The sequence below is a fragment of the Desulfovibrio sp. 7SRBS1 genome, from assembly GCF_049723905.1.
Lineage (GTDB): Bacteria > Desulfobacterota > Desulfovibrionia > Desulfovibrionales > Desulfovibrionaceae.
Window position 1 is genome coordinate 4,082,699 of the sequence record NZ_JBJKFD010000001.1, and the last position, 230,686, is coordinate 4,313,384.

General features: G+C 55.2%; 201 protein-coding genes, 3 tRNA genes, 4 pseudogenes and 1 riboswitch (2 of these 209 cut by a window edge). Of the genes and pseudogenes, 121 read left to right on the forward strand and 87 right to left on the reverse strand.

The genetic code is table 11. The features are described 5' to 3' along the window. Both ACI0FJ_RS17990 and cutA read right to left on the reverse strand, forming a co-directional pair. Positions 1-724, reverse strand: the 5' portion of a protein-coding gene (locus ACI0FJ_RS17990; protein WP_424305692.1) for a carbohydrate kinase family protein. The gene continues 206 nt to the left of window position 1, outside the view; 724 of the gene's 930 nt are visible here — the first part of the coding sequence; the start codon lies at positions 722-724; the stop codon falls past the left edge of the window. Beyond that, positions 725-1,051, reverse strand: coding sequence for a divalent-cation tolerance protein CutA (cutA, locus tag ACI0FJ_RS17995; protein WP_424305694.1), 327 nt, complete (start codon positions 1,049-1,051; stop codon positions 725-727). Between the two features lie 327 nt (positions 1,052-1,378). Between cutA and nth the strand changes: the two genes are divergently transcribed. Beyond that, a complete protein-coding gene (gene nth / locus ACI0FJ_RS18000) occupies positions 1,379-2,023 on the forward strand; it encodes an endonuclease III (RefSeq protein WP_424305696.1) in 645 nt (214 codons plus the stop codon). Between the two features lie 274 nt (positions 2,024-2,297). Continuing rightward, on the forward strand, positions 2,298-3,548 hold the full coding sequence (gene murA / locus ACI0FJ_RS18005; protein WP_424305698.1) for a UDP-N-acetylglucosamine 1-carboxyvinyltransferase: 1,251 nt from the start codon (positions 2,298-2,300) through the stop codon (positions 3,546-3,548). A gap of 103 nt (positions 3,549-3,651) precedes the next feature. On the opposite strand, the gene ACI0FJ_RS18010 is transcribed toward murA, so the two are convergent. Both ACI0FJ_RS18010 and ACI0FJ_RS18015 read right to left on the reverse strand, forming a co-directional pair. Next, positions 3,652-4,314, reverse strand: a complete 663-nt coding sequence (locus tag ACI0FJ_RS18010) for a metallophosphoesterase family protein (RefSeq protein ID WP_424305700.1) — start codon at positions 4,312-4,314, stop codon at positions 3,652-3,654. 36 nt (positions 4,315-4,350) lie between these two features. Further along, a complete protein-coding gene (locus tag ACI0FJ_RS18015; RefSeq protein WP_424305701.1) occupies positions 4,351-4,476 on the reverse strand; it encodes a hypothetical protein in 126 nt (41 codons plus the stop codon). Positions 4,477-4,495: 19 nt separating this feature from the next. On the opposite strand from ACI0FJ_RS18015, the gene ACI0FJ_RS18020 reads away from it, so the two are divergent. Together ACI0FJ_RS18020 and ACI0FJ_RS18025 are read left to right on the forward strand one after the other, a co-directional pair. Beyond that, positions 4,496-5,083, forward strand: a complete 588-nt coding sequence (locus ACI0FJ_RS18020; protein ID WP_424305703.1) for a 5-formyltetrahydrofolate cyclo-ligase — start codon at positions 4,496-4,498, stop codon at positions 5,081-5,083. Continuing rightward, complete coding sequence (locus tag ACI0FJ_RS18025; protein ID WP_424305705.1) at positions 5,077-5,841, forward strand: polyphenol oxidase family protein; 765 nt, start codon at positions 5,077-5,079, stop codon at positions 5,839-5,841. The genes ACI0FJ_RS18020 and ACI0FJ_RS18025 overlap by 7 nt, the downstream gene beginning before the upstream one ends. 188 nt (positions 5,842-6,029) lie before the next feature. On the opposite strand, the gene ACI0FJ_RS18030 is transcribed toward ACI0FJ_RS18025, so the two are convergent. The 4 genes from ACI0FJ_RS18030 to ACI0FJ_RS18045 form a co-directional block, all read right to left on the reverse strand. Beyond that, entirely contained in the window at positions 6,030-7,421 is a 1,392-nt protein-coding gene (locus tag ACI0FJ_RS18030; protein WP_424305707.1) for a hypothetical protein, read from the reverse strand. A gap of 411 nt (positions 7,422-7,832) precedes the next feature. Continuing rightward, positions 7,833-8,453, reverse strand: a complete 621-nt coding sequence (locus ACI0FJ_RS18035) for a LysE family translocator (RefSeq protein ID WP_424305709.1) — start codon at positions 8,451-8,453, stop codon at positions 7,833-7,835. Positions 8,454-8,566: 113 nt separating this feature from the next. Then, positions 8,567-9,301, reverse strand: coding sequence for a helix-turn-helix domain-containing protein (locus tag ACI0FJ_RS18040; RefSeq protein WP_424305711.1), 735 nt, complete (start codon positions 9,299-9,301; stop codon positions 8,567-8,569). A gap of 322 nt (positions 9,302-9,623) precedes the next feature. Beyond that, on the reverse strand, positions 9,624-9,845 hold the full coding sequence (locus tag ACI0FJ_RS18045; RefSeq protein ID WP_424305713.1) for a Nif11-like leader peptide family natural product precursor: 222 nt from the start codon (positions 9,843-9,845) through the stop codon (positions 9,624-9,626). A 416-nt stretch (positions 9,846-10,261) separates the two neighbouring features. Here ACI0FJ_RS18045 and catA point away from each other — a divergent pair, with 416 nt between their 5' ends. From catA to ACI0FJ_RS18065, 4 genes are all read left to right on the forward strand, one after another. Next, positions 10,262-10,915, forward strand: coding sequence for a type A chloramphenicol O-acetyltransferase (gene catA, locus ACI0FJ_RS18050; RefSeq protein WP_424305715.1), 654 nt, complete (start codon positions 10,262-10,264; stop codon positions 10,913-10,915). Between the two features lie 502 nt (positions 10,916-11,417). Beyond that, positions 11,418-12,047, forward strand: coding sequence for a TetR/AcrR family transcriptional regulator (locus ACI0FJ_RS18055; protein ID WP_424305717.1), 630 nt, complete (start codon positions 11,418-11,420; stop codon positions 12,045-12,047). 2 nt (positions 12,048-12,049) lie between these two features. After that, on the forward strand, positions 12,050-12,421 hold the full coding sequence (locus ACI0FJ_RS18060; RefSeq protein ID WP_424305719.1) for a hypothetical protein: 372 nt from the start codon (positions 12,050-12,052) through the stop codon (positions 12,419-12,421). 112 nt (positions 12,422-12,533) lie between these two features. Then, entirely contained in the window at positions 12,534-13,217 is a 684-nt protein-coding gene (locus ACI0FJ_RS18065) for a helix-turn-helix domain-containing protein (RefSeq protein WP_424305721.1), read from the forward strand. On the opposite strand, the gene ACI0FJ_RS18070 is transcribed toward ACI0FJ_RS18065, so the two are convergent. Then, positions 13,175-13,564 (reverse strand): VOC family protein, encoded by a 390-nt coding sequence (locus tag ACI0FJ_RS18070; protein WP_424305723.1) that lies wholly within the window; start codon positions 13,562-13,564, stop codon positions 13,175-13,177. The two genes, ACI0FJ_RS18065 and ACI0FJ_RS18070, sit on opposite strands and share 43 nt — an antisense overlap. Before the next feature lie 192 nt (positions 13,565-13,756). Continuing rightward, entirely contained in the window at positions 13,757-14,299 is a 543-nt protein-coding gene (locus ACI0FJ_RS18075) for a cysteine hydrolase family protein (protein ID WP_424305725.1), read from the reverse strand. Positions 14,300-14,515: 216 nt separating this feature from the next. On the opposite strand from ACI0FJ_RS18075, the gene ACI0FJ_RS18080 reads away from it, so the two are divergent. Continuing rightward, the gene (locus tag ACI0FJ_RS18080) at positions 14,516-15,118 is read left to right on the forward strand and encodes a DJ-1/PfpI family protein (RefSeq protein WP_424305727.1); all 603 of its coding nucleotides are present in this window, start codon (positions 14,516-14,518) and stop codon (positions 15,116-15,118) included. A gap of 391 nt (positions 15,119-15,509) precedes the next feature. Here the strand turns inward: ACI0FJ_RS18080 and ACI0FJ_RS18085 are convergent. Next, a pseudogene (locus tag ACI0FJ_RS18085) lies at positions 15,510-16,724 on the reverse strand (IS5 family transposase); the annotation flags it as partial. A 331-nt stretch (positions 16,725-17,055) separates the two neighbouring features. Between ACI0FJ_RS18085 and ACI0FJ_RS18090 the strand changes: the two are divergent. Both ACI0FJ_RS18090 and ACI0FJ_RS18095 read left to right on the forward strand, forming a co-directional pair. Beyond that, the gene (locus ACI0FJ_RS18090) at positions 17,056-18,393 is read left to right on the forward strand and encodes a M48 family metalloprotease (protein WP_424306598.1); all 1,338 of its coding nucleotides are present in this window, start codon (positions 17,056-17,058) and stop codon (positions 18,391-18,393) included. A 21-nt stretch (positions 18,394-18,414) separates the two neighbouring features. Next, the gene (locus ACI0FJ_RS18095) at positions 18,415-18,996 is read left to right on the forward strand and encodes a hypothetical protein (RefSeq protein WP_424305729.1); all 582 of its coding nucleotides are present in this window, start codon (positions 18,415-18,417) and stop codon (positions 18,994-18,996) included. A gap of 518 nt (positions 18,997-19,514) precedes the next feature. Here ACI0FJ_RS18095 and ACI0FJ_RS18100 read toward each other — a convergent pair. The 5 genes from ACI0FJ_RS18100 to ACI0FJ_RS18120 all read right to left on the reverse strand — a co-directional run bounded on the left by ACI0FJ_RS18100 (position 19,515) and on the right by ACI0FJ_RS18120 (position 23,470). After that, the gene (locus tag ACI0FJ_RS18100) at positions 19,515-20,144 is read right to left on the reverse strand and encodes a tetratricopeptide repeat protein (RefSeq protein ID WP_424305731.1); all 630 of its coding nucleotides are present in this window, start codon (positions 20,142-20,144) and stop codon (positions 19,515-19,517) included. 108 nt (positions 20,145-20,252) lie between these two features. Beyond that, the gene (locus ACI0FJ_RS18105) at positions 20,253-20,621 is read right to left on the reverse strand and encodes a hypothetical protein (protein WP_424305733.1); all 369 of its coding nucleotides are present in this window, start codon (positions 20,619-20,621) and stop codon (positions 20,253-20,255) included. A 3-nt stretch (positions 20,622-20,624) separates the two neighbouring features. Beyond that, entirely contained in the window at positions 20,625-21,305 is a 681-nt protein-coding gene (locus tag ACI0FJ_RS18110) for a YkgJ family cysteine cluster protein (RefSeq protein ID WP_424305735.1), read from the reverse strand. Positions 21,306-21,622: 317 nt separating this feature from the next. Next, positions 21,623-21,811: a ferredoxin gene (locus tag ACI0FJ_RS18115; RefSeq protein WP_424305737.1), complete on the reverse strand. Its 189-nt coding sequence runs from the start codon at positions 21,809-21,811 to the stop codon at positions 21,623-21,625. 225 nt (positions 21,812-22,036) lie between these two features. Beyond that, on the reverse strand, positions 22,037-23,470 hold the full coding sequence (locus ACI0FJ_RS18120) for a sensor histidine kinase (RefSeq protein WP_424305739.1): 1,434 nt from the start codon (positions 23,468-23,470) through the stop codon (positions 22,037-22,039). Positions 23,471-23,806: 336 nt separating this feature from the next. Here ACI0FJ_RS18120 and ACI0FJ_RS18125 point away from each other — a divergent pair, with 336 nt between their 5' ends. Next, positions 23,807-24,337, forward strand: coding sequence for a Crp/Fnr family transcriptional regulator (locus tag ACI0FJ_RS18125; RefSeq protein WP_424305741.1), 531 nt, complete (start codon positions 23,807-23,809; stop codon positions 24,335-24,337). Positions 24,338-24,623: 286 nt separating this feature from the next. Here the strand turns inward: ACI0FJ_RS18125 and ACI0FJ_RS18130 are convergent, their stop codons facing one another. The 3 genes from ACI0FJ_RS18130 to ACI0FJ_RS18140 all read right to left on the reverse strand — a co-directional run bounded on the left by ACI0FJ_RS18130 (position 24,624) and on the right by ACI0FJ_RS18140 (position 30,511). Next, the gene (locus ACI0FJ_RS18130) at positions 24,624-25,004 is read right to left on the reverse strand and encodes a chemotaxis response regulator CheY (RefSeq protein WP_424305743.1); all 381 of its coding nucleotides are present in this window, start codon (positions 25,002-25,004) and stop codon (positions 24,624-24,626) included. Between the two features lie 213 nt (positions 25,005-25,217). After that, positions 25,218-26,912 (reverse strand): YcaO-like family protein, encoded by a 1,695-nt coding sequence (locus tag ACI0FJ_RS18135; RefSeq protein ID WP_424305745.1) that lies wholly within the window; start codon positions 26,910-26,912, stop codon positions 25,218-25,220. A gap of 383 nt (positions 26,913-27,295) precedes the next feature. Beyond that, positions 27,296-30,511 (reverse strand): ATP-binding protein, encoded by a 3,216-nt coding sequence (locus tag ACI0FJ_RS18140; RefSeq protein ID WP_424305747.1) that lies wholly within the window; start codon positions 30,509-30,511, stop codon positions 27,296-27,298. A 300-nt stretch (positions 30,512-30,811) separates the two neighbouring features. On the opposite strand from ACI0FJ_RS18140, the gene ACI0FJ_RS18145 reads away from it, so the two are divergent. Continuing rightward, positions 30,812-32,380: an ATP-binding protein gene (locus ACI0FJ_RS18145; RefSeq protein ID WP_424305749.1), complete on the forward strand. Its 1,569-nt coding sequence runs from the start codon at positions 30,812-30,814 to the stop codon at positions 32,378-32,380. Continuing rightward, a complete protein-coding gene (locus tag ACI0FJ_RS18150; protein WP_424305751.1) occupies positions 32,371-33,804 on the forward strand; it encodes a sigma-54-dependent transcriptional regulator in 1,434 nt (477 codons plus the stop codon). Before ACI0FJ_RS18145 ends, ACI0FJ_RS18150 begins: the two co-directional genes overlap by 10 nt. 364 nt (positions 33,805-34,168) lie before the next feature. Here the strand turns inward: ACI0FJ_RS18150 and ACI0FJ_RS18155 are convergent, their stop codons facing one another. Continuing rightward, positions 34,169-37,000, reverse strand: a complete 2,832-nt coding sequence (locus tag ACI0FJ_RS18155; RefSeq protein WP_424305753.1) for a M16 family metallopeptidase — start codon at positions 36,998-37,000, stop codon at positions 34,169-34,171. A 533-nt stretch (positions 37,001-37,533) separates the two neighbouring features. On the opposite strand from ACI0FJ_RS18155, the gene ACI0FJ_RS18160 reads away from it, so the two are divergent. Together ACI0FJ_RS18160 and ACI0FJ_RS18165 are read left to right on the forward strand one after the other, a co-directional pair. Then, positions 37,534-40,368 carry a hypothetical protein gene (locus ACI0FJ_RS18160; RefSeq protein WP_424305755.1) on the forward strand — a complete coding sequence of 945 codons (2,835 nt, stop codon included), beginning with the start codon at positions 37,534-37,536 and terminating at the stop codon, positions 40,366-40,368. A gap of 574 nt (positions 40,369-40,942) precedes the next feature. After that, entirely contained in the window at positions 40,943-42,607 is a 1,665-nt protein-coding gene (locus ACI0FJ_RS18165) for an FAD-dependent oxidoreductase (protein ID WP_424305757.1), read from the forward strand. A 250-nt stretch (positions 42,608-42,857) separates the two neighbouring features. On the opposite strand, the gene aldA is transcribed toward ACI0FJ_RS18165, so the two are convergent. From aldA to ACI0FJ_RS18210, 9 genes are all read right to left on the reverse strand, one after another. Continuing rightward, positions 42,858-44,294: an aldehyde dehydrogenase gene (aldA, locus tag ACI0FJ_RS18170; protein ID WP_424305759.1), complete on the reverse strand. Its 1,437-nt coding sequence runs from the start codon at positions 44,292-44,294 to the stop codon at positions 42,858-42,860. A 320-nt stretch (positions 44,295-44,614) separates the two neighbouring features. Further along, the gene (locus ACI0FJ_RS18175; RefSeq protein ID WP_424305761.1) at positions 44,615-45,595 is read right to left on the reverse strand and encodes an FAD:protein FMN transferase; all 981 of its coding nucleotides are present in this window, start codon (positions 45,593-45,595) and stop codon (positions 44,615-44,617) included. Continuing rightward, positions 45,592-47,703: an FAD-dependent oxidoreductase gene (locus ACI0FJ_RS18180; protein WP_424305763.1), complete on the reverse strand. Its 2,112-nt coding sequence runs from the start codon at positions 47,701-47,703 to the stop codon at positions 45,592-45,594. The genes ACI0FJ_RS18175 and ACI0FJ_RS18180 overlap by 4 nt, the downstream gene beginning before the upstream one ends. 471 nt (positions 47,704-48,174) lie before the next feature. After that, positions 48,175-48,753 (reverse strand): electron transport complex protein RnfA, encoded by a 579-nt coding sequence (locus ACI0FJ_RS18185; protein ID WP_424305765.1) that lies wholly within the window; start codon positions 48,751-48,753, stop codon positions 48,175-48,177. Between the two features lie 3 nt (positions 48,754-48,756). Next, entirely contained in the window at positions 48,757-49,437 is a 681-nt protein-coding gene (gene rsxE / locus ACI0FJ_RS18190; protein WP_424305767.1) for an electron transport complex subunit RsxE, read from the reverse strand. Further along, on the reverse strand, positions 49,434-50,033 hold the full coding sequence (rnfG, locus tag ACI0FJ_RS18195) for an RnfABCDGE type electron transport complex subunit G (protein ID WP_424305769.1): 600 nt from the start codon (positions 50,031-50,033) through the stop codon (positions 49,434-49,436). The genes rsxE and rnfG overlap by 4 nt, the downstream gene beginning before the upstream one ends. Next, a complete protein-coding gene (locus ACI0FJ_RS18200; protein WP_424305771.1) occupies positions 50,026-51,006 on the reverse strand; it encodes an RnfABCDGE type electron transport complex subunit D in 981 nt (326 codons plus the stop codon). Before ACI0FJ_RS18200 ends, rnfG begins: the two co-directional genes overlap by 8 nt. Before the next feature lie 14 nt (positions 51,007-51,020). Continuing rightward, positions 51,021-52,175, reverse strand: coding sequence for a hypothetical protein (locus ACI0FJ_RS18205; protein WP_424305772.1), 1,155 nt, complete (start codon positions 52,173-52,175; stop codon positions 51,021-51,023). A 196-nt stretch (positions 52,176-52,371) separates the two neighbouring features. Then, complete coding sequence (locus ACI0FJ_RS18210; protein WP_424305774.1) at positions 52,372-53,130, reverse strand: cytochrome c3 family protein; 759 nt, start codon at positions 53,128-53,130, stop codon at positions 52,372-52,374. 330 nt (positions 53,131-53,460) lie between these two features. Between ACI0FJ_RS18210 and gpmA the strand changes: the two genes are divergently transcribed. Continuing rightward, the gene (gene gpmA, locus ACI0FJ_RS18215) at positions 53,461-54,213 is read left to right on the forward strand and encodes a 2,3-diphosphoglycerate-dependent phosphoglycerate mutase (protein WP_424305776.1); all 753 of its coding nucleotides are present in this window, start codon (positions 53,461-53,463) and stop codon (positions 54,211-54,213) included. A 671-nt stretch (positions 54,214-54,884) separates the two neighbouring features. Beyond that, positions 54,885-55,358, forward strand: coding sequence for a methylglyoxal synthase (locus ACI0FJ_RS18220; RefSeq protein WP_424305778.1), 474 nt, complete (start codon positions 54,885-54,887; stop codon positions 55,356-55,358). A gap of 419 nt (positions 55,359-55,777) precedes the next feature. Here the strand turns inward: ACI0FJ_RS18220 and ACI0FJ_RS18225 are convergent, their stop codons facing one another. Together ACI0FJ_RS18225 and ACI0FJ_RS18230 are read right to left on the reverse strand one after the other, a co-directional pair. Further along, on the reverse strand, positions 55,778-57,847 hold the full coding sequence (locus tag ACI0FJ_RS18225; RefSeq protein ID WP_424305780.1) for a ribonucleoside triphosphate reductase: 2,070 nt from the start codon (positions 57,845-57,847) through the stop codon (positions 55,778-55,780). 397 nt (positions 57,848-58,244) lie between these two features. Then, positions 58,245-59,024, reverse strand: coding sequence for a DeoR/GlpR family DNA-binding transcription regulator (locus ACI0FJ_RS18230; RefSeq protein WP_424306600.1), 780 nt, complete (start codon positions 59,022-59,024; stop codon positions 58,245-58,247). 515 nt (positions 59,025-59,539) lie between these two features. Between ACI0FJ_RS18230 and ACI0FJ_RS18235 the strand changes: the two genes are divergently transcribed. From ACI0FJ_RS18235 to glpK, 3 genes are all read left to right on the forward strand, one after another. After that, on the forward strand, positions 59,540-61,102 hold the full coding sequence (locus ACI0FJ_RS18235) for an FAD-dependent oxidoreductase (RefSeq protein ID WP_424305782.1): 1,563 nt from the start codon (positions 59,540-59,542) through the stop codon (positions 61,100-61,102). Positions 61,103-61,237: 135 nt separating this feature from the next. Beyond that, entirely contained in the window at positions 61,238-61,945 is a 708-nt protein-coding gene (locus ACI0FJ_RS18240) for an MIP/aquaporin family protein (RefSeq protein ID WP_424305784.1), read from the forward strand. Positions 61,946-62,022: 77 nt separating this feature from the next. After that, a complete protein-coding gene (gene glpK, locus ACI0FJ_RS18245) occupies positions 62,023-63,516 on the forward strand; it encodes a glycerol kinase GlpK (protein ID WP_424305786.1) in 1,494 nt (497 codons plus the stop codon). A gap of 461 nt (positions 63,517-63,977) precedes the next feature. Here the strand turns inward: glpK and ACI0FJ_RS18250 are convergent, their stop codons facing one another. The 5 genes from ACI0FJ_RS18250 to ACI0FJ_RS18270 all read right to left on the reverse strand — a co-directional run bounded on the left by ACI0FJ_RS18250 (position 63,978) and on the right by ACI0FJ_RS18270 (position 69,061). Then, positions 63,978-64,238, reverse strand: coding sequence for a hypothetical protein (locus tag ACI0FJ_RS18250; RefSeq protein ID WP_424305788.1), 261 nt, complete (start codon positions 64,236-64,238; stop codon positions 63,978-63,980). A 50-nt stretch (positions 64,239-64,288) separates the two neighbouring features. Then, the gene (locus tag ACI0FJ_RS18255) at positions 64,289-66,721 is read right to left on the reverse strand and encodes a diguanylate cyclase domain-containing protein (RefSeq protein WP_424305790.1); all 2,433 of its coding nucleotides are present in this window, start codon (positions 66,719-66,721) and stop codon (positions 64,289-64,291) included. 13 nt (positions 66,722-66,734) lie between these two features. Continuing rightward, on the reverse strand, positions 66,735-67,454 hold the full coding sequence (locus tag ACI0FJ_RS18260; protein WP_424305792.1) for a molybdopterin-dependent oxidoreductase: 720 nt from the start codon (positions 67,452-67,454) through the stop codon (positions 66,735-66,737). A 51-nt stretch (positions 67,455-67,505) separates the two neighbouring features. Next, positions 67,506-67,820 carry a hypothetical protein gene (locus tag ACI0FJ_RS18265; RefSeq protein WP_424305794.1) on the reverse strand — a complete coding sequence of 105 codons (315 nt, stop codon included), beginning with the start codon at positions 67,818-67,820 and terminating at the stop codon, positions 67,506-67,508. Between the two features lie 110 nt (positions 67,821-67,930). Continuing rightward, positions 67,931-69,061 (reverse strand): hypothetical protein, encoded by a 1,131-nt coding sequence (locus tag ACI0FJ_RS18270; RefSeq protein ID WP_424305796.1) that lies wholly within the window; start codon positions 69,059-69,061, stop codon positions 67,931-67,933. A 147-nt stretch (positions 69,062-69,208) separates the two neighbouring features. On the opposite strand from ACI0FJ_RS18270, the gene ACI0FJ_RS18275 reads away from it, so the two are divergent. Continuing rightward, complete coding sequence (locus ACI0FJ_RS18275; protein ID WP_424305798.1) at positions 69,209-70,546, forward strand: cyclic 2,3-diphosphoglycerate synthase; 1,338 nt, start codon at positions 69,209-69,211, stop codon at positions 70,544-70,546. Here the strand turns inward: ACI0FJ_RS18275 and ACI0FJ_RS18280 are convergent. Further along, positions 70,539-71,591, reverse strand: a complete 1,053-nt coding sequence (locus ACI0FJ_RS18280; protein ID WP_424305800.1) for a hypothetical protein — start codon at positions 71,589-71,591, stop codon at positions 70,539-70,541. The genes ACI0FJ_RS18275 and ACI0FJ_RS18280 overlap by 8 nt on opposite strands. 68 nt (positions 71,592-71,659) lie before the next feature. Continuing rightward, on the reverse strand, positions 71,660-72,787 hold the full coding sequence (hemW, locus tag ACI0FJ_RS18285) for a radical SAM family heme chaperone HemW (protein WP_424305802.1): 1,128 nt from the start codon (positions 72,785-72,787) through the stop codon (positions 71,660-71,662). A 97-nt stretch (positions 72,788-72,884) separates the two neighbouring features. Here hemW and ACI0FJ_RS18290 point away from each other — a divergent pair, with 97 nt between their 5' ends. From ACI0FJ_RS18290 to ACI0FJ_RS18300, 3 genes are all read left to right on the forward strand, one after another. Next, complete coding sequence (locus ACI0FJ_RS18290; RefSeq protein WP_424305804.1) at positions 72,885-73,541, forward strand: ABC transporter ATP-binding protein; 657 nt, start codon at positions 72,885-72,887, stop codon at positions 73,539-73,541. Beyond that, positions 73,538-74,347 (forward strand): ABC transporter permease, encoded by an 810-nt coding sequence (locus tag ACI0FJ_RS18295; RefSeq protein ID WP_424305806.1) that lies wholly within the window; start codon positions 73,538-73,540, stop codon positions 74,345-74,347. Before ACI0FJ_RS18290 ends, ACI0FJ_RS18295 begins: the two co-directional genes overlap by 4 nt. A gap of 102 nt (positions 74,348-74,449) precedes the next feature. Continuing rightward, entirely contained in the window at positions 74,450-74,695 is a 246-nt protein-coding gene (locus ACI0FJ_RS18300) for a hypothetical protein (RefSeq protein ID WP_424305808.1), read from the forward strand. A gap of 185 nt (positions 74,696-74,880) precedes the next feature. Here the strand turns inward: ACI0FJ_RS18300 and ACI0FJ_RS18305 are convergent, their stop codons facing one another. Further along, entirely contained in the window at positions 74,881-76,371 is a 1,491-nt protein-coding gene (locus ACI0FJ_RS18305) for a leucyl aminopeptidase family protein (RefSeq protein ID WP_424305810.1), read from the reverse strand. A gap of 383 nt (positions 76,372-76,754) precedes the next feature. Here ACI0FJ_RS18305 and ACI0FJ_RS18310 point away from each other — a divergent pair, with 383 nt between their 5' ends. The 10 genes from ACI0FJ_RS18310 to ACI0FJ_RS18355 all read left to right on the forward strand — a co-directional run bounded on the left by ACI0FJ_RS18310 (position 76,755) and on the right by ACI0FJ_RS18355 (position 86,890). Continuing rightward, positions 76,755-78,347 (forward strand): flagellar hook protein FlgE, encoded by a 1,593-nt coding sequence (locus ACI0FJ_RS18310; protein WP_424305812.1) that lies wholly within the window; start codon positions 76,755-76,757, stop codon positions 78,345-78,347. Between the two features lie 574 nt (positions 78,348-78,921). Then, complete coding sequence (locus tag ACI0FJ_RS18315; protein WP_424305814.1) at positions 78,922-79,671, forward strand: ParA family protein; 750 nt, start codon at positions 78,922-78,924, stop codon at positions 79,669-79,671. A gap of 2 nt (positions 79,672-79,673) precedes the next feature. Then, complete coding sequence (locus ACI0FJ_RS18320; RefSeq protein WP_424305816.1) at positions 79,674-80,876, forward strand: PAS domain-containing protein; 1,203 nt, start codon at positions 79,674-79,676, stop codon at positions 80,874-80,876. Then, complete coding sequence (locus ACI0FJ_RS18325; RefSeq protein ID WP_424305818.1) at positions 80,851-81,132, forward strand: amphi-Trp domain-containing protein; 282 nt, start codon at positions 80,851-80,853, stop codon at positions 81,130-81,132. The genes ACI0FJ_RS18320 and ACI0FJ_RS18325 overlap by 26 nt, the downstream gene beginning before the upstream one ends. 263 nt (positions 81,133-81,395) lie before the next feature. Next, entirely contained in the window at positions 81,396-82,040 is a 645-nt protein-coding gene (locus tag ACI0FJ_RS18330; protein WP_424305820.1) for a response regulator, read from the forward strand. Positions 82,041-82,628: 588 nt separating this feature from the next. Next, entirely contained in the window at positions 82,629-83,378 is a 750-nt protein-coding gene (surE, locus tag ACI0FJ_RS18335) for a 5'/3'-nucleotidase SurE (protein ID WP_424305822.1), read from the forward strand. Between the two features lie 168 nt (positions 83,379-83,546). After that, positions 83,547-84,902 carry a Na+/H+ antiporter NhaC family protein gene (locus ACI0FJ_RS18340; RefSeq protein ID WP_424305824.1) on the forward strand — a complete coding sequence of 452 codons (1,356 nt, stop codon included), beginning with the start codon at positions 83,547-83,549 and terminating at the stop codon, positions 84,900-84,902. A 368-nt stretch (positions 84,903-85,270) separates the two neighbouring features. Beyond that, entirely contained in the window at positions 85,271-85,471 is a 201-nt protein-coding gene (locus tag ACI0FJ_RS18345) for a hypothetical protein (protein ID WP_424305826.1), read from the forward strand. A 261-nt stretch (positions 85,472-85,732) separates the two neighbouring features. Next, a complete protein-coding gene (locus ACI0FJ_RS18350) occupies positions 85,733-86,362 on the forward strand; it encodes an NUDIX hydrolase (RefSeq protein WP_424305827.1) in 630 nt (209 codons plus the stop codon). A 276-nt stretch (positions 86,363-86,638) separates the two neighbouring features. Beyond that, positions 86,639-86,890 (forward strand): hypothetical protein, encoded by a 252-nt coding sequence (locus ACI0FJ_RS18355; RefSeq protein ID WP_424305829.1) that lies wholly within the window; start codon positions 86,639-86,641, stop codon positions 86,888-86,890. A 279-nt stretch (positions 86,891-87,169) separates the two neighbouring features. Here the strand turns inward: ACI0FJ_RS18355 and ACI0FJ_RS18360 are convergent, their stop codons facing one another. From ACI0FJ_RS18360 to ACI0FJ_RS18375, 4 genes are all read right to left on the reverse strand, one after another. Continuing rightward, positions 87,170-88,993, reverse strand: a complete 1,824-nt coding sequence (locus tag ACI0FJ_RS18360; protein ID WP_424305831.1) for a methyl-accepting chemotaxis protein — start codon at positions 88,991-88,993, stop codon at positions 87,170-87,172. Between the two features lie 592 nt (positions 88,994-89,585). Further along, complete coding sequence (locus ACI0FJ_RS18365) at positions 89,586-91,394, reverse strand: methyl-accepting chemotaxis protein (RefSeq protein WP_424305833.1); 1,809 nt, start codon at positions 91,392-91,394, stop codon at positions 89,586-89,588. Between the two features lie 486 nt (positions 91,395-91,880). Further along, positions 91,881-93,695, reverse strand: a complete 1,815-nt coding sequence (locus tag ACI0FJ_RS18370; protein ID WP_424305835.1) for a methyl-accepting chemotaxis protein — start codon at positions 93,693-93,695, stop codon at positions 91,881-91,883. A 203-nt stretch (positions 93,696-93,898) separates the two neighbouring features. After that, the gene (locus tag ACI0FJ_RS18375) at positions 93,899-95,272 is read right to left on the reverse strand and encodes an MATE family efflux transporter (RefSeq protein ID WP_424305837.1); all 1,374 of its coding nucleotides are present in this window, start codon (positions 95,270-95,272) and stop codon (positions 93,899-93,901) included. Between the two features lie 94 nt (positions 95,273-95,366). On the opposite strand from ACI0FJ_RS18375, the gene ACI0FJ_RS18380 reads away from it, so the two are divergent. Further along, positions 95,367-95,516 carry a hypothetical protein gene (locus tag ACI0FJ_RS18380; protein WP_424305839.1) on the forward strand — a complete coding sequence of 50 codons (150 nt, stop codon included), beginning with the start codon at positions 95,367-95,369 and terminating at the stop codon, positions 95,514-95,516. A gap of 308 nt (positions 95,517-95,824) precedes the next feature. Here the strand turns inward: ACI0FJ_RS18380 and hisG are convergent, their stop codons facing one another. The 6 genes from hisG to ACI0FJ_RS18410 form a co-directional block, all read right to left on the reverse strand. Next, positions 95,825-96,709 carry an ATP phosphoribosyltransferase gene (hisG, locus tag ACI0FJ_RS18385; protein WP_424305841.1) on the reverse strand — a complete coding sequence of 295 codons (885 nt, stop codon included), beginning with the start codon at positions 96,707-96,709 and terminating at the stop codon, positions 95,825-95,827. Further along, positions 96,709-97,086, reverse strand: a complete 378-nt coding sequence (gene hisI / locus ACI0FJ_RS18390; RefSeq protein WP_424305843.1) for a phosphoribosyl-AMP cyclohydrolase — start codon at positions 97,084-97,086, stop codon at positions 96,709-96,711. Before hisI ends, hisG begins: the two co-directional genes overlap by 1 nt. Positions 97,087-97,396: 310 nt before the next feature. Beyond that, positions 97,397-98,563, reverse strand: coding sequence for a DegT/DnrJ/EryC1/StrS family aminotransferase (locus tag ACI0FJ_RS18395; RefSeq protein ID WP_424305845.1), 1,167 nt, complete (start codon positions 98,561-98,563; stop codon positions 97,397-97,399). A gap of 266 nt (positions 98,564-98,829) precedes the next feature. Beyond that, positions 98,830-99,060: a YgdI/YgdR family lipoprotein gene (locus tag ACI0FJ_RS18400; RefSeq protein ID WP_424305847.1), complete on the reverse strand. Its 231-nt coding sequence runs from the start codon at positions 99,058-99,060 to the stop codon at positions 98,830-98,832. A gap of 162 nt (positions 99,061-99,222) precedes the next feature. Then, positions 99,223-99,528, reverse strand: a complete 306-nt coding sequence (locus ACI0FJ_RS18405) for an AzlD family protein (RefSeq protein WP_424305849.1) — start codon at positions 99,526-99,528, stop codon at positions 99,223-99,225. Continuing rightward, positions 99,515-100,285 (reverse strand): AzlC family ABC transporter permease, encoded by a 771-nt coding sequence (locus ACI0FJ_RS18410; RefSeq protein ID WP_424305850.1) that lies wholly within the window; start codon positions 100,283-100,285, stop codon positions 99,515-99,517. The genes ACI0FJ_RS18405 and ACI0FJ_RS18410 overlap by 14 nt, the downstream gene beginning before the upstream one ends. Positions 100,286-100,429: 144 nt before the next feature. On the opposite strand from ACI0FJ_RS18410, the gene ACI0FJ_RS18415 reads away from it, so the two are divergent. Further along, positions 100,430-101,851, forward strand: coding sequence for a PLP-dependent aminotransferase family protein (locus tag ACI0FJ_RS18415; protein WP_424305852.1), 1,422 nt, complete (start codon positions 100,430-100,432; stop codon positions 101,849-101,851). Between the two features lie 590 nt (positions 101,852-102,441). Here the strand turns inward: ACI0FJ_RS18415 and ACI0FJ_RS18420 are convergent. Both ACI0FJ_RS18420 and ACI0FJ_RS18425 read right to left on the reverse strand, forming a co-directional pair. Then, positions 102,442-104,856 (reverse strand): methyl-accepting chemotaxis protein, encoded by a 2,415-nt coding sequence (locus ACI0FJ_RS18420; RefSeq protein WP_424305854.1) that lies wholly within the window; start codon positions 104,854-104,856, stop codon positions 102,442-102,444. A gap of 339 nt (positions 104,857-105,195) precedes the next feature. Then, on the reverse strand, positions 105,196-105,831 hold the full coding sequence (locus tag ACI0FJ_RS18425; protein ID WP_424305856.1) for a hypothetical protein: 636 nt from the start codon (positions 105,829-105,831) through the stop codon (positions 105,196-105,198). Between the two features lie 300 nt (positions 105,832-106,131). On the opposite strand from ACI0FJ_RS18425, the gene ACI0FJ_RS18430 reads away from it, so the two are divergent. After that, on the forward strand, positions 106,132-106,686 hold the full coding sequence (locus tag ACI0FJ_RS18430; protein ID WP_424305858.1) for a hypothetical protein: 555 nt from the start codon (positions 106,132-106,134) through the stop codon (positions 106,684-106,686). A 36-nt stretch (positions 106,687-106,722) separates the two neighbouring features. Further along, positions 106,723-106,971, forward strand: a pseudogene (locus ACI0FJ_RS18435) (protein NO VEIN domain-containing protein); the annotation flags it as partial. A gap of 151 nt (positions 106,972-107,122) precedes the next feature. On the opposite strand, the gene acs reads toward ACI0FJ_RS18435, so the two are convergent. From acs to ACI0FJ_RS18455, 4 genes are all read right to left on the reverse strand, one after another. Further along, positions 107,123-109,084 (reverse strand): acetate--CoA ligase, encoded by a 1,962-nt coding sequence (gene acs, locus ACI0FJ_RS18440; RefSeq protein WP_424305860.1) that lies wholly within the window; start codon positions 109,082-109,084, stop codon positions 107,123-107,125. Between the two features lie 151 nt (positions 109,085-109,235). After that, entirely contained in the window at positions 109,236-110,096 is an 861-nt protein-coding gene (locus tag ACI0FJ_RS18445) for a LytR/AlgR family response regulator transcription factor (RefSeq protein ID WP_424305862.1), read from the reverse strand. A gap of 171 nt (positions 110,097-110,267) precedes the next feature. Then, positions 110,268-112,082, reverse strand: a complete 1,815-nt coding sequence (locus tag ACI0FJ_RS18450; protein WP_424305864.1) for an ATP-binding protein — start codon at positions 112,080-112,082, stop codon at positions 110,268-110,270. 143 nt (positions 112,083-112,225) lie between these two features. Next, positions 112,226-112,603, reverse strand: coding sequence for a response regulator (locus ACI0FJ_RS18455; RefSeq protein ID WP_424305866.1), 378 nt, complete (start codon positions 112,601-112,603; stop codon positions 112,226-112,228). 197 nt (positions 112,604-112,800) lie between these two features. Between ACI0FJ_RS18455 and ACI0FJ_RS18460 the strand changes: the two genes are divergently transcribed. Next, on the forward strand, positions 112,801-113,283 hold the full coding sequence (locus ACI0FJ_RS18460) for a hypothetical protein (protein WP_424305868.1): 483 nt from the start codon (positions 112,801-112,803) through the stop codon (positions 113,281-113,283). After that, complete coding sequence (locus ACI0FJ_RS18465) at positions 113,277-113,666, forward strand: hypothetical protein (protein ID WP_424305870.1); 390 nt, start codon at positions 113,277-113,279, stop codon at positions 113,664-113,666. The genes ACI0FJ_RS18460 and ACI0FJ_RS18465 overlap by 7 nt, the downstream gene beginning before the upstream one ends. A gap of 83 nt (positions 113,667-113,749) precedes the next feature. On the opposite strand, the gene ACI0FJ_RS18470 is transcribed toward ACI0FJ_RS18465, so the two are convergent. The 3 genes from ACI0FJ_RS18470 to ACI0FJ_RS18480 form a co-directional block, all read right to left on the reverse strand. After that, positions 113,750-115,591 (reverse strand): UbiD family decarboxylase, encoded by a 1,842-nt coding sequence (locus ACI0FJ_RS18470; RefSeq protein ID WP_424305872.1) that lies wholly within the window; start codon positions 115,589-115,591, stop codon positions 113,750-113,752. Between the two features lie 74 nt (positions 115,592-115,665). Then, complete coding sequence (locus tag ACI0FJ_RS18475; protein WP_424305874.1) at positions 115,666-116,202, reverse strand: hypothetical protein; 537 nt, start codon at positions 116,200-116,202, stop codon at positions 115,666-115,668. A gap of 160 nt (positions 116,203-116,362) precedes the next feature. Beyond that, positions 116,363-117,424 (reverse strand): tetratricopeptide repeat protein, encoded by a 1,062-nt coding sequence (locus ACI0FJ_RS18480; protein ID WP_424305876.1) that lies wholly within the window; start codon positions 117,422-117,424, stop codon positions 116,363-116,365. Between the two features lie 192 nt (positions 117,425-117,616). On the opposite strand from ACI0FJ_RS18480, the gene ACI0FJ_RS18485 reads away from it, so the two are divergent. After that, positions 117,617-118,885 (forward strand): radical SAM protein, encoded by a 1,269-nt coding sequence (locus tag ACI0FJ_RS18485; RefSeq protein ID WP_424305878.1) that lies wholly within the window; start codon positions 117,617-117,619, stop codon positions 118,883-118,885. 184 nt (positions 118,886-119,069) lie between these two features. On the opposite strand, the gene purM is transcribed toward ACI0FJ_RS18485, so the two are convergent. Beyond that, a complete protein-coding gene (purM, locus tag ACI0FJ_RS18490; protein WP_424305880.1) occupies positions 119,070-120,128 on the reverse strand; it encodes a phosphoribosylformylglycinamidine cyclo-ligase in 1,059 nt (352 codons plus the stop codon). A 239-nt stretch (positions 120,129-120,367) separates the two neighbouring features. Between purM and ACI0FJ_RS18495 the strand changes: the two genes are divergently transcribed. The 4 genes from ACI0FJ_RS18495 to ACI0FJ_RS18510 all read left to right on the forward strand — a co-directional run bounded on the left by ACI0FJ_RS18495 (position 120,368) and on the right by ACI0FJ_RS18510 (position 123,255). Beyond that, the gene (locus tag ACI0FJ_RS18495) at positions 120,368-120,724 is read left to right on the forward strand and encodes a hypothetical protein (protein ID WP_424305882.1); all 357 of its coding nucleotides are present in this window, start codon (positions 120,368-120,370) and stop codon (positions 120,722-120,724) included. 13 nt (positions 120,725-120,737) lie between these two features. Further along, entirely contained in the window at positions 120,738-121,748 is a 1,011-nt protein-coding gene (gene amrS / locus ACI0FJ_RS18500) for an AmmeMemoRadiSam system radical SAM enzyme (RefSeq protein WP_424305883.1), read from the forward strand. Positions 121,749-121,813: 65 nt separating this feature from the next. Continuing rightward, the gene (locus ACI0FJ_RS18505) at positions 121,814-122,377 is read left to right on the forward strand and encodes a transposase (protein ID WP_424305885.1); all 564 of its coding nucleotides are present in this window, start codon (positions 121,814-121,816) and stop codon (positions 122,375-122,377) included. 11 nt (positions 122,378-122,388) lie between these two features. Continuing rightward, the gene (locus ACI0FJ_RS18510) at positions 122,389-123,255 is read left to right on the forward strand and encodes an IS3 family transposase (RefSeq protein WP_424306474.1); all 867 of its coding nucleotides are present in this window, start codon (positions 122,389-122,391) and stop codon (positions 123,253-123,255) included. A 200-nt stretch (positions 123,256-123,455) separates the two neighbouring features. Here ACI0FJ_RS18510 and ACI0FJ_RS18515 read toward each other — a convergent pair whose 3' ends face one another. Further along, positions 123,456-124,865, reverse strand: a complete 1,410-nt coding sequence (locus ACI0FJ_RS18515; protein WP_424305887.1) for a glutamate decarboxylase — start codon at positions 124,863-124,865, stop codon at positions 123,456-123,458. 378 nt (positions 124,866-125,243) lie between these two features. Here ACI0FJ_RS18515 and ACI0FJ_RS18520 point away from each other — a divergent pair, with 378 nt between their 5' ends. From ACI0FJ_RS18520 to ACI0FJ_RS18530, 3 genes are all read left to right on the forward strand, one after another. Beyond that, positions 125,244-125,714 carry a hypothetical protein gene (locus tag ACI0FJ_RS18520; RefSeq protein ID WP_424305889.1) on the forward strand — a complete coding sequence of 157 codons (471 nt, stop codon included), beginning with the start codon at positions 125,244-125,246 and terminating at the stop codon, positions 125,712-125,714. 259 nt (positions 125,715-125,973) lie between these two features. Further along, on the forward strand, positions 125,974-128,145 hold the full coding sequence (locus ACI0FJ_RS18525; protein WP_424305891.1) for a SpoIIE family protein phosphatase: 2,172 nt from the start codon (positions 125,974-125,976) through the stop codon (positions 128,143-128,145). A gap of 60 nt (positions 128,146-128,205) precedes the next feature. After that, complete coding sequence (locus ACI0FJ_RS18530; RefSeq protein WP_424305893.1) at positions 128,206-128,514, forward strand: zinc-ribbon domain-containing protein; 309 nt, start codon at positions 128,206-128,208, stop codon at positions 128,512-128,514. 404 nt (positions 128,515-128,918) lie between these two features. Here ACI0FJ_RS18530 and ACI0FJ_RS18535 read toward each other — a convergent pair whose 3' ends face one another. Both ACI0FJ_RS18535 and ACI0FJ_RS18540 read right to left on the reverse strand, forming a co-directional pair. Continuing rightward, positions 128,919-129,479, reverse strand: a complete 561-nt coding sequence (locus ACI0FJ_RS18535) for a YqiA/YcfP family alpha/beta fold hydrolase (RefSeq protein ID WP_424305895.1) — start codon at positions 129,477-129,479, stop codon at positions 128,919-128,921. Positions 129,480-129,667: 188 nt separating this feature from the next. Next, positions 129,668-132,868 carry an SNF2-related protein gene (locus ACI0FJ_RS18540; protein WP_424305897.1) on the reverse strand — a complete coding sequence of 1,067 codons (3,201 nt, stop codon included), beginning with the start codon at positions 132,866-132,868 and terminating at the stop codon, positions 129,668-129,670. Between the two features lie 216 nt (positions 132,869-133,084). On the opposite strand from ACI0FJ_RS18540, the gene ACI0FJ_RS18545 reads away from it, so the two are divergent. The 5 genes from ACI0FJ_RS18545 to ACI0FJ_RS18565 all read left to right on the forward strand — a co-directional run bounded on the left by ACI0FJ_RS18545 (position 133,085) and on the right by ACI0FJ_RS18565 (position 138,404). Beyond that, the gene (locus tag ACI0FJ_RS18545; RefSeq protein WP_424305899.1) at positions 133,085-134,770 is read left to right on the forward strand and encodes a peptide-binding protein; all 1,686 of its coding nucleotides are present in this window, start codon (positions 133,085-133,087) and stop codon (positions 134,768-134,770) included. 215 nt (positions 134,771-134,985) lie between these two features. Then, the gene (locus tag ACI0FJ_RS18550; protein ID WP_424305900.1) at positions 134,986-137,142 is read left to right on the forward strand and encodes a RelA/SpoT family protein; all 2,157 of its coding nucleotides are present in this window, start codon (positions 134,986-134,988) and stop codon (positions 137,140-137,142) included. A 227-nt stretch (positions 137,143-137,369) separates the two neighbouring features. Then, on the forward strand, positions 137,370-137,960 hold the full coding sequence (locus ACI0FJ_RS18555; protein WP_424305902.1) for a hypothetical protein: 591 nt from the start codon (positions 137,370-137,372) through the stop codon (positions 137,958-137,960). 285 nt (positions 137,961-138,245) lie between these two features. After that, positions 138,246-138,321: transfer RNA gene (locus ACI0FJ_RS18560), tRNA-Val, on the forward strand. Between the two features lie 6 nt (positions 138,322-138,327). Continuing rightward, positions 138,328-138,404 (forward strand) — tRNA-Asp (locus ACI0FJ_RS18565). A 406-nt stretch (positions 138,405-138,810) separates the two neighbouring features. Here ACI0FJ_RS18565 and ACI0FJ_RS18570 read toward each other — a convergent pair. After that, positions 138,811-140,757: a methyl-accepting chemotaxis protein gene (locus tag ACI0FJ_RS18570; RefSeq protein WP_424305904.1), complete on the reverse strand. Its 1,947-nt coding sequence runs from the start codon at positions 140,755-140,757 to the stop codon at positions 138,811-138,813. A 1,087-nt stretch (positions 140,758-141,844) separates the two neighbouring features. Between ACI0FJ_RS18570 and ACI0FJ_RS18575 the strand changes: the two genes are divergently transcribed. Then, positions 141,845-141,921, forward strand: a tRNA-Asp gene (locus ACI0FJ_RS18575). A gap of 1,377 nt (positions 141,922-143,298) precedes the next feature. Here the strand turns inward: ACI0FJ_RS18575 and ACI0FJ_RS18580 are convergent. Then, positions 143,299-143,832 (reverse strand): helix-turn-helix domain-containing protein, encoded by a 534-nt coding sequence (locus tag ACI0FJ_RS18580; protein WP_424305906.1) that lies wholly within the window; start codon positions 143,830-143,832, stop codon positions 143,299-143,301. A gap of 220 nt (positions 143,833-144,052) precedes the next feature. Here ACI0FJ_RS18580 and ACI0FJ_RS18585 point away from each other — a divergent pair, with 220 nt between their 5' ends. The 38 genes from ACI0FJ_RS18585 (at position 144,053) to ACI0FJ_RS18770 (ending at position 175,323) form a co-directional block, all read left to right on the forward strand. Continuing rightward, complete coding sequence (locus ACI0FJ_RS18585; RefSeq protein WP_424305908.1) at positions 144,053-144,493, forward strand: hypothetical protein; 441 nt, start codon at positions 144,053-144,055, stop codon at positions 144,491-144,493. After that, positions 144,490-144,744, forward strand: coding sequence for a hypothetical protein (locus tag ACI0FJ_RS18590; RefSeq protein WP_424305909.1), 255 nt, complete (start codon positions 144,490-144,492; stop codon positions 144,742-144,744). Before ACI0FJ_RS18585 ends, ACI0FJ_RS18590 begins: the two co-directional genes overlap by 4 nt. Continuing rightward, positions 144,744-145,031, forward strand: coding sequence for a hypothetical protein (locus tag ACI0FJ_RS18595; RefSeq protein ID WP_424305911.1), 288 nt, complete (start codon positions 144,744-144,746; stop codon positions 145,029-145,031). The genes ACI0FJ_RS18590 and ACI0FJ_RS18595 overlap by 1 nt, the downstream gene beginning before the upstream one ends. Positions 145,032-145,053: 22 nt before the next feature. Further along, positions 145,054-147,213, forward strand: coding sequence for a transposase (locus ACI0FJ_RS18600; RefSeq protein ID WP_424305913.1), 2,160 nt, complete (start codon positions 145,054-145,056; stop codon positions 147,211-147,213). Between the two features lie 2 nt (positions 147,214-147,215). After that, positions 147,216-147,899, forward strand: a complete 684-nt coding sequence (locus tag ACI0FJ_RS18605; protein WP_424305915.1) for an AAA family ATPase — start codon at positions 147,216-147,218, stop codon at positions 147,897-147,899. Then, a complete protein-coding gene (locus tag ACI0FJ_RS18610) occupies positions 147,899-148,702 on the forward strand; it encodes a hypothetical protein (RefSeq protein ID WP_424305916.1) in 804 nt (267 codons plus the stop codon). The genes ACI0FJ_RS18605 and ACI0FJ_RS18610 overlap by 1 nt, the downstream gene beginning before the upstream one ends. Further along, entirely contained in the window at positions 148,703-148,948 is a 246-nt protein-coding gene (locus tag ACI0FJ_RS18615) for a hypothetical protein (protein WP_424305918.1), read from the forward strand. A 138-nt stretch (positions 148,949-149,086) separates the two neighbouring features. Continuing rightward, positions 149,087-149,314, forward strand: coding sequence for a hypothetical protein (locus ACI0FJ_RS18620; RefSeq protein ID WP_424305920.1), 228 nt, complete (start codon positions 149,087-149,089; stop codon positions 149,312-149,314). Between the two features lie 252 nt (positions 149,315-149,566). After that, on the forward strand, positions 149,567-149,812 hold the full coding sequence (locus tag ACI0FJ_RS18625; RefSeq protein ID WP_424305921.1) for a hypothetical protein: 246 nt from the start codon (positions 149,567-149,569) through the stop codon (positions 149,810-149,812). 11 nt (positions 149,813-149,823) lie between these two features. Next, positions 149,824-150,432 (forward strand): DUF3164 family protein, encoded by a 609-nt coding sequence (locus tag ACI0FJ_RS18630; protein ID WP_424305923.1) that lies wholly within the window; start codon positions 149,824-149,826, stop codon positions 150,430-150,432. Between the two features lie 56 nt (positions 150,433-150,488). Next, a complete protein-coding gene (gene dnaB / locus ACI0FJ_RS18635) occupies positions 150,489-151,835 on the forward strand; it encodes a replicative DNA helicase (RefSeq protein ID WP_424305925.1) in 1,347 nt (448 codons plus the stop codon). Further along, positions 151,832-152,608, forward strand: a complete 777-nt coding sequence (locus tag ACI0FJ_RS18640; RefSeq protein ID WP_424305927.1) for a phosphoadenosine phosphosulfate reductase family protein — start codon at positions 151,832-151,834, stop codon at positions 152,606-152,608. Before dnaB ends, ACI0FJ_RS18640 begins: the two co-directional genes overlap by 4 nt. Beyond that, positions 152,605-153,039, forward strand: coding sequence for a regulatory protein GemA (locus ACI0FJ_RS18645; protein WP_424305928.1), 435 nt, complete (start codon positions 152,605-152,607; stop codon positions 153,037-153,039). Before ACI0FJ_RS18640 ends, ACI0FJ_RS18645 begins: the two co-directional genes overlap by 4 nt. Positions 153,040-153,362: 323 nt before the next feature. Continuing rightward, positions 153,363-153,821, forward strand: coding sequence for a hypothetical protein (locus ACI0FJ_RS18650; RefSeq protein WP_424305930.1), 459 nt, complete (start codon positions 153,363-153,365; stop codon positions 153,819-153,821). A gap of 295 nt (positions 153,822-154,116) precedes the next feature. Further along, the gene (locus tag ACI0FJ_RS18655) at positions 154,117-154,548 is read left to right on the forward strand and encodes a DUF5675 family protein (protein WP_424305932.1); all 432 of its coding nucleotides are present in this window, start codon (positions 154,117-154,119) and stop codon (positions 154,546-154,548) included. Between the two features lie 169 nt (positions 154,549-154,717). Further along, entirely contained in the window at positions 154,718-155,350 is a 633-nt protein-coding gene (locus ACI0FJ_RS18660) for a hypothetical protein (protein WP_424305934.1), read from the forward strand. Next, positions 155,340-155,534, forward strand: coding sequence for a hypothetical protein (locus ACI0FJ_RS18665; RefSeq protein WP_424305936.1), 195 nt, complete (start codon positions 155,340-155,342; stop codon positions 155,532-155,534). The genes ACI0FJ_RS18660 and ACI0FJ_RS18665 overlap by 11 nt, the downstream gene beginning before the upstream one ends. Positions 155,535-155,536: 2 nt before the next feature. Further along, entirely contained in the window at positions 155,537-155,977 is a 441-nt protein-coding gene (locus tag ACI0FJ_RS18670; RefSeq protein WP_424305937.1) for a hypothetical protein, read from the forward strand. Beyond that, complete coding sequence (locus tag ACI0FJ_RS18675; protein ID WP_424305939.1) at positions 155,974-156,216, forward strand: hypothetical protein; 243 nt, start codon at positions 155,974-155,976, stop codon at positions 156,214-156,216. Before ACI0FJ_RS18670 ends, ACI0FJ_RS18675 begins: the two co-directional genes overlap by 4 nt. Position 156,217: 1 nt before the next feature. Further along, entirely contained in the window at positions 156,218-156,796 is a 579-nt protein-coding gene (locus ACI0FJ_RS18680) for a hypothetical protein (protein WP_424305941.1), read from the forward strand. After that, positions 156,793-158,259, forward strand: a complete 1,467-nt coding sequence (locus tag ACI0FJ_RS18685; RefSeq protein ID WP_424305943.1) for a terminase large subunit domain-containing protein — start codon at positions 156,793-156,795, stop codon at positions 158,257-158,259. The genes ACI0FJ_RS18680 and ACI0FJ_RS18685 overlap by 4 nt, the downstream gene beginning before the upstream one ends. Further along, the gene (locus tag ACI0FJ_RS18690) at positions 158,259-159,788 is read left to right on the forward strand and encodes a DUF935 domain-containing protein (RefSeq protein ID WP_424305945.1); all 1,530 of its coding nucleotides are present in this window, start codon (positions 158,259-158,261) and stop codon (positions 159,786-159,788) included. The genes ACI0FJ_RS18685 and ACI0FJ_RS18690 overlap by 1 nt, the downstream gene beginning before the upstream one ends. Further along, complete coding sequence (locus ACI0FJ_RS18695; protein WP_424305947.1) at positions 159,772-161,022, forward strand: PBECR2 nuclease fold domain-containing protein; 1,251 nt, start codon at positions 159,772-159,774, stop codon at positions 161,020-161,022. The genes ACI0FJ_RS18690 and ACI0FJ_RS18695 overlap by 17 nt, the downstream gene beginning before the upstream one ends. Positions 161,023-161,131: 109 nt before the next feature. Beyond that, positions 161,132-161,653, forward strand: coding sequence for a phage virion morphogenesis protein (locus ACI0FJ_RS18700; protein ID WP_424305949.1), 522 nt, complete (start codon positions 161,132-161,134; stop codon positions 161,651-161,653). Positions 161,654-161,780: 127 nt separating this feature from the next. Beyond that, entirely contained in the window at positions 161,781-162,833 is a 1,053-nt protein-coding gene (locus ACI0FJ_RS18705) for a phage protease (RefSeq protein ID WP_424305951.1), read from the forward strand. Positions 162,834-162,835: 2 nt separating this feature from the next. Next, positions 162,836-163,234, forward strand: a complete 399-nt coding sequence (locus ACI0FJ_RS18710; RefSeq protein ID WP_424305953.1) for a hypothetical protein — start codon at positions 162,836-162,838, stop codon at positions 163,232-163,234. A 19-nt stretch (positions 163,235-163,253) separates the two neighbouring features. Then, on the forward strand, positions 163,254-164,132 hold the full coding sequence (locus ACI0FJ_RS18715; protein WP_424305954.1) for a Mu-like prophage major head subunit gpT family protein: 879 nt from the start codon (positions 163,254-163,256) through the stop codon (positions 164,130-164,132). 37 nt (positions 164,133-164,169) lie between these two features. Then, positions 164,170-164,367 (forward strand): HI1506-related protein, encoded by a 198-nt coding sequence (locus tag ACI0FJ_RS18720; RefSeq protein ID WP_424305956.1) that lies wholly within the window; start codon positions 164,170-164,172, stop codon positions 164,365-164,367. A 2-nt stretch (positions 164,368-164,369) separates the two neighbouring features. Beyond that, on the forward strand, positions 164,370-164,792 hold the full coding sequence (locus ACI0FJ_RS18725) for a gp436 family protein (protein WP_424305958.1): 423 nt from the start codon (positions 164,370-164,372) through the stop codon (positions 164,790-164,792). A gap of 89 nt (positions 164,793-164,881) precedes the next feature. Beyond that, positions 164,882-165,331, forward strand: a complete 450-nt coding sequence (locus tag ACI0FJ_RS18730; RefSeq protein ID WP_424305960.1) for a hypothetical protein — start codon at positions 164,882-164,884, stop codon at positions 165,329-165,331. After that, on the forward strand, positions 165,328-165,543 hold the full coding sequence (locus ACI0FJ_RS18735) for a hypothetical protein (RefSeq protein ID WP_424305962.1): 216 nt from the start codon (positions 165,328-165,330) through the stop codon (positions 165,541-165,543). Before ACI0FJ_RS18730 ends, ACI0FJ_RS18735 begins: the two co-directional genes overlap by 4 nt. Further along, a complete protein-coding gene (locus ACI0FJ_RS18740) occupies positions 165,540-166,817 on the forward strand; it encodes a hypothetical protein (RefSeq protein WP_424305964.1) in 1,278 nt (425 codons plus the stop codon). The genes ACI0FJ_RS18735 and ACI0FJ_RS18740 overlap by 4 nt, the downstream gene beginning before the upstream one ends. Positions 166,818-166,841: 24 nt before the next feature. Continuing rightward, positions 166,842-167,297 carry a hypothetical protein gene (locus ACI0FJ_RS18745; RefSeq protein ID WP_424305965.1) on the forward strand — a complete coding sequence of 152 codons (456 nt, stop codon included), beginning with the start codon at positions 166,842-166,844 and terminating at the stop codon, positions 167,295-167,297. 11 nt (positions 167,298-167,308) lie between these two features. Continuing rightward, on the forward strand, positions 167,309-167,602 hold the full coding sequence (locus ACI0FJ_RS18750; RefSeq protein ID WP_424305967.1) for a hypothetical protein: 294 nt from the start codon (positions 167,309-167,311) through the stop codon (positions 167,600-167,602). Next, entirely contained in the window at positions 167,578-172,005 is a 4,428-nt protein-coding gene (locus ACI0FJ_RS18755) for a hypothetical protein (protein ID WP_424305969.1), read from the forward strand. Before ACI0FJ_RS18750 ends, ACI0FJ_RS18755 begins: the two co-directional genes overlap by 25 nt. Then, positions 172,002-172,886: a hypothetical protein gene (locus ACI0FJ_RS18760; protein WP_424305971.1), complete on the forward strand. Its 885-nt coding sequence runs from the start codon at positions 172,002-172,004 to the stop codon at positions 172,884-172,886. The genes ACI0FJ_RS18755 and ACI0FJ_RS18760 overlap by 4 nt, the downstream gene beginning before the upstream one ends. Position 172,887: 1 nt before the next feature. Further along, positions 172,888-174,837 carry a hypothetical protein gene (locus ACI0FJ_RS18765; protein ID WP_424305973.1) on the forward strand — a complete coding sequence of 650 codons (1,950 nt, stop codon included), beginning with the start codon at positions 172,888-172,890 and terminating at the stop codon, positions 174,835-174,837. Between the two features lie 3 nt (positions 174,838-174,840). Next, the gene (locus tag ACI0FJ_RS18770) at positions 174,841-175,323 is read left to right on the forward strand and encodes a hypothetical protein (protein ID WP_424305975.1); all 483 of its coding nucleotides are present in this window, start codon (positions 174,841-174,843) and stop codon (positions 175,321-175,323) included. Positions 175,324-175,449: 126 nt separating this feature from the next. On the opposite strand, the gene ACI0FJ_RS18775 is transcribed toward ACI0FJ_RS18770, so the two are convergent. Further along, positions 175,450-175,740 carry a hypothetical protein gene (locus tag ACI0FJ_RS18775; RefSeq protein WP_424305977.1) on the reverse strand — a complete coding sequence of 97 codons (291 nt, stop codon included), beginning with the start codon at positions 175,738-175,740 and terminating at the stop codon, positions 175,450-175,452. A 28-nt stretch (positions 175,741-175,768) separates the two neighbouring features. Continuing rightward, on the reverse strand, positions 175,769-176,794 hold the full coding sequence (locus ACI0FJ_RS18780) for a response regulator (protein WP_424305979.1): 1,026 nt from the start codon (positions 176,792-176,794) through the stop codon (positions 175,769-175,771). A gap of 177 nt (positions 176,795-176,971) precedes the next feature. On the opposite strand from ACI0FJ_RS18780, the gene ACI0FJ_RS18785 reads away from it, so the two are divergent. Further along, positions 176,972-180,292, forward strand: a complete 3,321-nt coding sequence (locus ACI0FJ_RS18785) for a response regulator (protein ID WP_424305981.1) — start codon at positions 176,972-176,974, stop codon at positions 180,290-180,292. Here the strand turns inward: ACI0FJ_RS18785 and ACI0FJ_RS18790 are convergent. The 3 genes from ACI0FJ_RS18790 to ACI0FJ_RS18800 all read right to left on the reverse strand — a co-directional run bounded on the left by ACI0FJ_RS18790 (position 180,243) and on the right by ACI0FJ_RS18800 (position 184,464). Then, on the reverse strand, positions 180,243-181,661 hold the full coding sequence (locus tag ACI0FJ_RS18790; RefSeq protein WP_424305983.1) for an ABC transporter substrate-binding protein: 1,419 nt from the start codon (positions 181,659-181,661) through the stop codon (positions 180,243-180,245). The genes ACI0FJ_RS18785 and ACI0FJ_RS18790 overlap by 50 nt on opposite strands. A 23-nt stretch (positions 181,662-181,684) precedes the next feature. Then, a complete protein-coding gene (locus ACI0FJ_RS18795; RefSeq protein ID WP_424305985.1) occupies positions 181,685-183,811 on the reverse strand; it encodes an adenylate/guanylate cyclase domain-containing protein in 2,127 nt (708 codons plus the stop codon). 116 nt (positions 183,812-183,927) lie between these two features. After that, a complete protein-coding gene (locus tag ACI0FJ_RS18800) occupies positions 183,928-184,464 on the reverse strand; it encodes a helix-turn-helix domain-containing protein (protein WP_424305987.1) in 537 nt (178 codons plus the stop codon). A 282-nt stretch (positions 184,465-184,746) separates the two neighbouring features. On the opposite strand from ACI0FJ_RS18800, the gene ACI0FJ_RS18805 reads away from it, so the two are divergent. Together ACI0FJ_RS18805 and ACI0FJ_RS18810 are read left to right on the forward strand one after the other, a co-directional pair. Continuing rightward, entirely contained in the window at positions 184,747-185,235 is a 489-nt protein-coding gene (locus ACI0FJ_RS18805; RefSeq protein ID WP_424305989.1) for a YbaK/EbsC family protein, read from the forward strand. A gap of 135 nt (positions 185,236-185,370) precedes the next feature. Next, a complete protein-coding gene (locus ACI0FJ_RS18810) occupies positions 185,371-185,811 on the forward strand; it encodes a GNAT family N-acetyltransferase (protein ID WP_424305990.1) in 441 nt (146 codons plus the stop codon). A gap of 100 nt (positions 185,812-185,911) precedes the next feature. On the opposite strand, the gene ACI0FJ_RS18815 is transcribed toward ACI0FJ_RS18810, so the two are convergent. Then, positions 185,912-186,280: a cupin domain-containing protein gene (locus tag ACI0FJ_RS18815; RefSeq protein ID WP_424305992.1), complete on the reverse strand. Its 369-nt coding sequence runs from the start codon at positions 186,278-186,280 to the stop codon at positions 185,912-185,914. 312 nt (positions 186,281-186,592) lie between these two features. Then, positions 186,593-187,084 (reverse strand): Lrp/AsnC family transcriptional regulator, encoded by a 492-nt coding sequence (locus ACI0FJ_RS18820; RefSeq protein ID WP_424305994.1) that lies wholly within the window; start codon positions 187,082-187,084, stop codon positions 186,593-186,595. A gap of 241 nt (positions 187,085-187,325) precedes the next feature. Between ACI0FJ_RS18820 and ACI0FJ_RS18825 the strand changes: the two genes are divergently transcribed. From ACI0FJ_RS18825 to ACI0FJ_RS18915, 19 genes and pseudogenes are all read left to right on the forward strand, one after another. Continuing rightward, complete coding sequence (locus tag ACI0FJ_RS18825) at positions 187,326-188,417, forward strand: amidohydrolase family protein (protein ID WP_424305996.1); 1,092 nt, start codon at positions 187,326-187,328, stop codon at positions 188,415-188,417. Then, on the forward strand, positions 188,414-188,914 hold the full coding sequence (locus ACI0FJ_RS18830) for a GNAT family N-acetyltransferase (RefSeq protein WP_424305998.1): 501 nt from the start codon (positions 188,414-188,416) through the stop codon (positions 188,912-188,914). The genes ACI0FJ_RS18825 and ACI0FJ_RS18830 overlap by 4 nt, the downstream gene beginning before the upstream one ends. A 244-nt stretch (positions 188,915-189,158) precedes the next feature. After that, positions 189,159-189,803 carry a phosphatidylserine decarboxylase family protein gene (locus ACI0FJ_RS18835; protein WP_424306000.1) on the forward strand — a complete coding sequence of 215 codons (645 nt, stop codon included), beginning with the start codon at positions 189,159-189,161 and terminating at the stop codon, positions 189,801-189,803. An 87-nt stretch (positions 189,804-189,890) separates the two neighbouring features. After that, positions 189,891-190,670, forward strand: coding sequence for a CDP-diacylglycerol--serine O-phosphatidyltransferase (pssA, locus tag ACI0FJ_RS18840; protein ID WP_424306002.1), 780 nt, complete (start codon positions 189,891-189,893; stop codon positions 190,668-190,670). Between the two features lie 295 nt (positions 190,671-190,965). Further along, positions 190,966-192,525, forward strand: a complete 1,560-nt coding sequence (locus ACI0FJ_RS18845) for a 2-isopropylmalate synthase (protein WP_424306004.1) — start codon at positions 190,966-190,968, stop codon at positions 192,523-192,525. Next, positions 192,506-193,762, forward strand: a complete 1,257-nt coding sequence (gene leuC, locus ACI0FJ_RS18850; protein WP_424306006.1) for a 3-isopropylmalate dehydratase large subunit — start codon at positions 192,506-192,508, stop codon at positions 193,760-193,762. Before ACI0FJ_RS18845 ends, leuC begins: the two co-directional genes overlap by 20 nt. A 12-nt stretch (positions 193,763-193,774) precedes the next feature. Next, complete coding sequence (locus tag ACI0FJ_RS18855; RefSeq protein WP_424306008.1) at positions 193,775-194,275, forward strand: 3-isopropylmalate dehydratase small subunit; 501 nt, start codon at positions 193,775-193,777, stop codon at positions 194,273-194,275. Between the two features lie 4 nt (positions 194,276-194,279). Continuing rightward, entirely contained in the window at positions 194,280-195,365 is a 1,086-nt protein-coding gene (leuB, locus tag ACI0FJ_RS18860; RefSeq protein ID WP_424306010.1) for a 3-isopropylmalate dehydrogenase, read from the forward strand. A gap of 628 nt (positions 195,366-195,993) precedes the next feature. Beyond that, entirely contained in the window at positions 195,994-197,952 is a 1,959-nt protein-coding gene (locus tag ACI0FJ_RS18865; protein WP_424306012.1) for an ATP-binding cassette domain-containing protein, read from the forward strand. Further along, the gene (locus ACI0FJ_RS18870) at positions 197,949-198,266 is read left to right on the forward strand and encodes a hypothetical protein (protein WP_424306014.1); all 318 of its coding nucleotides are present in this window, start codon (positions 197,949-197,951) and stop codon (positions 198,264-198,266) included. Before ACI0FJ_RS18865 ends, ACI0FJ_RS18870 begins: the two co-directional genes overlap by 4 nt. Further along, on the forward strand, positions 198,263-198,571 hold the full coding sequence (locus ACI0FJ_RS18875; protein ID WP_424306015.1) for a hypothetical protein: 309 nt from the start codon (positions 198,263-198,265) through the stop codon (positions 198,569-198,571). The genes ACI0FJ_RS18870 and ACI0FJ_RS18875 overlap by 4 nt, the downstream gene beginning before the upstream one ends. 279 nt (positions 198,572-198,850) lie before the next feature. Next, a complete protein-coding gene (locus ACI0FJ_RS18880) occupies positions 198,851-199,246 on the forward strand; it encodes a (deoxy)nucleoside triphosphate pyrophosphohydrolase (RefSeq protein ID WP_424306017.1) in 396 nt (131 codons plus the stop codon). Then, complete coding sequence (metF, locus tag ACI0FJ_RS18885; RefSeq protein WP_424306018.1) at positions 199,243-200,112, forward strand: methylenetetrahydrofolate reductase [NAD(P)H]; 870 nt, start codon at positions 199,243-199,245, stop codon at positions 200,110-200,112. The genes ACI0FJ_RS18880 and metF overlap by 4 nt, the downstream gene beginning before the upstream one ends. Positions 200,113-200,148: 36 nt before the next feature. After that, entirely contained in the window at positions 200,149-201,177 is a 1,029-nt protein-coding gene (locus ACI0FJ_RS18890) for an aspartate-semialdehyde dehydrogenase (RefSeq protein ID WP_424306020.1), read from the forward strand. 253 nt (positions 201,178-201,430) lie between these two features. Continuing rightward, positions 201,431-202,372, forward strand: a complete 942-nt coding sequence (locus ACI0FJ_RS18895; RefSeq protein ID WP_424306022.1) for an aminotransferase class IV — start codon at positions 201,431-201,433, stop codon at positions 202,370-202,372. 475 nt (positions 202,373-202,847) lie between these two features. Further along, positions 202,848-203,891, forward strand: a complete 1,044-nt coding sequence (locus ACI0FJ_RS18900; RefSeq protein ID WP_424306024.1) for a glycosyltransferase family 4 protein — start codon at positions 202,848-202,850, stop codon at positions 203,889-203,891. Between the two features lie 4 nt (positions 203,892-203,895). Beyond that, positions 203,896-204,411 (forward strand): hypothetical protein, encoded by a 516-nt coding sequence (locus ACI0FJ_RS18905; protein ID WP_424306026.1) that lies wholly within the window; start codon positions 203,896-203,898, stop codon positions 204,409-204,411. A gap of 123 nt (positions 204,412-204,534) precedes the next feature. After that, positions 204,535-205,749, forward strand: a pseudogene (locus ACI0FJ_RS18910) (IS5 family transposase); the annotation flags it as partial. 120 nt (positions 205,750-205,869) lie between these two features. After that, positions 205,870-206,064: pseudogene (locus ACI0FJ_RS18915) on the forward strand (hypothetical protein); the annotation flags it as partial. 220 nt (positions 206,065-206,284) lie between these two features. On the opposite strand, the gene ACI0FJ_RS18920 reads toward ACI0FJ_RS18915, so the two are convergent. The 6 genes from ACI0FJ_RS18920 to alr all read right to left on the reverse strand — a co-directional run bounded on the left by ACI0FJ_RS18920 (position 206,285) and on the right by alr (position 213,283). Next, positions 206,285-207,418 (reverse strand): 5-methyltetrahydropteroyltriglutamate--homocysteine S-methyltransferase, encoded by a 1,134-nt coding sequence (locus ACI0FJ_RS18920; RefSeq protein ID WP_424306028.1) that lies wholly within the window; start codon positions 207,416-207,418, stop codon positions 206,285-206,287. A gap of 227 nt (positions 207,419-207,645) precedes the next feature. Next, positions 207,646-207,846: riboswitch (cobalamin riboswitch) on the reverse strand. A 425-nt stretch (positions 207,847-208,271) separates the two neighbouring features. Then, positions 208,272-209,072 carry a M15 family metallopeptidase gene (locus ACI0FJ_RS18925; RefSeq protein WP_424306030.1) on the reverse strand — a complete coding sequence of 267 codons (801 nt, stop codon included), beginning with the start codon at positions 209,070-209,072 and terminating at the stop codon, positions 208,272-208,274. A gap of 70 nt (positions 209,073-209,142) precedes the next feature. Beyond that, positions 209,143-210,426, reverse strand: a complete 1,284-nt coding sequence (locus ACI0FJ_RS18930) for a TRAP transporter large permease (RefSeq protein ID WP_424306032.1) — start codon at positions 210,424-210,426, stop codon at positions 209,143-209,145. After that, complete coding sequence (locus tag ACI0FJ_RS18935; protein ID WP_424306034.1) at positions 210,423-210,932, reverse strand: TRAP transporter small permease; 510 nt, start codon at positions 210,930-210,932, stop codon at positions 210,423-210,425. The genes ACI0FJ_RS18930 and ACI0FJ_RS18935 overlap by 4 nt, the downstream gene beginning before the upstream one ends. After that, a complete protein-coding gene (dctP, locus tag ACI0FJ_RS18940; protein ID WP_424306035.1) occupies positions 210,933-211,949 on the reverse strand; it encodes a TRAP transporter substrate-binding protein DctP in 1,017 nt (338 codons plus the stop codon). It abuts the gene before it with no gap. A gap of 170 nt (positions 211,950-212,119) precedes the next feature. Then, complete coding sequence (gene alr, locus ACI0FJ_RS18945; RefSeq protein ID WP_424306037.1) at positions 212,120-213,283, reverse strand: alanine racemase; 1,164 nt, start codon at positions 213,281-213,283, stop codon at positions 212,120-212,122. 290 nt (positions 213,284-213,573) lie between these two features. Between alr and ACI0FJ_RS18950 the strand changes: the two genes are divergently transcribed. Next, positions 213,574-214,350 (forward strand): IclR family transcriptional regulator, encoded by a 777-nt coding sequence (locus ACI0FJ_RS18950; RefSeq protein WP_424306039.1) that lies wholly within the window; start codon positions 213,574-213,576, stop codon positions 214,348-214,350. An 89-nt stretch (positions 214,351-214,439) separates the two neighbouring features. On the opposite strand, the gene mnmA is transcribed toward ACI0FJ_RS18950, so the two are convergent. The 7 genes from mnmA to hrcA form a co-directional block, all read right to left on the reverse strand. Next, positions 214,440-215,501: a tRNA 2-thiouridine(34) synthase MnmA gene (gene mnmA / locus ACI0FJ_RS18955; RefSeq protein ID WP_424306041.1), complete on the reverse strand. Its 1,062-nt coding sequence runs from the start codon at positions 215,499-215,501 to the stop codon at positions 214,440-214,442. Positions 215,502-215,923: 422 nt separating this feature from the next. Beyond that, a complete protein-coding gene (gatA, locus tag ACI0FJ_RS18960) occupies positions 215,924-217,408 on the reverse strand; it encodes an Asp-tRNA(Asn)/Glu-tRNA(Gln) amidotransferase subunit GatA (RefSeq protein WP_424306043.1) in 1,485 nt (494 codons plus the stop codon). Positions 217,409-217,417: 9 nt separating this feature from the next. Then, a complete protein-coding gene (gatC, locus tag ACI0FJ_RS18965) occupies positions 217,418-217,702 on the reverse strand; it encodes an Asp-tRNA(Asn)/Glu-tRNA(Gln) amidotransferase subunit GatC (protein ID WP_424306045.1) in 285 nt (94 codons plus the stop codon). Then, entirely contained in the window at positions 217,699-219,894 is a 2,196-nt protein-coding gene (locus tag ACI0FJ_RS18970; RefSeq protein WP_424306047.1) for a penicillin-binding protein activator, read from the reverse strand. The genes gatC and ACI0FJ_RS18970 overlap by 4 nt, the downstream gene beginning before the upstream one ends. A 118-nt stretch (positions 219,895-220,012) precedes the next feature. Then, the gene (gene dnaK / locus ACI0FJ_RS18975) at positions 220,013-221,932 is read right to left on the reverse strand and encodes a molecular chaperone DnaK (protein WP_424306049.1); all 1,920 of its coding nucleotides are present in this window, start codon (positions 221,930-221,932) and stop codon (positions 220,013-220,015) included. Positions 221,933-222,025: 93 nt separating this feature from the next. Beyond that, positions 222,026-222,643, reverse strand: coding sequence for a nucleotide exchange factor GrpE (locus ACI0FJ_RS18980; RefSeq protein WP_424306051.1), 618 nt, complete (start codon positions 222,641-222,643; stop codon positions 222,026-222,028). Positions 222,644-222,734: 91 nt separating this feature from the next. After that, positions 222,735-223,760: a heat-inducible transcriptional repressor HrcA gene (gene hrcA / locus ACI0FJ_RS18985; RefSeq protein ID WP_424306053.1), complete on the reverse strand. Its 1,026-nt coding sequence runs from the start codon at positions 223,758-223,760 to the stop codon at positions 222,735-222,737. A 547-nt stretch (positions 223,761-224,307) separates the two neighbouring features. Between hrcA and ACI0FJ_RS18990 the strand changes: the two genes are divergently transcribed. Further along, positions 224,308-225,477, forward strand: coding sequence for a nucleoside hydrolase (locus ACI0FJ_RS18990; protein WP_424306055.1), 1,170 nt, complete (start codon positions 224,308-224,310; stop codon positions 225,475-225,477). A 405-nt stretch (positions 225,478-225,882) separates the two neighbouring features. Then, complete coding sequence (locus ACI0FJ_RS18995) at positions 225,883-226,266, forward strand: response regulator transcription factor (protein ID WP_424306057.1); 384 nt, start codon at positions 225,883-225,885, stop codon at positions 226,264-226,266. A 65-nt stretch (positions 226,267-226,331) separates the two neighbouring features. Here the strand turns inward: ACI0FJ_RS18995 and ACI0FJ_RS19000 are convergent, their stop codons facing one another. Continuing rightward, entirely contained in the window at positions 226,332-226,571 is a 240-nt protein-coding gene (locus ACI0FJ_RS19000; protein WP_424306059.1) for a Nif11-like leader peptide family natural product precursor, read from the reverse strand. Beyond that, entirely contained in the window at positions 226,571-226,741 is a 171-nt protein-coding gene (locus ACI0FJ_RS19005) for a hypothetical protein (protein ID WP_424306061.1), read from the reverse strand. Before ACI0FJ_RS19005 ends, ACI0FJ_RS19000 begins: the two co-directional genes overlap by 1 nt. A 122-nt stretch (positions 226,742-226,863) precedes the next feature. Between ACI0FJ_RS19005 and ACI0FJ_RS19010 the strand changes: the two genes are divergently transcribed. The 3 genes from ACI0FJ_RS19010 (at position 226,864) to ACI0FJ_RS19020 (ending at position 228,524) form a co-directional block, all read left to right on the forward strand. After that, on the forward strand, positions 226,864-227,331 hold the full coding sequence (locus ACI0FJ_RS19010; RefSeq protein WP_424306062.1) for a Fur family transcriptional regulator: 468 nt from the start codon (positions 226,864-226,866) through the stop codon (positions 227,329-227,331). Positions 227,332-227,601: 270 nt separating this feature from the next. Next, positions 227,602-228,096: a rubrerythrin family protein gene (locus tag ACI0FJ_RS19015; RefSeq protein ID WP_424306064.1), complete on the forward strand. Its 495-nt coding sequence runs from the start codon at positions 227,602-227,604 to the stop codon at positions 228,094-228,096. Between the two features lie 269 nt (positions 228,097-228,365). Beyond that, positions 228,366-228,524: a rubredoxin gene (locus ACI0FJ_RS19020; protein WP_424306066.1), complete on the forward strand. Its 159-nt coding sequence runs from the start codon at positions 228,366-228,368 to the stop codon at positions 228,522-228,524. A gap of 73 nt (positions 228,525-228,597) precedes the next feature. Here ACI0FJ_RS19020 and ACI0FJ_RS19025 read toward each other — a convergent pair whose 3' ends face one another. After that, positions 228,598-230,686, reverse strand: partial view of a methyl-accepting chemotaxis protein gene (locus ACI0FJ_RS19025; RefSeq protein ID WP_424306068.1) — the 3' portion only. Its footprint extends 77 nt past the window's final position; only the last 2,089 of its 2,166 coding nucleotides appear in the window; the start codon falls outside the window, past its right edge — the gene reads right to left on this strand; it ends in the stop codon at positions 228,598-228,600.

Consider the following 230,686-nt stretch of genomic DNA (forward strand, 5'->3'; position numbering starts at 1 on the left):
TGACCGCGCCGACTTCGGTCTGTCCGTCCCTGGTTATGATGCGGGAACCGTGTTCGCCCACCGTGACGATGAGGTGGTCGGTGAGCTGCAACAGTTCGTCCATGGTCTTGCCCGTGGCCTTCATAACCATTTCCAGCTCGTAGTCGTTGGAAACCATGGCGTAGGCTCCGTCGATGGCAGAGAGCATCTGCTCCGGGCTGAGGACGGGGATCTGCTGGCCCGGATCATAAAAATAGGGAATGCCGAGTTTTTTGTAGCGTTCCGGGTACTCGGTCATGTCGTCCACGTTGCCAGGGGAAACGCAGGCAAAGCTTTTGGCCGCGTCCACGCCGGAAAAGTCGTAGGACGAGGCGTACTTGAGCGCACCGGGGTTGAATCCGGTAATCTGGTTGTTGGTCATATCCGTAAAGATGTAGCAGCCGCCCGTAAATTCGTCATCAATGCGGCAGATGCCGTCCAGGGGCAGGCCCAGTCCGTCGAAGCACTCGGCATACGGGTCGAAGTCCTTGCCGCCTGCCGTGGCAACCACGGTGGGGGCTTCGCCCAGCAGCGCCAAGTTGTAGGCGATGTTTCCGGCTGTGCCGCCGCGCATTTCCTGCAGGCCGTTGACCATGAAGGAAACGTTCAGCGTGTGGATCTTGTCCGGCAGAATGTGGTCCTGAAATTTGCCGGGAAAAGACATGATCCGGTCGTAGCAAAGGGAACCGGTGAGAAAAATGCCCATCTAAAAATTGCCTCCATCAATCACTTCCTCGACCCACGCGGCGTATTCCGGGTTGACCTTCAAAATAGGCTCGGCCGTGACAGCGGGCAGGTCGTAGGGGTGTATTTCTTTGATATCATTGATGATATGACGGACAGCACGCATAAGGGTCTTGCAGATCAGCAGAACTTCGGTCTCTTCTTTTATTTCGCCTTCCCAGTGGTACAGGGAGGTTGCGTTTTCCACGATATTGACGCAGGCCACGTAACGTTTTTCCAGCAGAAAACGGGCGATGCGTTTTCCTTCTTCAATGTTCGGGGCGGGAATGTAGATGGATGCCAGAGCCATGGTGTACCTCCGCGCAGTGTTAGAAGTCCGTCGAAAGCTGTCTCCGCGGACCGTGTCGTCCGCCAGGGGATTGTCCAACGCAAGCTTGAACGCCGCAAATACACGGATAGCGGCGTGGTTGTCGAAAGAATGTTCTGTATCGCATGGGCGCGCCATACACAAGGTGCCAAAGACAAGGCGCAAAACACAAGGGCAAGGCACAAAGGCATGGCACAAAGGCAAGGCACGGAAGCATCGGAACAAGTGGGGATATTTCCCTGCGGTTGACGGGCGGCCGCATCTGGGGAAAAACTGTTGCCGCAACATCAACTCTTGCCGGAGAAATCCATGAACATACGGGATCATGCCAGGACAATACACCAGGCCCTGCACGCGGCGTACGAAGTGGGCCCGGCTTTCTTGAATTTCCGCACCCCGTGGGAGCTGCTGCTTGCCACGGTGCTTTCGGCCCAGTGTACGGACGAACGGGTCAACAAGGTTACCCCGAACGTGTTCGAGCGGTGGCCCGGACCGGGCGAACTGATGCATGCCTCCCAGGAAGATCTGGAAGCGGTTATTCGTTCCACGGGATTTTTTCGGAACAAGGCTAAAAATTTGCGCAACGCCGCGCGCATGGTGATGGAAGAATACGGCGGTGAAGTGCCGCGCACCATGGAGGATCTGCTCCGGCTGCCCGGCGTGGCCCGCAAAACCGCAAACATCGTGCTTTCCCAGGCCTACGGCATTGTGGACGGCATTGCCGTGGACACGCACGTCAAACGGCTGTCCATGCGTCTGGGGCTGACCGAATCCGACAAGCCCGAGCGCATCGAAAAAGACCTGTGCGAAGCCTTTGACAAAAGCGTCTGGGGCGATATGAACCACCTGCTCATAAAGCACGGACGCACCGTGTGTATAGCCCGCAAGCCCCATTGTTCGCAGTGCATGCTGGCTGCGGAGTGCCCGAAAAAAGGGGTGAAAAGCGCGGCGTAGAAAGGTATGTTGCCGGACTGTTTCGACCTGTCCCAAACGCTATGAAACGCGAGAGTTGAGGCAGGAGGGGAAAACAACCAGCCAGATTGATTACAACATTCAATCTGACAGGCTGCCCAAAAAGGTGCGAGAGCCAAAAATTCACCGTTGTGAAAAAGACTCAAGGCTGACGGGTATTTTCCGATACGCGCGGGATCGAGTCTTTTGAAGCAACAAAGCTATCGTGCCTTTGTCGGCAGCCTGAGCGGGCACTGCCCGCCGGAGATACTATTATATGGACAAACTCGTTATCCGGGGCAACGGCCCGCTGCATGGTAAAATCTGCATCAGCGGTGCCAAGAACGCGGCTCTGCCCATTCTCATGGCCTGCATCATGCCCAATGGCCCCATTGAACTGACAAACGTGCCCAAACTGGCGGACATCAATACTTCCTGCAAGCTGCTCAATATTCTGGGCTGCGAAACAACGTTTGAAAACGGTACGGTGCGCATAGAATGCGGCCAGCGCAACCACGAGGCCCCCTACGATCTGGTGCGTACCATGCGCGCCTCGGTCCTGTGCCTTGGTCCGCTGCTGGCGACTCTGGGCGAGGCCAAGGTTGCCCTGCCCGGCGGCTGCGCCATTGGCGCGCGCCCGGTGGACCTGCACCTGAAGGGGCTGGAAGCCCTGGGCGCAACCTTCGAGCTGACCGAAGGCTACATAGAAGGCCGCTGCGACGGACTCAAAGGCGCGCACATCACCTTCGACTTCCCCTCGGTGGGGGCCACAGAGCATATCCTCATGGCCGCAAGTCTGGCCGAAGGGGAGAGCATTCTGGAAAACTGCGCGCGCGAACCGGAAGTGACCGACCTTGCCAACTTCCTCAATGCCTGCGGAGCAAAGATTTCCGGCATGGGCACCAGCATTCTGACGGTTCAGGGCGTGCCCGAGCTGAAGGGCTGCAAATACAAGGTGATGGCCGACCGCATCGAGGCCGGAACCTACATGGTGGCCGCCGCCATTACGGATGGCGAATTGTTTCTGGAAGACTGCCCTTTCCACGAGATGGACGCCGTGGCCTACAAGCTGCGGGAAATGGGCGTGTGGATTCACGAAAAGCCCACGGGTGTATTGGTGCGGCGCGGCACCGAGCTGGTGGGCGTGGATGTGAACACCCGGCCCCATCCGGGCTATCCCACGGACATGCAGGCCCAGATTACGGCCCTGATGTGTCTGGCAAAGGGCGCCAGCACCGTGGAGGAAAATATTTTCGAAAACCGTTTCATGCACGTCATGGAGATGGTGCGCATGGGCGCGGATATCCGCATCAAGGGCCGCACGGCCATGATTCGCGGGGTGGATCGGCTCATGGGCGCGCCGGTCATGGCTTCGGACCTGCGGGCCAGCGCCTCCCTGGTGCTGGCGGGACTGGCTGCCAAGGGCACCACAGAGGTCCGGCGCATCTACCACCTGGACCGGGGCTACGAAAACATCGAGCAAAAACTCAATGGCGCGGGAGCCGACATCCGGCGCGAGAAGCAATAGCCTCTCGGCTGAGAGGAGCACGGTGGGCGTAACGCCCGAAGCATTTGAAAAGCCCCGCTTTCTTTTGGGAAGCGGGGCTTTTTCTGTCTGCCACCCGGTGTGGCTAAATTTTTTTCAGCTCAATACGCACGTCGCTGCCGTCGATTGTCAACACGGCATAGCCGCCCGAGGCCAGCATGCCCGGATTGACCGTGGGCGTCTGCCCTATGGTTTCAAAGGCGCGGGCTTCGTGGATATGGCCGGTAAGGCAGGCGGCAGGGTGGTGCGACTCGATGAACGTCCGTACGCCGGGGCTGCCCACGTGCACGCCTTCCTTGATGCGGTCCAGCTTGGAGTTGGCAGGCGGCGTGTGCACCACAAGCACAAAGGCCTTGTAGTCCTGCACCAGCTTGTAGGTGTCTTCCAGCCAGCCGAAGATCTTTTCTTCCGGGGCTTCGCTGGGCGTGTTGAACGGGGTGGGGGTGGAATAGCCCACGCCCATGACCGCCACTTCCGGGGTCAGCTCATGCACCCGGCGGTGCAGGTTTATGCCGGCTTCTTCCAGCCATTGTGTACAATTTTCATGGTCCATGTTGCCTATCTGGGCCAGCACATTGGGATTGATGGCGCGTATGGAATCGATGATTTTGCCCACTTTGGCCGGATTGCCGCAGTTGGTCATGTCGCCGCTGACGAGAATACCGTCCGCCTCGCGTACGCCGGGGATGGAAGCAAGATTGGCCGTGTTCTCGTGAATGTCGCCGATGCCGATATATGTCGTCGTCATTGGATACCTTCCTTGTCTGCATAACCCTACATGTCCCTACGTGTTCGGCCGCAGTATCAGGACCGAGCGTGTCCGTTTGACCGTAGCAGGGGGGCGGAAGCGCCGCAACCATATGGTGGCTTCGGTTTTCTTGGCAACGATGATGGTAATTGCCCGAAACATGAGATAAGATGCGTCCTTGATGGAAAAAGACAAAAAAACAATACGATCATGGCTTATGGCAGTACGCCAGGGGCAGGCCGGAATAGATGCGGATGAGCGCAACGAGCGCCTTGCCGCCCGGCTCTTGAGTCTGGAATGCCTGCAAAGGGCAGCCCAGGTGGTCGCCTACATGCCCATTCGGGGCGAGGCCGACCCCAGGCCCGCCATCCAGGCCCTATGGGCAAACGGTGCCGAGGTGCTGTTGCCCCGTTGCCGTCCGGGTGAAGCGGGGCGGATGGATCTTGGTGCCTGCACCTGCTACGATGAATTGGTCAAAGGCAGCTACGGGATTCTGGAACCCCGGGCCGACGTTTGCCGCCCTCTGAGCAGCCTGCAACCGGATGTGGTGCTTGTGCCCGGCGTGGGCTTCACACCCAAAGGAAAACGGCTTGGCTTTGGGGGCGGATACTACGACCGTCTGTTGGAAAACCCGGTCTTCAGCAACAGCCTGTTTGTCGGGCTAGCCTACGATTTTCAGGTTGTTGAAGATGTTCCAAGCGAATCCTGGGATATTGTCATGCATATGATTGTTACGGATGAACGAACTATTGAGGTGCACCCATGTTGAATATTTCCTCTCCCATGATGCTTCCCTTCGCTTTTCCCAACCTGCCCTGCATAGGTTGCCTGTTCGGAACCCGTGTGGGCGGTGTAAGCTACGGCGCATACCAGAAGGCGAACATGTCCTTTGATGTGGGGGATGATCCGCACCGCGTGTGTTCCAACCGCCGTTCGGTATTGCGCGGCATGGGCATTCACGACTGGGTAGAGCTGGAACAGGTGCATGGGACGGATATGGTTTTCGACCCGGAACCGCCTGCGGACCCTACAAAGCCCGTGGGAAAGGGCGACGGACTGACCACGACCAAACCCGAGACGGCACTGGTCATCAAAACCGCGGACTGCCAGCCCATTATGCTGGCACACAAGGACGGCAACCACATCGCCGCCTTGCACGCGGGTTGGCGCGGCAATGTGCTGGACTTTCCGGGCAAGGGGGTGGCCGCCTTTTGTGAGCGCTACGACCTGAACCCGGCGGACGTCTTTGCCGTGCGCGGCCCAAGCCTTGGGCCCGGAAAAAGCGAGTTCACGAACTTCAAGAAAGAGTTCGGCGACAGCTTTGAGCCCTATTATGACGCAGCCAGCAAAACCGTGAACCTGTGGCAAATAACCCGCGACCAGCTCCAGGCGGCGGGCATTTTACCTGCGAATATTTTCGGGCTGGATATGTGCACCCGTTCGCTGGCCGACATGTTTTTCTCGTACCGCAGGTCCCGTGTTACGGGGCGGCAGGCTTCCTTGATTTGGATAAAAGGCTGCGTATAAATGGCGGGCCGACGATTTTTGCCCCCGGCTTCGTTGCAAAGGTGTTTTCGTTCGCGGGCCGTAGGCTCACTACTGTCCCGGCTCACGAAAACACCATGCGCCTTGCCGGGAACAAAACTTGTGCGGCCCGTGGAAGTGGGCAGGTAGGAAACACATTACGGGCAAATTGTGGCCGAAGTAAAAATTGATCAGGGATTTTCCCAATCTTTTTGTATGATTATTAATTTTATATCGTACCCATTTGGACGGATTTCAGAGACAACTATTCCTAGAGAATTGCCTCTTTGCACTTTTGTTGATGAGTGGTTTGAAATTGCATAATTAATTTGGGAAGGAATTGCTTCATTAAAGGCGTTGCTCCATAATTTTTGGAAAATTGGTAAAAAATTATATTCCTGCTTTTGGGGAGTTGTTAAATTATTAGTTGGGATTATCCTTATAGAAGAAAAATCTAGTGATATTTTTTTTACACATTCTTTCAATCCGTCAATAGAATAACATAATGTGCATAATTCTTCTTGTGTGTATAGTTCTTTCGAAAAAGAACCATATAGCTTATCTTTATGAGTATAATTGTAATCCTTAACTATGATAGCAAATTCTTGAAGGAATGATTTAGCTTTTTTTGGTGCCCAACCATCGCTAATGGAAACATGTTTATTTCTTTTTTCTGATGCCCAAAGTTTATATATTTTTATTATGCTCGCATTGACGTCTTTAAGATGTAAGTCTTCTTGTTGTAATAGTAGAACCCATCTCTGTGCTAGTTTCATATTGAAGTTGAAAACAAATGGAGCTAAAATTTTCGCATATTTTGCTAATCGTTTGTTTTTTACTATAAAGTTTATTCTTATAAATAGAATTTCATAGGAGAAAAATAGTGTTAAGATGGTTAATAAAGGGATGTATAGAATAGTTAAAATTGTTGGGAGAATAAAATCTAATGCCATAGATTGAAGTGAATAACTTTCATTATCCTGATGTATGTAGACTAATGTTCTAATTAGGATAAATATTACTAAAAATGAAAAAATAATGTTTAATAATTTTAGTGGAATTTTATTATTTGTGCTTTCATTTACAGCTAAAAAAAGTCCTAAAAATATAATAAATGGAACTCCCAAAATAAATTCAAAGTAAAAGTTAAATGGGATTCGATTAATAAAGAAAGAAATAATTGAAATATACGTTATTGAAGTTTTTAGCAATGTAAGTATTTCTTTTAGTAGGTCTTCTTGAAATTTCTTTTGTCTAACTATTTGGCGAAGAGCAACTGTGAATATCCATATGATGACTGATTTAGTTTGGTTTGCAGTAAAGAGATCTACCGTACTAAGAAGATATGTACATGATAGCGTATAGCTTGTTATTAGTAAATATACAATAACTGATTTTTTGTTTAATGCTGCTTTGAAAATATTTAATATAGGAGTTCTTAACTTTTCTGATGCTAGTGCTCCTACTAGGAATATCCCCATCCAAGAGATAATTGCTAGTTCTCTTGGATTTACAGTTGTAATAATTTCTATAAACGAGGATGAACTCGTAGCAAGCAAATGGTGTGGTGTGAGAGCGGGCATCTGGGTTTGTTTTACTGAATTCTTATGTTGTGACTTTGATATGTATAAATAAAATTACTTGATATTTTTTTTGAATATAGAGCATGGTTGTGTATACGCATGTGTGAAAGTTTTGGGAAGGGGGAAGCAGAGTTAGAAGTTTCCTTTATACAACTTTCTGGAAGCTAAAAAGCATGATTACTATGGTTGTTAGTTAGTTTCGCTTTGGGGGCTGTTTGTTTCTGCGCGGCTCACGAAAACACCATGCGCCTTGCCGGGAACAAAACTTGTGCGGCCCGTGGGGGTGGGCAGGTAACGAAACGCAGTAGGAAACTGGACCAACATCGTTGGCTTACCTTTGGTTATGGTGCTGGAAGTCTTCGTATCTTGGGGCGTTAGCGCTCCAAGCACAATGAAAATTTGAAACGGTGATCAATTGCTGCGGCGAACCAGCACCATGCCCAGCCCGGCGAGTATCATCAATCCCCCAGCGCTCCGCATCAACGGTGTGAACAATCCGCTTTTTCTAAAGGCAGTTCGAGCGCTTCCTGCTGCAATAGCCCAAATGGACGTCACGCCGAACGTTATCATCAAAAACGTTGGGACTATGATTGCGAGCTGTCCTCCCAATGGTCTTGTCATATCTATAAACTGCGGCAAAAAAGCAGCAATAAAGATCAGGCTTTTCGGATTGGGGACTGTTACTATCACCCCCTGGGCAAACAGGTTCATTTTCGAAACCGACATCTCGTCGAATTCAAAGGCGTTTTTGGAGTTCATCCATTGCCTCACCCCTAGGTACACCAGATACGCCGCTCCAGCCCAACGAACCCAAGTGAAGACTTCCGCCGCCATATGAAGAATGGATGCCAGGCCGATGATCGCTATCAGCAACTGGATAGCAATCCCTACAGTCGCGCCCAATACTGTAAGCAAGGCGTTTTTCCAGCCAAAGGAGATGCTGTGAGCGACAGTCAGAATGACACTTGGTCCTGGCAAAGCGATCATGATGGAGGTCGCAATAAAGAAAGCAAAGAAAACGTCTAAATCCATGGTTTATCCTCCCAGGTCATCCGGATAGATATCTCGGGCTTTGTTATTGCCCGTTTCTCATAGAAGACTGAAAAGGATACCATTTTCCCCAGAGCGGGGAATGGCTCAGTGGCCTATTTTAATGTTTTAAAGGCTTTTGGTTGTTTGCGGGAATTACGAGGTGCGTGGCCATAATACAATGAAAATCGTCTGCTGAAGGAGGATGTATCGGCATATCCTACCATTTCCGCAATCATCGCAAGGGAGTAATCCGTGTAAGCGAGCAGAGCCTGGGATTTTGTCATCCTCAGCATTTGAAGATACTGACCGGGTGTCTTCCCCGTCTCTTCTTTAAATTTTTTTTTGAACTGGCTTACACTCAGTGTGGATATCGATGCCAGTTCCGGCAAAGAGGTATTTGCAGACAGATCATCCTCAAAGTGCTCAATGACTCTGGCAATTCTTGGGTCTACCCTTGGAGGGAACTCCGAGGCGTGCAACAAGTGCAAAAACAACTCTCCAATCCCCTGTTCCAGAGCGTCATTGAGTCGGTGCGCGAATTGTTTTTCAACGAAATGGCAATATGCCTGCAAAGGCTCGGGCATTGAAACTATGGGGTGCGGAAGGGCCTGAAGGGATGGGGGCAATTCATCAAGATCTACCACAAGGAAGCATGAGTTGGCATCGGGGACGCAACGATGCATACAACCCGCGGGAAACACAATGCACTGGCCCGGGCCGATTCTCCCATCACCTTCATCCGTATAATTTTCTGCAGCACCCCGCAGGGCTATCACCAGCTGAGGAAAGTCATGATTATGATTGAAACCGGCGCAGGTGAAACAACGGATTGCTAGATTGACCGCCATTCTCGTTCCCCGGTTACAGTGGAAAAAAATGAATAAACTCAGGTTGAGCATTTCGATGTGTCATTACACCTTGAGCGTAACGACACGGACATGCTGCATAATGCTATTTGATAATCATGTCCCAGACAACTGCCCATTCGATTCCCATGCGGATGGGAGCACAGTGGGAAGTCCTATAAAATGTTTTTAGGTATGGACGTGAGACGAGAATATGGCGGATAGAAAATAAATTATTTCAGACTGATATCGTTCTAGGAAAATCTGGCGTTGCAGGCTCCCACTCTTTACATGAGAGCCTGCAAAGCCAGTAGTCAATTCAATGTTATGCCCACCAAATAGAACGGGCGGGCGGGTTGCCGTAGGTGGTGAAGTCGTCTCCGGACTCTTTGAGTACTTCGTCCAGTTCTCCGGCAGTAAAATCGTAGCCTTCCTCGTTGGCGGTGGCCACAAAGGCGTCTTTGGACGGGATGGCGTTGTATTTGGCCTTAATTTTTTTGTCCTCTCCGCCTGCAATCAGCAGACGCTCCACTTCTTTTTTGGACATAGCTGTATCCTCCTTGTAATCGACAAAATAAGAGTATGGTGGGGTAAAAAGACCGGCCTTCATAGGAATTTGGCACATTGGCCGGACTCTATCGATGGTTTATCTTTAGCTTGGTGTATTTCTCATCGTCAAGAGTTAGCTCTCTGGGGTGCTGAAAAATACGATAGCGGTGTTGCTTCAAAAAATCCAAACCCTCGCGTATAGAAGAATATGCATCGAGCTTGATTTTTTTCTCGTCTTGCTCTCGCACCTTTCTTGGCAGCCTGCGAGGTGCGGTAGGAGTGATGGGACGCCTATTTTTGCTGCACTACTGTCCCGGCTCACGAAAACACCATGCGCCTCGCCGGGAACAAAACTTGTGCGGCCGTGGAAGTTTTATTTGTAGACACTGTAATTCGTAAAATAAATCAATATATATGAAATTTAACCTGCTAGATAAGGCAACATGGAACAGAAAAGAACATTACGAGCACTATATGAATCGTGTCCGGTGTTCCTACAGTGTTGTTGTCAATCTCGATATTACAGAGCTTCGTCACGAACTCAAGAAGCTTGGGCTGAAGGATTACATTGCGCAAATCTACATCATGACACGTTCTGTAAACAGCTTCCACGAATTCAGAATGAGCCTCGATGAAAATGGGCACCTTGGATACTGGGATATGGTCAACCCTCTTTATACCGCATTAAACAAAGAAAAAGAGACTTTTTCCTCCATATGGACCCCGTATGATCATTCCTTTGCAACGTTTTATGATGCTTGTTCCGATGATATAGAAAGGTTTTGTACTGGAGAGTTTTCTCCAAAACCCAACTGTCCTGAAAATATTTTTACTATATCGAGCGTTCCGTGGATAGATTTCACAGCGTTCAATATCAATGTCTTTTCAGATGCAGCGTACCTGCTCCCCATTTTTACAATAGGAAAATATACTGAACAAGATGGGAAAATATTGATGCCACTTGCCATCCAGGTTCACCATGCAGTGTGTGACGGATTGCATGTTGGGAGATTTGTAGAGAAAGTGAAATCCTTGGTAGCTGATTGTAAACAGTGGTTGCCACAATAGGACGAAAAAAGCGTTGGCGGAAAACACCATGTGCCTTGCCGGGAACAAAACTTGTGCGGCCCGTGGGATTGGGCAGGTCGGCAAGAAGAGGCCAAACACGCTATATGGAAGGTTTAGAAGAATCCAATGAGCAGGGTAGGTGTCGCGTTGCTCCCACACAAATCCCTTCTTTGCTGTGCCAGATGGTGTTGTTTGTAAGTGACTGCAACTGATTGCCATTTTACTGTTATGATCAACATCGTCGGACTGCCCATGGAAAGAAAGCTCTAATTCTCAGTATATTATGAAGTTGTTGTCTCAGCCTGAGGCGCAACTCGCATCGTCAAATTTTTCCCCTTCCCAGCGGGGAGTGCCCTCCCTTCGAGTATATCCAGCACCAATCACCGGTAGAGATTTTCAGCGCTGTTTCGATTCGCTGCCCGATCGCCTCTGGGCAAATCATGTTGACAATTTTAAAAATGAACGACATATTCACTTTTGAAATTGAAGGAGGCTCGTGCCCATGGTGCAGGTATTGAAGGACAGTATCCGAAACAGAATTGCGGACGCCGCCAAAGCGCAGTTTGCCAAGGTGGGGTTCAAGAATGCGACCATTGGGGCAATCGCCCAGGATGCGGGAGTCGCGACCGGGACGGTATACAAATACTACCCGAGCAAAACCGCCTTGTACCAAGCCATTCTCACTGAAGATTTTGTCCAGGAGTTTTCCAGATTGACGCAAAAAAGGATCGCTTCCTTTGCCAATCCCGACGGCTTGGACGTAGATCAGAATATTATGGAAGGATATTCTGGAGAATTGCTCCGCTTCTATACCAGGAACCGACGAAAGATCATCATTCTTTTGGCTTGGGGAGAGGACACGCTGTATGGAAATTTCGCGCAAAAATACATTGATGAGATGAAACTACAGACCATGCAGCAAGTTCAAAAACAATTTCCACAGCTTATTATTACAGAAACATTTCTCTTTATGGTCGATAAAATTCTCAATGAGTCTGTAAGAGGGATTGTTTCCATATTGAATGCTTTTGATAATGAGCTGTCTATCCAGAAAGCATTTACTGTGGCAACAAAATGCCAGCTTGCCACCATCAACACGCTTATACAATTTGCGTTACAAGGAGAGGAATAACCATGGATGCATTTGGCCTCCTTGCCGAGGCAAAAATTCGCCAGTGGGAACAGGACGTAAAGGATGGAAAGACAAAAAAAACAAGCAACAGTGAAGAGTTGTCTTTTAGTTCCAATGGATCATTAGAGAGAATTCTGTATACGAAAATACGCCGCACCATAATCCTGGCATACAAGGAAACGGGAGAAGCCAGAAAAAAAATGCTGAAAGAGGCTGCCGAAATGGAAATGCAACTTTCCGCACGGCTGGAGAGGTCTGGGTATAATCTCATGTCGACCATGTTTGCCCAAGGGATTCAGGAGGCCAAATCAAGGGCAAGTACCGCCAGCCAGGACCCCGAATTGCTTTCATTGATGCTGGTGGAACTTGATTGACGAAGCCATGCAGCCGGTAGATATTGGGTGGAAGAATTTTGAATCGCTTCTTCAGCATTTTCCTGCTTAATATTTTGTACGGCTTTTCCTGGTTATATTCGATGGACGTGACATGATACAAGATGACCCCATCCTGGCAATATGGTCGAACACCATCAACCGTGCGCACGTCTTTTCCGTTATGCCCGACGGTTGCCGCGACTTCATCATCAATGGGGAGCGGGGGAAGCCGAAGCGTTTTCTTCTTTCGCCCATCATGTCCACGCCCGAGAGGGTCTTTGCCAAGAAAGGTGAGATGTTCATTGGGATACGACTCAAACCCGGCGCGGAAATTTCGGCTGACATTCTAGGAAAATTCCCCCAGCCTGATTCCTTGGAAAGCCTGACCGAGTTGGCATACGCTGCCGCATCCATTTCCAGGGATGCCTCGGATATGATGCAGTGTTTAGCCATGGCGGCATCACCCGCCACGGCTGCCAGTGACTTGGGGGTTAGCCTGAGGACATTGCAGCGACACACCATGCAGAAGACAGGCCGCTCTCCGGATTTTTGGCGCAGATTGGTTCGTGCCCGAAAGGCTGTGCGCTGCATCCTGTCCGGAGTTGATTTGCAGGAAGCTGCCCTTGCGTGTCATTTTTCAGATCAGGCGCATATGACACGGGAATTGAAAAGCTGGTTTTCCCTGACTCCCGGTGCGGTTGCGGCCAGCCAGGGTGACAAGCAGCACCCGGCCTGGAGCATCTGCCATTGCGGCTACGATACCCCACTGACTGGCGAGCAGATTTCGACCAGGTAGCCACTGTCGTCCACAACATATGCCGTGGTCTGGCCCCATGCTTCCTCACGGACTTCCTGCACTATGGTGGCTCCGGCAGACTGGGCCTTTTTGACGGCAGCAGCTACATCGGGCGTTTCAAAAGCGATTTCGAAAACAGGAGACGAAGGGACGGGGATACCGGGCGACTTGCCAAGCTCCGTCATAAAGCGGCGCGAGGAAAAGGACAGTGTCGTGGTCCCTGTATCCAGCTCGCCATAGTCTCCGGACTCATGAATCATTTTGCGTTGGAGCCCGAAAGCCTGCTCATAAAACTCAATGCTTCGGGTCACATTTTCGACGTAGAGAATGGCATATTTCAGACGCATAGCACACTCCTTGATATGTTTTTCAAGCTGACTACTCCTTCCACTCGGCCGTGTCTTGAATAATCGCGACAGATAGTGAAAGCGGCAGTTTTTTTGGACTGCGGCTTCCACAACGTCCACAGAATGCAATTGGATGTGCGTCTGATACGTTGTCAGTTCTGGTTCTGTTTTTCGTTCGCACCGTGAATCGTGTTACGCGGAACGAATCAGATCTGCGGTTGCCACGGCAGATATTTTCACGCCAAAGCTTTTGATGTTTGGCAGCGTACAGTTGTGATGAAGGCGTATCTGTTCGGCAGTTGAGTGTGGTTTGTCATGCGTGGTGTGAGCGTCGGACACCAAATCGACCGAATAGCCCAGGCCGGCAGCCCGGCGCACTGTTGTATCCACGCAAAATTCGGATGCATAGCCGCAGACGATCAGATGTTCGACATGACGTTCTTTCAGTACAGCTTCAAGATCCGTCTTCAGGAATGAATCAGGCGTTGTCTTTCGTACGATAATGTTCTCTCTGCTTGTCTCCAATTCATCTTGCAGCTGCCAACCTTGCGTATCGTACGCAAGGATAGATCCTGGCGACTCATGCTGTATGAATATTACAGGGATGGAGTTCTCCAGCGCCCACATTGTAATTTCGTTGATGCGTTCAATCACAGCATCCGCCTCAAAGGGACGGGGGGCAGGATCAAAGAGCCCTTGTTGAACGTCTATTACCAATACAGCTGCCTGTTTCATTTTGTGTATTTCCCATGTAGTAGAGAAAAAAATATATTGCACAATAATATATTGCAATCGTCACTATTTCATGCCCCAGGCAAAGTCAATTGAGATCAGGCTGTCGTCTGGCAGCTCCGTGTTCGTGTGCTGGAAGCCGTGGCTTCTTCAGGTGCCATTACATCAAGGCAAGGCGGAATAATTGTACATTCGCGATATTTTTCAGGAGAATTCGAGATGAGCAAGAAACGGACAATTGGCGTGGTACTTTTTCCTGAGTTTGAACTGCTTGATGTGTTCGGACCTCTTGAAATGTTCGGCATTGCAAGCGACAGCTTCCACATCAATATGGTGGCGCAGAGCAAAGAGGCTGTGGCAAGCCGCCAAGGGCCAAAATCCGTTGTGGAACATACATTCGATGAGCCAATTTTTTATGACATTCTTCTTGTTCCGGGTGGACAGGGAACGCGGCGGGAAGTGGACAACAAGGCAATCCTGGATTGGTTGAGGCTGCAAGCCCATCGGGCGGAGTATGTTTCTTCCGTGTGCACGGGAAGTGCACTTTTAGCCAAAGCCGGTCTGCTGGACGGTGTGCGGGCGACCACAAATAAGAGGTCGCTGGACTGGGGGGTGTCCATGGGCCCTAAAACGCTATGGCAACGACGGGCCCGCTGGGTTGAAGATGGGAAAATCTTTACATCTTCAGGGATTTCCGCAGGCATAGATATGTCGCTCGCACTTATTCAAAAGATTTTGGGCCCTGAAAAAGCACAGGAGATTGCAAAGCGGGCGGAATATAGTTGGAACCAGGACGCCAACCACGATCCCTTTGCAAAGTAGCGGTACAGGGGGGCAGGGGGCTGAAAAAAACGCGATAGCTGCGTTGCTTCGGCAAACTCAAACCCTCGCGTATATAAGAATACGCGTCGGGCTTGAGTTACCTTGCCCATATGGAGCTACATATATCATCATGTTTCCACGCGGGAAGACATGTGAATGAGAAAATAAGGCGCAGACGAGATACCGTTTCTGCCTTGAATGAAGGGACACAGATTTCTAATCTTGGCACCGGGAGTTCGACTACTCCAGGACATTATTTGGAATAAAATAGTGTAATTAGTCAGGCCTGAAAAACCCGTTTCAGCTTCTACGCCACATTTTCCGCCAGCCGTCGGCTTGAGTCTTTGCCGAGGAGCAGAAACGCCAAGAGCGCAAAAAACTCTCCGATTTTCCGCATCCACTTCCTGAAGTTGAACGCCGCTGCGGCCATAAACAAGTTAATGGCGTCGCCGACCGCGCCCTTGAGATAGCTCCGGGCCATGCGGTGATCGTGTTTGAGATGGCCGATCACCGGCTCGATAGCCGCCCGACGGCGGAAGCGGAGCCGCGCCATAAGGCGCTGGTACGGTGTGTCCTTCTTCTTCGGAGGCTTTGGGATGAGGATTTGCGTGTCACCGACCTGATTCAGGCCCCTGTAGCCTCGGTCGCAGATCGCCATGGACGGACAGACCCCGGTGACCTCCCAACACTGTTCGAGGACATCCGGCAACGTATGGCCGTCGTAGACGTTCTCGTTGAACGACATCGCGCCGACGATGATACCCGTAGTTTTTGTGACCGCGATGGACGCCTTGCGCCCGAACTCGTACTGCTTGTGCGCTTTACCCTTGGAGATGCAGAGAATATCGGGTTCGTGTAGGCTGTAGACCTTATTCTTGTCGCTTCGTTTCTGGTCCTTGACCCGCTCGTACAGGTCAAGTCGCTCCTGGTGGCGGCCCAGGGCTTCGCCCGGCAATTTGCGCCGGAGTTCACGGATCAAGGCACCAGCCATTGTCCGCATCTTCCTCGCCTTTTTGGCCATCTTCATCCGTTTCAGCCGAAGCTTGGGGAGCGTGCGCTTGAAGCTGCGGCGTAGACCGACGCCTTCGCTGTCCGCGATCTTACGGCAGCCCTCGATGACTTTGGTCAAAAGCTTCAGGTCGGTAGGAAAGGTTACGTTCTTTTCCTGGACCGTGGTATCCACCGTGATCTCTCGTTCTTTGGCGTCATCACCGTGCAGTTCCACGGAGACCTCGAAAATCAGTCGTGCCCCGTCCTCGCCAATGCGCTTGCGGAAATAGATCAAATCCGTGGGATCGCAAGGCAGCTTCCACTGGAACTCGGTCATACCGCAAAACGCCTGGTAGTAGGGATTTTGCGTCCATGCCTCCACGACCCGTTCGTCGCTCAGATTCTCCAACTGCTTGAGCAGCATCAGCCCGACCATTAGCCGGGGCGGCTTGGCTGGCCGACCTTGGTCGCTGTAGAGTCCGGCGAACTCCTCCTCGAATCGCCCCCAGGGAATTCTCCTCGCCAATTGAAGGAGCGGAGCCTTCGGATTGAGCTGGTCCAGAAGGTCTGGGTAAAGGAACGTACCCTGCGGCTGTTTTTTGGGTTTTGCCCTCATGATTCTCCCGCCATTCGCTGCATCATTTCGACCGGTTTTATACGAATTCACAACGTTCTCTGGTCGAAAATACTACATTGTACAAGGAGAATTGTTAATAAAAATCAATCCACTAGAGATATTTCAGGCCCGACTAATTAAAAAATACTAACCTATCTTTAAAGTTCGTAATTTGGGTGGGGTACCTGCAATAACGCACGATACTGCCCACCTTAGGGGGCCAATAGGGTTGCGAAAGTGGCGTTACAAGTGTTATTTGATAAAAATATACAGAGACACAATCCATACATTATTAGTCATGATTCTATCAGCCTTGTTGAGGGTAAATGTGATGCTTAAATTGTCATTTGTTCTGTTGGCTTTTATGGTTGGATGTTCTCATAGTTATACAGATAACTGTAACGATAAATATAACGAAAGCTACAAAAATAACTATAAGTGTACGAATTTGGGGCAGGTCCTTTTGTGCGAAGATCAAGAGTATTTAAATCGTTTTTACAAGGAGAACGATGTATATGTCCAGTCTATTGTAAAAGAAATTGAACAAAAAAAAATTGAACAGTATGTAGGTTATTCACAGTCAAAAGATAGTAGGCTTATCAATATGTGGGATAGCGTTCGGGACGATGTCCTTATGAAGGATTACCCAAATAGACTTAGGCCCGTAAGTGTAACGAAAATAGATAGTTTGTTTCCAACTATATGGGAATACTATCTTGAAAAAGATGGAACCCATAGGTTCAGATTGAATACTTCCGTTTTTAGATCATCTTTATATAAGGATGTAGATGGCTTAATAACTGCATCTAAAAAATTTGGTAACGTATTTATTTCTGCCGACCTACATAAGTCTTTTTTGATTTTAAAAATGCTATCTAAGTATATTGAAACTTTTAATTTTAGAAAAAGTTCTGTGTATACTGCATCCGGTAAGAGTTTTAAAGATGCTTTTGTTGATAATTTATGTAATGTTTATCTAAACAAAGATAGCTTGAATAATTACACCGAAAGTCAATTGAAAGCTATTCTTGCTCATGAAGCTTCTCATTGTGCTATGAATAGTTATAATGCTATAAATTTGTGTTTTTTTGACATGTTCTATGATATTATGAGTCAATTAGGGTATGAAGGTATATCTGAGATTGCTGGTGATCAACTTTCTTCTTTACTTGACTCTATGTTCAATTTTTTAAGTTTTGAGTATATAGCTGATTCCTCAACTGTTTTATATTTGCACAATAAAGAGGCATCTGAGGAGTATGCAGGAATTATTTTAAAAAAAGTCCCAGCTGATAATTATCAATTGTGGCGGATTATAGTTGTCGAGTCTGTTGCGCGGATTCTGGAAAAAGTTTCATCTGTGGATGAATTTTTTAAGCTATTACGCCTTTATTTTTTGTCACATCCAAAGGTAGTAGTGGAGAATGAGAGTCTGATTGAATCAGCACAGACTCTTTATTTAAAAATTTATTCTATGTATATATGTACTAACTTGAGTATGGGCATATCACTTTCAAAAATGAAAAAATTCCCTTATGGAATGCACGTTGCTGTGATCAAAGAGACGAAATGTGAAATGCCAAAGTCTCTAGAAGATTACTTTGATACTTTATATGTGGCTATTTCTAAATATAATCTTGGATGGGTGCGAAATAATTTTCCCCTGTAGTCTTATTAATTGAGTAAGGGTATGAAGTATATATCATTAATTTTTTTTGTGGTTGTTTGTTTTTGGAAGGTGCTTACTCTACAGGTTGCTGAGTCTTTTGAATTAAAACCAAAGTATATTGATAAAGTTGCAAGCTCTGGGGAGGCATATCTATATGTAAATTCTTTTGAAGAAGTAGATGAATTAAATTATATGGTCTATTATGCTGATTTTCATAATATTCCACAAGAGACTAAGTCTTTTTTTAAAAAATTTGCAGAGAGTATTGGTGATGATGTTGGAGCTGCTGTTGTTAACGTGAATAATATGTATCAGTATTCAGATGTTTCGTGTTGCCCTTTTTATCATCTTTCTGGAAAACCCATGATTTTTTTTGAAGATAAAAGTGGTTCCAAAAAAAGTTGTTTTTATTATACTGTTAATAATCCTGAAGATTTTTATAGAATTTTATTGCTTATTTATAAAAAAAAAGACAATCATTTAGAACTAGGTATGAAGGCAATGATTAATTCTTTGAAGACTCAGTATGGAAGAGTTAAACCTGAAGCAGAATTTATAGCTAATTTGTTAAATGTTCTTGTAAAAGGTCGTGGTTCTAAATGAGTCATTATTTAAAGTTTTGCAATCAATGATGCACAGTAAATAATATCAGGCTGTACAGGTATAGTACTCACCTGACACTCATCGCCATTGGCGAGATGTCTTTTAGGCGGCCCATTTGGTCTTTTTTTTGTTTTGTCTTAGCGTTAGCAGCCCGTACAAAAATGGGTCTGGCTGGGATTCTGCCGTTCATGTTTTGGCCTTGTGTACGTTCATGTTTGTAGTGGTGCAGATACTCGTTTAGGTCTGTTTGAATTTGCTAGTGGTGTATACTTCAGCTGCTCTGTGATGCGAAAATGCTTGTTTACCGCCTGTGCAGCCGTCACTAAAAATGACTGTGCTACTCGCGTATTTGGGTAGTAATGTGCTCACAGATGTTCAAGAAACAACTCGTACGGATGTTGGTCGGCCTGCCGTAAAACTCTCTTACTCCATCGAAAATACAGTATTTTCACCAAAAAAATCCCCTCCGGGACAAGGCGTCCGGGAGGGGATTTTCTGCGAATTGCAATGTGTTGTTGCTATTTGCGGTGCGGTTCCAGTTCGTCGAGGATTTCCTGGGGCACCTCGTAGTGGGTTTCCTTGGCCTTGTCGATGGCTTCGATGGCTTTGTCGAATTCGCCCAACTCGATGTAGGTCATGGCCAGGTTGTGGTAGGCGGGGCCGAACATGGGTTCCAGTTCGATGGCCTTGGAGCTGTGCTTTACGGCTTCTTCGAATTCGCCGGTCATAAAGTACAGTCCGCCCAGGTTGGCGTGGGCCTGTACGAATTTGGGGTCACAGCTCAGGGCCTTTTTAAAGGCTTTTACCGCCTTGTCGGAATCGCCGCGCTGCATGTGCACAAAGCCGACGTTGGCAAAGGGCACGGCAAAGAAGGGCTGGGCGCGTGCGGCTTCCAGGTTGTAGCGCAGGCAGCCGTCCAGGTCTTTGCGGTACATGCATATGCCGCCGAGCTGCACGTAGGCTTCGGCCATTTTGGGGGATTCTTCCACCGCGGCCAAAAATTCTTTTTCAGCTTCCGTGAACATGCGCTTGGACAGGTAGGCCATGCCCAGGTTGTAGCGGGTATTGGCGCAGGTGGGGTGTTTTACCAGCCTGGATTTTTGTTCGTCGATATATTCATCCACGTTTTGTGCCTGGGTGATGCTCATAATATGCTCCTCTGGTGGTTGCAGACTGAGGGATCGCGTGGCGATCCTGTGGGAACCGGGCGGGGATTCGGTTCGGGGCGCGCGGGGGCGGCCAGTCCGATAATTACATTAAAAGAGGGATTCGCCCTTTTTCAATTTTTCTTTGTCCTCAAGCAGGCGCATGTACCAGCAAGCGAAGTCGTACATGCCAAGCTGGCGTTCGCTTTCGTTGATGATACCCAGAGCCATTTCAAACGCGCCTTTGGCGTAGACATCGTTGTAGCGCTCTTCGGGAACCTGCTGCAGGAAGCCACGGATGAGTTCCTGTGTGGTCAGCTGGTTATTGTCCTGCCGCAGGTCGATGGGGTCCAGGGGTTTCTGAAAGGGGTCCCACTGGTTGTAGCCCATCTTGTCGATGAACTTGCGTCTCCGGGGCGAGAGCTTTTCGTACATTGTCCTCTTGAGCTCGGCCTCTTGTTCCAGGGTCATTTGGCTCATGTATTATTCCCCTTGGGTGCCTTCTTCGGCAGCTTCTTCCTTGGCACCGAGATATTCTTCGTCATAGGTATTTTTAAGGGCGGAGCCCACGGGAACGTGGACCACATGCAGGCCGCCGAACTGGGAATTGCAGCGCTGTACGATTTCGGCGCTCAGAGCTACCAGCCGGTCCTGGATTTTTTCCATCTGCACTGCGGGGTAGGGCTTGCCTTTTTGGAAGCCGGACAGTCCGCAGGTATGGGATGCTCCGTCAAACGCCGTGGGAATTCCGTACAAACGGCAAGTGATGGGCCTGTGGTCGTACAGCTGGCAACAGTCGTCCTTGTCCAGCAGGGGGCAGCGTACGCGTTCCTTGCCAACGGCAGCCAGCACTTCGTTGTCGTCACGTCCTTTCTGCTTGTCCTTCCAGGCGTGGCGCACGATTTTTGCTTGTTCGCGTTCGGCGTTGTCCGCCTTTTGCAAAATATCTTCCCGTTCCAGGCCCGCGAATTTTTCATTGAAGCGCCTGTTGAGATACATGGCCTCCACAAGGCTCAGGTCGAAAATTGCGTGGCAGCAGCTGCTGCATCCTACCTTGCATTTGACTTCGGAGGGGAACTGGGAACGGACGTTTTCAAAAACCTTGTCCACTCCGGCCACCAACTCTTCATACTGCCTGAACAGATCAGACATTTCCAAATCCATGCGGACCTCCGGGACCGGCTTCCGGCAGAGCGCATTGCGCTGTCTGGACCGTACCGGTGTATGTCCAGCCTGCGCGCGTCAGACCGTGCGGGCGGTGCGAGCACCCGCCAAATTGAAAATATGCGGAAAACGCGAGTGCTCCGTCCTGGAATGGCGGATTGCGGCGCGTGCCGGACGAAAGCACATTTGTACCAGTGTTTTTACGATTAGGTCTGGAGGTTTAATGCCGAAAATCCCACTCGTCAACACCGGCCTGTAAAAAAAGGGAGCGGTTATGACAAACCGCTCCCTTTGGGAATTTACTCGAACAGCTCGGGCTATTCTTCTTCGACCGTGATGGCGTCCTGCTCGCAAACTTCGATGCAGGATTCACAGCCCAAACATTCTTCTTCGTTCACGGGAACGGCTTTTCCGTCCTGCATTTCGTAAACTTCAACAGGACAGACGTCCACACATTCGCCGTCGCCAACACACTTATCAGTGTCTACTACTACTCTGTAACCCATGTTTCCCTCCGTACAGGAATTTTTGCGGCCAAGCCGCCTGTAGAATCCAATAGGGTCCCCGGCCCACTGCTTGTGGAGGTTTTCCGGGGCCGTTATCTTGGTCGCCCAAGAATGTTTTGCATTATCCTCATGGTCCTCGCGGTGTCAAGGTTCATAATGGGAAACGTGCGGGAAAAAAAGTTTTTTCAGAATAGTAATAATCCCATGAAAACAACGTGTTGCAAATCATACGTCGGGTTCCTGGGGCTTGGCGACCGGTAGGGTGAATGAAAAAATATTGCCCAGGGGGCGTGCTTCATATCCCACGGTGCCTCCGTGCAGGGCTACGACCTCGCGAACAAAGGAAAGTCCGTGCCCTGTTCCGTACTCGCCGCTTGCATTGCTGCCGCGAAATCCTTCCTCGAAAAGCCGCGGATTTTCCGTGTCCGCAATGGTGGGGCCGGAAGAAAACACGTAGATTTTCACCCGGGGCCTGTCTTCCCCGGATTTTTGGGGGAGCAGTTCCCAGCCATACTCAACGAATTTGCGCGTCCGGCCGTTTTGGTCCTGAACGTCCTGGGCGTATTTTGCCGCATTGGAAACCAGATTGGCGAAAACCTGGCTGATGAGGCCGAAGTCGGCCATGATGTTCACGTCCTCGCCGTTTTTTTCCGGGCCGGGGGCAATGTCCACACCGCGGTCTTCGAAGCGGTGGCGGTAGCGTTCCAGCTGTGGGGTGATGATGCTTTCGAACACCGGCACCGGGCGCATCTCCAGCACGTAGCGGCCTTCCTCGAAGTGGCTGCGGCGGAGCAGGGTTTCCAGAAATAGGCTGGTCTGCTCATAGTGGCGGTATATCTCGCTGTACTGGTCCATGAGCGCTTCAAAGGCGTAATCCATCTCACGTTTGAGCAGGCGGCATTGCGAGGTGTGTTCCCCGCCTCCGCCCGTGCAGTTGTCGGTAAAGGTGGAAAACTGATCGCCAATATCCCGCAACACCTGGATTTTGCTCTCCAGACGACGATAGTAGAGCTTGAAATACATGTTGGGCACAATGACGTTGTGGCCGATGTCCTCCACCAGGGTTTGGATGAATTCCAGATGCTCGCGATTTTTTTCGCTGATGATGCGTCCGTGCAGGCGGTAGCCGATGCGGTTGGCGTATTTTTCGAAAAAGAGCGCGTCCTGGCGCGAGATATCATCGGCCTGCTCAAAGACGATCATGCCGATGACATCGTCTTTTGGGGTGACGGGCAGGAATTCCAGCAGTTCCCTGTTGCCCTTGATGGGGATGAACAGGCGGCCTTCGCGGCGCAACGGGCGGGACATGTCCTCGAAGTCGTCCAGATTCAGGTAGTTGGGATGGTCGGCTTCCAGGTCTGCGGCACATTTGAGTTCGAGCCGGTTTTCAGGAGCCAGCATGTACAGGGTGGTGTTTTTGTCGAAAAAGACTTTGGGGATGATCACGGAAAGGGCCCAGAGGTCGTCTTCTCCGCCAAACTCCTGGGCCAGGTCGAAAAAGATGTTCATGCTGCGGCTTTGCTGTTTGGAGAACTGGTACTTGTCGTAATCACTTATTTTTTCATGCACACGAAGCGTCAGGGCGGATATTTTGTTGCGCAGGTCTGCGGGTGCCGTCTTTTCAGCGGCCGGGGCAGATTCGTTGGAAGATGCGTTCATGGAGGCTCCGCACTCTGTTTTCCTGGCCCGCAATGGCCGGAAACGTTGTATGGCCGGGGTGGCTTGTGTCGTTTTTTGGGGGGACGGTCGTCATTTGCCGGTCTTTAAAAACAATGTCCCATTACCCCCGCAGGGTGACAACTTTGTTTCTGCACAGGGAAAAAAGCACGCATGGTTCTTTGCAGAATGTAAGGTTCTTCCCCGGTAGCCGAAAGGTACATTAAGCGGAGGCTTCGTTGCAAGCGGCAGGTTGCTGGTGTATGTTGCTGGCATTGTGCGCTGTTGCGACTATTTTGTCCGGTGGCGAGGCATGAGGGAGTCAGGGAGGATGGCTGGATGAAAGAAACCTCGTATCTTCAGGGACGGGAAGAGCTGGTCAGCAAGCTCCGAAAGCTGCCTTCTCTCAAATCGTTTAACGATGCGTATATCAAGGAAATTCTCGCCTTGAGCAAAATTCGCAAATACGATTTGGGAGAGGTCATCATTCAGGAAGGGCAGTTCGACAGCTGGATGTACATCCTGATTAACGGCGAGGTAAAGGTCGTCAAAGGCGGCGAGGTTATTTCGCGGCTGGCTGGCATAGGCGATATATTCGGGGAAATGGGCATTATCGATGGAGAAGCCCGGTCCGCGTCCATTTTCGCCACCAGTCCGGTAACCTGTCTGGCTATCGACGCTTCGTTCCTGGACCGCATGACCCCGGAAGACCAGAACGCTTTTTATTCCGTCCTTTACCGCTTGTTTGCGGAAATTCTGGCTATCCGCCTGCGGGAAACCGGCGAGGAGTTGTCCCGGACAAAAAAAGAGCTGGAACGGCTCAAGGGACATGCGCCCGGAGCGGGAGCGACATCCATTTACAATCCCTGAGTCATCGGCAGCCACGCCTACAGGATAATGGGCCCCAGTCGGATAAATGGGGTGGGGCAGTGGCTGTAACGCCTGAAATGGCTGGAGACGAGCAGAAATACAGACGCCGGTTCGGGAGGTTCCTGAACCGGCGTCTGCGTTCTAGGGGAAAAATACTCTTACGCACTCGCCAAGGCTTTTGAAGCGCGCCTTTCAAGAAAGCGGGGCCGCGTCCGCGACTTACAAAGCGTTCGCAGACCGAAAACCTTCCGGCTGCAAAGGCTCCAACGGCTAACGCATGCCGTGGTTAGGGGAAAATCTTGTCGATCTTCTGGCCCAGGGTTTCCGGCGTGAAAGGTTTGACAATGTAGTTGGAAACCTTGGCCTGCACGGCTTCGATGATGTTTTCCTGCTGGGCTTCCGCCGTAACCATCAGAAACGGCAAGTCGGCGAATTCTTCGCTGCCGCGAACCTTGCGCAGCAGTTCAATGCCCGTCATCTGCGGCATGTTCCAGTCGGAAATGACAAAATCGATGTTGCCACGGTTGATGGCGTCCCATGCAGTGGTTCCGTCATCTGCTTCACTTACGTTGGTGAAGCCGATTTGTTTGAGAATATTTTTAATGATTCTGCGCATGGTTGCGAAGTCGTCCACAACCAGCACGCTCATGCTTCTATCGGCTGCCATATCTCCTCCCTCTTTGTGCAGTAACTAAACTCGGGTCCGGATGCATAAAGGCTCTTCTATTTATGGCGGAGTCGAATACATGTCTCCACGCTTATCATTCAGAATATGCTGAGTAAGCGTCTTTGGCAAGTCTCCTCTCGCACCAGCAACGATTCGCCGTATACCTTGCCGCCGGTGACAGTACAAGCCTATTTCTTACAGCCGGAAATCCGGTCAGGAAACTGTTTTCATGAATTCCTGCACGGCGTTCCACTGGCGTGGGTGCATCCGCGAATAGGCGCTGAAGTCCGCGGCCGGTGCCAGTCCGGGGACGAAAGCCCGGCATACGGGCAAACGCAGGTCGTCCCTTGTAAGATCCACATACACTGGAGCAAACCCGTTGGATTGCAAAAGCTTTTCCAGCAGATGCAGGTCGGTCATCGGGTGCCCCGTACCGTATTCGGGCAGGCTTTCCAGCGACCGCACGGGCAGATCGGCAGGCGCCTGGGCCGAAGGTTCGCCATTGGGATACGGGTACATGGTTTCCAGCAGGGCGGAAAGCAGGGCGGAGCGGCTGCTCAGGGAGCATCCGGTCCCCTTTGCCAGCTCTCCGTCCCGGCTTTGCACAAACACCTTGTAGGCCGGAACCCCCAGGTCGGTCGTCAACTCCTGCGCCACAACGGCAATGCCTTTGTCCGCGTAATCCGCCAGAAGCGCGCCAATGGCCGGATCACTCGAAGTCAGCCGGAAACAGCGGGCCGAGTCGTACACTCCCACGGCTTCGGCGTCGCGTTCCAGCACTTCGTATAGACCGGACAGCCGGGCCTGTTCCATTATATTCCCGGAAGCCAGCCCTGTGGAATCCAGCCCTTCGGCCAGCGCGGGTTCATCCAGGTTGCAGAAAAGAAATGTGAACTGGGCCGGAACCATGACCCGTGCCCCGTCGGCGCGTTCTCCGGCCAGCCAGTGGATTTTCACCTTGCCGTCAGCCCCGTCTGTAGTCCCGTCAGGTGCCGGTAAAACAGTGGGCAGGGGGATTTCCCCGCGTTCGGTCAGCTCTTCGCGGCTGGCAAGCACCAAGGAGAGGTCCGCAAGTCGGTCGGCGATGCATCCGTTCTCCACCGAGGCAAACGAGCTGACCCGTTCCACTATCTCCATATACAGGGAGGCCCGGGCTGTATCGAGTTCCAGCCCCTTGCCGTAGCTGGTCTGGATGCCGCTCAGGTTGTAGTCCAGTGTGCCGCTGGCGATATCAATGTCCATTTCCCATTCGCGCAGCAGGGCCACAGGGCTCAGCGAGGCTTCGTGCCGGTGCTCCACGTCATGGAAAACATCCAGTTCGTCCAGCCGTTGGCGCGCCGTGGCCGCTGTTGTTCCGGCATCGGGCAGTACCGGCAGGGAGTCACCGCTGCTGGCAGGCGCAAATTCGCCCAGGTTGTCTGGGGTCAGCCCCTGCACCGTTCGGAAAGGTGCGCACGGGGCGCTCAGTCCTGCGGCTATGGCACGGGGAAATTCTTCGTGCCCTATGATGTTGGCCTGCAACACAGAGGCCCATTGACGCTGCAGGGCGCGGTCCGCCTCGGCTTCGGCCCGGAGCAGGGGCAATGGGCTGTATGCGGCCAGCTGGTTCAGGCCAAAGGGCGTAAAGCGGGCGGTGAACCCGTTGAATTTGGCATGGACAAGGCTTGCTTCGCAGACCAGGGCGCGAAAGGCGTCCGGTCCTTCCTGCACGGCCTGCTCCACCAGGGCGGCGAATTCCTGCGGTTCCATGGTTTCCAGCATGCGCAGCACGTAGCGGCGCATGAATTCGTCATTGGGGTGGGCCTTTATGTGGGCCAGGGCCTGGGGCGGGTTCATGGGCTCGGCGGGGGAACAGCCGAAAAATCCGATTCCCGAGGCCGTGGACTCGCGCTTGAGAATATATTCCATGCGAAAAAGCTCCTGTGGTCGTTTCCAATGGCAAGACTTCCTTGCCTACGGCAGGCGGACGGGCTTGGCAAGCTTTAGGAGTCGGTTTGGTAGGAAATGTCTGGGGGGCAGTTTGGGGCCCAGTTTGGTAGCCCAGATTGGTGGCCCAGATTGGCGGCACAGTTTGGGGGGCTCTGCCGCGCGTATTTCCCCGTGGGAATGTACCTTTCCGCAGCCGCTTTCAGCGGATACGGTATGGCGAACCAGTCGTCAGCCCTGGCAGCCCTGGCAGCCCCATCAGCCCCGTCAGTCCTATCAGCGCATTGCAAACGATGTGAAGAATCGGCTGCCTGAATCCCTTCTCTTGCGCTCGGCCTGCGTCTGCATAGTACAGGCGCGGGGGCCTACAGATACCGCTTCTTGAGGTCTGTCAGGCGGCTTTCAATTTCCTGAAAGGCCGTTTGCAGGGAGGCGCCTGTCCGGCAGCGGGCGCGGGCTACCTCAAAGAGGTGGGAAAGCTTGTTGAAACCATAACTCAGCGAGGCCCCCTTGAGGCCGTGCAGAATGCGTTCGGTCTCATCCTTTTGTGCGTTTGCCATTGCCACGCGGACTGCTGCCAATTCCCTGTCCACGGATTCGAAGAACGAGGGCATGAGGTCCATAAGTTCTTCTTCCAACAATTCATCGGTAAGGACTTCGCTTTCCGGCCCGCGCAAGGGGGCGCTCTTCTTTACGGACGCGGTGTCATCCCTGCGGCAATATTCGGCAATGGTTTCAAACAGGGTCTGGCGCCGGACGGGTTTCCCCAGAAATCCCGAACATCCCGCTTCCAGCGCTTCTTCCCGGTGCTCCTTGAAGACGTGGGCGGTCAGCGCAATGATGGGCACGGCGCTGCGGCCGTGTTTGCGTTCCAGTCTGCGCATGCGCCGCGTCGCCTCAAAACCGTCCATCTCGGGCATCTGGATGTCCATGAAGACCATATCCACATTCGTCTTGGAAAAGATATCCAGCGCTTCCCTGCCGTTTTCCGCAAACAGCGGGGTGACCGGCGTTTCCTTGAGGTACAGCTCTATGAGGTCGCGGTTGGCGGCCATGTCTTCGGCAAAGATGATGGTGGCCTGGGGGAGCCTGTCTGCATAGTCATCCGTTGCCGAGGACAATGATTTGTTGGGCAGGCCCATGACCGGCGTTTCAAAGGGAATGGTCAGGCTGAAGGTGGAGCCGTTGTGGGTGTCGCTCTGCGCCGTGATTTCGCCGTGCATCAGGCTGGTAAGGCTCTTTACAATGGAAAGTCCCAGCCCCGATCCCCCGTGTTTGCGCACCATGGACGGGTCGGCCTGGCTGAAGGCATCGAAAATGGTGGCCAGTTTTTCCGCAGGCACGCCCAGGCCGGTGTCGGAAACCCTGAAGGTGAGAACCACGGCGGATTGCTCCTGTCCCATGCGTTCCACGCTTATGACCACGCCGCCTGTTTTGGTGAACTTGACCGCATTGCCGACAAGATTGGCCATGATCTGCCGGAAGCGAACCGGATCGCCCACAACCTGCCGCGGGACGTCCGGGGCGATTTCGCAATACAGGTCTATTCCCTTTACCCTTGCGCTGTGCTCGAACAGCCGCCTTGTGGCTTCGAGTTCATGGGAAAGATTGTAGCAGATGGATTCCAGCACGACCTGCCCGGCTTCGATGCGGGTAAAGTCCAGAATGTCGTTGACGATGCCCAGCAACAGGTCGCACGAAGAGCGCATGGCACCCAGGTATTTCCGTGCGTTTTGGGGCATGTCCTGGTCGTCCAGCAGTTCCGACATGCCCAGGATGGTATTGACCGGCGTGCGGATTTCATGGCTCATGCGGGCCAGAAAGGCGCTTTTGGAGCGGTTGGCGGATTTTGCGGCCTTGCAGGCGGCGTCGGCCTCGCGGCTTACGCTTTTCAGCTGGTCCTTGCGCACGTTGAGCTGGTCCACCATGGCGGCCAGGGCCTCGTTGCCTTTTTTGAGCTGGCGCTCGGCGTTGCGCTGTTCCGTAACGTCGCGCAGGAAGACCAGCAGTGCGTCCTGCCCGTCCCATGTGGTGTCGGCCACATGCATTTCCACCAGAAGCATCCCGTTGTCGCCGGGGAGTTCCAGCTCCGCAACTCTGCCTTTGTGCACTGCATAGGGAAAATCCTTTCCGTCCGCCTTGTCCGCCCTCATTTCCAGCAGCCGCTCGGCCGCCGGGTTCATAAAACGGATGCGCAGCCTCGGGTCGAGGACCACAATGGCGTCGGAATGGCTGGCAAGGCTGGCGAGCGTGTCGCGCAGTCTGATTTCCTTTTCCCTGAGTTCCTCGGTCTGATGTTGCAGCCCTTGGGTAAGGCGTTGGTTGTTGTCCCGATATCTGCCCAGCCCCAGCTTCATCTTGCGGAAGCTGTCGGCGGTTTCCTGGATTTCCCGCACCGGGCAGTCGATGTCGAACTCGGTGTCCAGGTCGTAAGATTCCACGGCCTTGGCCTCGTCGCGCAGGGCGACCATGGCCTTGGCAATGCGGTTTGCCATGGCAATGCCGATGAGCATGGTAACGAGCAGGATGCCGGTTGCCAGGGTCAGGTTGAAGTTGCGGTTTCTTTTGATGGGGCCGAGGACGTCGTCCTCCGGAACATACATGCCGATGACCCAGGGCCATTGCGGACTGTTGAAGCGGGAGAACATGGCGTAGTAGGTTTTTCCGTCCAGCTCGAAGCTGGTGAATTCCTTGCCGCCCAGGTCGGCTATGCCGCGCCTGCCAAAGGCAGTTTTGTAGGCCTGCCGGGCAGTCGGATCATCCAGCCGGGTAATGTTCACAAGCTGAAAATTGTCCGTATCAGCCTGTTTGCGGGCAATGACGGAGATGTCGGGAAAGGCGATGACTTCACCCGCCTGACTCAGAATGAAGGCCTTGCCATGTTCGCCGATTTGCAGGTCGGCCAGGAAGTCGGAAATGGCGTCTATTTCAATGTCCACGCCGACCACGCCCATGAGCTTTCCCTCCTGCCCGAAAACCGGGGTCGCCGTGGTCAGGCCGGGTTTTCTGGAGGTAAAGAAGATGTAGGGTGCCGTCCAGATGGTGTGGGCTGTTTTTTCGGCCCTCTGAAACCAGGGCCGGACTCTCGGATCGTAGGTGTCGTTGGGGTCCACGGTGTGCATCAGCTCTGTGCGCCAGGCATCTCTCCAGATAAGCCGTGTCTGGCGTACGCCATCCACCAGGGTGATGATTTTTGTCCGGAACCCGCCTTTGATCTTTTCATCGTTGCGCATCACATACAGAAATTCGCCGCTGCTGCTCCCATAGTACAGCCCGGCGAATTCCGGGTGCAGGGCCAGTTGCTCCAGAAAATAGCGTTCCATGGCCTTGCTGTTGTGGCTGGTGACGATCTGGCTGCTGGCAAGGCGCTGGGTAAGGCGCGAGGCATCCCTGGCCGGGGAAAGGTAGTTCTGGGATTCGGAAACAATGAAGGTGGAGATGTTTTCCATAAGGGAATGGGCATTGCCCAAAAGGGCTTTCTCGCTGGTGACGTACGAGGAGATCTGAATAAAGCCCACGGCCAGGCATTGCAGAATGACCAAAATGCCCAAGAGGATGAATTTGATGGAGTATCGTTTCACTGTGCGTCACCTTGGTGAATTTGGGTATCTATACGTGCGTAATTGGATTGCGGGAATACCTATTTCCAGAATACGGTGTTTGCAGGGAAAAATCCATGCGTTTCTTGAATTGGCTGCCTTTTGTAATTTTTTGAACCAGGGTTTTCCATGCTCTGCTCCGTTTGCACGGCCGGCGGCAAGGTCCGTTTGTTTTGACGGAGCTATGTAAAGATCTGTTGCATGTGTCGATAAAAGCCATTGTCAATCCTTGCATGCATGCTCTACACCAGTTGCATAACCTCCAAACACAAAGTGCGCGCTATGGCAGTATCCCATATTCCTTCTTCCCACACAGCCCCGTCCGGCCACGCCGGGGGGAAGATTCCCGACAGACTCGGTGCCGCCGCAGGCTCCGGCAGCGTCATCAGCCTGCGCAGTCGCATACTTCTTCTGCTGGCGGCACTCATGGTGGTCAACCTGACGGGCGCCGGGCTGTCCATCTGGTACACGGACCGGGCCAAAGGGCTGTACGAATCCACCATGGACCACGACTTTCAGGCGCTTATGGCTGCCCAGGGGCTGGAAACCGCCTTGCTGATGCAAAAGGGGCTTACCACCTACTTTTTTCTCAATAACGATCCGGCCTGGCTGGAACAGCTGACCGCGTACGAGCAGAATTTTGGAAATTATCTGGAGCAGGCCCGGAAGTCCGTCATTGATCCGGAGCAGCGGAATCTGCTCAACCGGATCGAGTCCGAGTATGGAAACTTCACCCATGCGCGCGACCAGGTCATTGCCCTGTACAAGGACGGCAGGCGTGAGGAAGGGGCCAAACTGCATTGGGCCGTGCGCGACGGCTTTTCCCGCGCGTTCACCTTGTGCGAGGATTTCAGGAATTCCTACAGGGAGCGGGTGCTCACGGCCCGGGCCAATTACAACAAGGAAGCCCACCTCATTTCCCTGGTTACGCTGGGGGCCATGCCGGGGGTTTTCGGGCTGGGGCTGCTGCTCATTTATATCCTTATGAAACAGGTTCTCATCCCCCTGCGCCGCCTTGTGGTGGGCAGCGGACTGATGGAGCGCGACACAGTGCCCGACGACGAGGTCCAGGCCTTGTCCCGGTCTTTTGAAAACCTCATGGCAGACAGGGACAGCGCCCATGTGCAGCTGGAAAAGAGCCAGGAAATTCTGCTGCAGGCGGAAAAGCTGGCGCTGGTGGGGAAAATGGCGGCAGGCGTTGCGCACAGCGTCCGCAATCCGCTGACCTCATTGAAAATGCGTTTGTTTTCCCTGGAACGCAGCCTTTCCCTGGACCCGATGCAGCGCGAGGATTTTGAAGTCATTTCCGAGGAAATCAAACACATCGATACCATCCTGAACAATTTTCTGGAATTTTCCAGGCCGCCCAAGATGCGTTTTCAGTCCGTCAGTCCGTCCGCTGTGGTGGACAACACGCTGCAGCTGCTGCGCCACCGGTTGCAGTCGGGCAATGTGGATATTCAGCTGCACCGCGACGATCCCCTTCCGCCCACGGCCATTGATCCGGAACAGCTCAAGGAAGCCCTGGTCAACATCATCCTCAACGCCTGCGAGGCCATGGTGGAGGGTGGGACCATCACCATCAGCGAGGATCTCGGTGTCGTGGACGGGGTGGGGCGCATGATACTCATCCGCGTGGCAGACAACGGACCCGGCGTGCCCAAGTCCATCATGGACGATATTTTTTCGCCGTTCTTCAGCACCAAGGAGGAAGGCTCGGGCCTTGGGCTGGCCATATCCCGCCGTATTCTTGAGGACCATGGCGGCTGGCTCAGCCTGAAATCCAAGGAAGGCTACGGAGCCATATTTTCCCTGGCCGTACCCTGCAAGGAGGCCTGCCCATGGCCGTGATTCTTGTGGTGGACGACGACGCCCAGCTGCGCAGGAGCTTTGCCAAACTGTTGCAGTCCGAAGGGTACGAGGTGGTTGTGGCCGCGTCCGGGGAAAAGGGCATAGAAGCGGCCCAATCCCGGCCTTTCGATCTGGCCGTCATGGACGTGCGCATGCCGGGCATGGACGGGCTGGAGGCGTTCAAGGCCATTCAGACCATCGATCCCAAACTGCCGGTCATCATTATGACCGCCTATGCCGCCACGGAAACGGCCATTGAAGCGGCCCGCTGCGGGGCCTTCGATTTCGTGCTCAAGCCGTTCGACATCCCGCACGTGCTGGAACTCATCCGCCAGGCTTTGGCGGCCGGGCGGGTGATGCGCTCGCATGTGGAGATGGATGCCGATCCGGCCCTGGGCAAGGAAGACGCGCTTCTTGGCCGGTCCAAGGCCATGCAGGACGTGTTCAAGGCCATTGGCAGGACCGCGCCTACCGACGCCACCGTGCTGGTGCGCGGCGAGTCGGGCACGGGCAAGGAGCTGGTGGCGCGGGCCGTGTACCAGTACAGCCAGCGGGCGGAGATGCCGTTTCTGGTCATCAACTGCGTTGCCATCCCGGACACGTTGCTGGAAAGCGAACTTTTCGGCTACGAGCGCGGCGCTTTTACCGGGGCCAATGCCCGGCGTGTGGGCAAGGTGGAGCAGGCCGGCGGGGGCACGCTTTTTCTGGATGAGATCGGCGACATGCCCCAGAGCATCCAGGCCAAGATTTTACGGCTGCTTCAGGAAAAGACCATCGAGCGTCTGGGTGGACGCAATCCCGTGGAAGTGGACGTGCGCATCATTGCGGCCACCAACCGCAATCTGGAAGAAGCCATCCAGGATGGGCGCTTTCGCGAAGACCTCTATTACCGGCTCAACGTGGTCTCCCTGAACCTGCCGCCCCTGCGTGAACGGCTGGAGGACGTGGACTATCTGGCCGATCATTTCCTGGCCCGTTTTTCACGCGAGCTGGGCGTGGTCAATCCCGGCATCAGCGAGGGAGCGCGGCGCGCCCTGGCCGCCCACTCCTGGCCCGGGAACGTACGCGAACTCGCCAACGTCATTCACAAGGCCCTCATTTTCAGCCGCGGATACCCCGTCAGCACCAACGAAATTTCAACAGCCCTGGACGACGGGCAGAGCCGGGACGAAGCAGACCCAAGCAGGGCTTTACGGACCGATACAACTGACCCGCTGCGGGAGTGGATTCGTTCCGAACTGACCTCCGCACCGCGCGACAATCTTTTCGAAGACCTGCGCGACAGGTTCGGGGCGGTACTCATAGAAGAAGCCCTGGATATCACCGGTGGCAACCGCAGCCAGGCGGCCCGGTTATTGGGGGTGTCGAGGCCTACCTTACTTGCCCGCATAGACAAGTATGGTGTGCTGAAAAGGGCACGATAGCGGCGTTATTTCAACAAGCTCAAACCCTCGCGTATCAGGAAATACGCGTCGGTCTTGAGCTTGTCTCATGCCTTGCTCTCGCACCCTTTTGAGCACACCATTTTTTACAAGTGAAAAAGGCGCGATAACTTCGTTGCTTCGGCAAACTCAAATCCTCGCGTATAAGGAAATACGCGTCGTCATCAAATTGGTTTTACGCCTCGCTCTCATACCCTTTTGATCTGCCTGTGAATGGAATTTTGTAAGCGGGGAAGATATTTTAAATTTTTGAGCACACCTGTAAGATCCGTTGGAAAAAAGCACGCCTGGAAAAAAAGGCCGGGGAGAGAATCTCCCCGGCCTTTTGCTGTTGTCAGCCTGTTGGTTATTTGCCGGATGTGATGATGAGTGTCGCGGCCTTATCGGGTTGCAGGTAGTTTTGGACCATTTGGTCCAATTCCTCTACGGTAAGGTCTTGCATGATTTTGTTTTCGTCGCGGCTCCATTGCACCTGTTGCGGGTAGCGGGAAAGTCCGGTCAGCACGGTATCCATCCAGTAGGCATTGGACTGCCGGGCTTCGATCAGCGCGTTCACGGCAGGCTTTCTGGCCCGTTCCAGTTCATCCTTGGTAATGCCTTCCTTGATAAATTGGGCCGTAAGGTCCCGCACTTCCCTGGCAATCAGGTCAGTCTTGTCCGGGGTGGAGCTGATGTGCGTCAGGAGCAGGCCGTAGCCGGGGTATGAAGCCAGCGGCATGGCCCCGGCCCAGGGCGAATAGGTCAGCCCCAGTTTTTCGCGGATAACCTTGCGCATCCGTTCGCCGAACACTTCCGCCACCAGGCGCATGCCCAACCGCTCGCGCTGGTTGGCGTAGCCGCTGGAAGGAAAGCTTACCGAAACAACGGCCTGTTCGATCTCGCTGTCGGCCTTCAGCTGCAGCTCCTTGCCTGCGGGGAACACGGCAGAGCCCTGGTCCTTTGGCGTGTAGTTGCGTTGCGGCAGGGTGCCGAAGACCTTTGCCACGGACTGGATAACCGCTTCCGTGTCCACGTCGCCCACGATGTCGATTTCCAGCGGAGCGTTCGTCAGGTAGGGAGTCAGCCAGTCGCGTACGGTATCCAGCGTGTAGGGTGCGAAGGCTTCGGGAGCCGAGCGTCCAAGCCGGTTGTTGCCGCCGCTGAAAAAGCGGAAGGCGCGGGCCTGGAACAGCCCGTCAACGGTCTTGTCCTGGGAGGCGGCAGCCTTGACCAGCTCGGTTTTGGCTTTGGCAAATGCGGTTTCCGACCAGGTAACATTGTACAGGCTGGCCCGCATCAGACGCAGGAGATATTCCTCCTCGCCGCTCAGGGAAAAGCCGGATTCGATGAATCGTCCCGGTTCGGCCGCAAGCTCGAAGCCCAGGGTGCGTCCGGCCAGGGCGTCTTCCAGTTCCTGTTGGCTGAGTCCCAGCATTCCGGACTCGTTGGCTGTTTCAATGGCAAGCCGGGCAAGTCCCTGTTGGTTTTCAGCCTGTCCCCGGCGTCCGTTGCCAAAGACAAGATTGATGTTGGTTTTCCCTTTTTCGAATTCCGTGCGCATGATGTTCAGCCGAATGCCGTTGGCAAATTCGATGCTGCTCATGTCCGGATTTTTTTCATCGGTCCGCTTGGCGATTTTGCCCGGCTCACCAACCGCGGGCAGGGCGAGTTGCTTTGCCGTTTTCAGCTTGGGCCTGGGAACATTCACAGCCGCGCTTTCCGCCCAGGCCATGGCCAGGGCGAACTCGGGATTGTACTTGCCGTCCAGGGGCTTGGGGCTTTCCAGGCTCAGCAGCCTGTGCCCGGTATTCCAGGCAGCCTTCCAGGCGTCCTGCACCGCGCTTATATCCGCCTGCTCCGCCATGGGTTTCTGCAGGTCGCGTTCCTGTTCCGGGGAGAGAAAGACTTCGTCTGAGGTAACGGCCTGCATCAGTTCCTGGGAAAGCTGCTGGCTGGTGCGGGCCTTTTGGGTTTGCACGGCAGAGTCCAGGGCGGCCAGGTAGCGTTTCTTGGCCCGTTGCAGTTCAGCGGGCGTAAATCCCCATTTCAGGGACGAACGCAGCTGTTGTTCCAAAAGCCCAAGGCAGGCTTTCCACTGGCCGGGTTCGCATTCGCCGTTGATGCCGGTCATGGTGTAGGCGTTCAAAAAGTCGTAGCGCATGGAGTCGCCGCGTAACAGTTTTCCGCCTTCCTTTTCCGAGAGTGCGGCAAGACGCTCGTTGAACATCAGCAGGGCCAGCTGGTGCAGAACGTCCTCGCGACGCTGGGCCGAGTTGTCCACTGCGTCGGGAGCGTCGGACAGCACCGAGATGGAAACCTTGGAGACGGCGCTTTCCGGGTTGACAGCAAAATAGGTCTGCAATCCGTCGTGGCCGTAGCTGTCCACCCGGGGAAGTTTCTTGTCCTGGCGTTCCGGCGCGCGGGACTTGAGGTCGCTGAAGTATTCGTCCACCAGGCGGACGGCTTCCTTGGCCTGCACGTCGCCAACCACCACCACGGCCATGCGTTCCGGCCTGTACCATGTGTCGTAGTAATCACGCAGGAGTTTCGCGTCCGCCGCCTTGATGACCTTTTCTTCGCCTATGGGCAGGCGGTCGGGGATGATCGATCCGGGAAAGTAGAAGTTCAGTTCGCTTTTCAGGTTGCGGTAGCTCTGCGAATCGCGGGCCGTCTTTTCCGACAGAATAACGCCGCGTTCGCGGGCCACCTCGGACTGCAGAATGAGCGCCTCGCCTGCATAATCACGCAGGATGCGCAGTCCGTCGCGCAGGCTCTGTTCCTTGTCGTCGGGCAGGCGCACGTCGTACACGGTTTCGTCGAATCCCGTGTGGGCGTTGGCGTCGGCTCCGAAATTCATGCCCAGCCGCTGAAAGTGTTTGATCAGTTCGCCGGGTTTGAAATGGGTGGAGCCGCAAAAGGCGATGTGTTCCATAAAATGGGCCAGACCACGCTGATTTTCGCGTTCCTGAAACGAGCCCGATTCCACAACCAGATGCATGTCCACCCGTTTTTCGGGCTGGGTGTTGGGCATAACGGCGTAGCGCACGCCGTTGTTCAGCACGCCGAAGGTGACGGACGGGTCGGCTTTCAGGTCGGATACGTCCTGCGGCCACTGGGGGAGGGGCTTGGCCTGGGAGATGATGGGAAGAATGAGCAGGACCGCGAGAGTCCAGACAATACTTTGCAATCGAATGCGCATGAAGCGCCTCCTTGATATATTTTTCGGTGTGCACAAGGCCGGGTTGCGTTTTCGCCTGTTCAGAAGTAAGAATAATTACTTCTAAGTTTTGACTCGTCAAGATGAGGACGGATCATTTATCCGGCAAGGCACACCAATTGTATCCAATAAGTACCAAAAAAGCGTCAGTCCAGGCGCGATTGTCTTTTTCCCGACACTATGGGCTGATATTTGGTTTCTTGAGTCCTCTTTTCAATTTATGGCTGGTTTACAATTTTTAAAACTATTTCCCTTCACATTCGCATGATTTAAGTATGTATTACTTAAATGCTGAAGTGCTTATATAGTACTTCAGCATTTTATTTTGTGATGGATGTAAGTTTTTTGAAAATGAAGTTCTGACATGTATGTGAAGTTTTATATCGATTTTTTCTATTTGGCTGAATTTTACAATACATTTTTGTAGTTTTTTTAAAAAGTCCTGGAATTAAATTCATTTTATTTTTAAATAGAAAAATTAAAAGTACTAAAAAATTAATACCCGAGGAGGGGGGATGTCTATTACTGCACCAGATTATACTACAAAGGTACAAGCCTATTTTAAGGCCAGCCTGGGGCGTTTTGCTTCGGCGGAAGAACTTTCCACCTGGGCAACTGAATTGCTTGGAAATAATGGCAATGTCTGGGGGAACACTGCTGACGAAAGCCTTCAGAAATATGTAAGCAGTCTTGCCGGATGGGGGGAAGACGCTCCTTCAGAGAAAGATGCGCAGTCTCAGGTGGATACGGTGCTGACCAATATGTTCGGCACGTCGGATATGAATGAGGGAATTAAGACATACTACGTGGAAAATTTGGTTGAAGGTACAATCAAATCGCGTGGGTTGGTCAACGCAATTATTAACGACCTGCATCTTATGCCCAAAGTGGACGGCTCGTACGACGCTCCTGCAGGGTGGGATTTTGGCCCGGGTACATCCTTGGTTACGGAAGCCGAAGCCATGTTTTATGAAACAAACATGGTGGATGGCAAGGATGTGAACCTGGCAGGATCGGTTGTTGATGGGCGTATCAAGGGTGCCACTGTGTTCGCAGACTTGGATGGCGACGGGGTATTGGATGCCGACGAGCCATTCACAACAACAGATGCCAACGGTGATTTTGACGCAAATTTTTTGGATAACGCCGCCAGTGCTCCATTGGTTGCCTTTGGTGGAACCGATATTGCCACGAACTTGCCTTTTAAGGGTATAATGTCGGCTCCCAAGGGATCGACCGTGCTTACGCCTTTAACCACGCTTCTGCATGCTATGGTGAATTCCGGAGTCAGCTTGGACAGTGCAGAGGCAAGCATGGGGCAGATTTTTAATTTGCCTACGGGCGTGGATATCAAGACTTTTGACGCAACCAACATTGATACAAGTGCAGCAAGCTCTGCGACCAAACAGAATGCTGTTACGATGTATGCCGCAGCTGCTGAGGTTGCCAACCTTATCTCGCAGATAACCAGTGCTCTGGAAGGTGCAGATGGAAGTCTGACTGGCGAGGCTGCGGCGAAGGCAGCGATTGCGGCGCTTGCAGACAAGGCTGCGAAGGCGGCAGATGCCGGCACGGATCTGGACTTGTCCAACCCGGAGAATGTCAAAGACATCCTGCTCGATTCCGCCCAAAAAGCGGACAGCGACGCCGGGGCGGATACCTCCTCAGATATTGGGGTGGTGGCTGACTCTGTCTCGGAAGTGATGGCAGCCGCCAACGCGAAAGTTAAAGAAGCGGCGGGCGAAAGCGGCAGCATGAATGATGTGTTGAAAAGTATCGCCAGGGTTCAGCATGTGGCAGGAGGGGAAGCAGCGGACTCCATAAAAAACGGAGTAAGCAGCGGTGACATGAGTGAGGCAAAGGATTCCTATAAAGGGTCCAATTTGGATAACGCCATCCATGATGCTGCAAGCCAGACCGACAAGGTGAACATTGGCGATCATGGAACCGCCCCTTCTCCGACTCCAACTCCGACTCCAACTCCGACTCCGACTCCAACTCCGACGTTTACCTTGGTATCTGATGGAAGTGGTGACTACTCTTTTGGGGGCACTGCATCAGGTGATATTACCCTTTCCATTGACAGCTCCACCCAGGAAGTGAGTTTTCAACGGAAAGGGCTGACTGCGGCAACAACTCTTGCCATGGCTAATATTTTAGATGGAAGCGCAAGTCTGAACGTAGCCACAGGGCAAAATTTGGCATTGACCCTGGAACAGACAACGGACCTGGCTGCACCCTCCACGCATACGGATATCCATGGAACGGGCAACGTGGATATTGGTACGGACACGATTGCTACGGATCTTGATCTTTCCTTTCTCTCCGTATCTTCGGTTTCATTTGACAGGGGGGAAGATCTGGCTATCGCCCAAAGCGCAATCCTTACGTCTTCCAGCACTTTCATGGATAACGTAACCATTACCGGCGATGGAGCAGTCAATCTTGTGGCTTCATCCAGCACAACAGGAATCCATCTTGATGTTCAGACAGGAAGGTCTAGCACTTTTAATTACATAGAGGCAACGGCTGGTAATGACGTAATTTCGGTTACCGGAACCGGGATAAATTATATTACCCCCGGAAAAGGAGCTGATGTACTTACCCTGGGGGATGGAACAGGGGGTGATCAAATTTTTGTTTGGGGGGGCGATTCTTCTTCCCACTCAGCCTCGGATACACCACGTGAGGACGCTCAAGGGGCGTTTATAACGTTTTCGAGCATTAAAAGTTCGTTGAGCCCAGGGGATGCCCTTGTCTTTACTTACAATGAAACGAAGTATACGGCGACTTTGAGCCACGATTCAACGGAGCTTTCCGGACTGCAACAGGACATTGAAAATGCACTGGATAGTGCCAACGGCAAGCTGGGTTCCGGCAAGGTGACAGTGTCTCTGGATGGCAATGATCTGGTGCTGACTTCTGCAGACACTGCAAAGACCTTGACCGGAAGTACGTTTATAGATGTTGGCACGTCCCATTCCGCTCCTGGTGCTGTCGACCGGATTTCTAACTTCCAGATCGGAACCGATTTTTTAAGTATTGTTGGAGCGTCGTCAATGAGTTCTGACCACGGCAGTACAGTCAATAGAATTGTGATGACCGTTGTGAATGGATTTATCACTACCCAATCTCTACACACCGTTGATGACGTTATACTGGCGGCTTTGACCGATCTTGGGGACACTTCTGATGTCGTGGCCTATTGCGATGGGGATAACACCTACGTTATTCAAGGCAATGGGATTGTGGGAGAGCAGCCGAGTGATGTCGTTGTCGAACTGGTTGGGATTTCATTCACCGATATTTCAGGTCATAGCGTGGCTGAATTTGTAGATTTAATTAACTAAGTGATGCAAGACGGGCTACAAGTCTGCTGATTGTAAAAACAAACTCCCCGCCTCATTAATGAGGCGGGGAGTTTTTATATTAAAGTCTGATGATACTCTTCCAGAAGCTCGCAAGGGACACAGCGGCGAAAATTTCCCCCCTGTTGAAGGCATATTGGTTTGGGCGTCTCAATGCTGAATAGAGCCAGCCTGCATTGCAGATAATTGTGCAGACCGTGCTTGCCGTCTGCGCCGCCCATGCCGGACTTGCGTCCATATATGACAGACGTTCAAACTTGTGATGGATTTCCAGATATGAGGTGAAAGTTGCTTGCGTTTTTGATAAGAATTGTTATTTCTTAAGAGCTTTTTTGTAAAACAGAGGTAAGCAGACGCGTCCACTCGACCTGCAACCGAAAAAAATAGCAAATACTGAACTGGGCTTGTTTTACTGGTTTTTAGGCCTCGTATGGCGCAGGGCGGGAAAAAAATCAGGATTGGAGATTTTCTTGAACCTCTCCCCGTACCTTTGCTATAAAGATAAGAGCCTCTTGCAACTTTGCTTCCCCCAACCCTGTTTTTCTGGAGGGCTTCAATGAGTTTGTTTTTCGGCAAAAATAAGAATTCCGACGAAAAGAAAGAAGACTGGCTCATTCCCGAAGACAGCCATAAGCATCTGGCCGATGTTTTTTCCAAGCTGGCCGAACCCGTGCATGTGGAGCTATTTTCCGCGGACAAGGTGAACGTCGAGTTCACCGATTTCGCCCGGCGTTTTTTGAACGACCTTTCCCGCATCACAGACAATATCGTGTTCGAGGAATTCGCCGTACACAGCGACAAGGGCACGGAGCGCAAGGTTGAGGCGGCGCCCACCATCGTTATACAGCCCGACAAATACTCCATTCGCATGCTGGGAGCGCCTGCAGGCGAGGAGAGCCGCTCTTTTATCGAGGCCCTGCTGCTGGTCGGCATGAATACCTCCCAGCTTGGCAAGTCTGCCAAGGAAATGGTCAAGGAGCTGGACGAGGAACGCGCCATCAAGGTGTTTGTCAGCCCCACCTGTCCTTATTGCCCCGGGCAGGCCATGCATGCCATCAAGTGTGCCATTGAACGGCCCGATCTCATTTCCGCGCAGATTATTGAAATATCCGAAAATCCTGATATCGCAGACAAATACGGCGTGGGTAGTGTGCCGCATACCGTGTTCAACGACGAGCTGGAAGCCCTGGGCTTGGAGCCCGAGGAACGGTTTGTGGTGCAGATGGTGACCCTGCGCAGTGCCGAGGACCTGGCCGAGGAAATGCGCGAAAAAGGAAAGGCCGAAGGCGTGGCCGTGCCCGAACCGACAGAAGACGTGGACCTCATCATCCTGGGTGCCGGACCCGCAGGGCTGACTGCCGCCATTTACGGCCAGCGCAGCGGGCTGGACTGCCTGGTGCTGGACGGCGGAAACATCGGCGGACAGGTGGCCGTTACCCCGGTGGTGGAGAACTACCCGGGCTTTACATCCATCCCCGGTGCCAAGCTGGTGGAAGTGCTTATGCAGCACGCCCGCGAGTATACGGTTATCCGCGAGTTCGAGCGGGCCGAAGAGCTGAAGGTGGGCAAGCGCATAGAGGTTATGACCTCCAAGGGCATGTACACGGCCCGCGCGCTTGTGGTGGCCACAGGGGCCAAGTGGCGCAAGCTCGGGGTGCCGGGCGAGGACAAATTCCACGGCCACGGCGTCAGCAACTGCGCTTCGTGCGACGGCTATTTTTACAAGGACTCCAAGGTTGTGGTGGTGGGCGGAGGCAATACCGCACTCACCGAGGCCCTGCACCTGCACAACCTGGGGGCGGATGTCACCATCATCCACCGCCGCGACGAGTTTAGGGGCGAAGAGCATTTGAGCAAGTCCGTGGAAAAACTCGGCATCAATGTGCTTTGGGACAGCGTGGTGACGGAAATTCTGGGTGATGAAGAACTGACGGGCGTGCGGGTCAAGAATCTGCGTTCCGACGAAAGCAAGGACGTGGAAGCCAAGGGCGTGTTCGTCGCCATCGGCCTGAATCCCAACTCCGAAGTCGTGCGCGATATTGGTGTGGCTTTGGACAAGTACGGATACATCAGCGTGGACAAGTCCATGCGTACGTCCATTCCGCGTATTTATGCGGCGGGCGACATTACCGGCGGCTTCCAGCAGATCGTCACGGCCACCAGCGAAGGCGCCACCGCGGCCATGACTGCATTTGAAGACCTACATAAACTAGAGGCGTAAGGAATTTAGGCTACCGAGAAAGGCACGATAGCGGCGTTTAATAAGGCCGGGCAGGTTTAATAACCAGCCCGGCCTTATTTGCTGTTTAATCTTAGCTGTTGATTGTACAGCCCAATTGGGCAGGCTGCTTAAAAAGGTGCGAGAGCAAGGCGTAAGGAAAATTCAAGGCCGATGCGTACTCTTATGTACGTGAGGATTTGAATTTTCCGAAACAACGCCGCTATCGTGCTTTTATCAGCAGCCAAACTCCCTAGTAGTCGATGTAGGCTACATGCGTCTGCAAATATTCGTACAGACCGTGCTTGCCGTCCGCGCCGCCAATGCCGGACTTGCGCCAGCCAGCATGGAAGCCTTGGATGGCTTCGAAGTGCGAGCGGTTGACGTAGGTTTCACCAAACTGCAGCTCGTTGATGGCGCGCATCATCTTAGTAAGCGTGGTGGTGAAGATGGACGAGGTAAGGCCGTATTCGCAATCGTTGGCCTTGTCCAAGGCCTCGTCAAAGCTGTCCACCTTGACCACGGGCAGTACCGGGCCGAAGATTTCCTTGCGGATGATTTCCATATCCTGCGTGCAATTGGCCAGCAGGGTCGGCTTGTAAAAGTAGCCTGTGGGCTGGTCTTCGGCACGCGAGCCGCCGGTAAGCACTTCCACGCCGTCGGCCTTGGCTTTCTGAACCATGGCGTCGATTTTCTCCAGCTGCGCGGCGTTGATCTGGCTGCTCATGTTGGGAGCGGGATCGGCAAAGGCGTCGCCGTAGGTTACGGCGGCCATGGCCTTGGTCAGCTTGTCCATGTATTCGTCGTATACCTTGGAGTCCACGTACACGCGTTCGGCGCAGTTGCAGACCTGGCCGGAGAAGATGACGCGGGAGTCCACAGTGGCCTGGACAGCCATGTCGATGTCGGCATCGTCGCAGATGATGACCGGAGCCTTGCCGCCCAGTTCCAGGGAGGTCTTGGTGATGTTTTCAGCCGTGGCCCGGATGATGCTCTGGCCGGTTTCCACACTGCCGGTCAGCGTTACCAGACCTACCTTGTCGCTGCGCACCAGGGTGTCGCCCAGGGTGCTGCCGCCGCCGGAAACGAAGTTCAGCACGCCCTTGGGCAGGCCGATACCGGCAATGAGTTTGGCGAATTCAAAGGTGGTGTTGGGCGTTTCGCTGCTGGGCTTCAGGATGATGGTGCAGCCGGTGAGCAGCGCCGGAGCCACTTTGCGGGCCATGACGAAGAACGGGAAGTTCCAGGGGCAGATGCCCACCACAACGCCAATGGGCTGGCGATACAGCAGGATGTTTTCCTTGGGATTGTCGCTGGAGATGACTTCGCCTTCGTACTTGCGGGCCCAGCCGGCATAGTAGTCGAAATATTCGGCTGTGGCGTCGATTTCCACCTGGGCCAGGGGCATGACTTTTGCCTGCTCCTCGGCCAGGGTGCGGGCCAGGTGCTCGCGATTGTCACGGATTATCGCGGCCATCTGCTTGAGGTACCCGGCGCGCTCGGCGCAGGACGTTGCCGCCCATGCCTTTTGGGAAGAGTAGGCGGCATCGAGTGCGAGCTCGGCGTCCTTGGCATTGCCCTTGGGGGCCATGGCAACGGCTTTTTCTGTAAAGGGGTTGAAGACCTCGAACTGTTCTCCGGAAACTGCATCACGGAATTCGCCGTTGATGTACTGCTGATAGACTTTCATGCAACCAACCTCCTGATGAATATGAATACAGAACAACTCTTGGGAAGAGTTGGATATGATCAACATATTTTGTTGATGGTAAATCCAGAACGTCCCGCGAGATGCATGCCGACGTTGTGCAGAGGTCTTGTGAAACACAAGAGCCTTTGATTTTCAAACAAGTGTATCATGTCTTTGGGGTACACGGAAGATGAAAAAAATGTCCAGTATCCTGGACTGACCATCTTTTGAGTATAAAAAATGGTTCAGCAGGGCTGAAAAAGGATGCTTTTGCGAAAAGAGACGGAATGCAATTCAGTCCCGTATTGGGGGAAAAAAAGTCAGACCGTGACCACACCGTTTTTTTCCACCAGCCAGGCGCGGGTCCGGGCCTGGCGCAGACATTGCGCGGCCTGCCTGGGCACCATGACCATGGCGGCAGTTGCCAGGGCGTCGGCCTGCGTAAGGCTGTCGGCAACCACGCTCGTTCCCAGGGAGTGGCGGGGCGAATCGCCGGTGCGCGGGTCTATGATGTGATGATGGGTCTTTTCCCGGTCGAAAAATACTTCGTATCCGCCCGAGGTTGCCAGACATTGGTTGTGCAGCTCCAGCACGGCAAGCCGGTCTTTTTGCGGACGCGGGTCTGTAATGGCCACGCGCCACGGCATGGCACGGGACGCCGTGTATTTGCTCCCCCGCGCCCGGATGTCGCCGCCTGCGTCCAGCAGATAGTTGCTCACCCCGCACTGCTCCATGGCTTCGCCCGCCCGGTCCGCAATAAATCCCTTGGCCGAACCGTTCAGGGTAAGGCCCATGCCGCTGCGGGGCAGGGTTACCGCATTTTTCCGCACTTCCACCATGTCGTACCCTATGAGCTCCAGGGGCAGGCGGGACACATCGGTATCCGCACCATTGCGCCGGAACATGTCCAGAACAGGCTTGACCGTGGGGTCGAAGGCACCGCCGGTCTGGCGGTGGCAGGCCGCGCCCAGGCGCAGGCAGGCCGTGAGTTCCGGTGGGGCGTCTTTCAGGCTGCCCTGTTGGTTGAGTACGGAAAGCGGGGTGGCAGGGTCGAATTCGTTGAACACGCGGCTCAACCGTTCGATGGTGGCAAAAGCGAGTCCAGCGGCTTGCTCCGCCTGTGTCTGCGAAGCCCCGGCAATGGTTATGGTCACAAACGTGCCCATGGCAAGGCGCGTCCGGCTGAAGAGCGGCGTGCCGCCCGTAGCCGTAGCCATTCCGTCAACCGCGCAGACAAGATTGCCCACCTGGGCGGAAAGGGTGAAAGCCCCGCACAATTGCAGAAATTCGCGTCGGTTCATGCGGGTCTCCCTTTGGTATCCGTCTGTTGCGGCGTGCCGTTCCCCGTTGCAGTCTCCACCACCGGGTCGAAGTCGTAGCAGGTGGAACCGCAGCGCATGCAGCGCGAAGCCTCGTGTCTTACTTCTTCCTCGCTGATGGTCTGCTCCACTTCCCTGAAATTGCAGTGGCGGTCTTCCACGCATATTTCAGGCTGTTGTGCGCGTGGAATACGGCCTATACCCGGCAGTTCCGTGAACAGCGATTCGGGCATGAGTTCTTTCAGAATGTCGTGGGGCACAGGAATTTCACCCTGCATCAAATAGTAGTGGATGCCCCTGGCCGCCCGTCTGCCGCCGCCTATGGCCGTAATAACCAGGGAAGGGCCGGTTACGCCGTCGCCCGCGGCGAAAACGTCCGGCAGGGTGGTCTGCATGGTTATGGGGTTTACGCTCAGGGTCTTGCGTTTGGTCACCTCGCAGATTGCGCCACCGTGTTCCACATAGCAGGGGTTGGGATACTGGCCGACGGCTGTAATGAGCGTTGTTGCCTTGATGCGCTGCTCCGAGCCTTGCTTGGGGATGGGGCTGCGGCGTCCGCTGGCATCGGGCTCGCCCAGTTCCATGGTAATGTACTCCACCTCAGCAATGTGACCGTTAGCATCGGAAATCACACGCGTGGGACCGGCCAGGAACAGCATGTTGATGCCTTCCTCCTTGGCCGCCTGTATTTCCAGGTCGTTGGCAGGCATATCAGCCTCGGTGCGGCGGTACATGAGGGTTACGTTGGCGTCCATGCGCCGCGCCGTGCGTGCCGTGTCTATGGCGGTGTTGCCGCCCCCCACGATAACCACGTCCGTGCCGACTTCAATGGTCCGTCCCAGGGCTATCTGAGTAAGGTATTCCGTGCCGCCCCACACCCCTTTACTCTCTTCGCCCTCTATGCGCAGGGTATAGTTGAGCCATGCGCCCATGCTCAGAAAAAAGGCCTCGAACCCTTCCTCTTTCAGGCTTTCCAGGGTGTAGTCGGTTCCGAATTCCATATTATTGCGGGCCTCTATGCCCAGCCCCAGAATGCCTTCAATTTCCCAATCCAGGATATGTTTGGGCAGTCTGTATTCCGGTATGCCGTAGCGCAGCTGGCCGCCCAGCTGGGGTTTCATGTCCAGAATGGTGGGGCTGTGGCCCAGCCGCCGCAGAAAAAAAGCGCAGGACAGGCCAGCTGGGCCGCCGCCTATGACGGCCACCTTTTTGCCTGTTTCCGGGGCAATGGGGATTTCCACCCGCGTGCCCGAGTTCATTTCCCAGTCTGCGGCAAACCGTTTGATATAGTTGATGCCCACCGGGTCATCCACAAGCCCGCGCCGACAATTTTTTTCGCAAGGAGCAGGGCAGACCCGGCCAATGGACAGTATGAGCGGGTTGCGTTCCTTGAGCGTCAAAACCGCTTCACGATATTCGCCCCGTTTTACCTGTTCGATGTACTCGGGGATGTTGATTTCCGCCGGGCATGTCTGGCGGCAGGGGGCCAGGCATTCGTTTTCGGTGTTCATGTGCAGAATGCGTGCGGACGGCGAAACCACCGTGATGACGTCACGAGGGCAGACTTCGGCGCAGATGCCGCAGGCGCGGCATTTGTTTTCGTCAATAACAGGCGTGCAGCCCGGTTCTATGAACATGGCATCGAACGGACAGGCCGCCACACAGGTTCCCAGCGCCAGACAGCCGTGGCCGCATACCTTGTTGCCGTCATACAGAAGCGATTGGGCGCGGCAGTCTGGGATGCCGTTGTACAGGTATTTATCCGCTGCACGTTCACCGCCCTGGCAGTCGTGAAAAGCCAGTTCCGGTTCCAATTCCACCAGGGCCAGCCCCATAACCCGCGCCACCCGCTCCATAACCTCCTGGCCGCCGATGACGCAGACATCCGCACCCTCCTTGCCAGCCACCACGGCCCGGGCCGCACCGGCACAGCCCGGATAGCCGCAGCCGCCGCAGTTGGCCCCGGCCAGGGAACTTTCCACCAGCTCTATGCGCGGGTCTTCCTTGACGTACAGCAGGCGGGAAGCCACAGCCAGGATAACCGCGGCCGTCAAACCCAGGCCCAGAAGAAATAATATCGAGGTATCCATGCGTCATATCCTCCAACGGTCAGGCTGCTGGCAAACGCACGATAGCGGCGTTGCTTCGGAGAAAATCAAACCCTCGCGTACGTAAAGAGTACGCGTCGTCCTTGATTTTTCCTCGCGCCTTGCTCTCGCACATTTGCCAGCCGCCTGAGAAGTCCACTCAATAATTTACCTGCCCAGGCTGCAGTCAAAGGCACGATAGCGGCGTTGCTTCGGAAAAATTCAAACCCTCGCGTACATAAAGAGTACGCGTCGTCCTTGATTTTTCCTCGCGCTTTGCTCTCGCACATTTGTCCGCCGCCTGAGAATTCCATGTAATGATCAATCTGCCCAAGCGTCTTCCCGTTCTCCATTCTTTAATCGGCCTCTCTGTGTTTGTTTTTTCGCTTCGAAAAAACAAACGCATGATGCGGGGGCTCGGGGGCCATCATGGCCCCCGGCGGGGTACGGGGCAGCGCCCCGTCCTCCCCCCGGCTACGAAATCATGCCTTTAAAGGCGAAAAAGGCCATGGACATGAGTCCGGCCATGACCAGCCCGATGGCTGTTCCCTGCAGTTTGTGTGGAATACGTGAAATCTCGAAGCGTTCGCGGATGCCTGCCATGAGGACCAGGGCGAGCAGAAAGCCCAGGCCGGAGGCGGCGGCAAAGACCACGGATTGGATGAGGTCGTATTCCTTTCTCTGGACCATGATGGCGATGCCGAGGACTGCGCAGTTGGTGGTGATGAGCGGCAGAAAGATTCCGAGCGACCTGTAGAGTGGGGGGATGACCTTTTTGAGAAACATTTCCACAAATTGGACCAGGGCGGCGATAACCAGGATAAAGGCGATGGTCTGGAGATAGCCGAGGCCCAGGGGAACCAGAAAGCTGTCCTGTATAAGCCAGGTAAAGGCCGTGGACATGACCGTTACAAAGACGACGGCCAGCCCCATGCCGATGGAAACGCCAAGCTCTTTGGAACAACCGAGAAAGGGGCAGTTGCCAAGGTATTGGGCCAGGACGATGTTGTTTACAAAGATGGCCGCGATAATCATGAGAAAATAATCGTGCATGGCCTATCTCCCGAACATCCTGTAGCAGGACCCGCAGTTGCGGCATTCGGCAGGCGGCGAGGTAACGCCCGTGCGTCGAGACTGGATGGCGCTGATGACGTTCATGAGGCCCAGCACCAGCCCCAGGCAGACGAACGCGCCGGGTGCTTCCACCATAAAGGAGAAGGGCTCGAAATGGGGGCCGAAAAGCTGGTGGCCGAAGATGGTACCGTAGCCGAATATTTCGCGCACCGACCCCAGAAAGGTGAGGGAGAGGCAAAAACCCAGCCCTATGCCCGCACCGTCGGCCAGGGAGAGAAATACGGTGTTCTTGGAGGCAAAGGCCTCTGCCCGGCCAAGGATGATGCAGTTGACCACGATGAGGGGCACAAAGATGCCGAGCCTTTGGTACAGGGGGTAGGTGAAGGCCTGCATGAGCTGCTCCACGGTGACGACCAGCGAGGCGGCCACGACGATGAAGCAGGCGATGCGGACCTTGGCCGGTATGAGCTTGCGCAGGGCCGAGATGAGCACGTTGGAGAAGGTGAGCACGAAGATGACGGCCAGCCCCATGCCCATTCCGTTTTCCGCAGTCTTGGTGACGGCCAGAGTGGGACACAGGCCGAGGACCAGCCGGAACGGGGGCAGATCCTTCCACAGCCCTTTGGTGAACTCCTTGGAAAAATCCTTGAAGATTTGGTTCATTGGCCTGCTCCTTTTGCGGAAAAGGCAGTCAGCAATTGCGGTTTGACGGCCTGGAAGGTTTTTACCGCCCCGGCCACGGCTGCGGTAACGCCTGTGGAGGTGATGGTTGCTCCGGACACGGCGTCGATATCGCCGCCATTTTTTTTGAGGGACAGGCCGGAAAAGGGATGGGCCGCGAACTGGCCTGTAAATTCCGGCTCTGCGGCGCGTGCGCCCAGCCCCGGCGTTTCCTTGTGGGTGGTCAGCCCTATGCCTGCCAGCTCGTTTTTTGTCAGGCTGAAGCCGATCATTATGCCCACGGGGCCGCCGTAGCCTCCTCCAAAGGCTTCGAAGGCCACGGATTTGAGCGTGCCGTCCTTGAAGATGGGAAAGACGGTGATTTTTTCACCATTCGGCTCGGTCAAGATTTTGCGGTCCTTGATGGCGGTCTGGTCGGCCTCTCCGGGAAAGATGGCGGCCAGGGCCGGGCCCTGCACGTAGGTCATCACCTGTTCTTCGATGAGCGGCGCGGTTGCCTTGCGAACGGTGGAAAGAATCCAGCCCGATCCGGCGCAGATAATTGAGAGCACGACGACCATTTTGATCATTTCACGCATGGGCGGCTCCCTGCTTTTGGGAGGAACGCTTGCCAAAAGCCCGGGGACGGATGCGGTCGAAGAGCGGGGTGGTCAGTTCGGCCAGCAGAATGGCGAAAGGTGCTCCGTCCGTGTACACGCCGTAGGTGCGTATGATGACGATGAGCGCGCCAGCGAAAAGACCCCACAAAGGCATGGCCCAGCGCCCCGAAGGGCTGGATGCGTGTTCCGGGGCCAGGAAAAAAATGGCGAAAACAGTGGAACCGGCCAGGATTTGAAACAGGGGCGGTGCGAATTCCTGGGGTGCGACAAAGTGCATGCATCCGGAAGTGAGGAAGACGCCGACCAGAACGCCCAGCGGAATGCAGGGTCTGAGCCGTCCGCGCAGGATCAGATACAGGCCTCCGATGGCCAGGGCCAGGGGCTGGGCAGCGCCGAGGCCGCCGAGCTGGCCGTTCAAACAGAGGTCCTGCGGAGTGTACGCGGCAATGGCGGCGGCCCCGTAATATTTGAGTTCGAACAGGGGAGAGGCCAGGGGCGTCTGCAACACGGCCAGGTCGGGCGTCATGCGGGCGGGCCAGGAAATCGTGCATGCGGCCCATCCCACCAGGGCGGGATGCAGAGGGTTGCCTCCCACGCCGCCGAAGATGAGCTTGCCCAGGACGATGCACAGGGCCACGCCTATGAGCACCAGCCACCAGGGCGCGGTGGCCGGGAGCAGAAAGGCGAAGAGCAGGCCTATGACCAGGGCGTTGGCGTCGTTGATGAAGGGCGGCCGGTCTGCCTGGCCGGTAAACCGTTGGGCCAGATATTCGGTAGCCACGGCCGCGGAGCAGGACAGGCCTATCACCCTGGCCGCATCCAGGCCGTAAAAGTACACGGCCATCAATGCGGCAGGGGCGAGGGCCAGCAGGGTCTCCCACATCATGCCCCGGAAGCTCCGCCCATTGTGCCAGGACGGAGGGCTGGAGACGGTGTACAGCGTGTCTTTCATATCTTCCCTCGGTCTTAAACGGCCACGCTTTGGGCCAGTTCCGATTTTCCCAGCCGAATGTACTGCACCAGGGGCCTTTGCATGGGGCAGACATAGGCGCACATACCGCACTCGAAGCAGGCGTCGATGTCGTATTGCAGGGCCATGGAATATTTCCCGAATTCGCAGGACCGGGTCATCAGGGCCACGGGAATGCGGGCCGGGCAGATGCGGTCGCATTCCCCGCAGTTGCAACAGGGATTGTCCTGAAACAAAAGAAATTCCTCCCTGGCGAACAGGGACACGGCATAGGTATCGTTTTGCACGGGAGCGTCCGGGGACATCTGCGCCTGCCCGCGCATGGGACCGCCGAAGACGATTTTATCGCCGGGAACCGGAGCTATTCCGGCATGGGCCAGCAGATCTTTTGCCGGGGTTCCGATGTGGACGCGGTAGTCCATGCCCTGCACGGTAATTGCGCGCACCGTGGCGGGCAGGCCACGCATGCGCACCCGTCCCATGTCCAAGAGGCGGTCCACACCAAGAACGACCACGTCATCCATGGATTCGCTGCCGGTCGCGGCCTTGGCGACCAGCTGGGGCAGGCTGTTGGGATAGACCGGGCGGATGTGGAGCGGGTCGCACGGGCCGAGTGTGCGTTGGCTGCCTTCCGGCACGGCCACGAAGATACGGCCTGGCTGCACAAGCTGGGTGGCGTAGGCCAGCCCTTCCAGAAGCGGCTGTCTGCGTTCGGCAAGGATGCGCTGGAACGCGGTGACGCCCGGTTCGGGGTTCAGCCCGTTGATGATCAGGGTTTGGGCGGGGTGCAGGTCGAAGGTATCGATGCCCAGGGTGTTGAGGTCGTCGGCCAGTCGCTGGGTGTCGGACTCGTCCGGCTCAATGGGGGCCATCCATTCCTGGTCCCGCAGAGTCTTGCCTGGCAGGGTGCGGCCTGGCAGGGTGCGGATGGTCACGCTGTCCGCGTCTATTTTTTTTATTGTGCCGTAAACGGGCGAGTGCAGGTCTCCGTAGCCCGGCCTGTCGCTGCGAGCGATGTGCTGGCCTGCCATGACTGTTTCGTCCAGTCCGGCATAAAGCCGCTGTCCACACAGGGAGAGCACGATTTTTTCCGGGAGCGGAATGTCTGTGATGGAACCGGTAAGTTCATGGCGCAAGTTGAAGATGTTCATTTAGGCATCCTGTTCACCTGGGCTTCCTGTTCTTCGGGCGTTCAATCCTTTAGGGGGCCTGTCCTTTGTGGTCATCCGCAGTTGTTCTGTTGTGCTGCGCACCGGCTGTGGCCCGGGCGGTAAGGTTACATGGTCTTCGGTTTACCCTGCGTCTTGTCCCGCTGTGCTTTCGTGTCGGGGCGGTTTGCTGCATGCCTCAGCGGCGGGGCAGATGGCATTGTCCGCAGTCCTTTACCTCTTCCGTATCCCGATACGGTCCTTTGCCGTTTTTTTGATGACAGCCCATGCATTGCTCGTGGAACGCCTGTTTGCGGGGCGGAATAAGTTCCGCATGGGGCTTGTCATGGCATTCCCGACACTTGGTGGGGTTGTCCATGTTCACATCGCGCATATTTTTGCGGGAATGGCAGTTGGAGCAGCCGGAAAGTTCTTCTTCGTACAGTTCTTCGTGGCAGGTGCGGCAACGGGTATGCACGGCGTCGCGCAGGATGGGCTTGTCGTTCTCGCCTTGTTCCTTGTGGCAATAGCGGCATTTTGTGGGGCGCGGTTCTATGGATTCGTCGTGGTGGCAGTCCTGGCAGCTGGCCGTGACTTCCTCGTGCAGGGGGTGGTCGAAGACGGGCTTGTCCCATTCCAGATGGTGGCAGGTGGCGCAGGCTGCTTTGCCTTCGAACCAGTGGATATGTTCGTGCACGAACTTCTGGTCGAATTTTGCGGGGTGGCAGCGGCCACAGGGGACTTCGGTAGTGGAGACTTTGCTGGCATGGTGGCATTGTACGCATTGGACGCCCGCGGTGTCGTGCCCGTGATGGTTGAACACCACGTTTCCACCCCGGTTTTTGAGGAGAACCTTATAGGGGATTTCCGAATGTGCGGGTGGTGTGAGATACCCTGCCAAAGCCACGACAAAAAGGAGGACGGTGACGACGATGACAGGTGGATGGTGTTTTTTCATCTGGTGTAGGTCCGAAGTTTTACAAAAAAGAAAACGAGAAACCTTCTCCCCATAGTAAACGTACTATTGCATATATTCCAGCGCATGGTAAACTCTTGATTAAAATTTCACAAAACTTTTCGGAGAAAAGCCTCTAGTCATGGGGAATTCCAGCCCAGAATGGTGATTTGGAACAAGAGACTGGAAATTTGCGCAGATGAAATGAAAATGGCTTTTATATTCCGTAAAAGAGTGGGTTGAAAAAGTTAGTGAACTGTTTTTGTATTGTTTTTACAATAAGCGTAAAAGCAAGAAGTTTGTTTTTTGCCTTCCTACAATAATGGAGGAAACATGTCTGTTCTCGTGCTGCTTCGCCATGGGCAAAGTGCCTGGAATTTGGAGAATAGGTTTACGGGGTGGACCGATGTGGATCTGACGGAACAGGGCATAAACGAAGCCCGTCAGGCCGGGAAGCTGCTGCTCGACAACGGATATGATTTTGACGAGTGCCACACCTCGGTGCTCAAGCGGGCCGTGCGCACGTTGTGGGAATGCCTGGACGTGATGGACCGCATGTGGCTGCCCGTGGAGCGTACCTGGCGTTTGAACGAACGCCACTACGGCGCGTTGCAGGGGCTGAACAAATCCGAAACCGCCCAGAAGTACGGAGACAAGCAGGTGTTTGTCTGGCGCAGAAGCTACGACACGCCTCCGCCCGCCCTGGACCCTTCGGACGAACGCTTTCCCGGTCGCGACAGGCGCTATGCCGCCTTATCCAAGGACGAGCTGCCCCTGCACGAAAGCCTGAAAATGACCATCGACCGGACCCTGCCGTACTGGCATGAGGTCATCAAACCGCGCATTGCCCAGGGCAAGAGGGTGCTCATCTGCGCCCATGGCAACAGCCTGCGCGGGCTGGTAAAGCACCTGAGCAACGTCAGCGACGAAGACATCACCGGGATGAACATCCCCACGGGCGTGCCCTTGGTTTATACCCTGGACTCGAATCTCAAAGCCGTGGAGAGCAACTATCTGGGGGATCCGGAGGCGGTTGCTGCGGCACAGCAGGCCGTAGCCAACCAGGCGCGGAGAAAGGGGGAATAGCTGCGTTGCTGTGGCCGTGGCGAACCCTCGTGTACGTAAGAGTACACTTCGGAACCGCCACGGTCCTCGCGCCTTGCTCTCGCACCGCTCTTGGCGGGCCTGGAGGCGCGTGGTGGGGGAAGGGCGTGTTTTCATAAAAATTGAATAGTCCTGCCGCATCCAGCAGGCGGGGCAGAAAGGTGCGAGAACCAGGAGTGAGAAAAATTCAAGCCTGACGTGTATGTTTTTGATACTCGAAGGTTTGAGTTTTTTGAAACAACGCCGTTATCGTGCTTTTCTGAACCGCCTGCTTCGGAACCGCCGCGGTCCTCGCGCTCTGCTCTCGCACCGTTCTTGGCGGGCCTGGAGGCGCGCAGTGGTGTGGACTTTGGTCCTTAACTGTTTTTGTTGGCTTGCGTTGCTGCGAAAAATTCAATCCCCTCGCGTATGGAAGAATACGCGAGGGATTGAATTTTCTTTGCGTCTTTCTTTTTCTCCCTTTCTCTGCGCCAGGGGCGCGTGGTAGGGGAGCGTATAGGCTCAGTCTTTTTAGTCCCTTCCTCCCCCCTTACATAGCACGTATGCCCCTTTGTTGCAGGAAGCGGCGGCCCCGCGTATGGAGAGGGTGTCTATCCAAGCGGATTTCAAGTTGTTTTGTTTCTTCATTCGTTACCACGGGAGTTCACGCCATCATGAAACCCATCAAGAATATAGCGGTCGTGGCCCACGACAATTGCAAGCACGACTTGCTGGAGTTCGTTGAATCCAACTTTGAAGTGCTTTCGCACCACCATCTGACGGCCACGGGCACCACCGGTGGTTTGGTCGAAAAACTGTTCAAGGAAAGAATGGCCGGAATGGCCGGGAACAGGGATTTAAAGCCCATCCGCAAGCTCAAGTCCGGTCCGCTCGGCGGCGACCAGCAATTGGGCGCGTTGATTTCCGAAGGCGAGGTCGATGTGTTGATCTTCTTTTGGGACCCCATGCAGCCCCAGCCTCACGACGTGGACGTCAAGGCCCTGCTGCGGCTGGCCGTGCTCTACAACATCCCCACGGCAAGCAATCGTTCTTCCGCCGAATTTCTCATCTCCTCGCCGTTCTTCAACGGAGAGTTCCACAAGCGCGGCAATGATTTTGCCGACTATTTGCAGCGCGAGCTGAAGTAGCCGCTGTTTGCGGCACTGCAATTCATAGTCTCCAACGTCTCGTCTGGATTCGTCCCCATATATGGGGGCGTAGTCCAGCATGTGGAGAGGATGGAAATGAATTTCTTTCCTGATTTGAGGGAAAAGCAGAAACGGTCGAAAACGAAAACTGCAAAGAAATTTATTTTCGGAAGTGAAAACTTTTCAGCCGCCGAATTGCCATAGAAAAAATATTTCGAGCACCTCGGGTGTCCCTGTGCCTTCCGGTTTTGCCTGCCTTTTCCCTGTCTTTTTATTAAGCAAGCCAGAAAAAAGGGCTGTGAGATTGCTCTCACAGCCCTAAATCACTGAATAAATCATCAGAAGGTCAGCCCGCTGCGACGAGGCACCTTCAAGGTGCGCCTTTTCGCTTGGTCAGGCCGTCCGTTCTGTTTACTTGCTTAGACGGAAGCCTGGCATACGCCGTTGTTGTCGTATTCCATGCGTTCCTTGTATTCTTCCTGCTTGCCCTTGTTCCAGCGTTTCACCGGGCGGTAGTAGCCGACCACGCGGGTGTATACTTCGGCTTCTTCGCCGCAGGTGGGGCACTCGAAGTGTTCGCCGCTGATGTAGCCGTGATCCTTGCACACCGAAAAGGTCGGGGTGATGGAGATGTAGGGCAGTTTGGTCTTTTCCATGGCCTTGATCAGGAAGTTCTTCATGGCGTCGCAATCCGCCACGGCCTCGCCCAGGAAGCTATGGAAGACCGTTCCGCCGGTGTACAGCGTTTGCAGCTGGCTCTGGTGCTCCAGGGCCTCGAAGATGTCGCTTGTGGCACCCACGGGCAGGAGGGTCGAGTTGGTGTAGTAGGGCTGGTCCGTACCGGCGGTGTAGATGTCCGAGTACAGGGCCTTGTCGATCTTGGCCAGTCTGTAGCAGGTTCCTTCGGCCGGGGTGGCTTCCAGATTGTACAGGTTGCCCGTCTCTTCCTGAAAGTCCTGCATCAGGTCGCGCAGGTGGTTCAGCACCTGCTGCATCAGACGAGTTCCGGCAGGCGTTTCAATGCCCTTGCCCAGCAGGTTCATGCAGGCTTCGTGTCCACCGATCAGGCCGATGGTGGAGAAGTGGCCGTTGAGCCCGTTTTTCAGATACCGCTTGGAGTAGGGGAACATGTTGTTGTCCATGTTGGTCTGGACGAATTTGCGTTTGTACTCCAGGGAATCCTTGGCCAGGGTTGCGTATTCGGTGATCAGCTCCAGAAAGTCGCTTTCGCCGTGCGCCAGATAGGCCAGCTTGGGCAGGTTCAGGGTGACCACGCCGATGGAGCCGGTCAGGTCGCCAGCGCCGAACAGGCCGCCGGTCTTCTTGCGCAGTTCGCGCAGGTCCATACGCAGGCGGCAGCACATGGAGCGGACATCTTCCGGGCTCACGTCCGAATTGATGAAGTTCTGGAAATAGGGAGCGCCGTATTTGGCAGTCATTTCCAGCAGCAGGTGGCCCACTTCGCTTTCCCAGGGGAAGTCCGGGGTTACGTTGTAGGTGGGAATGGGGAACGAGAAGATGCGGCCGTTCATGTCGCCTTCGAGCATGATTTCCACAAAGGCCTTGTTGATGAGCATCATCTCTTCGGCGTATTCGCCGTACGTGGAGTCTTGCAGTTCACCGCCGATGATGACGGCTTCCTTTTCCATGTGCTTGGGCGGAGTCACGTCGAAGGTGAAGTTGGTGAACGGGCTCTGTCCGCCCCAGCGCGAGGTCGTGTTGAGGTAGTAGAGCATCTTCTGCATGGACTGCTTGATTTCCTTGTAGTCCATGTTGTCGTAGCGCACAAAGGGCGCAAGGTAGGTGTCCACGTTGTTGAACGCCTGGGCACCGGCCCATTCGTTTTGCAGCGTGCCCAGAAAGTTGACTATCTGGCCGACCAGGGAGTCGAAGTGGCGGGCAGGACCAGCACTGCAACGGTCGTCCAGGTTGAATCCTTCCATAAGTAGGTCGCGGAGGCTCCAGCCCGAGCAGTACCCGGCCAGGCCGAACGACAGATCGTGAATGTGGAAATAGCCGTGCTCGTGGGCAAGGCGGATTTCCTCGGGATATTTTTCCAGGCAGTAGCGGGCCTGGATGGAACCGGACATGTGCAGCATGAGTCCCTGGAAGGAGTGGCACATGTTCGAGTTTTCCTTTACCCGCCAGTCGGTCTGGTCGAGGTACTTGTCGATGACCTCGGAGATGTCCAGGTAGTTGTCGTGCTGTCTGCGCAGTTCACGCCGTTTTTCCCGGTAGATGATATAACGTTCGGCAACGCCATAGAGACGGGACTCCATAAGCACGAGCTGGACCATATCCTGGACCTGCTCCTGCTCGGGGATATCCATTCCGTCCAGCTTTTTTTCAACCTTTCTTCCAAGGCGTTTCGCCAGGAGCGGGTCTTTGATGCCGCTGGCGTTGAGGGCTTTGAAAATGGCCTGGGAAACCCGTTCTGTGGACCATGTTTCAAGCCTGCCGTCGCGTTTGAGAATGTGTTTAGGTGGCATGAGCATCTCTTGCACCACGCAAAAAAAGGGACGCGAAATCCTGTGGCTGCGGAGCAGCTGGAATGCGTCGGAGCGCGGTGGTTCATAATTGAAAGGATTATACGTCCGGCCGTGCGCCGGGGATTATGGAATGACATCAGCCTGTTGTGCTGGCTTGCCGTATTGCTCCGTTGTTCGGGCCGTACGGTATACAGCGGCGGAACCGCCCCGGACTCGCACCGGGTTGGACATGGCCGAAGCACATATCGATTTGCAAAGACTAACGGAGAGAGGGATTGGTGGCAACTGTATTTAGGAAAAATTTGTAGTCCCCGAAATACGGGCGCCCGGAACGCTTCATGGTGAGCGTTCCGGGCGATGTATTTTCCCAAAGGGGGTGGAAGGCGTCCCCGTCGGTCTATTTTACCTTGGGTGTGGGGTCGGCAACGTGCAGTGCCACTTCCTTGCTCTTCATCATTTCGCGGAAGGCAAGGGGCGGATTCTTGTCCGTGAATATGGCGTCTATTTCGCTCAGGTCCGCTATGCGCACCATGGCGTTGCGGTTGAACTTGGTATGGTCGGTCACCAGGAAGACGTTTCTGGCATTGTCGATGATCTCCCGAGCAACGCGCACTTCGTGGTAGTCGTAATCCAGCAGGGTGCCGTCCTCGTCGATGCCGGAAACACCGATGATGCCGTAATCGACCTTGAACTGCTTGATGAACTCCACCGTGGCTTCGCCCGTAATTCCCTTGTCCCGCCTGCGCACCATGCCCCCGGCAACGATGACTTCGTTGTCCTCGTCGCTCATAAGCAGGGCCACGTTGAGATTATTGGTAATCACGCGCAGTGCCTTGTGCCCGGAGAGCGCCTTGGCGACTTCTTCGGTTGTGGTCCCTATATTGATGAAAAGAGAGGCCCGGTTAGGAATCTGCTTGGCAACCATCTCGGCAATCAGCCGTTTTTCCTGATTCAGGATGTTGCGGCGGTCGCTGTAGTCGACATTCTCCACGCTGGAAGCCCGCCCTGCACCGCCGTGGAAGCGCTGGAGCAGCTTGTTTGTACAGAGCCTGCCTATATCTCGCCGTATGGTCTGCGGCGTCACGTCGAACTGCTGCGAAAGGGATTCGATGGAGGCAAATCCCCGTTCACTGACAATGTCGTATATCTCCCTCTGCCGGGGGGAGAGCGCGCGCAGATCCAGGCGTGTTCTTCTATTTTTTTTCGTTTTTGGCGTATCGATCAAAATGGAATGTCTCCTTGCGTACTTCAAACGAACATGAGTATATAGGGGGAGATATCCCACCTGCTTATACAGTTTCTCTTTAGGGACTATATCTTAAAGATTCGGATTGTCCAGTCATGGCAACGTCTCGGGCGAATACGCGTTTACCGGTTGAAAGAGGGCTGTCACCTTTTCGTAACGTTCTGGAAAGTTGAATAATTTAAAGGGGCGAAGCCTGCAAGACGAGAATCAGGGCCTGCTGTAGTGTTCATTCCTGCACTTTTTTTAAGAAAATGAAAACATGTTCTTGTTAATTTGTTTTCGTTTTGTTACAACTTGTTCGCAAGTGAAAAAGAAATCTAGTCCGGCTTGGGACTTGAATGTTTGTTTTCGAGTTGATGGAACGGCGATTGGTTTGTCTGTTCGGGGATGCCTCGTGAAGACCACACCGCCGTACAACGAGCTGGACGGGGAAAAGGGTGTGTCGCATGAAACGATCGGACAATATCAGGCAGATTGAAGACAGTTCCCGTGTGTGGGACTTTATCGTTATTGGCGGCGGAGCCACTGGTTTGGGTTCGGCCCTGGATGCAGCTGCCAGAGGCTATTCCGTGCTCCTTCTGGAGCAGGGTGACTTTGCCGAGGCCACTTCCAGCCGCAGCACCAAAATGGTCCACGGCGGCGTCAGATACCTCGCCCAGGGCAATATTTCTCTCGTTATGGAAGCGCTGCACGAACGCGGCCTTCTGCGCGAAAACGCACCGCACATGTGCTACAACCAGAAGTTCGTGGTGCCGGACTACAAGTGGTGGGGCCTTCCCTACTACGGTGTGGGCCTCAAAGCCTACGACATGCTCGCCCGCAAATACAGCTTTGGTTCCTCCCAGATACTTTTCAAGAAAAGCGTTGTACGGGAAATTCCCGGCGTGCTTCAGGACCACCTCAAGGGCGGCGTAACCTACCACGACGGGCAGTTCGACGACGCCCGCCTCGCTATCACCCTCGCCAAAACAATGGCCGATCTGGGTGGCGTTCCCGTCAACTACATGCGCGTTACCGGGCTGATCAAAAGCTCGGGCTTTGTCGTCGGCGTCCAGGCCGAAGACAAACTCAGCGGCGAGACTTACGAAATCAAGGGCAAAGCAGTCATCAACGCCACCGGTATCTTTACCGACGATGTGATGAACATGGACAATTCCGATCACAAAAAACTCATAGCTCCCAGCCAGGGCATCCACGTGGTCATCGACCGCCAGTTCCTGGGGGGAAGCACCGGCATCATGGTTCCCAAAACCGACGACGGCCGGGTGATCTTCTTTGTTCCGTGGCACGGCAAGGTTGTTGTGGGCACGACGGATACGCCCATAGACCATGTCTGCACAGAGCCCAAACCGTTTGATGAAGAAATCGATTTTCTTGTAGACCATTCCTCCCGTTATCTCACAAAGCCGTTCACGCGCGCAGACATCCGCAGCGTGTTCACCGGCATCCGTCCCCTTATCTCCGCAGGCAAGGAAGGCGGCAAAACTTCAGCCCTTTCCAGGGATCACTTCCTGACGGTATCTCCGAACAAACTCCTGACCATCGCTGGCGGGAAATGGACCACGTATAGACATATGGCCGAAGATTGCATAGATAACGCAATCAAGATGGGCGGACTTACTTTCCGTCCATGTGCGACCACGCATCTCAAATTGCATGGTTACACAGAGACATACGACCACAACGACCATATGCATGTGTACGGCAGCGAAGCTGCGGAAGTTAGGGCGCTTGCCGGAGAGCTGCCCGAGCTCGATGCACCTATGCACGAGCGGCTTCCCTACTCCTGGTTGGAAGTGGTTTGGGCGGTACGTCACGAATGTGCACTGAGCGTGGCGGATGCGCTGGCGCGCAGAACCAGAGCGTTGATTCTGGATGCGAAGGCCGCTGCTGAAGCTGCCCCCAAGGCCGCAGAGATCATGGCTGCGGAGCTTGGCAGAGACGAACAATGGATCAAGACGCAGGTTGAGCAATTTACCGAGTTGTCCAGGAACTACACGGTAAGCTAAAGCTGCGTCTTTGATTTTTATGCATAAAGGCGTCCGGTTCAGGGGAAACCGGCAGGTTCTTTAACGCTCTTCAATGTGTTCGTTTCCGAAAGGAAATGTGTGTCTTCACATGGATCAACTCGATGGGAGAAAATCATGAACGTCTTTCTTGCTGAACTTGTGGGTACTTTGATCCTGACTCTGTTTGGATGCGGAGTGTGTGCCAACGTTATCCTGAACAAATCCAAAGGCCAGAACAGTGGCTGGATCGTCATCACCTTCGGGTGGGGATTTGCCGTTGCCTTTGCCGTGTACGCCGTTGGCAAGTACTCCGGTGCTCATGTCAACCCGGCTGTTACCATCGGTCTCGCTTCCGTCGGCGCACTGCCCTGGTCGCAGGTTCCTGTTTACATTGCCGGACAGATGGTAGGTGGCTTTCTGGGTGCCGCTATCTGCTGGTTGGCCTATCTTCCCCATTGGGGAGCCACTGAAGACACCGAGGCCAAGCTGGCCGTGTTCTCCACTGGTCCTGCCATCCGTTCCACCGGCGCCAACTTCCTTTGCGAATTTATCGGTACCGCCGCACTGCTGTACGGTCTGCTCGCTCTGGGCGCCAACGAATTCAGTCAGGGACTCAACCCCCTCATCGTTGGTTTCTACATCGTAGCTATCGGTCTTTCCCTTGGTGGTCCCACTGGATACGCTATCAACCCCGCTCGTGACCTCGGTCCCCGTATCGCGCACGCCCTGCTGCCCATCGCTGGCAAAGGCGGAAACGATTGGGGCTACTCCTGGATTCCTGTTGTCGCTCCCATTTGCGGCGGCGTTGCCGGTTCGCTGTTGTACAAGGCGCTGGTCGGCTAGTTCCGTCCAGCACGTTGTTTGAGTCATACGATACACAGTAAGGGATGGAGACAATCCATTCGAACAAGGGGAAAAAAATGAGCCATAAGTATGTTCTGTCCATCGACCAGGGAACCACAAGCTCTCGAGCCATTCTTTTCAACAAGAAAGGCGACATCGTTGCTGTAACTCAAAAAGAGTTCACGCAGATCTTCCCCAATCCCGGCTGGGTCGAGCATGACGCCATGGAAATCTGGTCTTCGGTGCAGTCGGTCGTGGCGGAAGCCTTGTCCCAGCCCGAGATCAGTGCCAGCGAAATTGCCTGCATCGGCATTACCAACCAGCGTGAAACCGCGGTTGTTTGGGATAAGAACACCGGCAAGCCCGTGTACAACGCCATTGTTTGGCAGTCCCGCCAGACCATGGGTGTCTGCAACGAACTCAAGGGCCAGGGCCTGGACCCCATGTTCCGCGAGAAGACCGGTCTGCTGATCGACGCCTACTTCTCCGGCACCAAGGTCAAATGGATCCTCGACAATGTCGAAGGCGCCCGTGAAAAAGCCGAAAAGGGCGATCTGCTCTTCGGCACCATCGACACCTGGCTGGTCTGGAAAATGACCGGCGGCAAGGTGCATGTAACCGACTACACCAACGCATCCCGTACGCTCATGTACAACATCCACGAGCTCAAGTGGGATGAAGAGCTTCTGAAACACCTGACCGTTCCCGCTTCCATGCTGCCCGAAGTTCGTCCTTCCTCGGACGTCTACGGAAAAACCTTGAAGGAATCCTTCCAGGGCCACGAGATTCCGATCTCCGGCATGGCTGGCGACCAGCAGGCCGCCCTGTTCGGACAGGCCTGCTTCAGCGAAGGCATGGCCAAGAACACTTATGGCACCGGCTGCTTTATGCTGATGAACACCGGCGAAAAAGCCGTACCTTCCAAGAACGGCCTGCTGACCACCATCGCCTGGGGCGTTGACGGCAAGGTAGAGTACGCTCTGGAAGGTTCCATCTTCGTGGCCGGTTCTGCCGTACAGTGGCTGCGCGACGGTCTGCGCATGTTCCGCGAAGCCCGCGACAGCGAACTGTACGCTACCCGCGTTCTGGGCACCGACGGCGTGTACATGGTACCGGCATTCGTCGGTCTGGGCGCTCCCTACTGGGATTCCGAAGTGCGCGGCGCCGTATTCGGCCTGACCCGCGGCACCACCAAGGAACACTTCGTGCGTGCAACGCTCGAATCGCTCACCTACCAGACCAAAGACGTGCTCTCCGCCATGGAAGCCGACTCCGGTATCAAGCTGGAAAAACTGCGCGTGGACGGCGGCGCTGTAGCCAACGACCTGCTGCTGCAGATCCAGGCAGACGTACTGGGCGTTCCCGTGGAACGTCCGCTGTGCATCGAAACAACCGCCCTGGGCGCCGCCTACCTGGCCGGTCTTGCCGTGGGCTTCTGGCAGGACAAGAACGACATCACGCAGAACTTTGGCGTGGATCGTACTTTCTCCCCCAAGATGTCCGAAGAAGACTCTGCCAAGCTGTATGAAGGCTGGCAGAAAGCGGTCAAAGCGACCATGGCCTTCAAATAAAGCACTCCTTACCCGCGCTCGGTCCGTGAGGCAAACACGGACTGGACGCGGATACCCTACTCTAAGGGGACCGGCGTATCCGGTCCCCTTTTTTATTGTGGGTAAGATTTTGGAGCCAGAATTTGGGGGTGATTGCAGCAGGGATTGAGAACGCAGCCTGGGACTCCCGTTCGCAAGCATGGTTGCACGGGGCCCTTGAAGCCAAAGACTGCAAGAAAGCCAAAGAGCGTTGATGACTTTGAGATGCCTTTTACGTGCGTAAAAGGAAAATGCCAGGTGAATCCAGACGCGATCAGACGCGAGTGTTGTCAGGAAAAGGCTGGGCGTGGTTCCGGGGCGGAAAGAAGAGCGTGCTCATAACGCCGGGGCGGAGAAAAAAGAGCGGGGCGGAAAGACGTTGGTGAATGGTCTGTTCCGCCCGTACAAGTGGGTGGCGAGAGCGCTGTCGCAGCTCGTCGCAGTTACTTGTTGCCTTCCTTGATGATCATCTTGGCGACATTAATGTCGTACGCCTGTCCGGGATCGAAAGCTTTTTTGTTTTCATAGGAGGCAGCGGCCTTTTTGATGGCTCCGTAAGGAACCCAGCCGTGCTCTTCCCAGAGCTTTTCATCATCCTGGTTCCACAGTCTGAACCAGACGTCGGTTTCGTCCTCCTGAACATACATGCGGACTTTCTTGTTTTCCGGGAACGGGTAATAGAAAAGGCCTTTCTCGTCTTTCATATGCTATGTCCTTTGCGCGGGAATTTGCCTGGTTGTACCCGGCTGGGAGTTCAAGTCAAGTTGGCGGCGCGGGTGCGTGCCCGGGCGGCTTCGTCCTTGTCGCCCATGGCGGCCAGTCCATCGGCCAGGAACTTCCAGTACACGGGGCTGGAAGGCTTTATCTCCACACACTTGCGGCCCAGCGCCACGGCGATTTCCGGGTCTTCGCCGGAATCGAGGTAGAGCTTGGCAAGCAGATAGATGGATTGGGCGTCGCCCGGATTGTGGGTGACGGCCTTGTGCAGCAGATCGCGGGCCTTGTCCGGCTGGTCGGTTGCCAGGGCCAAGCGCGCCAGATGCCTTGCCGCGGCACCTTCGCCGCCCGGCAGCTTTACCGCCTTGCGCAGCGTGGTGGCGGCCTGCTTGTACTGCTTTTTGGCTTCTTGAATCTGGCCCAGGCGGATAAGGCTGAAAAGATGGTCGGGGTCTATCTTCAGGCAGCGGCGGAAGGCCTTGGCCGCTGCCGCATCGTCGCCCATGCGCAGGCAGGAATAGCCGAAGTTGTACACGGCCATCAGGTTTTTCGGATCGCGCTCCATAACCTGCCGGAACGTGGCCGCGGCCTGGTCCAGTTTGGAAAGACGGGCGTAGCATACGGCCAGGGAGTTGCGGGAAAGCGTGTTGTCTTCGTCCAGCAGCAGGGAACGCTTGTATTCTTCTATGGCGGCATACACGTCGCCATGCGAAAAAAGACGGTCCGCGCTGATGTTCAGGGAAATGCTGTCAAATACGGCTGCCTTGGGCGTGTCGAGCAGCAGGGCGTGGTCCAGGGCTTTGCGGCTGTTTTCCAGCACGTCGGACTTGGCATAGTCCAGGCAGGGAAAATACCCCACGCCCAGCGCCGGGGTGACGCCCAACCGCTGTACGGCCTGCTCGCAATACTTCTGCGCGGCCCGGGCCATGGCCTCGGGCGTGCCCTGTTGCACGATGCAGGCCAGAGCGGCCAGCCCGTAGCGACCAGCAGTAATTTCAGCACCGAAAATTTCGTGCATGAGGGAGGCGGCGTCTTTGACGCGGTTCTCGATTTCCTTTCGGTTGCCCGTGGTGGGTGCGCCGTTGGTGCCTTCCAGACGAATCATGACCAGGGCATAACTTTCCAGCTGGCTCTGCTCGCGCGCCAGGCAGGAAAGGAAACCAGTGTAGCCGTACAGCCCGGTGAGTATATCCTTTTGCGGCGGTTTGGCCGGATTTGGGGGGCCGTTGCGTTTGCCCGGCTCGTCCAGCAGGGAGAGGCGGTCGCCCGGTTCCAGGGGCCAGGCCGGGTCGCTCACGTCCATTATTTCCGCAAAGGCCATGTCTTCCTGCGCCTCGGTAATGACGATTTCACCCTTGTACATGGCAGGGTAGCGGCCGAGCAGTCGCTGTCCGTCGCCACTCTTGGCTTCCGCTTCGTCCAGAAATTTGGGGGACCAGACAAGAAAACGCAGCCCTTCGGCCGCGTCCACGTCGCGCCCCAGATTCAGGGAAAGGCGGTTCATGGGCAGCATTTCCAGGATGGCGCCGCCTTGTTCCAGAATGCGGCCAAAGGAAAAGGCACGGTCGCGGCCGTGCTCTTTGGCCACGGACATGGCCTTAAGCGCCTTGAAAAGAAGAATTTTCGCCATTTCGCCGGGATGGCTGGCTATCTGCGCACCCCGCAGGTCGTTGGGGTAGGAGGCGCAGCCCAGGCTGGCCGTAAGGCGCACGTGTTCTCCGTCCTTCAGGGTAAAGGATTCGGCATGCACGGCGCAGCGAATCTTGTCGGCCAGCTTGAGGCATTTGGCAGGCGTGGTGTCGGGCATGAGCACGGCGAATTCGTCCTTGTCCAACCGGCACAGGCTGGCGTTTTTCGGACAGGCCTTGCGCAGCCGCCGGGCCATTTCGTCGAACACGTCGTCTCCGGCGCGGAATCCGTGGGTTTGGGCCACGGTCTTGAAATGGTCGAGGTTGCAGACCAGCATGGAAAGTCGGCCCGATATGCCAAGGCCCGGATCGATGCAGGCATCCGCGGCAGGCAGTACGCAGTTCTGGGCCTGCTCTATGGTGCGGCGCAACAGGTCCATGAAGGCGTGTTTGTTCAGCAGTCCGGTAAGCGGATCGCATTGAGCGGTTTTCGCCAGGGCTATATTTTCCAGAAAAAGCGAGGCCACGCCGGGCAGCACGACTGTCATGGTGGTGGGTGCGGCCAGCCGTATACCGCGGGCCAGGAAGACGCCGAGAGGCTTGTCCCTGTGCACCAGGGGCAGCAGCAGGCGGTGTTCATCCTTGAGATAGACGGCTTTGCCCGATGACGGATCAAAAGTGGTCTCGTCGGCTACGGCCTGTTCTCCCGTGTCCTTGGGAAAGTACAGGCTGGACGATTTGAATGTGATGAACCGGGCCAGGGTGGCCTGGAGTTCGCGCTCATGGAGAATGAGGTCCTGGGCCGAAAGAGGGACAAGTGATGATGGCATGTTCTTGGGCATTGGCTGGCTTTGCCTAGTAGGGGCGTCGTTTGGGCGCGGCGTTGCGCAACCTGTGGGACGGGACCGGCGCATAGAGCGGATAGATGGGATTGGCACGGGTCCACCATCCGTCCTGCGGGGTCCTCGCATAGGTCAGACCGGTAACGAATTTGATGCTTTTGTAGGCCAGATCATACGGGCAGACAACGCGCATGGGTGCGCCGCGGTCGTGCGAAAGAGGTTTTCCGGCCAGTTGCAGGGCCATAAGGTAGTCGAGTTTGGAATCCAGCAGATCGCTCAGGGGAAAGGACTCCACGTAATGGTCGAGCCCGCCCGGCGTGCTGCGGGTGGTACCAAAGGAATGGAAAACAGCCCACTTCGCTTCGGGAGCGGGAGGGGCCAGACGGGTCAGCTCGGCAAAGCGAAAGCCTCCCCAGGTTGCGTCGTTGACGGACCAGCCTTCCACGCAATGAAAATCCGAGGTCTGTTCCACCTGGGGCAGAGCCTGCAGTTCGTCATAGCCAAGGCTGATGGCTTTGGACGTCAGGCCGCTGATGCGAAAGGAGTAGGGAACCGTTGTTCCACCGGGCATGAGGAAATGTCCGGTTTTAGGATCAAAGCTGTAATCGTCCCTATCCACCGTGCGTGTGGGAAAAAGCGGTGCAGCCATGGCAGGAAGCCATGGAGAAAAGGCGGCCACGGCCCCGAGAATCCCGGTGCCCATAAGCACGGTACGACGACGGAGAGCGGCCATCCTGTCAGGCTCCGGTGCGGCCGTTGGAGGCCGCGTGGTTTTTTGTGCTGCTTACTCGGCGACGCATTTGCCGTCGCATTCCGCAAACTGCTTGTTGCACTCGTCGCTCAGTTTCTCCTGGTCCACGCCTTTATCGCAAGGTACGCATGAAAAGGGGACATCCCAGCACATTCCTTCGGGCAGGTGTACGCTCCCGATGTACTTGCCGTCGGGATTGCCGATTTCCAGAAACGGGCAGGTTTCCTTGTCGTTGGGCACCTGTTTGTAGCAGGAAACGCCGTAATCGTCGCAGAAATACTTGGCCTGCGCCGGAGCGGAAAGAAAAAGAATGGCGGCCAGAATGGTCAGTAGGGAAAACGTACGCATATGTATACCTCGCGATAAAGTTCTTGCGTTAGCAAACAACTACACGTCCCGGAGAAATTCGTCCAGCCTTGGCGGGGCGGAAAACGGAACAGCCGGATTACGAACGCGGCTTAAGGATGTGGAGCGCATTCCCCGGAAAGGGCACGGTCCAGTGTAACGGCAAAATCCTGCACATTGGTCAGAATGGCCTTGGCGGTCAGGGAGCCTCGATCTGCCAGTTTGCTTACGGCGAATTCGGACATGTCCACGCTGAAAAAGTAGACGGGGCGCACCCGGCCTTCCTCTTCGTTCTGTCCATTTTCCTCCACATGGTAGCTCGGGGTCATGTTGCCGGTAGCTATGGTGTGCAGCTGGGTTGCCATGGTGATGACCGTGGTGGCCCGGCTGGCCAGCTCGCGCATGGCGTCCTGTGCCTTGTACGCATCGGCCATTACTTCGGGCATGGGGCCGTCGTCGCGTATGGAGCCGGAAAGAACGAACGGCACGTTCAGGGCGACCAGCTCGCGCATGATGCCGTTGCGTATCATGCCCGACTCCACCGCCTTGCGGATGGACCCGGCGGCCCGGACGCGGTTGAGGGTTTCCAGATGGTTGTAATGTCCCTGGGGTGCCGGTTGCTTGGTGTATATTTCCAGCCCCAGGGCCGTGCCCATGAGGGCACCTTCCAGGTCGTGCGTTGCCAGGGCGTTGCCTGCCAGCAGGCCGTGCACGTAGCCGTTGGCGATGAGGTTGGAAAAGGCGTTGCGGGCGTCGGAGTCGAACACCACCGCAGGGCCCAGCACCCAGAGGATGAAGCCGCTGTCGCGTTCAAAGCGCAGCAGGTCGTAAAGAAAATCGTAGTCAATGGAAAAGGAGGTCTCGCGCGTCAGCCCGGTGCGGAAGGCGAAGGCTTCCCGGTCGGGCGCGAACTGGGGGAAACCGGTGACATGCACGTAAATGCCCTGCTCGCCGTGTTCGGTACGGCCCACGGCCACGAGGTCGCCTTTTTTCAGGTTGCGGAACTCCACGGCCTCGAAGCTGCCGCTTTTGCGGCGTACTGCCACGCAGTCCATGCGCGGATTTTGCAGCAGCTTCCATTCGTTGTTTCCGCAGTGGTAGTATTCTGGGTATATGGTGGTGGCGTGGAAGTCATCGGGCGCGACCCCCTTGTACGGGGCCGGAATCAGGGTGACGGGAGGTGCGTCACAAAGGGGAGCGGCGGAAAAATCCGGCGGTTCGTATGTGGGCAATGTAAAGGACATGGGGCCTCCGAATCGGACAGGGTAGAATTTAGGCCAAGCGTATCTCTCCAACGGCCACTTGGCACTTTTATCAATTTACGTATATATTGTACATTGAATGCGGCAACTGTACAGGCTGTTTTTTTCGATTATCGCGAGGTCTGACCTATGCAACGGATCATCATTTTGGGAGCTGCCGGCCGGGATTTCCATAATTTCAACATATGTTTTCGCAACCGTTCCGATGTGCGCGTGGTGGCGTTCACGGCCACGCAGATTCCAGACATAGACGGGCGCATCTATCCTGCCGAGCTGGCCGGACCTTTGTATCCGAAGGGCATCCCCATCCTGTCCCAGAACGGACTGGCCGGGCTGATCAAAAGGCTGAACGTGGACAAGGCGGTTTTTTCCTACAGCGACATCAGCCATCTGGACGTCATGCATACGGCCTCGGAAGTGCTGGCCGCCGGGGCCGGATTCTGCCTGCTTTCGCCTGTTGAAACCATGGTTGAAAGCCGCCTGCCCGTCATCTCTGTGTGCGCCGTGCGGACTGGATGCGGCAAGTCGCCGGTAACGGCCTTTATCTGCGAACGGCTGCGGCAGCGGGGGCTTCGTCCCGTGGTCATCCGTCATCCCATGCCCTACGGCGACCTGGCCCGGCAGGCGGTGCAGCGCTACGCCGAAGTGGCGGACATGGACCGCAACAAGTGCACCATAGAAGAGCGCGAAGAGTACGAGCATCTTATCGAACGCGGCGTCACCCTGTATGCGGGGGTGGATTACGAGACCATCCTGCGCCAGGCTGAGAACGATCCCGATGGGGCGGATGTGATTGTCTGGGACGGAGGCAACAACGATACCCCGTTCATTCGGCCCGACCTGTCCATTGTGCTGTGCGATCCCATGCGTCCCGGACACGAGACGGCCTATCATCCCGGAGAAACCAACCTGCGCATGGCCGATGTGGTGCTGATAAGCAAGGCGGAGGTGGCGGCGCCCGAGGCGGTGCGGCAGGTACGGGAAAACGTGGCCCGCCTGAACCCGGAAGCCGCCGTGGTGCTGGGGACGCTGGAGGTTTCCGTGGACGATCCGGACGGGTTGCGGGGCAAGCTGGTGCTGGCCGTGGAAGACGGGCCCACCCTGACGCACGGGGGTATGGATTTTGGCGCGGCAGTGTTGGCGGCGGAAATGTTCGGGGCGCGGCTGGCAGAACCCGGGGCCTGCGCAACGGGCGATATCAAGGATGTTTTGCAGGCCCGCCCCGGCATGCGGAATGCCTTGCCCGCGCTGGGCTATTCCGTGCGGCAGCTGGATGACCTGACTCGCACCATAGACGCCTGCGAGTGCGACGTGGTGCTTTTCGGCACGCCCGTGGACCTGGGGCGGATCATCAAGGTGAACAAGCCGTCCATGCGGGTGCGCTATGGCTACCGGGACCTTGGGGATACGGGGCTTGAGGATGTTTTGGCCCCCCTGCTGGAAAAAATAGGGAGACCAGCTATTTGATTTTGGCGGCCGTCCTGGCTTGTTGCATAGCGCGAGTGGTGTAAGGGTATTTGCCGACCCGGCCCGACGAGTCGCACGAGCCGCGTATCTTTTTCATCCATTCCAAGCCAATGGGAATATAGCCGGGGGCGGAATAGGCCGGGTTGTTCTGCCACCCGTAGGAATTTTTTTCAACGCGCAGGCCGAGCATGCGGGCCACTTGGTCCGCGCTGTTCCAGGAATCGTCTTCTTCTTGAATGCTGGCCGTGTAGGTCCGCGAGAGCCAGGTGGAGCCGGGCTTGAGGATATTTTGTTCGTCGTCGTTGAGAGTGTGGACGGCTTCGTTGGCCATGGTGTTCAGCAGATCGTAGATGCCGAGACGGATTTCGTAGTATCCGCCCCGGGCCCACCCGTACCGGGTGAACGACCCGATTGTCGCTTCCAGATAGCGGGGGAAATTGTTGATCCGTATGGCGGTGCGTACTTTGGACGGGGTAGGGGCGAGGTCGAACAGGCTTTTGCCCTGGGCCTTCATTCTGGTTTCCCACTCGTGGAAGTATTTTTCGTACTCGGCCGTGGTATCGATGTGTGAAGGGGGGTCTGGTGGTTTTCTTCGCAGAGGCCGGGTATTTTGAAAATCCAGCCCAATCCACATGCCTGTGCCGTCGGCTTCTGCGCTGCCTGCCACATCCGGACCATCCGGTGCCTGCCAGGTGATGATGCCATTATAAAGTCGACATTTCATGGGAGGTCTGTCGTATCCGCCGGGTGGGGTGGGCAATTCTTTGCATGGATTTCCAAACAGGTTCCAGCGGATGCGGCTGCGGTGATTGGTCAGATGATAGATCACTTCTTCCAGGATAAGGCAGCCGCGCACCGGGTCGGATTTTTTGACCACTATCTTGCCCTTGCTTTTGGCCTTGTCCTTGACCGTCCATATTTGGGGGAAGCTTCCGACCTGAAGCAGCAGAGTCGTGGCGATGAGCTTTGCCTGGGCAACCAGCGCCTCAATGATGGTAGTGGCATCCAGTTGGAATTCCTGAATGCATTTTTGTGAAACGGGCATGGCGTATCCTCCGCTTTTTAGGAAAGAGGATAGCATCTTTGTCGCTCTGGTTATATAAAAAAAACTATCTAATCCAGCAGCAGCCGTTCCAGAATGGCGTTGGAAACGAGCATGCCGTTCTTGGTAAGGCGGACGTAGGCTTTGGTGATGCGGATAAGGTCGTGCTGGCGCAGGGCGGTAAGGATTTGCCCGTACTGCTTGGTGAAGCTCTGTCCGGTCAGGTCCTTGTAGCGTTTGAGGTCCAGTCCCCGGCTGGTGCGCAGGGAGAGCATGACCATTTCGTTTGTTTTGACTTCCTTGGAAAGCTGTTCCCCCTGCACGGTTTCATTGCGGCGGATCTGCGTGTCCCAGGCGTCGATGTCCTTGGGGTTTTCGTAGCGCACGTCCTGCACCGTGGACACGGCGGATGGCCCCAGCCCCACATATTCCTGCCCGTCCCAATAGCCCAGGTTGTGGCGGCAGAAAAATCCCATGCGCGCAAAGTTGGAAATTTCGTAGTGCAAATAGCCCCGGTCTTCCAGCAGATGGGCGCCATGCACGAAGATACGCGCCTGTTCGTTGTCCGCGGGCATTTCCAGTTTGCCGCTCTGCACGCGCCGTTCCAGGGGCGTGTTGGGTTCCAGGGTCAGGTTGTAGCAGGAAAGGTGCTCGGGCTTGAGTTCCTTGGTAACGGCCAGCATCTGTTTGCGCCAGGAGCCCAGACGCATGCCGGGCACGCCCCAGATGAAATCCAGATTGATGTTGCGGAACCCCGCGTTGCGCGCCGCGCGAAAGGCCATGACGGCCTGAGCCGCGGTGTGCGGCCTGCCCAGCATCTTGAGCTGGGAATCGTCCAGGCTTTGCACGCCCATGGACAGTCTGTTCACACCCATTTCCCGCAATTGGCCCAGGGCCGCGCTGTCCACGGAATCGGGGTTGGACTCCATGGAAAATTCCGTGGCCTTGTCCAGCTGGAAGTGTTCTCCCACGCCCCGGATGATGCGTTCCATTGCCCACGGCGGAACAATGCTCGGAGTGCCGCCGCCCAAATACACGGTCTGGATCTTCGGGCGGTTCAGGCGCTTTCCCCACAGCCGCGCCTCACGTACAACAGAGTCTGTGTAGCGCTCCAAAAGCTCCATATCCAGAGGTACGGAGTAAAAGGCGCAATAGGTGCATTTGGATCGACAAAAAGGCACATGGATGTACAATAGCATGGGCTTTAGCTAGCCTGTTGTTTTCCCACTGGCAAGCGGGTGTTTTTGCGGCCGCATATACATTGTACTGTAACCTTGCGGTGTTAGGGTATGTTTTATGGAAAATGTTCTTGAGTGTGCGGGCTTGGGTGTGTCGTTCGGGGGCAAGCGTGTGCTCGACGGCCTGGATCTGGCGGTTGCTCCCGGCGAGTTCCTGGTGGTGAACGGGCCGTCCGGTTCGGGCAAATCCACCTTGCTGCGGTTGTTGTGCCGCTTGCAGGAACCGGACGCGGGGCGGGTTCTTTTCAAGGGGCGCGACGTGGCCGCAATGAGCCCGCCGTCCCTGCGCAGGCACGTGGCCTATGTGCAGCAAACCCCGGTGGTGGTGGAGGGCAGCGTGCGGAACAACCTGCTGCTTCCGTTTTCCTTTTCCGGCAATTCCGACATGCAGGTGCCCGGAGATGACCGGCTGCGTCCGCTTCTGGACGGGCTGAACCTCGACATCTCCCTGGAGGAGAACGCCATGGGGCTGTCCGTGGGGCAGCGCCAGCGGCTTTCCCTGTTGCGGACCCTGCTTATGGAGCCGGAGGTTCTGCTCATGGACGAGCCCACCAGCGCCCTGGACCCGGAAAGCGCCCGGCTGGTTCTGCGGGAAGCCGAATTGCGCCGTGCCGAACAGGGGGTGACGGTCCTGATGATAACCCACTCCGACCTGCTGCCCGAAACCGGGTATAGCGTCATCCGGGTGGCCGACGGAAAGGCGGTGCGGCAATGAGCGGTCCGGTTCTGGAAATAGGGCCCTGGCAACTGGCCCTGGCCTTTTGCCTGGTGTTTGTTATGGGCGCCATATCCCTGGCCCGTGGCCTGGGGCTGGTGCGCGACCTGGCCGTGGGGGCGGTGCGCACATTCGTGCAGCTGTTCATCATGGGCTACGTGCTGACCCTGGTCTTTCGGCTCGAAGCCTTCTGGCCCGTGGTGCTGGTTTTTCTGGTCATGGTCGGCTCGGCGGCTCAAATCGTGCGGGGCCGGATAAAGGAACGTAGCGTCCCCTTCGGCATGCCGCTGCTGGGCACCATGCTGCTTTGTTATTCTTTGGTCGGCTATCTGGTTGTTGGCGTTATTGTGCAGGCCAAACCCTGGTGGCAGCCGCAATATTTCATTCCCCTGGCCGGTATGGTGGTGGGCAATTCCATGAATGCCCTGGCCATTGCCCTGGAACGGCTGCTTTCCGACCTGCGCAACCGGCGCGACGATGTGGAAATGCGGCTGAGTTTGGGCGCGGATTACCGGGAAGCCAGCGCGTCCATTGTGCGGGACGCCCTGCGCGCGGGCATGATTCCTTCCATCAACTCCATGATGGGAGTGGGGCTGGTCTTCATCCCCGGCATGATGACCGGGCAGATTCTGGCCGGAGCCGATCCCATGACCTCCATCCGCTACCAGATCGTGATCATGTTCATGCTCACGGCGTCCACGGCGTTGAGCTCTTTGCTTGCCGTGCTGCTGGTGCGCAAACGATGTTTCGGGCCCGGGCAGAACCTTGTTCTTCCCCGGGCAGGCACGGCAGATACGGGACGGTAGACAAGATTATAAGCGTGATATGCGTGGCAACTTTATGGGCATTGACCCGGACAATAGGAGGGGTACTAACAGGGAGCGTCTGACAATTTTTAAGGAGTAATAATGGCGACTTCTGCCAATTTTGATCCGGAACTGGTTTATGTGGAATGCGGCGAATGCGGGGAGCCGATAATGTGGGCTCCGGGAACCTCCACCAAGGTCTTGTGCAAAGCAGGCCTTTCGCGGTTCGAATACGATTCTTCGTGCATGATTCTTTCCAACGGCTGCCCCAACTGCAAGCCGAACACCCATAATTTTTCCACCCAGGTGGTTCGTCTCATCGACGTGGACATGCCTTTCAAAGAGTAGTTTTCCTTTGGGCGCAGCCTTGCTGCCGCCGAAGGAGCCTTCGGCACTGCCCGTCAAATTCCCTTACGTTCCTTGCGACACAACGCAACCGTACAACGCGGTTTTGGTCTGTTCAGGTTGGCCGCATGGCGACAGAAGCCGCCATGCGCAACACTGTGTTGTCTGGAGTCTGAAAACATTCTGCGCTAACTGCGCCGGGCCAGTTCCAGCAGGGTGCGAACGCCGAATCCGCTGGCTCCCTTGGTCACCAGTCCGCTTTCTTTTTCCGCACGGCCCGGTCCGGCAATGTCCAGGTGCGCCCAGGGCACGCCTTTGGGAGCGAACTGCTTGAGGAAAAGCGCCGCATGGATGGCACCGCCTTCGCGGCGGCCCAGGTGCTTGAAGTCGGCCACGTCGCTCTTGAGGTCTTCCATGTACTTTTCCGGCAGGGGCAGGGGCCAGAAATCTTCGCCCACGGCCTCGCCGCACTGGTTGATCTTTTCGGTGAGCGCCTTGTCCGTGCCGAACAGCCCGGCAATCAGCATACCCAGCCCTATCACGCAGGCCCCGGTGAGGGTGGCGATGTCCACCACGGCCGAAGGGGCCAGATCTGTCGCGTAACTGAGTGCGTCGCACAGCAGCATGCGGCCTTCCGCATCCGTGCTGATCACTTCCACGCTTTTGCCCGCTCTGGTCATAACCACGTCGCTGGGGCGGTAGGCGGCTCCGTCGGGCATGTTTTCGGCGCAGGGCACCAGGCCCACCACCGGCACATTCAATCCCAACGCACCATATGCCTCGAAAAATCCGATCACGGCCGCGGCTCCAGCCATGTCGGTCTTCATGTGCCCCATGTTGGCCGGAGGTTTGAGGGACAGTCCGCCCGAATCAAAGGTGACGCCTTTGCCCACCAGAACCAGGGGATGGTCGCCTTCACCGGCCCTCAGAACCAGAAAGCGCGGCTCGTTGCTGCTGCCCTGGGCCACGGAAAGAAAAGCTCCCATGTTCATGGCCTTCAGTTCTTCCGGGCCATACGACTGAAAGGAAAATCCATAGCGCTGGCACAAATGGCGGGCGTTCTGTTCCAGGTCCACCGGGGTTGCCATGTTGGGCGGCGTGTTCGCTAGGTCGCGCGCCAGCCAGCTGCCGCGAATCCCGGCATCGGCAGCGGCCACGGCCTGCTTTTGGGCCTTGCTTGGCTCGGCGGCAAACAGAACTTCCAGCCTGGGGTCCGGTTGGACGTCTTCCGGCGGCTGATGGCGGATATAGCGGTACAGGCCCAACCCTGCGGCAGCCAGAATTTCGCGCAAAAGATCTTCGGCTGTGTTGCCGGTTGCTTCGGCCAGTGATTCGGCAATGGGGAAGGGCACGCCCAGCACTTCCAGCTTCCACCGTCTTGCTTCGCGGGATGCAGCCGCGGATGCCTGACGCAGGGTGTCTGTGCAAAAATCCTCGCGTTTTCCCAGCCCCGCCACCACAAGGGCGGTTTCCACAATGCCCGCGCAGGTGCGGTAAATATGCACGTCGCCGGGTTGTACCGGCATATCGTCCAGCCAGTCCGGCATGGTCAGCCCCAGGCTGACGGCCCACTCGGTCTGGGCGGAAAGGAGTGGTTCGTCTTCGAATTTGAAGAAAAGAAGGGGGATGTCCTTCCACTGTCCTATCTCGATAATTCTTTGGCGTAATTGTGTTGCCATGAAATGTTCCTCCATTCAGCGTCCCTTGTACCTCCTTTTGGATTGTACGTCAGTTGTGGTTTGGGGGGTGTAGGCAATTTTTTCTTGCTCCTTTTGTTGTCTGGCAAGCCTGATCTTTGTAATACAGCGTAATTAAAGGAAAAATGTATATCATGTCAGCGTGGCACAGGTTTTGCCTTACAAAAGGCGGAGAGAATGAATTGCCCGGTTGGTCGCCGGGAATCACAACGTGCCGCGAGCTCACCGTTTTTGCACGGAAAGATGGTCTCTTTCCGGACGGACAGGAGCCGGTACACACGCATTGAACGCCATGCCTTTTCCGCAGGGGCGCTAGGGATTGTTCCCTCACCTGCCGGAGCTGCGTATGTGCAGGAGTCTATGCCATGGGTTTCAGTTCCATGTATGTCGGCGCGACCGGCATGAAAGCCCACAGTACGTGGATGCAGGCCATTGGTAACAACCTGGCCAACGTCGACACTCTGGGCTTCAAAGGCGGTAGGACGCATTTCGAAAACCTGATGAGCCAGGATCTCGTCGGCGGGTATAGCAATCCCGACGGAACGGGATCCGGAGCCGGACAGATAGGCAAGGGCGTCGCCGTAGCCAACATCGTCACAGATGTCCGGCAGGGCGGTTACGAGCCCGGTACGGCCTCTACAGATCTGGCTATCGGCGGCAAGGGCTATTTCAAGCTCACCTCGTCGACGGACCAGGGCGATCAGGTCTATTATTCCCGCGCGGGCAATTTCCGTTTCAATAAAAACGGCGTGTTGCTCGATCCGCATGGGTACGCCCTGCAAGGATTCCAGATAGATCGGAATACCGGCGCGCCTTCCACCGTGGAAAGCGCGGTCTCGCTGCCCATGCAGACGGAGATCATAGACGGCAAGGAAGTGCAGGTTATCCGGTCCGATCCCAGTGCCACCAGCCGAAATACCATGATTTCGAACCTGGATTCATCCGCATCGGACAAGAGCCAGGATGCCGAGAATCCTTTTTTTGCCATGCTCAAGAACTGGAACAGCTCTTCCGCAACGCCGCTCACCGAAGAACAGTACTCGTACACCACCGGCATGACGGTCTACGATTCCGAAGGCAACCAGCAAAAGCTCATCTACTATTTCGATCCCGTCACAACGAATTCCATGTCTTCCGAGAAGCAGTGGGAATATCTGGTGACGGTCGATCCCACCAGTGCGGACGGTCGGAGCCTGGCAACCTCCGGGGCGCAGGGCGTGTACATGGCCGGTACCCTGAGCTTCAATGCGGCGGGTGATATCATCGACCAGACCGCATACACCCTCAAGGACCCGTCCCTGGATGCAGGCGCTCTGAGCAACTGGACCCTGGCCCCGATAGGTGCCAACGGCGACCTGATGATGGATGTCACGTTTACCACATCCAATGGAGGCAGCCTGCCTTCCCAGACCATCGGCATCAACTTCGGCCTTACCGGGGAAAATGCTTCCTGGAACGTGGAAAACGCCAATGCCGGACAGGTCGGTTCCAATGCCTCCGCACTGCCCAGACAGGTGGGGACCGCCACATCCGGACTGGCAATGACGAGTTACAACAGCTCGTCCGTTACCTTGTCGCAAACACAGGACGGCTACGGAGAAGGATATCTGCAGAACGTGACCGTGGACAAGACCGGTATGTTGGCGGGCAAGTTTTCCAACGGGCAGACAGAGAACCTGTATCAGATAAATCTGTACAATTTCAGCAACGAGTACGGGTTGCGCCACGAGGGCGGCAACCTTTACCGGGCAGGAAACGAGGCCGGAACCGTATACACGGGCAAGCCCGATTCCGCGAACTACGGAGTGATGTACCAGGACACCCTGGAGACCTCCAACGTGGACATGGCCGTAGAATTTACAGACATGATTCGCGGCCAGAGGGGATTTCAGGCCAACTCCAAGGTGGTTACGACCACGGATTCGTTGCTTAACACCCTGATCCAAGTCAAACGTTAGCCAGACGGCTGAAAAAGGCACGATAACTACGTTGCTTCAAAAAGCTCAAACCCTCGCGTATGAAAGAATACGCGTCGGTCTTGAGCTTTTTTTTTGCGCCTTGTTCTCGCACCTTTTTGAGCCGTCTATAATATGGGCCGCGTGGAAAGCGGGCGATAACGGCGTTGTTTCAAAGAAATCAAGCCCTCGCGTATGGAAGAATACGCGTCGGGCTTGATTTTTTTTTACGCCTTGTTCTCACCGCACTTTCTCCGCAGCCTGCGTGTTTGGATTATGTAGATAAGAAAGTCTCACCTATTAATTATACCCCAATAGCTTCATCAATCAGCGGACCTTCCAGTTTGTCTGTCGCGCAAAAATGATTCGCCTGAAACCGTTCTGTTACAGCTTTATTACAATTTGTTGTCGTCCGCCTTCTTCTTTCGTTTAGTCCTTGTTATTCAGGAAAGTATGACGGTAACGTATCCGGTACGTGTGTCCATACATCCAGCCCGGTTCCGGTGAGGACAAATTGGAGCCAGGGGAGGCAGGCACACGAACCACCACTCAACGGATATATTGTACGGATCGTGTCATGCGAATTATTGCAGTGATGAACCAGAAGGGCGGAGTCGGCAAAACCACCAGCACCATCAATATGGGGGCCGGTCTTGCCAGGCTTTCGCAGCGCGTGCTGCTGGTGGATCTCGATCCACAGGCCCATCTTACCTATTCCCTCGGCATTGCCGCCCATCAGCTTACAAGCACCTTGTACGAAGTGCTCAAGGGCGAGCAGTCCATGGCCGATTGCCTGCAGCATGGGGACGGGCTGGACATTGTTCCCTCCTCTTTGTCCCTGTCCGGCGCTGACATTGAATTTTCCGGTCTTCCCGCACGTGAATTCCTGCTGCAAAAGGCCCTGAAAAAACTGCCGGAGTATGATTTCGTTCTTTTGGACTGCCCTCCGAACCTCGGCATCCTGACCATCAATGCCATGACCGCTGCCAAAGAGATTTTCGTGCCCATGCAGGCCGAGTTTCTGGCGCTGCAGAGCATGGGCAAGCTGTACGAGACAGTGGAACTTGTCCGGCGGGGGTTGAATACGGAGCTGGAGGTTACGGGCATTCTGGCCACGCGGTTTTCCCGGCGCAAGAAACTCAACCGGGAAGTTATGAAGAAGATAGGCGAGTATTTTGGGGACAAGGTCTTTGAAACGCCCATCCGGGAGAACGTGGCACTGGCCGAGGCCCCGAGTTTTGGAAAGGATATTTTTTCCTATCGTCCCAAGAGCAGTGGAGCGCAGGACTACCATCGATTGTGCTCGGAAATTCTCAAGAGAGGTTGAGCATGTCTCAGGACAGCAGATTGGGAAGCGATCCGCTTCTCTGGCTCAAGGAACGGCCGGAAAGCGTTGAGGATGTCCCTTCATCCCATCCCGAACCAGACAGAGCCGCTGTGCGGGAAACAGACGACGCCATGTTGCTGACCCGTACCGTGGACCGCATGCTGCACGCGAGCATGCCGGAAAATCAGGACACGTTGTGGCAGCCCGACGACATACTGGAGCATCTTCCCCTTGCCCTGTGCGTCTGCGACGGCGAGGGCGCCCTGGTTTACGCCAACCCGGCTTTTTTTCGTCTGTCCGGCTACAGTGTGCGGGATATCGCCAGCCTGTCGGTACAGGACGACTCCCTTTTTTACGGGCAGAGCCAGACCTGTACGGATGATGTGAAAGCCCGGCTTGCGGACTCCGGCCTTCCCCAGCATTGTCTCATAGAGCTGCTGTGCGCGGACGGCAGTCTCGTCCTGGTGGAGGCGGATTTTTATCCTGGCGGGGAGAGCTGGCAAGAGGAATCCTTCTACCTTTTTCTGCGCCAGGCCTGCGGTACGGACGAGGCAGACCTGGCCGATCCTCCTTGTGAAAGTGAACCCGAAAGGGAACAAGGGGTTTCGCCGGAGCTTCGGGCAGCTTTGGATGCCGCGCTTTGCCTGTGTGGGGACACGGAGGACACCGATTCCCGGGATGAGGCCATGCGCGGAAGGTTTGCCGCGGCGATTGGGGAGGAGCAGGAGCTTTTTTCCAAAGAGAAGCTCGATTCCGCATCCCTTGTCCGCGCTTTTGAGATAACGGTTGGCAGTGTCTGCCGTGAGAGGGGAGTTGACCGGGAGCTGTTGGATTTCGGATGTTCGGTCCGTATCGGGGCGGTGCAGCGCCGGGAGGCCCTGTTGTTTTCCTATGTGCTGTACATGGTGCTGCATTCTTCCTTTCAAAAAAAACGCAGCCTGGAGCCCTGCCGTTTGCAGGCCCGTGTGGAGGAAGGCGGATCGGCCCTTGGCTTGGTTCTGCTGGGGGAAACCCGGATATTTTTCAGGAAGATGAAGCTCCACGACAAAAAGCGCGGGCCATTGCAGCGCATAGCACAACGCATTGTGCAGGAGAATGGGTCCATATTTTTTATTCGGCGTGAGGACACAACGGAAGTAAAGATAAAACTGCCTACGAGAGGCAGCAGCGGAGGAGCCAATGAGCAAAAAGAAACTCAAGATTGAAGGGCTGATGGATTTGTCCCAGGCCGCAGAGTACGTGGAAAGTGTGTTGACCTCTATCCGGGAAGGTTCGCTCAACGTGGAAAAGAGCGGAGAACAGATAACGTTGACTCCGCAGAGCACCGTATCTTTTGAAATGTCTCTTTCGCAAAAGAAAGAGAAGGAAAAGATATGCATAGAGATAAGCTGGAAGCGTGACCTGAAAGCCGAAGAAGCGCGCAATATTCAGATCGGCTCTGATGCCAGCGGGGCCGCATAGACATTCTTTTTTCGAATTTATTTCGAATTGTCCATATCTTCCTGTGACTCTGTGGGTTCATGCGGTTTTGTGTGAAGGCATCTCTCTCTTTTATTCTTCTTTTTCAATCTGAAAACAAATTTACTTATTACGCATTGCCTTTTGCTCTGCGTGGCATTTGTTTGTCGAAGAGGTGAAAAAATAATTGTTTACCGGATCTCTTCGTGTTGATAGTTTTAAGAGTTGTTGTGCGACGCCAGAATAAAATGATCTGCTGAAGGTATATGAAAAAGCTTACTTCTCTTATTATTGCGGATGACCATGCGCTGGTTCGCGAAGGGCTTATCAGGCTTTTGGCGTCTTTCGAAAATCTGGTTGTCAGTGCCGAGGCCGGGGACGGGTATGAGGCTGTTGCAAAGGCCTTGGATATGCGGCCGGACATCGTGCTTATGGATTTGGGCATGCCCGAATTGAACGGCATAGAAGCCACCAAGCGCATCAAGCAGACCGCTCCGCAAATCAAGATTCTGGTGCTCACCGCTCACGAAGACAAACATTTCATCGACCTCGCCCTCAAGGCCGGGGCCGACGGGTATCTCCTGAAAAACTCGGATAAGAAGCGTCTTGCGGAAGCACTTCGGGCCGTTATGCGAGACGGGTTCTACATGGCGCCGGAAATGCTCCAGGATAAGAACGTCAATATGGATATCCCCAGCGCCGAAGATATTCAGCGCCTTACCAAAAGGGAGCGGGAAATTTTCGACCTGGTGGCCCAGGGCATGAAAAACCGCGAAATTTCCGAGGCACTGTGCATTTCCATCAAAACAGTGGAAAAGCACCGGGCCAACCTTATGAAAAAACTGGGGCTGCATTCCGTGGCGGAGCTTGTTTCCTGCGCGCTGCGTACCGCCACCATCGACCCGGGCTGAACTCCGGCTTTCCGGCTTCATGCGCTCCCGGTCTTTGGGGGCGCTTTGTACCGCACGCCAACCTGCTCCCAGGTTCTCCATTTCGAGTCTGTATTGAATCTGCTATCGGGCCCCATCGGCCGGGCTGACCAGCTGGGCGGACTAGCCTTGAGAGCTGTGTCCTGACGGTTTCTTGGCTGTATTGCTTTTGGCCCGTTTTCCCGCACATTTGTTCCCATTCGCCGTCTTCTGGTGACAGCAGAAGGGCTATACCGTATGGTCAATGTGAACCCATACAAGGTCTTCATACCTGCAATGCCTACCTTTGTGAGGTCCCGTTCGGGGGCATGGCGGACAGCTGTTTCCGGACCGTGGCGCAAGTGTGGTGGCTCCATGCATGGTGTCGTTGGCCGATCGGTTCAAATCAATAAATGCAGCAGTACACGCCACGCGCCACGCGTAACTTGGCGGGCATGGCCCGGCAGGCGCCAAAAGCGGCGTAAGTGAATTTGTAAACCACGTTTTTTAGGCTCGCGACTCTTCGAAAATATACATACGTACTTTACGGACATCATACTGGAAACGCGCAGAGCGCGGATGGGAGTTTTCATGAAAATCCTGCTGACCAATGACGACGGCATTCAGGCCATAGGGTTGCGCGCCCTGTTTCGCGTGCTCGTTGATGCCGGGCACGATGTTACCTGTGTTGCACCCATATCCGAGATGAGCGCGGTGGGACACGCCGTGACCATGTCCCTGCCGCTCAAGACCAAGATTTTTCGGGAAAACGGTTTTCGGGGAACCGGGGTTACGGGAACTCCGGCCGACTGCGTCAAGCTGGCGCTGGGCTCCTTGATGCGTGACGATCCGCCCCAGCTGGTGGTGTCCGGCATCAATGCCGGGGCCAACTGTGGTGTGGATATTCTCTACTCGGGAACGGTTTCCGCAGCCACCGAAGGGTCCTTCATGGGGCTTCCCTCCCTGGCCGTTTCCTACGACAACTTTCGGCCCGAAAGCCTGGATGGTCCGGCCCGTTACGTTGTCGGCTTCATCGATCGCCAGCCGTGGGGCAAACTGCCGCCGCGCTGCGTGCTCAACCTCAATTTTCCGGACATGCCAGTCGAACAGACCAAGGGGCTCAAAATATGCCGCCTGACCCGCGCGGCGTACGACGATTGGTACGACAAACGAGTTGACCCGCGTGGAAACGAGTATTATTGGCTGGACGGCGTCATTCCTCCGGAAAAATTGAGCAGGGACTCCGATCGCTATCTGGTTTCCCAAGGGTACATAACGGTAACTCCCCTCAAGTTCGACCTCACCGATGTCGAAACCATGGCTCTCCTTTCGGAAGAATAACCCCGGCTGATATTTATTTCGGGCCGCTCCCACCCGTTGTCTGATGTGACGGGGGGAGCTGTTCCCGCACAGGCTTCACCTGAATTTGCCGGGCGGCTTACCGGCAGAACGGGTTTTTTAGTGCCCTGCGCCCAGCGTGGGGGCTTCCTTCAATGCAAGGATACCGACATGCCACAGACTTCCTTTCCCGGTTCGCCCGCCGCAAAAGCGGAGAGCGCCGGAGCCCTGCTGCCTTTGGCTCTTTTTCTCGTGCTGTTTATCGGTACCGGACTGTTTCTCACCGCCTCGGGAACCCAGATGGCGTTCTACCAGCTCTCGGCAACCGTGGCGATTCTGCCCTCGATTGCCTGGGCCGTCTGGATGGGACGGGGCACCATTGCGGAAAAAATCGGGGTAATGCTTTCCGGTGCCGGAGAGCCCGGCATCATTACCATGTGCATGATCTACCTGCTGGCAGGAGGCTTTGCCAGCGTGGCCAAGGCCATCGGCGGGGTGGACTCCACTGTCAACCTCGGCCTGTCGGTCATTCCGGCGGGATTTGTCCTGCCCGGCCTGTTCGTGATTGCCGGGTTTATTTCCACGGCCATGGGCACGTCCATGGGCACCATTGCGGCCATGACGCCCATTGCCGTTGGCGTGGCAGCCAAAACCGGCATCTCCCCGGCCTTTCTGGTGGGTACGGTGGTCGGTGGCGCCATGTTCGGCGACAACCTGTCCATGATTTCCGATACCACCATTGCCGCGACCCAAAGCCAGGGATGCAAGATGAGCGACAAGTTCCGCATGAACCTGCTCATTGCAATGCCCGCCGCCGTGGCCACCATTATTCTGCTCTTTATTTTCGGGGCCACCGGTGCGGTAAACCAGCCCGGAGACTATAGCCTGCTCAAGGTCCTGCCCTATGCGTCCATTCTCATCATGGCGGTCAGCGGGTTGAACGTCTTTGTCGTGCTTTCCGCCGGAATCGTTCTGGCGGGCCTGGTCGGCATAACCATGGTGGATGGCTACACGCCCCTGGCCTTGGCCCAGGACATCTACAAGGGATTCCAGGGCATGCACGAAATTCTGGTGCTCTCCCTGCTGGTGGGCGGACTGGCGGAGCTGCTCCGCTATCACGGCGGGTTGGACTGGCTGATAAGCCGCATTCGCAGCCTGACCGAACGGGGCGGGCGCGGCAAAGCGTCCAACACCCGAGCCTCGCAGCTCAGTATCGGGCTCCTGGCAGTGCTGGCCGATATCTGCACGGCTAACAACACCGTCGCTATTGTGCTTACCGGAAAAATGGCCAAGAAAATTGCCGAACAGGGCGGGGTTTCGCCAAAACGTAGCGCCAGCCTGCTGGATATCTTTTCCTGCGTGGTCCAGGGGATCATCCCCTATGGAGCACAGATTCTCCTGGCCGGGTCCATTGCCGAGATTTCTCCTCTGGCAGTGGCGGGCAAGGTGCACTACTGCTATCTGCTGGCCATTGCCGCAGCGGCGGCTATAGTCTTTGGCTTTCCCAAAGAGAAGGCAGGCCGCTGAAAAAGGGGCGCTAACGGCGTTGGTTCGAAAAATTCAAATCCTCGCGTATAAGGAAATACGCGTCGGCCTTGAATTTTTCTCCCGCCTTGTTTTCGCCACCTTTTTGAGCGGCCTGCACAGTTTCGCCGTGCGGGCGTTGGGGCTGGTGGCATTGGGGAACAATTTTTGAGAGCCGTCACGAAAAGGCAACCAGCTGAAACCCTACAAGGCCGGGGAATCCCGGCCTTGTTTGCGTGTGTGGCCATGGCGGATTGTTGAAAAATAATACGAGGAAGACTGCATTATCATTGCCGTAACATGGTCGTGTCTTGATACTGGCAGCATATATTTCGGACGTATAAGGAGCATACATGAGCGAGGAGAACAATATGGAACAGACCCATAACCTGTCCCGCAATCTGGACGACGGGACGGTGATGTATACGGAATCGGGCCACACGGCCATGATGGATTCCCCCAATGTGGATGGGCTGGGCGGGCTGCTTGAAGAAGCCGAGCAGTGCCTGCAGCGCATAGAGGACATGCTCGGCCAGGGGGGCAGCTGCGAGAGTGTGAGGGATATGAATTAGTTGATGTTCATAAAATACGACTCTGGTTTTTGTCATCACTCCGGCGCCTATAGAATGACAGGATTTTAACCAACGCGACACGGGCCGGCTCCCTGACCGGCCTCGGCGGGTGACAACGGTCCGACTTTGAGCTAGGCTTTACCAAGAAATCCATATCACATCCGCAATCAACAGCGTTTCCCGGTTCTGCAGAATGGCCGCATCAGGGCCGGTCGCGGGCGAGGCAGGCGTGCTCCGCCCCACAAGTTCAGGGAGGCCGTCATGCCCGACGAGAACGTACCGGCCTGGTTGGAATGGGCCCGCGAAATACAAGCCATTTGTCAGACCGGCCTGACCTACAGCCGGACTCACTACGATACCATCAATTACACACGGCTGATGCGCATTGCCGCCAGCATGACGCAGGCCATGGCCGACCAGGGGCAGAAACCCTGGGACCGCCTGTTCTTGGAGCAGCCCGGATACGCCACCGTCAAAGTGGATGTGCGGGGGGCCGTGGCCCGCGACGACAAAATTCTGCTGGTGCGCGAACGCTCAGACAACAAGTGGTCGCTTCCCGGAGGCTGGGCCGACGTGGGCGAGGCTCCCGGCGAGATGATCGTTCGGGAAATCCGCGAGGAGAGCGGATATATTGCCGCTCCCGTAAAGGTTGTGGGTGTCTTCGACGCCAACCGCGCCGGACGTCCCATAGAATTCTTCCACGCCTACAAGATCATCTTTCTTTGCGAACTCAAAGGGGGGCAACCCGCTCCCAGTGATGAAACGTCGGACTGCGGCTTTTTCGCCTTCGACGACCTGCCCGAGCTTTCTCCCAACCGAACCCCTTCCGCACTTCTGATGGAAATCAAGGAGCATCTGGCCGACCCCTGTCGTCCGGCGGCCTTCGACTGATATCTCGTGCAACGGGGAAGCCGGAGAGTGTTCCTGCTTTCCCGGTTGCCACCCACCTCATCCCTTTTTTCGAGCTGCACGCCTCTTCTTTTGAGGCGCTGCGTATATTTTTTATTCATACAAAATTTTTTTTAGCCCGCTGTTTCCGGCATTTGGGGGCTATGGCGCTTTTGCCTCTGGTTTTGTCACCTAATCGTAAAGATTAACGCCCGAAGTGGGGGTAATCCCCTGGAAGGAAAGATGAATCCTTATGAATAGGTAGAACCGGAGGAAAAGATGTACCTGGCAGAATCCGAGCTGTATTTTCTGAATTCCCTTCGTGAATTCAGCAAAGTGCGACGCTACAGAGGCATTATGCCCGAATGGGTTGCCTGCAGCGTGAAGTGTGATGTGGAAAGGCTTATCGAGGCCGGATATGTGGAATATGGGCAAGGGGAATACAAGGATCTTGCGTGGTACGCCACCCGTCTCGACGGCGTGCGCATTACCGCCAAAGGACGCGCCTGTCTCAAGGAATACACAGCCTGATTGGTCCGTTGTCGTATCGGCTGAACACGGTGGTTCCGTCCCGCAATGGCCCATGCCCGTTGCAACCAGGGGCCCAAACAGCAGCTGCCGCACATCCCTTGTGCAGGACATGCGGCAACTCCGTGAATATTCATATGTAACCGGGTAGACTATCCGGGCAGTATCTCCGGGCAGTATCCGGGCGTACATCGTTTTGGACGCCTGTGCCGGAAAAACAGCTGCTGGTGCTGTCTCTCGCGCCTCTCTTCCGGAATTTCCCGCGATTGCTCCGCAGTCCGCTTATCCTTGCGAATTGAAACTGGCCGACTTGAAGCTGGCGATCAGCTGTTCCAGTTCGCCTACCTGCTCCGAGAGCGTGAACAGGGCATTGACCGATTCCGTGATGCCTTGCGCCGTTTCAATGGTGATCCGGTTGATCTCCTCAACCGAGCGGTTGATTTCCTCGCTGGTGGCCGACTGTTCTTCCGCGGCCGTGGCAATGCTTTGGATCTGATCAGCAGATTCAGTTGCATCGCTTACGATCTGCTCGAGCATTTCACCCGAGTGGGTGGACAGTTCAGAGACGGTTTCCAGATCGGTAACAGTTTGGTCCACGCTGTCCGTATTGCTGCGGATAACGGTCTGGATGGCGGTGATGGCCTCGCCCACTTCCTTGGTGGCACCCATGGTTTTTTCCGCCAGCTTGCGGACTTCATCCGCAACCACGGCAAACCCGCGCCCGGCATCTCCAGCCCGGGCCGCTTCAATGGCGGCGTTGAGGGCCAGCAGATTGGTCTGGTCGGCAATGTCGGTAATGACATTTAAAATATTGCCGATGGCTTCCGCCTGGTTGACCAGGGCGTTCATGTTGTCCTTGAGTTCCATGGTCTGCTTCTGGGTCGTATTCACGGCCCGTACGGACTTTTCCACCACTCCCTTGCCTTCCTGCGCCTTGTCGCAGGATTCCTGTCCCTTTTCCGCCGCGCTTCCGGCATTGCGCGCCACTTCCAGGACCGTGGCATTCATTTCCTCCATGGCCGTGGCTGTTTCCTGAACCCGGTCACGCTGAATGTCTGTTCCCCGCCGGATTTCTTCGGACTGGCTGGAAATTCTCTCCGAAGCCTCGGCAATTCGGGCCACGATTTCTTCCAGGTGCGTGGCAGCCTGGGCCATGCCTTCGGCCTTGGCGCGTTCGGCCCGTCTGGTGGCCTCTTCGGCTTGTTCCGTGGCCTTGGCGGCAGCTTCGGCCTTGTCTTCCGCCTCGTGGGTTTTGGCTGTAATTTCTTCGATATTGGTGTGCAGCGTGTTCACCATGGTGTTGAGCGCCGTCTGCAACAGGGCGGCTTCGTCGCGTCCCCGTTCGTCGAGGGCCACATCAAGGTCGCCGCTGGCGATTTTACGGGCGGCAGCCGTGGCTTCGCCGATGGGGCGGATGATACTGCGGACAATGGCCAGCGCCGCCAGAAGCAGCAGGGCGAAGATAACAGCCGAGGCGGAAATAAGCTTGGTGAGATGGGACATGACAAGGGCATGCATGGTTTCGTTAAGTTCGGTTTTGGCCGCTTCAACGTTATCCAGGTATACCCCTGTGCCTATCCAGAAATCTGTTCCCTTGATTTTTTGCGAGTATCCAAGCTTGGGTTGGTCTCCGGCACCAGGCTTCTTGAAAATGAACTTGATATATCCCCCTCCGGATTGTGCGGCCTTTGCCAGTTCCTGCACGTAGAACACGCCATTTTTGTCTTTGGCGCCGGAAATATCCTTGCCTTCAACCGATGTTTTTGCCGGCACGGACAATGCGGTGGTTCCCTTGTAGACGAAGAAATAGCCGGAGGAGTCTTTTTCGAACCGGATGTCGCGTGTAAGCTCCTTGATGCGTTCTATCTGTTTCTCTTCCGAGTCTATGGACTTGAGGGCACCGGCCAGGGTTTTGGCCATGGAGTCCACGGCCACTTTAAGTTTGTCTTGCTGCGCTTCCAACAGGCGGTTTTGGATCTGGTCTGCAGAAATCTTTTCAAGATCAAAGATGTTCAGCACAAAGACAAATGAAACAGCAACGGTGAAGAGCAGCACGGCACAGACGAGAGTGTACACTCTTGTCCCTATATGAAAGCTACGCAGCACGTTATCCTCCTTGAAATACAGGATGTAAATGTCTACCAAAATATAACAGAGCGTTGGAAAAAATGAAATTATATTCCATGTATACTTGTTTATATTGATATTGTTTTTTTTTTGAAACTTTTTTTATTTCAATTGTTATTAGGTAATATTATCTTGTTATGCAGTGAATTATTTTTATTTATTCTTTATCTGAGTATTTATAAAAAGTTTATTTACGTTAGTATATGTATTGACAACAATTTTAAATTGAGAGTCTATTTTTTCTGAAAGCTGCCAAAGGACGCGCCTGTCTCAAGGAATACACTGCCTGATTGGTCTGTTGTCGTATCGTCCGAACACGGTGCATCCCGCAATGGCCCATGCCCGTTGCAACCAGGGGCCCAAACCGAAGCTGCCGCACATCCCTTGTGCGGGACATGCGGCAACTTCGTGAATATTCATATGTAACCGGGTAGACTCTCCGGGCAGTATCTCCGGGCAGTATCCGGGCGTACATCGTTTTGGGCGCACGTGCCAGTAAAACAGCTGGCGCTGTCTCGTGTCGCCTCTCTTCCTGAATTTTCAGTGATTGCTCCGCAGTCCGCTTATCCTTTTATCCTTGCGCCTTGAAGCTGGCGATCAGCTGTTCCAGTTCGCCGACCTGCTCCGAGAGCGTGAACAGGGCATTGACCGATTCCGTGATGCCTTGCGCCGTTTCAATGGTGATCCGGTTGATCTCTTCAACCGAGCGGTTGATTTCCTCGCTGGTGGCCGACTGTTCTTCCGCGGCTGTGGCAATGCTTTGGATCTGCTCGGCAGATTCCGTTGCGTCGCTTACGATCTGCTCGAGCATTGCGCCCGAGTGGGTGGACAGTTCGGAGACGGTTTCCAGATCGGTAACGGTTTGGTCCACGCTGTCCGTATTGCTGCGGATAGCGGTCTGGATGGCGGTGATGGCATCGCCCACTTCCTTGGTGGCACCCATGGTTTTTTCCGCCAGCTTGCGGACTTCATCCGCAACCACGGCAAACCCGCGTCCGGCATCTCCAGCCCGGGCCGCTTCAATGGCGGCGTTGAGGGCCAGCAGGTTGGTCTGGTCGGCAATGTCGGTAATGACATTTAAAATATTGCCGATGGCTTCCGCCTGGTTGACCAGGGCGTTCATGTTGTCCTTGAGTTCCATGGTCTGCTTCTGGGTCGTATTCACGGCCCGTACGGACTTTTCCACCACTCCCTTGCCTTCTTGCGCCTTGTCGCGGGATTCCTGTCCCTTTTCCGCCGCGCTTCCGGCATTGCGCGCCACTTCCAGGACCGTGGCGTTCATTTCCTCCATGGCCGTGGCTGTTTCCTGAACCCGGTCACGCTGAATGTCTGTTCCCCGCCGGATTTCTTCGGACTGGCCGGAAATCCTCTCCGAAGCCTCGGCAATTCGGGTCACGATTTCTTCCAGGTGCGTGGCGGCCTGAGCCATGCCTTCGGCCTTGGCGCGTTCGGCCCGTCTGGTGGCCTCCTCAGCTTGTTCCGTGGCCTTGGCGGCAGCTTCGGCCTTGTCCTCCGCCTCGCGGGTTTTGGCCGTAATTTCTTCGATGTTTGTCCGCAGAGTCTGCACCATGGAGTTCAGGGCCGATTGGAGGAGGGCGGCTTCGTCACGTCCCTGTTCGTTCAGGGTAACGTCGAGGTCGCCGTTGGCTATTTTGCGGGCAGCCTCGGTTGCCTCTCCAATGGGACGAACAATGCTGCGAACGATAGCCAGGCCGATCACAAGCAGCAGCGCGAAAATAATACAGATTCCAATAACCAGTGTGCGGATTTTTTTGCTGACCAAAGTCTGTATCTTGTTGGCGACTTCAGCCTTGGCTGCATCGATGTTTTCGATATATTCACCGGTGCCGATCCACAGGTCGGTTCCCGGAACCATCTCCGCATAGCTGATTTTTGGCTGGTCGCCTTGTCCCGGTTTTTTCCAGATATAATGGACAAATCCTCCGCCATTGTGTGCCTGCCTGTCCAACTCCGTGGGGTAATCCACACCGTTCTTGTCCAATGTGCCTGCCGTATTCTTGCCGTTGAGCGCCGGAACAACAGGGTTGGAAAGTATCACCGTGCCTTTGTTGACAAAGAAATATCCGGCGTTGTTCGCTCCGTAACGAATGTTGCTGGTCAGTTTTACAATAGTTTTTATCTGTTCCGATTCGTCGGAAGTATTTTTTACGGCATCAGCCAAAGACATTACCAGGGCATGTGTGGCTGTTTTGAGTTTTACCTTTTGTCCATCCAACATGCGGAGCTGAACTTCTTCCACGCTCAGATGTGTAATACTGTCGGCATTGCCGAGCATGGCGTATATCAGCCCGCCAATAAACAGGGCCATTGAGGACAAAATAAAAAGGACACGAAACTGAATGGAAAACTTCCGTAACATTCCTTCCTCCTGATCAATTTAAATTGATCTTGGTGTACTTTTTGGGGGGAATTATTATTTTTATGTTCTTAAAAATTGAGTGATGCGTCGTTCTTTGTGTATCCTTTGCTCTTATGTGTGTTGTTTGATGTGTATGAAATATTAATCTATACTTAGTTTAAAACTATAACATGCCTTTTAAATTAAAAGCAATTATTGTTTTTGTCCTTAGTAAAAGGATACCAAATTGAATTTATAAATCATAACATAAGAGCTGCGATGTGTATTTGTGTCCTGCGGTTAAGCGCTGTGTTAGATGCTCTTAAAATATAGAAAGTAATTACCACTTTATTCTGGACTTACGGCACTGATACTCCCTGCAACATTACAGATGTAAAAAGGCTCTTCCTATGCAGTAGGGCATTGGAAAAGCCTTTTCAAAAGAAGGAATGTCCTTGTTCTTATAAAGGCAGGTGACTACCTGGGACTACTTGGGCAGGACTTTCCCTAGGCCTGGGCACCCTGGTTTTTGAGCTGTCCGACCAATTCTTCGAGCTGTCCCACCTGATCCGAGAGCGTACGCAGGGCATTGACCGATTCCGTGATGCCTTGCGCCGTTTCAATGGTGATCCGGTTGATCTCTTCAACCGAGCGGTTGATTTCCTCGCTGGTGGCCGACTGTTCTTCCGCGGCCGTGGCAATGCTTTGGATCTGCTCGGCAGATTCAGTTGCGTCGCTTACGATCTGCTCGAGCATTTCACCCGAGTGGGTGGACAGTTCGGAGACGGTTTCCAGATCGGTAACGGTTTGGTCCACGCTGTCCGTATTGCTGCGGATAACGGTCTGGATGGCGGTGATGGCCTCGCCCACTTCCTTGGTGGCGCCCATGGTTTTTTCCGCCAGCTTGCGGACTTCATCCGCAACCACGGCAAATCCGCGCCCGGCATCTCCAGCCCGGGCCGCTTCAATGGCGGCGTTGAGGGCCAGCAGGTTGGTCTGGTCGGCAATGTCGGTAATGACATTTAAAATATTGCCGATGGCTTCCGCCTGGTTGACCAGTGCGTTCATGTTGTCCTTGAGTTCCATGGTCTGCTTCTGGGTCGTATTGACGGCCCGTACGGACTTTTCCACCACTCCCTTGCCTTCCTGTGCCTTGTCGCGGGATTCCTGTCCCTTTTCCGCCGCGCTTCCGGCATTGCGCGCCACTTCCAGGACCGTGGCATTCATTTCTTCCATGGCAGTGGCTGTTTCCTGAACCCGGTCGCGCTGGATGTCTGTTCCCCGCCGGATTTCTTCGGACTGGCCGGAAATTCTGTCCGAAGCCTCGGCAATTCGGGCCACGATTTCTTCCAGGTGTATGGCGGCCTGGGCCATGCCTTCGGCCTTGGCGCGTTCGGCCCGTCTGGTGGCCTCCTCGGCTTGTTCCGTGGCCTTGGCGGCAGCTTCGGCCTTGTCTTCCGCTTCGCGGGTTTTGGCCGTAATTTCTTCGATGTTTGTCTGCAGGGTCGCAACCATGGAGTTCAGGGCCCGTTCAAGTTGGGCTGCTTCATCATTTCCGCGTTCATCAAGGCTGATGTTGAGGTCGCCAGAGGCTATGTGACGGGCAGCTTCAGCTGCCTCGCCAATGGGGCGGACAATGCTGCGTACAATTGCAATGGCAATGACGAGCACCAGCACGAAAATGATGACTATGCCTATGAGCAGTGAACGGAGGGTGCTGTTCATCCTCGTATTGATCTTTTCAGCCACTTTCTTCTGGGTGGCCTGGATGTTGTCGATGTACACACCGCTACCTACCCAGAAATCCGTGCCGGGGATGGCTTCCGCATAGGAAAGCTTGGGCTGGGTGCCCATATTCGGCTTCGGCCATACGTAGGAGACAAAGCCGCCGCCTTTTTCCGTTTTTTTAAACAGCTCGAGCAGGGGGCGGACTCCATTGGGGTCAGCCATGTCTTTTTTATCCTGCCCTATGGACTTTGGGCTGACGTGGGCGAAGCATACCGTGCCCTCATAGGCAAAGTAGTAGCCGGAGGAGTCTTCCTCGAATCGTAGATCCTTGAGCATGGCACGGATAAGCTTTTTTTTGCCTTCTTTCGTGGGCTCTTGGGCTGCTGCTACCGAAGCTGCCACGGCAATGCTGTGAACAGCAACCTTGAGTTTTGCCTTCTGCCCATCGAGCATGCGCTGTTCTACCTCAGCCAGACCCATCTGGCTGACTTCTCCGGTGTTAAGAATCAGGGCATAGACAATACCTGCAATAAACAGGGCCATGACGCCGAGTATGAAAAGAACCCGGACTTGTATGGAAAATTTACGCAGCATGGAATTTCCTCCTGGGAAACGGCCCGATTCTCCACGGGAAAACCTGTCCGTATGCAAAATTTTTTAACTGCTCGTACAGGATAACAACCTTAAAAAATAAGATGTATTATTTTATTTGTCACGTGGGGCCTAAAAAAAGCACGGCTGCCGAAGATGACGGCAGCCGTGCTGAATTGGTGGGGAAGAAGAGGGGAACGAATGGATCAACTCTCGATGATTTTCATATCGGCCCAGGCTCCGGACCTGTACCGGCGGGTTATGATGCACAGTATGGCCAGAACGTAGAGGGTAAGGCAGGTCCAGGCAAAGTAGATTCCCAGATGGAAGACGACCATGCCCACATACAGCGGCAGCACCATGGCAATAAGGGAGGTAAGGCCGAGGGTGCGCATGACGTAATGGACATCACCCGCTCCCTTGAGCGTTCCCATTATGACCAGACATACCGCATCCATAAGGGTATATACGGCCACAAAACGCAGCAGGATGGTGCCGATTTCGATGATTCGGGTAAAGTCTCCCGCAGGCATCAGGGTGTCCGAGCTGAACAGCCGGATGAGAAATTCCGGCAGGGACACGAAAATCAGGGCCATGACCCCCATGTAGAACAGGCCCAGGTGCAGGGCGCTGATTGTGGCGTAGCGGGCGTTGTCCGGTTTGTTGGCACCTATGGCCTGTCCCACCAGGGTGCCCACGCCTATGGACAGGCCCACCATGGGCAGAAAGGCCAGGACATCCAGGCTGAAGACGATATTGGTTGCGGCAAGTTCCAGTGATCCGATCCTTCCCACCATGAAGATGAAGAAGTTGATGGCAAAGATATCCAGAAAAAACTGGACCCCGTTGGGCAGGCCGTAGCGCAGCAGACGCCGAAACTTGTCCAGACTGAAGGTTCGGGCCGAAAAGATGCAGAATCGCCGCTCGTTCTCCTGGTTGAAGATGAGCAGGATGTAGACCAGGGCTATAACCGCCCATCCGGCCACGGTTGCCCAGGCCGCACCCCGGATGCCTATTTCCGGAAAAATCCAGATGCCGTTGATGAGCAGGTAGTCCAGGGGAATGTTCACGCACGCCCCCAGCAGGTTGGCGATCATAACCACGCGTGTAATTCCACGGCCCGAAAAGAAACCGGCCAGGGACGCCTCCAGGATACAGAAACCTGATCCGAGGCAGGATATGCGAAAATAGGCGACTTCAAGTTCCTGAATCTCGGGCGAGTGTCCGGCCAGGGAAAAGATGAACTCGGCCGCAAAACAGAGTGAAGCCAGAATTGCTGCGGCAAAAAGGCTGAAGTACACGCCCTGCCAGGTGGCGGAGCCTACCTGCTCCGGGCGGTTGGCACCAGTATATTGGGCAATGAAGACGTTGGTATACGATCCCACGCCCATGAAAAAACTGATGAACAGGAAGACGGTGATGCCTGCCGGTAGAACGGCCGCAAGGGATTCCAGGGAATAGTGCCCCAGAAAGATGCGATCCGTAAACTGCATCAGCGTTGTTGCGCCCATGCTGGCTATCAGCGGCAGGCTGATGTGCAGTACGTCTTTATACCCGTTTTTGTGAGACCAGCGTTCCATTGTATGGAAGACCTCGCGAATCCCGAATGGTCTGTATGGAAAAAACAGAAGCGTCGGGAGGTGTTTTCACTCCCGCGCCGTAAAGGAGGGGGGAGTGGTGTCAGTTCTTGGCCAGGTTAGTCAGGATGGATACAATAAGCAGCACGATTACAATCCCCATCAAAAGGATGGTTGTGGTGTTTCCAGTATGCTTGCGACGTCGTTTGCCAAAGAAAAAGACAAAATAAACGAACAGGCCGAGTAAAAGAAGTTTTACCATGGCATCGCGTCCGTTGGATTGGAGAATATTGTCACGCGATACTCCTGTCCTTCTTGTCGGCTGAGGGCCGAATTGACGCGGTGCAGGTTGTTTTGCCTGCAATGCGGAAAAGCGCGGTGCGCTTGCCTGCCGGTAAAAAAAGGTCCGCCCGCACTATACGGGCGGACCGAATCGACTGTGTTCGTCGGGGTACGCATCCGCTTAAAGAGTCTCCTTACATAAGGATGACCGGGCAGATACGTTGTATGGCGGGCATACCCGCCACAGGCCGCAAAAAGCGGCATATGCCATGGTTAGATGACTTTGTTCAGAGCGTATTCGATGATGCCTTCGGCACCGGCTTCCAAAAGACGCGGAATCAGATCGCGCACTTCGGACTTGTCCACCACTACCTCGACCGATTTCCAGGCCGAGTTGTGCAGGTGGGACACCGTGGGTGCGTTCAGCGCGGGCAGAAGCTTGGAAATTTCTTCCACCTTCCATTCCGGTGCGTTCATCTTGAGCGCCACCAGACGTTCTGCCACCAGCGCGCCCTGCAGCAGGGTGTTGATCTGTTCGATCTTCGCGCGCTTTACCGGGTTTTCCCAGGCAGTCTTGTTACAGATAAGCTGGGTGTTGGTGTGCATCAGGTCGGAGATGATGCGCAGACCGTGGGCGCGGATGGTGGTACCTGTTTCGGTAACTTCCACAATGGCGTCGGCCAGTCCTTCCACAACCTTGGCTTCCGTGGCACCCCAGGAAAATTCAACTTCTACGGGGATACCTGCTTCTTCGAAATAACGCCTGGTAAAACCGCAAAGTTCCGTGGAGATCTTCTTACCGGCAAGGTCTTCGGGGCGCTTGTACGGAGAGTCTCCGGCCACGGCCAGTACCCAGCGGGCCTGGCGGTTGGACACCTTGGAGTAGACCAGGTCGGCCACCAGGTGGACGTCGGACTGGTTTTCCATGATCCAGTCCTTGCCGGTCAGTCCGCAGTCCAGGGTTCCGTCTTCAACGTAACGGGACATTTCCTGCGCACGGCACATGGAGCAGGAAATTGCGGGGTCGTTGATTTCAGGAAAATAGTTGCGGTGGCGCGGGTTGATTTTCCAACCGGCGTTGCCGAACAACTTGATGGTTGCGTCCTGCAAGGAGCCCTTGGGAATACCGAGTTTGAGAATATCGTTGGAATCAGACATTATTTGTAGACCTCCTTGGGATCGAAAACGAGCGGGGAGACGATATCGGGTTCTCCCCCGTGGACGAATTCACGGAAAAAACAGGATTTGTAACCCATATGGCAGGCAGCTCCGCCTACCTGCTCCACGATGAGCAAGACTGTATCGCTGTCGCAGTCGAGACGCACATGCTCGACCTTCTGGACATGACCGGAGGTGCCGCCTTTATGCCAGAGGCAATGTCGGCTGCGGCTGTAGTAATGGGCTTCGCCGGTTTCCAGGGTCTTGAGCCATGCTTCTTCGTTCATGTACGCCAGCATGAGGACTTCGCCGGTTTCGATATCTTGAGCGATAGTCGGAACCAGTCCTCCGCACTTTTCAAAGTCCGGTTTCATCATGGTTGTTCGGTTCCTTTAGTCTGCCGGAACGCTTTGGCTCCGGCCAATCTCGTGAATTTGCCTCTAAGACGCAGTACTTCATCCAATTGTCCCGAGGCGGGCCTATACATCGGCGGCTCCTGTCCGTCGACGGAGGGGGAGCTTAGCCTTTTGAACTGCGGAACGCAAGAAAACGCAGGCCTGGCGGAACGAAAAAGCACCTGATCCGGCAGGCTTGCGCCTCTTTCCGTTGTCGGCAGTAGTATCGACACAATGTGTCAGCTTGGCGGCAACGCTCATGTCCCCGTGGCAGCCGGGGAGGAAGTCTCAATTATGCCAGTGTGGCGGCAATCACCTCGCAAATGCGTTCGTGCGTTCCTTCCTGCATGTAGGGATGCATGGGCAGGCTGAAAATGCGTTTGGAGCAGTCGAAGGAAACGGGCATGTCCTCGGGGGCATAGCCCAGGTATCCGAATGCCGTCTGCATGTGCAGGGGCGTGGGATAGAATTCGGCCGTGGGAATTTCCGCCTTGCCCAGGGCGGCCTGCAGCTCGGCCTTGCGGTCGGAAAGGACGGAGTACTGGGCCCAGGCACTCTTGCAATGGGCCGGAACCGTGGGCGGGGTGATGCCGTCTATGGGGGTGAGCAGCTCCGTGTACTTTGCCGCGAATTTGCGGCGCGCAGCCAGCTCGTCGTCCAGAATGTCCATCTTGGGCAGCATCATGGCCGCCTGGATGGTATCCATGCGGGCGTTCAGCCCCAGGCGGGCGTTGTCATATTTGTCCACGCCGCCTTGCCCGTGCACGCGGACGGAGTGCAGCAGTTTCTTGATGTGGTCGTCGTCCGTGAAGACCGCTCCGCCGTCGCCGTACGCGCCGATGGGCTTGGAGGGGTAAAAGCTGGTGGCGGCAACCTCTGTAAGGGAGCAGGTCTTCTTGCCGTTGTATTCGGCGCCAAAGCTCTGGGCGGCGTCTTCAAGCATCAGAAGGTCGTACTTGGCGGCAATGGCGTTGAGGGCGTCGTATTCGGCGGGGATACCGAAAATATCCACGGGAATGACGGCCTTGGCCACCAGGGAGGTCATGTCGATGTTGGGCGGCAGCGGGTAGAGGCTGGAGTCGTTGTTTTTGACGGCTTCAATGGCCTTTTCCAGCTGGGCCGGGTCGATATTGAAGGTGACCGGGTCGACGTCCACAAAGATGGGAGTTGCGCCCAGCAGGGAGATGACCTCGCCGGTGGCGAAAAATGTGAAAGGCGAGGTGAATACGGCGTGGCCGGGGCCGATGCCCCAGGCCATGAGCGCCATGAGCAGGGCGTCCGTGCCCGAAGAGCAGCATACGCAATGCTTTACTCCGGCAAAGTCGGCCAGGCGTTCTTCCAGCTCGGTGAGTTCCGGGCCGTTGATGTAGCGGCCGGAACGCAGCACGGCCACGGCGCGCTCGATGACTTTGTCTTCGATACGCTTGAATTGGGCATTGAGATCGATGAAAGGAATCATATTTGTGCTCCTGAAAGGCAGGCAAAAATAGGTTGTTTGTTCAAATCAAAAGCAAGGTTCTGCATACTCAAGAGTGCAGCGGGGGGGAAGTGGAAAATTTTTACTTTGAATTCAGAGAGTTGTGTTAGAGGAGGGGCGTTGTGCCCCTCCTGGGCGAAAGAAAAGAACTTTTTTTGGGGGGGATTGGTTTGGTGCGGTGACGCACCGGGAGCATCGTATTTCCGTATGCTCTCCCCACCTGGAAAGACCGATGGCTCTGACAGGGCTTAGCGCTGATGTTCCTGAATGGAAATAACGTTTTCGCGTTTGATGACCATATCGTTTCCGTCCATGTCCTCAAGCGTGTAGGTGCCGGATTTTTCGTCATAGTCAGGTTTTGCCACGGAAACGATGTCGGGCCCGTTGTTGCGCTGTACCGTGTAGGTCTTTGTGCTTCCGCAGGCCACGGCCATAAGCAGCAGACAGGTTAGAACCAGAAGGGCGAAAATACGTTTCATGGAGTTCTCCTTGTACTTTTTTTGGGGGAGAGCCGATTAAATATGAATGAATCGTACCCTTTTTCATGCGCCATTCACAAGAAAAAAGCGGGAAGCCCCCGTAGAAAGGAGTAGAAAGGTATTTGTCGATCTGTATTTGTGACGCCTGCGTGATTTGCCCGGCTACAAAACGAAGTGGCGTATCAGGCAAATCGTTCCCACTCCCGCTATCATGGAAATCAGCAGGTTGCGGCTGAGTGCGGCCACTCCCACCGTGACCAGGGCGGCCACGGATTCGCCCCACGACGAAGACAGGGCCGTGGGGGCGACCAGTGCGACCAGGATGCCGCCGGGCACGGCTTTCATAAAGGCTTCTCCGCGCGGGCCGAGGTTCAGGCGCGAGGCCAGGAACAGGCCGGAGCTGCGGGTAATGTAGGTGCCCACGCCCATAAGGATAATGGTCAGCAGGGTAAGGCTATTTGTTTCCATGACGAAGCACCTCCGTGATTCCGGCGGCAAGTCCGCCCATGATGATGTACCATTTTCCGGGCAGCCAGGCTTCACCAAGAACCGCAGTCAGCGCGGCCGCGCCCCAGGGCAGAAGGTCGGTGGAGCCTTTGTACATGTCCGTGAGGATGGCCAGAAAAATGGCGCAGAAAGCAAAGTCCAATCCCAGTGCGGCCGGGTCGCCGATGCCCTGTCCCAGGCCCGCGCCCGCAACCGTGGAAATGTTCCAGAAAAAGAACAGGGTGGCGCCGGCGCCCAGCAGAAAGGTCGCGTCCCGTCCGCCCCGCGTATAGTCGCTGAGGGTGAGTGCCCAGGCCTCGTCCACCAGAAAATAGGCGCTGATGTACTTGAGCGGGGAGGAGACGTTCTTGAAAAGTGGGGAGATGGTCGCGCCCATAAGGATGTGGCGCATATTCACCACAAAGGTTGTCAGGATCAGGGCAACAACGGGCAGGTGTGGCCCCCACATATCCAGAGCCACGAATTGTGAGGCTCCGGCAAAGACCACGCTGGAAAGAAGCATGCATTCCAACACGCTGAGGCCTTTTTGTACGCCGACAACGCCGAAGGCCACGGCAAAAGCTATGATTCCCGGAATAATGGGCAGAATGGCGCGGCTGCCGCGCCAGAATCCGTTCATGAGGGTATTGGGCTGTTCCTTTTCGAGTTCGGTATCGAGTTCGGTTATTTCAGCCTGGTGTGTACCAGACTGGTCAGCCGTTGCACTGGCCTGTTTCATAGTGCTCTCCTTAAAATAATGGGCAACAACGGCAAATCAACCGTTTTTTGTTCTCCTACTTTTCAGTATAGATAGAAATTGTTATGTGTACAGATACAGATTTTGTAAAAGCAGTCATGACAGTTTGTTTGAGCAGAGGAACGTATGGAAAAGAGTTCATTCAGGTATGTAGAGGCGGAGCGGCGCATATTGGCCATGATTGAGTCCGGAGCCCTGGCTCCGGGAGACAAGCTGCCGTCGCTACGTAATTTTTGCCGCACGGTCAACGTGAGTCTGTCCACGGCCAGCCAGGCGTATATGGAGTTGGAGCGTAAGGGGCTTGTGGAATCCAGGCCCCGTTCCGGGTACTACGTGCGAACCACCAAGGCGAAACTGCCCACGCCGCAGGCCGAGACCGGGCCTCTTTCCCGGCCGGTATTCGTCAACCGCACCGCGCTTATTCGCGATGTGCTCATGACCATGGGCGATCCCAACGTGCTGCAGCTGGGGCTGGCCCATGTGGGGCCCGAGCTCATGCCGGTAAAGGCCCTCACCCGATTGCTGGGCAAGGCCATGCGCGACGACGGGGAAAAGGGACTGGAATATGAGTCCATACAGGGGTGCCTGCCGTTGCGGCGCCAGATTGCCCGGCGTATGGCAGGGCTTGGGGTGGAGGTTGCGCCTTCGGATATTCTCATCACCTCCGGGTGCATGGAGGCGTTGTACATCAGCCTGCGCGTGCTGACCAAGCCGGGCGATAACGTACTTATCGCCTCGCCCACCTATTATTGCTTTCTGCAGCTTTTGGAGACGCTGGGGCTGCGGGCCGTGGAACTGCCCTCGCATCCCGAACATGGCGTGGACCCGGCCGAGGTCCGTCGGTGCGCGGATCATTACGGCATCAGTGCCTGCATCCTTACGCCCAATTTCAACAATCCGGACGGCAGCCTCATGCCCGACGAAGCCAAGGAAGAGATTGTGGATTTCCTGGCCGGTCGGCGCATTCCCCTGGTGGAGGACGACGTTTTCGGGGAGATTCATTTTTCCGGCAGACGCCCCGGCGTGGGCAAGCGTTTCGACCGCAAGGGCCTTGTGCTGCACTGTTCCTCGTTTTCCAAAACACTGTCGCCGGGCTGGCGGCTAGGGTGGATGATTCCCGGGCGTTTTCTGGACCACGCCCTGGACATCAAGGCCACTACCAACGTCTGTTGCGTCACTCCCACCCAGCTTGCCATGGCTGAATACCTGGATTCCACGGCCTACGACCGGCAGCTCCGCCGTCTACGTTGCGATGTGGAGCGCCAGATGCGCACCATGCAGGCCTGCATTGCCCGCACTTTTCCCGAAGGCACCCGCGTTACCGACCCCAAGGGTGGTACGGAACTATGGCTGGAACTGCCCAAGGGCGTGGATACGGTTCAACTCTTCAGCCGCGCCAAGGCCGAGGGCATCGGCATCTGTCCGGGATCGATTTTTTCCACCCGCGACCGGTTTGATAATTTCATCCGCATAAGTTGCGGCAAGCCCTGGAATGATGAGGTGGAGAGGGCTGTTGTTCGCCTTGGCGAAATGGCCGGGGAGGGCTGATGGGAAAGGCCCGATAGCCGCGTTGTTTCGTAAAAATCAACTCCCTCGTGTATGGAAGAATACACGTCGGGATTGATTTTCCCTCACGCCTTGCTCTCAGACCTTTCGCATCAGCCCTTGGGGGCCGGGGGGTGGAAAGGCACGATAGCGGCGTTACATCAAAAAAATCGTCCCCACGCGTACCGTAAAAGTACTGCGCTGGTGACGACTTTTTTTTCGTGCCTTGCTCGCGCACCGTTTGCCACGCCCTCTGGGCGGCGAGGCTGAAAAATTTTGCCTGCGGTGTTGATTTTCCCTCACGTCTTGCTCTCAGACCTTTCGTATCAGCCCTTGGGGGCCGGGGGGTGGGAAAAGCACGATAGCGGCGTTACATCAAAAAAAGTCGTCCCCACGCGTACCGTAAAAGTACTGCGCTGGTGACGACTTTTTCTCGTGCCTTGCTCTCGCACCGTTTGCCACTGCCTGCGTGGGGGAAGCAGAAAAGGCCGGTAAAGCCTCCCAGACCGGATACGGCTTTGGAACATCAAAAACAAAACCCCCCGAAGCGACTGCGCACTCCGGGGGGAAGATACGTTTTACCTGCGCGCGTTCTACGACTTGCTCAGTTTGTCGAGAACATTCTTCAGGTCCAGAGACATTTTCGCCAGCTCCTGAACCGCCATGGAGGATTGGAGCATGCCGTCGGTGGTCTCGATGACGATACGGTTGACGTCTTCAATCGCCCGGTTGATTTCCTCCGAGGTCGCAGACTGCTGTTCCGCCGCGGTTGCTATACTGGAGATGAGTTCCGAACTGTCCGCGGACATGGAGACGATGGCTTCCAGGGCTTTGCCGGAGAGGTCTGCCAGTTTGGTAGCCTGGGACACGCTTTCCACCGCGCCGTCCACGCTTTTCATGTTTGTTTCCGTAGCCGCCTGAATGGCCTTGATGTTCTCGCCCACTTCGCGGGTGGCGGACATGGTCTTTTCCGCCAGTTTGCGCACCTCGTCGGCCACAACCGCGAATCCGCGCCCTGCATCGCCCGCTCGGGCCGCTTCAATGGCCGCATTGAGCGCCAGCAGGTTGGTCTGGTCCGCAATATCGGTAATCACGGTCATGACCCCGCCGATGGCTTCGGCCTGCTCTCCCAGTGTCTGCATGTTCTGATGCAGGTCGTGGGCCACGGTGTTCATTTGGCCGATGGCCTGAACCACGTCGCTGACCAGCTCGGCGCCCTCGTCGGCCTTTTCCTTGGCGTTTCCGGACTGCTCGGCGGCTCTGGACGCGTTGCGGGCTACTTCCAGCACCGTGGCGTTCATCTCCTCCATGGCGGTGACGGTTTCGCCCACGCGTTCCTGTTGGGTTTCCGCGCCGCGGCTGACCTGTTCCACCTGTGCGGACAACTCCTCGGAGGCGGAAGCCACCCGGTCGGCAATATCGTTGGCCTGATTCGCCACATCCACCATGATGCGCTGGGCGTTTTTGATTTTTGTCTGATCGATGATCAGCTCCATGGCACCGGCAAGTTCTCCGGAACGGGTCAGCAGGGGAGCGGCACTGGCGTGGATTTCGTATTCGCCCGAGGCGGTTTTCGCCGTGGTATCCGCCTGGACCGTTTCCTTTTTCTTGAGGCACTGGGACAGAATGCTGTTTTTGGTCGTGAAGATATCGGTAACCTTTTTGCCTTCGTACGAGGAGACGCCCGCGATTTTTTGGGCAGCGGTGTTGAGGTATTTGATGTCCAGGGAAGTGGATACGGTCATGACTCCGACGGGTATCTGGTCGATGAATCGGGTAAAGGTGCTGACCAGTGTGTTCACGCCATCCACCAGGTTGGCGAAGCCGCCTTTGTATTGGTCGACCTCACCCTTGGTCCGGATCGCGCCCTGTTCCACCTTGGCGACGATATCTTCAACTTCGTCTGTGGCGTTGGACACCGCATCTTTGATTGAACGCAGGGCAACGCAGATTTTGCCGACTTCGTCGCGTTGGTCCACGGAAATGGTCCGGGTGAAGTCACCCAGGGCCACGGCATGGGCAAAGTCCGTTGCTTTGGCCAACGGCCTTGCAATGGCGCGGGTGATGAAGATTCCGGCAATAAGTCCGAAGAGCACGGCCAGAGCGGACAGAATGCCTACGAGCGTTTTTGCTTTTTCGCTTTGGCTCTGCACAAGTGGGCCCAGCTTGTCCTGGTCAGCCTTCACGGACAGCTTGGCGTCGTCGATGTTTTGGGCGATGACCGGTCCCAGTTTATCCAGGTTTTCGTGGAGGTCGGCATCGCTTTGTTTGATGAGCTCGTCGACCTTTTGCAGGGTTGTTAAATATTTTTCTTTGAGGTGTTCGGCCTGTTTCAGTTCCCTGAGACGTTCCGGACGTGTTATTTCCTGTGACAGTCTGTTGTATTCACCTATGAATGCGTCAAATTCCGTGTGTGCTCTGTCCAGATCCGGTTGCGCGTGGGAGGCCATATACTTCACTGTATAGAGTCGGGCCAGCAGCAGGTTGCGCATGGCGCGCCCTGTATGAAAGGCGGCCGAGAGATTGTCGGTATCGTTGGCCTCGGTCATGACGCTGGTCAGCAGGCTTTCGATCTGCGGCCCGGTGGTGTTGAGAGTATTGATCTGCTCCCGCAATTCACTGAGCAGGTCCACCAATTCGGCAAAGTGTTGTTGATACTGCTCCAGCAGATCGTGTGTTTCGTGCAGGATTTGTGAGCGTTCGGGGTTGTCGACTATTTCGAGCGCCTCGTCGAGCAGTCCCTTTGTTGCTTTCATGTAGCTGTCGAACTGGCTCTTTTTCTCCGGATTATGGGTAACGACGTAGTCTTTGACGTCGTATCGGGCCATCAGAAGGTTGGCCTGTACTCTTCCCATGAGATTGGTCTGGCGGGCCAGCCCCCGGTAGTCCACGAACGAGTCGAGGTTCTGTGAAATATAGTGGTAAGACACGCTCCCGGACAGCAGCAGCAAGAGAAGTGTTGTGCCGAATCCGATCGCGAGTTTGACCCCTATGGACAAATTTTTCATATTTCCCCCTCCTGGAAATTTGGTCGAAAACGGGGCTTGCCGCTTTCGTTTTGGGAAATGGACTTGTAGGGCCTTTTCCGCTGTTATCTATTGTATAATTTGGAGATGATGAATCTATGGAAGCCGGGAGGCAAAGTCGAGGAGGAAATGCAGGGAACCGGCAAGCAGGAGAAGCGGACCATTGTAAAAGCAATCCGGCGGACTATTAAAAACTTGCAGGGGAGCGTGTCCAGGCCGGCGGGCGGCGTGATAAAATACGGGCGGCCCATTTCGGCAAGGAATGGCGCCCCGGTTGTTCGCGTCAGCTGGTGGGGAAATTCCGCAGTCCTTTACAGTGCTTCAGCTGGCACTACGGGCCGTGGAGGAGGAAAAGGAAAACGTATTCAAAATGCCGGTCAGCCTTGCCCAACATTCGTTCTGATTGAATTCCTTTATTTCTCCCGGGGTGTACATCCCGATGTCGGAATAGGTCAGGCAAAGGCTGATTTCGTAGCGAAGCCCGTTGTGAATTCTCCAGTACTCCCGTGTATCCACTCTTTGCCCGGCTGCGGCATCCGAGAGCGTGGTGTACTTGAACTGTACGCCGCTGATTGTGGCGTCCCGAATTTCCTGGTCCGGCCCGCAGAACAGGTCGCCTTCAAAACGGGCGCAGTCGTTCTCCTGCTCTTTCGCCGGAACGACACTGACCACTATGCTGGCGCTGTGAAGATTCGTCCCCGCATACTCCTTTCCTGAATAATACCCACCAAGCCGCAGCGTCCCGTCTGCCAAGGGAAAATAGCTTCTCTGGGCAAGCTGCTTGGGATCGGTCGTGACCGTGAAGTCGGCGGGAAATTTCATGGTGAACGAATGTTCCGCATCCGAGTGGACGGCAAGAGCGTCTGCACTGTCCGGGGCAGCATTTGAGGCGACGCAGGCAGTGCAGAGAAGGGCTAAAAGAGCCAGTGAAAGTGCGATAAGGTGGATGTTTTTCATGGGAGTTCCGGGTGTCATCGGAGAAAGGTGTATTCCTATTTGTTCGTAACGCTTTGGACAGGATGATTGAAAATTGTCTGTGTTTCAAGTGGGGGAAGAATTAGGGGATATACCACTCATAGCGTTTTGTAATGTTTTTGTGGTACTTCCATCGATGAAAAAAATAACTGTACATTCATTTTATATTCTAATGTTTATTCTGAATATAAAAGTTGATCTTGGAGTGGTTTTAGTTCAAAATTCTTCTGTCTTTTGGGGGAAAATTTCGATCGGGACTATATACTGGGAAGGAGTTGTTTCGTGCCATATTTGTTTTGTAATATAGCTTGGATGGACGAGTACAGAGGCGATAATGAGGCTGCTCAAATGCAGGGGGGAGGAGCTTACGTCGACGCTAACCACCATGGCAATGAAGCATGTAACTTTTACTCTGTCGGCGGTGTTTGCTACGGATATGTGAGGGTTCCAGGGAGAATTGGAATTGATAGGTTCGGGGTAGATCGGGATGCCGACCGCGCAAACGACATCACCGTTGTTTGGGTCGCAAGACATCCTCAGGAGAGAGAAACATTGGTCGTCGGATGGTATCTTCACGCCACTGTTTATAGAAATCCTAGAGAATTTGAATTTCAAAATAATATTTATGAAGAAAACGATATACAAACGTATCGTATTTCAGCCGAACAGCATGATACAGTATTATTGCCAGTTCATGAGCGAAATTTACGTATTCCGAGAGGCAATGGTGGATTTGGTCAATCTAATATATGGTATGCCGATGGATATCTTGGTGAACAAACAGTAGCGGATGTCGATAATTTTATTATAAATTATCATGGCGGACACCAAATATAAAATGATGCTGAAAGAAGGGTTCGGGTTGAACGGGCCGCTATTAGAATAACAAAACAGTATTTTAGAGCAGAAGGATACGAAGTGTCGAGTGTTGAAAGGGATAATGTCGGGTGGGATTTAGAGGCTGAATTGGGAGATCGCAGACTGCTTATAGAGGTAAAAGGTTTGTCTGGTCGCCCATTGTCCGTTGAGTTGACTCCAAATGAATTTAAAAAATTCGTTAAAAACGATGAAAACTATAGGTTGTACATAGTTCGTGAGGCGTTGGTGAATCCCGCGTTGTAGATTTGCTATTATGGCAGGCGTCGAAATCAATATATATTTCTAAGAAACAAAGAACCTATCGTTAATGTTTTAAGAATGTGTAAGTGCATTTGTTCTGTTATTACCGAGGCAGTAATTTCGTGCCGGGCTAACCTTGCTATAAAATTCCCCCTCATTCCTCATCAATAACCGTAATATCCTCGATATCCTGTCCCAGTTCCTGGGCCTTGAGCACCCGGCGCAGGATTTTTCCCGAGCGGGTCTTGGGCAGGCTCTCGCAGAAGACCACGCTGCGCAGTTCGGCCACCGGTCCCAGTTCCTGGCGTAGCAGCTGGCGCAGTTCGTCGGTCAGGGCCGCGTCGCGGGCGTCGGTGGTGGGGTCTTCGCAGATCTGGTCGTTCGGGCCCGGCACCACAAAGGCCTTGGCTGTCTCGCCCTTAATCTTGTCCGGCACGCCGATAACCGCCGCCTCGGCCACGGTCTTGTGGCTGCACAGCACGGCTTCCAGCTCCACCGCGCCCAGGCGGTGCCCGGCGATATTGAGCACTTCGTCGGCCCGGCCCAGCATCCAGAAATGGCCGTCTTCGTCCTTGCGGGCCACGTCGCCCGCGAAATATACGCCCGGTATGGTGTTGAAATATTCGTCGTAGGTCGCTTCGTCGCCCAGCACGCCGGTAAACATGGCGGGCCAGGGCTTGGTAATGGCCAGGAAACCGACTTCGTTGGTCGGCTTGGGCTTGCCCTTGCGGTCCACCACGTCCGCGGACACGCCGGGCAGAGGTTTGTTCACGCTGCCGGGCTTGAGCGGCGAGACGGGCAGGGGGGAAATCATGAACTGGCCTGTTTCGGTCTGCCACCATGTGTCGATGAGCTGGCATTCGTTGCGGCCTATGGTCTTATGGAACCAGACCCAGGTTTCCGGGCTGATGGCCTCGCCCACCGTGCCCAGCAGCCGCAGGGACGAGAGGTCGTGCTGCGCGGGAAAGCGGTTGCCGTAGCGCATGAGCATGCGGATGGTGGTGGGGGTGGTGTACAGGATGGAGACCCCGTACTTGTCCACCATGTTCCACATGCGGTCGGCCTGCGGGTAGAGCGGATGCCCCTCGTACATCAGGGTGGTGGTTCCGGCGATGAGCGGTCCGTAGACCACGGCACTGTGGCCGGTAATCCAGCCTGCGTCGGCAGTGCACCAGAAAAAGTCCGTGGGCTTGATGTCGAAGACCGACTTTATCGTATCGGCCACGCCGGTCATGTATCCGCCGTGCGAGTGGATGATGCCGCGCGGCTTTCCCGAGGTGCCGGAAGTATGCAGAATGAACAGCGGATCGTTGGAATCCATGATCTCGGTTTCCGCCTCGTTGGCCTCCCGGCGGACCAGATCGTCGTACCAGATGTCGCGTGCGGCAGTCATGTTCACGTCTATTCCGGCCCGGCGTACCACCACGCATACGTCCACATTGTCTTCTTCATCCGCTGCCAGGGCCGCGTCCACCAGGGGCTTGAGGCTGGTGAACTTGCCGTTGCGGTAGAACCCGTCCGCCGTGATGATGCAACGGGCATTGGTGGCCTGGATGCGTTCGCGCAGGGCCTTGCCGGAAAAACCGGCAAAGACCACCACATGCACCGCGCCTATCTTGGCCGCGGCCAGCATGGCAATGACTGTTTCGGGCAGGGGCGGCATGTACAGCACAATGCGCTCGCCCTTGCGGATGCCAAGGTTGCGCAGGGCATTGGCAAGGCGGTTCACGGCACGGTACAGCTCGAAATATGTATATTTGCGCGAGTCGCCGGGTTCGCCTTCCCACACCAGGGCCAGCTTGTTGCGGTTTACGGTGCGGATGTGGCGGTCCAGGGCGTTGTGCACGATGTTGCATTTGCCCCCGGCAAACCAGCGATAGCGGGGGGCCTGGCTGTCGTCGAGAACCTGCTCCCACTTTTCGAACCATTCCAGGTCCAGCGCGGCCTGTTCCCAATAGGCCCGGAAATCCTCCTCGGCCAATTTGCGGGCCGAAGCAAGGTCCTGGGGATTCATGTTGGCCTCAAGGACCATACGGGGCAGGGGCCGGAAGACCCTTTCTATTTCGTCATCCCTGCCATTGGCCTGCAGGGTGTTCAAATTGCCCGTGTTTTGCATGTCTGGTTCTCCGTTGGTCGACCGTTTCCGGGATGCAGCCTGTACTTACAGGCTGTATCATCAGTTCAAAGGTCACTTCCTGTTTTATTCGGTCAAAGGGAAGTTTATCCCGGCAAACGGTCTGTCATGGCTGTCTGTTATCACAGCAGCCCTACAAACCGAGTATTTGTTTCAACTCGGCGATGCGCCGGCGGCTCACCGGCAGTTCCACTCGTGTGCGTCCGGCCGTGCGCAGCATGAAATTGGAGCCGGGCAGGGACGCTATTTCCGTTACCATGTCCAGATTGACCAGATACTTCCGGTGCACCCGGAAGAACCTGTACTGCTTGAGCCTGTCCTCCAAATTTTTGAGCCGATGGGAGGTCAGATACTTGCTGTTGGCCGTGTGGACATAGGTGTAGTCTTCGTCTGCTTCCACAAAGATGATCTGGTCGTACGGGACCAGGATGAGCCGCCCGTCCAAAGTGATGGGCAGCTTTTCTATTTCCAGGGGCGTACTGCGGCGGGAAAAATCCCAGGCCTGGCGGAGTGCGGCCAGAAAGCGGTCTTCCTCGTCCTCGGCCAGGGGAATCTTGACCAGCCGTTCGTCGTCCTCGCCCCCCGCTTCCGACCCGGCTGGCGCTCCGGCCTTTTGAAAGGCGGGCTTGAACTGGCGGATGCGTTCCAGACAACGCTGGATGCGCTCCTGCGGCGCGGGCCAGAGTATGAAGTCCACGGCTTCCAGCTCAAAGGCCTTGTAGGCCAGAGCTTCGTCCGTTGCCAGAAAGACCAGCCCCGGCTTGTTGCCGCGACCGTCCAGCATCTGGGCCAGCTCGAATCCGCTGACTCCGCCCTCAAGCTCGCTGCCCAGAAAAATGGCCCCATAGGGGATGTGTTCCAGCAGCTCCATGGCCTCGTAGGCCGAGACCGCCTCGCCCAGAACCCGTACGCCGGGCGCTTCGGCCAGATACCCTCGCAGGGTCTGGCGCACTTGGGCGTCGGGGTGAAGCAGAAGGAGGCGGATTGTTTCCATAAACCGTCGGCATCCGGGGTTGGGGGCTTCACGCTCTCGGCCGGGCAGCGGCGTGGAGCGGGTTGGGCGGCGGAGCGCAATCTGCGGGGCACGGGGCATAACGCAAAAAGCGCATCATTTAGAGATACCTGCTTGGGGTATGGCTGGCAAGGTGGAAGCCGCGCCTGCCGGTCAGCTGCAGAACTGGTCTATGGCATCAAGCAAGGTGCGTTTTTTAATGGGTTTGGTCAGATGGCCGTTGCAGCCCGCGGCCAGGCTGTTCTGGCGGTCTTCGTCAAAGGCGTGGGCGGAAAGGGCCAGTATGGGCACGGGCCGTTCTCCGTGTTCGGCCTCCCAGCGTCGGATTTCCCGGGTGGCGGCGTGGCCGTCCATGTCCGGCATCTGGATGTCCATGAGGATGATGTCGAATTCCTGCTGTTTTACCGCATCCAGGGCTTTGCGGCCGTTTTCCACGACGAACAGGCTGTGCGGTGACCGCTTGAGGTAAAATTCCACGAGCATGCGGTTGTTGGCGCAATCCTCGGCCAGGAGGATACGCCGTCCTGAAGCCCGTGGAGCTGCGGAATCCAGTCCTCCGTCTTCGCAATACGGCAGGGCTGCATGCTGTTGCACGGGCAAGAACGGCACGATGAGCGTGAAGACACTTCCCTGTCCCGGCGTGCTTTCCACCTGCACTTCGCCGCCGAGCAGTTCGGCCAGTTCGCGGCAGATGGTCAGTCCCAGGCCGGTGCCTCCGTAGCGGCGGGTGGTGGAGTCGTCCGCCTGGCAAAAGGACTGGAAAATACACTCCTGCATATCCGAAGCAATGCCGATGCCGGTGTCTGCCACCCGAAAGGCGAGGTTGCAGGCATCTCCTGCGGGAATTGCTCCCAGACATCCGCGCTGCCCTGTCTGGTGCGCTCTCACCGGGGCCACGTCCACTTCCACTCCGCCCTTGTGGGTGAACTTCAGGGCGTTGTCTATGAAGTTGATAAGAATCTGCTGCACCCTGGTGGGATCTCCCAACACGTACAGGGGGACATGGGGAGAAATCCTGTATTGCAATCGCAATCCCTTGTCCTCGGCCTTGGCCCGAAGAATCATGCATGTTTCCTTCACCAGTGCCGAGGGGGCAAAGGGCAGGGACTCCACGGCGATCTTTCCCGCTTCAATCCGCGACAGGTCCAGAATGTCGTTGATGATTCCCAGCAGGTTTTCCCCTGCCTTGCGGAATATTTGTACATAGGTCTGCTGCTTGGGGCTGAGGGGCGTTTCCCACAACAGGTCGGCCATTCCCAATATCGCGTTCATGGGCGTGCGTATCTCGTGGCTCATGTTGGCCAGGATGCGGCTTTTCAGTTGGTTGGCCTTTTGCGCGTTCATGGTTGCCGCATGCAGTTTGTTTTCAAGCCGTTTGCGGTCGGTGATGTCTATAAGCGAGACAATGCCGTGGCCAGCAGAACCGTCCGGTCCCGGCACAAGACAGACGTGGAGGATGCAGTGCTTGCGGTTGCCCTGCAGAGTCTGCAGAGGCTGTTCGCAGAAAAATTCCGTGGCTCCTTCTGCCATGGCAATGAACCGCTCGCGCATGGAATTCAGAAAAGTGGGGGTGCAGGCGGAGTTCAGGTTGCTGATGAGGGAGTCTTTGCCGTCGGCTTCGAACAACCGGACCGTGGCGTTGTTGAAGTGGATTATGTCTATCCGTTCCAGGCACTCAAACGTTGGAGCAGGATGGTTTCTTTCGAAATAGGCGCGCATGCTGTGGACGCCTTTTGCCCGGAGTTCGTCCAGGTACAGGTTTACGGCACAGAGGTCCTCCTCCCACAGGGAGATGGGGGAGTTCTCAAAAAGCATACGGTAACGGAAGTCGCTTTCGCGGATGAATGTCTCTGCCCGTCCCAGGCCGTCCCGAAAGGCCTGGAGGCTGACGATGCATTGACGCAAAGCCAGATTCTCCTCAAGGAGTTCTTTGCGGGTCATTTCTTCGCTGGGCTTTTCGGTCATCATGGCGATCGGTCGGTAACGGATTTATTCGGGGAGTATATACCTCATACGGTGAATCCATTGTAAACGATCAAGTCCCTGATGTAACTCTCCATAAAAATGCATGCGGCGAATGTGGAGAAAAAAAGGAAGAAAAAGCTTGGCCTCTAGGGTTTGAGATGCTCCTGAATTTTTTCGGCCAGGTGCTCCATCTCGTAGGGCTTGGACAGGTAGTCCGTCATGCCTGCGGCAAGAAATCGTTCCCGGTCGCCCTGCATTGCATAGGCGGTGAGGGCCAGGATGGGGACGGAGACATCTATCCCCGGCACTTCTCCTGCACGTATGGCCTGGGCGGCCTGCACACCGTCCATCCGCGGCATCTGCACGTCCATGAGAATGATGTCCACGGCATCGTTGTCTGCCAGTACTTTAAGCACCTCTTCGCCATTGGAAGCGCAAAGGACATTGTACCCGCTTTTTTCGAGAAATTGGCGGACAGCCATCTGATTGATTCGTTCGTCTTCTGCTACGAGTATGGTAGACAATGTTCTCTCCGAAAAATTATTGAGCAGATGATATCTTACGGCGTATCAATAAAAAATGTCCATACTTGATTTGGGCGCAGATTAAAAAAAAATGCGGTAGAGCCCGGGCTGGCCGTACAAGAAGACTTTAATTGCTGGCGTATTTTTTATATTTGCAAAGGGATCAGCTGACCGTAGATGCAGCTTGGAGGAAGATTATGATGGATATCAATGCGGCGGGGCAGACGGTAAAGGATTTTCAGGAACTTCTGAACAGAACCCCACCCGAAGCTGAACATATACGGATTTCCCCGGATGCATGGACCCTTACCGAGATAGTGGGGCACCTTGTGGACTCCGCATGCAACAATCATCAGCGTTTTGTTCGCCTGGGCCTTGGGGATCTGGAAAACTTCCCCGGCTACCAGGCCGAACAGTGGGTGCAGACGCAAAACTACGATGCATGCGACTTTGGAGCGCTCGCCCTGCTTTGGGCCAGCTACAATGCATTGTTGCTCCATGTCGCCGCGTCCGTCCCCCGGCAGGCCCTGGGCAACGTCTGGATAGATACCGAAAGCGAGTACACGCTGGAATATCTTATTGAAGATTATTACGTACATTTGCAGCTGCATACCGGCCATTATGCCGAACGGCTGGAACAAGTCCTGGCACAGGTTCATGGGGAGCGGAAAGTATGCTGAGTTTTACCGGGCGATACAAGGAACACACCGTGCGTCTGGACGCTCTGGCCGTGGGCAGGGACATCAACGTGGTTATTTCCGGGGGCGACGTGCCACATATAGGTGGGGTTGCCATGAGTGTGTACGGCCCCGACCTGCACCAGTCGGAACGGATGACGAGCACGGAACAGATGCTTTCCGTCCAGGGACACAAGGAGGCGGAGCTGGCAAAGGATGTGGCCCGGCAGCTGGCGCGCCGCTATTCCTGCACCGTGGCCGTTGCCTGCGGCATCCATGTGGATGGCGCAGCCCCTGAGGACATTGCCGGGATTTTGGAGGTAGTTCAGAGTTTGGTGGAAAAATTGAAAGACTCCCGGTCTGGACGGGATTTTGGCGGTTATTAGTTGAATGTTTTTTTGAGCAGGCTGTTTATTTCAACGCAATAAAAACGCCCCGTTCGGGGCGTTTTCTCGTTGTATGAAGAGGGCTAGATAATGCCGTGCAAGGGCCCGCCCTTGATTGCCATCTGCTCCACGCGGGCCACGGCTTCGGGATCGGGTTCCAGCGGCGGGGCCTGGTGGGCTTTGAGCCGGGCGTCGATGATGACCGGGCCGGAGCAGCCCCAATGCTTGCAATGGGTGGAGGCGTTGCCCCCGTACACATCCGTGGCCGGATCGGAACGGGTGAAGGTTATCCACAAAAAGTTTTCCCAATTGGAAGCGGTAAAGCGGCTGTCGTCGGCCACAACCACCAGGGGCAGGCCGTCCATGCAGGACGATTCGCCCAGCTGCTTGGCCAGGGTCTGCAAGCGCCTGTCCGGCCGGTCCGGTCCTGACGTATGTTTCGGCCCCTGCACCACAAGGATGCCCGGCACAAACAGGTAGGGATCGGAAAATCCCTTGGGAAGCTCCAGCGCAGAAGGACGCGTTACAGCCAGATTGCGTTTCTTGTCTCCGGCAGCGGCCCAGATGAGCTTGGAGCCCTGGTTCAGTCCCGTGCCCGAGTAGTCCAGGGTATCCATGGTGGTGCGGGTGATGAAATGCAGGTCGCGTTCGGGATCGAAGCGTTCCAGCATGTGGCGGAAGAATCCGGACACATCGTGTGCTGACAGGGCCGGGCAGTCTTCGCGTGCACCGATAAACAGGTACTTTGTCAGCGAGGTCTGGGTGTTGCCCAACAGGCCCATGGCATTTGTCAGCAGCTCCTGCGGCTGGCGTTCCCTGGCATAGGGCACGTAGCGTTCGCTGCCCACTGCCAGCAGCAGGGGGTGCACCCCGGCCGCGTCCACGGCATGGACTTCGTGCACTCCGGAAAAGACCGTGGGCACCAGCTCGGCCGTCAGCTCGTGGATGAAATCGCCGAACGTGGTATCTTCCTGGGGCGGACGGCCAACCGTGGTGAACGGCCAGACAGCGCCGTCGCGGTGGTACACCGCGTCCACCTGCAGAACCGGAAAATCGTGCTGCAGGCTGTAATAGCCGAAGTGGTCGCCGAACGGTCCTTCGGGCAGCTCATTGCCGGGCAGCACATGGCCGCTGATGCAGAAGTCGGCCTGGGCCAGCATGGGCAGTTTGCCGGGCTGGTCGATCATCTCCATGCGGTGTCCTGCCAGCACCCCGGCAAAATAGAGTTCGGGGATGCCTTCGGGCAGGGGCATGACAGCGGCCAGAGTCATGGCCGGGGAACCGCCCACAAACACATTGACCCTGAGCGGCTCGTTGCGGGCCAGGGCCCTGGAATGATGGTCTCCGATGCCTCGGTGGATCTGGTAATGAAGTCCGGCTTCCTTGTCTTGGGCATAGCTGTTGCCGGATATCTGTACCCTGTACATGCCCAGGTTGGAGGCGGCGAATCCCGGCTTGTCCGGGTTTTCGCTGTAGACCAGGGGCAGGGTGATGAAGGCGCCTCCGTCGTTGGGCCAGCTTTCCAGCTGCGGAAGCTGGGAAAGGGTTGTGGTATTGGCCAGTACCGGCCCGGCCTTGACCCTGCGCGGCAGGGCATGCAGCAGAGCCAGAGGTGTGCCCGCGTATTTCCAGGGCGCCCTGAGCGCGCGCATGGGGTCGGCCTTGAGCGCCATGATGTTTTCCACGGCCCGCAGGGTGGAGCGAAAAATATAGCGGGTGCGCTGCATGGTGCCGAACAGGTTGGCGGCCATGGGAAAGGAGCATCCCTTGACGTTGGTGAACAGCAGGGCGGGGCCGCCCTTGCGGTAGGCGCGGCGCTGGATGATGCCCGCTTCCTGCCGGGAGTCCACCGGCGCGGTAATGCGCACGAGCTGGCCGGTCGCTTCGAGATCGGTAAGGCATTGGGAAAGATTGCGATAGATCATACGGTCTGAAGGTGTTTTGTCCCGGCCCGTGCCGGGTTATTGGACAGTGTCCCGTCGTGGAGCCGGGAGTTGTTTCAGTCTTTGACCCAGTATTTTTCGAAAACAACCGATGCTTCGGCTGTTTCGGAATGCACTCCGCGCCGCACCGTTACAAGTGCGCCAAGTTCGCCCAGGGGGAGAATGCCCGGCTTGCCGTCGTCCTGCACGTATTTTTCCGGATGCACGGGCCGTGCAAGGGTTTCGCCCGGATGCAGGGATACAGGGGCCAGTTCGTCGAACGTGCCCAGCGGGGCTTCGTCTTCAAACAGAAGAAGGCCGTCGAGACGGCCATCTCTGGTAAAAAAACTTTGCGAGCGGTCCACAAACAGCGGGCCGTCGGAAGTGTTCGTCACTTTGAGCAGCAGACTGCGGTAACAGTCGTTCTCCGCGTCGTAATCGTAGGGCAGGACCGACATGCTGAAATGGTCGGCCTGCGTTTCGGAGTAGTTTTTGCGGATGCCCCATTCCCAGTGGCCGTTTTCCCTGACTGAGCAGCCCGAAAAGAGCAGCAGGCCCAATAAGCCAGTCAATACGGCGGCCAACACACAGGTACGTAGCAGAAGACGTTTCATCACGACTCCCGTTGCAAAAAGGGGTTATAGAACGCTCTTGGAGAGTACGGTGTACAGCGGGTCTTGGCAAGCGGGGGGAGGAAAAACCAGTCTCCTGCGGTCGGGAAGGGCCGGCTGGAAAATTTCCGGCTGCAATGGGGCAGGCTGCCCAAAGGAACATTCAGCTCAGGGAAAGTATTTGCGCCAGGCTTCGTGTGTCCTGGCTGATGGGGGTAATGAAGCGGCCACCCAAAACATTTTCGCCCAGCCAGACCACTTCGGCTTCCTGGGCACTGAAAATATTGGCGAGTTTTCCTGGCAATCCTTCCAGGGTGAATTTTTTTCCCGTTTCTATGGGGCGGACGCCTTGGGAACTGAATTGGACAAGCAGCCCGTTGCAGCTGATGTTTTGCAGCTGCGTGGAGGCCATGAATTTATCGAACTTGGCTGCCATGGATATGCCGGGCAGTTCCAGACGGGGTTCGTTGCGTCTTTCATGGCCTTTTTTGCTTTTGCTCAAGGCGGCGGTTCTGGGCGGCTTGGGGATAAAGTCGGCACCGGTCAGATATTTGTACATCTTGCGGGCCGGAACAAGCCCCGGATTGATGGTCAGGGCCCGAGCCAGACAGCGCACGGCCTTGTCTTCCTCGTTTTTGGCCTGGAGAACCCGGGCCATGTTGAACAGCAGGTGGTCGTCCTGGGGATTGAGCTCGTAAGCGCGCTTGTAGACGTCCAGAGCCATGTCCAGCTTGCCTGCCTTGCGCAGACTTATGGAGTCGCGGACGATTTCCTGGCGGTAGGTTTCCAGCATTTCCCCGGTGTCTTCGAGGTTATCCAGCAGGTAGCGGACCGTCTTGTATTTGGCAGAAGCCGAGCCCTGGCTTCCATAGGTGCCTGCGGCTACCAATGCCTTGTAAACGGTCTTTTCATCTTCTTCAAAAAGGTCGGTGCTTATAAAGCCCTGGGTTTTGCTTACTTTGCGGCGCAGCGACTGGAGTACGGGATAGATGTTCCGGCGATAGTTCAGCGCGTCCACTTTGTAGCTGCTCTGGAACGTGCTCCGCGGAATGGTTTGAAGGATACTGGAGGGCAGGTTGTTTTCCATGAGCGGTTGGGCCACATACTGGCCGGTCCCGTCGTCGATGACAAACCAGGCAATTTGTCGCGAAGTTTCCTTGGAGGTGGTTCCAGCTCCGATCCGTTCTGTTTTATCGCTGCGGAAGACTCCGAGAATTCTTTTCATAAGACCGCTGAACCGTAGGTTTTTCCCAAAAAAAGGGGAGAATTTCTATTCTGAACCATCAATATAAATGGACCATTGTCAACGTACATTATAATTTATTGTAAATCTAGCCGGCTTGGGGGAGGGGGCCGCGTTCCCAGTTGCCAAAGCCGTCTGTTTGTGCTCCAAAGTGCCTGCCGCAAAGGAGGCCGCATGCCCGCAAAAAAACGTACCAAGCCACAGCCGCGTCTGCTTATGGCTGGCGAGGATGGACAACTTTACGACCATCCCGAACTTCTTATGGTCTGCCGCAAGGGCCGGGAACTGGCCCTGCCGCGACCGGACGAGCTTATCCCCCTGCCGGAGGAGAGCGAACTTTTTCTTTTGGAAGGCCGCAACGCATTGGGGCTGAACCCGGAAACGGGTGAGCTGGAAGTTATGGACGATGCGGCTGTTGCCGCATTTATCGCCCCGGGGCATACGGTTTGCGGCACCAGCGCCTACCAGACCGGCGAGGACGCCGAAACCCTGCCCCTGTTCGCGTATTCTGCCGTGGGATATGCCGAAGATACTTTTTGGGTCTGCGCCCAGAAGGTGGACCAGGACCGGAGGCAGGTCTTTTCCAACATAGATCCCAAACGCATCCAGAAAGGTGCGACCCAATGGATGAAGCGCTTCCCGGACAACCGTCTGGTACGCCATCTGGCAGGGTGCGCCCTGACTTACGGCTGCCCGGCGGCCAAGAACATGGCCCTTGGGCGGTTTGAATGTCCCCTGCCCACGGCCAGGGCCTGCAACGCGGCCTGCGTGGGCTGCATTTCTCTGCAGCCGGACGAGTCGCCGTTTCCCTCCACCCAGGAGCGGATTGCCTTTGCCCCGAAGGCCTCGGAAATTTCCGAGATAATGCTGGCACACGGCGGCAAGGCGAAAAATCCCATCTATTCGTTCGGCCAGGGCTGCGAGGGTGAACCGCTTACCGAGGCCGAGGTCATTGCCGAATCCATTGCCGCATTCCGCGCCCAGGGTGGACTCGGTACGGTCAACATCAATACCAACGCCAGCCTGCCCAAGACCATGAAGCCGCTGGCCGAGGCCGGACTGAACTCGATCCGCTGCAGCCTCAACTCGGCCCGGGCCGAATCTTACAACCGGTACTACCGGCCCCGAAGCTACGAATTCGGAGACGTGGTGCAGACCATTGAGCAGGCCAAGGAGCACGGGATTTTTGTTTCGCTGAACCTGCTGTTCTTTCCCGGCTTTACGGATACGGAAGCGGAAACCGAGGCCTTGGGCGATCTGGTCGAGAACTGCCACGTGGACTTCATCCAGCTTCGCAACCTGAACCTGGACCCGGAACTGTACCTGAATCTTATGGAAGACGTGGAAACAGGGCCGGTCATGGGACTGACCAACTTTAAAAAGCGGCTGAAACGGCGGGCTCCCTGGCTCAAGTTCGGCTACTTCAATCCCTCTTTGGATTAGTCGTCGAGGTCCCGAGAGAAATCACGTCGTTTCTTACGAAATAAGAAAGGGCACTCCGAATGGAGTGCCCTTGTTTTTTATGAAATTCAATCCGACAGACTGCTTAGAAAGGTGAGCCACAAAAAGGTTTGAAACCTTCGAAGCAACCCCGTTATCGTGCCTTTATCAGCAACCTCTGAACGGTTCAGCAGGATTCGGCAAAATTAACCACAACCTGCTCTTCACCTTCGTTGAGGTGCTGAATATCGCCGATTTCCCAGGCCTGGTGCCCCATGGCCTCCAAACGCTGCATCACGTCCTGTGCGGTCTTTTCCGAGACGATGACAACGTAACCGATGCCGCAGTTGAAGATCTGCAGCATTTCCGGCCAGCCCATGTTGCCCTGCTTTTTCAACCACTCGAATACCGCAGTTTTGGGCCAGGAATTGAAGTTGATGTGCGCGGCAACGTTTTTGGGCAGAATGCGCGGAATGTTGTCGTAGAATCCGCCGCCGGTTACGTGGACCATGCCCTTTATTTCAAAGTCACGAAGCACGTTGGTGATGGCCTTGGAGTAGATGATCGTGGGGGCAAGCAATGCGTCGGCCACGGTTTTGTCCGATCCAGGAAGCGTATCGTCGGGCTGCAGACCGGATTCGTCCAGCAGCTTGCGGATAAGCGAATATCCGTTGGAGTGCGGACCGCTGGAAGCAATGCCGATGACCTTGTCGCCCATGGCGGTGGCTGAGCCGTCCACAATGGCGTTGTTATCCACTATGCCCACGCAGAAGCCGGAAAGGTCGTATTCGCCGTCGGGGTAGAACCCGGGCATTTCAGCTGTTTCCCCGCCCAGCAGGGCGCATTGGCTCTGACGGCAGCCTTCGGCCACCCCGGCCACGACTGCTTTGGCGACATCTCCGTCCAGCTTGCCGGTTGCGAAGTAGTCCAGGAAAAACAGAGGCTTCGCACCTTGGACCAGAACGTCGTTGACGCTCATGGCAACCAAGTCGATACCGACCGTATCGTGGCGGTTCAAGGCAAAGGCAAGCTTCAGCTTGGTGCCGACACCGTCCGCACCGGCTACCAGCACAGGCTCTTCAATGCCTTGCAGATCCATCTTAAAGAGACCGCCAAAACCGCCGATATCGGTTACGACACCTTTGGTGTAGGTCGATTTGACAATGTCACGTATGTTCTTGACAAACGCATTGCCTGCTTCAATATCTACACCAGCTTTCTTATACGCCGAGGCGCGATCGGACATTACCCCATTCTCCCGTAATTAACGTTGCTTCTCATCCGTGTCGCATCCGGAGTTTGTCGGACCGGGACAAACCGGTCCCAAATATTCTAAAGTGGCCGTAGCCACCGCCGCCGGGAGCGGCAAGAACGAAAAAACATGTGTGCGGGCGATAACGCGAAAGTACGACACAATTGTTTCGCAACCCGCCTGCACCTAGAAGTATATATTTGGTCCCTTCCTCGAACTCAAGGAGAATTCTCATGGAACAGGCCAAAATAGTTTTCAATTCCCCTTCCAAACAGCACTGCGCTCTGTTCCGTACAGGCTTTGCACTGGCCGCGCTGCTGGTGGCTGTTTCGGTTCTTTGGGGCTGGCTTTGGATGGCAAATCCGGCGCAGGCCGCGTACAAGCCCAACAAAGACACGGCCAAAGACAGACAGGACCAGACCATTTCCGTGGGAAGCGGCAGAATCGAAATTCAGAATCCCTCGGGAAAGGGTGCGAAACGTCAGGACAATGTGATTCGCGTTAAACCGAAAGAAAAAAATTGTACCGATCCCGGCTTCAACGGCACCATCGAAGTGAAGCCTATCATCCCATGGCCGAAACCGAACTGATCCGGAGCCACCAATGCGTCAGGCGCTTTTATGGAACAAACTGGATAATGGCAAGGTGCAATGCCGTCTGTGTGCCCACGCATGCATCATCGGCCCCGGTCAGGCGGGGCAGTGCGGAGTGCGCGAAAACCACGACGGCACTCTTGTTTCCATGGTCTACGGCAAGTTGGCTGCAGCCAACCTGGACCCCATAGAAAAGAAACCCCTGTATCATTTTCTGCCCCAAAGCACCGCCTTTTCCATAGGCACCGTGGGATGCAACATGGGCTGCAGGTTTTGCCAGAACTACACCATGTCGCAGCGTCCCCGGCAGGGGCAACCCGTCACCGGGCAGGAAGTCGAACCAAAGGATATCGTCGGTGCGGCGCTCGATGCCGGCGCCGCCAGCATTGCCTATACCTATTCCGAGCCAACCGTGTTTTTCGAAATGGTCCGCGATACGGCCATGCTTGCTGTTAAAAAAAATCTCAAGAACGTTCTTGTTTCCAACGGATTTATGAGCACGGAGTGTCTGGACGAGCTGGCACCCTATATCCACGCCGCCAATATCGACCTCAAGGCCTTTCGGAACGACTTCTACAAAGTGCAGTGCTCCGCGCGCCTCGACCCGGTGCTGCGCAACCTCAAGCATATCAAATCACTGGGCTGGTGGCTCGAAGTCACAACCCTGGTCATCCCCGGCCTCAATGATTCCACCGAGGAGCTTACCGAGCTGGCGTCCTTTATTGCCACGGAGCTTTCGTCGGATACGCCCTGGCATGTTTCCCGTTTTCATCCCACCTTTTACATGGTGGATCGTGACCCCACTCCCGTGCAGACCCTGGAAAAGGCCGAGCGCATCGGAAAAGAGGCCGGGCTGCGCCATATCTACGTGGGCAATGTCCACGGCCATGCCTCCAACTCCACTTTTTGTCCTTCCTGCGGAAATGTGTGCATTGAACGCAGCGGTTTCAGGGTATTGAGCAATACGCTGGAGGACAGTAAGTGTGTGGAGTGTGGGGAGGTTATTCCAGGCGAGTGGTAATGGCCTGATAGCTTCGTTGCTGCAAAAAAAATCAAATCCTCGCGTATGGAAGAATACGCGTCGTCATGATTTTTTTCTTGCGCCTTGCTCTCAAACCATTACCACTCGCCTGGGATTATGTCAGTAATGGCTCGATAGCTTCGTTGCATCAAACAATCCGCCCCCTCGCGTATAAAAGAATACGCGTCGTCATGAATTTTTTTTGCGCCTTGTTCTCAAACCATTGGCGACTGATTGAAGGGATATGGCTGTTGTTAGGAAAAGCTTTTGAAGAAAGAGTGAAGTGCCCTATAGATGACGGACACGAACCGAGAGGTTACTGTTCGCTCCAACAGGAGAGCATAGTGGCACGTATGAGATATTCAAAAGATTTCAAGTTGTCAGCGGCAAAGCTTGTTGTCGAACAAGGGTATTCCTTTTCTGAGGTTGCACAGCAGCTTGGCTGTAGCGGCTGGTCAGTTCGTGATTGGGTTAGAAAGTATCGTGCAAGTGGCGAACTTTCTCCCAGAGAGGAAAGCACGTCAGCTGCCAGCGATTATGCCAAGCTGAGGGACGAGAATGCCCGCCTGCGCATGGAGAATGAAATTCTAAAAAAGGCAGCGGCGTACTTTGCAAAAGAGTCCCTGTAAAGTACGCGTGGATCGCAAAGCAAAGGGGACATTACCCGACGAAGGTTCTTTGCAAAGTTCTGTCCGTCAGCAGAAGCGGCTATTATGCGTGGGCAAGGCGAAAGCCCGGTAGACTGGCGTTGAAGCGGCAGCTGGTCCTTGCCGCAGCACAGAAGTCGTATCACGCCAGTAGGGGAATTTACGGCTATCGCAAGGTGCATATGGACGTCGTGGAGCAGGTTGGGTTTTGGTGTTGCCCGGAGACAGTGCGGCGGGTGCTGGCGGCTGCTGGACTGCAGTCCAAGTTGAAGCGAAAACATCGTTATCCCTGTCAAACTGGACCGAATCCGCCTGTGGCTGAAAACCATCTTTCACGACAGTTTTTAGCCTCGGCACCGAATCAGAAATGGGCGTCGGACATTACGTATATTCCGACACGAGAAGGCTGGCTGTATCTTGCTGTTACTCTGGACATGTTCTCCAGACGCGTGGTGGGTTGGGCAATGTCGGAACGCGTGGACTCACATCTCGCCTGCAAGGCTCTGACAATGGCCGTTAAATCCAGATCCCCCAAAGCGGGATTGCTCCATCACAGCGACCAAGGCTGTCAATACACCAGCGAACTGTATAGAAAAGCCCTGAGTCAAAATGGAATGGTTTGTAGCATGAGCCGCAGGGGAAACTGCTGGGACAATGCCGTTGCAGAAACGTTTTTCAGCAAGCTGAAAAGGGAATGGGTAAATTGGAGCAGGTACCAGACCCGCTCCGAAGCCAAACTGGATATCTTCATGTTCCTGGAAGGATTTTATAACAGGAAACGGCGGCATGCCGGAATCGGTTATAAAAGCCCGGTGGAATATGAAAACATCCACCAGGCTAAAAGTAACGTAGCGGACTAACCTCTCAGAGAATGTCCATTTTTTATATGGCACTTCAGAGGGGCAGGGGGGAAGAGTCTTTCAGTTGTCCATAATAAACTGAAGGGACCTGACTGAAATAATAAAAGTTTTTGGAAAAGGAGGGGGTATGGGGGAGGAAATAACCTTTTTTCAAAAAGGTTTTTCCTCCCCCATCTTTCTTCGTTTATTCGGCTACCAACCTAGCAGGGCTTGTTCACCTTGCCGGTGGTTTCGGGTTGTGTTGCCTGGTGTCCGGGCTGGTTGGCGAAGTGGTCCAGTGCGCGTTGCATGTCCTGCATAAGCAGGTCGGCCATATCGCGTGAGAATCCTTCCTTTACCACGATGCGCAGCACGGCCACGTCTTCGCAATCTTCGGGAAAGGTGTAGGCGGGCACGAGCCAGCCTCGGTGGCGCAGCATTTCCGATATATCGAAGACCGAGAAGTTGGATTCCTTACCGGGCTTGATGCGGAAGGCGAGCACGGGGATGTCGTTGCCGCGCGAGAGGCATTCGAACGGGCCGTTGGCTTCGAGCTGGTCGGCCAGATACAGGGCGATGTCCTGGCAGTTTTTTTGGATCTTGTAGTAGCCTTTCCGGCCCAGGCGCAGGAAGTTGTAGTACTGGGCCAGAATCTGGTTGCCGGGGCGGGAGAAGTTGATGGCAAAGGTGGGCATGTCTCCGCCCAGATAGTTGACCTTGAAGATGAGGTCTTCGGGCAGTTCTTCCCAGTCGCGCCAGATTATCCAGCCCACGCCGGGGTAGACCAGACCGTACTTGTGGCCGGAAACATTGATGGATTTGACCCACTTGAGGCGGAAATCCCATTCCAGATCGGGCTGCAGAAAGGGGGCGATAAAGCCGCCGCTGGCCGCGTCCACGTGCAGGGGCACGTCGTGGCCTGTACGTGCGTTGTAGGCTTCCAGAGCGTCATTCATTTCCTTGATGGGCTCGTACTGGCCGGTGAAGGTGGTGCCGAGGATGCCGACCACGCCGATGGTGTTTTCATCGCAATGGGCAATGGCCTCGTCGGGTTCCAGAAACCACTTGCCCGGCTTCATGGGCACGAGGCGCGGTTCCACATCCCAATAGCGGCAGAATTTTTCCCAGCACACCTGCACGTTGATGCCCATGACCATGTTGGGCTTGTCTGTGGGTTTGCCCTTGGCCTGCATGCGTTCGCGCCATTTCCATTTAAGGGCCATGCCGCCCAGCATGCAGGCTTCGCTGGAGCCGGTGGTGGAGCAGCCGCAGGCTTCGCCGGTCTGGGGGGAGTGGTAGAGATCGGCAAGCATGTTCACGCAACGCATCTCGATTTCAGCAGTCTGCGGATATTCATCCTTGTCGATCATGTTTTTATCAAAGGTTTCGGTCATGAGCTGGCGGGCTTCGGGTTCCATCCAGGTCGTGACAAATGTTGCCAGGTTCAGGCGCGAGTTGCCGTCCAGCATGACTTCGTCGTGGACGATGTTGTACGCCTGCCTGGGGCTTATTTCATTTGCTGGCATTTTGTAGCGGGGGATGGGAGAGTCCATTTCCCGGGAACCGTATGTGGGGTCGAGGGTTTGTTCCTGCTCCGGAAGTTCATCGTGCTTTTTTACTTTATGCAGCATTTTGTCCCGCCTCCTGATTGCCGTATAGGTTGTGTTTACTGAGAGCCATGGTTCTGTCGGGCCGGGAACGTCGTTCCCGGGTATTGTGAACGGATGGAAAAATTATTCCTTGGATCAATAGAACGGAAAGCCGGGGACGCGTCAATGGCCTGGAGAAAAAATGGTCGTCCCTGGCAGAATTCTTTTTTGGGATGAATACTCTCATCATGTGTATTTGGCGTGATGATTCCGGGTATTGTGCTGGCTGGAAATAACGCGGGGCCGGGGATGTATCATTGAGGAAATATGGGGCCTGCCATTATAATTCCGGGCTGCTGGTTGGCAGATGGGAGCGGACGGTATATTGAACGGGGAACTACAACGCAAAGGGAGCGGGGTATGAAGAAAATTTTGATGTTCACGGCGGTGTTGATGGTGTTGTGCGTCGGGCTGGCTCAGGCCGGAGACAAGAAGGAGTACAAGGGATGGGAACGCGGCAGTACGTTCGATGCCTTGTACAATCCCGGGGAATACAAGACATACAAGGGCAATGTTGAACAGTTTTTCAAGATTACTCCCGTACCCGGCATGGCCGAGGGGCTGGGCATGCGCCTGAAACTTGACGACGGCAGCCAGGTGGACGTCATTGTCGCGCCGTTTGCCTATGTTGATTTTCTGCCCCGGATTTTCCAACCGGGCGAGCGCACCAAGGTGAAGGGCTGCTGGGTGGAAGTTGACGGCCGTCGTTGGTTTGCCGCCTCCAAGGTGCGGCTGCGGGAAATGTTCGAGGTCAAACTGCGGGGAACCAGTTCCGGCATTCCGTATTGGGACATGACCCCGGAAGAGTTGGGAAAAGCCGAGACATATTAAAGGCCGATCTTTTGGGAATTTCCCCGAAAGTTGTGTTCCAAAGCGTGCGACGGCTGGTTGGCGATGAAGCGGCTGTTGCAGAAACTCTGCGTATCCGGCGTTTTTGGCGTAAAACAGGTACTTCCCCTTAATCTGCAATTTGTATTGCTTCAACGTGTGAGCGACCTGGCGAAGCGGACATTGCCGTGGGGCCGGATGCTGTCTGTTTCCTGGCAGGAAAGGCTTGCCATGCAGTGTTGATTTGCGCAGAGTCTCTTTTATGAAATTTCGTTGGAAACTCCTTTTTCTCCTTTTGGTTCTTTCCCTTGGGCCGATGTTCGTCCTCCATCAAGGAGGGGTAAAAAGCCTCAAGGGGCTGACAACCAAAATAATCGGCGAGATCCGAAATTCGCTGACCAGCAACGCCGAGGCGCGGCTGGCGCTTTACGTTACAGACACTGCCGCTCTTCTGGGGACGCGGGGGGACGTGCTGGAGGTGGGCATGTATTTTCTCACCCATGCCGCAACCGGCATGATCGAGGCCGGTGAGATTCCCGGATTGACCGGACCGCCGCCTACAGTGGGGGATTTCCGGGAAGACAGGGTGAATATTCCCTTGCAGAAACACCCGGACTACTACCGTACTCGTCCCAGCGGCAGAAGGGTGGATTTGGATATTTCGTTCGCTGCGCCTTCCATACGCTTTGCCCAAGGAATGTCGAAGCAGCAGCGGGAGCGTGTGGCGCTTGAGGCGTCGCGGATTCAGCCGTTGTTTTTCCAGGTGCAGGATGCGACCAAGTCGGGAGTGTTGTGGACACAGATAACCCTGCCCAACGGAACCCTGTTTACCTATCCGGGCACGGGCGCCTTTCCGGACGATTACGACCCCCGCACCACGGAATGGTACAAATCTTTGCTCGAAAACGACCGGGAATGGTCGATGCCCTTTTATGATCCGGCCACGCGGCGGCCGGTGCTGGCATTTTCCAAACGTATCCTTTCCAGTTCCGGCAAACTTTTGGGCGTGGCCACGTTTGTTTTGTCGCTGGATACGATGATTGCCAAAAACAGCGCCGACAATTCCGAGCTGGTGCCGGATGCCAACTTTTATCTTGTTTATGCGGACCGGGAACGACTGCGTGTTACAGGGCAGTGGGCATTGCGTATTTTGTCCGGGCGGGAGTTCAGCGACAGCCGGGCCAAAAACTGGCGTAGCCCACTGGCTCCCGAGTGGCTGGAAAGCAGCGACAGAAGAACCTTTTATTCGTTGGTCGAAAGTGTGCTGAGCAACGAAAGCAAGACCTTTCGCATGCCCTATCGGAACAAAGACAGCCTGTGGGTGGTGGGGCATTTGCGGGATAATGGGACTGTCGCCCTCATCGGCATTGTGCCGTTCGAGCACATTTTGAAGCCGGCCATGGCTGCCGAAGAGTGGATACACCAAACCGTGGACAGCCAGTTCAGCTTGATGCGCTATACCTTTATGGTGGTTATTCTTCTGGTGCTGGGCGCGGCGTTTCTTTTTTCGCGTAGCGTTACCCGGCCCTTGGAAGCGCTCGGCTGCGGTGCCCGCAAGCTGGCCAAGGGAGATTTTTCAGTACGCCTGAAAGCGAGTTCCAGGGATGAATTCGGGGAGATGGGGCGCATGTTCAATGCGGTCGTTCCCCAGCTTGAGGAGAACGTCCGGGTCCGCCAGACCATGCAGCTTGCCCGGGAGGTGCAGCAGAATTTGCTGCCTGATGCACCGCCGTCAATCCCAGGGGTGGATATTGCCGCATCCAGCATCTATTCCGATGCCACGGGCGGAGATTATTTCGATTACCTGTGTTTTCACGACCGTTGCGGGCAACGGGTCAGCATTCTGGTGGGGGATGTTTCCGGCCATGGTGTGCCTGCGGCCCTGCTTATGACCACTGCGCGCGCCCTCATCCGGCAGCGTGCGGCTCTTCCCGGCGAGATCGACGCCATTGTCACCGACGTGAACCACGAGCTGACCAAGGACGTCTACAAGACCGGTCGTTTTATGACCCTGTTCTACCTCGATGTGGATGTGGCCGCTTCCACTGCCAATTGGGTAAGGGCGGGACACGACCCCATACCCGTATATAATCCGGCTACGGATTCCTTTCGGGAGCTGAATGGCTCCGGGCTTCCACTGGGGGTTTTGGAAGACTTTGTCTACGAGCGGTATACAACAACTTTGCAGCCGGGCGAAATAGTGGCTATCGGAACGGACGGCATCTGGGAATCCCGCAACAATCGGGATGAGATGTTTGGAAAGGCCCGTTTTCGGGAAGTTATCCGCACATACCACGACGCGCCTGCCAAGGTTATTGTAGCCAAGGTTATAGAAAAGGTGCGGGAGTTTACCGGCAGGCATGGGTTTGAGGATGACGTTACCCTGGCCGTACTCAAGATTGATCTGCCTTTTGACTTGGGGGAACAGGGATGACGGACGCACTAGGTATGACTATTTTTTGCTCCAAAGAGTCTGGCAAGGCATTGCTCAGCCATGATCTGTAATAAATGCGGCTCGGAAAACCCGGACGACGAGCGCTTTTGCGTGCGTTGCGGGCACAAACTCCAATCCTCCCGGCGTGAAGACGAAAGCACCCGGTCCGATTCTCATTGGGACCGAATGCCCGACCTGCATCTGGAACCCAGGTTTCCCAAGGAAACCCTGAGCAAGTTCATAGAGGCCTGGGTGTACATTTTGCTGCTGGGCGGGGCTACCGGCGTTGCCGTATGGAAAGGGGTGTACTGGCCCCTGTACGCCATTATTCCTTTGGTGGCGTTAATTGCATGGTTACGCAAGGTTTGAGGGTATAGGCGGCTGAAAAAGGCGCGATAACGGCGTTGCAGCGGAAAATTCAAGTCGCTTGTGTACGTAAAGAGTACACGTCGCGATTGAATTCTCCTTGCGCCTTGTTCTCACACCTTTTTGAGCCGCCTGCGGGGAGTGGCTGTTAAACCAATAGGGCTGTTCTGTCAGGGGAGGCTGTTGCTGAAAAAAGCGCGATAGCAGCGTTACAGCGGAAAATTCAAGTCGCTTGTGTACGTAAAGAGTACACGTCGCGATTGAATTCTCCTCGCGAGAACCGAGTTTTTTGGTTCTCACACCTTTTTGAGCCGCCTGTGGGGAGTGGCTGTTAAGGCAATGCGGTTGTTCTGTCAGGGGAGTCAGTCGTTGAGTATGGCTTACTCGTAGCCTTGTTTCGGAACGTTTTACATCCCGAGTATTTCCTGAGCATAAGGGCGGAAACTGCTGATGCGATGGCCGCCCTTGATATCCACTACCTTGGAATGTCCCTTCCAATACTCCAACGCAACCAAAGGGTCCAAGAGCTCGTCATCGTGGGCGATATAAACCACCCTTGGTATCTGTAGTCCCCTGGTATCAGGAGCGTCTGCGTAGCTTGCAAGCGTTGGTTTCGTAAAAATATACTCTTCATCCGTTGTAAAATTTTTATTTTTTCCCAAAAATTGGGCGAGCTGATCGCAAGGATGAACAACAGGGTTGAACAAAGCACATCCGCATGCCTTTGGATATCCAATTGTAAACAGTAATTGATCCGCATAAAAGCCACCCAATGATGTGCCGATAAGAAAGACTTCTTCAAGATCTTTTACTTGCAAGGCAAGCTGATCAAGATTCTCCTTGAATGTATTTTGCGATTTGTAATCCAATCTATGAATAGGTAGCTGAAGTGCTTCTTCCAATCTTTGTGCGCTTGTACTTTGGCAAGAAGAGTTGAATCCGTGAACATAAACGTAAGTACGAGACATGATGGCTCCAATGCGTAATGTAATGTGAATAAAGATAAATATGTAAAATGATTGTATCTGTAAATACGGCAAATATCAGCACAGATATTTTACACTGAGCATGGTTTTTTCTCCTCGCAGTAGAAAAAAAAAACTCCCCCGGACCAATCGTCCGGGGGAGTTTTTTTTCATGGAGAGGCCGGGGCCGTTTAAATCTCGAACAGCATTTCCAGGTCTTCCCTGGTGAGGGACTTCCAGGAATCCTGTCCGGGGATGATGGACTCGGCAATGCCGCGCTTTTGGTCCTGCAGCTTGAGGATTTTTTCTTCCACCGTGTTCTGGCAGATCATCTTGTAGGAGAAGACCTGTCTGGTCTGGCCGATGCGGTGCGTACGGTCGGTGGCCTGGTTTTCCACGGCCGGGTTCCACCACGGATCGTAGTGGATGACGTAGTCCGCACTGGTCAGGTTCAGGCCGGTACCGCCCGCCTTCAGCGAAATGAGGAAGATGGGGATGTCCGGGTTGGCGTTGAACTGTTCCACCTGCTCGAAGCGGTCCTTGCTGGTGCCGTCCAGGTAGCAGAACGGAATCTTGTCTATCTGCAGCCAGCTGCGGATGATGTGCAGCATCTGCACGAACTGGGAGAAGACCAGAACCTTGTGGCCTTCGGCAATGACCTCGGTAACCAGGTCCTTGAAAGCGTCGAACTTGCCCGAAGGCAGGTTGGTGGTCAGGCCGGGCATGTCCAGTTTCAGCAGGCGCGGGTGGCAGCAGATCTGGCGCAGTTTGAGCAGTGCGTCCAGAATGGACATCTGGGACTTGGCAAGGCCCTTTTCGTCCACTTTTGCCAGCACCTGGTCGCGCAGTTTTTTGGCAATGGCCGAGTACAGTTCCATCTGCTCTTCCGCAAGGTCGCAGTAGTGGGTGGTTTCCACCTTGGGTGGAAGGTCCTTGGCAACTTCGGCCTTGGTACGGCGCAGGATGAACGGTTTGACCCGATTGCGCAGGTAGTTGAGGGTGTCCTCGTCGCCATCCTTGATGGGCTTGATGATGCCGCGCTGGAAAGCGTGCTGCGAACCGAGGAAGCCGGGCATGAGAAACTCGAACAGGCTCCACAGCTCGAACAGGTTGTTTTCTATGGGCGTACCCGACAGGCAGATGCGCAGCTTGGAATTGAGTTTGCGCACAGAACGTGCCGTTATGGTGTTCGGGTTCTTGATGTTCTGGGCTTCGTCCAGAATAACCGCCCCGAATTCGTACTTGAGCAGTTCGTCCAGGTCGCGGCGCAGCAGGGCGTAGGTGGTCAGGACAAGGTCGGAATCCGTTATCTTCTTGAACATGCCCTCGCGCTTGGTTCCGTAAATCACCAGCTGGCGCATGTCGGGCACAAATTTCTGTGCTTCTCGTTCCCAGTTGGGCAGGACCGAGGTGGGCACAACGATGAGGCTGGGCGCGCCACTGGTCTTGTACTTGAGAAACTGTAGAAACGAGAGGGTCTGGATGGTTTTACCAAGGCCCATTTCATCGGCCAGGATGCCGCCGAATCCATACTGGCGCAGAAAGTTCATAAAGCTCATGCCCTGTTCCTGGTAGGGACGCAGGGTGGCCTGAAGCTGTTCCACGGGATGGATGGGGTCTATCTGGCGGAAATTGTGGATCTTGTCGCGCAGCGAGTTCCAGAACGAGTCGGTGTGCAGCTCGTCGATGTCCTCGACCAGCTTGTCCAGCACCGGAGCCTCGAACTGCTTGAAGGTCTTCTGCGGCGGCTTTTCCGGGTCGTAGCCCAGGGCGCGGAGCTTTTCGGACAGTTTTTCCAGCCACGATTCGGGCAGGCTTGTGTAGGAGCCGTCCTTGAGCTGGACGTAACGTTTGCCCTGTGTCCAGGCCTTCCAGATCTTTTCGATGGGAACCTTCTGTCCCTCGTACTCCACGGTAAGTTCAAAGTTGAACCACTTTTCGTCTTCTTTGGACTCGATTTCCGCCGTAACCACGGGCTGGGAAAGCCGGACCTTGTAGCGGGTGAGGTTCTTTTCACCGTAGACCCGGTAGATTTTGACCAGCTCCGGGTAGAAGTCGAGCAGGAAGGTGATGGCTTCCTCGGGCTCCAGGAACCAGTTGGCATTGTTGCGCGGCTGGAAGTTCATGTCCTGAAGCTTGTTCATCAGGTCGGCTTCGGCCTGCTGGTCCCGCCGTATCAGGTACGACTTGTTGTCGTACTGGTAGCTTCCGGTCTGGAAGTCCGGGTTGGGGCCGTTGAGCAGCACCTCGGTGTGTTCCGTGGTGTAGACGTTTTGGATCTGCAGGGTCAGCAGGCTTCCTTCTTCGTCCAGATACAGCTTGGGGCTGTACGTGGCCGGGGCGAAGATGGGGGCCATGCGTTCCAGAAATTCTTCCTGCCCGTACAGATCGCTGGACGGCAGTTGGGTCCAGACGCGGTCCAGAAATTCGGAGATATCGTCGTGCGGGACCAGGGGGTCCTTTTCCACCAGCTCTTTGATGAGCGAGGCGTCCAGGCCCGTCTGTACCGGGTAGAATGTCCCTTTCCACAATACCCACAAGGGCATCTGGCCGTAGAAAAAGACTTCCTGGCCAAGGATGGAGAAGGGAGGCTTGCCTTCGGCGCCGAGCATGAGGTCGAAGGAGAGGCCGTCTTCCGAGAGCGTGGGCGTGAGCTGCAGACGCATGGTTTTGCGTTCGATGCGCACGGGCTGCTCGGTATCCTCAAAGAAAAGGTAGTATTCGTTCTGGATGGTCCACAGGAACCAGGTAAGCAGGCCCGGTGGCAGTTCCACACGGTGGCCCATGTAGTCCTGATACTCGCCCACCTGTTGGGCGACCTCGGGCAGATTCGGGCAGCCTTCGCTCCATTCGGGATTCTCCACCAGCTGCTGCAGCGTAATTTCGTTCTGCACCTGGGAAAGGCCCGACTTGTTCTGCCGCGCACGGAAAAAGGCCACCTGCAATCTGCCCGGTTCCGGGTGAAAGCGGTAGATGATGTAGTGGCGTCCGGCTTCTGGTTCCTGGTCTGATGAAAAGAAGGAACGGAAGGATTGCCTCCATTCCCCACGCACCTGCGGCGGCTCCTGGTCGTCTCCGTCTTTGAGGGAGGCTAGAAGCTTAAGCCCCGCGGCCCCGATATGACGGCAGGTGCCGGAAAAGGAATCCTGACAGTTGCAGAAGCAGTTGACGCTGCCGTCACCCAGGTTGACACTCAGTTCCGAAGTGTAGTTTTGGAAGTCCTCGCCATGTATCTGGGCATCTATGTCCCAGAAGTTTTCCCGACGGTTCAGGCTGATCTTGGTGACGCCGCCATTGTCGAGAATGGACTTGGATCCTTCCAATATATAATCCGGAATGGAATCGTTGAGAAAGCCGGAAAGGATTTCGGCAACCCTTGATTCATCGGACATGTAGCTCTCCTGAAAAAACTTGGGATCTTGTCTCTGCGCCCACGCGGGCTATTTTTTGACGTATCTTAAAAAAAAGACCCCAATAAGCAATGATCTTCATTGTTTAATGAAAAGTAAACATTGAATCAAGTATGACTTGGCTTTTTACGCACTCTGTCCCATAATTTTTGCGGAAAGAGGTCATAATCGCTTTGTGTAACCTGAAGGCGTTGGTAGATGAAACAATCTGGTTCAGTCATCTTTTTTCTCCTGGTCCTTACTGGAATGCTCTTTGTACTGTCCTCCTGCGATGGAGGAAATAACAGGCAGGCCGAGGATCGGGACGTTGGGCAAACAGCGAATGGGACGGATACAGTCCGTGAACCGAAAGGCCCCCCCGTGCCTGGAGGACGCTTTGTGGAGCCTCTGCTGGGCGACGCGAGCAACCTGATTTCCATGCTCAGTTCGGACTCGTCTTCATCGGAGATTGCCGACAAAATATTTGTGGCACCGCTCAAGTATAACAGAAATATTGAGCTGGTGCCATGGGCTGCTGAATCTTTTCAGGTTCTGGATGGGGGCAAGCTGTTGCGCTTCAAGCTGCGCAAAGATATCCGCTGGACCGACGGTAAACCGTTTACGGCCCGGGATGTTGAATTTACTTATAAAATGATGATCGACCCCAAAACTCCAACCCCTTATAGCGGGGATTATCTTGCAGTCAAGGAATTTCGAAGAACTGGCGACTACTCTTTCGATGTAATTTACGACAAGGTTTATGCCCGCGCATTGGTTACCTGGGCTCTGGACGTCTATCCGGAACACCTGCTCAAGGGCGAGGACCTCACGAAAACGACGTTCGGCCGCCATCCCGTGGGTGCCGGAGCCTATAAGCTGGAAAGCTGGGAAGCCGGCAGCAAGCTGGTTCTTACGGCCAATGATGATTATTTCAAAGGCAGGCCGTATATTGACCAGATCGTCTACAGCATCATTCCGGATCTGGGCACGCAGTTTCTGGAACTCAAGTCGGGCAACATCGACACCATGTCGCTGACGCCCAAGCAGCGGCTGTTTCAGACCAAGGGGCCGGAGTGGGAAAAGAACTTCAATAAGTTCAAGTATCTTTCCTTTGGGTATACGTTTCTTGGGTACAATCTTACGCGCCCCATGTTTCAGGACAAGCGGGTGCGCCAGGCCCTCACCATGGCCATCGACAAGCAGGAAATAGTAAAAGGTGTACTCTTCGGTCTGGGCATGCCTGCCATGGGGCCGTACAAGCCGGGAACCTGGGCTGCCAACGACAAACTCACTCCCTACGGCTATCATCCGGAAAAGGCGCGTGAACTGTTGCGCCAGGCAGGCTGGACCGATTCGGACGGAGACGGGGTGCTGGACAAGGACGGCAAGCCGTTTGCCTTTACCATTCTGACCAACCAGGGCAATGAGCAACGCATCAAAAGCGCCACTATTATTCAGCAGCGGCTCAAGGATGTGGGCATTCAGGTGAATATCCGCACCGTGGAGTGGGCCGCGTTCATCAAGGAATTTGTGAACAAGGGGCGGTTCGATGCGGTTTTGCTGGCATGGGCCATCACCCAGGACCCGGACAACTACATTGTTTGGCATTCATCCAAGGTGCCGCCCAAGGGGTTGAACTTCATCCATTACACCAATGCCGAATTGGACGACCTGCTGGTGCGCGCACGGCAGACGCTGGACCAGGAAAAACGCAGGAAATTGTATTTTCGGGCCCAGGAAATTCTCCATGAGGAACAGCCCTATACATTTCTGTACGTTGCCTATGCCTTGCCCATTGTACAGGCGCGGGTAAAAAATATACACGAAGCACCTGCAGGTATTGCGTACAACCAGAATCGCTGGTGGATACCAAAGTCGTTGCAGAGGTTCCACCTCGTGCCGTAGGATAGAGGTCGGAAGACACCGCGTGCGTTCGGGGGGGCGGGTTCGGCTGGATAAGCGAACCCACGGGCGCAGGGGAAGGTGCCTTCCGCCTTGTGCCGAAGTTTCCCCATTGTTCAGATAGTGCCCCCTTTTTTTTTGGTTTGGCAAGAGAAGAACGAACCGCGAACGGATGTGTCGTCCGGCCGCAACCACATACAAGATCGGCGTCAGTCAATATGATTCGAATTACCCAGATACTCGACAAAGTCAGCGAATACATGCCCAATGTGGATCTTTCGCTGTTGCAGCAGGCGCACATATTTGCGGCCACCGCGCATGAAGGGCAGGTTCGCCTGTCCGGTGAGCCCTATCTTTCCCATCCTCTTTCCGTGGCCATGATTCTGGCCGACATGCACTGGGATTTGGAAACCATCGCGGCCGGCCTTCTGCACGATACGGTGGAGGATACCAGCGCAACCATCGAGGACATCCGCGAGTCTTTCGGCGAAGGCGTCTCGCATATCGTGGACGGCGTGACCAAGATAAGCAAGATGGACTTTGCCACGCGCGAGGATGCCCAGGCCGAGAGCATCCGCAAGATGATCGTTGCCATGTCCAAGGATATCCGCGTGTTGTCCCTCAAGCTGGCCGACCGTCTGCACAACATGCGCACCCTCGAGTACATGAAGCCGCACCGCCGGCTGGCCATTGCCCGCGAAACCCTGGATATCTACGCACCGTTGGCAAACCGTCTGGGTCTGTACCGCATCAAGGTGGAGCTGGAGGACTTGTGCCTCAAGTATCTGCACCCGGAAGCCTACGGACAGTTGGAAGAAGGGGTGCGTCAGCACCAGACGTCCAGCGAGGAGTATGTCTCGCTGGTGGTGGGGATGCTGGAGGAGATGCTCAAGGAAAACAACGTGGAAGGGCGTGTCAACGGACGCACCAAACACTACATGAGCATCTACAACAAGATGCGGGAGCAAAAACTCACCTTTGACGAGATTTACGACCTCATCGCCTTCCGCATTATCGTCAAGAGCGTGCGTGACTGTTACGCGGTGTTTGGTTTTGTGCACGCCAAATGGCATCCGGTGCCGGGGCGCATCAAAGACTACATCTCCATGCCCAAGGAGAACATGTACGCCAGCCTGCACACCACTGTCGTCGGTCCCGGAGGGGAGCGCATCGAGGTGCAGATTCGCACCGAGGAGATGCACCGTCTGGCCGAGTTCGGTGTGGCCGCCCACTGGCTGTACAAGGAAGGCCAGGCCGGGATGAAGGCCAAGGACGCGGCCAAGTTCACCTGGCTGCGCGAAATTGTGGACTGGCAAAAGGAAACCACGGACTCGCAGGAATTTCTCTCCAGCCTCCGCTACGACCTGTTCAGCGACGAGCTGTACGTGTTCACGCCCAGCGGCGACATCAAGGAGCTGCCCAAGGACGCCACGCCCGTGGACTTTGCCTACCAGATCCACACCCAGGTGGGCGACCACTGCAAGGGGGCCAAGGTCAACGGCAAGCTCGCCCAGCTGGATACCAAGCTCAAGAACGGCGACAGCGTGGAAATCATCACCTCGCCTTCGCGCTATCCCAGCCGGGACTGGCTCAAGTTCGTCAAAACGGGCAAGGCCATCTCCCGCATCAAACATTTCATCCGTACCGAGGAGCGCGAGCGCAGCATTGCCCTGGCCAGGGAAATGCTGGAAAAGGAAGGCCGCAAGATGGGGGTGAATTTCGTCCGTGCCCTCAACGACGGCAGGCTGGAAACCCTTGCCGAGGAATTTTCCTTTTCGTCGGTGGACGAACTGCTCTCCGCCGTCGGCTACACGCGCATTACGCCGCGCAAGGTGCTCAACAGGCTGCTGCCCAAGGCAGAGGAAGAAGCCACGGTGGAGCCGGAAACCGAACCGGTACGCGAGGAGCCGACCCGTACTGCCACGGACGGTGTGGTCATAGACGGGGTGGACAACGTGCTGGTGAGCTATGCCCAGTGCTGCAACCCGCTGCCCGGCGAACCCATCGTGGGGCACATCAGCCCTACCAAGGGCGTGCGCGTGCACACGGCAGAATGTCCCAACGTGCGCAATCTGGAACCGGAACGGATCATCAACATTTCCTGGCGGGTGAAGAGCGACCATACCTATCCGGGCAAGATTCTCATCAAGGCCAAGGATGCGCCCGGTGTGCTCGGGCGTCTTGGCATGCTCATTTCCGAACAGGGAGCCAACATCGACGCCGGTTCCTTCAAATCCCAGGAAGACGGCACCACGCGGTACGACTTTACGGTGATGGTGCGCGACCTGCCCCATTTGCTGGAGGTCATGGGCGTGTTGAGCCGGGAAAAGGAAGTGCTGGACGTAAGCCGTCCCAATGCGTCCAGGAGCGGATGAGCAGAGAGGGTATTTGTTCTTTGCGGCTGCCTTTTCCGATTGTAGCGGTATGATTCCGTTCGGAAGGGGAGAGAGCCAACAGCCTGTAGTGAAAGACTTTTTTGGGAAAATGTTTTTTTGTTATTTCGGGTTGTTTTTTTAGATTCCGGAGAGCAGAATATTTAACCGACTATTCTTTTGGATATTGGTTATACATTACTGTTTCCCGATCCCCGGAGTTTAAGCGCATGCACGAGATACAAGCCGTCAACGAACATTACCTCAACCTGCGCGTGAGGCGCCGTTCCACCTCCTATTTTGATGAATTCCTGCGTCTGGAATGTTCGCGGGACCTCCTGAAGTACAAACTCTACCCCAAGGCCAAGGAAGTTACCGAGTCCTTTGCCGCATTCCATGCCGTCCGCAACCATCTGTTTCCGGATTCCATGCACGATCCGAACATCACCATGGTTGCCGTGGGGGATGGGTATACCCCGCGTACTGCCGCCACCTTCGCGTATCGCAGCAAATGGCTGTGCCATTCGGTGGACCCTGTCATGGACACGCGCGAGTTCGACATCGACCGTCTGGTGGTGCACAGAAAACGCATAGAGGACGTGCGCATCCAGGGGGACATTGTCGTGGTGGTCTGCGTGCATGCCCATGTGGAACCGGAGGTCATTGCCGAGTCCATCGAAGCCCGCGAACGCCATTGGGTGGTCATTCCCTGTTGCGACCACGACCACGATACCCTGATGGGGCAGGCTCCGTATTGTGAATATGATGATTTCGCCATCTGGAGTCCCAAGCATCGGGTCCAGGTCTGGAAGAATATCTAGGCCGCAGTTGTAAATTGGTGCGCCCGGCAGGTTCGCTCAAGACGCGTGCCGGATCTGCGTGTATGAGGATGTTCCGCTTTGGTGCCAACATACTCTGTACGCGGGAGAATTTATGGTCTTCTTCCGGCCATAGCAAATGGCTGGAGAGTTATTGTGGGCCGTCAATTCGCAGCAAGGGAAGGCTGATCGGCCTTGCCGCAGAAGCCGGGGCAAATTTTTTCGCAGAATTTTTTGAAATAAGTGTTGACAAGGTCGGGGTCTGCAGATAGTTAGCATGTCCCGTTCGGGCGAATAGCTCAGTTGGGAGAGCATCGGCCTTACAAGCCGAGGGTCACAGGTTCGAGCCCTGTTTCGCCTACCAAACAGTGGAGCGGTAGTTAAGTCGGTTATAACGCCGGCCTGTCACGCCGGAGGCCGCGGGTTCGAGTCCCGTCCGCTCCGCCACTTTTCCAGAAAGGACATCAGTCGTAAGGCTTGGTGTCCTTTCTTTTTTTGCGGCCTGTAAGAAGAAGGGCCGCGGGTTGATCGCGGCACGTCCTGTGCCGCGCCCCTGCGGGCGGCTTCGCGTAGGCTCCGCCGTCCGATTTTGTCATCCTGCAAAATCGTCGAGTCCCGTCCGCTCCGCCACTTTTTCAGAAAGGACACCAGTCATGAGGCTTGGTGTCCTTTCTTTTTTTGCGGCCTGTAAAAGAAAGGCCGCGGGTTGATCGCGGCACGTCCTGTGCCGCGCCCCTGCGGGCGGCTTCGCATGGCTCCGCCGTCCGATTTTGCCAAAGAAAAAGCGCATCATGAAGATTCATAACGCGCTTTGAGCTACCTGCTCCGATAAAAAAGTTGGCTAGGCTTCGCTTCAGGACATGAATTTATTGGAGAGTTGCAGCAGTTCGCCAGACACCTGGGCCAGGTTGCGGGTGGCGTCTGCGGATTGGGTTGCCCCATCCTTTGCCTTGCCGATGAATTGGGCGATATCGTCCACGCTGGTATTGATCTGCTCTGCAGCTGCCGATTGTTCTTCTGCTGCCGTGGCAATTTGCGCTACCCGCTCGCTGATGTTCTCAATGCTGGCCATGATCTTTTGCAGCGCTTCAACGGCCAGAGACGACGACTGGCTGCTTTGCTCAACCTGCTCCTTGGTCTTGCCCATGGAATTTGCCGAGTTGTGGGCTCCGTTCTGAATTTGGACAACCGCAGCCTCTACTTCCTTGGTTGCCGTCATTGTTTTTTCCGCCAGCTTGCGTACCTCGTCCGCAACCACGGCAAAGCCACGTCCGGCATCTCCGGCGCGTGCCGCTTCAATGGCGGCATTGAGGGCAAGGAGGTTGGTCTGGTCGGCGATGTCGTTGATTACGTTTATGATGCGGCCGATTTCACCTGCCTGTTCGTTCAGCTCGGCAATAACCTGCTCCAATTCTTCAGCGGAGTCGGCAACTCCTGTGATGGACCCCATGGCCTCGCGGACCAGATCCACACCCCCACGTGTCGATTCCGTGGCGGTCTGCGCGGTTTGTGATGTGGACGAGGCATTGGAGGCCACGTTCACTACGGAATGCGTCATCTGCTCCATTGCAGCCGCTACCTGCTCGGCCCGCTCTTTCTGGCTGACGACTCCTCTGGCCTGTTCCTCGGAAGTTGAAGACAGCTGGTCTGTGGCCGAAGCGACTCGTTCCGCAAGAGCGTGGATCTGTGCACCCAATTCCGCCATTGTTTTGGTTTGTTGTTCCGCGATGGTCTTTTGCCGGTCTGCCTCATGCATGGCCGTTTCGGCTGCATTTTTCGATTCAAGTGCTTCTTCACTTCTTCTGTGGGCTTCATCCATTTTGGTTTTGAGATTTTCCACCATGGCCATGATTGAGTTTTTAAGCCGCTCCAACGAGATGGAGAAATTCCCTTCCGGCTTTGCATTCAGATTTCCTTGCGCGACCTCTTCGGCGTACAGCACAAGGTGTTTCAGAGATGCCAGAATGGACCGTGCACTCATAAATACGACCAGCAAAGCCAGAATAGTGGCGATAATTGTGGCGATAATCGCTTGAATACGGGCCCCTTTATAGGAGTCCATGCGGATTTCGAGCAAGGCATCCAGGTTTTTGGCACAGACATCCCAAAGGTGCAAAGTTGTCGTTGATGTCTGCTGCAGATTTTCGGCAAAAGCACACTCCTGTCCCGCGTCTATTTTTTCGGTACAGTCGAGAAGTCGCTTGGCAGCCTTTTGAAATTCGACAAGGGCCGCAGGTATGCTCTGCTGCATTGCCTCATAGCGGCCATAAAAATGGGCATCTTCATTCAGCGCGGTCTCAATGGAGCCGGCAATCCGTTCGATATCGTTGTTGATGAGCCGGGAGGTGACAGCCAGCTGGAATTTTTCCGTGGCTGCTCCTATTTTGCGTTGGTGGACATTTACCGCCAGTTCGGTGAGATGCTGGATGGCTTGGGGGATGCCCAGCAGAGTGACATCCATCAGATAATAGCTGTCCAGGTCGGGATCGAGTATCAGGTTGGACGTATCTCCGGCATGGGCGATTACTTTGGAGAGCAATGTAAGAAAGTCGTCTGCGGACTTCGCCTTGTTGCCGGAGGCGGAAACAGTGTTTTTCCATGCCTGTGCAAGGTTGGCGTACGCGAGTTTCGACTTCTTTTGGCTTGCAAGCTGCTCCTTGGTGAATTGAAGGTCCATACCGTATTGCTGGTCTATGGGCTTCAGGTCGGCAACGGATTTGCTTATTATGGACGATTTTTTCGCAACTTCCTGGCGATCCTGTTGCAATATCCCCAGCGTGTAGTTTGGAAAAGCCGCCATTGCACGCATTAAAGGACGCTGGTAGGCGTTTCCATATACTTCAAGTTTGGAAAAGCGAATGTCGTAATTTATTCCACTTACTGCATAATACAGTAGTACCCCTATAGGTAGAATAAAAATAATACTGGACAATATAAGCTTGTTTCTAATGTTTGTTTGATCAAAAAATTTCATTTATTACCCCCCTCATGAAATAAATTTGAAAAAACAGTAATAGAGACATCTTTTTGTGTATTGATCATGTTTCGTCTCGTCTGTTTTTGCATGCTTTCATGAAAGCTCTAATTGTTTTTTCAAGTTTTATGGTCGTTTATCATTAAAATTGTTATTATACATTTTTTATATAAAAAATTAATGCTTGAATTGTGTAGTTATTTCGAATTTTTTTAGTTTTGTGTAAATATATTAAAAATATTTTAATAATATCTCAAAAAAAATCTAAATAAGATTGTTTAATGCGTTGTATTTTGTGAAAGTAAACATTATTTTTCTTTTTTTTAGAGTATGTAGTTTGTATTTTTGTTTTTATTTTTAGTAAATATAATTATAAAAGTCTTTTTTAAAGAAAAACAATTTATAAGATCATTTTATAATGAAAATTCAAGTTTACTCTTTTATATATGGATGATGATTTGTAATATTTCAAGTGGTAGTAAAATGAAATAAATCAGGAAATTATTTGCGTATTATATGTTTGTTCTTTTTTGTGCTTATTACAATAATGTAGTAAATTGTCTCGCCTTGATACTGTTTTCATTGAAGAGGATGCACATGCCTTTTTTATTGTGTAATTTTAGAGATATTAAGTGAACCCTTGCCAAGTTGGGTCCCCTTGAATATCCGCATGTAATGCGCCATGCAGTCGAGACATTGATTCCTTTATGTGCAGAAAAATTTTTAAGGTACAAAATCGTAGTATATATTTATCCTCACATAGGGAGGAGGAACGTGCTGTTCAGCCACGTGAAGGGGAGCGTTGGAGAAAAAAACAATTGGGCGTGCGAAACAAGTTGACGAGTAAGGGGGCTCCTGCTAGGACTACCCCTCCGCTGAACATCTCCTGCTGGAGATTTCAGCAACCAAATGCGGAGCGGTAGTTAAGCTGGTTATAACGCCGGCCTGTCACGCCGGAGGCCGCGGGTTCGAGTCCCGTCCGCTCCGCCATCTGAAGATCAAAGGACCAGTTACGTATGTAATTGGTCCTTTTCTTTTTGCGGCCTGAGGAAGAAGGGCCGCGGGTTGATCGCGGCACGTCCTGTGCCGCGCCCCTGTAGGGGGTCACTTAAAATGAGAAACGGCGGGACACCTAGATTTGATGGTACCGACATGGGACCAACGTAGGACTGGCGCGGGTCCAGGGCGGACGGTGAAATAAAAAAAGCGGCGAAAAGCAAGATGAGAAAAACTTGCGATTTCGTCGCTTTTTTTGCAGGTAAAATGAGAATTTTTAGAGCGGGTTTTTAGGGCCTAGGCCGCATGGCTCATGGTGATTGCTAATTGAGACGGGCAAAAGTTTTTTGCCTGAACTTTTGCAAAAACTTTTACCTTATGATTTCTCATAACATATTGAAATAGAATGCTAATAATTTATTTCTAAAAAAGTTAAGTTTTACCCCCAAACCTATCTTAAACGATGGTTCAAAGAACCATTTTAGCGTGGCCGGTGACGGCTGTCTTGTTGCCTAGCGGTTTCGTTGTTCTGCGCGTGAACTCCGAAATAATCTGCGAAATGCTTATATCTTACAGAGTGAAATGATTTCAATGTGATACGAGGTATTTGTTAAATTTGAAGTACGAAAAACCTGAAACGCCTGGCTATTCGGTTTCGGGCTGTATGTGCTTGATCGTGAACAGGTTATCAGTTTCGCGGTTCCACTCGTTTAGCATCTTCTTTTGTTCTGGATTTAGCCAGATAGGATGCACCCACCTATCACACGGGTACTTATTCCCTGTGAAATCCTCAGAATACGCTAAGATAACACTCCACTCATTATTATACAGGAAGTGGATAGTGCGAGTCATAGTACATTTTTCTATTTCAAATCGTGTAAAGCATTGGATTTGATTTTCATTATGGTGGCAGTCTCCACTAGATATAGTCCTTTTGGTTCCTGGTCTCGGTGCTAAATATTTGTTTTTGTCTTTTAATACACCAACGGTGATAAAAGGATTTTTATGTATAGAATATACATTGCCTGTATATGGAAGGTTATGGATTCTTCGGGTTATTTTCCCTCTATATGTAAAGTCTTTTGGAATCTCAACGGTAAGTGTTTCGGCGTCGTCGATAGATATTATCGATGTTGTTTCATTGTATGCTACTTTGGAGGTACAGCCAGAAATACAAAATAGAGTTATGCTAATAAGTAAATAGAATATTTTCTTTAGCATTTTGACCACCTGATAAGTAGGGTTTCTGGGTATTTACAATTGTTGACTAATTTATCTATCTTTAAACTGTAAAATTTTTTCCAGGAATGGGCAGCGGGAATTGTAACACCGTGCCCTTCCTGGATTTCTTTTTTCGCTTACGCCCGCGACTTACGCAGTTTGAGCGTTGTTGAGCGTTGCGTCAGATGGTGCGGCACGGGCTTTTGCTTCAGCAAGTTGTTCCCGGAGAACACCATTCTCTTTCCATAGCGTTCTATTCTCAGCATTAACAGTTCTCAATTCTTTGGACAGCTCTCTCCTCTCAGACCGTTCCTGGGCTAGTTCCCTTTCAAGTTTTTCACATCGAGTGCATGAGCCACCGGTTACGGTTGGCTCGCCTTCTACATCTTGAGAAATGGATTCGTCGTAAGGAGTAGGACCACGCCCTAAAAGTAGCCAATTGGGGTCAACAGCCAGCTTTGAGCACAATAAGACAATAGCATCCCCTCCTGGAGTGATCTCGCCTCTCTCATAGCGGCCAAGAGTATTCTTGGGTATCCCTACTTTCTCGGAAAAAACAGCCTGAGAAAGGTCTCCCCGCAATAAACGTATTCTTTTGCCAATGCTCATAGAAGTATTGTCGCAGTTTTCCTCATGAACTCCGACAGAAACTACGACAGACAAAATTAAAGACAAAAATAGCATAACATGCTGTCATGTAAGTATTTTTCTCTTGACGTAGTTTAAATGCATAAAAATAAACAACGACACCCAATCAGGGTTAACACTGACCCTTTTTATGCACTAAATGGAGTCACAAGCGGTTGTGAATTGAACCTAAACAAACATCATCAACTTACAGCCGCAATATCCACCGGTCAACGGTCCATTTCGGACGAATGATCGAACCTCTGTGGACGGTAAAATGCGGCGAGCAACTCAACTCTCCCTTTTTGATGACGACCATGCGGCTGCCAGTTTGGCGAGCCTTCTTCCACTTGTGCGTTCTGCCATGAGTAGTGTTGCTGGTGGGTCGTCGTTATCCAGGGACCAAATTGCAGACCGACTTACCGAAGTGGCGCGTGCTGCGGGGATAAGCATTAGCCGTGGCAATGCCAAAAGCGTGAAGACAGCGACACTGGAAAAATGGCTTTCACCCGCCGCGCGGGAACATCCTCCATCGTTAACAGCGTTGGTAGCTTTTTGTCTGGTCACTAGGGATGTTCGACCTCTGGAGCCTATCCTTGCAACTCTTGGGTGCTCCATAATGACAAAAGAAGATCGCAAGTTACGTGATTATGGAGCAGCCATCTTGGCCGAACGTGAAGCAAAGAAAAAGAAAAGACAGCTGGAGGCTGAATTGTGAACGCGAATATCCATGCCGGAGTGGGAGCTGGGCGTTACCGTGATCCCTGGGGGATTCGTCGTTTTTTAGATGCCAACGGTAAAACAATGACGGACGTGGCTCGTACTTTAGACATTTCATCGCAAGCTGTCAGTGCAACCGTAAAAGGTGTGCGTAATAACCGCCGTGTACTGCGGCTATTGCGAGATATGGGTTGCCCAGCCAAAGCTTTGAGCCTGCCCGACGATCTAAAAGAGCAGGAGGTTGCGTAATGGCTATTGTTGCATGCTTGCAAAATATTCGGCGTGCTGACGGCTCTCGCGTTCTCATTACGTATTCTCAAGAAGACGCTGGCCTCGCTCCTGACGGGAGCTGGGATGAACTCGAGTGGGAGGCAGCACAGACAGAAATATATGCCCTCCCAGGCGTTTCTCTGCGAATCGCTTGGAAAGAAATTTATCGTTTTTTGCGCTGTATCGCCAAAGATAATGGCGGACTTGATTTGTACACCGGCTTTCTTCCTAGTGATCAAGTTCCGTTGCCAGACCGAGCGAACTAACTGTGGCGTCGGAGCGTTAGTAATGAAAAGAGCGTATATTTCCGTAGAGCTTGCCCAAATACTGCAAGTTGCCGAACGCTCAGTTCAGCGTCGGGCAAAACGTGAAGGGTGGACCTCCCGTCCTCGCATTGGCCGCGGCGGTGGTAACGAGTGGTTGACCGATGGCCTTCCTGCCGAGGTGCGGCGGAAAATCCAAGCACATGAACTTCAGGCCAGCGACGAATTTTTACCTACACGACATATCGACTCCGATGAAATATCGAAGCTGACCAGCCGCTGGGACAGTGCGCCAGAGTGGAGCCAAGAACGCGCCAAAGCGCGGTTGGCGGTAGTTGAAGCGGCTGACCGGTTTATCGCATCATGCCCCGGCAAGAAGACGGCTGCGGAAGTGAAGTTCTGCCGGTTGTACTCCAGCGATCCCGCGCAAGTGGGCGTATCCGCCGAGGTTGCCGCACACGTCAAAAAAATTTCTGCACCGAGTCTGCGCCGGTTCCGGTCGCTCTATCAAAAGCAAGGGCTAGCTGGGCTGCTTTCCGGACATGGAGCGAACAAGGGCAACCGTCTTGCTGTGACACCAGAAGTGCGCGTTTTCGTCTTGGCGAATCTGCAAGAACGCCCTCATATGACTGTCGCCATGCTCAAGAATACGGCTGACGGGATATTCGGCGACACTGCGCCGTCGGAAGCGACGATCCGACGTTTTGTTGAAGATTTCAAGGCTGACAATCCCCAGCTTTACGCACTGCTTGAGAACCCAAAGAACTGGAAAAACCAGTATCAAGCTGCGTTCGGCGACGCCTGCGACGCGGAATATTTCGGGCATGTGTGGGAGATGGACTCCACGCCTGCCGACGTAATGACGGCTGACGGCAAGAGGTGTTGCATCATCGGTTGTATCGACGTGTACAGCCGCCGTCTTGTGTTGCTTTGCGCCGAAACGTCCAAGGCCGTTAGTGTTGCCGCATGTATGCGCAAGGCAATGTTGCTCTGGGGCTTGCCTGCGACGATCCGTATGGACAACGGCGCGGATTATGCCAGCAAGCACGTTACCGCGATTCTGGGCGCATTCGGCATAACGCGCGACAATACCCGCCTATACCACGGGGAAGACAAGCCCTTCATTGAACGTGCCCTGGGTACATACACACACGGCTTGCATGAGCTTTTGCCGCATTACACCGGCCACGACGTGCGCCAGCGTGCCGCGTTGCGCGAACAGGCTACATGGGCAAAGCGGGTTATGGACCGGACAGCCGGGACCGTGGAAATCCCATTGACAATGGAGCAGCTTCAAGAGGCTACAAACAAGTGGTTGCCGTACTACGAAACCACTGAACGGCCAGAGCTGGGCGGGCTGCATCCGCTTGCCCGTGCTCATTCCTCACCTCGCCAACCTACCCGACTCGTGGACGAACGAATCCTTGATATTTTGCTGGCCCCGATTGGCCAGCGCACTGTTGGGAAGAAAGGAATCGCCTACCAGAACCGGCGGTTCAGCGCTGACGAGTTGGTCCCATTGGTCGGCAATGTTGTGGAGCTGCGAGAGGACGCGGAAAACGCCGGGCGGATTTACGTTTTTCAAAGGACAGGCCGCCGCGTGAAATTTATCTGCACAGCAACAGACGCCGCCTGGGATGGCGTGCGTGTGTCCTCATACAACGCGGCCCGGAAGCGGCATGAGCGCAATTTGCGCGATCAGGTGAAGAGCCTGAAGGTTTTATCCGAGACAATCGACGATCCCAGCAAAATTATTTTTGAAACCGGTGAAGCACGGGTTGAAACGTTTCAGGCTGAACGCGGCAACGTGAGGCCTTTCCAGGCCCAGGCCGACACGCCGGAAATACGGGCAGCGGCCCAGGCGTTTGCCGAATCTGAGCCAGAACTCGGCTTGGCCCAGCAGTATGGGCATGAAGCCGAACCGGAGCCAACAGAACCGGAATTACCGGACGGCGTTGTCAAATTACCTGTACCTACTGAGCGGCCTGCACCTGAGCCTATGCCGATGTTCAATACCCCGATTGAGGCGTTTGATTGGCTATGCACCAAAGAGGAACGGGACGGTGTGCTCTCCCCTGATCATTATGAATGGAAAAAAACGTTGGAGAAGTCCGACAGCGTCCGAGATATCTTGAAATTGCGTGCTGATACAGCAGCGCTGAGCAATGTTGAACGGAGGTTTTAGCAATGCGGAACGTGTTTGTGGAAACGGCTAACGTGCAAGCGTTTGTGAGTACTGCGCGGGACCTTGAACGGCGCACAGCCGGTGTACCTGGGCTTGCTCTGGTGCATGGGAATCGCGGCCTGGGCAAGACGCGCTCTGCGATTTGGTACGCGGCGCAGAACGGAGCGATTTACCTGCGTGCAAAAAGCGTGTGGTCGCCTTCCTGGATGCTGGAAGAACTGGCGGTTGAGCTGGGTGTGGTCCCGGCCAAAAGGAAGAAGGAGCTTTTTACAGCCGTTGAAAACGCGCTGAAAGAGCATCCGAGGCTTGTGATTATTGACGAGGCGAACGTACCTCCCACTGCCTGCATTGACTGCATACGCGACCTGCACGACCTGACTGAAGCCCCGATGTTGTTGATCGGCCACGAAGGGATTGTGACACGGCTGAAAAGGATGGGACCGTTCTTCGATAGGTTTCTTTACATCACGGAATTCAAGTCTTTGACCGCAAGTGATTTGCAGCGGTTTGCCCAGGTGTGCCTTGAGTTGCCGGTTGCCGAGGACACGCTGAACGAAGTGATACGCATAACCGGCGGGAATTTCAGGAAAGGCGTTGTTTTGCTGACCGGGGCAGAGGGACGCGCTGTTTTGAACCGCGCCAAGGCTATCGAAAATAAACACCTGAATGTGAAGAGGGTCGCCTGATGCAAGCGCCCCGGCAACGCATGTGGACCATAGTCCGCAAGTTGTCGCCTTCCGCCACAGTGGCGGACGTGGAGCAGCTTGCCGCTGTGGAAGTAATGGAAGCCCAAGCCTTTCTGAATAACCTGGAGCAGGCTGGATACGTGTCGCGGCGGGAGGGCAATTACGCACTGTGCCGCGATACCGGGCCTAATCCGCCTACTGAAATAAGTGTCCGGGCGCTGGCCGACGAGAACAACGGGGAAATCAACATCGTATCGGCCCAGCCTGACAATGCCTTGCAGCGGCTAAAAGGCAGTGCAGACAAAGCAGAATGCACGAGCTTGGTCGTGCTTTCCCTGGGAGAAAAGAAGCGATTTGACCTTCAGTACGCCATGGCTGCCAGCGGGTTGGACCGCAAAAAAACCCTGCGGGTGTTGAACAGATTGGAGCGCGAGGGGTTTCTCAAATTGGTTGACGAAACAAAACTGCGTAAGGGGTTTCGGGAGTTCGGGCCAGCCAAGAAAAATCCTATGTTCCAAATTGTGAAAGACCCGGCGAGTAGGCCCACGCGGCAGCCCAAGAAGGAAGTCGGACGGGACGTGCTCTGGCGGCTGATCCGACGAATGCGGCGCTTTACGTATGTGAGCCTGACAGAAGCGTCTGGCTGTACGCACGACTCGGTGCAGAATTTTGTGCGGCTGCTGGTGCGTGACGGCTGGGTACGCCAGGACGGGCAAGTCGGGCGCTGCTTGGAGTTCGTGATTGTGAACGATCCTGGCCCGGCGCGGCCTGTAACGCATGAACCGAAGAAACGGAGGGCGTGAATGTTGACTGAAAAGGCTGAACGAATTCAGGCAGGATTGTTGGCATTGGGTGATCAAGTGTCTCCCGCAGTTTGGGCGCTGATCCGTCCGTGCGTTGTTGATCAGGCCGGGCTTGTTGAGCAGCTACGGGAGCTTGAACAGCAGCTGGAGGTACCACAGCGTTTCATCATTGCTGAAAGGCCCCGTCGCTGCGGTCGGACTTGGCATCTCAGGCAGATATATGGGGGTGGTGATGATTTACGTTGATCGGCTTGATTACGCTTCGGTTATCCGACTGATCAAATCGAATTGGCGTGAGTTTGTTGAGTTGTGCGGCAGCGAGGCAAAAGCGGAAGACACGCTGGCGTCGTTGAAACGTGAAGTCGAACCGTAAGGGGGAAAGACATGGCTACTTACGAAATTGATATCACAAAACGCCTGACGCGAGTTGTTGAAGTAACCGTGCCCAATCATATCTCGAAAGATGAAGTCGAGAACTGGGCAGTTGAGCACAGCCAGGGGCGTGTGACTGATCTCGTGGCAGGCCAGGAGGTTTGTGTGTCTGCCGTCAGCACAATCCGCGATGACGAACATGATGCAGAGTACGAAGTTGCGGGTTTTACCCTCAAATAAAGGCAGCACGTTATGCGAAACACGCTTCAACACCACTTAAACCCGGCGCACGTCTACTGCCGACTGTGCGGCCTGGGCGTGTCTCGCCCTGTCGCGCGGCGCTGGGCTGGCGTGTGGGAGCGTGCGTACCGGCTCGTACTTTCAAAACGGGGAAAGCGAAATGTATCCACCAGCTTGGGTGATCTATCTCGTGCTGGCTCTATTGGACGGGGTGTCGATCTACTCGGTCGGGGTGTTGATAGGGAGGATGTAATGGCGAAGACGAAGGAGATGGTGGTGTTGGTTCGGAGTGGGCAAACGGATGGTGGCACGCCGTTGTTTCGTATTCTTGACGGTGTTAAGCGCTGTAAATTTTCTGGCGGAAAGAAAGAAGAATTTAAGCTTTTCAGCGCGTTTTCGTGCCCGGCGGGTGTGTTTTGCCCTGGCTGCCCACGGCGCTGCCGGTTGCCTGACGACGTAGAAGCAAAGAGCACTTTTGCAGTGGATGTACTGAGATAATGGAGGACACTATGCAATCAACAGAACAGTATTTGACTGACTCCCAGGGGCGGCTTGTGCCTTTGGACCACGTTTCTGAATACGATCAGTTACGGAATGAGCTTGTCGATAAGCTTGTAGATAAAGCCAAGGTGCAGCAAATCTGTTTGGGCACATTTAAAAAAGCGGCTTTGCAAGACATTCAAGCTTTGGTCGAAATTGCAGCCGATGACTACGGAGCGAAAATCGGCGGCAAGAAAGGAAATATCACGCTGACGTCGTTTGACGGACGGCGCAAGGCCGTTGTGAGTATCAATGACTATCTGACCTTTGACGAAAAGCTGGTCGTTGCAAAAGAGCTGATCGACGAATGCCTGAAAGAGTGGACAAAAGATGCCCGGTCTGAGCTTCAGGTTTTGGTCGGTGATGCTTTTCAGGTTGATAAGAAAGGCAGGATTTCCACCGCCAGGGTGTTGAGCCTGCTCAAGCTTGAGTTCGATGATGAACGCTGGCTGGAAGCCATGCGTGCAATCAAAGACAGCCTGACTGTTGAATACAGCAAGTCATACGTCCGTTTCTACGAACGTAGCGGCATTGACTCGCAGTGGACCCCGATTTCCTTGGACATCTCCAAGCTTTAGGGGCCGACATGAATTCCGCTGCCCCTTATAGACATCAAGCTCCCGCAGGCCGGGCATTGTCCCGGCCTGATTGGGCAGGACATACGCCGCCGCAAAATCTCCAAGCCGAGATGGCTGTGTTGGGTGGCGTGTTCCTCAAGGGCAGTATCTTTCATTCACTGGTGGATATGCTGGGCGAGGACGATTTCTATTCGCCTGTTCACAGACAAATTTTCAATACGTTCAAGGACCTGTACGCGGCGAATACGCCTGTTGATCTTGTCACTGTTGCCGATCATCTCAAAAAGCTGGGGAAGCTCCAGGACGTGGGCGGCCATGCATATTTGGCCGACATTGCGGCGGCGGTCGTCAGTGCGTCCAATGCAATGGCGTATGCGCGGATCGTCAAGCAGGACTCGGTCAAGCGGCAATTGATCGACGCAGGCATGGAGATCATTAAGGAGAGTTTTGAGTCTGCGGACGATGCCGAAAGCTTGGTGGATAAGGCGCAACAGGCGGTGTTCAAGGTTGCTGAACAGCACGCGGCCCAGGACTACAGCGCAAGTACGGACCTCGTACAAACAATTTTCACGCAACTTGAGAAACGGGCTGCCAGTCGTGACATGATAACCGGCGTCACAACCGGCTTTACACGGCTCAACGAGATGACCGCCGGGTTGCAGCCGACGGACTTAATCATTGTGGCCGCAAGGCCGAGCATGGGCAAAACCGCCTTCGCACTCAGCATGGCATTTAACGCCGCGACCAACGGTGTGCAGGACGTGCCCACGGCTATTTTCTCCCTGGAAATGAGCAAGGAACAGCTCATGCAGCGGCTTATGTGTATCGCCGGGGGCGTAGATTTGAAGCGGCTGCGGACGGGCCAGCTGGACGACGAGGACTGGAACAAGCTTTACACTGCGGGTGACATACTGACCGGTGCGCCCCTCTTCATTGACGACACGCCAGCGCTCAGTGTGATGGAGCTGCGTGCCCGGTGTCGTCGGCTCAAGATGGAGAGAGGGTTGGGCCTCATTCTGGTGGATTATCTCCAGCTCATGCGCGCCGGGCGGCGGATTGATTCGCGAGAGCAAGAAATTTCCGAGATTTCGCGCAATCTCAAAGCGCTGGCAAAGGAACTGGACGTGCCTGTGGTGGCGCTCTCCCAGCTCAACCGGAAAGTCGAGGAGCGTGCCGACCGTCGGCCCCTGCTCTCCGATCTGCGCGAGTCTGGTGCTATTGAGCAGGACGCGGACATCATCATGTTTATCTACCGCGACGAAGTCTACAACAAGGAATCGCCCAAAAAGGGTGTGGCAAACATCATCATCGGCAAGCAGCGAAATGGGCCTGTGGGTGAAATTGAACTGGCGTTTGTGGGGCAGAGTACGAAGTTTGCTGATTTAGCGTGGGGGCAGGCATGAGCGTCCAGAACATTGTTAGCTTCAGCGGTGGAAAAGATTCATCCGCTTTAGTGCTGAAAAGCCTGGAGAAAGGATTGCCTATTCACGCCCTTCATCATTTTGATGGGGGGTGGGAATTCCCGCAAATGCAGGATCATCTGGATAAATTCGAGAATTATACCGGCATCCCTATCCTGCGAATCAAGCCGAAAGAGAATTTTGAATATTGGATGCTGGAGCGACCTGTCATAGCTCGTACGGGACCATTAAAGGGGCAGTTGCGCGGGGTTGGGCACGGCTGGCCTAGTTGGACTCGCCGCTGGTGTACCCGACAAAAAGCCGTCTATTTGGACAAGGCTGTTGCAGATTTATCCAACCCCGTGAAACTGATCGGCTTTGCCGCTGACGAAGAACACCGTGCGCGACGAGGAATGAACAAAAAAGGTCGTTATGCGAAATATGTCGCACGATACCCGTTGATGGAATGGGGAGTTACCGAATCTGACGCATTGGCTATTTGTAAGCGGCATGGGTTCGATTGGGGGGGGCTATACGATATTTTCCCGCGCGTATCGTGTTTTTGCTGCCCTTTGCAAAGTGTGGGTGAGTTGAAAAAACTGCGGCTATACTTTCCCGATTTATGGGCAAGAATGCTGAAGTGGGATTCGGCCAGAGGTAAACACAACAAGGGCTTTTTGCATTATCGGACAGTACACGATTTAGAGTGCAGATTTTCCTGGGAAGATTACCAGTTAAGTCTCCTCAGTCTGATTTCCAGAAGGAAAGTCGCATGAGTGATAAAATCAAGCGGTTGCGGCAGAAGGTTCGGGCGGCCCAGCATCGCCTCGGAATCGCTGATACCGACTATAGGTCGATCCTGGCCGAGCGGTACGATGTTGAGTCTACAAAACAGCTTTCAATCGCCCAGCTTGCCGACCTGATGAATCATTTCATTGCCGTTGGTCGGGGGGATCAGCCTGCCGCGCCGCGTAAGCGCGATTGGATTGAGATACCAGATTCAGACCCAAACGTCCGGCAGAAGCGGAAAATATTAGCAATGTGCCAAAGCCTGGGCTGGTCGTTTGCTTATTTAAACGAACGGATCAAAAAGCAGTTTGGAGTCGAGCATATTAAATTTTTACGTGACCAGTCGGCGCTCCAGACTTTGGGCAAAGACATGGTGAACCGTATGAACAAAAGTGGACAGGACCCTTACCCGTATTGATGTTGTGGATACATTGCGATCTGAAATTATGGCCCGGTTCGGAACGGTCTATCGGTTTTGTAGAGTATCCGGGCTGAACAAGAGCACTGTGTATATGACGCTTGCCGGGGCGTACCCTGGCAATGTTGAACGGCAGATAGCGAGAATCAGGGCCGTCCTGGATGGCCCGGAGGACCACGCCGAGGCGGTTTATAGAGCGATCAAAAGAGTGGCGTGCAGGCGGTGCAAAAAGCGTGGGTTGTGCAGTTTGTGTGATCCGTTGTTTCGTGAGCAGGCGGCGGCGGTGTTGGAAATTTCTCAAGTTAGGTGAAAGAGGTACGGCGATGCATTTGGTAGACGAGACATTACGACTGATCCGAGCAGGCTGGCTGCCGTTCTCCGGTGTTGTCTCGCCTGCCGTGTACAAAACGTTGAATTGTCCGCAGTCGAAAAAGGCCCGGTGGTTCGAGTCTGCCGCGCCGTCCGGGGCTGCGTTGTATCAGTGCCTAGGGTGCAGCCGGGTCTGCACCCTACGGGACGAACCGGGGATGCAGGCCCGGTTGCCGATTTATACGCCGCTGCCGGTGATTCCGCGCGACGATCTGCCGGGGTTGACCGCCGGGGAGATGCTGCAACGCATGGAAGTGTTGCGCTGGGACCAAGCCGCGTTTGTGCTGAACATCGGCAAGAGCGAATTTTACCGGCTGGTCCAGGAAGGCGCGTTGACCCGTGCCGGGCCGGAACGTCCGGTACGCGTGACGTCTGCAAGCGTTCGGGCACTGCTGGACCAGCGCCCAGAATAACCCTTCGGGTTCAACCAAGGCCGCCAATCTGGCGGCCTTTTTTTGCGCCTAGCGTTGCGTTCAATATTTATTGCAAAATTTTTATTATTTTCCATATCGTCCACACAGTCAAGACAGAGTTTTTCAGCCTGCCTATAGTGGCCCCATAAACAATGGGGAACACGATGACACCTTCCGTTTGGTTCAACCACAGCACGCAAAACCCAATCCATCCAATTTGCAGTTGCGCACTGCGTCACCGTCGCCGGAGTTCTCCCCATTTCTTCGGCGGCGGTGATCTGCGTGAGGAGATGTAATGAAACGCCTTCTGTTGGACAGGCTTGAGCAAACCGCAAACGGCACATTTGGTTTTGTGACCGGGCTTGATGCGTCGTTGTTTTCTCTTGAGCTTCCTTGGCGTGACAATGAACCAAACCGGTCTTGCATCCCCCAGGGGAAATACACCTGCGAGCTGGTCAACTCCCCCCGGTTTGGCCGTGTCTATGAGGTCAAAGATGTGCCGGGGCGTACTCATATTTTGATCCATCCTGGAAATTTCGCAGGTGACGTTGACAGCGGCCTGCGTAGCGACAGTGAAGGTTGCATTCTGTTGGGACTGCGACGGGCTGTTTTTAACGGCCAGCCGGGTATTGCCAGTTCCCGCTTGGCTCTTCAAATGCTGACAGATTTTTTGGACGGGCAGCCGTTCTCGTTGGACGTGGTCAGTAGCCATGGCGGGGGAATTTAGTGCGTGCCCGTCTTTGTCCCGGTTGTCACCGTTGGCAACGTCTCGCGCTGTTCCAGACGCCCGGTGGGTATGTGTGCCAGGAGTGCTCGTGGTGTCGAAAACAATTAACGCCAGCAGCTCTTGCGGATCGGGAAGAGATGCTGCGGGCTGCTTATGCAAGGAGAAAACAATGATGGTTCAAGGTAGAACGCTCTCTTTTGAGCCAAAGTTCTTTCTTAAATCCAAAACCGTCCTGGGAATAATTATCGCCCTGGTCGGCGCGATAGTCGGTCATTTCGGGCTGCCTGTTGATGACGCAGAGATTGCGACCTTTTCTTCGGCATTGCTGGAGCTTGTAGGTTTTGTCTTGGCTGTCTTTGGTCGGGTCACAGCAAAGCAGTCACTGACGGTTAAGGGAAAATGCGCGGGGAAAGCGTTGCTGTTGGTCTTGCTGGTCCCTGTCTTCTTGGTTGGTGCTGGTTGTGCGGAAATGCAGAAGCTGCCGGTTGATGAACAAATGTCCGTTATCGCCAGCCACGGAACGAAAACCTACGAGTCGCTCCACTCCAAATATCTCCAGCTGGAACAGACGTTGCCGCCTGATGGGGTCGCCTATCTCCAGACAAAAGTTGCACCGGCCTTGGATGCGGCCAAACACTCGCAGATTGCTTTCGAGTCTGCCGTCCTGGCTTGGCGACGAACGCAGGTTGAGCCGGGCAATATCGCAGACCTGCGGGCAGATGTTGACCGCTATTTGACCGAAGTGGCCGCGCTGTTGGCCGGGCTGACTGAAAAGTCTGAGGAGGTGCCCGATGGCAATTAATCAGGACACGGTTCAGGCGATTGTTGCCCTGGCGAAAACCGGGACCAGCTTGGCGTTACAGGCTGTCGATGCGTTGCGTCAGTTGCGTGCTGACGGCATCGACGTGCCGGGCATTGAACAGCTGGAGGCTGATATCCAGCGGCTCCAAGCCCTGCCTGATCTTGTGCAGGACGGAGAGGAATAGGCATGGACCCGGCAACCCTGACAAAAATTACAGCGGCGTTAACCGCAATCGCAAAGATTGTTGAAGCCCTCGGGCCGGGCGGGGTCATAGCTCTGGCTTTGGCCGGGCCGGTTGTTGTCGTGGTGGCAGTGCTGATCCTCGCTCATTTGAACAACAAACGCATGGCCCGTTCATTCGATGAATACCGGATTGACGCGGATCGGCGTTTTGAGGCGTACCGCGATCAGACGTCCGAAACCCTGGAAAGCTACGGCGCAGTTCAGCGAGAGACAGCCCAATACTACCGGGACAATGTTGAACTGGTGCGCTCTGTTGAATCTCTGGCGAGAGGTTTTCAGGACGTCGTCGTTACTAACACGCGGACGCTTGAACGTCTTTGCAATGATGTTGAACACCACGTTTTCTGCCCGGTTGCGCGGGAAAGCAAGGGGTTACCGAGATGAGTGAATACACTGAAAACTTGGGGCGGCGCGTGGAGCTGCGCGAAGAAAAATCCAGATTGGCTGCGGAAATAGACGCGCTGCGCGGTGACCTTCGCTCTTTGTGCAGCCCCATCCTGGATGTTGACGATTTGAACGGCACGAAGATCGCGAACCTGGGTTTTTCTTTGAATGGGAAGCTGGAACGGTTAACGGCGATCAACTCCAAGCTGGCGGCAATTAAGGAAATTCTGGGGCGCTAAGATGGTACAGGGCGCGCGCGAATATCCACCGGCAGCCGTTTTTGACGCAGAGGATGCGTTCATTCTCGACGGTTTGACGTTGGAACAGGTCAGTCAGAAGACGAGTATCCCGATCAGTACGCTCAAGCGTTGGTCTTCCCAAAAGGGATGGTGTGCCAAGCGTGAGGAATACCGGAGAAAGGAAAGCGAAACTCGTCATAAGCTGGTTGATGCGCGATTGAAGCTGATTACGGACTGTTCCCAAAAAGGAAATCCTATGTCGGCGTTTGGGTACCAAGCCTTGGAAAACGCGACAGCAAAAGCAAAAGAAATAGCCCTGAAGGAGCGTGCCGCTCAGATTCCTTCTGACCTGGAGATGGTTACTGATCAGGCGTCTATTGCGGAAGCTCTGCTCAACGCCATTTCCATCAAGCTGGGACGATTGGCCAGGGACGAAAAACTCGACCTGAAAGCTGTGAAAGACATCCAGGCCGCTCTGGCCCTGGCTGAAAAAATGAAGCCGAAGGACGAGCTGCCGGAACATCAAAAAGGAATGTCTGCTGATTTTGAATCCACATTGCGGGAGTTGCTGAGAAAATGAGCGGAACACTTTTGCCCTACCAGGATGAATGGATCAGCGATTTTTCCCCGGTCAAGTTCTGGGAGAAGTCCCGACGTATCGGCGCAAGCTGGTGCGATGCCGCAGACAGCGCGTTGATTGCGGCCAAACGCAAAGATGCGGGCGGCATGAGCACCTATTATCTTTCTTACAACAAGGACATGACGAAGCAGTACGTCCAGGACGTCGCTGAATGGGCACAAAAGTATAACCTGGCTGCAAGTGAGGTTGAAGAACTCGTCCTGGAAAAGGAAGAACAGGACATTACGATATATCAAGTCCGTTTTGCCTCTGGATTCGTAGTGCAGGGGCTGTCTTCCAATCCCTCTAACCTGCGTTCCAAGCAGGGCCGGGTCAGAATAGACGAAGCAGCGTTTGTCGAGAATCTCCGGGAATTGCTCAAGGCCGCAATAGCTCTGACCATGTGGGGCGGCGACGTCGCCGTTATCAGCACTCACGATGGGGACGATAGCGAGTTCAACCAATATATCCAGGATATACGAGCTGGGAAGCTGAATTATTCTCTCCATCGGACGACTTTGGACGATGCCCTTGCTGCTGGCTTGTTCCGCAGAATTTGCGAGGTGAAAGGGTTGCTTTGGAGTCCTGAAGCCGAGGCAGCTTGGAAACAATCCCTGCTCGACGACTACGGCGACGATGCCGACGAAGAACTTTACTGCATTCCCAAAAGCAGCAGCGGTGGTTTTCTGACCCGCGCCCTAATTGAAAACTGCATGGACTCCAGCATTTCGGTTGTCCGCTGGCAACCGCCAGCCTCCGACTTTGTTGACTGGCCGCTGGAGCAGGCAGAACGCGAGGTCGCGGATTGGTGTGAAGAATATCTTGTTCCGCTGCTCCACTCTCTGCCTGATCATGTTCGTTCGTACATCGGTGGCGACTTCGGAAGAAGCGGCGACTTATCATGCTTCTGGCCGTTGTTGGAACAAGCCAGCCTGCACCTGCACACCCCTTTTGTTCTGGAGCTTCGCAACTGCCCGTTCCGCACTCAGGAACAAATACTTTCGTTTGTAATAGACCGCTTGAAGAATTTTTGCGGCGGTGCGCTTGATGCACGAGGCAACGGCCAAGCACTGGCCGAGTATGCACGCCAGCGGTACGGGGCCAGCCGCATTGCCGAGGTCATGTTGTCTGAAACTTGGTACCGGGAAAACATGCCACGTCTCAAAGCGCAGTTTGAAGACCGCACTATTGATGCGCCCATGGACGCGCTGATTCTGGACGACCTCCGTGCATTCAAAATGATCAAGGGAGTTGCCAAAATCCCTGCCAGCCGCACCAAAGACGCAACAGGACAGCGTCACGGCGACGCCGGGATAGCAGCCGCCATGGCCGTATTTGCTGCAAAGACGTTTGAAGCTTCCGGGCCGGTCTTTTACGAGCCTGTATCCTCGTCCCGCGTCGGTAGCGTCGAAGGAGCGTGGTGATGAAGCTGTACGATCAATTTGGACGTGAAATCCCGCTTTCCGATGCACGCAAGCCGAGTACGCGAACTGTCGGCGCGGTGTCTCTTCTAGACCGTTGGAGCGAATACCCTGCGGACGGTCTGACCCCGCAAAAGCTGGCGCGGATATTTCGGGCTGCCGATGCGGGTGACGTGGCCCGGCAGGCTGAGATGTTCGGGCAGATGGAGGAAAAAGACGCGCACCTTTCCAGTCAGTTTCAGACACGTAAATTGGCGGTCCAGGGGCAGGACCTAGAGATTACGCCCGGCGATGAAACGCCCCAGGCCAAGAAGGCGGCAGAGTTCTGCGAGGAAGTTCTGGCCGGGCTAAGTTTGGACGATGCGATCCTGGATGCACTGGACGCCCTGGGCAAAGGCTATTCGGCTCTTGAAATTGGCTGGGACATTTCCGAGGGGCAAGCCTGGATACACGGGTTGGAATGGATAGACCCGAAGAAGATCACGTTTGTGCAGTCGGTTACGCCCCGGATTCTGACCGAAGCCGAACCGGCCCAGGGAGAAGACTTCCCGCCGTTTAAATTTGTGTACCACCGCTACAAGGCGCGTAGTGGGTACGATACCCGTGCCGGTATCATGCGCGTGTGCGCCTGGATGTATCTATTCAAGAACTATTCAATAAAAGACTGGGTGGCGTTTTCGGAAATCTACGGCCAGCCGCTGCGTGTCGGGCGGATAGACGCGAACGCGCCGGAAGATGAAAAGCGGATGCTGGAAACAGCGTTGCGGTCCATCGGCACGAACGCCGCCGGGATTATTTCAAAGAGCACGGAGATTGAGTTCATCGAGGCGACCAAAACAAGCAGCCTCAATATTTACCAAGCGCTGACCGACTTCTGCGACAATCAAATATCCAAAGCGATTGTCGGGCAGACGTTGACCAGCGGTACTGGTGACAAAGGGTCCTACGCCCTGGGTAAGGTTCACGATTCCGTGCGCGGTGACCTGATTGAAGCTGATTGCAAGGGGCTGGCCCGCACGTTTCGGGGGCAAATTCTGAAGCCGTTGACCGGGTTCAACTTCGGATGGGATTGCCCGGTGCCAAAGGCCCGTTTTCTGTACGAGCCGCCGGAAGACCTTAAAGCATTGGCAGAGATGTACAACATCTTGGGCGACCGTTTGGACATTTCCCAGGAACATGTCGCCGCACGGTTCAAAATTCCCATGCGCAAGACGGGCGAAACGCCGTTGTTGTCGCGCCAGCTCCAGCTGCAACCAGAAGCCCCGATTACGGCGAAGCGCGAAGTGTTGAAGCAGACGCCCGACGAGCAACATCCGGCGGATGTGCTGACACGGCAAGCCATGGGGCAGGCGAAGCTGATGGATATAAGCCCGGTCCAGGCGCTTTTGGAACAGTGCTCCAGCTTGGAGGATTTCCGTGACCGGCTTGTGGATTTGTACGCCGATCTTGACGTTACGGCCCTGGCCGACGTGATGCGGGATGCTTTTACCGTTGCCGAGCTGGCGGGGAGGTTCGATGCGTCCGAGCGCTAAGTATACCCCGCTGCCGTTTAAAGAAGCGATTCAGCATTTCCGTGACAAGGTCCAGATGCCGTCTGAAACATGGCGCGATTTGTGGGGCGGGATGCACAGCCGCGCTTTCGTTGTTGCGGGTGCAACACGGGCCGACGTGCTGAGTGATCTGTACAAGGCTACCGAGAAGGCAATCAGCCAGGGCACGACGCTCAAAGAGTTTACTGCCGACTTTGACGCCATGCTCCAGCGTACCGGCTGGAACTTTAAAGGCGGCAAAGCGTGGAGATGCGCCACAATTTTCAACACCAATTTGTCCACCGCATACGCATCCGGCCATTATCGGCAAATGTCGGACCCGGACGTTCTGCGCGACCGCCCGTATTTTCGGTACGTGGAATCCAGCTCTGCCGAACCTCGCGCAGAACACGCGGCTTGGTACAATGTTGTTTTACCCGCTGACGACCCGTGGTGGGATACGCATTACCCGCCCAAAGACTGGGGCTGCAAGTGCGGCGTGGTGAGTTTGTCCAAAGAGGAAAAAGAAGAACTGCAAGCTGACGGCGTGCGGCTGCAAGAAACGCCGCCGCCGGACAAATATTACGAGTGGACAAACCCGGATACCGGAGAAGTTCACACGCTGCCCGTCGGCGTTGGTCCGGGCTGGGACTACCACGTAGGGAAAGCCGCGTGGGGGCAACGGTTGTCCGAGCAGGCAATGGATGCGTGGCGTGCGCAAGGCGCGGATGCCTGGGAACGGCTGACGCCGGGCGATTACAAAACCTATGGCCGTCCGGCCAAGCTGCCCGTGGATGTTGCCAAGGCCAATGTGGGCACGGCGGCCAAGAGCGTTGCTGAAGCCACAGCGAACCTGGAACACATCCTGGGTGGACCTGAACGCGTGTTTTCGTTTTCAGCGTCCGGCGGATTCCGGTCCGATGTGTTGGTTAATGCATCAACCCTGGCGAAGCACCTGGGAAAAGACCTAGCACGTTCCCGCTTCTTCCCGCTGCTGCCGGAAGTGCTCGAAGATCCCGCCGAGGTCTGGCTCTCCTTTGAACGCCACAAAGGCACAGGCAAGGTTCGTCTGTCTCAGCGATTTGTAAAGGTTGTGCAGACTGAAAAACAGCGCGGAATGCTGGCCGTTGTACAGGCGTCCAGGGGAATGATGACTACCTGGACAATGATACCGCAGAACATCCGGTATCTAAATCGGCAACGTGTGGGGAAGATGATGTTTGGCAGGGGAAAATAGAGACCTCAGGTCCCGCAGTACCTGGGCTGCCCGGTTCCGGTCGCAGAGGCTGCGGCCTCTACCGGAACCATCGTTGAAATTACAATAGGGATTTCAAGGAAAAAGTCAAATGAACGGTGTCTCCTACATAGTCCGTGCAAAAGAGCTGCTGGCCGACCTGAACAGCGTTGAACGCCGCATGGTGGACAACAGCCCGGCCATGAAATCCATCGGCCAGCTTTTGCGCACGTCCACAATTAGGAATTTCGAGGCAGGCGGACGCCCTACCGCCTGGGCACCGCTGAAACCGTCAACACTGAAGCGCCGCAAGGGGAACAAGATTTTACGTCGCCAGGGCTTTGCAGGCGGTTTGGTTGGGTCCATCAGCGCCCGGCCCCTGAAGAATTCTGTGCTGATTGGCACGAACAAAAAGTATGCGCCGGTCCATCAGTTCGGAGCCAAGCGCGGTTCGTTCGGGACGTTTGTTGTGCAGGTTCCGGCGCACAAGCGCGGCGGACATGACGTCCGGGCGCACCAGCGCCGGATGAAATTGCCCTGGGGCGACATTTCGGCCCGTCCTTTTCTTCTTATCCATGAACAGGATTGGGAACGCATCAAAACCACGCTGGCAGAGCATGTGGTGCGCGGATGATCGGATTTTTCAAAATTTCGCCCGTAGCGCGTTTTACAGCGCAATGCGGACAACCGGAAGGGTTCAGGGTTTTGAACTAGTTCAAAACTAGTTCAAAGGCCGAATGACCGCCAAGTGAGGGACACGGATGAGTACACAACTTGTTGTTTTGAAGCAGGCACAGGATTTGGGCGATGGCGTCCCGGAGTGGATACAGCTGTTCCCTGCTGGCCGGGTACTGATTGAAGACCGCCCCGATGCTGTGATGGACGCAGAAGGTGCGGCGCTGATCCTGCGGCATTTCGAGTCACTCCAGCATGACGTGGTGATCGACTACGAGCACCAGACGCTGACCGGCGGCGAGGCCCCTGCCGCCGGGTGGATACGGGAGCTGGACTGGCGCGAGGGGGACGGCCTGTATGCGCGGGCGGAATGGACCGACAAGGCCAAGGGGTACATCGAGCGCCGGGAATACCGCTACCACAGCCCTGTCTTTTTGTGCAGGACCTCCGACCGGCGGATTGTGGAACTCTACAACGTTGCCCTGACCAACCAACCCCGCATGAAGAACGTGGCTGAATTGTTGGCCGCTAAAAATATGAAACTCACAACAGGAGGCCCTGACATGAACGAGTTTCTGAAACTGTTGGGATTGAAGCCCGACGCAACAGAGGCTGAGGCGGTCGAAGTGCTGAAAGGCGTCCTCGACGATCGCGATGAACTGCAAACCAAGCTGAAGGCCCATGATGACAAGGCGACCGTTGTTGCCTGCAAGGACGTGTTGACGGCCCTGGAGCTGGACGAAAAGGCTGACAGCAAAACCGTTGTCGCCAAGATCAAAGGACTGTCCGCCAGTGGCGTGGCCGCAAGCGACTTGGGCCAGCAACTGGAGGCCCTGAAGAAGCGGCTTAACACGCTCCAGGCCACCGGCGTTGTGGAAGAGGCATTGAAGAACGGTCAGATTACCCCGGCTGAAGCCAAAACATGGGGCAATGACCTGGCCGCGTCCGATCCGAAACAGTTTGAGCTGATTGTCCTGTCCCGCCCCAAGTTTAGCGCGGTGCCGCTGGCGGACATCGCCCCAAAAACCGACACGGACGCGACTGATCCCGAAGCGGACGCGCTTCAGCTTGAGATCAATAAGAAGATGGGCATCGACGCTGAAACTTACAAAAAGTACGGCCCCGACGGGGAGGAGTAACCATGGCTGACCGTAATACCCCCATGATGGACGCCGAGCTGGTTGTAGTATGCGTCGCTGGGGCCACACTGCTGGAGGCGGGAAAGATGGGCGCTGTGAATGCCACAGGCTACGCGGTTCCCGCTGCTGACGCTGCCGGGCTGACCGTGCTGGGCCGGATTGAAACGCACATTGACAACCGCCTGGGCAGCGACGGCGCTGAGTCCGTCACTCTGCGCCGCAAGCGGGCGTTCAAATTCGACAACGATGGAACCAACCCCGTGACCAGCGTCCAGGTGGGCCAAACCGTGTACGTGGTCGACGCCGAAACTGTTTCCAGCGACGGCGGCACCAACAGCATTACCGCTGGCAAATGCGTGGGCCTGGAATCTGACGGCGGCGTGTGGATCGAAATCGCCTAACCGCAAGGAGTAAAAAAACATGATTATCAACCAAGCCGCCCTGGCCGGGATTGGTCGGGGATTCAAAACCATATTCAATCAGGCATTCCAAGGGGGACAGCCGCAGTGGCCAATCGTTGCCATGCAGGCCCCGAGCGACGGTAGCGAAGAGGACTACAAGTGGCTGGGGGCATTCCCCAAGATGCGCGAATGGATTGGGGAACGGCAGGTTAAAAACCTGAGCGCCTTTACCTACACAATCAAGAACAAACCTTTTGAATCCACTATTTCGGTAGACCGGGACGACATCGAAGACGACAAGATCGGCGTCTACACCCCGTTGATTCAGGGCCTTGCCCATGAAGCGGCCACGCATCCCGACGAGCTGGTTTTCGCCTTGCTCAAAAGCGGTTTCGCGGCGACATGCTTTGACGGCCAGTATTTCTTTGACACCGACCACGACATGGGCGGTACGTCCGTTTCCAACTTTGGCGGTGGAACCGGTACGCCCTGGTATCTGCTTGACCTGTCCCGCCCTATCAAACCGCTTGTTTTTCAGATTCGTCGGAAACCGCAGTTCGTGGAAATGGATGATCCTAAAAGCGAAAACGTGTTTCGCCGTAAGGAATTCCTCTACGGCGTGGACGACCGGAAAAACGTCGGATTCGGGTTGTGGCAGCTTGCCTACGGCTCCAAGCAGGAGCTGACGCCTGAAAACTACGCCGCTGCCCGCGCCGCAATGATGAGCTTGAAGACGGAAGAAGACAAACCGTTGGGCATTACTCCCACGCACCTGGTTGTTCCCCCCACTCTGGAAAGCGCCGGGCGCAAAATCCTGAAAAACTCCCAGCTTGCAGGCGGTGCAACAAACGAGTGGTTCGAAACTGCCGAGCTGCTGAACGTTTCCTGGCTGGCGTAAAGCGTCTTGCACTTAACTTGAGAAAACGGAGGACATTATGCCCATACGTATTACCAGCAAACGCGACGGCTTCCGCCGGTGCGGTGTCGCGCACACGGAAAAACCGACTGATTACCCCGACGACAGGTTTACCGCTGGCGAGCTGGCCGTGTTGAAGGCCGAACCCATGCTGGTTGTCGTGGACGTTGAAGACGACAAAGCCGATGCCAAGGCCAAGAAAGGCAAGGACAAGTAGCCATGTACGCGACGTATGAGGACCTGTTGAAAGCTATCGACGCTGACGAGCTGGTGCGCTGCACTGACGATAAAAATACCGGCGGCGTGAATCTTGACCGAGTGAATCAGGCTCTCAGCGACGCGTCGTGCGAAATTGACGGGTACGTGGGGGTGCGGAACGCCGTACCCCTGGCCCCGGTCCCGGCGATTATTCGGAAATGCTGCTGCGACATTGCCATTTACAATATCTATTCCCGCCGCCGTGGCGCGGATGAAAACCGTACGGCCCGCTACAAGGATTCAATCCGATTCCTGGAGCAAGTCGCCAGAGGAACCATCTCCTTGGGAGTGGCTGATCCGGACGGAACGCCGTCCGGGACTGTTGTGTCGGATTTTTCCGGCAACGTTCGTTTGTTCGACCGGGATAGCCTGAAGGGGTTTTGAAATGCGTGAATTGCCTGCACCGCCGCCTCCTGCCGAGGAAGTAAAACCGATTGCGCCGATCCGTTTCGGGCCGGGAGTGGGAGTCTGAAATGCGCGATCTGCTGATTGCCGTGCGCGACGCTCTCCGGGCCAGCCCGGTTTTGAACTACGTGCGGGGCTGCGATGTGTATGTAACCCCGTATGAGGGTTTTATACCCCACGGCGCGAAGTTCCCGGCCCTAGGAGTGAAGGACGGCGATGTGGTCCGCAAGGAGCTTGCAGGTGGCTACCTGGACGAAACCTTGCGCGTAACCGTGTGCGTCTACAGTCAGGAGCATGACCCGGAAGAAGCGGTGATCGGCAATACCCGGCGTCAGGGCATTGTGGACATTGCACGCGATGTAAACCGAGTGCTCGACGAAAACCTCCTGGGCCTGGACGGCATGATCAGCGCGTTTTGCGCACGCGAGGCAGCGAGTGAGCTGTTCGGCGATGACCGGGAACTGCTGCAACGCAAGCTGCTGACCTTTGAATTTATCCGAGAGAGGAAAAGGCCATGAATTACAGGCTGAAGAAATCGGCCGCTCCGTTTGAAGCTGCCGACGGCCCCCGGGCCGGGCAGCGTTTTGAGCCGGGTGCGGAATATACGGAAATACCGGCGGGCGATGCGGCCAAATTTGAAAAGGTCCGCGTGCCCACGCCCAAGAAGACGGCTGAAAAGCCCGTTGAAAAGCGGCCTCTACAGAATGAGCCGCAAGGAGGGAACAAGTGAGGTCCCACCGCGTTACACATAATTTAATCGCCGTCTCCGCCAACACCGGAGAAACTGCGCTCAACGAATTCCAGGACCTGGATACGACCCTGATGGTCGCCACCGGGGATATGCTGAACTTGGAGCCGCGCCGGGAGAACAACGCGGACGAGGCAACCGGGCGTGAAGAACCCGACACAGTGTACGATCTGGGCGCGACGGCTGGCTGCTCGTTTTCGTTCGAGAAAGCCAAGCCGGGAGATTTCGCCCTGCTTGCCGCATTCGGCCTGGGCGTGGTCGAAACCGTAGCAGCCGGCACAGGATATTTGCACACGTTTCGCCCGATTGACGGAGACCTCGATACCAAGCGTTCGTTGCCCTCAATGCCCGCCGCACAACGCTACGGCAAGACTGTTGTGAAGCGGCGTTTTGCGTCCATGTTCGTTGACTCCATCTCCGCGACATTCGCGGCGGATAGCTGGGTAACAGCGTCCGGCACGATCAAGGGCACGGGCAAGCATGAAAAGACGGTTACCGAAGAAGTTGTCTCCGCTGCCGAGAATGCGACTGCCCTTGTTCTGGCCGCCAACGGTGTGCATGGGGCTGAAGCGGGTGAACGGCTGGACAACGTACAGATTGTACAAGTGGAGCTGGCCGCCGGTGTTTGGACGCCCGTTACCGTGACAGCTGTTTCCGATGCCGTACCCGCAGAGCTGACGATTGAAGCCCCTGGTGAAAGCACAGACCTGCGGAATTACAAAATCCTGTACATGCCACCGGAACCTGCATGGGCCGCATTCCCTGGCCGCGTGATCGAAACGCCGCTGCGCGTTGCGCAAGCAAACGTGACGGTCGGCGGCAAGTGGGACGGCAGCGCGTTCCAAGGCGGTCGGTCTATCAATTCCGAGTTCAAATCGCTGGAATGGAGTTTGAGCAACAATCTCCAGATTGAATTCGTGCCCGGCGCTGGCGGCGAGTACGCGTCCCGCGCATTCCGTGACGGACGTTCCCAAACAATCAAGCTGAACCGGGAAGTGAGGGAGTATCTGCTCCAGCGCTATCTGGAAACAAGCGACACCTTTGGTGTGCATGTGATTTGCGAAGGCGCTGAATATGAGCCGGGACACAAGTACACTGTGGAACTGATTTTCCCGAAAGTCGGTATCACCGCCGCCCCGCTGTCCGCCGATGGCAAGCGGTTGGCCGAGGCCGGGGATTTGATCGTTTTGGAGGACGCGACGCACGGCAGCGTGATTGTGCGCGTCAAGAATCTGGTGTCTCAGTACGCCGCGTAACCAGCAATACAAGGAGCAAGAGATATGGCCCGACGCTTGGGAAATGCAGAGCAGCATGAATTGATTCTGAACGACAATTTGTCGGACTCTACAATGACACTTTACTACCGCATGCCCACGACGCGAGAACGCTTGGGCTACGACAACTCCCGGACCGTTCGCGACAAGAAAGGACGGGTTGAGAACAAAACGCCGGAGACTCGACAGAAGTATGGACAGCTCATTCTGACCGGTTTCAAAGACGGTGATTTTGAACGTTATGAGAACGGCAAATGGAAACCTATGTCCAGCAATCCTTCCAGCCCCATCTACTGCCCCGATTGGAAAGACTACTTGGCCGACCACGCCGGGGATGTGATCGAAACATTGGCAGTTCAGGTCTTCGATTTGTCTGTGGGGTTGGGAGAGAAGGAAGAAGATCCCTCCGAAGATGACACCCCTGACGACACAATAGACCCGGCGGATGCTGAAAAAAACTAACTGCGGATCTCGTGGCGCTAGGGCGCGGACTCTGCACCAAGCAAGAGCGGGAAAAATGCGAGGCGGAGTTCGGGGAAAACATCGAATGGACCTGCGCAAACTGCCCGAAAAAAAGCCGCGACGATCTGCACCCGTACACGCTGAAATTGCTGGGGCTTGTGAACCTGCAAGGGGCCGGTTACCCGCTCCATGCAAATGACCTGACACTGGAAGAATGGACAGACCTGGCACGCGTAAAGACTTGGCTTGAACAACGCCGAGAAAAAGAACGGTTGGACCAATGGCTGGCAATAGCACGACGCTAAATATCGAAATTCAGGTTGACGACAAGGGGTCGCTCAAAATCCGGCAGTTCGGCAAGGAAGTCGAGACCGCTGGGCAGAAAGGCTCCAAGTCGTTCGGCGCTATGTCTAGTAGCGCAAAACACCTGAATACCCAGGCTGATCTCGCGAACCAATCTTTGATGCGGATTGCGAAACGTGCGGTTGGCCTGGGCGCGTCGTATTTGGCCCTGGCAAAACTGAAAGGGGCTGCTGCCGACTGGGTTAACCTGGCTAACATCCAGGAAGGTGCTGAGAACCGTTTAGGGGCGACACTGCGGGCGACGGGGAACGCTGCCGGGTACAATCTTGCTCAGTTGAAGGCGATGGCAAGCGGCATCCAGGAGGCCACGACGGCTGGTGACGAGCTGACGCTGTCGGGAATGTCTGTGCTGGCGACGTTCAAGCAGGTGCGTGGGGAGGCGTTTGAGCGTGCGACCATGGCCGCGTTGGACATGGCGACCGTGATGGGGAATGGCGAGGTCAGTGCCAGCGGGCTGAATTCGACGATGGTTCAACTGGGCAAGGCCTTGAACGATCCGATTTCCGGGCTGTCGTCTTTGAGTCGTGTTGGTGTGACGTTCACAGAGGGCCAAAAGGCACAGATTAAGTCGTTAGTAGAGACGGGTAATGTGATGGCCGCGCAGATGGTAATTTTGCGCGAACTGGAAAGCGAATTCGGGGGTGCGGCAGCTGCTGCAACTAAAAATTTTGCCGGTGCCCAGACGCAAGCTGCAAACGCTTTGGGCGATACAGAAGAAGAGCTGGGGTTTGTGATTACAAAGAATCAGTTCTTCATCGACTTGATGGGATTGGCAAAGGACCGATTCGTCGAGTGGGGAACCTGGATACAGAACAACCGGCAATTTCTGATGGAGCTGGCAAAGGACGGCGTTTTGCTGGTGGCCGATTCGATTGTCGGCACTATCCGCGTAATTGAGGTGTTCCACCAGGGTTGGAACGCGTTAAAATTGGCTGGCGTGGGCGCTGTTGACGGGTTGCTGCAAGCTCTGAACTATTTGATTGAGGGATTCCGGTATGTTCTGACACCTATTGATTTACTCTTCGACGGCCTCGTGAAACTTGGTCAATTGGACGTTAACCCCTTCGATTCCGCTTTACAGTCTGTCCGGGAGTGGCAGGCCGGAACATCGGCAGCGGTTGATAGTGTCATCACCGACATGATGGATACCGCGCGGGGATACGACACCGCTGCAAATGCTGTGCGCGGTGTACGTGATGAAATCGCCAAAATTCCAGTTACCCAGGCTGAAGCGACCGAACAGACCCGCGCAAGCATCCACGGCGTGCTGGACACTGTTACGACTGTTTCAAAGGAACGGTTGAAAGCAGAAGCAGCGCTGACCAAAGAAACGGCCAAGCTGACCAAGAAAAAGTATGAATACGAACTGTGGGCGCTGGAGGAAGAGAAAAAGGCGCTGAAACAGAAAGGCGTGGACAGCGTCAAGCTGGACGAGTGGTACGCGGCCAAGGCTGCGGACATCACGAAACGGCGTTTGAAAGAAGAAACCGAAGAAATCGAGAAAAGCAAAACGAAGCAGGAATCTCTTCATCAGAAAATGGTGAAGGGTTTTGAATATTTGGATGAGAAGTATTGGGACATAAAGAAACGGAAGCTCCGGGAGCAGTACGACTACGCCCAGCAGCACGTTGAGGACAAAAAGGCGTTGGAGGTCTGGTACAGCCAGGAATTGTACCAGCTGGATCGTGAGCGCAATGACCAGCGCTTGAAAGCGTCGGAGGCAGAATACGAGCGCCGGGCGTACTACGCCGATGACTATTTCACGTTCATGCAGGCGAAGATCGGCGAGGAGCTGGTGGTCTGGACCGACGCGCATTCTCGCCAGCAGATGCTTTTTGAGCAGACATGGACGTCCATGAAGGAGTTTGGCCGGGATGCCATGAGCGCCCTGGGCGACACTGCTGGCGACATGCTGTTTGACGCAATCAAAGGCGATATGAAGTCCCTGGAAGATTATTGGGAATCTTTCTGGGATTCGCTGCTCTCTACAATGACGCGTACCGTGACGGACATGGCGGCAGCCTGGGCGACGTCGCAACTGATAGACTTCGGCGCAAATTTTATCGGCGGCTTCCTTTCGTCGTATCACACAGGGGCGATCCGGCTGACTCAAGACGAGATTGTCGCGAAGTTGCTCAAGAATGAAACCGTTATTCCTCCAAAACAGTCGCTGGCGATTGACGCCGCAATGAACGGTGGAGGGCTGTCCAAAAGCGAATATTTTGACAAAATGACTGGATATGTTCAGGCCGGGGCTGCGCTTGATTTTTCATATGACACGCAAGACCCGGACGTAGCCGGGATGGGGGTATCAAATGCCCTTTCCTCGCTGACAGCAGGCATTGCCGCCGGGGTGTCCAATTTTACGTCAATAATGGGACAGGCCGAAAAATTAAAGGACACCGGACTAAATATCGATATGGGGAAAGCACGAGGCTTTGCGTTTGACTACGCAATGGCCGGAGTCGCATCCGGTGTGGTCGGTGGGTTCCTTGGAAATATGATCGGCGACGTTGGCAGTTACTACCTGGGTGTGTCTGAGTATGCACCGTATGCAAAAATTTTAAATACTGCGATAGCTTCTGTACTGGGTATCCCCGGCCCCGCAGGTCTCTTGGCTGCTGCTCTCTCCCCTGTTACGGCACTTGCTGTTGCTGCCGTGGCTGACGCGTTCGATCTTAGGGATCAGGAAACATTCAAAGACGCAATGGAGTCAAAGTACGGATGGTCGAAAGGCCTCCGCATGACTCAGGCAATGCAAGAGTATGCTGCAAAAACCCTGGGAGCTGAATTTGCCGGGATGGGCTGGGCTGATGACATTTCAGGCCTGAATCTCGATGTGCCGTCAGTTGAACTGCAAGGCGGGGTTGTTCAGCCCGGCGAAACCGTTGTGATGACGCCTATAGCTGCAAAAGATTTGCTTGATCCCGCAAAAGTCCAACAGACGTTCAATGCTCTGTCTGATGGGTTAAATGAATACCGTAGCCGTGAAGCCCGTGACCGTTACGGTGAATACGGCGGCAAGCTGTCTGGCGGCTGGAATGATTCTGGCGGTCATCATGACGGCAGCGAAGGACATAACGTCGGCGGTGAAAAAGGTTCCTCCACAGGCACAGGCGGCGGGTATAACGACGGGCACGGTGGCGTCAGCGGATTGGCCCAGGGCGGTGTCGTTGATCGGCTGGTAGTCCCAACCGGCGACGATGGCTTTGCCGCTCTCACACTAGGTGAAGGCGTCGTTTCTCGCGACGGCATGGAACTGCTCGCCCGCATTAACAGCGGCGACGCTGTTACACTTGGCAGCGTACAGGACTGGCGCGACAGCGCAAAAAGCCAGCTCGTTGACGCGCTGGAAGTTCAGACGAACCTGCTCCAGACCCAGTTGACGGAACAGGAAAAACTCAGGGATCAGTTCGAGCGGTATTCTGTCCAGATGCGAGATGCCCGCATAGGGAACTGGACGAACGACAGCCTGACGATCCTCTCCCCCACTCAACAGTACGCACTACAACGCAATGAATTTGAACAGCTTGCACGTCGGGCGCGGCTTGGCGATACCGACGCGATTGAAAAGTTGACCAGTGTAAGCACGGATTTTCTCCAGTCCAGCAAAGATACGAATTCAAACTGGAGCGCGTATCGAAGCGACTTTCTCTTGGTGCAGCAGACGCTAGCTGACGTCGAGATGTTGTCGACACGGCACGCGACTTCTGCTGAGTCGCAAGCCGAACTGCTACGCGCACAATTAACGACATCCCAGGAAGAGCTGAACACTCTGAAAGGGATTTCGACGCAGATTGTGACGTTGGCGCAAGCACGGACGGAATATCAGTCTGCTCAGAATGCTTTGCAGCAAGCTGCCAGCGCGACCGGTACAATCTTGGAGTCGAATTTTGACGCCGCCGCATACCGCCAAGCGAAGTACGCAAAGCTCGTCGCCGACGGCAAGTATAGCTCAGTGGCAGAAGCAGCTGCGGGATACGCTCAGAATCAGTCATCAAGCGGTTTGAGTGATTACGAAAACTACCTCAAATGGGGCAAAGGCCACGTTCCTGGTTTTGCGCGCGGCGGCTACCACGTCGGCGGGCTGCGTCTTGTCGGTGAGACAGGCCCAGAGCTGGAGGTTACAGGCCCTGCTCAATATTTCTCCACCGGTCAGACTACTGGAATGGTCGGGGTGTGGGATCGGATGCTGGATTCGATGCTCTCCACTCGTAGCGAAATCGCAGAGTTGCGGCTTGATCTGGAAGCGATGGGTAGCTCGATCATTACCGAGTTGCAGCTCATGCGCGACGTGCTCGAAAAGTGGGACCGCACCGGGTTGCCCAGGGAGCGTGCAGCATGATTGTTGTGCGCTCGTTGGTCGATAACAATCTGCTGGACTCGTCGATTTCAGAAAGCACTTTGCCGCAGTGGGTTGAGGGCACGAGCTATGCTGCTGGGACACAGGTGCAAGATGAACACCGGGAATACACTGCGCTGCTTGCCAGCCAGGGCGAAAAGCCTGCGGAGAATCCGAAGGTCTGGCTGTTGGATGGGGCATCAAACCGCTGGGCGTGCGTTGATTACGGGGTTGCGACGGCGTCTGAGGCTGACGGCAAAATTTGGATCGATGTGTCCGCCAGCTGGTGCAACAGGCTCAGTCTGTTTGATGTGCGGGCTGCCACGGTTGAATGGAAGATATTTGAAAAGCTGGAAGACGGCACAGAGGTAGAGCGCGAAGGCGGATCGGAAAGCCTCGTTTATGACAACGTCACCAATGCGTGGGAGTACGTGCACGCACCGGTCGAACTTCATAAACAGTATTCGGTTGATATTCCAACTTATCCGTCCGCTCGGCTGCGTGTGACGCTGACGCGGCCCGAGGCTAAAGTACGTCTAGGCTTTGCGCATGTGGGACAATCTCAAGACCTGGGAACGACTGTTTTTCAACTGAACTTAGAGGACGTGGATTACACCCAGATTACCGGGACTGCTGGATTGCTGGTTCCCGGCGAACAGTACACGCGGCTAACTGCAAGCGTCCGGGCACCGGAAACGGCAATGTCGATATACCACGACCGTCTGAAGGCGTTAAAGGGGCAGGTCGCGGTTTTTGAACTGGTTTCTAACAATGCCCCACAATATGGTGTTTGGCGCGTTTTGGGGGTGCTTCAAAAACACGCGTTGCTATGGACAAAAAAAAACAACGTGCGCGAGAGCGTGACGATAATCGGGAGGATGTAAAATGGCCGGTACTCGTATTCCCCAAGTCCCAGAAGTGTCGGACGTTCCTCAGCGCCAGACCGCGCCGCCTGACTATTCAAAGAAAATGGATAAGTGCCTGCTCGATGTGTCCGCCGCTCTGGTGGGCATGAATGTGTCGATTGGAGCGATGAACACCCTGGCCGGGGAAGTCGAGGAGAATGCTGGGGCGATTGAGGCGGCGAAGGAAGCGGCTACGGACAGCGCGGCGCAGGCACAAACGATGCGGGATGCGGCGGCTGCGATTGTGAATGCGAAGCTGTGGGAACCTGACGAACCGTATACATCAGGCGCTGTTTGGCGGAACGGACGGCTGTATTTTGCAGTTTCTCCGAGCACTGGCGTTGCGCCGGAAACCGACGCGACGCATACGAATTGGTTGCCTGTGCCGCTGATGCCTGACCCTGCTGGAAATGATGGGAAAATTCCCACGGCCCAGGGCGCAGGGTACGTGTTGAAGGACGCTCCCGCAGGCGGTGGTGGAGCGGAAAAGATTGAAATCTCAGGTGACGTGCAACTTACTCAGTCTTCGAGTCGAAAGCTTGCGGTTGAGCCCACTGTTGATGGGTTGGTTGTCCACCTTCCCCTGGCATCCACACTAGGACAAGACGGTGTGCCGTATATTTTTTTCAACGTGGGTAGCCGTGCGGTTACCATTCAAGATGCTGATAATCACACTATCGGCGGTGCGCTGGGCACGCTTGAACCTAATCAAGCTCGCGCGTGCATACTTCTTGATAAGACGACCGGTCTGTGGGCCATCTTCGATTACGCTGAAGGCAGCGTAGGGGGGAGGATAGTAGAGGCTGGGTACATTATCGACCCAGGTACGCTGCAGACGTTCAAAACGGCTACAGTGTACAGACTTTGGGCATTCGCTGTCAGCAGCAATGTGATTTCAGTTTTTTATCAAAAAAGTTATAGTTTATATTTTTCTAGAATAACTATTAATAGCGATGATACGATAGATGTTGGGACACAATTATTTATAGCAAACGGGCTGAACGACAATATTGCTGACGTTGCACAATGTACAACCACACGATATTGTCTTGGGTGGAATGACGAAGCTAATTCAAATAAGTTAAGTATCGTTTTTATAACAGATAATGAAGATGATACTATAACTGTGTCTGCCGCGACTGTGGCTACAACTAGCTATATAAATGGAATAAAAATAGTTCCATATACAGATGATAAGGCCGTACTGTTATGTGTGTCAGACCTCGGCGGAGTATTTAGCTTTTATGTGAAACAGGCCATGTACTTTCCTGAAAATAATACTAGTAACGTGGGGCCGAATTTATCTATTAAAGCACCCTTCCCGTATGACACTTTATTATCTATGGATGACGTGTGTTGTTTTTTTACTACAGGGGGGAATTTTGTGGTATGGGCCAGAAAATCAACATCAGAGTTTATTCAGCAATACCGGGTGCTGGATGTATCCGATACGGGTTCCGGGATATCGTACGTTACTGATTGGTCAGATTTTCCAGTTATCGCAAATTTTCGAAACCCTGTAGTGAAAGCTATTGGGAGTGTTTTTGTTATGTGCTGGATAGATGCTAGTTCTTTATTTAAGCTGATCGCCCTCCAGTTTAACAGTGACACAAATACAATCACAGCCGGAGAAACTGTAACAGTTGATAAGTTAACAAGCGGTGTCATCGCAAACATGCCTTTCGATTTTACTCCTTTAAGCCAGGAAATGTTTCTTTTATCTATTGGAACAGGAACATCGGTTGAAAGTCTAATTGCAACGTTAAACGGGCTAGTTATTAATTCAGGAGATACGTTCAATATTTTGCCAAACAGAAGTGAAAGCGTTGCTTGTGTGCCTTTATCAGATATTAAATGCATTACTGCTTTAAATGATCGCGCTGGAGATAATTCGTATTACGGCAAATTGTGTATACAAAACAGAAGGTAATGTATGCAAACTCTTATCATAAAAAATGGTGTTGCAGTCTACGGCCCCAGCGCAACCCTTACGGACAAAGGCACTCGCGCTGGAAACTCTTTTGACTCGACGACTCGCACAGATAATGCGCGGGTCATCGAAGTCGCAGAGCTGCCGAAATATTGGCGTCCTGGCTGCTTTACATGGGACGGCGAGACGCTGACTGCAACGGAGGTGTATTCTGCGGAGTTGTTGCCAGGAGTAAAAGCAGAAACGGTTGCGGCTATCAAATCTGAGGCACAGCGCAGGATCGTTGCAGTATGGGGGGTGGATACGGTTGCAGATTCACTGATTCGCCAGACCAACACCCTCCGCAGCGCCCCTACAGATCAGCGGTTCGATGCGACTGATGAGATCCGTACCGCATCGAATACGTTTGAATCTGAAATCGACGGGTCTGATCTTGAAACGCTGTTGGGTTTGGACGTACGGGGCTGGGCTGGCTGGCCGGAGTAGTCGAGTTTTTTGACAGCTAAATAGGCGTTTTTAGAGCAGCGTGGCTCACGCGCACGCGCGTAGCAAAGAGCGGACCAGGGTGAAAAACGGGGTAGGGAAAATTCTCATTTTAAATGACGGATTTTCTCATTTTGAGTGCAAGCTTACAGCCCCTACGGGCGGCTTCGCGTGGCTCCGCCGTCCGATTTTGCCATCCTGCAAAATCGTCGAGTCCCGTCCGCTCCGCCAGCTGAAGATCAAAGGATCAGTTACGTATGTAATTGGTCCTTTTTCTTTTTTTGCGGCCTGTAAGAAGATGGGCTGCGGGTTGATCGCGGCACGTCCTGTGCCGCGCCCCTGCGGGCGGCTTCGCGTGTCTCCGCCACCTGAAAAAGAAAAAAGACCAGTCACTTTTGTGGTTGGTCTTTTTTCTTTCATGCGGCCCTTCACCTCACACGCGACCCAATCACTCCCTGTGCTCGTCTCTGATTTTCAGGAGCACATCCCAGCTTGCCTCGAAAACATCCACTACGGTCGGGTCGAAATGTATGCCCCGCTCCTTGAGAATATGCTCCCTTGCCTGTTCAACCGGCCATGCCTCCTTGTATGGGCGGCGGGATGTCAGGGCATCAAAAACATCTGCAATGGCGGATATCCGCCCTTCAATGGGAATATTTTCTCCCGACAATCCCTTGGGGTATCCGCTGCCGTCCCATTTTTCATGGTGGGTCAGTGCAATCTGTTTTGCTACGACCATGAGATCGTAGTCATGGTCACCAATGATCTCACTTCCAATGGTCGTGTGGGTCATCATGGTTTTCCATTCTTCTGGGGTCAGTTTGCCCGGCTTGTTGAGAATACTGTCCGGTATGCCTATTTTGCCCACATCGTGCATTGGGGCGGCATTGAGCAGAAGCGTCGCCTCGGTTTCGCTCATCCCCATACCAAGCGCGATCACGTTGCAATATCTGCTCATCCTGAGGATATGCATACCGGTTTCATTGTCCTTGTATTCTGCAGCAATGCCGAGCCGGTGTATTATTTCCAAACGCGTGGCGTTCAGGTCGTGCGTTCTTTGGGCCACTTTTTTCTCGAGCACAGCATTCTGATTATGCAGCAAGAGGTGCGTCTTGACGCGGGCCTTGACCACGGCAGGATTGATTGGTTTTGTAATATAATCCACCGCCCCTACCTGGAAGCCGTAGGTTTCGTCCCGTTCCTCCCCACGTGCCGTAACAAACACCACGGGAATGTTTCTGGTACGCAAATCCTCCTTCATCTTTTTGCAGGCCTCGTACCCGTCCATGACGGGCATCATAATGTCCATGAGCACGAGGTTGGGCGGATCTGCCGACCGGGCGACTGCCAGGGCTTCCGCTCCGTTGAGGGCGACCTTCAATCGGTAGTCGTCCTGCAATACTTCGCAGAGGACGTCCAAATTTTGAGGAACATCGTCAACAACTAACACTGTCTGCTTCTGCATAAAGGGCATTGGTATCCTCTTAAAAAACGAATAGGCTTCAGGCCTTTCACCAGGGAAGCCATAAAGGCTTTTTGCCTGTATTTACTCAAAAATAAGCCTCTAAATATAGATGTAGAATATAATATACGCTATTTGAGGCTGTAGGCAATATGAATGTCAAAATTACGGGTAACAGGATTGTGAGGCATGAAAAAAAACAACGACTGGTTTGCGGTAGATTTACGTAGTTTTTTTGCCACCATGCTCTTTTTCTCGGTTCTGGCCGGAGTAGGCCTGTACGCCATGTATACTACCGATGTTTCCTCCTTCCAGCGGTCTCGTCGGCTCTCCGAATCGATACAAAACGATATGGCATCCATGTCCATAACCAGGGACCTGCAAGACCTCTTTGTTGATTTGCAACTCCTGTCAAGCCATGTTGAACTCCGGCGGTTTATGACGACGAACTCTTCAACTTCCCGGCGCGATGTCGAACGGGAGTTTTTTTCTCTCTGTAAAATCAGCCAAAAATACGACCAGGTCAGAATCCTGAACAACGACGGGATGGAACTGGTGCGGGTGAATTATAATGACGGAAATCCTGCCGTCGTGCCGCAGGACAAATTGCAGAATAAAAGCAGCAGGTATTACTTCAAAGAGGCGATCAATCTCCCCCCCGGGAAGTTCTATGTCTCGCCCTTTGATCTCAACATGGAACATGGAGAAATCGAGGTCCCCTTCAAGCCGATGATCAGAGTCTGCGCGCCCATTGAAGGATACGACGGGAAGCGCTTGGGCATCATCATACTCAACTATCTCGGCCAGCACATGCTGAGCAACATCGCGAAGGAACAGAGCGGCACGATGCAGAGCCAGCTGCTGAACAGCGATGGGTATTGGCTCTTCTCGCCGGATAAAAGCCGGGAGTGGGGGTTCATGTTCAACGACAGGAAGGAGGTATCTTTTGCTTCGCTGTACCCCGACGAATGGAAAACCATCAAAGCATCAGCCTCCGGACAATTCGCTTCCCCAAGCGGCGAGTACACTTTTTCCACTTTGGAGATCCCCCCGCGAAAGTCCCTGAGCACACAGGCCACCCTCCGTGAATGGAAGGTTGTATGTTTTACCCCCAGGTCGGTAATAGCGGCATCCAGCTTCACGATTTTCACAGGGTATCTCAGTCTTTTTTTGGGGATTTTCATCATCATTCTTTTCGGCTCCTTTACACGCGCCAGGTATGTACGCAGCCGGGAAAAAGGGCGGCAAAAGCTGGAACAGGCCAGATTGGAGGCGGAAAATGCCAACAATGCAAAAAGTGAATTTCTGGCAAGAATGAGCCATGAGATACGCACCCCGATGAATGCCATTATCGGCCTGACGCATCTTGCCCTCAAAACGGACCTCACAGCCAAGCAGTTAGATTATCTGACCAAAGTTTCCCTGGCGGCCAGCTCCCTGCTCTCCATTATCAACGATATCCTCGATTTTTCAAAAATAGAGGCAAACAGATTCGATCTGGAAAAGATCGATTTTCTGCTTGATGACGTCATCAACAATACGGCCCATATATTGGGCGTGCAGGCCGAGGACAAGGGGCTTGAATTGCTGCTGAAGGTTCGGAGCTCCGTCCCCAATCTGCTGGTGGGCGATCCTTTGCGGCTGGGGCAGGTCCTGCTCAATCTTGTGGGGAATGCAATCAAATTCACAGAGTCCGGGGAAGTGATCATTTCCGCCGATCTTGTCGAGGAAACAGCAACCAAGGCGACCATCCGTTTTTCCGTGCATGATACCGGGATAGGCATTTCCGAGGAGCAGGGCGCGGCTTTGTTTCAACCATTCATGCAGGCGGATGGTTCCATCAGCCGCAAGTTTGGGGGCACCGGGCTGGGGCTGGCCATCAGCAAACGAATTGTAGAGAAAATGGGCGGCACGATGCAGCTCAAAAGCGAGCAGGGCAAGGGAAGCGAGTTTTCATTCACCATTCCGTTCGAACTGCAGTCGGGCCACACAGAGCACTACAGAGCAACCCCGAACGAATTGCAGGGTATGCGTGTACTGGTAGTGGACGGCAGCGAAAAGTCCCGCTTTGTCCTGGGGTATATTCTGGAATCCTTCTCCTTTGTTGTACGGGATACACCAAGCGGGGATACCGCCCTGCAATGGCTTCGTGAACATGATGCCGACGATCCCTTCAAACTGGTCATCACCGACTGGAGAATGGAAGATATGGATGGCATTGAGCTGACCCGGAGGATCAAGGAGTCGGAACAGCTCAAACATCCGCCGCATGTGATCATGCTTACGGCGAACGGCTACCAGGAAACACGGCATCGGATGGAGTGGGCCAGGCTGGACGGCTTTATGCTGAAACCTTTCAACCGCTCCATTTTGTTCGATACCATCATGAACATCTTTTGTGGTGGATCCTGTACCTCGAGGCTGGCAGGTTCCGCCACCATGGATTTCGACATTCCCCCCAATGTTTCCGGAGCCCGTGTTTTGATCGCCGAAGACAATGCAATCAATCAGCAGGTGGCCAAGGAAATTCTCGAACACGCAGGGGTATCCGTACATATTGCCAACAATGGCAAAGAAGCACTGACAATGCTTGCCCAGGAAAATTACGACGTTGTCTTTCTGGATATCCAGATGCCGGAGATGGATGGCATCCAGACCACCAAGGAAATCCGTTCAGACCCGAAGTTTCAGAACCTCCCCGTCATTGCCATGACCGCCCATGCGCTGACCGGCGACAGGGAGAAGAGTCTGGCGGCAGGCATGAATGCCCATGTAACCAAGCCAATCGACCCCAGGCAGCTTATCGAGGTGCTCTCGAGCTGGTTGCCGGAGTTTGAAGAAGGGAAGGATTTCCCGACGAAGGCGTCATCCTCAAAAGGTTCTGGGAAAACATCCTTTCCCCAATTGTCCGGTGTTGATATCCGCAAGGGATTGGGGCGGCTGGGCGGTAATGAAGCCTTGTATGGAAGGTTGTTGGGCAGTTTCGCCAGCGATTGCGGCAATGAGTGGGCCCACCTCAAAATGATGATTTCCAGGGGGGATTACACCAATGCCTATACCGCGGCGCACAGCCTGAAGAGCATTGCCGGAAACCTTGGGGCTGACGGTCTGTACGAAATGCTCAGGCAAATCGAGTACGACATGAGGGACAAGAGGCCAGTACCGCAGCTGTTTCTGGAGAGGTTTGATGCCGAACTGGCCCTGGTGAGAAACAGTATCCTGGCCGCGTTTCCCAGCTCTGCGGTTACCACGTCTTCCGATTCGGCTCCCTGCACGGCGAAGGCCTGCGTCCTAAGGCCCCAGCTGGCGGAATTGGCAGATCTGCTGAAGCAGCACGACCTGGAAGCACGAAACATGTTTTATGATCTGCAACCTGCGTTGAAGGACATTCTTCCTGGTTTCGAGGCGGAACTGGCCTTCCTGCTCGCCAAGTTCGACTATCCCGCCAGCCATGAGAAGGTCATTTCTTTTCTGCGTGGGTGCGACGAGTTGGAAGATCACAATCCGTAGGTCTGGAGACGCCACCCGCATACTCCGCGGCTACGCGCCGCATTTCCTGTTCTGCCCAGGCAACGGCCTGTTCCGGAGTCATTTCCTTGTTTTTCGCCTTTACTATCATTTTGGGGATTATCTGTTCCGCATAAATAATCGAGGCCAGGGGATTTCTGTGTCCTTTCACAAGCCCGAAGCTGCGTACCGAGTCCAGCCCGGACAGGATACGGCGTATCTTGGGCCGACCGTATCTGCGAAAAACCCCTTGTGGGTCGCGGATAAAGGGTTCGTTTTCTGCCATTCCCCGCAGCACGGGCATCATGCCGCCCGGTGCCATATGCAGCCATTCCGTGTAGGGCCCCGGCTGGTAGAGAAACGACAGAAACTCGATTGTGGCCTTTCGTGTCTTGGAATCGGCAATCCTGAAGAGGGCGAATCCGTTTATGGTGCCGTATCCACTGGTGCTTTGTCGGTGAATCGTCGGGGTCATCTGGGTGTTTTCGGCAAGAAACGGATCAAATCGCGCGCCGGTCAGGCTCTTGAAATTCGTGGTGCCCAGGGAATCTGCAGCTGCACTGGAGAGGGCCAGGTCGTCCATGATGAATGTTGAGTAGAACAGCATGGCCAGACGCCCCTGTATGTAAAAGTCGCGCCCTCGCCATGTCTGTGGTCCGGGCGGAGTGTTTTTCGCAAGTTGCAGATAGAAATCCAGTGCTTCGACCATGCGGGGGGAGTTGAACGCGAGCCTTCCAGCCGGGGTAAACATGGTGGCGTTGTTGGAAAGGGCTATCTGGGTAAAAACCTGCTCGGCATACATGTCCGCTTTGGTTCCCACCAGTATGCCGTAGATTCCTTTTTCCGGATTGTTGAAATGCGTTGCCGCCTTGAGAATGTTTTTCCAGGTGGTTGGGGGGGCGAGCCCGGCATTTTTAAACCAGTCAGCCCTATACCAGATGCACTGTACCCATCCGTGGTGCGGCACACCGTAGTAGCCAGCCTTGGGCATGGCGAGAAATTTGAGGGCTCCCTTGAAGAATCGCTTTTTTCCTATGGAATCGACGAATGTTGTGGCCGCCCGTGTGTCCAGAAGATGTTTTTCTCCCAGCGCGGCAATGAGCTCGCCCCCGGTGTTGACCAGGGTGGGAGCCTGGGGCGTCCCCTGCTTGGCGATTGCCTGCTGCAAAAGGTCGTTTTCGTCGATGCTGACCACCCGGACGTTGATGTCGGGATGCAGCGCCATGAACACATTGGCAAGATAGGTTACTACCGCCACGCGTTCCGGCGGTGTTTCGGAAGTCCAAAAGGTGACCTCCGCCGCCGTTCCGGCGGTTGGGTACATGGGGCCGGACAGAACCGCCATCAGTACTATCAGCAAACTCCAGCGCATGGCTGTATCCCGGTTTCGGTTTCCTACTTCGTGGTGATGAGCTCCACCCCGTTCCAGTCGTCCGGAGGGGGCGAGGCTATGTAGTCCAAGGCTCGTTGTTTGAACAGCCGGGCCAGCCCGTCGTGCGGGAAATCATCGCAAAGACGGGTGAGAATATCGGCAGCTTCCTGAAATTGTCTGTTCGTGTAGGCAACGTGGGCTGCACGCCATTGCTCTCTGTGCTGGGGGGCAACCTCGTCGGCCAGCCCCATGAGTTCGTAAATGGCTGTCGGAAGAGTCTTGCCCTTGGGCACCACCTGTCCGACGGGACGGAAAACAAATTCATCTCCGGCCCGCTGGCGTATTTTTTTGCTTACGAGGATTTGGGTCTGAAAGTGCCTGTTCAGCCCTTCCAGCCGGGATGCGATATTCACCGCGTCGCCCATGGCCGTATAATCCATTCTGTCCACCGACCCCACATTGCCTACGATGCAGTTGCCCGTGTGCAGACCGAACCTTGTATGCAGTTCGGGCTTGCCTTCCTGCCTCCATTTTTCGTTCAGCATGTTGGAGGCCCTGGCTGCGCTGAGTGCTGCAAGACATGCCCTGCGTACATGTTCCCGATCATTTGTGGGAGCGTTCCAAAAGGCCATGATGGCGTCGCCGATGAATTTGTCTATGGTTCCGTTGTTGTTCAGGATTATGGAGCTGAGTTCCTGGAAGTAGAGCGAGACATGGTGCATGAGCGCTTCCGGCTTCATGGCTTCGGAAATGGCCGTAAAATTGGTAATGTCGGTAAAGAGGATCGTCAGGTCCTGCCGGGCTCCTCCCAGGTGCGGGGAAAGCTCGCCGGTGACTATTTTGGCTACCAGGGAGCGCGGCATGTACTGGCCGAAGGTCTGCAGGGCCTTTTTCATGGCTCCCACGGCTTTGCCCAGGTTGTGTATTTCCGTGATATGGGAGGTAACGTCGGGGGTTCCGCTCAGGTCGAACTCCCTGATGCGTTCGGCCTCCTGGCTCAGCAGACTCAGCTTTGCCGTAATCTGGCGCGAAACAAAGATGATGATGGGCAGTGAAACGATGACGAGGATGAGTGCGAAGATCAGGTTGTCGTTGCGTATGGTTTCGATATCCTCGGTAAAATCTCTTACCGGGGCGACAACTGCCATGTAGGTCCCTTCCATATACTTGTCGGGCACGGGGGAAATGCGTCCAATATACTCCTCACCCGACTCTGTGAAGCGGAAGGAGCCGGTTTTGTTCCCGTTTGTAGAGAATTCTTTGTACACGGCGCTTAGAATCGGGGCTTTGAGGGCGGGAATGGTCGACATCGCAAGATAGGGACCTCCTTTGCATTCCTGGATGCGGACTGTGAGCTCGGGGGCAGGGTGGGCAAGGAGCGCGCCATTTTCTCCAAACAAAAACGCAAACCCGTGATGACCGATCTTCTGTGTTTGCAAAAAGCGGCACAGGGAAGACAGGGTGAGGTCTACACCGAAAACACCCGGAATGGGCCCGTCGAATCTTCGTGCCACCGTAACGCCCGGAGAACGGCTGGATACGAAAAGGTAGGGAGCAGTCTGAATCAAGCCGTCGGTTGCAGTCGCTTCCAGGTACCACGGTCGGATGGTGGGATAAAACGAGGTTGACCGGCTGAATTTGGAACCGACGGTGCGCAGGCCGCTGTCCAGGAACCTCCAGACCTCGACCCGCTGGCCGTCGGTTCGGCGCATGATCCGTCGTAGGGCGTAGCGGGCGTTGTTCGTGGTTTCCAGCTTTGCGCGTATTGTTTTGCTTTTAGGGTTGAGCGAAATGATCTGATAGAAGTCGTCGTCGGCATATCCCATATAAACGGAGTAGATATACGGATGGGCTGCCAGGGTATCGATGAGATACCACGTGGCCGGGTGGGTAAGCAGCAGAGGTTTTTCAGCCAGGTTCGGCAGTTCGGTCGCCCTCTGTCCCAGGTCGGCTACGGGAGAGAAGAGGGAATCTATTTCTATGATTGCCTTGGCATTGATTTCTTCAAGCAGATCGTCCGCTATGGCCATGGCGGCATCTGTGCTGCGGATGTAATTGTAGCTTGAAAGCGCGAAAATAGTGGTGAGGAGTATTCCCGTTATAAGCGTCAGCAGGGTTATCCGCAGAGGAAATTTTGTTGGCCATGGCATGTACCAGACATAGCACACATACCGCGAAAAACAACGGGAAAGCTGTTTTCATGCTCTCTATAACCAATGCCCCGGATGGTAAATTGGGAGGATACGCAGGGGGGGCAGGACGGATGTCAGATATAGCGGATGATGTTCTGAAAGACGGCGGTAGGGTCCACGGCTTCGTAGCCATGGGGCTGGTCGGCATGAAAACGAACTGCGTCTCCCGGATGCAGGAGGTGCCACACACCGTCATAGAACGCATGCATTCTGCCTTTGAGAACGAGTATGTGTTCGACCACGCCTGGATGATGTGCGTCGGAAGTCTGTTTATGATGGTTGGTCAACGTTACTTCGAACATCTCCATTCCCGTGTCCGGGCAATAGGGAAAAATAACGCGCACTTTCATGTTTTCGTCTTTGGGGAACAGGCTGTCCTGCGACAGAGGGCGTGTTTCGTCCGTGAAAAAAGCGGAAAAGGACATGTCCAGCCCGCTGGCTATTTTCCAGAGCACGGCAATGGTGGGGACGGATTCCCGGCGTTCTATCTGGCCCAGCATGGCCTTGGACACGCCTGTGACCTTGGCGGCCGCATCCAGGCTCATGCCTTTTTCCTTGCGGCACTTTTTCAACCGGGTGGAGATGGTTTCCTTGAAATTTCCCGAGTGCATGAATTCTCCGTTGTGCGTTTTAACGCACGATGATACAAATTACCTGTGCGTTATAGCGTACAAGCGTTTGCCAGTCCACAGGACAAGCGATCCGAGGTCCACAGGACGAGTGATCTGAAGTCCAGAGGACGAGTTGTCCGAGGTCCGGAGAGGAGGGAACCTGAGGATCTCTTCGGAGCAGTGAGCCGAGGCCTACCCCATATGAAATTCAGCGGACGCGGCGTTCATAAAAAAAGCACAGCCCGTGTTGCAGCGGGCCGTTTGCCATTTGGAGGAAACCACATGAAAGAGAAACTGAGCAACAGCGCCCGGCGTGTGCAGGAATACCTTGAGGCAAAAGGCGGGACATTTGAAGTCTGCGAACTCCCCGGCTCCACAAGAACGGCGCAGGACGCGGCAGACAGCGTGGGCTGCACCGTGGGGCAGATAGCCAAATCCCTGGTCTTCAAGGAAAAGGGCACCGATTCCCTGGTGCTGATCATAGCTTCCGGAGCGAATAGGGTCGATCTGAAAAAAATGCGTGAAACCGTCGGGCTTGTACTGGAAAAGGCGGACGGAAAATTCGTCAAGGAGCGCATCGGCTTTGCCATAGGCGGCGTGCCTCCGGTTGCGCACAATGAGCCTTTGCGTACTTTTTTGGATGAAGGGCTGCGTGCGTACGAAACAATCTGGGCGGCCGCCGGGACACCGCATGCCGTGTTCCAACTGGTTCCGGACCAGCTGGCAAGCCTGACCGAAGGCGCTTGGATCGACTTGCGCGAGGAAGGCTGAGCCGGGCTTTCCGGTACCGCAGTCCTAAGGCCTGCCGCTCACTTGCGTGCTGTCCCAACGGGTTGTAACACCACAGGACCATGGGCTATCCACGTTGGTGGAAGCCACAAGCGCAAGCCGCAGGACGAGGACAGAATGAAGATTCAACGCGCTGTCGTGGAAGATCACCCGGAAATCCTGGCCGTTTGGGAGGCCTCGGTTCGGGCGACGCACGACTTTCTGGCGGAAGAGGATATAGTGTTTTTCCGGCCGTTGGTCCGCGAGGGGCTGGGCGCGGTGGATGTCTATTGTGGCAAGGATGCGTCTGGCCGTATTCTCGGGTTTCTTGGCGTGGCCGGCGAGGGCATAGAGATGCTTTTCATGGCGCCGGATATCCGCGGGAAAGGGCTGGGGAAACAGCTCCTTGCCTACGCCGTCGAGGTCCTGCATACCACAAAAGTGGACGTCAACGAACAGAACCCGCAGGCCCTTGGGTTCTACGAACACATGGGCTTCGAAGTGGCGGACCGCTCCCCGGTCGACGGCTCGGGCAAGCCGTTCCCTCTTCTGCACATGCGGTTGAAAAAAGCTTCGTAGCCCGTCTTCTCAAAGCTTTCCCCTCACCAGAGTCCGGCGGCATGTGGATACCACCGGACTACAATATGCAGCGCAGCGTTTTTACTTCCGTACAGCGTTTTTAAATCCATTCCGGCGTGTGTGTGCGTTCTTCCTCCGGGCCATCACCAGTGTTCACGGTGGTTGCTGGCTCGAACAGCACGATGCTGGTCAGGACGGGCGCTTCGGGCTTGTGTTCCAGGCCGCGGGGCACCACGATGAACTCGCCGGGGCGTACCGTGACGGCCTTTTCCCGGAAGTGCATGATCAACTCTCCGTCCATCACCCAGAACATCTCGTCCTCTTTTTCGTGGGTGTGCCAGATGAATTCGCCTTCTATCTTGACCGCCTTGACGTGCATGTCGTTTACCTGCCCCATGATGCCGGGCGACCAGGGCTTGGTGATCAGTTCGAGTTTTTCAGCCACGTTGATTTTGTCCAGAGTCTGCATATCTCTTCTCCTTGGGGTTGCTGAAAAGGGGACGCCTGCGGCGTTCAGGCTGCTGACAAAGGCACGATAGCGTCGTTGTTTTAAAAAACTCAAACCCTCGCGTATCTGAAAATACGCGTCGGCCTTGAGTTTTTTTTACGCCTTGCTCTCGTACCTTTTTGAGCAGCCTGCCAAATTGAACTTTGTAATCAATCTGGACGCCTGCGGCGTTGTTTCAAAAGATCTCAAAGGGGCTCATGCCGGGGCCGGGTTCTATGCACACCTTGTTTCCGTTCCTTGGGCAGGGCTGTATTGTCTGGTGCTGAACTCACATCAATCCTCGTCCGGTTCCTGTGGTGCACATGAACGATGCGCCGCAAGGATGGCTCCGTTGGCCTCGGTGACCGGGCTGAGGGCTATGGTGGTGCGCGTCCCCACCACCCCTTCGGTGTCGTTGATGTTGTCCAGAAGGCCTTCCAGCTGAACCGTGTCCCGGCAGCGCGCCTTGATCAGAAAACACTCGTCCCCGGCCTGACGGTAGACTTCCTCGATACCTGGTGTGGCGGCGAGTGCGCTGCCCACCTGGCGCGCCAGATGGTGCGGACTGATGCGTACGCCCACAAAGGCGGTCAACGTCAGGTCGAGGGCCGCCGGATTCACCCGTGTGGTGTACCCCTGGATGATTCCCCTGGCTTCGAGCTTTTTGACGCGGTCCTGCACTGCCGAGGTGGTCAGCCCGACCAGCCGAGCGATTTCCGCATTGGAAAGCCTGGCATTCTCCTGCAGAATTTCCAGAATCTTCCAGCCTGTTTTGTCAATTTGCATTTTTCACCTTATTTCAATTGTAAATTGACTGTATTCTATAATTTTAATTTGCTCTTAGCAAATTTTTATTTGCCAATGTACTCAAAAAGACAGACACCTTTGGGGTATGAAATAAACGTCACAAATTATTTGCTAATGAGTTTTTGAAATGTCCGTGCTATGGGTTTCAACAACAAAGACCTTTGTGCTGGGCGTGTGCGGGAGGTGCCCGCCATGTCCGCAATATACAACGGGGGAATTCATGGACCGCAGAACATTTCTGAAACTGGCAATGGCAGGCGTGGCCGCAGGAGCAACACAGGGCATTTTCGCTTTGGACGCCTTGGCAAAGACAAAGGACACCCAGCCCTGGTTCATGCAGGGAGCGCCGCAGTACACCATGTCCGACGCCCATTTTCATTTTGTGGACTTTCTGCAGCATAGCGACGGTATGGACGCACTGCTACAGGCCATGAACGCCAACGGGGTGCAGCACATCATGCTGTCCGGTATGCCTCTGGTGAAAAAGTGGGACAAGGACGATCCGGCTGCACCGAAGTACTACCTTGATAACACGTCGAGGGCCTATTGGTATTCGGGCACGGACTACCGTGTGGCCCATGCCGTACTCCGTCTGCCCGAGGAACTGCGGTACCGTTTTCATCCCTACATTTGCGGCTTCAACGGCACGGACAAATACGCGGTGGAGCACGTCCAGCGCATGCTGGACGAGTTTCCCGGCCTGTGGCAGGGCATCGGCGAAATTTTCGGTCACCGCGACGATCTGACCAATATGACCTACGGCGAAAATGCCCGCGCCAACCACCCGGCCTTGGATCCGGTCTACGATCTTGCCGCCCGTCTGGACATGCCCGTGAACCTGCACAACAATTGCACGTCCCGGGTCCAGACCAAGGAACTGCGCTACGTGTACGAGGTGGAAGGGGCCTTGAAAAATCACCCGAAAACACGCATTGTCTGGGCGCACGCCGGGTTGAGCCGCTATATGGAAGATATCGACCAGCGGGCCTACACGGAAATGCTGCGCGGTATGCTCGATACCTACAAGAACCTGTGGCTTGACCTTTCCTGGCTGGTTTACGAAAATTACGTAACCGACGGGATGCCGCAACTGGTTGTGCATCCGTACTGGCTGCAGCTGGTCGAGGATTTTCCGGACCGGTTCATGGTCGGCTCGGACAGCATCGGCCATATGGGCACCTATGCCCTGAACATCCGCAAGTACTACACCCTTTTCCGGGCGCTTCCCAAAGACGCGGCCCAAAAGGTGGCGCGGGACAACTTTTTATCCATCCTTCCTCAGAAGGTCCGGGAAACATTGCCTCAGAAATGACAACAGACATTATTATAAAGCACCCAACAACAGCCGACGTACAGGCCTGTTCCCTGGTGGAGCAGGCCTGTTTTCCGCCCGAGGAAGCAGCCTCGCTGCAAAGCATCCAGACCCGCATTGCCTCTTTCAGCCAGGGATTTCTGGTGGCCGAGTCGGACGGTCGGATTATCGGGCAGGTGAACAGCGGAGCCACCAACAAGGATGACATTACGGACGAAGCCTTCAAGCAGCTGGTCGGTCACGATCCGGCCGGGAAAAACATGGTCATCTTCAGCCTGTCCGTGTTGCCGGAGTATCAGAAAAGCGGCGTGGCCTCGCGGCTGCTGCGTGAATTTTTGGATCTGGCCCGGGCTCAGGAGCGGGAAGCCGTGCTGCTGTTGTGCAAGTCCAATCTGGTGAGGTTTTACGAGCGCTTCGGGTTTGTTTCGCGCGGCTTGTCCGCCTGTACCCACGGCGGGGCGCAATGGCTGGAAATGTGCTGTCCCGTTGGGGGATGACTACGGGCTGACTCGTGTCGCGTCCGTTATATCCGCAAAAAAAATAGACGTATTTTGCGGACATCAAACGAGGGAAAACAGAAGCGCGTCCATTGCCTGAAGAAGGCTGATTCACCGGGATCTGTGGGCCTTTGGTCCCAAGTTATACTTGCAATCCGGCAAGGCAACGAGTACCTGAGCCCAAGTTCCCGGCAGGAAGACCGGGCGTTTACATATCAACTTCGCAAGTACGAGAGGACTGGAAATGATTAAGCCCTCCGTGGGTCTGGCGCTCGAAGGGGTGCCGTTCATCTGCCTGAGCATTGTGGCCACGCTTACCTTTGCAATAAACGAATGGGAACTGGCCGCGCTGATAATGCTTGTGGTTACGGCGTTTTCCTTCAACTTTTTTCGCGATCCAGAACGTGTGGCCCCCAGCAACGAGGCCCTGGCCGTGTCGCCTGCCGACGGCAAGGTGGTCAAGGTGGGACGGGCCGTCGATCCCATTACCGGGGTCGAACGCACTGTGATCTGCGTCTTTATGAATGTCTTCAACGTGCATGTGAACCGCCTTCCCGTGGCCAGCATGGTGCGTCGTATCGAATACATTCCGGGAAAATTTTTCAACGCCTCTCTGGACAAGGCCAGCAAAGACAACGAACGCTGCCTGATTCACGCCGAGGACGCCAATGGCGGCGCCTGGACCGTGGTGCAGATTGCCGGACTTATTGCCCGCCGTATCGTCTGCAGGGTCGAACCGGGTGATTTTTTGTCGCGCGGACAGCGTTTTGGCTTGATCAAGTTCGGTTCAAGGGTTGACCTGTATATGCCAGATGACTATGCTCCTTGCGTGGCAGTGGGAGATAAGGTACATGCCGGTGAAACACCGGTGGCCCGCAAAGTGGGTTGAACACCTCCCAAGCAGTGCCGATAATATGCCCGGAGAATGACCGGGCGCGTCGGCCCAGTTTGCTGCCGGAACCGAGTGGATACAAAAATGAGCGAAACAAACGATACGCATAAAAGCCCCAGACACAAGGGGATTTATATCCTCCCCAACCTGCTGACCACGGCCAGCCTGTTTGCGGGATTTCTGGGCATGACCATGGCGATGAAAGGCAATTTCGAAGCCTGCGCCGTGGCCATTCTCGTATCGTGCGTTTTTGACGGCCTGGATGGAAAAGTCGCCAGACTGACCGGTACCAGCAGCGAGTTCGGCGTACAGCTCGACTCCCTGGCCGATCTGGTTGCCTTTGGCGTAAGTCCGGCCATCATGCTCTATTTGTGGCATCTGCAGGATCTGGGACGTTTGGGTCTCATGGCCGCGTTTCTGTTCATTGCCTGCGGCGCGTTGCGTCTGGCCCGTTTCAACGTCCAGACCAAAACATCGGGCAAGCTGTTGTTCACCGGCCTGCCCATTCCTGCTGCGGGATGTACCATGGCAACCCTGGTGCTGTTTCAGCGCTACCTGCCCCATGGCCTGCACGCCAACGTGCTGCCCTCGTTCTGTCTGGTGCTCACCTACGTGCTGTCCTTTCTCATGGTCAGCAAGGTCCGCTACTTTTCCTTTAAGGAATACGGCTGGTTCAAGGCCCATCCCTTCGGGTCCATGGTCACGGCCATTCTCCTCTTTGTGCTTATTGCTTCGCAGCCCAAACTGTTGGGTTTCCCCCTGTTCTTCTTCTATCTTGTGTCGGGCATCGTCTACACCTTCCTGATTATGCCTCGCAAGCACCGCAGCCTACTACGGGAAAACATTAAAAAGATTTTTTCGTAGGCCTGGATTCAGGTGCGCCTGCCGCACCGCTGCAATTCCACTAGATTCGCAACACATTACCGGGCCGGGGCTGAAGTCCCATGGCTCGCTCCGGCATGTCGCTTCCAAAAAAGGAAAACAGCATGGTCTGGTGCATTATCACTCCGTATATTCGCAAAGGGCGTCCAGTGCGACTACCCGTACCTCATTCGTTTGTTTCGGCTTGGTCCTGTTTGAAAAACCACACCCAATGGATTGAATTGTCAAACCGGCCCGACGGAATTTCATCTGTCCGGCCATATTTACGAGGTACATCATGAGCGATCGCATTACTATTTTCGATACCACCCTGCGCGACGGTGAACAGTCTCCCGGTGCAACCATGAACCTGAGGGAGAAGGTGCGTCTGGCCCGGCAGCTCGAAGCTCTGGGCGTTGATGTCATCGAGGCCGGATTTCCGGCCGCCAGCCAGGGCGATTTCGAGTCCGTGCAGGAAATCGCGGGGTCGGTGAATGACATCTGCGTTGCCGGACTGGCCCGCAGTCTCAAGAGCGACATCGAACGTGCCTGGGATGCGATAAAAGGTGCCAAGAATCCGCGCATCCACACCTTCATCGCCACCAGTCCGCTGCACATGGAGTTCAAACTCCAGAAAACTCCGGACCAGGTCCTGGAAATGACAGAAGCCGCGGTCAAGCTGGCTACTTCCTTCACCTCGAACGTGGAATTCTCGGCCGAAGACGCCTCGCGCTCCGAACCCGAATTCCTGGCCCGCGTGGTGGAAAAGGCCATTGCCTGCGGCGCAACCACCATCAACATTCCCGACACCGTGGGCTATTCCCAGCCCGAGGAATTCGCCGGACTCATCACCTATCTGTTGGAACACGTGCCCAATGCGCACAAGGCCGTCTTCAGCGTCCATTGCCACAACGACCTGGGACTCGGTGTTGCCAACACCCTGGCCGCACTCCGTGCCGGAGCGCGCCAGGCCGAACTGACCCTGAGCGGCATTGGTGAACGCGCGGGCAACGCCGCCCTGGAGCAGCTGGTCATGGCTCTGGCCACACGCAAGGACTACTACGACCTGGACTGCAATGTGGACACCACCCAGCTCTTCCCGGCCTGCCGTCTGCTTTCGCGTATTATCGGCCAGCCCATTGACCCCTACAAGGCCATTGTGGGACGTAACGCCTTTGCCCACGAATCCGGCATTCACCAGGACGGCATGCTCAAGCATCGCCAGACCTACGAGATTATGACCCCCGAAAGCGTGGGCCGGGCCGGAACCGAAATCGTCATGGGCAAGCATTCGGGACGTACGGCCCTGGATTCCAAACTCAAGGAACTGGGCTTCCTTCACCTCAGCAGTGACGAGGTAGATCAGGTCTTTACCGCGATCAAACATCTGGCAGACCGCAAGACCACCATTCTGGACGAGGATGTGGAAGCCCTGGTGCTGGAAGAAGTTTTTCGCAGACATGGCCGGTACAGCCTGAAAAAACTCAGTGTGCTGTCCGGAAATATTGACATGCCGCCCACGGCCATGGTCATTCTTGATGACGCCGAGAACGAGGACGAACCTGTGGAAAAACGTCTGTCGGGATTCGGAAGCGGCCCCATCGACGCGGTGTTCCAGACCGTGGACACCGTGGTGGAGCGCGCTCCCAATCTCATGGAGTACAAAGTCAATGCCGTGACAGGCGGTGCCGACGCCTTGGGCGAAGTTACCGTGCGGCTGGAGGAAAACGGCATGACCTCCGTGGGACGCGGATCTGACGAAGACATTATTGTGGCCAGTGCAAAGGCCTACATAAACGCCGTGAATCGGCTCATTATCAAGGAAGGGGAAAAGAAGAATGGCACATACGCTGGCTGAGAAAATCATTCAGAAACATTCGGACGACGCGGTCACCACGGGCAGCATAGCCCGTGCGCGGGTCAGCCTGGTGCTGGCCAACGACATCACCGCGCCCCTGGCCATCAAATCGTTCCGTGCCATGGGAGCGAAGGCCGTTTTCGACAAGGACAAAGTCGCCCTTGTCATGGACCATTTTACCCCCAACAAGGACATTGATTCCGCCGAGCAGGTCAAGGTTAGCCGCGACTTTGCCCGCGAAATGGGTGTGACGCATTATTACGAAGGCGGCAATGTGGGCGTGGAACACGCTCTGCTGCCCGAACTGGGGCTGGTTGGCCCGTCCGACATCGTCATCGGTGCGGACAGCCACACCTGTACCTATGGTGGCCTGGGCGCGTTCGCCACGGGCATGGGCTCTACGGATATCGCCGGTGCCATGGCGCTGGGCGAAACGTGGTTCAAGGTTCCGCCCACGATTCGTGCCGAATTCGAAGGCGAACTGCCCGCTTACGTCAGCGGCAAGGACCTCATCCTGTACCTCATTGGCGAAATCGGCGTGGCCGGTGCCCTGTACAAGGCGCTGGAATTCGGCGGCTCCACCATTGATAATCTGTCCGTGGAAGGCCGCATGACCATTGCCAACATGGCCATCGAGGCAGGCGGCAAGGTCGGCCTGTTCCCGGTGGACGAAAAGGCTCTGGAATATGCCCGCGCCCACGGACGTACGGGCGACGAAGCCCTGAGTGCCGACGAAGGTGCCGAATACGAACGCGTGGTACGCTTCGACGTGGCCGGTTTCGAGCCCGCTGTTGCCTGTCCGCATCTGCCCGATAACGTCAAGCCCGTCCGTCAGGTCAAGGGCGTGCGCGTGGACCAGGCAATTATCGGTTCCTGCACCAACGGCCGCATCGAAGATATGCGTGCCGCCGCTGCTGTACTCAAAGGCCGCAAGGCGAACAAGAACGTGCGTCTGATCGTTCTTCCCGCCACTCCGGCCATCTGGCGCCAGTCCATGGAGGAAGGCCTGTTCGAGATTTTCCTCGATGCCGGAGCCGTGGTCGGTCCGCCCACCTGCGGTCCCTGTCTGGGCGGCCACATGGGCATTCTGGCCGGAGGCGAAACAGCCATTTCCACCACCAACCGCAACTTCCGCGGCCGCATGGGCAGCCTGCAGTCGGAAGTGTACCTGTCCAACCCTGCGGTTGCCGCTGCCAGTGCCGTGGCAGGCGAAATCATTCACCCGGAAGATCTGTAAGGGGTCATTATCATGCAATACACTGGACGCGTCCACAAAGTCGGGGCGCATATCGATACCGACGCCATCATTCCGGCCCGCTTTCTGGTCACCACCGACCCGCAAGAGCTTGGAGCCAACTGCATGGAAGGGCTGGAACCCGGTTGGATCAAACGGGTTGGTGAAGGCGACATCATGGTTGCCGAAGAAAACTTCGGTTGCGGTTCTTCCCGCGAACACGCCCCCATCTCCATTCTTGGCGCGGGCATCAAGGTTGTGGTGGCCCACAGCTTTGCCCGTATCTTCTACCGCAACGGCTTCAACATGGGGCTGACGCTTCTGGAAGTGGGCGACGAAGTCAAAAAGATCAGCGACGGTGACGAGCTGGAAATCGATGCCGCTGAAGGTGTGGTCAAGAACCTGACCACCGGAGAAACCATCAAATGCCAGCCCGTGCCCGATTCCATGCGCGAACTTCTGGATACCGGCGGACTGGTTCCCTACGTACGTAAACGTCTTCAGGAACAAGGATGAAGCTGTGAGCAAATACAAAATCTGCCTTTTGCCGGGTGACGGCATAGGCCCCGAAATCATGGAGCAGGCCATTGAGGTCGCCAAGGCCTCGGTTGGTTCCGAAGCCGAACTGGAATTCACCACTGCACTGCTGGGTGGCGTGGCCATCGATACCACGGGCAAGCCCCTGCCCGACGAGACCGTGGCCGCGTGCAAGGCTGCGGACGGCGTATTGCTGGGTGCCGTGGGCGGTCCCAAATGGGACAACGTGGACCGCTCCATCCGTCCGGAAAGCGGACTGCTGGGCATCCGCAAGGCCCTGGGCCTGTTCTCCAACCTGCGCCCCGCCGTGCTCTTTCCCGAACTGGCCCCGGCCAGCTGCCTGCGTGCGGACATCGTGGCCGCCGGCATCGACCTGCTGGTTGTCCGCGAACTGACCGGCGGCATCTATTTTGGTGAGCCCCGCGGCGACAAGACCATTGACGGCGAACCTGCCTCGTTCAACACCATGGTCTACAAGCAGAGCGAAGTGCGCCGTGTTGCCCGCGTGGCCTTCGAGGCCGCACAGAAGCGCGGCAAGCGCCTGTGCTCCGTGGACAAGGCCAACGTGCTGGACGTCTCCCGCCTGTGGCGCGAAACCGTCATTGAAGTTTCCAAGGACTACCCGGACGTAACGCTTGAGCACATGTACGTGGACAACGCGGCCATGCAGCTCATCCGCGATCCGTCCCAGTTCGACGTGGTGGTTACTTCCAACCTGTTCGGCGACATCCTGTCCGACGAGTCCGCCGCCATCACCGGTTCCATCGGCATGCTGCCTTCCGCCTCGCTGGGCGAAGGAGGCATAGGCCTGTTCGAACCCATCCATGGCTCGGCCCCGGACATTGCAGGCCAGGACAAGGCCAACCCTCTGGCCATGATCCTGTCCGTTGCCATGCTTTTCCGGCACAGCCTGAATCTGGTGGCTCCTGCCGACCGCATTGAAGCGGCCGTGCGCAAGGTGCTGGCCGACGGCTACCGTACCGGCGACATCATGCCCCGCGAAAACGCGGAAGGCTGCAAGATGGTCGGCTGCAAGGAAATGGGCCGTCTGGTTCTGGAAAATTTGTAATCGCCCTGTGCTCCACGTCTGCACTGCGGCCTGCCGGATGCCTTTGGGGTTCGGCAGGTCGCAGCGGATGTGCTGGGAGCAGTTTGCTGACAAAGCCGCCTTTACACGGCTTCCCGTGCTTTACTGCCCGTGCCGAACGGGTGGTCCCGTCCATTCGGAATTGCCGGCTGGCCGTTGGTGCCCCGGAGCGCCCGGTGCCAAAGCTTCCCGTCCCACTTGCGTGATCCGCACACGTATGCCAAAAAGCATGTCGCCATCGAGGTACACCCCGAGGTTTCTCCGAGCCCGCTGGCTCCTTTGGACCCGGTGACGCGCAGAGCCGAACACAACGAATTTTTTGATTGGCCATCTCCAATACGGGGACCCCAAATAGGGGTTGCTGATACGGGCTGCCGATACGGGCTGAGCCGCTCGTACGTGTCTGTTGTGGATGCGGCCCGGTTCGCGTTATGGCGCTCTTGCGCTTTCGCCTCATGCTTTACCGTTCTTCAGGGGGCGGGAAATGGCATGGGCTCGTTTCTTACGGAAAACAAGGTCGTCCCAGACGCGGCTTCAAGCCGCATAATTGGTCTGCATTGTGGCCGGGGCGTCCGTATCTATACTTCAACAGGCTTTGCAAGGGCATATCATGCCGGTTCTATCTGTTCAAAATGTAGGCAAATCCTTTGGTGGCCGAGATCTGTTCGCGGCTGTTTCCTTTGACGTGCATGGCGGGTCCCGTCTGGCAGTGGTTGGTCCCAACGGCTGCGGCAAGTCCACGCTCATGCGCATATTGGCGCAGCAAAGTGCCCCGGACACGGGCATCGTATCCATCAAGGGCGGGGGCAATGTGGGCTATTCGGCCCAGGAACTGGACAACATGGATCTGGATCAGGAGCTCCTGAGCTGGGTGCTGTCCGTCTTTCCCTCGTGGGTCGATTTCTGGAAGCGCTGGGAAAAGGCCGTGGAGGAAGGAAACGCGGACACACTCAAAAGGCTGGGTGCGGAACAGGTGCGGCTGGAACAGCAGTTCGGCTATAACCTGGAGCACAAGGCCGAGAGCGTGCTCTTTGGCCTGGGATTTGCCGGGGACGAGCTGCACAAGCCTTTGAAACTTTTTTCCGGCGGATGGCGGGAACGCGCCAAGCTGGCCCGCATCATCGTGCAGGGCACGGACGTCCTGTTTTTGGACGAACCCACCAACCACCTGGACCTGGAAGCCGTGGAATGGCTGGAGCAATACCTGCTGACCTTTCCCGGCGTACTGGTTTTTGTGGCGCACGACCGTGTTTTTCTGGACAATCTGGCCACCCACACCCTGTTTATGAACATGCGCAAGCCTGTCATGCGGGCGGGCAACTTTACCGACTTTCTGGCCTGGCGCGAGGAAAACGAACTGGCGCGCGAACGGCAGGCCGCCAAGATATCGGCCAAGATCGACCACCAGATGGAGTACATCAGCCGCTTCCGGGTAAAGGCCCGCAAGGCGGCCCAGGCCCAGAGCAAGCTCAAGGCCGTGGAAAAGATGCAGCGTGATCTGGAAGACCTGTCTTCGGAAAAGCGGGTGCGTACGCTCTCCTTTCATCTGCCCCAGCCGGAACGTGCGGAAAAGGTCGTGGCCTCGGTCGCCAACATGCAATTCGCCTTTCCTGGGCACGACCCGCTGTGGCCGCTTATGGATTTTCAGATCTACCGGGGCCAGAAGATTGCCCTGGTGGCACCCAACGGCACAGGCAAGTCCACGCTTATCAAGCTGCTGGCCGGAGAGCTGAAACCGGATACAGGCATTGCGCACCTTGGTTCCAAAACATCGCTCGGCTATTTCTGCCAGCACCAGACCGAGATTCTCAACACGGCCAACAGTGTTATCGGCGAAATGCGCCGCCTGTGCGATCCGCGATCTTTGGAAGAAGAACTCAAGAGCATTCTCGGCCTGTTTCTGCTGGGTGAAAGTTATTTTGAACGCAAGGTCGCGTCCCTTTCCGGTGGTGAGAAAAGCCGTCTGGTCATGGCCTCGTTGTTCATGGCGCGGGCCAACTTTCTGTTGCTCGACGAACCTACCAACCATCTGGACCTGGAAAGCCGCGAAGCCCTTGTTACCGCGCTCAAGGCCTATGAAGGGACGCTCTTCATGGTGGCGCACGACCGCTATCTGCTCAACGAAGTGGCCGACCAGATATGGGTGTTGAGCCATGATGGCATAACCGTGCACACGGAAGGCTTTTCCGAGTACGAGCACAAGATGCGCCAGGAAAAGGAAGAGAAGTCGCAGGGCAACGGGGCGGCCGGCAAGGTCCGCCGCAAGCTGGACAAAGAGGAAAAGCGCCGCCGGGCCGAACTGCGCAACGAACTGGGCCGCCGCCTGCGTCCGAAAAAGGAAGAGTACGAGCGTCTGGAAACCGAGCTGGAACAGGTGGCCGAAGCCCAGGCAGAGCTGGAACAGGCCATGGCCGACCCGGCAATTTGCGCGGACCAGGAAAAACTCATGCGCATGACCAATGATTACCAAAAGGCCAAAGAGCGCGAAGAGGAACTTTTCGAGCGCATGACAGTGCTGGAAACCGAACTGGGCGAACTGGAAGCAGAGCGCGAGGCCCTGCTGGCATGACCCGGACAGGGGTGGCACGAGGGGGCATAGTTGAGACATCCGTTCCGGCCCTTGCCATATGTTCGCTGCTCGTTTTCCTGTCGGGCTGTTCCGCGCATGTGGGCGTGGGCGCGCATTATTCGCCAGCCAGGCATCCCCAGCTGGCCGAGGAATCCCGCGTCATATGCCGTGAGCATGGAGCCGACTCGGTTGTGCGTTTCCGGGCAGATGGAACACCATATGCGGTCTGCATCTTTGCCGACCATGAATGCGAGGCTCAGGCCGTGGAAAAGGGCGCATGCACCGCTGAAACACAACAGGGAGAGCAACCGTGAAGCCGGATTTCCGTATTTACGGCACCATTCGGGGACTCAGCCCGGAAGATTTCAAGGCCATCGAGGCTGACCTGCCTTTTGAAACCATAGATTATACCGACGGCGTGCTCGACCTGGAGCACGAAAGCTCCTGGCTGGATATTGACGACATGCTGGATACCATCAAGCATGTGTTCGGGTCCGAGGCGCGCGGTGGCATCGACCTGATAGATAATCAGGAATGGGAGCTGACGCGCTATACGATCAAGCCAGGTGGGTATGAGAGCAGGAAACTTCCGCTCAATAACGTGCTCGAAGGGATGTAGTTTTGGGGCGGCTGGTTCTTTTTGTCCGTGACTTCGTTGAAAACAAAATTTGCTCGCGGGATGGAGCACAAAACTCCTATCCTCGCTCGCAAATTATTGTTTTCGCCTCGTCACGAACAAAAATTCCTCAGCCGCTTAGAGTGCGGCTGGTTGGGGAAAGAATAAAATTAAAACGCTCCATATCATTATAATAAGATTTTTTGGAAGGGGAGCGCGAGGGGAGAACCTTTTTGCAAAAAGGTTTCCCCTCGCTCCTCTTCTCTTACAAAAGAGCAGTATATGTTAGACGTAGTCGCCGGAATAGTATGGCGTGATGGCCGGTATCTGGCTGTTGAGCGGCCCGAGGGGCGTCGGCAGGCTGGTTTTTGGGAGTTTCCCGGCGGCAAGGTCGAGCCGGGGGAGTCTGTGGAGGCGGCCCTGGTGCGCGAGTTCGAGGAGGAGCTGGGAATCCGGCCGACGGAGTTTTCGTTCTGGCGCGAGAAGATTTACGAGTACACGGATTTGACTGTTCGCTTGTTTTTCTTTCATATTCGTGGTTTTGAAGGGGATATTCAGCCTTTGGAAGGGCAGCGCATGACCTGGGTCGTGCCTGGAAAGCATGGCGATATTCCTTTTTTGCCTGCGGACCTGGAAATCGTGGAGCTGCTGAAAACTGAACATCGGGATAGCCTGTGAAGATCAAAGAGGCCGTTGGCCATAAGAAATTTGTGTCGTTGGAGTTTTTTCCGCCCGGGGAACGCGAAGCTTGGAGTGGATTTTTTGAGGTGGCGGAGCAGCTCAAGGGGGCGTCCCCGCTGTTTGTTTCCGTTACCTACGGCGCGGGCGGCGGCACCCAGGACAATACCCTGGAGATTGCCACGCAGCTGAAAAAGAACATCGGGTTCGAGCCGCTTGTGCACCTTACCTGCGTGGGGGCGACAAGGGAACGCATAGACGGCTTTTTGAACAAGCTGAGCGATGCGGGCATTGAGAATATTCTGGCCCTTCGCGGCGACCCGCCCAAGGGAAAAGCGGATTTTGTGCCGGACAACGAGGAATTCCAGCACGCTTCGGATCTGGTGGCGTACATCCGTGCCAACCATCCGCAGTTTTGCGTGGGCGTTGCCGGGTATCCCGAACCGCATCCCGAGTCGCCTTCTGTTGCCGAAGACCTGCGCTGGATGAAGCACAAGGTCGAGGCGGGGGCGGATTTTATAGTGACGCAGCTGTTCTTCGACACGCGTCTTTATTTTGATTTTGTGGAACGCCTCGCAGTTATGGACGTGAATGTGCCCGTTATTCCGGGTGTTCTGCCCATCATGAGTCTGGCTTCGGTGCGTTTCATCCTGTCCCTGTGCAATGCCAGCATTCCGGGTGCTTTTTATCTGGATCTGGAAAAGGCGGACAAGGAAGGCGGGGCGGAGCTTGTGCGTTCCATCGGCATTGACTTTGCGGCACTACAGGCGCAGAAGTTGCTGGACGGCGGCGCGCCCGGCGTGCACCTGTATACATTGAACAAGGCCGCGGCCTGCCTGGACATCGCCTCCAGGCTTGCATTATAGAAATGACTTTTCAGACAGAAATTTTCGGAGGTTGAAATGTCCAAGAAACTTTTCAAGGTGGCCGTTTGCGGCGCTACCGGCGCCGTGGGCCGCGAAATGCTCAAGACCCTGGAAGCCCGCGATTTTCCGGCTTCCGAAGTCGTGCCCTTTGCTTCCTCGCGTTCCGCCGGGAGCACCTTGCCCTTCAAGGGCGGGGAGCTGACTGTACAGGAACTCAAGGAAGATTCGTTTGCCGGGTTCGACCTGGCTCTGTTTTCCGCTGGCGGATCAACCTCCACCAAATTCGCTCCTCTTGCTGCCAAAGCCGGTTGCGTGGTGGTGGACAACTCCAGTGCCTGGCGCATGGATGACAACTGCCCCCTGGTCGTGCCCGAGGTCAACCCGCACGATCTGGACTGGCACAAGGGCATCATCGCCAACCCCAACTGCTCCACCATTCAGATGGTGGTTGCGCTGAAGCCCCTGCACGATGCCGCTGGCATCAAGCGTGTGGTGGTTTCCACGTATCAGGCTGTCTCCGGCACGGGACAGAAGGCCATTGAAGAGCTGGAAAACCAGACCCGCCGTCTGATGAGCGGCATGGAGGCCAACGCCGAAGTGTATCCGCATCAGATTGCCTTCAACTGCCTGCCGCACATCGATGTTTTTCTGGAAAACGACTACACGCGCGAAGAAATGAAGATGGTGCACGAAACCGTGAAGATCATGGGCGACAAGTCCATCAAGGTTACGGCAACCACTGTCCGCGTGCCCGTGTTCTACAGCCATAGCGAGTCCATAAACATCGAAACCGAGAAAAAGCTGACAGCCAAGGACGCCCGCGTGCTCCTGGCACAGGCTCCGGGCGTAACCGTGCTGGATAACCCGTCGGAGAAGATCTACCCCATGGCAGTTGATGCCGCGGGAGAGGACGACACCTTTGTGGGCCGCATCCGCGAGGACGAAACCATAGACAACGGCCTGAACATGTGGGTTGTTTCCGACAACATCCGCAAGGGCGCGGCGCTGAACACCATTCAGATTGCCGAGGAACTTATCAAGCGCGATCTGGTGCGCGTGCCCTAGTGTGATGTCCGCAAAATACGTTGTATTTTGCGGAGGATCGTGCCCCGGAAAAACGTGGTTTTCAGGGGCACTTACGCCGCTTCCGGCGGCATGCGATGGCCGTGTGTACAGCTGCTCTTTTTTACGAGATGAGTTGAACGGACGCGACCATCGTCTGCATAAAAAATGAATTCGAATGTGGGGGAAAAGCCTTTTGCCAAGGTTGTTTCCCCCATTTTTATTTCTGCAACCAGCAAGATCTCCGGGAGTTCGCATGACCGAAATATTGAGTTCGGATGAATATCTCAAGCGGCTGGCAGGCGCTTTTCGTCCTGGCGGCGACAAGGTGCTTGCCTTTTATGATCACCGTGTAGGCGCCATTTGCCGCGACTACCGGGCCATGCTCATGCCGTGGGACGATCATCTGGTGCATCGCGGAGACGGCGTGTTCGAGTCCATCAAGTATGTGGACGGCAAGCTGTATCAGGTGGAGCAGCATCTGCGTCGCATGAAGGTGTCGGCCGACGCCATCCATCTGAGCCCACCACTGGGCTGGGACGAAATGCGGCAGATAGTACTGGACGTGGCCAAGGCTTCGGAACGTCCGCGCGGCATGTTGCGTCTGTTGCTGGGACGCGGCCCGGGCGGGTTCGGCATAGACCCCATGGAGTGCCCGGTTGCCAGCTTTTATATTGCAGCCTACGAATTCAAGGAACAGCCCGAAGCCCTGTGGGAAACCGGAGTGAGCGCGTTCCGCACTTCCATTCCGGCCAAGCAGAGCTATCTGGCGACCATCAAATCCATCGATTACCTGCCCAACGTGCTGATGAAGCGCGAGGCCCTGAGCAAGGGCTATGACATGCCCATCTGCTTTGACGAATTCGATTTTCTGGCCGAAGGGGCAACCGAGAACATCTGCATGGTCAATGCGGATGGCGATCTGGTGGTGCCCGAGTTCACCAACTGCCTGGCAGGAACCACCATGCGTCGCGGCATCGAGCTGATCAGCCCGGAGATGCGCGTGGAGTACCGCAAGATAAGGGAAGATGAAATTTATGACGCGCGGGAGCTTATTGTGATGGGCACCAGCATGGATGCCCTGAGCATTGTCCGCTACAATGACCGGCCTGTGCATGATGTGCGGCCTGGGCCGGTGGCTAGGCGGCTGAGGGAGCTACTGAGGCAGGACCTTCAGGACAACGGCACTGTATTCTAGGCGGCTGGTTCTTTTTGTCCATGACTTCGTTGAAAGCAATGTTTGCTCGCGGGATGGAGCGCAAAACTCCTATCCGCGCTCGCAAACATCACTTTCGCCTCGTCACGAACTAAAACTCCTCAGCCGCCGGGAAGAGAGGTGATTTAGGCTGCTGAAAAAGGCACGCTAGCTTCGTTGCCGCGAAAAAACTCAAATCCTCGCGTATCAGGAAATACGCGTCGGCCTTGATTTTTTCTAGCGCCTCGCTTTCGCACCTTTTTGAGCAGCCTGATGTAGAGAGTGTTTTTTTGTCTTGCCATGGGCAGAAATTCATCAGCCGTTAGAAGCAAAAAGCCCTGTTGTCTCACGATTATTTTGTAGGTAAAAAATTCTGGAAAGGGGAGCGCGAGGGGAAGAACCTCTTTTAAGAGGTTTTCCCCTCGCTCTGTCCTCCTTCCCTTTAAGGAGCACGGTCATACACTGCATACAACTGGATTTGGGCAAGGAGTTTCGGGGTGGTCAGCGGCAGGTTTTGTATTTGGCGCGGCATCTGCTTCGTGACGGGCGGTTTCCGCCCGTGATAGCGGCTCCCAAGGGTGCGCCTTTGCTGGAGCGAGCCCAGGCAGAGGGCATTCCGGTCTGTCCGTTGCCCAGCCGCCGGTCTGTGCATCCTGGCTCGTTTCGGCGCTTGAATCGTCTTTTGCACCAATCTCCGGATATCAAAATTTTAAACACGCACGATGCGCGTTCCGCAGCCCTGGGCGCGTGGCTGAAGATATTCAGTGGCGTACGCTTCCGGCTGGTGCATTCGCGGCGCGTGTCCTATCCCATCAAGGGCTTTTGGGGCGTGGAAAAGTACAGGCAGGCCGATGCAGTGGCCGCCGTAAGTGCGGAAATCCGCGACGTGCTGGTGGACTGTGGGCTGGTTGCCGACAAGGTGTGCGTCATCCACAGCGGCATCGACGTCAGCCGCTACAAAGAGCGCCTTGTGCGGCACAAGCCCCTGGTGCTCGGCTTCCTTGGCGCGCTTAGCCCGCAAAAGGGTTGCTCTGTTTTTCTGGATGCTCTGCGCATGTTGCAAGGCATGGACCTGCCCGAGTGGAAGGCCGTGATTGTTGGTGACGGCAAACTGCGGCGCGAACTGGAACAGCAGGCGCAGAATCTCGACCTTGCCGACTGCACTTTTCTCGGGTTTCAGGAAAGCCGCGAGGTCCTGCCGAACATGGATATCCTTGCCGTGCCCAGCGTGGACGGTGAAGGCTCCAGCGGCGTAATAAAGGAAGCCTGGGCCGTGCGACTGCCGCTTGTCGCCTCGGATCTGCCCTCCAATCTCGAACTCGTACAGCCGGGTATCAACGGGCTCAGCTTTCCAAATCACAATCCGGAAGAACTCGCCCAATGCCTTGCACAGCTCATGCGCGATCCCGACCTCTGCGACCGCCTTGTCCTCGGCGGCAGCCAGACGCTCAAGGATTTTACCGATGCTGCCATGGCGCAGCAATACTTTGAATTGTATCAGAGTTTCTACCAGGAGTTATGACGGTATGGATTTTAAGCAATGGTTGGAAGAAGAGTGCGAGGGGATAGGTCAGGCTACAGCTGTTAAATATTATAATGCTTTATCCAGATATTTATCTAATTTGGCTATAGAATTAAATTTTTGTGAATGTAAATTACTTAAAATAACAAATTTAAATGATTTTAAAAATATTTTTATTAAAATACAGAATAGTAATGAATTTATAGAAAAGGATACTACTGGGAATGGGATGTATAGCGCGGCATTAAAAAAGTATGAAAAATTTTTGAAGAGTTACGTAACACATTTAGATGATGATTTGCTGTCTATATTAAAAGATAAATCAATTCAGGGAACAGAAAGGGAGGCTCAAGTAAAGGCAAGGATTGGGCAAGGAGAATTTAAAAAAAAATTAGTTGAGTATTGGAAAGGATGTGCAGTTACAGGGTATAAAGATGTGTCGTTGACGGTTGCGTCACATATCAAGCCATGGGCACGGTCATCACCTGAGGAGAGACTAAACCTATTTAGTCGGGCCTGAAATATCTCTAGTGGATTGATTTTTATTAACAATTCTCCTTGTACAATGTAGTATTTTCGACCAGAGAACGTTGTGAATTCGTATAAAACCGGTCGAAATGATGCAGCGAATGGCGGGAGAATCATGAGGGCAAAACCCAAAAAACAGCCGCAGGGTACGTTCCTTTACCCAGACCTTCTGGACCAGCTCAATCCGAAGGCTCCGCTCCTTCAATTGGCGAGGAGAATTCCCTGGGGGCGATTCGAGGAGGAGTTCGCCGGACTCTACAGCGACCAAGGTCGGCCAGCCAAGCCGCCCCGGCTAATGGTCGGGCTGATGCTGCTCAAGCAGTTGGAGAATCTGAGCGACGAACGGGTCGTGGAGGCATGGACGCAAAATCCCTACTACCAGGCGTTTTGCGGTATGACCGAGTTCCAGTGGAAGCTGCCTTGCGATCCCACGGATTTGATCTATTTCCGCAAGCGCATTGGCGAGGACGGGGCACGACTGATTTTCGAGGTCTCCGTGGAACTGCACGGTGATGACGCCAAAGAACGAGAGATCACGGTGGATACCACGGTCCAGGAAAAGAACGTAACCTTTCCTACCGACCTGAAGCTTTTGACCAAAGTCATCGAGGGCTGCCGTAAGATCGCGGACAGCGAAGGCGTCGGTCTACGCCGCAGCTTCAAGCGCACGCTCCCCAAGCTTCGGCTGAAACGGATGAAGATGGCCAAAAAGGCGAGGAAGATGCGGACAATGGCTGGTGCCTTGATCCGTGAACTCCGGCGCAAATTGCCGGGCGAAGCCCTGGGCCGCCACCAGGAGCGACTTGACCTGTACGAGCGGGTCAAGGACCAGAAACGAAGCGACAAGAATAAGGTCTACAGCCTACACGAACCCGATATTCTCTGCATCTCCAAGGGTAAAGCGCACAAGCAGTACGAGTTCGGGCGCAAGGCGTCCATCGCGGTCACAAAAACTACGGGTATCATCGTCGGCGCGATGTCGTTCAACGAGAACGTCTACGACGGCCATACGTTGCCGGATGTCCTCGAACAGTGTTGGGAGGTCACCGGGGTCTGTCCGTCCATGGCGATCTGCGACCGAGGCTACAGGGGCCTGAATCAGGTCGGTGACACGCAAATCCTCATCCCAAAGCCTCCGAAGAAGAAGGACACACCGTACCAGCGCCTTATGGCGCGGCTCCGCTTCCGCCGTCGGGCGGCTATCGAGCCGGTGATCGGCCATCTCAAACACGATCACCGCATGGCCCGGAGCTATCTCAAGGGCGCGGTCGGCGACGCCATTAACTTGTTTATGGCCGCAGCGGCGTTCAACTTCAGGAAGTGGATGCGGAAAATCGGAGAGTTTTTTGCGCTCTTGGCGTTTCTGCTCCTCGGCAAAGACTCAAGCCGACGGCTGGCGGAAAATGTGGCGTAGAAGCTGAAACGGGTTTTTCAGGCCTGACTATTTAATGGACTGCTACTTATTCCTAATATTGACCGAGCTTTTGATGCTGGATTTATTTCTTTTGATGAATCTGGAGATATTATGATTTCTGACACATTCAAGAACTTTAAGGTTCTTGGAATTAATAAAAAAATGAAAATTAAGTTAGACTGTCGGCATTTTCCCTTCCTAGAGTTTCATCAGAAAAATATTTTTAAATAATTTTTATTTTTTCCTTGTTCATAAGAAAATCCCCGTGTGGCCCTTGGGTCACACGGGGATTTTCTTACGAACCGTAGGTCCAGGAGGCCGTTGCCTCCTGGCGGAGTCCAGAGGCAGCGCCTCTGGTCCTAGGTTGCTGGAAGTATTAAATGTGTAGACCGCGTAAGTTGAGTTTCCCGGCAAGGCAACGAAGCCGGAAGCTCAAGTCGCGCGGTCTAGCCTATTTCCAGACTTCAGCAGCAGTATCGACCACAAAGCGCAGTTTGGCCCACTGTTGTTCTTCAGTCAGGGTGTTGCCTTCCTCGGTGGAGGAAAAGCCGCATTGGGGGCTGAGGCAGAGCTGATTGATCGGCACAATCTGGGCTGCTTCTTCCAATCGGGCCAAAACCTCTTCACGTTTTTCCAATTCACCGCTTTTGGATGAGATGAGTCCCAAGACAACCTGCTGATCCTTGATATGCTTCAGCGGTGTAAAGTCTCCGGCCCTGTCCGAATCGTATTCCAGGAAGAATCCGTTCAGCTTGGCATTGGCGAAGAGTTCCGGAGCCACCAGGTCGTATCCGCCGCTTGTGAACCAGGTGGAACGGTAGTTCCCCCGGCAGATGTGCATGGTTACGATCATGTCGTCGGGACGGTCATCAATGGCGGCATTGACGAGCCGCACATACTTCTTGGCCAGTTCGTCCGGGTCTATTCCCCGTTTGCTCATGGCTTCGCGCTGGTCCGCATTGCACAGCGCACCCCAGCTGGTGTCGTCGAGTTGCAGGTATCTGCAGCCCGCGTTGTAAAAGGCGGCAAGTGCGTCACGGTAAGCCTGGGCAATATCGACCAGGAAGCCTTCTTCCGTGGGGTAGAAATCGGGGCGGGCAAACTGCTCGTTGCGAACTGCCAGTACAAAGTGGAGCATGGCAGGGGAGGGAATCGTCATTTTGGCGGTGTGGTCGCCAGCGCATTTTTTGAGGAATGCGAAGTGCTCCAGCATGGGATGGGTGCCGAAGCCGATTTCTCCCACCAGCTCCACGCTTTCCGCGCGGGTATGAACGCCCTGGAAAATAAATCCTTTGTCCGTGACTTTTTTTTGCAGGCCATCAAGATCGGCCATGAAATCCAGGTGCCACCAGCTGCGGCGCAGTTCGCCGTCGGTTACGGCCTTCAGGCCGCATGCCTTTTGCTTTTCCACAATGTCGGCAATGGCTTTGTCTTCGGCTTTCTTGAGCTCGGCAGCGGTAATTTTCCCTTCCTGAAACTGGCTCCGGGCCTGCTTTACGGATGCCGGGCGGAGTATGCTCCCTACGTGGTCGGCTCGGAAGGGGGGGAGAGTGCGGGCTGTAGCTTGATCAAATGAGTTTGTCATAATGGTATCCATGGTTGTTTTCGAATGAATGAGCAGGGGCACCAATTGCCAAAGTGACCGCCCCAGTAGGATTGTGGCAGGAGGCTGAGGCCTCCAAAGCCAGCAACGAACTGAGCGTCATACACTGGCTCTGGTTTGTTTTGCGAAAGAAGAGAACTCGAAGGCGGAAGCATTCGAGATGATCGTGAGGATTGTCTTTGCGCGAGACGAAACCAACAAGCCGTTGTCATCACAGCGTTGACAAGACGTCTCCTGGCTCCCGGTTCGAGTGTGCCTGGCCTTCCCATTCTGTGGCGAACAGTGGCTTCGGCTGCATGGCCGGATACAGTGGCGCGTCCGCAGCGGCCTTTCACCGCTTTCCGTTTCTTGTCAACTATATCTAGATGTATTGATATATGTTGGTGAGAGTCTTGTCAAGAACAACATCAGGTTACTGAAAAAGGCACGATAGCTTCGTTGCTGCGAAAAAACTCAACCCCTCGCGTATCAAGGAAATACGCGTCGGCCTTGATTTTTTCTATCGCCTTGCTCTCGTACTTTTTTGCGCAACCTGCCAGGGCTGCTCAAAAAGGTGCGATAACCCTATGTCCCTCTGTTCATAAGAAAATCCCCGTGGGCCATGGGCCACACGGGGATTTTCTTATGAACGAATCGCAGGTCCAGGAGGCCGTTGCCTCCTGGCGGAGTCCAGAGGCAGCGCCTCTGGTCCCAGATTGCTCAATGTACTCCTTTCGTTGCTGCGAAAAACTCGAATCCTTGCGTATCAGGAAATGCGCGTCGGCCTCGTGTTTTTCTAGCGCCTTGTTCTCATACCTTTTGAGCAACCTGCAAATTAAACTTTGTAGTCACTTCCTCAGCCTCCGGCGCTGACCAGGGTGGTGATCTCCGAATTGGGCGAGGGCACGAACGAGGCGAACGAATTGAGCGTGACGATCTTGGGGCCGTACAGGGCGTGGGGTTGTTCCTTGAGGTACGCCCAACGCTGGGTACCGTACTCGAAATGCCACCACTCGCCATGGTAGTTGACGAATCCCGCCCGTATCATGACGTCGTACAGCAGGCGGCGGTTCTCCAGCGCGTCTTCCTCGGTTTCGGAAAGAGTTTCGCCCTGCTCCAGCCGTTCCTCGAAATAGCGGGTGTTGGAAATGGGGCCGGGGTAGTCGAAGGGCGCGCCGAAAAAGAGGGGCTGCCCGTCTGTTGTGGCAATGGTCAGGTCCACGGCGCCACCTGTGGCGTGGGGCGAGGGACGCGAGCTTTCCAGGCTGGGCCGGGCAACGAATTCACTGGTCATTTCATTGATGGTCGGTTCGTCCTTGTCCGGGTAGACCTTGGCGAGTGCGGCGGCACATTCCCGGAAGAGCGCGGACTGTGTTTCCTTGCTCCGCCATGTGTCCAGGATGACCAGCCGCATGCCTTTGGGCAGCAGGCTGTTTGCCTTCAGCAGCATGCAGCGTATCTGGTCGCGTGCGTAGCATTCGGGAAGTGCGCGGTCTATGCCTGCGGAAAAGTAGGCGGGCCGGACAAGAATTTGATTTTCAGCCAGGGAGAGGGGAACTATGGTTTCCCCGCTCTCTTTTATTTCCTTGGTAAAGACTTCATCCCAGGACGGCGTTGCCGATACCGGTATGGGAGGGGAGTCTATGAGTCGTGCCATTGGAACCTCCAATGCATGGGCAGTGCTATATGTAGGCCCGCCCGGTTCTGGGCGGGCCGTTGCTTGAGTACTAGTATCCCAGCAGACGCGGCAGCCAGAGGGATATGGACGGGAAAAAGATCAGCATGAGCTGGCAGGCCAGTGCCACGAGCACGAACGGCCAGATGTGCTTGAACATCTTTTCCAACGACACCGAGCCGATGGAGGCCACGATGTAGACGCAGGCTCCCATGGGCGGCGTGATGAGCGCAATGGTGATGTTGAGCGTCATGACGATGCCGAAGTGCAGCGGATCGATGCCCGCAACCACTGCCAGGGGCGCGAACACGGGAGTAAGCAGCACCAGGGCGGCGATTTCTTCCATGAACATGCCCACCACAAAGACGATAAGGCTCATGAACAGCAGCACCATGGACGGGGTCTTGGCATACTCCAGAACCAGGGGGGCCAACTTTTGCGGCACCTGCTCGGACGAGAGAATCCAGCCCACAATGGTGGCCGCGCCGATAACCACGAAGATGACGCTGGACAGCCGCACTGTATTGGAAAAGGCCTTGGTGATTCCCTTCCAAGTGAGCTGCCGGGTCCAGATGAGGCCGACCAACAAGACATACAGGCTGGCCACGGCGCCGGATTCCGTTGGCGTCATAAAGCCGAACAGAATGCCGCCGATGATGATGCCGGGGGCGATAAGTGCCGTAACCGCACCGCCCGTTGCGCCCATAAGCTTGCTGAAGGAGAACTTGGCGTTCACGATGGGCAGGTTCAGCCGGGCAGCACTGATGCGGTGCATGACCATGAAGGCGATGCCCAGCAGCAGACCGGGCAGCACACCTGCCATGAACAATGCGCCCACGTTGGTCTTGGTCATTGAACCGAACAGGATCATGAAAATGCTGGGCGGAATAATGGGACCTATGAGCGAACTGCCCGCGGTAAGGCCTGCGGCATAGGAACCAGGATATCCGCCCTTTTTCATGGCGGGAATCATGATGGAACCCACGGCGGAGGCGTCCGCGGCAGCCGAGCCGTTGACACCGGCAAAGATGATGCTGGCGACCACGGTAACGTAGCCCAGCCCGCCCTTGAAGTGCCCTACGAGCGCTTCCGCGAAATTGAGCAGGCGCGAGGTAAGCCCGGCACTGCCCATGAGCTCGCCAACCAGTATGAAGTAGGGGATGGCCAGCAGGGAGAACGGTTCCATGCCTCCGTAAAACTGCTGGATCATGATCCGAAACTGGGAAAAGTCTCCGATGTAGAGGAATCCGCTGATTGCAGTGGCGAGCATGGCTGCGAACAGGGGCAGCCCGCAGATGAGCGTGGCAAAAAAAATGGCGAGAAGAACGAAACTCATTTTATGTCCTCCTTGCCTGGAACATCGGTTTTATGGGGAATGGGAATAAACTGTTGCAGCGTGTACTGGATGAGCATGAGCCCCATGCCCACAGGGATGGACATGAGCGGCATGCTCTTTTTGATGCCGAGGGTCATAATGGTGAACAGACGCAGTTTGTATGCGTATTGGAAGCCTTGCACGATCATGAACACAAGGATGGCAGCAAAGACGAGCCGGCGGATGATGGTGACTATCCGCTGCGGGGTGCGGGGCAGGCGGTCCACTATGATGCGGATGGCCATGTGTTCGCCTCTTTTGATGGCCGGAGCCGCCGCAAGCATGACCATCCAGACCAGGGTTATCTTGGCCAGGTCCGTGGTCCACATGGGGGGACGGTAGAAGCGGGCGAACACGCCGAGCATGACATCTGCCAGATTAACGACGAGGAGCGCCCCGGCCCCGAAAAGACAGAGGCGCTCCAGGATGTCAGAGGCTTTTTGGCAAAAGCTCGTGACGGGGTGCATCTATTTTGCTCCCTCGGCATTGGCTTTCTTGGCATTGTCTATGGCCAGATCAATCCAGGACTGGTCCACCTGGTCTTTAAGCCAGTTCACATAGGAGGGGCTGCCCAGTTCTTCAAACTGCGCGGATTCTTCGGCAGTGGGCGTGTAGCTGGTCATGCCCTTGCTTTCCAGGAATTTGATGCGGTCCTGCACCTGGGATTCCACGAAGTCGCGGGTCTTGACGTTGGCTTCGTGAGCAGCCTTTTTAAGGGCGGCCTGCTGGTCGGGAGTCAGCGAGTCGAGCAGGGCGCTGTTCATCAGCAGAAACTGGTCGGAGTACTGGACGTTGGCCAGGGTGAGGTGCTTCTGCACTTCGTACAGGCTGCCGATGATGATGTAGGTGGGCGGGTTCATCTGGCCGTCGGCAACGCCGGTCTTCAGGGCCAGGTAGACTTCGGTCCAGGGAATGGGGGTGCCGGAAGCGCCGAAGGCTTCGTACATGGCCACCTGGCTGGCGTCCATGGCGCGGAACTTCAGACCTTTGAAATCTGCGGGCGAATGGATGGGCTTGTCGCAGGTAAAGGCCAGGAAGCCACCTTCTTCAACAACTTCCAGCAGTTCAATGCCTGTCCGCTCGCGCAGGGTCTTACGTGCTTTTTCCATGAACTCGCTGCCGTCGAAAAAGATATGGGCGGCTTTGTAGTTCTTGAACAGGAACGGAATGTTGGTTGCAAACATTTCCGGGAAAACAGTCTGCATGCCGCCGTAGGAAGCCACGTTGATGACCGGGCCGCTCATGACCTGTTCCATGCGCTGCTCTTCGTTGCCCAGCTGGCTGTTGGGGTAGAGCACGATTTCCAGCTGCTTTCCGGTTGCCTCTTCAAGCAGCTGCTTGAATTGCACGGCAAAGTAGTGGACGGCGTTGTCGTTTTCGCTTGGCGGGCCATTGTAGCTCATCTTGATGGACTTGGCGGCCAGTGCACTGGCGGGGATCGCCAGCATGGCCATTAGACATAACACAGTGATAATACGCTTCATGATATCCTCTCCAGTATGTGTATGAAGACGCGAGGGAGGCATCCCATATGCCTTCCCCGACGTTTTCAAATTCAAGGGCATTTGAATTGCAAACCTTGAACAAATCAGCCCGACAAATGCCGGGCAGGGCACTCTTTTGATTTTTACTGGTCAGTCCATGTAGATACGTTTCAGCCTACGTAGATACGTTTCACTCGGGGCATAAGCCGTGACACGACCTCGTAGTTGATGGTCTTCAGGCGCTCGGCCCATTCGTCGGCCGAATATTCTTCATCCCCCTGCCTGCCCAACAGGACGACTTCATCCTCTATGGCGGCATTGGGAACAGCGCTGAGATCGATCATTGTCTGGTCCATGCAAACCCGTCCCACCACGGGAACGCGCTTGCCTCCCACCAGCATCATGCCGCCCTTGCCGTCTATGGCATTGGGGTTGGAAAGCAGCCTGTCGTAGCCGTCGGCATAGCCCACGGGCACGGTTCCGATGGTGGTTTCCGCATTCGTGGTGTAGGTGTGGCCGTAGCTGACGGGTACACCGGCCGGAACACGCTTTATGTGGGCCAGCCGTGCTTTGATGGACATGGCGGGGCGAAGGTCGAGAACGCTTTTGTCGACTTCATTGGAAGGATACAGCCCGTACAGGCTTATGCCCAGGCGTACCATGTCGAAACGGGCGTCGGGCAGTGTCATCACGGCCGCGCTGTTGGATGCATGCACCCAGGAAAAAGAAAACCCCGCGTCTTCACAATGACGCAGGGCTTTCTTGAAAATATCCAGTTGGCGGCGGGCGTTGGTCAGGTTTTGACTGTCGCTTGAGGCAAAATGCGTAAACAAGCCGTCAAAGTGCAGATGTTTCAGCTGCCTGAGCTCTTGCAAAATATCAGGGAAATTTTGCGGGCCGTTGTTTTCCGGGGGCAGAAGGCCAATGCGGCCCATGCCCGAGTCCACCTTCAGGTGGGCCTGTACGGTACAGCCTGCCTTGGCAGCCTCTTCTTCCAGAAGGTGGGCGTATTCCAGGGAATAGACCGCCTGTGTGATGTTGTTGCTGCCCAGTACCTGGGCCTGGGAAGGGGGCGTGTAGCCAAGGATAAGAATGGGAGTTTCGATGTCGGCATCGCGCAGGGCAATGGCTTCACAAAGGCGGGCAACGCCCAGAAAGGCGGCGCCTTCCGTGATGACAGCCTTGGCAACCGGAACGGCACCATGGCCGTAGGCGTCGGCTTTGACCACGGCCATGACCTTGGTCTTTGGGGCGACGGTGTCGGCAACCTGCCGGAAATTGTGACGGATGGCGGAAAGATCTATTTCCGCCCAGATGGCTTCGGTGCGAGACATAATTTACGTCCTTTGGCAAAAGATCGTATGGCAATACTTGATATTTATATACAATTTAACGATGTTGTAAACCAACGTCAAGTATGATTTTTTAATCAAAAATGATGAAATTTGTCATAATATTGTGTATACATAGATATTATGCTGGCGCAAGTGCCCGATTTTTTTAGTCGTGCGTCCAAATAATCCGTTGTTTCCGATGGAAGCATCTGTGCCTTTTTGAGGGGCCTTCTGCGAAGAGATTTCCCAGACCTTGTTGCAACCTATCTGAATGGCGAGACGACATTTTCATGGTGGATGACGCGAAAAAGAAAAAAGACAATCCGTTGTTTGTGGCTTCTTTGGAACGTGGAATGCTGCTCTTGGAAGCATTCAACCACGGCCACAAAAGCCTGGGGCTGACCGACCTTGTGGAGCTTACCGGCCTTAACCGAAGCGCCGTGCAGCGATTTCTCCATACCTGGGAGACCTTGGGATACCTTTCCAAGGACCAGCTCACCAAACGGTTCAGTCTTACGCCCAAGGTCATGAGCCTGGGGTACAATTTCCTTAAAGGAGAGCGGCTGGTCGAAGTCGCCACCCCGTATCTTCTGGACGCCAGGGAACGCAGCGGCAACTCGGTTTATCTGGGTACGCTGTACGATACCACCATCATCTACCTCATTCGTTTTCCGCAGCAATTGCTGCTGCTGGAAGGCACCCTGCCCGGGCGTCGTGTTCCCGCATTCTGCGGCGGCAGAGCTTTTCTTTCCTGCCTGGACGACGGACAGGTGCGCGACATTCTGGAGCGGTCCGACCGCAGTCCCATAACGCCTCACACCATTACCGGCCTGGAAGACAACATGCTGGAAGTGGCCAGGGTGCGGGCCAAGGGCTACTGTATTTCCCTGCAGGAACAGCTGCTTGGGGAAATCGCCGTGTCCGCGCCGGTGCGCGACGTGTTGGGAGTGCCGAGGGCGTCGGTCTATATCTCGGCCAGGTATTCGGAATGGTCGGTGGAAAGGGTGGAGAGCGAACTGGCTCCCATTGTGCTGGAAACCGCCGCGGTGATCGGATCGCAGCTGTAGCGTCGCTTGACGGCACGTGCAGGAGAAGAGGGAGCTTGCCTCTTCTGTCAGAAATTTTCCGTTTATAATTTCCCGTCTATCATTTCAGCCTATTTGGGGGCTGTCGGTGTTTCCTCTATGACGCCGCCTGCCAAAATCATCCCGTCTTCCGTATACAATGCAGCCACCTGTCCCGAAGTGGGCGGGAACTCCGGCCGTGCAAAGTGCAGTTCCATCCAGTCTTCGTGCAGCTCCACCTTTGCCGGGCAAGGCCGTTGCCTGTAGCGTGTTTTGGCCAGCAAAGCTTCGGGCCAGTGTTCCGGCGGAACCAGCATGTTGAGCTGCCCCACGCGGCATGAAGTGCGCCGCATTTCCTCGTCCGTTCCCATCACAAGGGTATTGCGCGCCATCTCCTTGCGTACCACGTAAAGCGGGTGTTTCCATGCAATGCCCAGCCCTTTGCGCTGGCCCAGGGTGTAGCGCCAAAGGCCCTGGTGACGTCCCACAGGTGTTCCATCCAGCAGAACGACCGGTCCGGGACCACCCAGGGGGGCGTTGCGCATCTGTAAAAATGCCTTGTAATCGTCGTTCGGCACAAAACAGACTTCCTGGCTTTCCGACGGCAGGGGGGGCGGCAGTCGGCGCGAGTCCAGCTCGTCCATAACATCCGCCTTGTGCCAGTCGGCCAGGGGGAAAAGAGCCTTTGCCAGGGCATGTTGCGGAACAAGGGCCAGGAAATAGCTCTGATCCTTGGTGTGATCCAGCCCGCTACGCAGAACCGTGCCCACCTCCGGGTGCTCTTCCAGCCGGGCGTAATGGCCCGTGGCAATTCTGTCCGCTCCGGCCTTTTGCGCCGCATCCATCAACAGGCCGAATTTCATGTGCCGGTTGCACAGGGCGCACGGGTTGGGGGTGCGGCCATGCACGTAGTCGTCCATGAAAGGCTGCACCACCAGGCGTTCGAATTCCACACTTAAATCCACTACATGCAGCGGCACAGACAAGGAACGGCACGACTCTTCCAGCTTGGCCGCGACAGAGCGCAGCCTGTCGTTCGGCTTCATGAAAAAGGCATGCAAAGCCACAACATTCCATCCCTGCTCGCGCAAAAGGGATAATGCCAGCATGCTGTCTCGGCCGCCGCTTATGGCTACTGCTACATTGTTCGTCATAGAGGGAATTCTTTAAGGGGAAACGCTTGCTGGAAATTCCAGGCTGTTGAAAAAAGCACGATAGCTTCGTTGCTGCAAAAAACTGCAAATCCTCGCGTATCAGGAAATACTGCTACAGATTTATTCCCGGGTAAAGTTGGGGGTTGGGGATGAAGAAGAGGAGCGAGGGGGAAACCTCTTAAAAGAGGTTCTCCCCCTCGCGCTCCCCTTTCCAGAAATTTTTATTTATTGAGCAATTGGGAAAAATATTTAGGCGGAGTATTTTCCGCGACCAGATTTCCGAAGAGTAACTTTTTTTAGGCCGTGTAAGTTTTGTTTCCCGGCGAGGCGCTGCGGTATTTATCGAGCGTGGACAGTATAACTTATACGGCCCGCGATGAGAAATACCGCAGCAACGAAGCCGGGATCAAAAATCGCGCGGCCTAGCCCACCAAACCGTTGGGCTTCCCTAACACCCCGATTTCCTTTTCCAAGGAAGCAGCAGTGCGCAGCAGCTGCTCTTCGCCGAAAGCCGGTCCAAAGAGCTGCAGGCCCACGGGCATGTTGGAGTCGGCCCCGAGGCCGACGGGCAGGCTCATGCCCGGCAGTCCGGCCAGGTTCAGGGAGATGGTGAAGATATCCATGAGATACATCTGCAGCGGATCGGCGGTCATCTGCCCCACGGGGAAGGCCGTGGTCGGGCAGCTGGGCCCGGCGATCACGTCGCATTGCTCATAGGCCTTTTGAAAGTCGTCGCGGATAAGGCGGCGAACCTGTGCGGCCTTGCGGTAGTAGGCATCGTAGTAGCCGCTGGAAAGCACATAGGTGCCGATGATGATGCGGCGCTTGACCTCGTCGCCAAACCCCTTGGTGCGCGAGGAGCGGTACATCTCCAACAGAGTGGAGGCGTCCTTGTCGCGAAAGCCGTAGCGCACGCCGTCGAAACGGGCCAGGTTGGAGCTGGCTTCGGCCATGGCGATGATATAGTAGGCCGCAATGGCGTACTTGGTGTGCGGCAGGGAAACGGGCACGGTGGTGGCGCCGAGCTTTTCCGCTGCGGTAATGGCGGCGCGGCAGGCATCGAGAACTTCGGAGTCGATTCCGCCTTTATGGTCGGCATTATTCCAGTATTCTTCGGGCAGGCCGATGCGCAGACCTTCCAGGCTCCCTGCCTGTGCGGCAGCCACAAAGTCGGGGACCGGGGTGTCGGCGCTGGTGGAATCCTTGGGATCATGGCCGGAAATGGCTTGCAGCATCAGGGCCACGTCTTCCACGCTGCGGGCCATGGGGCCGATCTGGTCCAGGGAAGAGCCGTAGGCCACCAGACCGTAGCGGGAGACACGTCCGTAGGTGGGCTTTATGCCCACGCAGCCGCAAAAGGAGGCGGGCAGGCGGATGGAACCGCCGGTATCCGTGCCCAGCGCGCCGAAACATTGTCCTGCAGAAACGCAGGCTCCCGAACCACCGCTGGAACCGCCGGGCACCCGGCTCAGATCCCAGGGATTGGACGTGGTCTTGTAGGCCGAGTTCTCCGTGGAGGAGCCCATGGCGAATTCGTCCATGTTGGCCTTGGCAATGACGATGGCTCCGGCCTGGCGCAGCTTGTCCACGGCGGTGGCATCGAAAGGCGGATTGAAATTTTCCAGAATGCGCGAGCCGCAGGTGGTGGGCATGTCCTTGGTGGTGAGGGCATCCTTGATGATGACCGGCACGCCCCACAGGGGCTTTTCCGGATCGTACCCGGCCTGGTCCATTGCCTTGGCTGTTGCCAGGGCGGTGTCCCTGGCGACGTGCAGCAGGGCGTTGATCTTGGGCTCGGTGGCGTCGATGGAGTCGAGGCAGGACTGCACGGCCTGTTCCGCGGTAAGTTCGCCTTTGGCCAGAAGATCGCGTACTTCGATGAGCGTTTTGGATGTAATGTCTTGCATGGAGTGGCCTTACACTATTTTGGGAACGATGAAGAACGTGCCGTCGTTTTCCGGGGCATTTGCCAATACGTCTTCCCGTTTGTTGGTTTTGCGTGCCACGTCCTGGCGCAGGACCGTGGTTTGTTCCGCCGGGCTGTACAGAGGCTCCACATCCTTGGTGTCCAGGGCGTTGAGGGTGTTCATGTATTCCAGAACGTCCCCGAGCTGCCCCGCGTACAGGGCCGAAGTTTCCTCGTCCAGTTCCAGGCGGGCCAAAAGCGCAATCTTGGCCACGTCTTCAGCAGATATTGTCATTGAATAGCTCCGGTGGTCGGGGTGAGGTCCCCGCTGAGTTGACTTAAATTCTGACTGCCGGGGGCTGGGGCCGCGCTGGTGGCGTTGCCGCCCGTGAGTTCGTTTATGCGGTTCTGTCGGCGGATCTGCTCCCGCTGTTCATGCAGTCTGGACATGCGTTCGGTACGCAGGCGCAGCTGTTCCGGGTCCACAACGCGCAGACCGTCGGAATGGGGCTGGAACAGATAGTACCACTGGCTGGCCCGGCCTTCGTCGTCCCAGGTCATGGGGGCGAGGCTCCAATCCATCTGGTCGGCATTGGCAAGCCTGGCGTTGACCACAGCCGCTCCCGCATTCTTGGGAATCTGTCCCAGGCGGGTGGCAAAGCGGACAAAGTCGAAGCCCAGGGCGATCCAGAAATCCGGGGTGCCCAGTCCTGCCTCGTCCATGCCGGACCGCAGGGCCGTCATGCCCGGGGTGTGGCTTTCCGGCCACCATGCACCGGGGCAGACCGCCAGCTTGAAGTAGGTATCTTCAACGCCTGTGGCATCGTTCTGGGATTTGCTGGTCAGGGCCTGGCTCCAAAGCGCCGGGCCGAGCAGGACCATGCGGTCTTCCTCAAAGAAGAAGAACTGCGGGGCCAGGATGCTTGCCTGGGCCCATCCGTCGGGCAGAAATACAGCCTGGAAATCGGGCTTTTTGCGTCCCGAATAATCTGTGGCGTTGTCCATGGCGGCCAGCTGCTGCAAGCTGGGTTCGCTGTCCGTCTTGGGCGGAACCTGCAACAGTTTGCCCACGCTGGCTCCCCATTTGGTGGGGTCTTTGGGCGGGTACCCGGCTATGCCGGTCACCTGTCCGCCAGCGGCTTCGGCTTCCTTCCAGAAAATCTCGGACATGCGGTGTCCGAAGGTTTCTTCGGGATAGACAATGGCGAAGTCCTTGATGCCGAGCCGTTCAACGGAAAGGCGCACCAGGGAGCGGACCTGGTCCTGCGGGCTGCCGAAAAAGCGCCAGGCGTCTTGGCCTTCGGTCCATTCGCCAAGCGAGGGCATAAAGGTGAAAAACGGGCGTTCGCCTGTAAGGTTGGCTTTGACCGCAGCCTGGAAAGCTTCTTTGCGAATGGGGCCGCCGACCGCGCCGAAAGACGGTGGAAGGGTGGCCAACTCGTCGGTCCAGCCGGGAACGTCGGTGTTCACGGCCCGCACTTCGATTTCCACGCCCTGCTTGAGCATGAGCCATTGGGCCAGTCCGGCACCCTTGAGGATTTTCCAACCGATGGCGGCGAATTTTCCGGACAGGGGAAGGGCCAGAACCAAGCCGGTTCTGGGAAGGCCGTAGCGGTCTTCCAATATTTTCAACCGTTGGTTCAGGGGCGTGCTGTCGTACAAACCGCCCTGGGTAACGGCCTGGCGCATCTGCCGATAGGCTGTGGGCCAAATTTTGACGGACTTGTCCGCCTTTCGCCAGGCGCTTTCAAAACGGGACACGGAATAGGGAAAGACGTTTTCGTTGTCCTTGCCCCCGGCCTGAAGGATTTCGTCCAGGGCAGAGTTGTCCAGAGATTCCATCCAGGTAAGGGTATCGGCTTCCAGCCGGGCCTTGACGGCGTCGTCGGGCAGCTTTGCGTGCAGCGGATTGAGAAAACGGGCGAATTCCCAGGCGCTTTCCATTGCAAGGCTGTTGACGTCGAAGAGCGAGTTCACGGATTGCGTGCGAATACCCTCGGGCAGGGTGGCGTCGGCCATGGTGTTGCCCAGAAAAAGGCGTGCACCGGAAATATCCTTGAGCGCGACATGGGCGGCCAGCTGAGTGGAATACCAGGGAGCCCAGGACAGCCGGACCTGAGGGACGGCTTTGCCCCAAACTTCGCAAGCCTGTAGCGCCCGGTGGAAATGGCGCGCGTTCAGCGTGCTGATGGTGAACCGCTGATGGGCCAACGGCATGACAGAGGGTTCAAGGTCGGGGCGTTGCAGCAGCCGTTCGTAAAACAGCTCACTGCGGGCCCAGTCCTTGTTCTGCCAGGCATCGTCGGCTTCCTGAACCAGCTTGGGCGTGCTCACGTCCCGTACTTCGGGGCGGGCAATGCCGGGCCCTATGATTTTCTTTTCACATCCCGCCAGCACCAGAATCAGCAGCACGCAGAGAAGTACGCCAGTAAACAGGCCAACTCGACGCGCCGTGGTGCGACGTAATGATAAACAGGTATTTTGCATGGTCTTGCTCACGCTCGCAGGGTAAAAAAAAAGCCTGGCCCCATTGCGGGGCCAGGCCAAAACTACGCATGTTCTTCGCGCAATGCAAGATTGGGCTCGGAAGGGACCGGGCTATGAACTAATCGTTCTTTACCTCGGTGTAATCCGCGTCCACGACGTCTTCGTCTGCGGCTCCGGAGGCCTGCTGCGCACCGGCGCCGGGCTGTCCTTCAGCCTGTCCGTCGGACTGTCCGCCCTGCTTCTGGGCGTAGAGCTGTTCGGCCAGCTTGTGGGAAGCCTGTGCCAGAGCATCGCTGGCGGCCTTGATGGTGGCGGAGTCGTCGCTTTCAAGGGCCTTCTTGAGGTCCTCGATCTTGGATTCCACGTCGCTCTTGAGTGCGGCGTCCACCTTGTCGCCAAGGTCGCGCAGGGACTTTTCGCTGGTGTAGATCAGGCTGTCTGCCTGGTTGCGCACTTCGATGAGTTCCTGCTTCTTCTTGTCGTCTTCGGCGTGGGCTTCGGCGTCCTTGATCAGATTCTGGATTTCGTCTTCGGACAGGCCGCTGGACGAAGTGATCTGGATGGACTGTTCCTTACCCGTGCCCATATCCTTGGCGGATACGTTCACGATGCCGTTGGCGTCGATGTCGAAAGTAACTTCAACCTGCGGTACGCCGCGGGGTGCCGGGGGAATACCCACCAGCTCAAAGCGTCCCAGAGTCTTGTTGTCCGCGGCCATGGGGCGTTCGCCCTGCAGCACGTGGATGGACACGGAAGGCTGGTTGTCGGCCGCCGTGGTAAATACCTGGCTCTTCTTGGTCGGAATGGTCGTGTTCCGATCGATGAGCTTGGTGGACACGCCGCCCATGGTTTCGATGCCCAGGGAAAGCGGGGTAACGTCCAGCAGGAGCACGTCCTTGACGTCGCCGGCCAGGATGCCGCCCTGAATGGCAGCGCCCATGGCAACAACTTCGTCCGGGTTCACGCTGCGGTTGGCTTCCTTGCCGAAGAATTCCGCCACCTTGTTCTGGACCAGGGGCATACGGGTCATGCCGCCCACCAGGACAACTTCGTCAATTTCGCCAGCGGAAAGTCCGGCGTCGGACAGGGCCTTGCGACAGGGCTCGGAGGTGCGATCCACCAGGTGCCCTACCAGGGCTTCCAGCTTGGAGCGGCTGATCTTGACCAGCATGTGCTTGGGCCCGGTCTGGTCGGCCGTGATGAACGGCAGGTTCACCTCGGTTTCCTGTGCCGTGGAAAGTTCCTTCTTGGCCTTTTCCGCGGATTCCTTCAGGCGCTGCAGGGCCATGCGGTCCTGGGAAAGGTCGATGCCGTTTTCCTTTTTGAATTCTTCAACCAGGTAATCGATGATAGCGTGGTCGAAGTCTTCGCCGCCCAGGAAGGTGTCGCCGTTGGTGGAACGAACTTCCACAACGTTGTCGCCTACTTCCAGGATGGAGATATCAAAGGTACCGCCGCCGAGGTCGAATACCGCGATTTTCTGGTTGGCCTTCTTGTCGAAGCCGTAGGCCAGCGAAGCCGCGGTGGGCTCGTTGATGATACGCTTGACGTCCAGACCTGCGATACGACCGGCGTCCTTGGTGGCCTGACGCTGCGAGTCGTTGAAATATGCGGGGACGGTAATGACCGCCTCGGTCACTGTTTCGCCCAGGTAGGTTTCGGCGTCCTTTTTCAGCTTCTGCAGGATCATGGCCGAAACTTCAGGCGGGCTGTATTTTTTGCCGTCGATTTCCACGGCTGCGTCGCCGCCGTTGCCGGAAGAAATCTTGTAGGGGCAGCTCTTGAGCCATTTCTGGATCTGCGGAGAGTCGAACTTGCGACCCATCAGACGCTTGACCGCGAAAACAGTCTTTTCGGGGTTGGTTACGCTCTGACGCTTGGCAATTTCACCTACCAGCCGTTCCTTATCCGTAAAAGCCACGATAGACGGTGTGGTGCGTCCGCCTTCGGGGTTGCTCACGCACTTGGGTTCCTTGCCTTCCATAACGTAGACACAGGAGTTGGTGGTGCCCAGGTCGATTCCTATGATTTTACCCATATATAAGGTCCTCCTCATGCATAGTTGTCAAAAATTTGTTACGGGAAAGAATTTAAGTTCGCTTTTCCCCAAGTAAAGGGGCAATTGCGTTTTTTATTTGGACTTTGCCACCATCACCTTGGCCGGACGTATGATTTTGTCCTTCAGGCGATAGCCTTTTTGCATCACGAGGGCGATGGTGTTGTCGGGCAGGTCGGTGTTGGTGTCCACGCCCAGAGCTTCGGCGAAATTGGGGTCGAAGGGCTCTCCCACTTCGCCCACCTGCGTCAGGTCGTGCGCAGCCAGGGCGTCCAGAAAAATTTTGCGGGTCATGTCCACGCCAAGCACGAAATTTTTGCAGGCGTCGCCCGGATCGTGCGCCAGAGCCAACTCCAGGTTGTCCAGGATGGGAAGCATGTCGCACAGCACGCTTTCCTTGGCGTACTTGATGAATTCCTCTTTTTCCTTGGTGAGCCGTTTCTTGACGTTTTCCATTTCGGCCATGGCGCGGAGCTTTTCACTTTCCGCATCCTTGAGCGCAAAAATAAGGGCGGCTTCGCGTTCTTCGGGAGTCTGTTCCACTTCCTCCACCTGTTCGCCGTCCATATTCACGTTTACAAAATCGGCCGGTTCGGTTTCGTGCGTTTTGTTTTCCACGTCTTCCCGTGCCATATTTTCGTATGCCTCCAGCCCTTTTTTGCGTGCTTTTTCGTCTTTGCTCGATCCGCTCATGTAAACCCCTTTTCAACCGCCTTTGCTCGCAAAAAACTCCATTTCCAGGGGAAAACCGTCTGAAGAATGGAGCAGCAGAAGCAAAGCGGCGTTAAAATCGCTTTTGAAGTACTTGAGTAAGTATCTGTGCTGTAAAGTCAACCTTTGGCATCACATCTGCGTAATCCATACGCAACGGACCGATGACTCCCACCATGCCCAGCGTTTCGCCACGGAAGGAATAGGGCGAGGCGATCACGCTGACCCCGGTGAGCGTGGGCGAGGCCTCGCTGCCCAGCGCCACAAGCACGCCGTCCGATGCTTCCATGATCTTTTCCAGCATATCCAGCAGGGTCTGGCGTTCCTCCAGCAGACAGATCAGTTCGCCTGCGGCTGCCGGGGCATCCAGACCGGGCAGAACGCGCAGGGCGCCGTCCACAAACAGTTCGCGGTCGCACTGGGCGTCCACGGTTTCCTTCACCAAATGCAGGGCCGTGCCCAGGTAGTCCGAAAGCTGGCGCGTGGCATTGCCGAGTTCGCGCAGAATCTTGTGGCGGACCTGGGAAATGGTCATGTCTTTGAAGGCTTCGTTCAGATAATTGGAGAATCGTACCAGATCGTCGCTGGATACGGGGCGTTCCAGTTCGATGAGCTTCTTCTGAATGATGCCGCCCTGCAGGATGATTACAACCATGACCAGGGTAGGTTTGATGAGGGCGAATTCCACCTGTCGCCAGCGCATTTTGCCGTGCATGGGGCTGAGCACCATGCTGACCTGTTGCGACAGATTGGAGAGCGTCTTGCCCGCATGACGGAGCAGGTCGGTCACTTCCAGTCCGGCATTGCTCAAATGGGCCTGCATGACCTTCTTTTCCGAGCCGGGCAGGGGACTCAGGTTGACCACGCGGTCCAGATAGAAGCGGAAGCCCGCCTGGGTGGGCACGCGTCCGGCCGAGGTGTGGGGCTGTTCCAGATAGCCCTTGTCGGTCAGGTCTGCCATGACGTTGCGAATGGTCGCAGCGGACAGGTTCAGGCGGGACTCTTTGCTCACCGTCCGTGACCCTACCGGGATACCCTGCTCTATGTAGATGCGGGTGATCGTCGAAAGAATGGTAATTTCGCGTTCTGTCAGATCCATATTTCCGGCCCTCTGCTGGTGTCTTAAGCCGGGTAACAACGGGAAATGTACCTGTCAATAGAGGGACAGGGAAATGGGTGGGAAGTCATTGAAAAAAATCTGTATTTGAGAGGACGAGAAAAGGTGTGCAGGCTGTTGAAAAGAAAGGGGGCAGATGTCGTTTGGCCTTTCGTACCAGGCTGCGGAAGGGAAATGAAAGGGCCGATTACATATTTGAATGAAAGGATTTTGTGTGTAAAATAAAATTATTCCAAAATGTTGCGACGTGTCGGTATCGGCGGCTTTAACACTTTTTAACGATTTAGTGTATTTTCATCGGACCTATGTTTATGGTAACTCCTTTCCAGGATTGACCGCTGCCGAACCTGTTGCAGTATCCTCCTCCAGGTCGATCCCAAGCAGGCCGTCTGTCCCGCCAACCTACCTGCAAAGACGGACGGCACCCCCCCAATCCGACAGACGGCCTGCTTTTTTCATTTCTCCCTTACTCAGCCTTCAGGCGCAAAAGTCCTGTTCCCGTGACGGCAAGTTCCGTATCCTGCGGGACATGACGATATCATTTAAAGAAATGCTCCATTCGCTCCGGCAGCCTGTGCCGCTGCTTATCGACACGGACAATGCCATGGGCGCGCCTGTGGCGGATGTGGACGACGGCGTGGCCCTTGCGGCTGCCCTGGCAAGCCCGGAAGTGGAGGTTGTGGCCGTATGCGGCTGCGCCGGAAACTGCAGTGCGGCGTTCTCGGCGAGAAATTCCCGGAAACTGCTGCATGTCTGCGGCAGGGACGAGATACCGGTCGGGGTGGGGCAGGAATATCCATTGTGTCGTGAACATCGCAATAGGGACGGCCACCATGCCTTTTTGGCGCGGCATGCCCAGGGAGCGGGGCGGGAATTGTGGCCCGAGTTTCTCGACTCCCCGGAGCTTGCCGCGTTGGCGGACAGAGTCCACGATGTTTCGGGCACAACAGGTGACAGCCCCATTGCAATGCCAGACGCACTCGTCGACGCATCGCCAACCGTGTTCCCCGACGCCGCTGAAACAATCATCCGGGCCGCCCGGAAAGCGGCTGGAGAGTTGGTTGTCCTGAGTCTCGGGTCGCTGACCAATCTGGCTGCGGCACTGCGGAAAGCACCCGAAGTAGCCCGGCATATCAGAATGGTTATTCACATGGGCGGGCAGTTCCTCCCCTGGAAGCCCGGCCAGATGCGGGCCGAGTTTGCCACGCCGGATATTCCCGAAAGCGTCTGGGACAAGGCGTTGCGCTTCAATACCTGGTACGACCCCGAGGCCTCGGCCCAAGTGTTTTCATCCGGCATCCCCGTGGTTGTGGTGCCCGTCAATGTAACGAGCCATGGTTTTTTGCGGCCCGGGCATGTGGAATTGCTGGGTAAGGTCGGCAGCAAGCGGTTGGATTGGCTTGTCCAACAGGTGCGCCCGTGGGTGACCTGGTCCGAACAGGTGCGCGGCTTGCCCGGGGCGCACATGCACGACCCCATGGCGCTGGCTTTGCTGTGCCGCCCGGATCTGTTTCAGCTGCAGCCCATGCAGGTGGATGTTCCGGCCCTTTTACGCGAGGCTCCGGTGTTCCTGGGCCCGGTACCGCACGAGGAAACGTTGGACCGTGAGGCCACTACCTGTTGTCCGATCCACTCGGCAGTACAGGTGAGCGCAAGCGGTTTCGAGCAATGGCTTGTTCAGCGGCTGGCAGCTTTCTGATCCCGGGCCGGTTGACGGCAAAGATACGAATAAATTCGTGCAGATTGCTTACAAAATCCAATCTGTCAGGCTGCTCAAAAAGGTACGAGAACAAGGCGTAAAAAAAACTCAAGTTTTCTGATACGCGAGGGTTTGAGTTTTTTGAAACAACGACGCTATCGTGCCTTTGTCAGCAGCCTGAGACGAATAAATTCGTTGGTACAACCAGTCCCCGCACATATCTGTACTCCGCACCGGAGAAGAGCCTTCCTGCCGCCTTGTTCTTTTGAGTATTCACTTGTCATGTTATAAATAAGAAAATATATATAGAAGAACAGTATATCTTGTGCCAGATATTAAGTAAGAAAAGCTTCTTTGCCTAGTATATCAGGTGGTGTTACAAACTATATTAAATTGGGGGACGGTATGCGAAATATACTGTTGGTAGAAGATGATACTGTCACCAGGCAGTATCTGAGCTTTCTTTTGGAAGAAAAGGGCTATTCTGTCCGCCAGGCCGAAAACGGCAGGCAGGCACTAGCCGGACTGGACGCCGATGGTCAGCCCGAGCTGGTGATTGTGGATATTTTCATGCCCGAAATGGATGGCATTGAAATCATCATTCATTTCAAGGAGTCTGGAATCTCCTGTCCCATACTGGCTATTTCCGGTGGTGGAAGTGACGGCGACCTGACGTATCTTGGATATGCCAAATCGTTGGGGGCGTGTGAAACCCTGGAAAAACCCTTTGCCGATGAGGAATTTTTGGACACGGTCAGCAATGTTTTTGCCCGGCAGGCGACCCAATGATGCCCAAAGTGTGCATGGGCACCAAGGCGTAGCATACGCTTCTTTACTGGTGTACGCTGTGTTCACTACTTCCAGAATCTCCACCAGGGCTTTGCTGCGTCTTTCGGGCGTCCAGCCAGCTCTTCCGCAACCGCCTCATATTCCCTTGCCGTGAACTCGAACCCATGACGTTCCGCAACCTGAACAATGTTCTCCAGCACTTTGGATTGTCCGGCGGAAAAATCCATGGCCTGCTCAAAATCGGCCCGCAGCTCCATGTTTTCCGGGAGTTCCGTGAAAAAACGCCGTACATTTTCCGTAGACATCAGCTCACCCCATAGCCTTTGAAAATAAGGTACAGGCCAAAGGCCGTGTATGCCAGCCAGAGATAAAACGCCCCCTTGCGTGCGCGTTCCTTTTCCATGGTGGAAAACATACGTTTTTCCGCGATCTTCACCAGAATAAACAGGCCAACAAGAAAAAGAAGGGTCTGCATTTATATTCCCACCTATATCTTCGATGTGACGTTGGATGAAATCAAAAAAATGTGCAATGAAGTGCTTGACATAACTTCGGGGTTAGGTATTAATCTTATTTAAGATGTTTACGGGGGTAAATATGCAATTAATCACTGTACCGGATGATGTCTACAATCGTCGCATTCGACGGTTTGAAAGTGCCTGCCGTGATAACGGCCTGAAAATGACCCATCAACGTATGGTCATTTTCAGGGATCTGGCACGTTCTACAGACCATCCCTCGGCCGAAATGGTTCATGGTCGCGTGCGTCGCGACATACCCACCATTTCGTTGGACACGGTTTACCGCACTCTTACCACCTTTGAAAAGTGCGGTCTCATTTTTCGGGTGCAGGCAGAAGCCGGACAGGCCCGTTACGACGCGGGGCTGGAGCCGCACCATCACTTCGTATGCACCGAGTGCAAGACCATTTACGATTTCGTCTGGAGCGAATTCGAAAGGGTCGCGCTTCCCGATGCTGCGGGAAACATCGGGCATGTGCAGGAAAAGCAGGCCGTCCTCAAGGGGATTTGCCGCAAATGCCTCGATAGGGCCGGAAGCCATTAATTTTTCGTCCCGGCCCCTTAACGCAGAATTTAAGGGGTTTGGGGAACGAGTGGTGGCAGCGTAACGTTTCCATTTTTTGTATGGTTACGGGATAATTGAAAGAGTTCCTTCTGCCCTGGTTGGTGTGGTACTTTGCCGGGCAGAAGGAACCTCTGGGTTTTACACTCTTTTTTCACTGTTTACGAATGCTGTAGCCGATGTGTGAGTGCATAACATGTATGAATATGTTATGCGGTACTTTGTTACATCCTAACGACAAGGAGAATGATAATGAGCAATACGGAAAAGAATCTCAAGGACGCCTTTGCTGGTGAATCCCAGGCCAACCGCAAATATCTTGCTTTTGCCGACAAAGCCGACGCAGAAGGGCTGCCCCAGGTCGCCAAGCTGTTCCGCGCCGTGGCGGAAGCCGAAACCATCCACGCCCATACGCACCTGAAGGTCCTCAAGGGTGTGGGCACCACGCAGGAAAACCTCAAGGAAGCTCTGGGCGGTGAGGAATACGAGTTTCAGAGCATGTACCCGCCCATGATTGAGCAGGCCGAAGCCGAAGGAAACAAACAGGCTGTGCGTTCCTTCCGCTATGCCAACGAAGTGGAAAAAATCCACGCCGAACTGTATTCCAAGGCCCTGGAAGATCCCGCTGCTCTTCCCGATGCCGACTACCATGTCTGTTCGGTCTGCGGCTACACCGTAGCTGGCGACGCACCGGACAAGTGTCCCGTCTGTAACGCAGCCAGCAAGGCCTTTTTCAAGGTCGACTAGTGGGATGTCCGCAAAATACGTAGACGTATTCTGCGGAGAATCGCAGCCCGGAAGTGCACTGGCTTCCGCTGGTTCGTTCCGGGCTGCTGCACCGGCTTGCGACGGCCGTTTTGTGGACAATATCGGCGTTGTCTGTAATAGCATTGGGAAGCGTTATTTTTGTTCGGTTTCCTGAATGTGGACCGCACTATTGGAATGTCTTCCGGCAACGGCTGTAGCCGATGCTACAGAACAGACGTCGGATATGTCGCAATGAAAGGAGGCTTGGTATGGACAAGTGGGAATGCCCTTGCGGGTATGTGTACGACCCCGAACTGGGGGACCCTGATAATGGCGTCGCCCCGGGCACCAAATGGGAAGATCTGCCGGACGACTGGGTCTGCCCTCTTTGTGGCGCGGAACAGGACTACTTTGAAAAAGCGGACTAAGTCTTCTTAGCCCGTTGAATACGGTAGAGCAATGAACGTGGGCAGCATGTGCTGCCCACGTTTTTTTATGGTTTTAAGCTCCGGCCTCGGCTTCCTGGCGCAACGAGCGGTTGAGTTCCTCAAGTTTGTCCGTTGCACTGCTGATGGTCTGCACGCCGTGGTCGGCTTTGCGGGCATTATCCGCGGTTTCTTCGGATATACGGCTGACGTCGCTTACGCCCTGACCTATTTCCTGGGTTGCAGCAGACTGCTGTTCAACCGAAGTGGCAATGAAGGTAATTTTTGTGGAAACATCCTGGGCCACTTCCACAATGGCATTCAGCGCCTCGCCGGATGTCGCTACCATGGATGTCGCTCTGCTTACGGCTTTGCCGACTGTTCCCACATGCTCGGTACTTTTGCGGCTGCCATTCTGAATTGCAGTAATGGCCTGTTCCACTTCATCCGTGGCATGCATGGTCTTTTCCGCCAGCTTGCGCACCTCGTCTGCCACCACGGCAAAACCACGTCCCGCATCGCCGGCGCGTGCCGCTTCGATGGCGGCATTAAGCGCCAGCAGGTTGGTCTGGTCGGCAATATCGTTAATTACGGACATGATTTGTCCAATGCTCTCCACCCGAGTGGAAAGTTCATTCATGTCCGTGGTGAGGATGTCGGTCATCTCGCGTACTTCATCAATGGCCTGGATTGAGTCGCGTACAACCTCCGAACCTTCCTTGGCCTTGGCAGCGGCACTGTCTGCACCTATGGCCGCGTCGTGCGAATTGGCTGCCATCTCGTGCACCGTCGCCGTCATCTCATCCATTGCCGTGGCGATTTCCAAAGTGCGATCTTTCTGCATGGATGCACCGTTATTGGTGTTGCTCATGGCTTGGCTCAGTTCGTTTACTGCATTGGCTATTTCGGCGATGCCGTGTTCAATGGTGTCCGCTGCCATGGTCAGCCCTTCGCTCTTGGCCCGAACAGCTTGCAACTGTGCTGCTTCCGCCTCCTGCTGGGCCTTCTGTGCGGCTTCTGCCTGCTGCTGGGCCACCTCTTTGGCCTGGTCCACTTCTTCCATGCGCGTTTTGATGTTTTCCACCATGGAGGTCAGGCTGTCGCGCACTCTTGCCAGTTCCGGCGGAAGTTTGGCGTCCACAGTGGCCGAGTAGTCGCCTTCGGCAACGCGCTCTGCATATTGGTCGACGCTGGAAAGCGGACGGAAAACCTGGCTGCGCAGAACAAAGAGAGTGATGATCAGAACGACCAGCAGTGCGCCGACTTGCGCAATTATCGTTGTCTTGCGCAGGGCATCAACAGGAGCGAAAGCTTCTTCCTGATCTATCTTTGAAATCAGTGCCCAGGTGTCGTCGTCCACCTGTACGGGCGTATAAGCGGCCAGGACGTTTTTTCCCCTGCTGTCGGTCATGATGTCGGTACCGCTTTTGCCTTCCAAAGCCGCCTGCACTCCGGGCATGGTGTTTGGGGGCAGATCTTCGGCGTAGGCTTTGGTCAGGGGGAGTGACGTTTGTTCGGAGTTCATATCCGAGCGCAGCAGTCCGTCGGGGCCAACCAAAAAAGAACAGCCGGACTTGCCCATCCCGACATGGGCATTCATAAGGGCGTTGACGTTGTCCATGGGCACCTGGAATGCCAACGCACCAACCACTTCGTCACCGAATCCCCGGAGGGGGGCGACAATAAACGCGGCCGGGTTATTGTTTTGCGGTGGATATTTTTCCAGGTCGGCAAAAGCGATTTCGCCCTTGAGAGCTTCTCGCAGTGCTTTGGAGAGGTTGCTCTGGGCAAGGCTGCCCTGCAGCAGGTCGGCGCCCCAGTCCGAATTTTGTTTGACGGTCAGGTAGACCCGACCTTTGTCGTTGATGAGCAGCGCATCGCTAAATCCCAATTTTTCCACGGCCGGGGCTATTCTGGGAAGAGCGAATTTGACAATGCTGTCGATGGTTGTGGCGGAGGTATCGACGGGGAAGCCCGGTTTCGCATCCTCAAAGAAATTCGACAGCATTGTTAGTGTGTTATATACCTCTTTTCCCCCGGTAAAGCCTGCGACGTTTTTAAACCAAGCAGCCGACCTGTTTTCAAAATCCATTTTTTTTGCATCACTCAGTGCCTGCAGCTGATTGAAAGATTGGTATTCCAGGCTCGTCGAGGCCACATCCAAA

Coding starts and splice junctions, on each gene's coding strand:
- ACI0FJ_RS18165 (WP_424305757.1), top strand. CDS start 40,943: ATGAGTTTGTTTTTCGGCAAAAATAAGAATTCCGACGAAAAGAAAGAA.
- ACI0FJ_RS18345 (WP_424305826.1), top strand. CDS start 85,271: ATGGAACAGACCCATAACCTGTCCCGCAATCTGGACGACGGGACGGTG.
- murA (WP_424305698.1), top strand. CDS start 2,298: ATGGACAAACTCGTTATCCGGGGCAACGGCCCGCTGCATGGTAAAATC.
- ACI0FJ_RS18825 (WP_424305996.1), top strand. CDS start 187,326: ATGGACCGCAGAACATTTCTGAAACTGGCAATGGCAGGCGTGGCCGCA.
- ACI0FJ_RS18545 (WP_424305899.1), top strand. CDS start 133,085: ATGAAACAATCTGGTTCAGTCATCTTTTTTCTCCTGGTCCTTACTGGA.
- ACI0FJ_RS18555 (WP_424305902.1), top strand. CDS start 137,370: ATGCACGAGATACAAGCCGTCAACGAACATTACCTCAACCTGCGCGTG.
- ACI0FJ_RS18675 (WP_424305939.1), top strand. CDS start 155,974: ATGAGTGAATACACTGAAAACTTGGGGCGGCGCGTGGAGCTGCGCGAA.
- ACI0FJ_RS18045 (WP_424305713.1), bottom strand. CDS start 9,845: ATGTCCAAAAAAGAAGTGGAGCGTCTGCTGATTGCAGGCGGAGAGGAC.
- ACI0FJ_RS18400 (WP_424305847.1), bottom strand. CDS start 99,060: ATGAAACGTATTTTCGCCCTTCTGGTTCTAACCTGTCTGCTGCTTATG.
- ACI0FJ_RS18160 (WP_424305755.1), top strand. CDS start 37,534: ATGTCTATTACTGCACCAGATTATACTACAAAGGTACAAGCCTATTTT.
- ACI0FJ_RS18445 (WP_424305862.1), bottom strand. CDS start 110,096: ATGGAAACAATCCGCCTCCTTCTGCTTCACCCCGACGCCCAAGTGCGC.
- ACI0FJ_RS18315 (WP_424305814.1), top strand. CDS start 78,922: ATGCGAATTATTGCAGTGATGAACCAGAAGGGCGGAGTCGGCAAAACC.
- ACI0FJ_RS18290 (WP_424305804.1), top strand. CDS start 72,885: ATGGAAAATGTTCTTGAGTGTGCGGGCTTGGGTGTGTCGTTCGGGGGC.
- ACI0FJ_RS19020 (WP_424306066.1), top strand. CDS start 228,366: ATGGACAAGTGGGAATGCCCTTGCGGGTATGTGTACGACCCCGAACTG.
- ACI0FJ_RS18770 (WP_424305975.1), top strand. CDS start 174,841: ATGCAAACTCTTATCATAAAAAATGGTGTTGCAGTCTACGGCCCCAGC.
- ACI0FJ_RS18890 (WP_424306020.1), top strand. CDS start 200,149: ATGTCCAAGAAACTTTTCAAGGTGGCCGTTTGCGGCGCTACCGGCGCC.
- dctP (WP_424306035.1), bottom strand. CDS start 211,949: ATGAAGCGTATTATCACTGTGTTATGTCTAATGGCCATGCTGGCGATC.
- mnmA (WP_424306041.1), bottom strand. CDS start 215,501: ATGACGAACAATGTAGCAGTAGCCATAAGCGGCGGCCGAGACAGCATG.
- ACI0FJ_RS18880 (WP_424306017.1), top strand. CDS start 198,851: ATGTTAGACGTAGTCGCCGGAATAGTATGGCGTGATGGCCGGTATCTG.
- ACI0FJ_RS18505 (WP_424305885.1), top strand. CDS start 121,814: ATGATTTTTTTCTTGCGCCTTGCTCTCAAACCATTACCACTCGCCTGG.
- ACI0FJ_RS18950 (WP_424306039.1), top strand. CDS start 213,574: ATGGTGGATGACGCGAAAAAGAAAAAAGACAATCCGTTGTTTGTGGCT.
- ACI0FJ_RS18060 (WP_424305719.1), top strand. CDS start 12,050: ATGGATGCATTTGGCCTCCTTGCCGAGGCAAAAATTCGCCAGTGGGAA.
- ACI0FJ_RS19015 (WP_424306064.1), top strand. CDS start 227,602: ATGAGCAATACGGAAAAGAATCTCAAGGACGCCTTTGCTGGTGAATCC.
- ACI0FJ_RS18570 (WP_424305904.1), bottom strand. CDS start 140,757: ATGGCGGCTTTTCCAAACTACACGCTGGGGATATTGCAACAGGATCGC.
- ACI0FJ_RS18640 (WP_424305927.1), top strand. CDS start 151,832: ATGAGCGTCCAGAACATTGTTAGCTTCAGCGGTGGAAAAGATTCATCC.
- ACI0FJ_RS18705 (WP_424305951.1), top strand. CDS start 161,781: ATGAGTACACAACTTGTTGTTTTGAAGCAGGCACAGGATTTGGGCGAT.
- ACI0FJ_RS18305 (WP_424305810.1), bottom strand. CDS start 76,371: ATGGCAACACAATTACGCCAAAGAATTATCGAGATAGGACAGTGGAAG.
- hisG (WP_424305841.1), bottom strand. CDS start 96,709: ATGTCTGATTCCAACGATATTCTCAAACTCGGTATTCCCAAGGGCTCC.
- ACI0FJ_RS18895 (WP_424306022.1), top strand. CDS start 201,431: ATGACCGAAATATTGAGTTCGGATGAATATCTCAAGCGGCTGGCAGGC.
- ACI0FJ_RS18795 (WP_424305985.1), bottom strand. CDS start 183,811: ATGCCATGGCCAACAAAATTTCCTCTGCGGATAACCCTGCTGACGCTT.
- ACI0FJ_RS18310 (WP_424305812.1), top strand. CDS start 76,755: ATGGGTTTCAGTTCCATGTATGTCGGCGCGACCGGCATGAAAGCCCAC.
- ACI0FJ_RS18090 (WP_424306598.1), top strand. CDS start 17,056: ATGCTTAAATTGTCATTTGTTCTGTTGGCTTTTATGGTTGGATGTTCT.
- ACI0FJ_RS18200 (WP_424305771.1), bottom strand. CDS start 51,006: ATGAAAGACACGCTGTACACCGTCTCCAGCCCTCCGTCCTGGCACAAT.
- ACI0FJ_RS18515 (WP_424305887.1), bottom strand. CDS start 124,865: ATGCTGCATAAAGTAAAAAAGCACGATGAACTTCCGGAGCAGGAACAA.
- ACI0FJ_RS18710 (WP_424305953.1), top strand. CDS start 162,836: ATGGCTGACCGTAATACCCCCATGATGGACGCCGAGCTGGTTGTAGTA.
- ACI0FJ_RS18070 (WP_424305723.1), bottom strand. CDS start 13,564: ATGCGTCTGAAATATGCCATTCTCTACGTCGAAAATGTGACCCGAAGC.
- ACI0FJ_RS18265 (WP_424305794.1), bottom strand. CDS start 67,820: ATGCGTACGTTTTCCCTACTGACCATTCTGGCCGCCATTCTTTTTCTT.
- ACI0FJ_RS18680 (WP_424305941.1), top strand. CDS start 156,218: ATGGTACAGGGCGCGCGCGAATATCCACCGGCAGCCGTTTTTGACGCA.
- ACI0FJ_RS18535 (WP_424305895.1), bottom strand. CDS start 129,479: ATGTCTCGTACTTACGTTTATGTTCACGGATTCAACTCTTCTTGCCAA.
- ACI0FJ_RS18355 (WP_424305829.1), top strand. CDS start 86,639: ATGTACCTGGCAGAATCCGAGCTGTATTTTCTGAATTCCCTTCGTGAA.
- ACI0FJ_RS18210 (WP_424305774.1), bottom strand. CDS start 53,130: ATGAAAAAACACCATCCACCTGTCATCGTCGTCACCGTCCTCCTTTTT.
- ACI0FJ_RS18935 (WP_424306034.1), bottom strand. CDS start 210,932: ATGCACCCCGTCACGAGCTTTTGCCAAAAAGCCTCTGACATCCTGGAG.
- aldA (WP_424305759.1), bottom strand. CDS start 44,294: ATGAAAGTCTATCAGCAGTACATCAACGGCGAATTCCGTGATGCAGTT.
- ACI0FJ_RS18235 (WP_424305782.1), top strand. CDS start 59,540: ATGAAACGATCGGACAATATCAGGCAGATTGAAGACAGTTCCCGTGTG.
- ACI0FJ_RS18530 (WP_424305893.1), top strand. CDS start 128,206: ATGATCTGTAATAAATGCGGCTCGGAAAACCCGGACGACGAGCGCTTT.
- ACI0FJ_RS18255 (WP_424305790.1), bottom strand. CDS start 66,721: ATGCCCAAGAACATGCCATCATCACTTGTCCCTCTTTCGGCCCAGGAC.
- ACI0FJ_RS18405 (WP_424305849.1), bottom strand. CDS start 99,528: ATGGAAACAAATAGCCTTACCCTGCTGACCATTATCCTTATGGGCGTG.
- ACI0FJ_RS18990 (WP_424306055.1), top strand. CDS start 224,308: ATGACGATATCATTTAAAGAAATGCTCCATTCGCTCCGGCAGCCTGTG.
- rsxE (WP_424305767.1), bottom strand. CDS start 49,437: ATGAACCAAATCTTCAAGGATTTTTCCAAGGAGTTCACCAAAGGGCTG.
- ACI0FJ_RS18470 (WP_424305872.1), bottom strand. CDS start 115,591: ATGATCTATCGCAATCTTTCCCAATGCCTTACCGATCTCGAAGCGACC.
- ACI0FJ_RS18320 (WP_424305816.1), top strand. CDS start 79,674: ATGTCTCAGGACAGCAGATTGGGAAGCGATCCGCTTCTCTGGCTCAAG.
- ACI0FJ_RS18745 (WP_424305965.1), top strand. CDS start 166,842: ATGGCCCGACGCTTGGGAAATGCAGAGCAGCATGAATTGATTCTGAAC.
- ACI0FJ_RS18010 (WP_424305700.1), bottom strand. CDS start 4,314: ATGACGACGACATATATCGGCATCGGCGACATTCACGAGAACACGGCC.
- ACI0FJ_RS18185 (WP_424305765.1), bottom strand. CDS start 48,753: ATGCACGATTATTTTCTCATGATTATCGCGGCCATCTTTGTAAACAAC.
- rnfG (WP_424305769.1), bottom strand. CDS start 50,033: ATGCGTGAAATGATCAAAATGGTCGTCGTGCTCTCAATTATCTGCGCC.
- ACI0FJ_RS18485 (WP_424305878.1), top strand. CDS start 117,617: ATGCCCGCAAAAAAACGTACCAAGCCACAGCCGCGTCTGCTTATGGCT.
- ACI0FJ_RS18645 (WP_424305928.1), top strand. CDS start 152,605: ATGAGTGATAAAATCAAGCGGTTGCGGCAGAAGGTTCGGGCGGCCCAG.
- ACI0FJ_RS18780 (WP_424305979.1), bottom strand. CDS start 176,794: ATGCCCTTTATGCAGAAGCAGACAGTGTTAGTTGTTGACGATGTTCCT.
- ACI0FJ_RS18135 (WP_424305745.1), bottom strand. CDS start 26,912: ATGGAATATATTCTCAAGCGCGAGTCCACGGCCTCGGGAATCGGATTT.
- ACI0FJ_RS18905 (WP_424306026.1), top strand. CDS start 203,896: ATGGATTTTAAGCAATGGTTGGAAGAAGAGTGCGAGGGGATAGGTCAG.
- ACI0FJ_RS18580 (WP_424305906.1), bottom strand. CDS start 143,832: ATGCTATTTTTGTCTTTAATTTTGTCTGTCGTAGTTTCTGTCGGAGTT.
- ACI0FJ_RS18870 (WP_424306014.1), top strand. CDS start 197,949: ATGACCCGGACAGGGGTGGCACGAGGGGGCATAGTTGAGACATCCGTT.
- acs (WP_424305860.1), bottom strand. CDS start 109,084: ATGCAAAACACGGGCAATTTGAACACCCTGCAGGCCAATGGCAGGGAT.
- ACI0FJ_RS18065 (WP_424305721.1), top strand. CDS start 12,534: ATGATACAAGATGACCCCATCCTGGCAATATGGTCGAACACCATCAAC.
- ACI0FJ_RS18375 (WP_424305837.1), bottom strand. CDS start 95,272: ATGGAACGCTGGTCTCACAAAAACGGGTATAAAGACGTACTGCACATC.
- ACI0FJ_RS18040 (WP_424305711.1), bottom strand. CDS start 9,301: ATGGCGGTCAATCTAGCAATCCGTTGTTTCACCTGCGCCGGTTTCAAT.
- ACI0FJ_RS19000 (WP_424306059.1), bottom strand. CDS start 226,571: ATGTCTACGGAAAATGTACGGCGTTTTTTCACGGAACTCCCGGAAAAC.
- ACI0FJ_RS18980 (WP_424306051.1), bottom strand. CDS start 222,643: ATGAGCGGATCGAGCAAAGACGAAAAAGCACGCAAAAAAGGGCTGGAG.
- ACI0FJ_RS18025 (WP_424305705.1), top strand. CDS start 5,077: ATGTTGAATATTTCCTCTCCCATGATGCTTCCCTTCGCTTTTCCCAAC.
- ACI0FJ_RS18155 (WP_424305753.1), bottom strand. CDS start 37,000: ATGCGCATTCGATTGCAAAGTATTGTCTGGACTCTCGCGGTCCTGCTC.
- ACI0FJ_RS18475 (WP_424305874.1), bottom strand. CDS start 116,202: ATGAAACGTCTTCTGCTACGTACCTGTGTGTTGGCCGCCGTATTGACT.
- ACI0FJ_RS18080 (WP_424305727.1), top strand. CDS start 14,516: ATGAGCAAGAAACGGACAATTGGCGTGGTACTTTTTCCTGAGTTTGAA.
- ACI0FJ_RS18735 (WP_424305962.1), top strand. CDS start 165,328: ATGAATTACAGGCTGAAGAAATCGGCCGCTCCGTTTGAAGCTGCCGAC.
- ACI0FJ_RS18820 (WP_424305994.1), bottom strand. CDS start 187,084: ATGCAAATTGACAAAACAGGCTGGAAGATTCTGGAAATTCTGCAGGAG.
- ACI0FJ_RS18465 (WP_424305870.1), top strand. CDS start 113,277: ATGCTGAGTTTTACCGGGCGATACAAGGAACACACCGTGCGTCTGGAC.
- ACI0FJ_RS18175 (WP_424305761.1), bottom strand. CDS start 45,595: ATGAACCGACGCGAATTTCTGCAATTGTGCGGGGCTTTCACCCTTTCC.
- ACI0FJ_RS18220 (WP_424305778.1), top strand. CDS start 54,885: ATGAAACCCATCAAGAATATAGCGGTCGTGGCCCACGACAATTGCAAG.
- ACI0FJ_RS18540 (WP_424305897.1), bottom strand. CDS start 132,868: ATGTCCGATGAATCAAGGGTTGCCGAAATCCTTTCCGGCTTTCTCAAC.
- dnaK (WP_424306049.1), bottom strand. CDS start 221,932: ATGGGTAAAATCATAGGAATCGACCTGGGCACCACCAACTCCTGTGTC.
- hisI (WP_424305843.1), bottom strand. CDS start 97,086: ATGATGAAACCGGACTTTGAAAAGTGCGGAGGACTGGTTCCGACTATC.
- ACI0FJ_RS19005 (WP_424306061.1), bottom strand. CDS start 226,741: ATGCAGACCCTTCTTTTTCTTGTTGGCCTGTTTATTCTGGTGAAGATC.
- nth (WP_424305696.1), top strand. CDS start 1,379: ATGAACATACGGGATCATGCCAGGACAATACACCAGGCCCTGCACGCG.
- ACI0FJ_RS18775 (WP_424305977.1), bottom strand. CDS start 175,740: ATGAAAGAAAAAAGACCAACCACAAAAGTGACTGGTCTTTTTTCTTTT.
- leuC (WP_424306006.1), top strand. CDS start 192,506: ATGGCACATACGCTGGCTGAGAAAATCATTCAGAAACATTCGGACGAC.
- ACI0FJ_RS18650 (WP_424305930.1), top strand. CDS start 153,363: ATGCATTTGGTAGACGAGACATTACGACTGATCCGAGCAGGCTGGCTG.
- ACI0FJ_RS18275 (WP_424305798.1), top strand. CDS start 69,209: ATGCAACGGATCATCATTTTGGGAGCTGCCGGCCGGGATTTCCATAAT.
- ACI0FJ_RS18690 (WP_424305945.1), top strand. CDS start 158,259: ATGAAGCTGTACGATCAATTTGGACGTGAAATCCCGCTTTCCGATGCA.
- ACI0FJ_RS18995 (WP_424306057.1), top strand. CDS start 225,883: ATGCGAAATATACTGTTGGTAGAAGATGATACTGTCACCAGGCAGTAT.
- ACI0FJ_RS18720 (WP_424305956.1), top strand. CDS start 164,170: ATGCCCATACGTATTACCAGCAAACGCGACGGCTTCCGCCGGTGCGGT.
- ACI0FJ_RS18595 (WP_424305911.1), top strand. CDS start 144,744: ATGGCTATTGTTGCATGCTTGCAAAATATTCGGCGTGCTGACGGCTCT.
- ACI0FJ_RS18550 (WP_424305900.1), top strand. CDS start 134,986: ATGATTCGAATTACCCAGATACTCGACAAAGTCAGCGAATACATGCCC.
- ACI0FJ_RS18225 (WP_424305780.1), bottom strand. CDS start 57,847: ATGCCACCTAAACACATTCTCAAACGCGACGGCAGGCTTGAAACATGG.
- ACI0FJ_RS18350 (WP_424305827.1), top strand. CDS start 85,733: ATGCCCGACGAGAACGTACCGGCCTGGTTGGAATGGGCCCGCGAAATA.
- ACI0FJ_RS18525 (WP_424305891.1), top strand. CDS start 125,974: ATGAAATTTCGTTGGAAACTCCTTTTTCTCCTTTTGGTTCTTTCCCTT.
- ACI0FJ_RS19010 (WP_424306062.1), top strand. CDS start 226,864: ATGCAATTAATCACTGTACCGGATGATGTCTACAATCGTCGCATTCGA.
- ACI0FJ_RS18615 (WP_424305918.1), top strand. CDS start 148,703: ATGTTGACTGAAAAGGCTGAACGAATTCAGGCAGGATTGTTGGCATTG.
- ACI0FJ_RS18150 (WP_424305751.1), top strand. CDS start 32,371: ATGGCCGTGATTCTTGTGGTGGACGACGACGCCCAGCTGCGCAGGAGC.
- ACI0FJ_RS18655 (WP_424305932.1), top strand. CDS start 154,117: ATGAAACGCCTTCTGTTGGACAGGCTTGAGCAAACCGCAAACGGCACA.
- surE (WP_424305822.1), top strand. CDS start 82,629: ATGAAAATCCTGCTGACCAATGACGACGGCATTCAGGCCATAGGGTTG.
- ACI0FJ_RS18095 (WP_424305729.1), top strand. CDS start 18,415: ATGAAGTATATATCATTAATTTTTTTTGTGGTTGTTTGTTTTTGGAAG.
- ACI0FJ_RS18845 (WP_424306004.1), top strand. CDS start 190,966: ATGAGCGATCGCATTACTATTTTCGATACCACCCTGCGCGACGGTGAA.
- ACI0FJ_RS18700 (WP_424305949.1), top strand. CDS start 161,132: ATGAACGGTGTCTCCTACATAGTCCGTGCAAAAGAGCTGCTGGCCGAC.
- ACI0FJ_RS18930 (WP_424306032.1), bottom strand. CDS start 210,426: ATGAGTTTCGTTCTTCTCGCCATTTTTTTTGCCACGCTCATCTGCGGG.
- ACI0FJ_RS18810 (WP_424305990.1), top strand. CDS start 185,371: ATGAAGATTCAACGCGCTGTCGTGGAAGATCACCCGGAAATCCTGGCC.
- ACI0FJ_RS18685 (WP_424305943.1), top strand. CDS start 156,793: ATGAGCGGAACACTTTTGCCCTACCAGGATGAATGGATCAGCGATTTT.
- hemW (WP_424305802.1), bottom strand. CDS start 72,787: ATGCTATTGTACATCCATGTGCCTTTTTGTCGATCCAAATGCACCTAT.
- ACI0FJ_RS18830 (WP_424305998.1), top strand. CDS start 188,414: ATGACAACAGACATTATTATAAAGCACCCAACAACAGCCGACGTACAG.
- ACI0FJ_RS18715 (WP_424305954.1), top strand. CDS start 163,254: ATGATTATCAACCAAGCCGCCCTGGCCGGGATTGGTCGGGGATTCAAA.
- ACI0FJ_RS18115 (WP_424305737.1), bottom strand. CDS start 21,811: ATGGGTTACAGAGTAGTAGTAGACACTGATAAGTGTGTTGGCGACGGC.
- ACI0FJ_RS18110 (WP_424305735.1), bottom strand. CDS start 21,305: ATGGATTTGGAAATGTCTGATCTGTTCAGGCAGTATGAAGAGTTGGTG.
- ACI0FJ_RS18800 (WP_424305987.1), bottom strand. CDS start 184,464: ATGCACTCGGGAAATTTCAAGGAAACCATCTCCACCCGGTTGAAAAAG.
- hrcA (WP_424306053.1), bottom strand. CDS start 223,760: ATGGATCTGACAGAACGCGAAATTACCATTCTTTCGACGATCACCCGC.
- ACI0FJ_RS18420 (WP_424305854.1), bottom strand. CDS start 104,856: ATGAAAAATTTGTCCATAGGGGTCAAACTCGCGATCGGATTCGGCACA.
- ACI0FJ_RS18450 (WP_424305864.1), bottom strand. CDS start 112,082: ATGATGACCGAAAAGCCCAGCGAAGAAATGACCCGCAAAGAACTCCTT.
- ACI0FJ_RS18030 (WP_424305707.1), bottom strand. CDS start 7,421: ATGCCCGCTCTCACACCACACCATTTGCTTGCTACGAGTTCATCCTCG.
- ACI0FJ_RS18600 (WP_424305913.1), top strand. CDS start 145,054: ATGAAAAGAGCGTATATTTCCGTAGAGCTTGCCCAAATACTGCAAGTT.
- ACI0FJ_RS18480 (WP_424305876.1), bottom strand. CDS start 117,424: ATGAAAAGAATTCTCGGAGTCTTCCGCAGCGATAAAACAGAACGGATC.
- ACI0FJ_RS18280 (WP_424305800.1), bottom strand. CDS start 71,591: ATGCCCGTTTCACAAAAATGCATTCAGGAATTCCAACTGGATGCCACT.
- gatC (WP_424306045.1), bottom strand. CDS start 217,702: ATGACAATATCTGCTGAAGACGTGGCCAAGATTGCGCTTTTGGCCCGC.
- ACI0FJ_RS18340 (WP_424305824.1), top strand. CDS start 83,547: ATGCCACAGACTTCCTTTCCCGGTTCGCCCGCCGCAAAAGCGGAGAGC.
- ACI0FJ_RS18415 (WP_424305852.1), top strand. CDS start 100,430: ATGGAAAAGAGTTCATTCAGGTATGTAGAGGCGGAGCGGCGCATATTG.
- ACI0FJ_RS18610 (WP_424305916.1), top strand. CDS start 147,899: ATGCAAGCGCCCCGGCAACGCATGTGGACCATAGTCCGCAAGTTGTCG.
- ACI0FJ_RS18325 (WP_424305818.1), top strand. CDS start 80,851: ATGAGCAAAAAGAAACTCAAGATTGAAGGGCTGATGGATTTGTCCCAG.
- ACI0FJ_RS18730 (WP_424305960.1), top strand. CDS start 164,882: ATGCGCGATCTGCTGATTGCCGTGCGCGACGCTCTCCGGGCCAGCCCG.
- ACI0FJ_RS18755 (WP_424305969.1), top strand. CDS start 167,578: ATGGCTGGCAATAGCACGACGCTAAATATCGAAATTCAGGTTGACGAC.
- ACI0FJ_RS18270 (WP_424305796.1), bottom strand. CDS start 69,061: ATGTCCTTTACATTGCCCACATACGAACCGCCGGATTTTTCCGCCGCT.
- glpK (WP_424305786.1), top strand. CDS start 62,023: ATGAGCCATAAGTATGTTCTGTCCATCGACCAGGGAACCACAAGCTCT.
- ACI0FJ_RS18365 (WP_424305833.1), bottom strand. CDS start 91,394: ATGTTACGGAAGTTTTCCATTCAGTTTCGTGTCCTTTTTATTTTGTCC.
- ACI0FJ_RS18765 (WP_424305973.1), top strand. CDS start 172,888: ATGGCCGGTACTCGTATTCCCCAAGTCCCAGAAGTGTCGGACGTTCCT.
- purM (WP_424305880.1), bottom strand. CDS start 120,128: ATGTCCGATCGCGCCTCGGCGTATAAGAAAGCTGGTGTAGATATTGAA.
- ACI0FJ_RS18370 (WP_424305835.1), bottom strand. CDS start 93,695: ATGCTGCGTAAATTTTCCATACAAGTCCGGGTTCTTTTCATACTCGGC.
- ACI0FJ_RS18815 (WP_424305992.1), bottom strand. CDS start 186,280: ATGCAGACTCTGGACAAAATCAACGTGGCTGAAAAACTCGAACTGATC.
- cutA (WP_424305694.1), bottom strand. CDS start 1,051: ATGGCTCTGGCATCCATCTACATTCCCGCCCCGAACATTGAAGAAGGA.
- ACI0FJ_RS18855 (WP_424306008.1), top strand. CDS start 193,775: ATGCAATACACTGGACGCGTCCACAAAGTCGGGGCGCATATCGATACC.
- ACI0FJ_RS18300 (WP_424305808.1), top strand. CDS start 74,450: ATGGCGACTTCTGCCAATTTTGATCCGGAACTGGTTTATGTGGAATGC.
- alr (WP_424306037.1), bottom strand. CDS start 213,283: ATGTCTCGCACCGAAGCCATCTGGGCGGAAATAGATCTTTCCGCCATC.
- ACI0FJ_RS18790 (WP_424305983.1), bottom strand. CDS start 181,661: ATGCGCTGGAGTTTGCTGATAGTACTGATGGCGGTTCTGTCCGGCCCC.
- ACI0FJ_RS18925 (WP_424306030.1), bottom strand. CDS start 209,072: ATGGCACGACTCATAGACTCCCCTCCCATACCGGTATCGGCAACGCCG.
- ACI0FJ_RS18020 (WP_424305703.1), top strand. CDS start 4,496: ATGGAAAAAGACAAAAAAACAATACGATCATGGCTTATGGCAGTACGC.
- ACI0FJ_RS18130 (WP_424305743.1), bottom strand. CDS start 25,004: ATGGCAGCCGATAGAAGCATGAGCGTGCTGGTTGTGGACGACTTCGCA.
- pssA (WP_424306002.1), top strand. CDS start 189,891: ATGAGCGAAACAAACGATACGCATAAAAGCCCCAGACACAAGGGGATT.
- ACI0FJ_RS18520 (WP_424305889.1), top strand. CDS start 125,244: ATGAAGAAAATTTTGATGTTCACGGCGGTGTTGATGGTGTTGTGCGTC.
- ACI0FJ_RS18180 (WP_424305763.1), bottom strand. CDS start 47,703: ATGGATACCTCGATATTATTTCTTCTGGGCCTGGGTTTGACGGCCGCG.
- ACI0FJ_RS18695 (WP_424305947.1), top strand. CDS start 159,772: ATGCGTCCGAGCGCTAAGTATACCCCGCTGCCGTTTAAAGAAGCGATT.
- ACI0FJ_RS18970 (WP_424306047.1), bottom strand. CDS start 219,894: ATGCAAAATACCTGTTTATCATTACGTCGCACCACGGCGCGTCGAGTT.
- ACI0FJ_RS18330 (WP_424305820.1), top strand. CDS start 81,396: ATGAAAAAGCTTACTTCTCTTATTATTGCGGATGACCATGCGCTGGTT.
- ACI0FJ_RS18250 (WP_424305788.1), bottom strand. CDS start 64,238: ATGAAAGACGAGAAAGGCCTTTTCTATTACCCGTTCCCGGAAAACAAG.
- ACI0FJ_RS18665 (WP_424305936.1), top strand. CDS start 155,340: ATGGCAATTAATCAGGACACGGTTCAGGCGATTGTTGCCCTGGCGAAA.
- ACI0FJ_RS18630 (WP_424305923.1), top strand. CDS start 149,824: ATGCAATCAACAGAACAGTATTTGACTGACTCCCAGGGGCGGCTTGTG.
- catA (WP_424305715.1), top strand. CDS start 10,262: ATGAAATTTAACCTGCTAGATAAGGCAACATGGAACAGAAAAGAACAT.
- ACI0FJ_RS18425 (WP_424305856.1), bottom strand. CDS start 105,831: ATGAAAAACATCCACCTTATCGCACTTTCACTGGCTCTTTTAGCCCTT.
- ACI0FJ_RS18670 (WP_424305937.1), top strand. CDS start 155,537: ATGGACCCGGCAACCCTGACAAAAATTACAGCGGCGTTAACCGCAATC.
- ACI0FJ_RS18395 (WP_424305845.1), bottom strand. CDS start 98,563: ATGATTCCTTTCATCGATCTCAATGCCCAATTCAAGCGTATCGAAGAC.
- ACI0FJ_RS18240 (WP_424305784.1), top strand. CDS start 61,238: ATGAACGTCTTTCTTGCTGAACTTGTGGGTACTTTGATCCTGACTCTG.
- ACI0FJ_RS18805 (WP_424305989.1), top strand. CDS start 184,747: ATGAAAGAGAAACTGAGCAACAGCGCCCGGCGTGTGCAGGAATACCTT.
- ACI0FJ_RS18260 (WP_424305792.1), bottom strand. CDS start 67,454: ATGGCCGCTCTCCGTCGTCGTACCGTGCTTATGGGCACCGGGATTCTC.
- ACI0FJ_RS18120 (WP_424305739.1), bottom strand. CDS start 23,470: ATGAACGCATCTTCCAACGAATCTGCCCCGGCCGCTGAAAAGACGGCA.
- ACI0FJ_RS18920 (WP_424306028.1), bottom strand. CDS start 207,418: ATGACAAACTCATTTGATCAAGCTACAGCCCGCACTCTCCCCCCCTTC.
- ACI0FJ_RS18585 (WP_424305908.1), top strand. CDS start 144,053: ATGCGGCGAGCAACTCAACTCTCCCTTTTTGATGACGACCATGCGGCT.
- ACI0FJ_RS18055 (WP_424305717.1), top strand. CDS start 11,418: ATGGTGCAGGTATTGAAGGACAGTATCCGAAACAGAATTGCGGACGCC.
- amrS (WP_424305883.1), top strand. CDS start 120,738: ATGCGTCAGGCGCTTTTATGGAACAAACTGGATAATGGCAAGGTGCAA.
- ACI0FJ_RS18785 (WP_424305981.1), top strand. CDS start 176,972: ATGAAAAAAAACAACGACTGGTTTGCGGTAGATTTACGTAGTTTTTTT.
- ACI0FJ_RS18105 (WP_424305733.1), bottom strand. CDS start 20,621: ATGAGCCAAATGACCCTGGAACAAGAGGCCGAGCTCAAGAGGACAATG.
- ACI0FJ_RS18075 (WP_424305725.1), bottom strand. CDS start 14,299: ATGAAACAGGCAGCTGTATTGGTAATAGACGTTCAACAAGGGCTCTTT.
- ACI0FJ_RS18865 (WP_424306012.1), top strand. CDS start 195,994: ATGCCGGTTCTATCTGTTCAAAATGTAGGCAAATCCTTTGGTGGCCGA.
- ACI0FJ_RS18725 (WP_424305958.1), top strand. CDS start 164,370: ATGTACGCGACGTATGAGGACCTGTTGAAAGCTATCGACGCTGACGAG.
- ACI0FJ_RS18295 (WP_424305806.1), top strand. CDS start 73,538: ATGAGCGGTCCGGTTCTGGAAATAGGGCCCTGGCAACTGGCCCTGGCC.
- ACI0FJ_RS18760 (WP_424305971.1), top strand. CDS start 172,002: ATGATTGTTGTGCGCTCGTTGGTCGATAACAATCTGCTGGACTCGTCG.
- ACI0FJ_RS18625 (WP_424305921.1), top strand. CDS start 149,567: ATGGCGAAGACGAAGGAGATGGTGGTGTTGGTTCGGAGTGGGCAAACG.
- ACI0FJ_RS18620 (WP_424305920.1), top strand. CDS start 149,087: ATGGCTACTTACGAAATTGATATCACAAAACGCCTGACGCGAGTTGTT.
- gatA (WP_424306043.1), bottom strand. CDS start 217,408: ATGCAAGACATTACATCCAAAACGCTCATCGAAGTACGCGATCTTCTG.
- ACI0FJ_RS18410 (WP_424305850.1), bottom strand. CDS start 100,285: ATGAAACAGGCCAGTGCAACGGCTGACCAGTCTGGTACACACCAGGCT.
- ACI0FJ_RS18835 (WP_424306000.1), top strand. CDS start 189,159: ATGATTAAGCCCTCCGTGGGTCTGGCGCTCGAAGGGGTGCCGTTCATC.
- ACI0FJ_RS18035 (WP_424305709.1), bottom strand. CDS start 8,453: ATGGATTTAGACGTTTTCTTTGCTTTCTTTATTGCGACCTCCATCATG.
- ACI0FJ_RS18495 (WP_424305882.1), top strand. CDS start 120,368: ATGGAACAGGCCAAAATAGTTTTCAATTCCCCTTCCAAACAGCACTGC.
- ACI0FJ_RS18015 (WP_424305701.1), bottom strand. CDS start 4,476: ATGTTTCGGGCAATTACCATCATCGTTGCCAAGAAAACCGAAGCCACC.
- gpmA (WP_424305776.1), top strand. CDS start 53,461: ATGTCTGTTCTCGTGCTGCTTCGCCATGGGCAAAGTGCCTGGAATTTG.
- ACI0FJ_RS18660 (WP_424305934.1), top strand. CDS start 154,718: ATGATGGTTCAAGGTAGAACGCTCTCTTTTGAGCCAAAGTTCTTTCTT.
- ACI0FJ_RS18205 (WP_424305772.1), bottom strand. CDS start 52,175: ATGAACATCTTCAACTTGCGCCATGAACTTACCGGTTCCATCACAGAC.
- ACI0FJ_RS18605 (WP_424305915.1), top strand. CDS start 147,216: ATGCGGAACGTGTTTGTGGAAACGGCTAACGTGCAAGCGTTTGTGAGT.
- ACI0FJ_RS18460 (WP_424305868.1), top strand. CDS start 112,801: ATGATGGATATCAATGCGGCGGGGCAGACGGTAAAGGATTTTCAGGAA.
- ACI0FJ_RS18100 (WP_424305731.1), bottom strand. CDS start 20,144: ATGAGCATCACCCAGGCACAAAACGTGGATGAATATATCGACGAACAA.
- ACI0FJ_RS18125 (WP_424305741.1), top strand. CDS start 23,807: ATGAAAGAAACCTCGTATCTTCAGGGACGGGAAGAGCTGGTCAGCAAG.
- ACI0FJ_RS18145 (WP_424305749.1), top strand. CDS start 30,812: ATGGCAGTATCCCATATTCCTTCTTCCCACACAGCCCCGTCCGGCCAC.